We start from the raw sequence: 186,312 nt of genomic DNA on the forward strand, positions 1-186,312 counted from the left end.
CTCCCGGTACCGGTCAAGGACATCGAGCAGGCGGCACAGGGACCTCACGCCAGGTACCCAAGCGACCCCTGCAGGAGAGCCGCCTGACTCCGCACGCCCCGAACCCGGACCCGCACGCGTGCCGCAGTCCACGCAGCGACGCGGCATCGAGCGGGCCGCGCCCGGCATGGTCAACCGACGCACGAGGCGCTGGAACGGTTCGCCTTGCGCGAGGCGGATCCGTCCGGCGAGTTGTGGCGGTCGCACTCGATGATCGGCGACCGACCACAACAGCCACTCCCGGGCGGTCGACCTGAACGGGGCCTTGAAGGAGAGCGCCCCTGGGATGCGGTGCCGGCCGTTGCGGGATGGCCAGATCGTACTTGACGGCCGATACGGCATCCGTGCCCACGCCGTAGCAGCGCTCAAGGCAGAAAGACTGCTGGAACTTGAGTTTCGCCTTGGTGATCAGCGAAAGGGCGGTGACCAGGTTCTGGATCCCTGAGGAACGGCTCACCGTGCCTCAAAGACAGAACACTTGCGGCCGGTAGCGATTATTCACCTGCCAAGTGGGTCCTCAACAACACTGAGCCGAAGCACAAGAGATGCCACCCTCAGCGTCCGCTGACTCCGGCTTCGATCGAGCGAAGCATAGTGGCTGTCACCAGATCGGCGCGTTACCTGTCGCCAGCAAGGCGCAAAGCACAGTTGTTGTCACTGGCCCCGCGGCTTCCTCAGACATCTGAGCTGCACTGCGATGCGTTCCTCCCACGGCAGTCGGCGACCATACGATCTGCCGCTTCCTGACATCGCACCCCGCACCAACCCGCCGTCAGTCAACGCCACCGATCGAGCCTGCCACCAGCCACAACGAACACACCTGACACAGCTCACCGACACAAGACCGGCGCACCGCAGCCGGCGGCCGAGCGCTGGGCGGCGGCGCGTTTGCCGGTGTTGAAGCCGGAGCAGGGGTAGACCGGTATGCCGTAGGGGACGGCGATCGCGACCAACTGCGGCACCAGCCCGGCTGTCTGCGACACAGCCCCTGTTGTTGGACAGGCGAGCGGCCCGGCTGTTGCCGGGCCGCTCTTTGCGTCTCAGTGCACGTCACAAGGACGGCAGACATCGTCAAGAAACGCGGCCACCGGAAGCCATGGGGCACGGACAGGAAAACCTCATGCGCCGCGCAGATCAGTGTGGCAGTTGCGCAACCGTCGGGCCCGCTCGAACGAGCGACGCCGCGTCTCCCCGACGGAAGGCGGCCAGGTCCATGGCCGACGGAGCGTCAGAAGTCGTACGGCTTTTCGGTGCTCCAGTTCAGCACGTCGGCCTCGTTCCAGCTGAACTGCGGCTCCTCGCCCCGCATGACGACCGAGTAGAAGGGGCCGGCCTGGCCGTCCGCGCCGCGCAGCGCGAGGGCGAAGGACTGCTCCGTGTGGTGCCCCGAGCCGTAGTCGAAGAGGTTCACCGCGCTGTAGGCCTTGGCCCCGGGCTGGAGCGTGAGGTGCTCCTTCCCGCCCGGCTTGTCCTTCTTGGAGTGCGGCAGTGCGGCCACATCGACGTCGCCGCCGAGCTTCACGGCCGGGTAGGAGGTGACCCAGCACGGCGTGGTGCCCTCGTTCGAGGCGGTGATCAGCAGGTGGTCGCCCTGCTGACCGGCGAACCGGTGCACCGCGGTGAGCAGCATCTCATCCCCGCGGCACTGCCCGGCGCCGGCCGCCTGGCCCGTGTTCGCGGCCTCCTCCGTCCCGCCCGAGGCGGACCTCGAGCGCACGTCTTTCGTGGTGCCGCCGCCGCTGGCCTGCTCCGCGCTGCCCTTGGCGTCTGTGCCCGATGCGGACCGGCTCTGCGTCGTACCGGCGGTATTGTCGCCGCCGGCTGCCTTCGAACCGGCGTCGGTGCCGCCGCAGGCGGTCAGGCCCAGCGCCAGCGCGGCGGTGACGCCGGCCAGAGTGACGGCACGAATCCGGGAAGTACGCATGATCAAGATCCCCTGCTCTTTGTGCGGGAGCCTTCTGTGATCGTTCCCGCAGTGTGCACACCACCCTTCCCGCAGCCCCTGACGTCCCGGAAACGCCTCACTCACGTCCCGCCAACACACCATGCGCGAACCGGCGCGGCCCAGCCGCGGACAGCCAGCGGTGGTGCCGATGCTGCCCGCCGCCGGTCACCTGGGAGGGGCACGCTTAGATGGTGGCAACGGCCTCACACCGGCTGAGGCCGGCATACGCATACTCGAAAGGATGTCACTCATGGCCAGGGCTTCTGCACGTCACATTCTCGTGCCCTCCGAAGACACGGCGAATGAGCTGAAGGCGCAGCTTGCAGCGGGAGCGGAGTTCGCCGAGGTCGCCAAGGCGAACTCCACCTGCCCCTCCGGCCGCCAGGGCGGCGAACTCGGCTCGTTCGGCCCGGGGCAGATGGTTCCCGAATTCGACACCGTCGTCTTCTCCGCCCCCCTCAACACCATCCAGGGACCGGTGAAAACCCAGTTCGGGTTTCACCTCATCGAGGTGACCAACCGCCAGGACTAACGCAACTCGCTGCCCGCGCAGCGCATTGCGGGCGACGCGTGCGACGCCTCCCCCCCCCGTCCGAGACGAGGGGTTCTGCGTGATCTGCCAGGCGCACACGCCACGCCCGCCTGCGCCGCCGGGCGCGGCGGGCCGTGGCGTGTGTTGCTGAGCGTCCCCCGGTCTCGGGGCATGGGTGATCAGCCAGCCGCCGGTTCGTTGGCATGCCCGAACCGCGGCACAGCGGCAGAATCACGCCGCGTGCTCTACGTAGGAGCCTCCCGCGCCCAACGTCTGCTGATGCTCCTCAGCCCCGAAAGCCGAACCCAGCAAGTCACCTCCCTGCTGACCCGGGACGCAGTGCCTTTCGAACTCCACCACTGCACAGGACACCGCAGCTGATGCTGCGCTCTTGCCGCGCCGTCGCCGCCACGTCTCCAGGAGTGGCGGCAGGCCGCACGGGGGAAGCGCAACAAGTATGCCCCGGGCAGACGGCCAGACCCTCTCAGCCCTAACGGCGCCTGCGGTGACCGAACGTTTCCGCTACAGGTCTCCGGGGCGCTGCAGCCGCTCCGGTACCCGCTGCCCGCATGAACGACTACTTGTGCTGTCAGGAGTTCTCACAACAAGCCGACACTTTTGAAAGCCGTGACCGATTGTGGGCCGTCGTCTTCGAGGATGTGTCCGTGCTCGAGGCTCTTCAAGGTCACTGCAGTGCTCCCTGGGACTTTGTCGACGTGGAAGGTCGACCAGGTGCGGCACGTGGGACAGTCCCGTCCGATCAGGAAGGGGCGCAGCGGATGGAGATTGTGTTCGGAGTCTCGCAGGTAGAGGCTGTCGGTCTCCAGGTCGTTGCTGCCGGAAGTCATGGTCTTGGTCGGGACGACGGGGTGGTCACCCATCAGTTCGCGGTACTCGATGGCGGCGGTCCGCGACAGCGAGTTCCATCGGACATCGGTGATCTGTAGGAGGGGCGAGTCGGCGAGGAACCGGGCCTTCGTCACGAGGCAGGTGAGGTCGGCGAATGCCGTGTCGGTGGCGTGCGGCAGGTCGATGGCGTCGATGCGCCGCAGGTGGGCCTCGTCGTTACGGCGGTCGCTGAGTCGCTGCCGCGCATCGGCAGCGTACTGGTCGGCGAGCAGGCCACGGATATCGTTCAACGGGTGATCGGCGGGTAGATCGCGGAGCTTGCGGCTGGTGGCAACCTCCTGAAGTACCGCTGTCCAGTCGCCGAAGCCGGGAGCCGCAAACCCGTGGGGCGGGAGAGTCAACGGCTGGAACGCCAGGGGTACTCACGCACGCCGCGCGATGGTGTCCCGGGGACGCCGGCAAAACGCTCAGCTGTTGCGGCACGGCGGGTAGCTGCAGGGAACCGCACCGCGCTTGCCATCGAGCAGGGTCGGGCGGCGGTGCGGTCGATGACGACCTGCCTACGCTGCCTGACGACTGTCGCCTAGGCGGGGCGAAAGTGAGCACGCCAAGCGCCGAGCGGGGGCTCGTTACGACCGTCCCCGTACGAGCCCCCCGCTCCCCTCCCCCGCAGGGGAACCCGAGTCCCGGGCCCACCGAAGGATTTTCCAGCGACAGGTCGGCAACCTCAACGGCCCCCTGCGACGACCAGGGCATGCAGGAGCACCCAGCATTCGACGACAAATGGAGAGACGAGCATGAGACGACCAGTCGCAGTGTGGCTCTATGCGGCGACGGCCATGGTGGCCCTCGCGGCCGCGACCGGTGTGGGGCCGGCCTTACCCGAGGCATCGGCGGCGACCGCCGGCGCCACCGGCTACGCGACCCAGAACGGCGGGACCACCGGCGGTGCGGGCGGCCAGACGGTACGCGCCACCACAGGGACCGCGATCCACACGGCCCTGTGCAACCGGGCCAGCAGCAGCACCCCGATCACCATCGAGGTCGAGGGCACCGTCAATCACGGCAACACCGCCAAGGTGTCGGGCGACAGCTGCAACACCGCCGCCGGCGTGATCGAACTCAAGCAGATCAGCAACGTCACGATCGTCGGAGTCGGCAGCGGAGCCGTCTTCGACCAGTTGGGCATCCACATCCGGGAATCCAGCAACATCATCATCCAGAACGTAACCGTCAAGAACGTCAAGAAGTCCGGCTCCCCCACGTCCAACGGCGGCGACGCCATCGGCATGGAGAGCGACGTCCGCAACGTCTGGGTCGATCACACCACGCTGGAAGCATCGGGCGGCGAGTCGGAGGGGTACGACGGCCTCTTCGACATGAAGGACAACACCCAGTACGTGACCCTCTCCTACAGCATCCTGCGCAACTCCGGCCGCGGTGGCCTCGTCGGGTCCAGCGAGAGCGACGTCTCCAACGGCTACATCACGTACCACCACAACCTGTACGAGAACATCGACTCACGGGCTCCCCTGCTGCGGGGCGGTACGGCCCACATGTACAACAACCACTACGTGAGCCTCAACGAGTCAGGCATCAACTCCCGGGCAGGGGCCCGCGCCAAGGTGGACAACAACTACTTCGAGGACTCCAAGGACGTCCTGGGCACCTTCTACACCGACGCGGCCGGTTACTGGCAGGTCAGCGGCAACACCTTCGACAACGTGACCTGGTCCAGCCCCGGCGAGGAAAACAACCCCGCGGGCCCCAATCCTCAGTCCAACACCTCGGTCAGCATCCCCTACTCCTACCCCCTCGACGAGGCCGCCTGCGTGCCGGACATCGTGGGCCGGACCGCAGGAGCCGGCAAGGGACTGCAGGTGTCGGACGGCGACTGCTAGGGTCCGTGTGTGGTTGTGACCTGCAGGAATTGGGAACTCGATCCCGCTGCCCTCGACGCCGTGGCCGCCATGGTGCGCACCGAGGATGAGCGGGAGCAGAAAACTCGCGGAGTACGCCCAACACCTTGCGCACAATGAACATATGACAGGTGATCAGGAAGGTGGCGGGCGCGCCGAGTCGGCTGCGCTCCGGGTGTGGCGGCGGCAGAGTGTGTGGTCCCAGTCGGCCGACGCGGTCAAGGCGACCATCCAGCGGTCCCGCGCGGCGGGCCTGGCGCTGGGGATCTGCGCGGCGGTCGGCGGCGCGGCCTCCGCGCAGACCATGGGCGCCAGCCCGGCCGTCGGGAAGGCGCTGGCCTTCGCGGCCGCGCTCGCCGCCAGGTGCGCACCGCTGGCCGCCCAGCGGGCGACTCCGGGCCTGGTGCGCGACTGACACGACTGAGGTCGGTCTCCGAGGCGCTGAAGTCCGAGCTGTATCGCCACCTCGCGGGCGCGGGTCCGTACCACACGGACGCTCCCGACGCCGTCCTGCTGGACCGGGCAGCCACCCTGGAAGAGGACGCCAGCGATCTCATACGTCACACTGCCGGCATCGCACCGGCCGAGCGCGCCCTGCCGCAGGTCCACGACACGGCGACCTACGTCGAGCTGCGCCTGCGCCGCCAGATCACCGAGTACTACCGGCCGCGCGCCCAGCTCATGCGCCGCCGCCTGGCCGCGGCGCGCCGCGTCGAAATGACCCTGGGGGCTGCCGCGGCGGCGCTGGCCGCGGCGGGCGGCGCACTCGGCGTGGCGGCCACGGGTACCTGGACGGCGGTGGTCACCACGGTCACCGTGGCCGTGGTGACCACGCCGCGGCAGCCAAATATGACTACCAGGAGCTGGAGTTCAGCCGCACGGCCTTGGAGCTGGAGCGACTGGTGGAGCGATGGGAGCGGAGGGCGGACGCGCCTGACGGGGGCGGCGGCCAGGAGGACAGCGGTTTCATACAGCGCTGCGAGGACGTGATATCCATCCAGAACGAGGCATGGATGGTGAGGTGGCAGGCGGAATAGGCGGTTGCTGGTCGCGCCGTGTGAGTGGTCACTCCTGCCGGCCGCACACCGACGGATAGCGCTGCTGGGGCGCGACCGCGCGCCACTCGTCCTTGCCGAGCGGACGGGTGGTGAGCGCGCACAGCTGTTGGTGCCAGGCGCGGGGTGATACCGCCACGGAGAGGATTTTCCCTTGCGCGGCGAAGACGGCGCGGGTGCCGTCGGGGGTCAGCTCCGGCACCGCCGAGCCGGTGGTCTTCGCCAGTACCGGGCCGATGGGCTCCTGGCGGGTGAGGTCCCACAGACGTACGTCGCCGCCGACGTTGTCCAACCACAGGGTGTCCCGGTCGGCGGAGACCAGGACAGCATGTCTGCCGTCGGGCGCGATGCGCATGCTGCGGATGTACTGATTGCGCCCCACCGCGAGCGGGGGCGTTTCTTCCCGGTAGTCCGACAACCTCCATCGTCGGATGCCCTCTTGCCCGGCGCTGAACAGCCATTGGCTGTCGGGAGTGAAGGCCAGCGCGCCCTCGGCGGGCTTCGGGAGCGCGGTGTGCGTGCCGGAGGCGGTGTCCCAGAGGTGTATCACCTGCTGGCGGTCCACCGCCGCCAGCCTCCGGCCGTCCGGGCTCATCACCATCTGGTCGAGGAAGCCGGCCTCGCGCGAGGTGAAGGTCCGGGCCACGCGCTGCCGCCTGAGGTCCCACTCCAGGATGCGGCTCGAACGCGTCTCGGCAATGAACAGCCGGCGGCCGTCGGTGGAGAAGGCCATCCCTCCGACATAGGCCATGGCGGTCTGGTGCGGGCTGCGCAGCACGGCCGTCCGCCGGCCGCTGGGCATCTCGAAGATCTCCGTGATGAGCCGGCCGGGCGGCCCCTGGGCTCCCTGGGCCGTTTTCTCGCCCCTGTCCAACACCACGTGCGTCACCGCGAGGCGGCGGCCGTCGTGAGAGAAGGCGAGCGCATCGCCTCTGCCGCCGAGGCGGACTCGGCCACGCTGCGATCCGTCGGCGGTGTTCAGCAGTCGGACCTCGGAGCCCTTCGCCACGGCCAGGGTGCGGCGGTCGGGGCTCAGCACGGTGCGGTTGAAGAGCTGATCCGGGGCGAGCCCCGGCACGGGGATGTCCGCGGCGAGCCGACCGCCCGAGCGGGTGTCCCACGCCAGGAGGGTGCCGTCCTCGGTCAGGGTGACGGCCTTGCTGCCGTCCGGGCTGTGGATGATTCTGGTGGTGGCGTCCAAGCCCAGAAAGGGGGTAACGGGGTCGGCGGATGGCACCACCCCGTACCTGGATGCCGCCAGCCACATGCCATGGACCGGATCGGTGACCAGTGCCGAGAGCCCTGAGTCGTCGATGGCGGTCCCGATCCTCAGCCCCCGCTCCTGCAGCTGATCGATGTCCACCTCTCCCAGCTTGCGGCGCTTGTCCACGTCCCAGACTTCGGCCCGTTCGCGCTCGACCCAACCGGGTTGCCGTTCGCGCTCCGCCCCCTCAATGCCTACCAGGGCGCGGTGGCCGTCCTCCGAGAGGGCGGCCACGTACTTGCCCTCGCCCGGATCCCACCCCGCCTCCTCAAGCCGCTCCTCTCTGCCGTCCTGGCACGTGAGCGAGTCGCCGGACGGACTCAGTTGAGGTAATTCGCAAGGCCCTTCTTCGTCTCGGGGCAGGACGCCCGGGATGGTCGTGCGCTGCCGCCACCGGCCGGTGTCCCAGATTTGGGTGCGCTCGGGGTCGGACAGGGCGAAGGCGAACGACTCTCCGTCCCGGCTGAAGGCCGCGTCGTTGACCTCGTCAACCCCGGTCGCCAGTACCCTCGCCACGTGGTTGAACCGTAAGAGCCGCTCGGCCATCCGGCTTCGCGCCGCGTTGGTCCCCGCCGTCTCGTATGCCGCCGCGCTCAGCAGCAGCGACCGCTGCATACCGGGGTACGGGGCCGCCCCCGAGGCCGACGCCAGGGTGCGCGACAGCGCCAGGCGGCGATCCTCGGCGGTGTCCGTCTGGACCGAGACCACCAGGGAGCCGAGCGCGAGCAGGGCGCCCAGCACCGCTCCCCCGCCGACGCGCCCGCGCCGCGCCCGGCGCCGTACCGCCGCACCGCTCGCCGCGATGAAATCCTTCTGGAGGGTGGTGAGTTCGGCCTTGAAGGCCGGGTCGGTGGGGGTGTTGCGCCGCCAGGACTCGGCGAGGCGCACCTCGTGCGGGCGCAGCAGCAGGCCGTCGCTGCTGCCGTTGGCCTTCCAGGCGTGCGCTTGAAGGCCCAGGCGGGTATGGAACGCCACCCATTCGTGCTCCTGGGAGACGAAGCGGGCGATGGCGTCGATTCCGGCCTCGAACGCCTGCGGGGCCGACATGTCCAGGCGCTGATATGCGGTGAGTTCATCCCACTGCGCGTCGCGCAGCGCCACCGTGACCCCCTGCGTGAGGTCCGGCGAAACGATCACGGGCAGTATGCGTTTCCCCAGGGCGATGGCCTGCTTGCACTCGTCCCAGCAATACGGGGAGCGAAGCGAGTGCGGACTGACCAGGACCACCAGCGCGTCCGAGGAGCGGATGGCCTCGCTCAGCTCCTCGCGCCATTGAGTGGAAGGCTTGATGTCCTGCCAGTCGACCCAGACTTCCCCGACCCGTCCCTGCAGACGGTCGACCAGTCGGCGTGCGAGGGCGGTGTCCTTGCGGGAATAGCTGAGGAAGACCCTCTCGGTGCGGGTCACCGGCTCCGGCGCCTCGGAGGTGCGCAGCCGCTCGTCGAACGGGTCGCGCGAGGCGGCCAGCCGCGCCGACCACTCACGCAGCGCCACACTCCCCCCGCCGGCCAGCAGCCCCGCGCCCGCCACCAGCAGCGGCCAGTACCACTGCGCGTACGAGGGGCCGAAGAGCGCCCCGTACGCCTGCCCGTCCAGCCACTCCAGCAACATCCGCGCCGGCTCCGGGTAGGCACCGGAGGCGGCTTCCCCGTAGGCGACGGGCAGCGCCTTCGACCGCAGCCCCCAGGCGCCGCCGCCCTGCAGCAGCCCGGTCGTGAGCGCGCAGACCAGCACTCGACGCTCGGGGTACCGGGAGGGAAGGCAGAGGCGACCGAGGAGAGCGCGGCAGAAGACCGCGCCCGCGACGGCAAGACCGGTCACAGCCGCGTAGGGGCCGAAGAACGGCAGGCACAACAACCAGGACAGGGCGGCCGCCGCCAACCACGCCACACGCCAGTGCGCCATCGCCCGCCGTAACCGAATCATTCCGCCGCCCCCAAGTCCCCCGTGTGATCGCGAGCTTGGTCATGGTAAGGGTGCGGGTACGTTCGTTGACAGGTTCACAGCGTTGCCATCGCTGTCGGCGACGTGTTCGGAGGCCGGCACCGGACCGCGCCTGGCGGCGCGCCGGCACTGACGTGGAACGCCGGCGTTCCACGCTCCACGAGCCGACGGAAAGACCAACCGGTGCCACTTCTGCGGCCTGGTGATCACCACCACTCTGCTGGTGGTCGCTCGCCTCAGCCCAGCGTGTCCATGAGGGCGGTGACATAGGCATCCAGCCGCTCCTCCACAGCTCGCGTCGTCAGCTCCGCCCTCCCTGCCTCCCGCCATGGCTGCGCCACCGACTGCACTTCTTCCGAGCACGCCAGAGCATCCCGCGCCCACCAGTACAGCCGCTCACTCGCGGCCTCGGCCAGCACCCCGCCAGCCTCCCCGTACGCCTCAGCGAACCGCAGACCCCACGCCGGGCCGTGCAGCAGCGCGAGATTGGTGCAGCAGTGCGCCACATCGAGATCCGCTGGGCCCCAGGAGGCCGCTGCCCAGTCGACGACGCCGGAGACCCGGGCACCGGCCGGATGTGAGGGCGGCACGTCGAACAGCACGTTGCTGGGTTGGAAGTCCCGGTGCAGGAAGCTCCCGTCATAGGACGGCGCGGGCTTGCGGATCACGTCGGTCGCCGCGGCCCATGCCGCCGCGTCGGCACCCGTCGGAACCACGACGGTGTCGGCGGTCGTCAACGCCGCATACTGCCGGGGCCGCTCGGCGGGACGCAACGCGTGGATCGCCACAAGCTGACGGGCCAACAGAGGGAGGCGTATCTCCAACCCCTCGTCGTCGAGGACCGCCCGCCCCGCCAGGTGTGTCATGAGGAGCGAGGGATACTCGCAATGCGCGGCGATCGGATCAGCCGCGACCAGTCCAGGAGCCGGCACGCCGGTCCCCGCCAGCAGTATCAGGGCGCTGGCCTCCCTGTTCAGCCAGTCCTCGGCATGCCCCAGGTAGAACGGGTCGACGAAAGACCGCAGCACCAGGTGACGGGTGCCTCCGTCCCGCGTGCCGATGGTCAGCTTCCGCATGTCGGCAGTGATGCCGCCATGCAGCACCTCGGTTCTGACGATCCGCTCGCCGACCTCCAGGTGCCGACTCACCCAAGCCAGTGTCGACGGTCGGACAGCCGCCGCCTCATCGTGGTTGGCCACCGTGCCACCTCATCATCCGGACGGCAGCACGTGCAAAAGGTTTCAGCGGCATGCCCAGCACCTTCCCCTGGGCCGTCTCGATGCTCAGCAGTCAAGCACGCAGGCGCTGCCAAAGCTCGGTTCTGGCATAGATCTTGGGGAGTCGTCGCGGAGCGTTACCCCGATGTTCGATTGCGAGGAGTCGGTTGGCGTGAGACCGAGTACGCCTTGTCGTCCGTCGATCACAATTGACGCTCCCTCAAGTGTCTGCCGGCCACTGCGGCGGTCGGTTGTGGGCGGTGATGATGCTGGTCATGCAGACCAATGCACCGTTCTGGGACTCGGTGATGTTCGAGGGGATCAGCGATGTGGATCTCGAGGCGGTTACGGCCGCGTTCGGCACGGTCGAGGTGGTGGCGAGAGGCCGGGCGGCCGCCTCTGCATGTCCGGCCTGCGGCCGCTTCTCGGACCGAGTTCACGACCGATACCAACGCAGGCTGAGGGACCTACGGCCACGACCGTGTAGTACCGGCCGGCGCCATGACCCTGTACAAGGAGGAGCGGGCGGGCTGCCGGGCGATGCGCGAGCGCGCACCACCCTCAGGTCGGGCTGCCGGCGGGGGGTCGTTGATCCAGGACAGGCCGCCCAGGTCCAGGTGATGGCGGGCGCGGGTGACGGCGACGTAGGCCAGCCGTGCTTCGCCGACGTCGATGGGGCCGGGCACGGGGCGGCCGGCCTCGTCGTGCTCGTCGCTGTCTTCGGGTGGGGTGAAGTCCTCGGCAATGCGCACAGTGGTCCATTCACGGCCCTTGGCCTTGTGGGCGGTGGAGACGGTCACCTCCGCCTGGCCCTCGGGCACGATGCGGGCCATGGCGGTCAGCAGGGCGTCAGTGCCGTGGGTATCGACCAGATCGACCAGGGGCTGTAGATCGCGGCCGGCCGGGTCGTGGGCAGCGTAGTCCTGGACCTCGCCCCAGCAGGTGGCCACGGCCAGAGCTTGGAGACTGTCTCCTCCCCCAACCAGGCCGACGCGGCGGCCGGCGGCAAGGAGGTCCATGACGGTGGCCATGGCGCCGACGTTGGTGCGGCACAGCTCCACATCCGGCCGCTGGACCGGCCCCACCTCGGTCGGCACCGTCTCGAAGCCGGTGAGGCGGATGGGAGCGTCGGCAACCGCGAGCCACCGGTTGGCCTCCTCCGCCAGGCGGGGACCGAAGCGGAAGGACTGGGACAGGGACAGGGCGGTGCCGGCGAAGCCGGTCATGACATCCCGGGCGCCGCGCCAGTGGTAGATGGCCTGGGCGGAGTCGCCGACCATGACCAGCTGGGCGCGGTCGCGCTGGGCGGTGAAGATCTGCTCCACCACCGGGTTGGCGGCCCGGCGGCCTACTGCGCGGCATGCGACTGGCCGGGTATGCGGCTCCTTGGCACGAACTGGTGCACGCCGGCTGGCTGCACTGCTCCTTCTCCAGCGTCCAGAGGGTACACAGCGGCGTGGCGGCGCAGCTGCTGGATGCCGCTACCCTCGCCCAGTCCCCCACCCACAGTGACCGGGTCCGTGCCGCCCACTGGGCACTGCACCCGGCCCCGCTCGGCGTCACGCAGGAGGCACCACCCGCGCTGCAGCTCACCCCCCTGGTACTGGCCACCCACACCGCGGGGCAGCCGGGCAGCGCCGAGACAGACCTGCTCACCCGTCTGTGCGGGCTTTCCCTGGCGCAGGTGGAGGATCTGCTCGACTGTCTCCTGCACGCGTCCACGTTGGCCAAGGGCTGTCCCGTAAATGATCTCTGAGTCGGTGCGGATGTGGCTGGTCGGTAGGCGGTCCGCGATCTATCCGGCGATGGCGAGGTTGTGCAGCCGGGCGATGCCAAGCATCGCGTGGTGGACGCCGTCCTCCTTGAGGCGGCAGTCGCGGAGGATATTCCAGGTCTTCATTCGGGCGAAGACGAGCTCGACTCGGGCGCGGACTTGCTTGTGGGACTTGTTGTGGGCTTCCTTCCAGTCGAGTAGGCCCTCGCCCTTCCGGCGGCGGTGCGGCATGACGAGTCCGGTAACTGAGTAGCCGCCGTCGGCGATCGTGATGGTCTTGCCGACGGCGGCTTTGGCGCCGGATTCCTCCCATGCCTTGCAGTCGTTGCGGTTTCCGGCGAGCGGCTGGCCGATCACGACGACCGGGGGGTGTCGGCGTCGATGACGACCTGGTGGTTGGTGGAGTACCGGTAGTTCTTCGACTGTGCGGCGATGGTGTGGTCACGGGTGGGCACCAGCGTGCCGTCCACGATGAGGACAGTGCCCTTGGCGAATCGCTTACGGGGCCGGAGTGCGAGCATCGGCCCGAGGTGGTCGATGATCCGGTCGGCTGCGGACTTCGAGACTCCGAAGAGCGGCGCGATCTGCCGCATCGTCAAGTTTGTGCGCCAGTAAGCGGCGACCAGCAGGGCCCGATCCTCCAGCGGAAGGCTCCACGGCCGCCCCTTGCGGGCCGCGTCCGCGCCCTCACGCCGCAGAACCGTGACCAGCTTCCCGAAGGCGCGCGGGCTCAGTCCGGAGAACGGGGCTACCCAAGACGGCTCCGACGCCGTGATCACACCAGCCATCACAAGATCATGCCACCTGTGACTGATCTTCTCGGGCGGCTCAGATATGACCACCCCTCACAGATCCGTATCATGATCAAGTCGTAGCATCCCCGCCATGACCGTCGATGTCCTCGCCGAAGACCTCAAGCCCGGCGACCTCCTTGAGCTTTCGACCGAGCGCGGCAGCAAGATTCTCCGGCTGACCCTTGTTGAGCGGCGTACCCACGGCATCAAGTTCACGGGTCGCACCCACGACGGACAGCTCTACTCCAGCGGTATGAAGTACGGCCATCTGGCGCGGTGCGTTCGGCCGTAGGCTCGAGCCGGCGGCCGATAGCAGTTACGGGACAGCCCTCAGCTGGCAGCGCGCTGCGGAGGCCACTGAACTGCGCTGGCAAATGCCCGACGCGGGGCGAAAGATCTCGTGACGGTCTCCCGCCCAGGTGAGGATCATGTGTTTGGCCGGGCGCCGTACGACCGACTTCCCCCCACCGCCTGCGTCCGGCGTGTGTCTGCCGCCTGGCTCCAGCAGGTCCACGCCGGAGCCGCCTCCTCACCGCTCTCCGCGTCTCTGAATATCAACGCACTCCTCAGCCTCACCACCGACGGCACCGGTGGCACCGCCGTCAGCCGTGCACGGAAATGAAGGCCAGCCTGCTGTCGTGGTGGTGTTGAGACGTGCACGTCGCGCTTGTACCTCGTTCGCATTGCAACTCCGACGCCTGGAAGGCCAACCGGCCGCGCAGGGAACAGCCGGCCCGGCCGGCACTGTTGCATCGACCGAGGCGCCGGCACCGCACGGGCGGGGAACACGAAGACCACAAGGTCCTCCGCCTGCCAGGATCCGGGCCCCAGGGTGATCGCGGTACGCCCGCCGCGCACTGGCACTAAGACGGATTTCTGCAGGAGGACTGTTTCATGACTGACCGGCCCTTGACGCTCATGGCCGTGCACGCCCACCCCGACGACGAGGCCACCTCAACCGGAGGGATCCTCGCGCAGTACGCGGCGGAGGGCATCCGCACGGTTCTCGTGACGTGTACCGACGGCAGCTGCGGTGACGGACCGGGAGGCATCAAGCCGGGCACCCCCGGGCACGATCCGGCGGCCGTCGCCCTGATGCGCCGCCAAGAACTTCAGGAGAGCTGTGACGTCCTGAAGATCAGCGATCTGGAGATGCTGGACTACGCCGACTCCGGGATGATCGGCTGGCCGAGCAACGAGGCCCCCGGATCCTTCTGGCAGACCCCCGTGGAGGAAGGCGCCGCCCGACTCGCGGAACTCATGCGGCACTACCGACCCGATGTAGTCGTCACCTATGACGAGAACGGCTTCTACGGCCACCCCGACCACATCCAGGCCCACCGCATCACGATGGCGGCGCTGGAGATGACCCCGCTGACACCGAAGGTCTACTGGACGACGATGCCCCACTCGGGAATGCGGCGCTTCGGTGAAATCATGCGCGAGCTTCATCCGGACATGCCGGAGCCGGATCCCGCCGAGGCCGCCGCGATGGCCGAGATCGGCCTCCCCGACGACGAGATCACCACCTGGGTGGACACCACCGCATTCAGCAGTCAGAAATTCGATGCGCTGGCCGCGCACGCCAGCCAGGGCGAGAACATCTTCTTCCTCAAGATGGGCAAGGAGCGGTTCGGCGAGTTGATGGGCATGGAGACCTTCGTACGCGTCAAGGACACCACCGGCGCGCCCGTCCCCGAGAACGACCTCTTCGCCGGACTGCGCTGACCCGCCCGTCCCACCGGGGGGCGTCGGCGATCGCGGCCCGGCGTACGGGAAGGGAGGCCTCCATGGCATCTGTCATGCACCAAAACGTTCCGCACAGCTGGTCGGTTGGCAACGTCCCCGGATCGTGCAGATGCCTCGGCGAATTCGGGAGCCCTGTCCGGGCGTCCTGTCCGCTCTCCGTCAGCGGGGCCGCCAGGTGCGGATCTCCAGGTGTGTGATGTGCGCGGCGGGTCGATACGGCCGGACCAGCCATTGCACCGCACACCATGCCAATCCTGCGTACTCTGGACGGTCTTAAGCGTCGTGGAAGACGGTCATCCACGGCGCCCGCAACTTGTGGCGTTCCCGTTTGTTCAGGTCAGAAGGAAACGTCGATGTAGTCGATGTCGCTGAATTCCACTTCGAGGTCATTGGCCCGGCGGCCGCCGTCCTTGAAATAGATTTCCTGGAGTCCTTCGGCGACGATTCCGCGCATGTGCTGGTCGCTTGCGCCCTGTTGCTGGGCGTCGAAGAGGCGGGCGGCGTAGGCCGGCGGGAGGTGGACGGTCAGCCGGCGGACCCGGCCGTCGTCGGTGGTGCCGATGGGTGCGGTGTAGCCGAAGCGGGCGCGGGTTTCGATGGTGATGCCGGCGGTGGTGGCGGCCTGCTTGCGGCGGCGCTGGCGGACCCGGGGCTGCCATACCTTGGGCACCTCTCGGCGCAGCGCGTCTGCGAGGCGCTTCTGGGGCGTTTTGCGTTGCCCGGCGAGGTAGCGCTCCACGGTGCGCTGGGAGACGCCCAGACGGGCCGCTACGGCCCGGGTGGAGCCCTTCTCCGCGCGGACCAGGAGGCGGATCTGGGCGAGCGGGGTTTTCGGTGGCCGGCGGGTGAAGGCTTCTTGGTCGGCGCGGTCCAGGGCGTCCTCGATGTCCCCCACGGCCTACTCTCCTCCGTCCAGGACGGCGTCGCCGCCCTTGATGTGGCGGGCCGGGTTGAAGCCCTGTTCCATCAGGTCCACCGCCCAGGCCATGGTCTGGACGCCTTCGACCTTGGCCAGGCCCGGTGTGGGGCCGAGGCGGAAGGAGCCGGGGTAGGGCTTGCCGTCGGCGTCACGCGGCAGGAAGTCCAGCGGGGACGGGCCGGGGCTGGGGTAGACCACGCAGTCGGAGAGGACCGCGAGGGGGTACAGGCCGACGGCTTCGGCGGTCTTGCGCATCTTGCGGTGCATGTTCACCCGGGCCTTGGAGATCACCGCAGCCCGGATGTCGGGGCGCCAGGTGGGGCGTTCCAGGGCGGGCCAGCGTTCGCCGTCGCGGTAGTGGCGGCCCTGGGGGCGCTCGCGGAGCTTGCCGATGCCGCCCTTGACGGTGGACTTGATGGCCGCGAGGACGGCTGCCAGGCCCGGGTCGGTCTGCTTGTGGTGTTCCATGGCGGCGAGGAAAGCGCGGTCGTCCAGGTCCCCTGCGACGCCGAGGTCGGCGAGGGTCTCGACGTAGGCGGTCTTCAGACGGTCGTGCCAGGGGTCCAGGTACGGGCCGGCCTCGCGCCGCAGGTACGCCTCGATCGGGGTGACGTCGTAGCCGAGCTCCACCGCGTACGCCACCGTCGGTGTGGCGTACCAGGCCGGGCCGCCCGGGCGCCGGCCCGACGGCGTGAACGGCGATGGGAGGCGGGGGTCGAGCTCAATGTGGGAGAGGTCCACGTACCAGCTGCCGGGGATTTTCTTGTCGAACACCGGCCGGTCGACGTGCACCGGTTCCCCCAGGCCGACCGACAGGCGGGCGGAAGCGGCGAGGAAGGCGGTGTTGATGTCGATGCCGACCGCGTGGGGCAGCAGGCACTCCTCGTCGGAGAGCGTGTCGACGTCGCGGACCCACTGGTAGGCCTCTTCGTCCAGGAAGCCGCCGTCCCAGCCCTGGGCCACGGGGTGCTCGGTGGTGGCTTCCGGCGGTGCGGGGTCGACCGGTGCGGTCAGCGCTCCGGGGTTCGGGCCGGACACCCAGCCGCCGGTCGCAGTGTCCTTGACCGGGCGGGTCGGCGGGCGCAGCGCGGTCATCAGTTCCAGGCCGGAGACGGCGGTGGAGCCGCGGGGGGTGAGCACGCGGGTGGCGTAGGTGCCCAGCACGCGGGCGAGTTCGGCCGGCGGGAGGTCGGCGGCGCCGGGCCAGGCGCGGGTATCGAGGGCGTCCCAGGGCAGGATCGCCAGCTGCACGCACTGGCGCTGACCGGCCTGCGCCGGGCGGTAGATGCGGGGCCACGGGCCGAAGCCGCGCTGGGTCAGCTTCCACTTCGCGCGGGTGAGCTGCTTGACCACGGGGTGGTCGTCGGGCAGGCGCAGGGAGCGGCGGGCTTCAGGGCCCTCCAGGCGCTCGGGCAGGCCGAGGCGCACGGCGGCCGATGCGGTCAGCGCGATCAACGGGTCGGCGTCCTTGCCGTGGCGATGCAGCCGTGGCGCCCCGAGGCCGGACTCCTTCAGCATCCAGTCAACCAGCGCCGGGATGGTCTTGGCCGGGCACTCCAGCACCAGGCCGTCGGCGCAGTACGCGGTGCCGTCGCCGTCCAGGACCGCCAGCGGGCCGTGCGGGAAGCGCGGATCGGCGGCCGGGGCGGGGGCCGGGGCGGTCTTCTTCGGCGTCGCCTTCTTGGCGGCCGACCGTCGCGGTGTCGGTGTCGGTGTCCTGGCCGTACTGGTGGCCGCGTTGTGCTGCGGGCGCGAGCCGGTGCCTGCCGCGGCGGGGGCCGGTGTCGGCACCGGCGGTTCGGGCCGGACCGTGGGTTGGGGGGCGGGGTAGCGCTGAGCGAGGCCGTCGAGGAGCCTGCGGTAGGCCTCCAGACGTTCTGCTTTGGGTTCGGCGCGGCCGGCTTCCCACGCCTGGACGCTGTGTACGCGTGCGCCGAGGGCCTGGGCGACGGCGGCCTGGGTGAGTCCGGCGGCCTCCCGCAGCCGGACCCGCTCGGGCGGGGCGGGCAGCACGGTGCCCTCATCGACGGCGGCCAGGAGGGAGTCGATGGCGGTGAAGAGTTCCTCGGGCTGGTGGTTCATCGGTGCTCCCTTTCCTACCGGACGCCCTGGCGGATCTCTTCGAGCCTCGTCATCAGCCGTTGGTAGCGCTGCGAGGCGGCCTGGGAGGACTTCATGCCCTGGTATTGGGCGATCTGCCGCCAGTCCAGGCCGCGACGCCGGGCCTCGATGATCACCTGGGTCTCCAGCCGGTCCAACTGGCTGCGCATGTCCTCGAACAGGCTGAGCGCCGCGCCGAGATCGTCCGGAGCCACTTCGGATGCCTGCTCGCCGCTGTGCTGGTGGCTGGCGGCGGCTGTCAGCAGCCGATGGAGCAGAGCGGCATCCCGCTCCAGGCGGCGCGCCTCGGTCTCCTGGACCGTGGGGTCACCTGCCAGCGCGGACAGCCGTTCGCGGGCCTCGTCCCGAGCGTCGCATGCCATGCGGTCACCCTACGCCAAGCCGCAACGAAACAACAGTTTGTTGTTTCGTTGTTCTGGGTGGTCCTTCGGGGGATGGCCATGGCGGGGTTGCCGCGGTGGCAGGCGGCCTGCAGGGGGGCGCAGCAGCCCGCGCGGGGGCGTACGGTACGGCATCCAGGGCCGCGGCCTGCGCCGGTCAGCGCGGGGTGGACGCTGCGGGCGGGTGCAGCTCCCGCCTTGCGGTGAGGGTGTCGAGGATGCGGTGACCTCCCTGGCGCAGCAGGTGGGCGAGGTCTGCGAGCAGTTCGGCGTGGTGGGGCCGATGCGACGGCCAGCGGCCAGGAGGTCCACGACGGCGGCCCTGGCACCGGCGTTGGTGCGGCGGAGTGCGTTCGAGTGCCCGGTTATCCCCGTCGCGAACCGTGTGGTCGAGCCACAGTTAAGCACTACACGCCACTCCACGAAGAGCGTTTTACTGAGATGGGTCCCGGCGGCCTGCAGTGCGTCAGCTCCCGGTGCGTGTCTTTGCCCGGCGGGGCGAGACCGCCCGAGTAGCGTCTGATCACCATCGCCCCTCGGAAGCTCGTGGCTGCCCTGCCTTCCGAGTCGCCGCCCGCAAGGAGCACCAGCCGATGAGAGTTGAGCAGCGCACCGTGTCCGCGAATGGCGCCGATCTCTATTGCGAGGTTCGCGGCGCCGGCCCCGCGGTGCTGTTCATCTCCGGAGCCACCGGGGACGCCGGACAATTCGAGCGTGTCGCGGACCTGCTCGCGGATGGGTTCACGGTGGTTACCTACGATCGACGCGGCAACTCCCGCAGCCCTCGTCCCGCGGGATGGAACTCCACCTCGGTCGCCGAGCAGGCTGACGATGCCGCAGCCCTCCTGGCCGCACTCAGAGTTGCCCCCGCCGCGGTGTACGGCAACAGCTATGGGGCGATCTGCGGTCTCGACCTGCTCATCCGCTATCCCCACCTCGTGCGTGGCGCGGTGCTGCACGAGCCGCCGCTCCTCTCCGTGGTGGACAAGCCCGAGGAGGTCCAGGCAGCCGTCGGATCTGTCGTCCAGGAGGGGATGGCGGCGGGCGGGCCTGCGAAAGCCGTGGAGTCTTTCATGCGCTTTGCGGCCGGTGATGCCGGCTGGGAGGGCATGGAGTCGAGTCTGCGCGAGCGGATGTCGGCCAATGGCGAGGCGCTCTTCGGCACCGAGATGGGAACCTTCGAGCCCTACCGTCCTGACGACGCCACCATGGCTGCCATCAATGTTCCGACTCTGGTGCTCACCAGCGAAGAATCGGCACCGTTCTTTCACGCGGTCGCCGGCTGGCTCGCCGGGCAACTCGGCGTCGAGGTGAGACGTACCCCAGGCACCCACCTCCCGCAGCTGGATCACCCAGAGGAACTCGTCCGTACCATCGGGCCGTTCCTGCGAGACCTCCCCTAGCCGCCGTTCTCGACGCCCGACATCTCGACGGCTGCCCCGCCGCGATGCCCAGTCCATGATGCGGCCGAGATAGGCAACGGGACGATCGAGCGGACTCACGTCGCGAGGTGTGGGCTGGGGCGGGGCGAAGGATCCGGCGGCGTCCAGCACTCTGTCGCAGGCGTCGAGAATGCCTGCCGGGGCCCACACAACGTCGTCTGAGTCGTAGGTTGCGGCGAGTCGCGCGGCTTGTGCTCCGGGCCTGGGACTGGCGCGCAACGCTGCCATGAGCCACTGTCCCGCTGCCGCCATGCTCGGCCGAGTGGGCCGGCCGTTGATGAGGCACAGCAACTGCTAGTACCGCTCCATGTGCCGATCGGCGGCCACTTCGAGCTGTTCCAGGAGCAGGCGTCGGGCCTCGGCACCGTCGGTGAGTACTGTCCCGTCCGTGGCGGGCTAGGTGGGAATCCACGCCGTCACGATGGCGTCGACGACCGGGTCGGCTGCCGGTGAATCGGACGTCCAGGGCGCCCAATGCCTCGCGCACCAAGACGCTGATCAGGGTGCGGCGGTCGGCGGCGGTCCTGCGCGCCGGGGTAAGGCATAGTGGTGAATCCTTCGGCGGTGGGATTGCGGCGGAGGACGGAGCGCAGCACTGCCTGCTGCGCACGCAGGGTGCGGATCTGCATCTCCAGCGCGTCGCTGTGGACCGCGGTCACCTCCGCCACGGTGTGGCCACGGTCCAGTACGTCCTTGATCGTCGACAGGCCGGGCCTCAGCTCCCGCAAGGTCCGGGCCAGCTGCAGCCGGGCCAGCGCTTCGGTGCCGTAGAGCCGGTAACCGGCAGCAGTCCGGCCGGCCGGGGTGATGACGCCGATGTCGGACCAGTGCCAAATGACTGCGTCACTCGCCTCGGGATGTCGTTTCGACGTGAGTTCGGGAGTCACTCGCGCGTGTTTTTCGTGATCAATATCGATGGGAATTGATGTCACTGGGCGGTGGCGGACCGGTGATGTCGGCTCTGCATCCGCGGGGCCGTCGGTCAGGGGGCCGGCGGGGGATCGTGGTGGTGAGTGATGCCCAGGCCAACGGTTCCAAGGATGTCCTCCACCACGAGGAACATGTTCGTGCGGGCGAAATGGCGGTTGGTCGGCCCGTGGGCTTCCGGCCTTGGGGAACATCGGTACAGCGGTTAAAAACGCCAAGCCGTTGACCTTGATCGCCCAGCACAGCGGCAGGGTGCCCCGCAGGGAGTTCGGGGAAGATCGTTGATCACCGGTGAAGGGCAGCTGCCGTCCGCCGCGTGCCGTACGGAGACGGAGCAGAGGACTGACCAGGCCGGCCGCGGCCACGAACGACGCCTGGTTCTTCCTCTCGGATCGGGGCGAGGGTCAGCCGCGGCGCTGGTCTGCGGGATCGTCTGCCTTCTGCGGGACCGCCTCGGCGTCCGCCTTCCGCGTCTGGGCCCAGGAGGCGAGCAGGACGAGGCCGTCGGCGCTCGGGCTGCCCGGCGCGGCGGTGTAGGTGACGACCGAGACGTCGGGGTCGCCGGGCAGGTCGAAGTCGGTGTACTCGAGGTCGAGGGTGCCGACCGCGGGGTGGTGGATGACCTTGCGGCCGCGGGAGTGGCGGCGCACGGCGTGCTTGGCCCACCGGGCGGCGAAGTCGACGCTGCGGGCGGAGAGCTCGCCGATCAGGTCGGTGGTCCTCCTGTCCAGCGGGTCGCGGCCGGCGGTGGCGCGGAGCACGGCGACGAGGAGGTCCTTGCTGGCGTCGAGGTCGGCGTAGAAGCCCTCGGCGCGGGGGTCGAGGAACACGAAGCGGGCGAAGTTCGGCGGCTGCTCGGCCATGTCGTCGAGCGGGGAGTAGAGGGCGCGGCCGAGGTCGTTTGCGGCCAGGAGGTCCAGCCGGCCGCTCTGGACGACGGCGGGCACGCTCATGGAGTCGAGGACCTGCTGCACCGCTGCCGTGATCGGTGAGGCGGGCTTGGGGCGTTTGCGGCGGGAGCCGGGCGCGACGTTTCGTGCCAGGTCGTAGAGGTGGGCGCGCTCGTCGTCGTCGAGCTGCAGCACGCGGGCGATCGCGTCGAGCACGCTGTCGGACGCGCTGCCGAGGCGTCCGCGCTCCAGGCGCGTGTAGTACTCGACGCTGACGCCGGCGAGCATCGCGACCTCCTCGCGGCGCAGGCCCGCGACGCGGCGGTCCCCGCCGACGTACGGCAGACCGGCCTGCTGGGGCGTGACCGCGGCACGGCGGCTCATCAGGAAGTCCCTGATCTCCTTCTGAAACTCCATGCTTCGAGGCTACGGCGGCCATTCCCGCAGTGGGGGTCCCTGAGAGTGCCTGGCAGTGCCCAACGAAGCAAAGGACGCTGGCTGTGCAATCGAGAAGCGTGTGGGAAGGAATTGCACAGATGAAGGCCATCGGCCTGAACACCTATGGAGGCCCCGAGGTACTCCAGGTGGTGGATCTGCCCGAGCCGCGTCCCGGCGCCGGCGAGGTGCGGGTGCGGGTGCGCGCGGCCGCGATCGCACCGGTCGACGCGCTCATGCGCACCGGGGCGTTCGCCGCAGCGCATGAAGGGCTCGAGCCTCCGTTCGTGCCCGGCATGGAGATCTCCGGCGTCCTCGACGAGGTCGGTCCCGACGCCGAGCTGGAGCCCGGCCTGGCCGTCGGCGATCCGGTCGTCGCGTTCGTCGACTTCGCCGGCGCGCACGGCGGCTACAGCGACTACGTCGCTGTGCCCGCGGCGTCGGTGACCCGCGCCCCGGCAGACGCGAGCTTCCCGGAGGCAGCGTCATTCATCAGCAACGCTTTGACTGCCCGCAACGGCCTGGACGCGCTGGCCCTGGAGCCGGGGCAGACCCTGCTGGTCACCGGTGCCGCCGGATCGGTCGGCGGATACCTCACCCAGCTCGGCAGGGACGAGGGCCTGCAAGTCGTCGCCATCGCCGCCGAGTCCGACGAGGACCTGGTCCGCTCCTTCGGGGCCACCGACTTCGTCGCCCGCGGCGAGGACGCGGCGCAGCACGTCCGCGATCTGTTCCCCGACGGGGTGGACGCGGTGGCCGACGGCGCCGACCTCGGCGACGGGATCGTCTCTGCGATCCGCGATGGCGGACAGATCGCCAGCTTCCGCGGCTACAACGGCGACCCGGGCCGCGGTGTCCGCATCCACGTCATGAACGTGTTCGACCGCGCCACCGACCACGCCGCGATCTCGCGGCTGCGCGAGCTCGTGGAGGAGGGCGTGCTGAGCATGCGCGTGGGCCGCGTCCTGCCCGCTGCCGAGGCGACCGAGGCGCACCTCCTGATGGAGCGCGGCGGAACCCGCGGACGGATCGTCCTGGAGTTCCCCGTGGAGCAGACCGACACGTGAGGACCGGAGGGGAGACGCCCATGACCGGATGGCCCGCGGAGACGATCGAGAAGATCGCCGCCACCGACGACCTGCACATCGCTCCGTACCGCGCCGACGGGAAGACCACCGGCACCTTGACCTGGATCTGGTCGGTCGTGGTCGACGGGCGGCTGTTCGTCCGCGCCTACAACGGCACCCGCGGACGCTGGTACCGCTCCGCGATCGTGCAGCGCGCCGGGAAGATCACCGCCGCCGGCAGCGAGCACGCGGTCGCGTTCGCCCTGGTCGACAATCCGGAGCTGAACCACAGGATCGACCGGGCCTACCAGGAGAAGTACGCGGGCAGCCCGTACCTGCCGCCCATGATCGCCGCCCGCGGGCCGCGACGGTCGGGATCGCCCCGCGCGGCGTGGCCTGAGCTGCGCCGGTCCGACGCCCGCCGATCACCGTCCCGACCCGCGCCCAGCCACCGAACCCGAGGAGCATCTGCGTGGCACCAGCACCGCAGGAGACCGTCGACCTGCTGAACGACTACTTCGGCGCGCTGGAGGCGAAGGACTTCGACCGCCTCCGCGCCTTCTACGCCGACGACGTGACCCTGACCTTCGCCAACCACCCGACCATCACCGGCGCGGACCACGTGCTCGCCCTCATGGCCGACCTCGCGGGCAAGCTCGAGCGCCTCGAGCACCGCCTGCTGCGGGTGTGGCAGGAGGACGACGGCACCGTGATCCTCGAGGTGCGGTGCGTCTACCACCTGAACGACGGCGGCATCATCGAGATCACCGCCTGCTCGATCTTCGCCATCACCGACGGCAAGCTCGCCGACATGCGCCTCTACGTCGACCACGCCCCGGTCGACGCCGTCCTCGGCTGACGCGCCCGCACGCATCGCGCCCCCCACTCATCGACAGGAGAAACACCCTCATGCGCGCAGCGCTCATGCACTCCGCCGGCGACGTCCGGATCGAGGACGTCCCCGATTCCCGCATCAAGCACCCCACCGACGCCCTGGTGCGGATCACCGCTTCCTGCATCTGCGGATCCGACCTGCACCCCTACCACTCGATGACCACCGAGGCCGGACCGGCCCGAATGGGCCACGAGCTCCTCGGCGTCGTGGAGGAGGTCGGCGCGGACGTCGCCACCCTGAAGAAGGGCGACCTCGTCGTCTCCCCGTTCGCCGTCTCCGACGGCGTCTGCCAGTTCTGCCGAGAGAACCTGCAGACCTCCTGCAGCCATCACGAGGCGAACTTCTGGGACGGCATCGCCGACGAGGGCGGCCAGGCCGAGGCGGTCCGCGTGCCGCTGGCCGACGGCACCCTGGTGAAGCTGCCCGTGGCCGCCGACTCGGCACTGATCCCGTCGCTGCTCACCCTCGCCGACGTGTACGGCACCGGCCACCACGCCGCGAAGATGGCCGGGGTCAAGCCCGGCGACAGCGTGACCGTGATCGGCGACGGCGCGGTCGGCCTCCTGGCCGTGCTCTCGGCCAAGCGCCTCGGGGCCGAGCAGATCGTCCTCATGGGCCGCCACAAGGCCCGCACCGACCTCGGACGCGAGTTCGGGGCCACCGAGGTCGTCGCCGAGCGCGGCGAGGAGGGCATCGCGAAGGTCCGCGAGCTCACCGGCGGCCACGGCTCCCACGCCGTGCTGGAGGCCGTCGGGCACCTCCCCGCCTACGAGCAGGCCATCGGCGTCGTCCGCCCCGGCGGCGTCATCAGCCGCGTCGGCGTCCCGCAGTACGAGGACGCGCCGATCGGCTTCGCCAGCCTGTTCCGCCACAACATCCGCCTCGCAGGGGGCCCCGCCCCCGTGCGTGCCTACATCGAGGAGCTGATGCCCGCCATCCTCGACGGCACCATAGAGCCGGGCAAGGTCTTCGACGCCGTCACGGACCTCGAGGGTGTGCCCGCCGGGTATCGCGACATGGACGAGCGGAAGAGCCTCAAGGTCCTCGTCCGTCCCTGATCGCTGTCGCGCTCCTCCGGGGTGCGGCCCGCGCATCCCTCGCCGCCACGTGGCGGCCCATCGGGCAGCGACGACCTCGCTCACGTCACCCAGGCATGGCTCGCCACGACCGAGGATCCCGAGGCGCTCGTCTCCGGCCGGTACTGATTCCACCAGAAGACCGAGGACCGCACCCGGCCGTGCGCGCCGAGCGGGTCCAGGGCGAGCTGCTCGCAGCATTGGCCGAGCACACCGGGAGCGAGCTGCCCCGCGACTGACCTCAACCCTCAGCACCGAATCACAAGGAACACCACCCATGACCGTCACCTACGACTTCACTGGCAAGACCGCGTTCGTCACCGGCGGCAGCGCCGGGATGGGCGAGGCCGCCGTCCGCGCCTTCGCCGAGGCAGGGGCCGCAGTCGCGATCGCCGACCGCGACGTCGACGCGGGCCGGCGGCTCGCCGACGAGCTCGCAGCCACGGGGCAGAGGGCCATCGCGCTGGCCTGCGACGTCGCTGACGAGGACCAGGTCGCATCGGCCGTCCGCACGACCGTCGAGGCCTTCGGCAGCCTGGACATGGCATTCAACAACGCCGGAATCATGCTCCCGCCGGTCGACTCCGCCGACGAGACCGCCGAGGCGTTCAACACTCTCGTCGCGGTCAACCTCAAGGGCGTCTGGGCATCGATGAAGCACGAGCTGAAGCAGATGCGCGAGCAAGGCTCCGGAGCGATCGTGAACTGCTCGTCGCTGGGAGGCCTGGTCGGCGGCGATGGCCGCACCACCTACCACGCGACCAAGCACGGCGTGATCGGAGCGACCAAGTCCGTCGCCCTGCAGTACGGCAGGCACGGCGTCCGCTGCAACGCCGTCTGCCCCGGCACCATCGAGACCCCGATGGTCGCCCGGATGGCCGCCGGCGGCGAGCTCGACACCGAGGCAGCCGCAGCGGGAGTGCCACTGGGCCGGCTCGGCCGCCCCGACGAGATCGCCGCCGCCGTGCTGTGGCTGTGCTCAGACGCCGCCGGCTACGTCACCGGCGCGGCCCTGCCCGTCGACGCCGGCCACACCGCCCAGTAGCAGGGGCCACCGCGAGATGGAAAACCACGTCCGCGCCGTCACGCCTGGCGCGTAAGCGGTCGCCTGGAACAGCGCCCCGGTCACGACCGTACCGACCGCCACACCCCTTTCCCACACCGATCGAATATGAGGTCCACTCCATGGAACGTCGCAAAGCGCTCGGACTGATCGCCGCCACCGGCGCCGCCACCGCCGCATCCTTCACGGCTCTGCCCGCCTTCGGCGAAGGCAGCGGCCGCACCGCGGGCACCACAGCAAAGGGCAAGGCCACGGCCAAGGGCGGCTACACCTTCGCGCTGGACAAGAACGTCAAGCGGACCTCGGTGCGGTTCAAGAACCGCTACGGCATCGAACTCGCCGCGGACCTCTACGTGCCGAAGAACGCCAGGGGCAAGCTGCCCGCCCTGGCGGTCAGCGGCCCGTTCGGCGCGGTCAAGGAACAGGCCTCGGGGCTCTACGCCAACGAGTTCGCCCGGCGCGGCTACATCGCTCTCGCCTTCGACCCCTCCTTCACCGGGGAAAGCGGCGGCACGGTGCGCGACGTGGGCTCGCCCGACATCAACACCGAGGACTGGAACGCCGCCGTCGACTTCCTCGGCCTGCAGAAAATCGTCGACCGCGAGCGGATCGGCGCGCAGGCCATCTGCGGCCTGAGCGGCATGGCACTCACCGCAGCGGCCGCGGACAGCCGTATCAAGGCGGTCGCCACGGCCGCGATGTACGACATGTCGCGCGCCATGTCCCGCGGCTACCAGGACTACTACACGCGTGAGCAGCGCCAGAAGGTCGTGGACCACCTCAGCCGGCAGCGCTGGATCGACGCCGAGAACGGCACCTACGCGCGGCTCTCCGCAGAGGTCCCCTTCGACGAGAACGGCAACGTCGCCCCCACGGACCGCGGTCTGCCCGAGAGCCTCCCGGCGGACGCCGACCCGATCACGACGATGTTCTTCAACTACTACCGCACCAAGCGCGGCTACCACCCGCGCTCGATCAACTCCACCACTGCGTGGACCGCGACCACCCCGATGTCGTTCTTCGCCTTCCAGCAAATGACGAACATCGACATGCTCGCGCCCCGCAAGGCCCTTCTGGTGACCGGATCCGAGGCGCACTCCCGCTACTACTCCGAGGACGTCCAGAAGATGGCTCCCGACAGCATCGACCTCCTGGTCGTTCCCGGCGCGGACCACGTCGACCTGTACGACCGCAAGGACATCATCCCCTTCGGCAAGCTCGACGAGTTCTTCACCAAGAACCTCGCCTGACCGGAAGCGCTCCACGACAGGCCGGCACCCCCTGCCGACCTGTCGTGGAGCCCGTGACCGCGCCTGCGGCAGCCGGCAAACCGCCCAGAGGCAGCAGCCCGCCGTCGCAGTGCGATGGGCCAGGGAGGGGCCACTATGGGCGCGAACCTTGCGCCGAGCCGCCGATTCCGCACAGTGCCCGGGACGGTCTTGATGAGGGTGTGGCGGTCTTGCGTAGGGGCCCGGCATGTAGTCCGCTACCCGTCATGAGGAATGTGAGGAATACGAGGAACAGGCGCATCACCGCGCTGGCTGCCGCCCTGCTTGCGTCGTCCCTTGTCACCGCCGTACCGCATTCGCCGGCGGCGGCCGACGCCGGTGGCGGTGCCGGTGCCGGTAGGCCGTCGCCGGTCGGTGCGGCCGCGCGGCTCGGCGTCGACCTCGATACGGTGACGATCCCGGAGCTGCAGGCGCGTATGGGGGACGGTTTACTTACCTCGTCGGCGCTCACCAGGGCTTATCTGCAGCGGATCAAAACCATCGATCCCAAGATCGACGCGGTGCTGCGCACCGACCCGACGGCCATGCGTCAGGCCGCCGCCAGTGATGCCAGGCATCGGCGCGGTGCCGTTCGCGGCCTGCTCGATGGCATACCTGTCCTGATCAAGGACAACGTGAACACCCGCGGGCTGGATACGACCGCCGGATCGTTGGCGCTGGCCGGGAAACCGCCCGGCACCGACGCCGTTCTGGTGGCGCGGCTGCGGAAGGCCGGGGCAGTGATCCTCGGCAAGACCAACCTCTCCGAGTGGGCCAACTTCCGTGCTGCGAAGCCGACTTCGGGGTGGTCGGCAGCGGGCGGGCAGACCAACAATCCGTACGTACTGGACCGGAATCCGTGCGGCTCCTCCTCCGGCTCGGCCGCCGCGCTCGCCGCGTCGCTGGCGCAGGTGGCGATCGGTACCGAGACGGACGGCTCCATCGTGTGCCCGGCCGGGATGAACGGGGTGGTCGGCCACAAGCCCACCCTCGGCCTGGTCAGCCAGGACGGCGTAGTGCCGATCTCCGCCGAGCAGGACACCGCGGGCCCCATGGCCCGCAATGTGGTCGATACCGCGCTCACCCTGTCGGTGATCAGCGGCAACGGCATCGCGCTACCCCGCGGTGCCGCCGGCCTCACGGACACACTGACCCGCCCCAATGACCTGCGGGGCAAGCGGATCGGCCTGTGGCGACTGCCCTCGCTCGGGCCGAAGGTGGATGCGCTGATGACTCGTACGGCCAAGAAGCTGCGCGCAGCGGGGGCCGAGGTCGTCGAGGTGACACCGCCGTATCAGAAGCGACTCGCCGAACTCGAATTTCCGGCGTTGTTGAGCGAGTTCCACCGGGACATCGACGCCTACCTCGCCACCCGCCATGGACCACGGGATCTGGCCGGGCTCATCGATTTCAACCGCGCCCACCCCGCGGAGCGGACGTGTTTCGCCGGGCAGGAACTGTTCGAGCAGGCTCTCGTTGCGCCGTCGACCAACGACCCGAAATACCGGTCCATGCGCGCGGAGTTGACGGACCTCTCCCGGCGTTCCATCGACGAGACCATGGCCGCCCACCGGCTCGACGCCATCGCCTCGCCGACGAACCCGCCCGCCTGGACGACCGACTGCGCGCGCGGCGACAACGATGTGATCCCGTCCTCCACCCCGGCTGCCGTTGCCGGATACCCGTCCTTGTCGGTGCCCGCCGGCTTCGTGGGTGAGCTGCCCGTCGGCGTACTGCTGATGGCCGGTGACCACCAGGACGCCGAGCTGCTCTCGCTCGGAGCGGCAGTGGAACACCGGCTCGCCGCGTGGCGGGCACCGCAGTACGTACCGTCGGTGGGTACCGACGCCACCGGGTGAATCATGCGCCCAGCGGTTCCTGTGTCATGTGCTTCAGTGATGTGTTGACGTTGCGTACTGCGGGCGCCCGGCAGGCCGGTACACCTGCATCGTCACCCCCTTCGCGGTTGATTGCGAGTCGACCAGTTCCAGTGCTGTGTCCGGGCCGGTGTCGGGGAACAGCCGCGTGCCCTGGCCGACGACCACGGGGTAGGTGAGCAGGGTGATCTCATCGACCAGGTGGTTGTCGAGCAGCCGGCGGACCAGGACACCGCTGCCGTGCACCTGCAGCTCACCGGCCGGCTCGGCTTTCAGCTCGCCGATGGCCGCCGCGACGTCGCCGGAGAGGACGGTCGTGTCCGCCCATTGCGGGTCGGTGAGCGTGGTCGATGCCACGTACTTGGGCCGCGTGTTCAACGCCGCCGCGATGGGGTTGTCCGAATCTGTCATTACTCCCCAATAGCCGGCAAAGATCTCGTAAGTCCGCCGGCCGAACAGGAAGGCGTCGGCGCGCTGGAAGATCTGATTCACGATCGTCGTGGCCTCTTCATCGAACAGCGGCAGAGCCCATCCGCCGCGCTCGAATCCGCCCCTGCGGTCCTCGTCCGACCCGCCGAGTCCCTGCATGACTCCGTCGACGGAGACGTGCGTGATCGTCGTCAGTTTCATGGTCGCGGTTCCCTTCTCGTTGGGTTTTGTCGTCGTGCGATTCGACCGGACCGCGACATTCGCCGATCTCATCGGTCGCAGCCGAGTCCGTCCGCCGGACCCATTCCGCACCCTCCCCGGATAACACGGCCCCGTCGGTGGTGCCACATGAACATGCGTCGCGATGAACTTCCGATCAGCGGTCGTGCCACGGCGCCGACCGCGTGGCACAGCTGGGCACGATTCGCGTACTGCGGCGGAAGGGGTTGACCTTGACCCTACGTCAGGGTTGGAGCCTGACCGCATGACGAACAACAGCGCTTCCTCGGCTCGGCTCGCTCCGCCGATCGGAGGATTCCAGGAGATCGACGGTCGCCGCATTTTCGTGCATCGGTCGGGCAGCGGCGGGCCGACGGTGGTATTCCTGCCCGGCGCCAGTGCGGTAGGCCTGGACTATTTCGGCGTTCATCAGGCGGTTTCGCAATTCACCACCGCCGTGCTGTACGACCGCGGCGGCACAGGCTTCAGCGATCCGCTCTCCCACCACCTCCCGCTGCCGCGCACCGCCACCGCGGTTGCCACGGAACTGCGCGAGCTGCTGCGCGCCCAGAACATTGCCGCCCCATACATTCTGGTGCCGCACTCCCTCGGCGGCTTCTACGCGCATCGGTTCGCGCAGCTGTACCCGCAGGACGTGGCCGGGCTGGTCTGGATGGACGCATTCCACCGCGACTGGGACGCCTTCATGCCTACCGAGGCGGGCCTGGCCGCGCTCGAACAACTGGCACCTGATCCTGATCCGGAGCAGCTCGCACAGATGCGCCCGGCCCTGCGCGAGATGAGTACCGAGTTGTACGCGGACTACCCGGAGCGCATACGGGAGGCGCTGATCGAAGCCCGTATGAGCGAGGAATGGATCCGCGTCGGCATCGCCGAGCGCGGCACGTTGACCGCACTCGCCACCGAACTGCGGGCCGGACCGAATATCCCCGACGTCCCGGTGGTCGCTCTCACCGTGGTGGGCACCGATCCCGCCCAGCAGGCGCTGACGCCGGAGCGGACGTTGCGAGAGATGAATGCCGGTAAGACCAGAATGGACGCGGCCTTGGTGAGCACGGTCTCGTACGGGAAACAACGCATCATCTCCGACACTGGCCACCATCGCCTCTGCTTCGACCGCCGTGATGCCGTGGTTCAGGCGGTCCGCAATGTCATCGATCGAGCTCGCCTCATCGACCGAGCTCGCCTCATCGACCGAGCTCGCCTCATCGACCGAGCTCGCCTCATTGACCGAGCTCGCCCTCATTAGACTCGGCGAGATCACGTATCACGAAGATCTGAGTACGAGGAGGAGGACGGTGCTCACAATAAGCCAGCTCGCGGCAACCGCCGGCGTGACCGTGCGCACCGTTCGCCACTATCACCACGTCGGTCTATTGCCCGAGCCCGAACGCGATGCCTCCGGCTACCGCCGCTACGGCGCGCAAGCGGCGGTGGATCTCATCCGGATCAGGACCCTCGCCGATGCCGGCGTGCCACTGGCCCGTATCGACGCACTGCTGCATGCGCAGGCGACCGAATTCGCCGCGGCCATCAGCGACATCGACGCCGAATTACAGCGCAGGATCGACCAACTCACCGAATACCGCCGCCGAATCGCCGAACTGGACAGCGGCGAAAGGCTTGTCCTGCCTCCCGAGGTCGTCGCAATCCTCAATCGAATGCGCAGTCTCGGGGTCAGCGAACAGAGGGTACAACTCGAGCGCGACTCCTGGATCCTGATGCAGGCAATGGCACCGCACGCCATGCCGCAACGGATACGAGACAAGAACACCGGCTTCGACGACCCCGAGACGACGCGCCTGTTTCTCGCCTGCGACCAGGCGGTCGACTGGGACCCAAACGATCCACGCCTGGAACGGCTCATCGACGACCTGGACGCGTGGGAGATCACACACGAACGAGACAGCAACCGGGCGGGGTACGCGAAGCTGGTCTCCTCCCAGATCTCCGAGGCGTCACCGGCATGGCAACGCATCCTCGCTGCCCTCGCCCACCGCGCCAAACAGCGCCGACCCGCGGGCCCTGAGGCGGCACCACTGCCGACCCGACCCTGCTAGGAGCAGCTCTCCCCCAGCGACGCTCCGCCCGCATCTCCCGCCATCCCGCCGTCCCGCCATCCCGCCATCCCGCCATCCCGCCGTCCAAGATCGATTGTCAGTGGTGGGTGAGAAGGTAAGAGCACCGAGTGAAAGAGGGGGAGCAGTCCATGTCCGGAACCCAGAACTACATCAACCACGTTGCTCTTGTGCTGGATGCCAGTTCGTCCATGTCGCACCTGAGCCGCAAGGTCGTTGAGGTCGCCGACCAGCAGATTGCCTACCTGGCTCGCCGGTCGAAGGAGCTGGACCAGGAGACCCGCGTCACGGTGTACGTCTTCGCGGACAAGGTGGAGTGCGTCATCTACGACAAGGACGTGCTGCGGATGCCGTCCCTGAAGCAGCTGTACCGGGTCGGTGGAATGACGGCGCTGCTCGCGGCCACGCTCAAGTCGCAGCGGGAGCTGGCGCAGACGGCTCAACTGTACGGCGACCACAGCTTCCTGACGTTCGTGCTGACTGACGGTCAGGAGAACGCAAGCCACCGTTGCCCGGACGCCCCTGGCAGCAATCCGCGGGAACTGGTGCAGGCCGTGGCCACGCTGAGCGCGACGCAGGAGGACAACTGGACGCTGGCCGTCCTGGTGCCGGACCAGATGGGCAAGCGCGAGGCCATGCAGTGCGGCTTCCCGAAGGACAACATCGCCATCTGGGACGCCACGAGCACCCAGGGTCTGGAGGAGGCCGGGCAGGTCATCCAGCAGGCCACCGAAAACTTCATGGTGGGCCGGGCCCAGGGCATCCGGGGCTCGCGGGCGGTGTTCTCCACGGGTGCGGAGGTGGTCAACAAGGACACCATCAAGGCAGCCGGCCTCACCCCGGTGAAGCCGTCGGAGTACCAGCTGATTCCGGTGGCTCGCGAAGCGGCGATACGGGACTGGGTCGTCGAATGCGGACACACTTACCGCACCGGTTGTGCGTTCTACCAGCTGAGTAAGTCGGAGAAGATCCAGGCACGGAAGCAGATCGCGGTGCTGGAGAAGAAGACGGACCGGGTGTACACGGGGCCGCAGGCCCGGGCCCTGCTCGGCCTGCCGGACACGGAAGTCCGCGTCAAGCCGGACCACAACGACGACTTCACGATCTTCGTCCAGAGCACCAGCGTGAACCGAAAGCTGGTCCCCCACACCCGCCTCCTCCTGATGATCTGACCCCCTACAGCCCCGCCGGCCCACCCGGCGGGGCTCCCTCCGAACACAACACGCTGCCTACGCCGACTGCGTGGCCAGGTGCGCTGCCGCCGCGCCGCGAGCTCAGCCCGTAGTTGTGAGCGAGGGGCCGCGACTCCGAGTCCCGGGCGCGGCCCCTCCAGGGTGCGACCATGGCGAACTCGTTCATCTTCTGCGACCAGGCGCATACCCGCCGCGACATCACACGCTGAGATGCAACGTTGTCGTGGTCAGCGTCGCCCATCACGCAGACGATGCCATCGTTCGGGCGAACGCAAGGAGTACCGCAGGGCCTTGGAGGCCGCGTACCTTCGACTGCATGGCTGACGAGTGCTTCGGGCATCCACGGCTCGCCGCGATCTATGACCCGCTTGACCCTGATCGCAGCGACCTTGACGCGTACGTCCACCTAGCGGAGGAGACCGAAGCACGTCGGGTGCTGGACATCGGTTGCGGAACAGGAGTGTTCGCCCTTCTCTTGGCTGATCGCGGGATCGAGGTTGTCGGGATCGACCCCGCCGAGGCGTCGATTGAAGTAGCTCAGGGCAAGCCGGGCAGCGAACGGGTGCGGTGGATCTGCGGTGACGTGTCGGCACTTCCAGCGCTGCAGGTCGATCTGGCCACCATGACGGCGAACGTAGCTCAGGCCATCGTGGACCCGAAGGTCTGGCAGCAGACGCTGGGTAGGGCATACGAGTCACTGCGGTCAGGCGGGCGCCTGATGTTCGAGACCCGGAAGCCGGCCAGGCGTGCCTGGGAGGAGTGGAACCGGGAGGATTCGCACCATGTGACCGACATCCCAAGCGTTGGTGCGGTCGAGAGCTGGGTCGAGGTGACCGACGTGAGTTGGCCGCTGGTGACGTTTCGGTGGACCTACGTGTTCGCTGCGGACGGGCAAGTGCTGACGTCCGATTCGACGTTGCGTTTCCGTGAACGGGAGGAGGTCGAGGCGGACCTGTTGGCGCAGGGGTTTGTTGTCGACGATGTACGTGAGGCGCCTGACCGTCCGGGCCGCGAGTTCGTCTTTCTCGCGCGGCGTCCGGAGGCGGGCTGAGCGTGGACTGAAGATGCCTGAGGGGTCGGGAGGCATGCGCCCGGGTGGCTGGTACCTCACCGAAGACATCGACGAATTTTTCGAGGAGCTTTCGGCGACAACGCTCAGGTTTCGCTGTGCGAGGTCGCCTTGGCGGCGGGGCCCGGGGAGGTGTGTCGAGTGAATGCCCACAGCGCGAATCCGAGGAAGCTGAACGCCGCACCTAGTGCGCATACGGCGGCCCAGCCGGCCACTGTGTAGAGGGAGGTCGCGGCGATGGCGCCGGTGGCGCTGCCGATGGAGTAGAAGACCATGTAGCCGCCGATCAGCCGGCTGCCCGCGTCCGGGTGCAGCGCGTAGATCAGGGTCTGGTTGGTGACATGGACCGCCTGCACGGCGAGGTCGAGGAGAATCACCCCGAGGAACAGGGCCCAGAGCGAGCTGCGGGTGAAGGACAAGGGCAGCCACGAGGCGGTGAGCAAGGCCAGGGCGATGCCGGTGGTTCGCCGGGAGAGTCCGCGGTCGTTCAGGCCGCCGGCCACGGTCGCGGCCAGGGCGCCGGCGACACCGATCAGCCCCAGCGCCCCGATCGCGCTGTGGGGCAGGAAGTACGGGGCCTCGCTGAGCGGTAGCGCGACGCTGCTCCACAGGGTGCTGAAGGCGGCGAAGATCAGCAGGCCGAACAGGGCCCGGATACGCAGTAGTTGTTCCCGTGCGAAGAGGGTGATCGTGGAGCGCAGGAGGTGTCCGTACCGGAGGGGTGTCGGCGGCGTGTCACTGCGGCGCGGCAGTACTCGGTACAGGACCAGGGCGAGCAGCGCGGTGAGCGACGCCGAGGCGAGGTAGACGGAGCGCCAGCCCGCGAGATCGGCCATGAGGCCGGATACGGTGCGGGCAAGCAGGATTCCGATGACCACGCCGCTGGTGACGAGACCAACGATCCGTCCGCGCCCGGCGGGAGGGGCCAGTGCCGCCGCGAAGGCCACCAACGTCTGCGTGACGACTGCGAGGAGCCCCGTCGCGGCCATGCCCGCGAGCAGGATCGCCGCGGTGTGGGCGGTGGCCACGACAGTCAATGCCCCTACTAACAGCAGAAGTTGGACCACGATGAGTCGCCTGCGGTTGGTCACGTCGCCCAGCGGCACGAGGAAGAAGAGTCCCAGCCCGTATCCGACGTGCGTGAGGGTGACCACGCTGCCGACGAGTGCCGGGCTCATGGCGAGGTCGTGCCCCATGGTGACCAGGAGCGGCTGGGAGAAGTAGACGTTGGCCACCGCGGCCCCGCAGGCGATGGCGAAGAGTGTGACGATGCCACGGGAGAGTACGAACGCGGAGCCCTCGCCACTTCGGGCCTCGGCCCGCCCTACCTCGGCCCGCCCCACCTTGCCACGTCGCGGCTCGGTCCGTCGCGCATCGGCCCCTCGTGTCACAGCCTCGCAGTTGCCGGGCATCGGCACTCCTCCGCACATCCGGTTTCATCTTGCTACCGATGGTGAAGGTAGCCCTTCTGGTAGCATGTTGCAACCATACTGTGAGAGTGATCGTGAAAGTGAGGGACGCCATGGTGAGCAGAACGCGCTTCGATGACAGCGAGTGTCCCGTCGCCCGGTCGGTGGACGCGATCGGCGACTGGTGGTCCCTGCTGATCGTGCGGGACGCCTTCGATGGGAGCCGGCGCTTCGGGGAGTTCCAGCGCAGCCTCGGCGTGGCGAAGAACATCCTCACCGCGCGACTGCGCACCCTGGTCGCCGGCGGTGTACTCGAATCCGTCCCCGCCTCGGACGGCAGCGCCTACCGCGAGTACGTACTAACTCCCAAGGGCAAGGCGCTCTTCCCCGTAATCGTGGCACTGCGGCAGTGGGGCGAAGAGAACTTCTTCGCCCCCGACGAACCACACTCACGGTTGGTCGACCGCCGGCAGGGACATCCCCTCCGCGCGTTGGAAGTGCTGTCCGCGGATGGGCGACGGCTGAGCCCCGATGACACCACCGTCCACAAGGTTTCCGCCCAGTGATCCGAGCCGGAGAGCCGGTGATCTGAGGGCGTCGAGGTTCACCTCGCCGTACGGGTCACCCGGCTCGCGTCACACGTCCCAGGTGACCGGAAGGCTCTTCACCCCGTAGATGTCCGCGGTCTCCGGGCGCAGGCTGACCTCTTCGGCCGGTACGGCCAGGCGCAGTGTGGGGAAGCGGTTGAGCAGCGCGGAGAAGGCGACTCGCATTTCGACGCGGGCCAGTTGCTGGCCCAGGCATTGGTGGATGCCGTGGCCGAAGGCCAGGTGCCCGCCGTCCTGCCTGCGGAGGTCGAGTACGTGAGGGTCGGCGAAGCGCTCGGGGTCGCGGTTGGCGGTGTGGTACGACAGGATGACGGGCGCGCCGGCCTCGATGGTCCGGCCGCCCAACTCGACGTCCTCCAGCGCCGTCCTCATGAACGTCTTGGCAACACTCAGATACCGCAGCAGCTCTTCCACGGCCCCGTCGGTGAGCGCGGGATCGGCGCGCAGCGCGGCCAGTTGCGCCGGATTCCGCAGCAACGCGAAGGTGCCCAGCGCGAGCATGTTGGTGGTGGTGTCGAGCCCGGCTGCCAGCAGGATCAGGGCGATCCCCTTCAGCTCCTCATCGTTCAGATCGCTGTCGGTGAGGTCGCTGAGCACATCGTCGGTGGGGTTCGCGCGCTTGGCGGCCACCAGCTCCGCCAGGTAGTTCTGGACTGCGGTGTAGGCCGCTATCAGCTCCTCGTCGCTCGTCTCCCCGTTCATGAACGAGTCGACGTGGGCCTGGAAGGAGCCCCGGTCCTCGTACGGCACGCCCAGCAGCTCGCAGATGATGATGGCGGGGATGGGCTTGGCGAACGCGGTCACCAGGTCCGCCGGCGGCCCTGCCTTCTCCATCGCGTCCAGGCAGTCGGTGGTGATCTGCTCGACGCGCTCGGTGAGCAGTCGCATCCGCCGTACGGTGAACTTGCCCATCAGCGGCTTGCGATAGCGCCGGTGCTGCGGGTCGTCCATGAGGAGAAACTCGCCGGGCGCCGCCGGAGGGACCTCGATGTCGCCGTAGTCGATGGTCGGGTGGTAGCGCATCAGCTCCTTGCGCGAGCTGAACCGCGAGTCAGCCAGGACCGACCTGACCAGGTCATATCCGGTGATCAGCCAGCCGGGCTTTCCGCCGGGGAAGGTGTAGCGGCTGATGGGGCTGTGTCGGCGGGCGTCGATCAGCTCCGCCGGCGGGTCGAACGGGCAGCCGGGCTGACGCATCGTCGGCAGCGTTGTGACGGTGTGCATGGATTCCCCCATGGCCATTCCTCATCTCGCGATAGGACGTGTTTGGCGCAATTCGAAAGCTACGTTGCATTCAGAATTGCGTCAATCGACCGAATCGCATTTACGCAGGTGGACAGCGGGAAATTGATGCAATGACGCTGGACTCGAATGCAACGTCTCGTTGCAATGGATGAGGGCGAAGGCAATACTGAGGGCATGCCAGGAGGACGGTTGACCCAGCAGGACCGCCAGCGCATCGCGGCCGGACTCGCCGACGGGCTCTCGTACGCCGAGATCGCCAGGCGACTTGACCGGACGACCTCGACGATCAGCCGGGAGGTCGGACGCAACGGCGGCCCCGGCGGCTACCGGCCCCAGCAGGCGCATCACGCGACGGTCCAGCGGGCGCGGCGTGGCACACCGGCACCCGCACGCGCGGCGAGTGCGAGTGCGAGTGCGCCGAGCAGCACGATGGAAGAGGAGATCATCGAGCTGGCGGTCAGGTCGGGGCTGCCGAGGATGACGGCGCGCGTACACGTCGATCTGTTGCTGTCCGAGGACGGCAGGCGCACCGCAGCGGAGCTGACCCGCAGGCTCAAGGTGAGCCCGGCGTCTGTCTCCGTTGCCGTGAACTTCCTGGTGCAGCACGGGTATGTACGGCGCGAGCGCGATCCGCAGCGGCGTCGCGACATCTATGTGGTCGACGACGACGCCTGGTACAACTCCATCGTGATCAGCTCACAGCAGACGCTCGAGTCGGCGCGGGCCGCGATGGCGGCGGCGGAGGCGTTCGGGCTTGACAGCCCCGTGGGGCAGCGGCTCGCCAAGGGAGGAACGTTCCTGGAGCGGGTCATCCTCGACATGAGGGAGTCGGCCGACCGCTGGCGCACGCTCCTGACGTGATGGGCGTGATGGGCGTGATGGGTCCCAGCCGAACGGCCAAGTCCCGCAACGCCGCCCAGCCCGCCGTCGGCCGTGTCACACGTGCGTGAGAAGGCGCTCCAGCGGCCGCGGCACGCGCTCGAGCTCCAGGTGCGCGATCAACGCCTGCGCGTAGAGCGCCTTGCGACCGCTGTGCGTACCCATGAAGCGCCGCAGCTGGTGTTCCACGGGCCGTTCCCGCTGTGCCGGCTGCCCCTGAAAGATGCGGAAGGGGCGCATCTCGTCCTGGGCCTCGATCACTTGCTGCACGCCCTCGGCTCCCAGCGCGCGGATCAGCTCGTCCTCCAGGTCGGCGACGCACACGTGGAATCCGAGTGCCTCCAGTCCGGCGTACGTGAGACCGGACCCGAGCCCGACCCGTTCCAGATGACGCCGGAAATGCCGCTCCTCGCCGATGTCACAGAGACCGGCCAGCGGGAGGCCGAGCCCCGGAGGACCGCACACGTCCAGGAAACGCCCGATGTTCGTTGCGCCTCCCAGCGGTACTAGCGCAACGCCCTCCGCAACGAGGTCGCGGCCATGGCGCGTGGCCAGCGCTTCGAGCGCGACCTGATCACTGCTGCCCTCGACGAGCACGACCGTCCGCACGCCGCCGGCCAGCTCCCGGGCCACCGCGGCCGCCGCACCCGCCCCCGCTCCGCCGGCCGCCCACGCAACCACCGCCAGGCGAAATCGCCCCAACTCGTCCACGAGACCTCGCTTCCCGCCCCCATCCTGGCACGGCCGAGATCCCCTACGCACGCACGTTTCCCGCGCCCGATGACTCGAAGACCGGAGGAAGTCCGGCTGCGGGTGAGCGGTCAGCTACCGACATACCTGCAACATGGCCGCGACTACGCCAGCCACCACCGACATCGACGACGGCGGCCCGGCGTGGGGCCCCGGGCGCAGGGCCCCACCGTCCCCGCGTGCAGTGGGTTGGGTTGCACGGTTGGGTTGCACACAGAGGCCGTTGCCGCGCTGTGCGCTCTCAACCCTCCCTGTTCGCAACTCGGTTGCCCTTGACGGTAGAGGTTCGGCCGTTGTTCCAGGTGATGGTGAACTCGACAGTGCCACCGGAGAGGAGGTCCAGGCAGGCCATCTCGCGGACGAATCGAGCCTCGCGGCTGCCGGAGGTCAAGCCGGGGATTGTGGAGACGCAGGGGCCGTACTGAGTGCTGACGACGGCGGTCGTCCTCATTGGGGTGCTGGTCAGAGGCGGGTCAAAGGTGTTGGTCTGGCTGCTGGGTGGAGTGCATGTGACGGTGTCTGGGCAGAGGCGCGGGCGAGTGCGGCGAGCGCTGCTGGAGCGCCGCAGGTGGCGCTTGTCCAGGGCCCGCGCCTGATACCTAAGCGGCGAGGGAGAAACCGAACAACATGGGCAGCAGAGTCTTGACGTGAACCGGACACGGCCGACGGGCACTTCGACGCATCACGCGTACCAACGGCCTGGTCAGCACTTCTCCTGTCGGGTCGCGCCCGGCCGTCAAGCGACCGATCTTGCATCACTCCAACCGGTGAACGGCCGCGTTGAAACGCCCCACGCTCTGTCAGGCGGCCTGTACGAGTTCAGCGCGGCCGAAGAGGATGGCGTAGCCGGAGGGGAGTTGGGTGAGGATTCGGTCCAGGAGGGTGGGGCCGGCGAGGTGGGCGACTACGCCGAGGACGGAGCCGGCGTCCCAGCGTGTGGTGGCCAGGGTGCCGCCGGTGCGGGCGGCCAGGTCCTTGATGAAGTGCCAGCCGGTCAGGGTGTCGGTTTCGGGTATCTGCGCGGTGAAGATCTGCGCGGCCTGGCGGGGCAGGCGGGCGGCGAGTTCGACGCGTTCCTCGCCGGTGAGCCGTCGGCCGAGGGCCGCCAGTACGGCGCGGGTGACTTCTTCGGCTCGTTCGCGGGTGGGGTAGGCGCCGTCGTAGCGGACGCGTTCCAGCATCTGTGTGTAGGACAGGGCCGGCGTGTTCGCGGTCTGCTGCGAGAGGGGCTGCATCGGTGGGTGGGTGCCTTTCTCGGTATGGGGATTGTGGGGATTGTTCTGACGGCGGGCGGGCTGCTCACCGGTTTGGTGTGCTGTGTTCGGGGGCGGTGGTTTCCTGGGGGCGGCCGAAGAGCAGGTCGTAGCCCGGCGGGAGCTGGAACAGGATGCGGCGGGTGAGTTCCTCGCCGGCCGCGTCCGCGGCGACGCTGAGTACGGCACCGACGTCCCAGGCGGCGGTCTGCTCGGTGGCGCCCTCGATCCACGCCGCGGTGGCGCGCACGAAACGCTCCGGGGAGAGGGGCTCGGACGCCTGCAACGGGTTCAGCAGGATCAGGGCGAAGGTCTCCGGGAGCCGGGCAGCCAGCTCGGCCCGCACGTCGCCCACCAGGTGCGCGCCCATCAGCGCCAGGACGATGCGCGCCGCCCGGTCGGCTTCCGTACGGGTCGGGTACTCGCCGCGTTCTTGTACCTGGTCCAGGAACGCTTCTCGCTGCATGACCACCGCGATCCCCTCTTCCGTTCATCGGTCCGTACGGCGTACGTCGTATGTGGGTACGGGTGCGTGGGTTGCGGGGTGGCGGAGGGCCTGGGTTGAGGGGGAGGGATCAGCCCGCCCTCCGCCACCGCGGGGTGAGGTGTCCTCTTGTTCTCTTGGCCCCTTGGCCTCATGGCCTCATGGCCTCATGGCCTCATGGCCTCATGGCCTCATGGCCTCATGGCCTCATGGTCGGCCTCAGCCGCGGATCTCCTTGCGCCCCGAGCCCGCGCTGATGGAGATCTTGCGCGGCTTGGCGCGCTCGGCGATCGGGATGCGTACGGTGAGGACGCCCGCGTCGTAGTCGGCGTTGATGTGCTCGGTGTCCAGGGAGTCGGCGAGCATCACCTGGCGCGAGAAGACGCCCAGGGGCCGCTCGGAGAGTTCCACCTGGACCTTGTCGCTCTTGGTGACGGGCCGGCGCTCGGCCTTGACCGTGAGCATGTTCCGCTCGACGTCGATGTCGATCGCCTCGGGGTCGACGCCCGGCAGGTCGAGGGCGATCACGTACTCGTCGCCTTCGCGGTAGGCATCCATCGGCATCGCCGAGGGCCGCGACCAGGTGCCGGACGGGTTGGTGCCGAGGAGCTGCTGGGTGAGCCGGTCCAGCTCACGGAAAGGATCGGTGCGCATCAGCATCGGGAAAACACCTCCGTTTTCGCTCGGGCTGTACATGCCCATGCGCTGCTACCTGCTTCTCTTGTAGCATGTCATCCAGACGATGACAAGCGAGCACGTCGCCTGAAGGGTGACGCTCTGAGCGGAGGTGACTCATGGCCGCAGACGACCAGAAACCTGTGTCCCCGCCCGCCTCGTTCCCCGCCGCCGAAGCGGCGCTGGCGGCGATCGAGGAGGCCGTACGCATCGCGCAGCTACCGCATCCTGGGCAGGCCGACCAGCGGCCCGAGCCCGGAACCGGTACAGAGCAGGCCGGCCGGCAGCCCGAGCCCGGCGCCGGCGCAGAGCAGGCCGGCGCCAGCGCGGAGCAGGCGCTGGCCGCGCTGTTGCTGCTGCGCCAGCTGCGGGACCAGCTGGCCGGCTGGGAGACGGGGCTGATCGAAGCCGCCCGCGCGGCCGGCGCCAGCTGGTCCGATCTCGCCCACCCCCTCGGGGTCGCGAATCGGCAGTCCGCCGAGCGCCGCTACCTGCGCCTGCGCCCCGGAGCGCCGGGCACCACCGGCGAAGAGCGCATCCAGGCCACCCGCGATCAGCGCGCCGCCGACCGCACCGTCACCACCTGGGCCCGCAGCAACGCCGCCGACCTGCGCCGGCTCGCCGGAGAGATCACCGCGGTGACCGACCTGCCCGCTGAGGCCCGCACGCCTCTCCTTCAGGCGCTGGGCCGCCATGACGTCGCAGCGCTCCTCGGCCCGCTGACCGGCGCCCGCGACCACCTCGCTGCCGGCCGCCCCGATCTCGCGGCTCGCGTGGATGCCCTCACCCGTCACACCGACGACCTGCGCCAGGCCAGCAGCGACCGGCGGCGCCCTACGCTCTGAGGAGCGGCGGCGCGGTCGGCGGTGTGCAGGCGTGGCGGCGTCACCAGGGGCAGAAGCTGTTGGCTCAGGTCGGCTTTGCCTCGGGCTGTGAGGCGGCGTGGCGCAGTTCCTCGTTGATGCGCTGGGCCTCTTCGAGCTGGTCTTCAAGGATGACGATGCGGCAGGCAGCCTCGATGGGGGTGCCCTGGTCGACGATTTCGCGGGCGCGGGCAGCGATGCGCAACTGGTAACGGGAGTACCGGCGGTGGCCGCCCTCGGAGCGAAGCGGGGTGATCAAGCGGGCTTTCCCTATCGCCCGCAGGAAGGCGGGTGTGGTGCCAAGGAGTTCGGCGGCGCGGCCCATGGTGTAAGCGGGGTAGTCGTCGTCCTCGAGACGGTCGATCGGATTGTCTGCTGCCATCTGCACCTCGTTGCGGTCATGCGTCGAGGGGCCTTGGTGCCGTACGGCACCAAGGCCCCGAGGGATTGCAACACCATCTGCCGGCTTACAGCTGCGCCGGCCTTCTCATTCCGCGTCTCCACCTGACAGGCCGGAGGCGCGGGATCGCGGATGCGTGACCGGGGACCACCTTCCAATCCGGGGTCTTGCTGTACCCGGGCGGTACTGCTTCCTCGCCCGGGCGATCCTGATGGCGTCTGCCTCCTTCTTTCCGGACTTCCGTTTCGTACTGCTGGAACGTGCGGTACTGCTTCGCGGCCCCTGCTGGGCCGCCGGCCCGGCAGCCAGTGACGGAACCCTTCCAGCCTTCCGGCTCCCTCACTCCGCTGCCGTGCCGTTGTTCTTCGGACCTGCGTGCGCGGCAGTTCGTCCTCTGCCGCGCCTCACTCGACCTCGTGGCTACGGGTAAAACAGTAACCCCGTCGCCCGCCCATGTCTATGCTCGCCACGACAGATTTCCTGCATTTGAGTGACGCCAATTTCTGCCATCGGTCGGGCCGGAAGTCATGCACGCCAGGCACGCAGCCTCGCTCGCGGCACCAGCGCAGCGTGCTCCCTCAGCCGGCTTGGAGGATCCGGAAGCGATCCGGTGCCGTCGGGTCTCGATCCACTACTTGGATCGGCGTCCCAGCCCATTGCCACACGCTGATGCCCGGCGTGCGGGAGAACCGGATCCGTCCGCGGGTGCCTTCGACTGCCACGCGCGGCCAGGATGCGGCCGTGCGCGCCCGGTCCGTGCCGTGCGAGCGCAGCGCCTCGGCGAGGACGGCGATCGTGTCGTAGCCCTCGAAGGCGACGAAGGAGGGCGCTGCCGCAAGCTGCTCGCGGAGGGCCGTATCGACGCGTGTACCGAGTGGGGTGAGGCGCTCGGGCAGGTAGCGCAGGAACGGGATCGCCGCGCCGTCGTCGCCCAGCAACGCTGCCCATTCGGCGAACTCCGGTTGTCCGGCCGGCGCACCCAGCATGATGTCGGCGAGGCGCTGGTCGCGGCGGACGGACTTGACGATCGGCACGGCCGGCTCCGGGTGGCCGACCAGGAGAAGGAGGGCTGTCGCGCCATGGTCGACGAGTGCGTCGCACACAGCCGTGGGGGTGAGCGCGCTCATGTCGAGTTCGATGACGGTGCCACCGCGTGGAGCGAGGTGGTCCCGCAGGATGCGCGTTCCGGATGTCCAGTAGACACTCGGCTGGGCCGCTACGGCGATGCGACGGTGGCCCGCGCCGAGGAGGAAGTCCGCGTAGCGCTGCCAGCCGCGGGACTGCGGCGGGGCGAGGCGCGCGACGTGTTGCGTTGGCTGCTCGGTGAGCGCGTCGAGTACCGCTGAGGAGCACAGGAATGGCAGGCCGAGGGCGTCGGCGCGGGCGGCAGCGGCGCGGGCGACGACGCTGTGGTACTCCCCCGCCACGGCAGCCACGCCCAGGCCGGCCAATTCCTCCACTGCCGCCGCGGCCCTCTCGGGATCCGCCGCGGTGTCTCGTACCACCAACTCCAGTGGTCTTCCGCCGATCCCGCCGGGTCAGCGGCGCCGAGAGCAGCCGAGCGCCAAACCGTTATTCACATACCGACCAGTCGGGTTGACAGTTGACCCGTGGGCCGATGAGATGCGTCGCACCATCACGCTGTTCCCCTCTGGAGGGCCCATGTGGAGTCCCGCGCGAAAAGCGTTGACAGTGCTCGGTACCACGGCCACGGTGACCATGCTGGTCACGGGATCCGGCGCTGCTGTTACTGAGCAGCCGCAACGCAATGGGGCAGGTGACGGGCGGCCGTTGCGGGTTCTGATCAGCAATGACGACGGCTTCCGCCACGCGTATGTCCGGCAGTTGCAGGGCGTGTTGAAGAGAGCCGGGCACGAAGCGGTGATTGTTGCCCCCGCCACGGACCAGTCCGGTCGTGGTACCGGTATGACCCTCTCCCCCAGTGCCACGATGCGCGCCGAGCAGGCCGAGCCGGGCGTCTGGTCGGTCACCGGCACGCCCGGGGACGCGGTGAACTTCGGGATCGGGCACGCCTTCGGGGGCGCGAAGCCGGATCTCGTCGTGTCCGGTGTCAACGCCGGGCCGAACTCGGGTTCCGCCGTCAACCACTCCGGTACGGTGGGCGCCACGGTCGTCGCGTCGGAAGCGGGCATACCGGCGATAGCCGTGAGTGCCGACGCGGACCTGACGAACCCTCAGGACCGTTACCCGTCCGTACCGCAGGCGGCGGCGTTCACCGAGCGGGTCGTCGAACGGCTCGTGAGGACGGCGCGCAGCGGGCCGCTGCTGCCGGCCGGCATCACACTCAACATCAACTACCCGGCGAAGCCGGACGGCCGCGTCGCCTTCACCAACGTCGGCAAGGCGCGGAACATCACCGTCTCCTATGCCCCGGACCCGGCCTCCTGCGACACCTGCTACCGGCCCAAGCTCGATTACGACCCGAGTGCGCCCGAGTCGGTACGCAACGCCGACACCACCGCGCTGGCCGCGAATGACGTCTCCGTGTCAGTGCTCACCGGCGACTGGGGCGCGGACGGCTGGGCCACCGGCTCGCGGCCGCCGTCCACGGAGGACGTCAAGCGCACCAAGACACGACTGACCGGCCTGCGCCCCTGATCCTTCGGACTACTGGTCCCTCGGACTACTGGACGGCCGGGCCGCAGGCCGCTTCACAGATCCGGATGCTTCGTTGCCACGTGGTAGTACCCCGAGTGGAACACCAGCGGGGCGCCGCCGTCGGACTCGTACTGTTCGACCTCGCCGAGGAAGATGATGTGGTCGCCGGCGTCGAGGCGTTGGACGGTGCGGCATTGGAAGCGGGCGACCGTGCCGTCCAGGAGGGGGGTGCCGGCGATGCCGGGGGTGGTGGGGATGCCGCGGAATTTGTCGTCGGCCGGGGTGGCGAACTGGCGGGAGAGATGGTGCTGGTCGGCGGCCAGTACGTGGACGGCGAAGTGCGAGGCGTCGGTGAAGTCCGGGAGGCTCGGGGCGTTCTTTCCGGGGCACCACAGGACGAGGGGCGGGTCCAGGGAGACGGAGGTAAAGGAGTTCGCGGTCATGCCGACGTTGCGGCCGTCGGGAGCGCGGGCCGTCACCACGGTCACGCCGGTCGCGTACTGGCCGAGCGCGCGGCGCAGCTCGCGGCCGTCGAAGCGGGCGGCGTGCTGGGCGCGCTTCTCGGCGAGGAAGCGGTGCGCCTCGGCCTCCTCGAACCACCAGCGGTACAGGGTGCGCGGGTCGTCGAAGCCGGTGGCGAGGGCGCCGGCGACCGCGGGTATTTCGGCCGCCGCGGTGAGGAGTTCGCGGTGGTGCGGGCCGAGGTCGCCCAGGAGGGAGTTGGTCCAACCGACGGACCATTGACCCCAGCCGCGCCAGAAGTTGTCGAAGGTGCGCTGCATCCACTGCGGGGTGAATTCGGCGGCGCCGTGGCGGAGGATGCTGTCGAGGTAGTGCGATGCGGCCTGGGCCGCGTTGTTCGAACCCTGGCCGGTGATCGGGTCGTTGAGTACGACGGCGTCGGCCATGCCGAGGGCGTGCCGGCCGGAGGCCAGGCGGGCGACGGGGTGCCGGACGGTCGGGGTGATGCCGCCACGCAACACGCCACCGCGGTCCGCGAGTTGGGCGTGCCGGCAGCGCTCGTACTCGTCGGGGAAGAAGCGGTGCAGGATTTCGAGGGAGCGGGTGAGGTGGGCTTCGGGCGTGTGGATGTCGTCCCAGCAGTCCATCGGCCCCCCGGGGACGCCCTCGAACACCATGATGTCGCAGGGCCCGGTGGTGGTGAGGGCGGGGAAGGAGAAGTATTCGCCGACGCCGGGGACCATGCGGTAGTGGACGGCGGCCTCCCCCTCCCGCGGTGCCGCTCCCGTGACGTACGTCAGCGCCAGCGCACGGCGCGGCCGGTCGTACGGGGAGAGTTCGGCGTTGCGCGGGAAGAGGCGGCTCAGCTCGCCCTTGCCGGTGGAGACCACGACGAGATCGTGCGTACGGGCGTACCACTCGAGGTCGTTGACGCCCGCCTCGTGCAGCACGATCTCGCCGCGGCCGCCCTCCGCGAACTGCTCTATCCACGCGGCGCACTTGACGCGCTGGTCGACGGAGTGGGCGGGGCCCTCCAGCGGCGCGCGCCAGGAGACTTCCGGTGTGCCGTGCGGACCGATGAGAGAGAGCGCGATGCCGGTGATGTCCGGGGCCCGGTCCTCCCAGTGGTGCAGGCCGAGTTCGCGCTCGGTCTGCAGCGCGGTGTCGAACATGCACTGACTGGACATGACCGGGCCGCGACGTATTTCGTCGGGGCCGCGGTCGGTGACCAGGGTGACGTCATAGCCGTGCGCCTGGAGTCCCAGGGCGAGTTGGGCACCCGCCTGCCCGGCGCCGATCACCGCGATCCTTCTCATGGTCCTGCTGTCCTGCTCTCGTTGCGTATGTACTGCCGCTGACGCGAAGTCAGTTGGCTGTCACTGACGGTCGCTCAGACGCTGACCTCGGCCAGATAGTTCTTCGCGGCGGCCGGGTCCATGAACCAGTGGAAGTAGTCGCGCGGGTCGTCGAAGCCATTGACGAAGCGGGCGGCGATACGGGAGTCGGCGCTCGCCGCGCCGAAGAGCTCCAGGACGTGCTGCGGCGGGGCGCCGAGCATCGCGTTGGTCCAGGCCGTGGCGGACTGCACGTTGTCCCAGAAGCGGCCGAAGGCCAGCTCCATGAACGCGGCGTCGTACGGGCGCGCGCCGTGGTCCAGGATGGTGGCGAGGTAGGAGGCCGCGCACTTCGAGGCGTTGTTGGAGCCCTGGCCGGTGATCGGGTCGTTGAGGACGACGACGTCGGCGAGGCCGAGCACCTGCGCGCCCGAGGGCAGCGTGGCGACGGGCTTGCGGACGGTCGGCGCGAAGCGGCCCGCGAGCGTGCCGTTCTGATCGGTGAGCGTGACATCGGTGCAGCGCTCGGCCTCCCACGGGACGTACGTCCGCAGCAGCTCCTGGAACTTCGCCAGCTGCTGGTCGGGGGTGAGCCCGTCGAAGCAGTCGAACGGGCCACCGGGGATGCCCTCGAAGAACATGATGTCGCAGGGGCCGCTGGTGGTGAGGCTGGGCATGGTGAAGTACTCGCCCACGCCCGGGATGACGTTGAAGCTGACGCCGAGGCGGTCGGGCAGCGGCGCCATGCCGTTGACGTACGCCAGGGCCAGCGCGCGCTGCGGAGCGTCGTACGGGGAACGCTGGGCGTCCCGCTCGAACAGCCCGGCGATCTCACCCTTGCCGGCCGCGACGATCACCAGGTCGGACTCGGCGGCGTAGCGCTCCAGGTCCTCGACGCCGGCCTCGCGGAAGTCCAGACGGCCGCCGCGGCGCGCGAACTCACCCATCCAGATCGGCATCTTGACGCGCTGGTCGACCGAGCGCGCCGTGGCGTCGAGGCGGGCGTCGAAGGAGAGCGCCCGGCCGCCCTGGCCGTCGGCGATGTTCACACCGAGCCCGGCGATGGGCGGGCAGGCGTTGCCCCAGAAGTCGAGGCCGAGGTTGCGCTCGTGGGCCAGTGCGGTGCCGAACATCGCCTGGCTGGACATGACCCGGCCCTCGCGGATCTGGTCGCCGGTGCGGTTGGACACGAGGGTGACGTCGTAACCGTGGTCGAGCAGGCCGATACCGAGCTGGAGGCCGGCCTGACCGGCTCCGACGATGGTGATTTTGCGCATGAGGGGGGCCTCCGGAGGTCGGGTTGTGCAGTTTTGAGCGGTGTCCGTGCAGTGCGGTGCTGTGCAGTGCGCTGGTACAGCAGTGCTGTGCAGTGCGCCAGTACAGCATTCCGGTGACGTGGCGGCGGCACCGAAGCGGGGATTCGGTTGTGGGGAATGCGGCTGCCCGCCGGAGGGGGGGCCGGCGGGCAGCCGCGGGAAGCCGGGTAACCGTACGACCGGGGGATGGGTCCTGGTCACCCGGCAGGCCAGAGGGATCCTGCTGACTCGGCGAGCCCGGGCAGCAGCAGGCTCCGCACGCGGTCGGGGATCCACCTTGGTATGGGAAGATCATCTTCGCTATCCGGATCACGCGGGCTACTGTCCCGATCACGCGTCTCGGCGGCGGAGATTTAGGTGGAGGTTCACTTGCGCGCTGAAGAGCTCCCTCTCGCAAACCACCAACAGTTCCATACAGCGGACATTTGGGAGGCACGAGCCGAGGTCGGCCGCGCCTTCTGCCCGCATGACCTGCGCATCACGCAGCGCTCGGCGACGCTCGACGCCCGGCTGCACGGTGCGCCCTTCGACCGGACGGGCCTGTATTACCTCGATTACGGAACAGAAGTCCGCATCACACCGGGCGATCTGGAGAGCTTTTTCCTCGTACAGATCCCGCTCGCCGGTTACGCCGAAATCACCTGCGGCCGCGAGGAGATCATTTCCTCCCCCGAACTCGCTTCCGTCCCCTCTCCGACCGGAAAGCTGGATATGCGCTGGGGTGCCGGCAATCCGCAGCTGATCGTGTGGTTCGACCGGTCCTCCCTGGAATCGCACCTGGGCAGTCTGCTCGGCCGCGCCGTGCGCCGCCCGATCCTCTTCTCGCTCGGCATGAACCTCACCACAGCGGGCTCCCGCTCCTGGCTCAACGTCGTCGACCTCATGCGCCGGGAGGCGGAGGGACCGGACGGCATGACGAGTCAGCCCATCGTGACAAAACAGCTCGAATCACTTCTCATGACCCAGCTGTTGATGGCCCAGCCCAACAACTACACACCGGCGCTGCTCGGCGAGCAGCCGCGCGTCGCACCGCCCGCGGTCCGCCGCGCCATGGAGATCATCGAGGGGCACGCCGCCGAGCCGCTCACGGTCGCGGAGATCGCGGAATGCGTCGGCGTCGGCGTACGAGCTCTCCAGGAGGGCTTCCGCCGGCACCTCGACACGACACCGCTCGCGTATCTGCGCGAGGTCCGCCTGGACCGCGTACGCAAGGAACTCCTGGCCTCCGACCCGGGCACCACGACCGTCACCACCGTGGCAACGCGCTGGGGCTTCTTCCATCCGGGCCGCTTCTCACTCGCGTACCGCCAGCAGTTCGGGGAGTCGCCTTCGGAGACGTTGCGGTCCTAGGAGACGTTGCGCCAGACGGACCGGAGGGGTACCCGAGTATCGGGTACCCCTCCGGTCCGAATGCAACAAGGTGCTTCGGGTCAGTAGATGTTGGCCTCCACGGGCGGGCCGTCGCCGCGGGTGCTGTTGATCTGGGCCCGCAGGGCTATCTCGTCGTAGACGCGGAACTCCCGTACGATCCGCCCGTTCTGGATCAGGAACTGGGAGACGCCGAGCATGGTGACCGGCTGGTCCGTCAGGGGGCCGAACGCGGGCGTACCGCGGTAGGTACCGTGCATGGTCCACAGCACGGCCACCCGCAGACCGGCGTAACGCTCGGCGTAGTTGGTCTGGATGTCCCGCACCTCGAACCTCGCGTCGGGGAACGGCCCGACGGTCGACAGGAGATCGGCCTGGTAGCGGTCGGGGCGGATGACGGTGCGGTCGCCGATGGTGTGCAGGAAGAGGTCCCGCACCATGAAGTCGTTGACCTTCTGCAGCCGGCGCTGGGTCCACACCTCGTCGATGAATTCGAGGACCATCTCGCACTCGGGCCGGAAGTCGTCCGGCCGCGGGCCGCTGACGCCTTCCAGGAGTACGTCCTTGGGCGGCGCCTCCAGCATCGAACCGGTGTAACCCTGGAAGCGCAGGGCGCGGGCCGCCTCGTCCGGGTCCGCGCCGCGCTGCAGGCAGTCGGCGAGTTCGTCGCGGACGACCCACTCCTCGACCATCCGTCCCCTGCGGTAGAGGCAGTTGGCGACCGTGCGCTTGCGGATCGGGATGATCTTGCCGTCCACCAGGTGCTCGTCGGCGGAGAAGACCAGGTGCGAGCTGAGGAAGGCGTCGTCCCCGCGCGCCTCCCACACCACGTCCTCGGCCTGGCCGATGTGCTGCGGTGTGCTGCCCATCCGCATCGTGCTGCCTTCGATCACACCGTCGCGGCCCACGACGGTGCCGAGGCTCGCGTGGACGATGGAGTCCGGCTCGTAGTTGTCAACGATGTAGGAGATATCGCGGTTGACCCAGATGTGGTCGGTGACCTCACGGATGAAGTCGTCGGGGTCCTGGTAGGGGCGGTAGGCGACGGGATCCAACGGCATGAGATTCCCTTTCTCGATTGTGCGTTAATGCGTATGCAGGAGGGTGCGGTCAGCGGGCGAACTTGTCCGCGCCGAGGTGGCTCCGGTAGGTCTCCGTCATGAAGGCGCTGACCACGACCAGGGCCAGTACCGCCGCCGCGGCGAGGTAGACCCACACGGCGTAGATCGTGTCGAAGCTGGTGACCAGCAGGGCGGCGACGAACGGGGTGATGCCCATGAAGACGGAGAATGAGCTGTTGTACGCGATGGCGCTGGCGCTGAACCGGGTGCGAGTCGCGAAGAGCTCGGCGGCGCACACCGTGACGATGCCGGTGAGGAAGAACTCCGGGATGATGTAGATGAGTTGGCTGGCGATCGCGGCGCCGAACGTGGCCTGTTCGCCGACGAAGAAGGCCAGTGGGACCAGGACGATGCAGGCGATGGCCCCCATGATCAGCATCGGCTTGCGGCCGATCCGGTCCGAGAGGATGCCCGCGAGGGGCAGCAGCGGGATGAGGACCGCGACCGAGATCGCGTTGGATGTCAGCGCCATCCAGCGGGGCAGGCCCAGCGTCCCCGTGAGGTACTCGGGGTAGAAGGTGACCCAGCTGTACGAGAGGATCGCCAGCATCACCGAGACGCCGCAGAAGACCAGTATCGGCCGCAGCTGCGAGCGGAGCGCCTCGCGGATGGGTGCCTTGACGACCTGGGTGCCGTCCTCCGTGGCGCGGATGAACTCGGGCGTCTCCTCGATGCGCTTGCGCAGCCAGACCCCGACCGCGCTCAGCGGGAGCGCGAGGAGGAACGGGATGCGCCAGCCGTACGAGTTCAGGGCCGGCCCCTCGAACACCGCGCTGGTCAGCGCGGCGGTGCCGGCTCCCGCGAGGATGCCGAAGAAGCAGCTGTTCGAGGCGTACGAGGCGTAGTAGGCGCGTCGCTTGGGCTCGGCCCATTCCACGATGAAGGCCACCGCTCCGACGTACTCGCCGCCGGAGACCATGCCCTGGACGATGCGGATGACCAGGAGGAGGAGCGGTGCGAGGACGCCGATCTGCTGGTACGTCGGCAGTGCGCCGATCATCGCCGTGGTCACGCCCATGACGACGAGGGTCCACAACAGTGCCTTCTTTCGGCCCACCCGGTCTCCCCAGCGGCCGACCAGGGTGCCGCCCAGGGGGCGGAACAGGCACGCGATCGCGATGAGCGCGTAGGTGCTCAGCACCGCGACCGCCGGGTCACTGCCGGGGAAGAAGGCGGGGGCGAGGACCGGGGCCATGTAGCCGTAGAGCCCGTAGTCGAACTGTTCCACGAAGTTGCCGATACTTCCCGCGCCGATGGCCCGGCGTATCGCCTTCCGGTTCTCGGGGTCGGCGGTGTTTCTGTCGCCGGTGGCTGTGGGTGGCGCTACAGCGGACATGGCTTCTCCGTTCGCGCGGTGGGAGGGAGTCTGGGGGCGCGTACGCGAAATGCATACGTATGAATGAGGGGGGTGTGCTGGACCCTAGAGACGGCGGTGAGCAGCGTCAATAGGTGGGACGTGAGTCAGCTGTTGTGTTTCGCGGCCTCGGCCCCGGCATGAGGTGCGGCGAGGGACCGGAAGGTGTCCATCAGGACCTGCGCCATGTTGTAGAGCACCAGCTGGGCGCCCGCCTGCTCGGCGGCCCTGGCGGCGGCCGTGTCGGGGACGATGGACATGACCGCGCGGCCGGCGTCGTGTGCTGCCCCGTGCGTCGCGGCGATGAGCTTGTCGATGGTGTCCGTCCCGGGGAAACCGCAGTCCACGGTCAGGTCGGCCGGGCCGACCAGGACCGCGTCGATGCCTTCCGTGACAACGATCTCGTCGGCCGCGGCGCAGGCCTGTGCCGTCTCGATCATCGCCACGACCAGGGTCTCCTCCGAGGCGGCGAGGTGCTCGGCGGGCGTCACCGTACCGAAGCGGCCCGCCCTGCTGTACGTGGCGAAGCCCCGCTCCCCCACCGGTGGATAGCGGTCCGCCGCCACCGCCCGCTGTGCGTCCTCGGCGCTGTCGATGTGCGGATGGATGATTCCGGCGGCACCCAGATCCAGGCAGCGCAGGGCGAGTGCGGGCTCGGCGGAACCCACGCGGACGAGTACGTCGATGCCCTGCGCGGCGGCCGCGGTGAGGTGGTGCTGGAGCGCCGTGGTGTCGGCCGGTCCGTGTTCGCAGTCGATGACCACGTAGTCGAGGCCGGCGACCCCCGCCATCTCCACCAGCGTCTCCGACGGGAGGCGGAGCAGCGCACCGTACAAACACTCCCCCGCGGCCAGCCGCTGTTTGAGGGAGCGGCGGCCCGTTGTGACAACCGTCATCGCGCCACCATCCCCGCGGACAGGTCGATGTCGGCCCCGCACAGGCCCGGCATCCGCAGCATCGCCGTCACGGCCGCCCCCACCTCTTCCTCGGTGACCATCCGGCCGAGGGCCGACCGTGACACGAAGGCTTCCTCCGCCTCCGCGTAACTGCTGCCGGTCCGCTCCGCTTCCAGGCGGAAGTTGCGCTCCATCCGCGGGCCCGAGACCGGTCCGGGAGAGAGGGAGTTCACCGTGACACCCGACGGGCCCACTTCACCTGCCAGCGTGGTGGTGAGGCCGATGACCGCCATCTTCGACGCGCAGTAGGGGGTGCGCCGCAGCAGCGGCCGCTTCCCCGACACCGAAGCGATGTTGATGACGTCGCCCGCGCCCCGTGCGGTCATGGCGGGCAGGAAGGCGCGGCACATCAGGAACACACCGCGGACGTTGATGTCGAAGACCTCGTCCCAGTCGTCCGCGGAGATGTCGGTCAGCGGGGCCACCGGCCCGGCGATCCCGGCGTTGTTGACGAGGATCGAGATCTCCTCGCCGGCGAGGCTTTCGGCGAGCGCCGCCACGTCCGAGGGGTCGGACACGTCGCAGACCCGGTGGGTGACGTCCGGTCCGAGCTGTGTTGCGGTCTCCTTGAGGGCGCGCTCGTTGCGTCCGGTGATGACCACTCGTGCGCCGTCGGCCAGCAGGGCGCGTGTGATGGCCGCGCCGAGTCCGCTGCCGCCGCCGGTGACCAGTGCGGTACGTCCTCGCAGTGGTACAGCGTCGCCCGTCATGCGTCACCACCGGCGTTCCACGGCAGGGTGCCGTCGCCGTACTTGGCCGCCCGTACATCGCCGGAGCGGGCGTGTCCCTCGAACAGCTCGACGCGTGCGGCGCGGCCGCACACCTCGCCGAGCAGCGCCGACGAGGCGGTGTCCGTGACCTCCTGGTACGTCACCGTCTTGAGGTACTTCCCCACCCACAGGCCGCCGGTGTAGCGGGCTGCGCCGCGGGTCGGCAGGACGTGGTTGGTGCCGATGACCTTGTCGCCGTACGAGACGCAGGTGCCTTCGCCGAGGAAGAGGGCGCCGTAGTCGCGCATCTGGTCCAGGGCCTGGCGCGGGTTCTCGGTGAGGATCTCGACGTGTTCGCTGGCGTAGGAGTCGGCGATCTCGAATGCCTCGTCGAGGGAGTCGGCGACGACGATCTCGCCGTGGTCGCGCCAGGCCGGCTCGGCGAAGTCCTTGGTCGGCATGCCCGGCAGCAGCCGGTCGATGTGCCGCTCCACCTCGCGGCCCAGCGCCTCGGAGGTGGTGACGAGGACGGCGGGCGAGTCCGGGCCGTGCTCGGCCTGCGAGAGCAGGTCCACCGCGACGACGAACGGGTCGGCGTGCTCGTCGGCGACGACCAGGATCTCGGTGGGCCCGGCGAACAGGTCGATGCCGACCTCGCCGAACAGCTGGCGCTTGGCCTCGGCGACGTATGCGTTGCCCGGCCCGGCGATCAGCGGCACCCGGCCGATGCTCTCGGTGCCGATCGCCAGGGCCGCGACGGCCTGGACGCCGCCCAGCAGGTAGATCTCATCGGCCCCGGCCAGATGCATGGCGGCGACGGTGGCCGCGGGGATCTCACCGCGGATCGGCGGGGTGCAGGCGGCGACCCGGGGCACGCCCGCGACCTTCGCGGTCACGATCGTCATGTGCGCGGACGCGGTCAGCGGGTAGCGGCCACCGGGTACGTACGCACCTGCGCCGGTGACCGGCACGTGCTTGTGTCCGAGGTGCACACCGGGCAGTGTTTCGATCTCGATGTCCTGCATCGAGTCGCGCTGCGCCTGGGCGAAGGTGCGCACCTGCTGCTGTACGAAGCGGATGTCCTCCAGCACCGTGTCCGGCACTCCGGAGACGATCTTCCGGATCTCGTCCGGGCCGAGCCGGAAGGACTCCGGGCTCCAGTTGTCGAACTTCTCGGAGTACTGGCGGACCGCCGCGTCACCGCGCTCGCGGATGTCGTCGAGGATGGCGGCGACGCGCTCGGTGACCTCGGCGCGGGCCGCGCGCACCTGACCGGCGGGTAGCGGGGACTTCAGATGACGGGGCATGGCGGGCTCTCCTCGGAGTGTGATGGGGGGATGCGGTGTGTACGTTCCGCCTCCGCGAGCAGGTCGCGTACCGCGGCGGAGACGGGGCGGGGGTGTTGCATCGGCAGCAGGTGACCGGCGCCGGGTACGGGCGTCAGCCGGGCACCCGGCACGGCCTGGGCGATCGAGCGGTGGAAGTCCGGCGGGCACAGCGCGTCCCGCGTGCCGTACAGGACGGTCGTGGGGCAGCGGACGGTGCGCAGCGTGTCATGTGCGTCCGAGCGCGTCGCCTGGGCGGCGAGCTGGGCGCGGGCGGAGTCCGGGCCGACCCGGTGGGCCATGCTCCGGTAACGGCCCGCCAGGTCGCCGGGCGGCTCGGTCACATCGAACATGCCCGGCAGGGTCTGCTCGATGACCTCCGCGAACCGCCCCTCGGCGATCAGCCCGTCCATGGCGCGCCAGGCGGCGTACTGCTCCGGTCGCGGGGCCCCCGCGTTGGTCGACATGGCGCAGAATCCCGCGACCCGCTCGGGCGCCCGGCGCAGCACTTCGAAGCCGACGATCGCCCCGAGGCTGAGCCCCACCAGGACGAACGGGCCGGGGACGGCGGACAGTACCTCGTCGGCCTGCCCGCCGATGTCCGGTGCCGTCAGTGCGACGTGGTGCACCTCGTGGTGCGCGGGGAACGCCACGTCGGTCCAGAGGTCGTGGTCGCACAGCATGCCGGGGACCACCACGACCGGCAGCGGTCCGGACGCACCGGCAGGAAGCGCGGCGGCCATCAGCGTCGCGCGGAGCGGGGCAGCAGTGCGTACGGGGCGACGTATCTGTTGTGGTCGATGCCCAGCCCGGCGTCGGCCGCGGCCTTGACCACTTCCTCGTCCCAGTCCAGGCGCACCCGGCCGTCGCCACCGTTGACGATCAGGAGGTCGCCCTCCGTGTCACCCACGTTCCGCAGGGTGCGCCAGGCGCCCTCGGGAACGGAGAGGATGTCGCGCGGCCCCAGGCGGACGGAGACCGGGTCGGTGCGGTTCAGTGTGACTTCCCAGAGCCCGTCCTTGACGATCAGCGCCTGGGTCTCGCGCTGGCGGTGCAGGGAGACGCCCTGGCCGGGCTCGGCGCGCAGCCAGGCGGCGTTGTGTCCGTGCGGGTTGAAGATCCGGGGCTCCTGGTGCGGGTCCTCGGTCATGCCGTACCCGATGACGCAGCTCAGGCGCGCCCCGCCGCCCGGCAGTGCGCTGTCGAGGAAGGGCCGGTCGGACCAGACCAGTTCCTCGGCCGCGGCGACCCGCCGCTTCATCTGCTCGGGGCTGTAGTGGCGCAGCCGGTCGATGTACTCCTGCGCCATCGGCTGGGTGAGTTCGGTGCCCTCGGGGATCTCGTCGCCGGCGACCGTGTCGATGAGTTTGTTGTCGGCCGTGAGGTACAGGCCGTGGCCCTCCGCCTCGCGCAGCACCGAGGGGCCCCAGATGATGCCGCCGGTGTTGTCCATGCCGAGCACGGTGAACAGCCAGCCGTCGTCCGGGCCGGTGTTGGTGAAGCCGCGGAAGATCCAGGTGGGTACGGAGACGACGTCGCCCGCCTTGACCGGCAGCTCGCCCTCCGTACCGTCGGCGCCCCAACGCAACAGGTACTCGCCCTCGGTGCAGACGAACACCTCGGCCGTGTAGTGCAGATGGAGATTGTTCGTGATGCCGTGCGGCATGGCCGCGGCGCCGACCTGGAAGCCGTGCGGCAGGCGGAGGTTGACGTGCTGGCCGGAGGACTGCGAGACGCCGGGGCCGATCATCGCGTAGTTCTCCTTCCGGTCCGAGCCCGGCGTACGGCAGTCGATGAACGCCTGGTTGCAGGAGACGAAATCGCTGCGGCGGATCGTGCGGCGATCCAGTTCCGCGGTGGACACGACGACATCGGACATGGTCGCTCCTTCGCTCGAAGTGCGTATGGAATACGTATGCATTGATCTGACAGGCACGGTTCTGACGCTGTCAAGAGGTCTGCTGGGATGAGTTGCTGATGGGTTGCAGACGTATGCTTCATCTACGACGCACCGGAGCACCGGACGAGGGGATGAGGACGACCGATGACGATCACGAGTCACGACGTGGCGAGACTGGCGGGCGTATCGCAGGCCACGGTGTCCCGCGCGCTCCGTGACGACCACCGGGTGTCGGCGGCCACCCGGGAGAAGGTCCGGCGGGCCGCGCAGGCGCTGAACTACGTTCCCAGCGAGGCCGGGCGGACCCTGTCCACCCGCTCGACGCGGCGCATCGGTGTGATCGTCACCGACCTGACGAACCCGTTCTACCCGCACGTCGTCGCCCCGCTGCACGACGAGCTCCAGGCCCTCGGCTACCGGATGATGCTGATCACGGAGCGGTCCGACGAGGCGGTGGCGGGCGAGAACCTCCTGGATCAGTCCCTGGACGGGGTGGTACTGGCCACCGCGACCACCGAGTCACGGCTGCCGGCCCAGCTGGACCGCCGCGGCATCCCGTATGTATTTCTCAATCGCGACACCGGACAGCCGGGCGACTACGCGTCCGTCGTGGACAACGAAGGCGGCGGCCGGCTGGTGGCCGGTGTCCTCGCCGAGCTGGGACACCGCCGCATCGCGGGCATCTTCGGCTCGTCCAATACGACCACCGGCCGGGACCGCGAGCTCGGCTTCCGGCTGGCGCTGGCCGAGGAGGGGATAGGGCTGCCGGACAGCCGTGTCGTCCGCGGGGCGTTCGAGTACGACACGGGGTACGCGGCACTCCCCCGGCTGCTGGCCGCCGACGAGCCGCCCACGGCGGTGTTCTGCGGCAACGACGTGGTCGCCATCGGCGTGCTCAACGCGGCCCTCGCGGCCGGGCTGCGGGTGCCGGACGACCTGACGGTGATCGGCTTCGACGACCTCCCGATGGCGGACTGGGAGGTGTTCCGGCTGACCACGGTCCGCCACGACCTGCGGGAACTGGCCCGCCAGGCGGCCCGGCTGCTGGTGCGCCGGATCACCGGCGAGGCCGACCCGGCCGGGGAGCGCCTCGTGCTGCCTACGGAATTCGTCCCGCGGGCCACGCACGCGCCCCTCTCCCCTCGGTGAGGCCGCTGCTGCCGGACCCACTCCCCTGCTTCCGTTGGAGCCGGAATCCCACCGTGACAAGCACCGCGGCGAGGCCGAACGAGAGCCACAGTTCGAGCCGGTGGCCGGGGAGGATCGCCATGAGGAGCAGCACTCCCGCGATGAAGACGATCGTCGCGACGGTGAGGTAGGGGAACAGCCACATCCGCACTTCGGCCGTCTCCTGTTGCCGGCGCCGGGTGGCGTACTGGGTGACCGCGATGACCAGGTACATCATCAGTGCGATCGCTCCGCTGGACGCCAGCAGATACGTGAAGATCTTCGGCAGGAGGTAGTTGGCGGTCACCGCGACGATGCCGACGACGGTGGATGCGGCGACCGCGTTGCGGGGCACGCCGCCGCGGGAGACGGCGGCGAAGGACGCCGGGGCGTCACCCCGCTTGGCCAGGGAGAAGGCCATGCGGGAGGCGGTGTAGATCGCCGAGTTCAGGCAGCTGCAGACCGCGATGACGACGACCACGTCCATGATCTGGCGCGCGCCCGGGATGTTCATGCGCTCCAGGACGGCCTGGTACGAGCCGGCGGCCAGCCCTTCGGCGTTCCAGGGCACCAGGCTGACCACGATGAGAATCGAGCCGAGGTAGAAAAGGCCGAGGCGCCAGACGACGGCCTTGATGGCCTTCTTGATGTTCTTCTTCGGCTCCTCCGACTCCGCGGCGGCGATGGTGACGATCTCGCTGCCCTGGAAGCTGAACATCGCGGTGAGCAGGGCGGCGAGGACGGCGATGCCGCCCTTGGGCGCGAAGCCGCCGTTGCTCCAGAGGTTCGACACCCCGCTGGTGCCGGAGCCGGGCAGCAGGCCGAGCATCGCGAGGACGCCGAGGACGAGGAAGCCCACGATCGCGATGACCTTCAGCAGGGCGAACCAGTACTCGAACTCGCCGTAGTTGCGGACGGCGAGCAGATTGGTGCCGGCCAGTACGACGATGACCGCGAACGCGGGGATCCAGCTGGGCACGCCGGCCAGTCCCCCGAGGACCTCGCCCGCGGCGATGGCTTCGATCGGGATGACGAGGACGTAGAACCACCAGTAGAGCCAGCCGATGGAGAATCCGGCCCAGCGTCCCAGGGCCCGGTCGGCGTAGGTGGAGAAGGAGCCGGTGTCGGGGTTGGCGACGGCCATCTCGCCGAGCATCTGCATGACCAGGACCACCAGGGCCGCGGCGGCGAGGAACGAGAGGAGGACGGCCGGGCCCGCGGTGGCGACGGCGGTGGACGAACCGACGAACAGTCCGGCTCCGATCACTCCCCCGATGGAGATCATGGTGATCTGGCGGCCCTTGAGACCCTGGGTGAGTTCTGCTCTGCCGGGGCCGCCGGACGGCGGCGGAACGGGTGACTCGTGTTGCATGGGTGTCCTCGGGGGAGTGTGCCGGGCCCCGCCTCCCCGGCTGCCGTGGAGGCGGGGCATTCGAGGTCAGAGCTGGTCGCGCAGGGCCGTGGGGACGGAGTCGAAAGCTTCCGAGCGCCGGCCGATTCTGTCAATGCGCAGGGTGGCGGTGGCTCCGTGGGCCGCCAGGCCCTCGAAGGCGGAGATCCGCTCGACGGCGGGGGCCAGGGCGGCCGTGCCCTCCTTGGCGGCCCGCTGGTAGGTCAGCGGCTTGAGGAAGCGGGAGACCGAGAGGCCCGCGTTGTAACGGGAGGTCTTGCCCGTCGGCAGTACGTGGTTGGTGCCCGCGATGCCCTTGTCGGAGTAGGCCACCGTGCTCCAGGGACCGAGGAACAACGAACCGTAGTTGGTCAGATTCCGCAGGTAGAAGTCGTCGTCCTCGGTCTGGATCTCCAGGTGCTCGGGGCCGATGACGTCCGCTACCGCGACGGCCTCGTCGGCGTTGCGTACGACGATGACGGAGCCGTAGTCGCGCCAGGCGGCGCCGGCGATCTCCCGGGTGGTGAGCGTTTCGAGCTGCCGGTCGACCTCGGCGATGACCTTGCGGCCCAGCTCCTCGGAGGTGGTGATCAGCGCGGCCGGGGAGTTGGGTCCGTGCTCGGCCTGGCCGAGCAGGTCCGCGGCGACCCACTCGGCATCGGCGGTGTCATCGGCGATGACGGCCACCTCGGACGGCCCGGCGAGCAGGTCGATGCCGACGCGGCCGAACAGCTGCCGCTTGGCCTCGGTGACGAAGGCGTTGCCGGCGCCGACCAGCATGTCGACGGGGGCCTCGCCGAGCAGCCCGAAGGCCAGGGCGCCCAGGGCCTGTACTCCGCCGACCGCGAAGACCCGGTCGGCCTGCGAGAGGTACGCGCCGTACAGCACGGCCGGGTGGGCGCCGTGCTCACCGGACGGCGGGGTGCACGCCACGACGGTGGGCACACCGGCCGCCTTGGCGACGCCGACGGTCATGAAAGCGCTGGCCAGCAGGGGGAAGCGGCCGGCCGGGAGGTAGGCGCCGACCCGGGTGACCGGTACGTAGCGCTGGCCGCCCTTCACCCCGGGGGCGAGCTCGATCTCGAAGTCGGTGAGGTGCTCGCGCTGGGCGGAGGCGAAGCGGTGCGTCCGCTCGTAGCCCATTTCGAGCGCGGTGCGGACGTCGGGCGGCAGGGCGTCGCCGGACTTCTTGAGCTCCTCGGCGCCGATCTCCAGGTCGCCGGACCAGCCGTCGAGCTCTTCGGCGTACGCGCGGACGGCGTCGAGGCCCTTGCGCTCGATGGTGGACAGCATCTCCGAGACGCGCTCGACGACCTTGGGGTCGCGCTGCGCGGGAGGGCCGTCGACGGCCGGCTTCTTGAGCCACTGGAACGGGGCGAGGGCTTCTGCTTCGTGCTGCGTGATCTGCATGTCAGGGACCGTAGACGCGGCTCAGCCACAGGACTAGGTGAGTGATTCCTGGAGCTCCTACAGGGTTTCCCTATGCATCCCGCTTGCGCCTCAGCCGTGGACTTCGGCGTTCAGCTCACGGATCGTGTCCTCCGCGAGCCGGGCGAGTTCCCGGGTGGCCCGGGAGAGCGGATGCCCCTGGCGCCGGACCAGCGCGATGGTGTCGTACAACGGCTCGGCGAAGGGCGCGGTGTGCAGTCCTGCGGGGAAGCCGGGGCTGTCGATCACCGCGCGGCTGGCGATCGTGTCGCCCACCCCGGCGGCCGCAAGCTTCAGCGCGGCCTCGACCCACTCCAGTTCCATCAGCGGTTCCACCCGCACGCCGGCCAGCTGGGCGCGCTCGGCGATCTGCCGCCGGGTCGGGTCCTGCCAGCCGTAGTGGGCGTCGTACAGCACGAGCGGTGCCGCGGCGAAGGCTTCGATGGTCACGGGGGCTGCGGCGCGTTCCGGGTCCGCGGTGACGTAGAAGACCTCGTCCCGCATGAGCGGCCGCACCACGAGTCCCTCGTCGTCGATCGGCAGTACCACCAGTCCGGCCTCGATCTTCCCGGCGGCGACCGCGTGGGCCGTCTCGGCGGAGTTCTGCCCCACGAGGCGTACGCGCACGGCGGGGTACCGGGCGTGGAAGGTCTGCGCGAGGTTGGCGAGCAGGTAGTAGTCCGCGTTGCGCAACACACCGAGCGTCGCCGTGCCACCGCCCAGCGATCCGAGGGACCGCACCGCCTTTACCCCGCCGTCCGCCGCCCGCAACGTCTCCTGTGCGTACGGCAGCAGTTCCCGCCCGGCCGCGGTGAGGGTGAGCCGGCGGCTGCCGCGGACGAACAGTACGGCGTCCAGTTCCTCTTCGAGGCGCCGTACGAGCTCCGACACGGACGCCTGCGCGATCTCCATGGCGGCGGCCGCGCCGGTGAACGAACCGAGCCGCTCGGCCTCGACAAAAGCCTTCAGCTGATTCAACGTCATGGCGTGACCCGCCCGGTGCCCGGTCGGGCGGCAGCGCGGCAGGGGTGTGTTCTGAGCATGCGCGGCACTATAGGACACCCCTGTGAGTGGCGTTCCTGGACAGGCGGGAGCCCGGTTGCGGTCGTAAAATCCTTGGTATGGCTGAGCGGTCGGATGCTGCTACCGCGCCTGAGCTCGTCGTCGAAGCCGGGGGCGGCAGCCAGGTGCTGAGCCCGTTCCGCACGTACCACGTGGGGCGCGATCCCGCGAGCGAGGTGGTACTGGCGGACGCCCGGGTCTCCTGGCATCACGCGGTGCTGCGGACCACGGACGGCCACTGGGTGGTGGAGGACGAGGAGAGCACCAACGGTACGTACACCGAGGGGCGGCGGGTGCACCAGTGGGACGTGGGTCCCGGCAGTGTGATCAGGTTCGGCAACCCGGCCGATGGCCCCTGTGCGGTGCTCAGCGGTGTACCGCGACCGGAGCGGGCCGCCGAGCGGCCGTCCGCCGTCAACGCCGTCCCGTACCCCGCCGCCACCCGCACCTTCCGGCAGCCGAGCTCCGTACGCCCCTTGCCCTCGGCGCGGACCACCCGCATCGGCCGGGCGCCCGACAACGACCTGGTCGTCGAGGACCTCATCGTCTCGCGTCGGCACGCGGAGTTGCGGGCGGGTCCGGAGGGGTACGAGATCGTCGATCTCGGCAGTAACAACGGTACGTATCTCAACGGCCGGCCGGTGACCCGCGCCCCGGTCGTCCCCGGCGACATCGTCGGCATCGGCCACTCCGCGTTCGTGCTGGTGGGCGAGGAGCTGCAGGAATTCATCGACACCGGTGAGGTGTCGCTGGACGTGCAGGAGCTGGCCGTACGGGTGGACAAGGGGCGGAAGACACTGCTCGGGCGGGTGTCCTTCCCGGTGGGCGAGAAGACACTGCTGGCGGTGGTCGGGCCGAGCGGTGCGGGCAAATCGACGCTGCTCAACGCGCTGACGGGGCTGCGGCCCGCCGACGAGGGCACGGTGCTGTACGACGGCCGCGACCTGTACCGGGACTACGCCGAGCTGCGGCAGCGCATCGGGCTCGTACCGCAGGACGACATCCTGCACTCCCAGCTGACCGTGCGCCGCGCCCTCGGTTACGCCGCGAAACTGCGCTTCCCCGAGGACACCGCGAAGGCCGAGCGACAGGCACGGGTGGATGAAGTCATCCACGAACTGGGGCTGGACCAGCGGAAGAACCAACCGATCCACTCGCTCTCCGGCGGCCAGCGCAAGCGCGTGAGCGTGGCTCTGGAGCTGCTGACGAAGCCGTCGCTGCTCTTCCTCGACGAGCCGACCTCCGGCCTCGACCCGGGCATGGACCGCTCGGTGATGCACATGCTGCGCGGGCTGGCGGACGACGGCCGTACGGTCATCGTCGTCACCCACAGCGTGCTCAGCCTGGACGTCTGCGACCGGCTGCTCGTCCTCGCGCCGGGCGGCACGATCGCGTACTACGGGCCGCCGGCGGACGCCCTCGCCTTCTTCGGTTTCGAGCAGTGGCCGGAGGCGTTCGAGGCATTCGAGAACGACACGGACCGGGACTGGGCGGGGCAGTTCGCCGCCTCACCGGTCCACCGGCGCTATGTGGCGGCGGAATCCCATCAGCCCCGGCGCGCCCCCGAGGCCCCGCGCGGCCCGGTCCCCGCGCCCACCTCGCAGAGCTGGGGCGCGCAGCTGCGTACGCTCGTTCGGCGTTACACGGCGGCGCTGACCGCCGACCGTACGTTCCTGGTCATCATGGTCGCGTTGCCGTTCGTGATGGGAGCGATGGCGCACGCCCTGGCGGGCAGCGCGCTCACCCGGGACTCCGCTCTCAACGCACTGCTGATCCTGTGTGTCGGCGCGGTGCTGACGGGCGCCGCCAACGCCGTACGCGAACTGGTCAAGGAACGCACGATCTACCAACGGGAGAGAGCCGTCGGCCTGTCCAGATCGGCGTATCTGATGTCCAAGGTGCTGGTGCTGGGGACGATCACGGTCGTCCAGGCGGTGGTGCTGACCATGGTGGCGCTGTTCGGCGTCGAACTGAACGCGCCGGACGGAAAAGGGGTGTTGCTGCCACCGCTCATCGAAATCACCCTCGCCGTCGCCCTGTTGGCCTTCACCGCGATGATGCTCGGCCTGTTCGTGTCGGCGCTCGTGCGGAAGGAGGAGGTCACCATGCCGCTGCTGGTACTCCTCGCGATCGTGCAGGTCGTGTTCTGCGGTGCGCTGCTCAAACTGCAGGGTGTCATGGTCCTCGAACAGCTGGCGTGGCTGGTGCCGTCGCGGTGGGCGCTGGGCGCCATGGCGGGCACCATCGATCTGCACCGCATCGTGCCGCAGGGCATCACCGCCGACCCACTCTTCCGGCACCAGGCGGGGATCTGGCTGCTCGACATGGGCATGTTGATCGTGCTCTCGCTGATCCTCGGATTCCTGGTGGCCAAGCTGCTGCGGCGGCGCGAGCCCGAGATCATGCGCAAGTAGCCCTCTGTCGGTATGCGAGCACTCCGTGCCGTACGGAGCGCCGAGGAGCCGCCTGTGACCGTCCCCGACTTCCTCCCCAGCCATGTCGTCCCGCCGGACGGCCTGACGACGTGGTCGACGCCGGATGCCGCGTGGCCGGGTGTGCGGCTCGATCCCCTGCTGCCCGTCCAGGTCGTCGAACGGCGGGGGGACTGGGCGTTGGCGTTGTGTTCCAACGGCTGGTCGGCGTGGGTGGACGGGCGGCTGCTGCTGCCGGTGCCGCACGGCCCGCCGGCCGCCGGGCAGGCCGCCGCCAGGACCGCGGACCCGCGGCCGTTGCTGGGCGCGGTCGAGGAGGAGCTGAGCCGGTACCGACGGCTGATCGGGGAGTTGACCGCGGGGCGGCTGGACGGCGCGTCCTTCGCGGAGCGGACGCGGGGCACGCGGGTGGGGGTGGTCGTGGACGGCGAGGCGGTCTGGGTGTACGACGCGCGGCACGAGCGGTGGTGTTACTGCGACGGGGGGACGCTGGAGACGTACGCGGTGGAGCGGGAGCCTTCGCAGGATCCCGCGGCGGGGTCACCGGGGGCGGGCGCGTCGGCCGTTTCGTACCGGGAGGTTGAGCCGTGAGTGTCTCCGGGGCCGGGACCGGGCTGCGCGGGCACCGTATCGCCGGGTATCTGCTGGAGGACGAGCTCGGCCGCGGCGGCATGGCGGTCGTCTACCGGGCGCAGGACCTGCGGCTGGGCCGTACGGTCGCGGTGAAACTGCTGGCACCCGAACTGGCGCGCAACGACACCTTCCGGCAGCGCTTCGCGCACGAGTCGAGGGTGGCCGCGGCGATCGACCATCCGCACATCGTGCCGGTCTTCGAGGCGGGCGAGACCGACGGGGTGCTGTACATCGCCATGCGGTACGTCGAGGGGCGCGATCTGCGGGCCCTGCTCGACCGCGACGGCCGGCTGCCACTGGAGACCGCCTGCCGCATCGCCCTGCAAGTGGCCTCCGCGCTGGACGCCGCCCATGCGCACGACCTCGTGCACCGGGACGTCAAGCCGGGCAACATCCTGGTGGCCGACGGCACCGACAGCGACCACCCGGAGCATGTGTATCTGACCGACTTCGGGCTGACGAAGAAGTCACTGTCCCTGACGGGTTTCACGCGCGTCGGGCAGTTCGTTGGCACGTTGGACTATGTGGCGCCCGAGCAGATCTCGGGGCGCCCGGTGGACGGCCGCTGCGATGTGTACAGCCTGGCCTGCGTCGTCTTCGAGATGCTGACCGGGGCACCGCCGTTCCGGCGCGATGACGACATGGCGCTGCTCTGGGCGCACCAGTTCGATGCCGCGCCGGCGCTGACGAGCCTGCGGCCCGACCTGCCGCCGGCCGTCGACGCCGTACTGGCCGAGGCCCTGGCCAAGGCGCCCGGTGACCGCTACGACACCTGCCGCGGGTTTGTGACGGCGTTGCGTACGGCCGGGCGGACGGCGTCGCCCGCCGCGGTCCGCCCGGCACAGGGGCACGCCCCGACGCGGGTGGACGCGGGTCCGGAGGCGTACGGCGGGGTGCCGCGCTACACGGCTCCGCCACCGCCACCGGAGTGGGCTGCGCCGGTGTTTCCGGGGCGCGCCGGGTGAATTCACCGGGGCGCGCCCTCGTCCCGCGGCCGCGCGTCCCGTACGTCGCCGGGATGCCGTACGTAACGCGCCAGCAGGCTGCCGAGGAACCCGGCGACCAGGCCCCAGACGGCGCCGGCGGCGACCAGCCGGAGGAGTTCCGGCCGCAGGAGGACCTCACCGCCCAGTCCGCCGCCGAGGTCCCCGATGCCGATCACGGAGATCCCGTAATGCGCGGAGATGCGGGTGAGCAGTCCGACGACGAGCAGGGTGAGCGCCAGGGCCGCGGCCATCTCCAGCGCATGCCGCCAGGCCGGCAGCCTGGCCGGGGACCGTACCGCCGCGGTGAAGGCGGCGGCGAGCAGCACCACGACCGCCACCGCCACGAGCAGCCAGGCGCGCCCGTCGTGCTCCGCGACCGCGCCGAGGTCCAGCGTCCGTTGCCCACTGCGAGTACGCAGCACCTGGTCGAGGACGCCCGGCATGGGCAGTCCGATCGCCTTGTCGACATGCCCCACCCAGGCACCGCCGATGCCGATCCCCAACGCCATCCAGACCAGGTTCGGCAGCCCGAGGAGCAGGACGGCGAGGGTCTCGGCGGGGTGCCCGCGGGTGAAGAGCAGGACCACACCGATGACCAGCCCGATCGCCGTGTAGGCGAGCAATACCACGAGCATGGCGAAGGCGGGTGGCCGTACGGACTGCTGGAAGTGGAGCAGCCGGGAGGAGAGCGGCGCCTTGCGCGACACGATGAACGTGAGCGCGAGAACGGCCAGCACCCACAACAACCCGAAGCCGAGTGTCGCGGGGACATCGGCCCGGAACTGGACGGTGGGGAGCGCGCCGAGCTCCGCTCCGATCTCCTCGGCGAGGTCGTTGCCGGTGGAGATCCGGAAGCGGTGGCGCGCGAGCAGGGCGAGGATCAGGAGGAACAGCAGCCAGCATGCGGCCGTACGGGCGATGCGGTCGAGCAGTTCGCCGGTGGTGGCCACCGCCCGGTGGCGCAGCGGTCGCAGGAAGACGACACCCGTGACCAGCGCGCCGGCCAGCGTCACCGACAGTGGTACGGCATCGATGGCGGCGTCCGCCTGGGCGAGGACGCCCGTGTCACCGGAGAGCGCGACCGAGCCGCCGGCCGCGATGACGACAACGGCCGCGACCACTCGGGGGAACGCCCCGCCGGGCAGGTCCGCCGCGCCCGCCGCCCACAGTCCGAGCGCGGCGACCACGATCATGGCCACGATGCCCGCGCCCGCCGCGGCGAGCGCTTCTCGCATCCGGCTCACGCTGTCTCCTCACTGCTCGCCCCGCACTCCTCGTTGTGAGGAACGCGCTCACCCTCGGCTACCGCGTTCACCACGGTAAGTACGAGCGCGCCGCCCCGCTTGCGGACGGCGCCGGGCGCGAGCACACAATGGCGTAATGAGGGAATAAACGGGTGAATTCGGCTCGCCGGATGGTCCACGCGGTCGACGCCCGACATGCAGGGGAAGAAGGACCGTCCCGTGACATCGCAACCACCGCCCGACAGCCACCCCACTGGCCCACCGTCGGGTCCGCCATCCGGTCCGCCGTCGGGTCCGCTCTCCGGGCCGTCGTCGGGGCAGCCGTCGGGCCCCTCCCCGGGCCCGGCATCAGGGCCGTCCGCGGGGACGCCTTCCGAGCCGGACCATGAGCCGACACAGGTGGGCTCCGGCGCCGGCTCCGGTTCCGGGCAGTGGCCGGGCGGGACCGGTGGGTCGGGCGGATCCGGTGGATCGGGCGGTCCTGGTCCCGGTGGGGGTGGCCCCGGCGGCGGTGGCACCGGCAGTGGCTCCGGCGGTGCGGCCGGTGGGGCCGCCGGCGCGCGCCCCGGCGGTGGCAAGCCCTGGTGGCGCTCCTCGTCCCGCGTCGCGCTCATCACCGCCGTCATCGTCGCGGCCGTGGCCCTGACCGTTTTTCTCACACGCCCGGACGGCGGTACCGGCTCGGGCGAGGTCTTCCTCCAGCCGGCCGCGGCCGAGGGCAAGGACCCCTTCACCAAGTCGACGGCCAAGGACTCCAGCGCGCCCGCGTCGCCGACCGCGACGCCGACCGCACCGTCCGGTGACACCGGCGGCACGACCAGCATCGAGGGCTCGGCGCCGGGCCTGTACGGCGGCAGTCGTGCCACGCCGAGCTGTGATGTCGAGAAGCAGATCGACTTCCTGCAGGGCGAGCCGGCCAAGGCCAAGGCGTTCGCCGACACCGAGGGCATCGCCCAGCGTGACGTACCGTCCTATCTGCGGTCGTTGACCCCCGTACAGCTGCGCCAGGACACCCGGGTCACCAACCACGGCTTCAAGGACGGCAAGGCCACCGCCTACCAGTCGGTCCTGCAGGCCGGCACGGCCGTACTGATCGACTCGCGCGGAGTGCCACGCGTGCGCTGCGCCTGCGGCAACCCACTACTGCCGCCGGTGGCCGTCAAGGAAACACCGAAGCCGGTCGGCAAGCCCTGGCCGACGTACCGGCAGTCGGACGTGGTGGCCGTGCAGCAATCCACCACCGAGGTCGACAGCTTCACCCTCGTCGACATGGACACAGGCGCCTGGTTCAAGCGCACCGCAGGCGATGAAACGGGCGCGAAGGACACCCCGGTCACCCCGCCGCCCGCCAAAACTCCCTCCGACTCCCCCTCCTCGACCTGCCCGCCCACCGAGTCCCCGTCCTCGCCGTGCCCGTCCACGGAAACGACACCCCCCTCCCCAACAACCCCAACGCCCTCCCCCTCCACAGAGCCGCCGACGACTTCCGTCCCCCCGGACACACCGGCGCCCGACTCCCCCGCCCCACCCGAGGAAGAGCCCGGCACCACTCCGGAACTCCCGGCGCCCGCCACGTAAAACGGGATGGGTGAAACCCACTGCGGACCCACTCGGACGTACATTCTCCGGCCATAATTCGTCCGCTGAAAGGCCATCCAGGTCTTGCGGGATTACTCCGTACGAGTGTGTTCGGAAGCCGGTCGGGAGTGTGCCTGCGGGATGTTCGGTAACCCGGTGCTGAGGGCGGCGAGGGCTTCGTTCGATACGGATGGCATCATGACCGCAGGCCGTTTGCGGTCAGGGCGTGGTGGGCTGTCATCAACTCGATCGCGGTGTCGCCACAATTCCAGAGCGTGGGTACGTGGTTGGTAACGGTCTTGCTCAAGCCAAGTGGGACCTTATACTCAACGACTTCGGCATCATGGTGAAACGCCGTCGCCGCAGAACTGCTTCCGGCGAAGCTCCTGACCGGCATTGCCGTGGCGGGCCAGTGAGCCCAGACCCACACAAGTACATCCAGCGTCCGGCAGCACAAACAGATACCTGGCCGGCCGAAGCAGAAAGGCACCACATGACCACTACCGTCAGCACACCTGGCAGCATCGCCGCCACAACGGACCTGCTGCAGGCCGAACTTCCCCGACTGGAGGCGCAGCAGCAGACGCTGGAAAAGGAACTGGCCGCCGTCACCACGCGACTGGATTCCGTACGCACCGCCCTCAACGCACTGCAGGCGCTGTCCACTGCCGAATCCGCGCCGCAGCCCGCTGAGCAGGCCCCCGAGCCGGTCGCCGGCACCACCACCGAAGCCGAGCCCGCTCCCGCGGCCGTCGAGCCGGCGAGCGAAACCACTGCCGAGACGGTCCAGGCGCCCGAGGCGGACGTCGCCCCGGCTCCCGTTGTGCCCAAGCCCCGCAAGGCACCCGCCACTGCCGCCCGTAAGAGCCCGGCGAAGTCGGCTGCCGCTTCGGAGCGGAAGAGCCGCACCGCCGGAAAGTCCACCGCCTCGGCCAAGAACGGCAAGGCCAAGACGGAGAAGGCGGAGAAGGCCGAGAAGGGCACCGCGGCGAAGAGCACGGCGGCCAAGGGCAAGGCGGCGAAGGAGAGCACCTCTGCCGCAACGGCCAAGGATGCCAAGGACGCCAAGGACAGCAGCGGGCTCACCGACCAGGTCCTGGCGGCACTGAAGGAGATCGGCAGCAGCCCGGTCCGGGCGCGGGATGTCGCCGAGGCCGTGGGGCGTGCTCAGACCACGGCCGCCATCAACACCGTGCGCAGCACCCTGGACCGCCTGGTCGCCTCCTCCCGGGCCCAGCGGGCCGGCCGCGGCCTCTACCAGGCCGTCACCGCCTGATCGACCGTAACGGGCCGATGAGCAACGCATGGAGCGGGGCGGCGCCCCAGGTGCCGACCCGCTCCGGCGCTGCCGGCCTCCCGCATCGCGACGGCCTCGTTCTCACTCCAACCCCGTGATCTGCGTGCGCGACGTGAGGCCGAGTTTGTTCAGGATGTGTTCCACGTGGGCATCGGCCGTGCGTTTGGAGATGACCAGGCGTTCCGCGATCTGTCGGTTGGTCAGGCCCTCGGCGACCAGAGCGGCCACCTGACGTTCGCGGTGGGTGAGGCCCGGCGGGCGGGCGGTGGTGCGGTCCGCGGCAGGTAGCGCCGCAGTGCCGGGCGCGGGGTGCGACGTGGACGGGGCCGAGAGCGTGCCGGGGAGGGCATCGGTATCCCGCACCGCGTACGCCACGGATTCCGCGAGGTCGAGCGCCGCGCCCCGGGCGTGCAGCTCTCCGTATACGGATTCGCCCAGTGCGGTGCGCGCCGCGCTGACGGCCGTGTCGCGTTCCGCGTTGAGGATCGGCACGTTGAACAGTCGCACGCCGCCGATCCTGGTCCAGAACGCCTCTGCGGAGCCCAGCAGCCAGGCCGCGCGCTCGAAGCGCTGCGACCGGGCGGCGGACCAGGCCAGCAGTTCCATGGTGATCGCCGCACCGAGGCGGTCGTTCACGGCCAGCTTCAGGGCCAGTGCCTCGCGACCGAGCCGGTCGCGTTCCCCGGCCCGGGAGTCCGCGCGCGCCATCCACAACGCCAGCTGCCGGTACAGCAGACAGTAACTGCGCGTCCAGCACTCGCCGGGCGCCGACTCCAACGCCCGCAGGCCCTCCCCGGACACCTCCCACGCGCGCTCGACGTCGCCGACCAGCGCCGCGCCGAAGGTCTGGATGAAGCAGGTGATGGCCAGCCCGTCGTGGTCGCGCAGCGCGCGGAAGGCGCGGCGGGCCTCGTCGAGGTGGCTGTGCGCCTCCGCCAACTGTTCGCGGAACAGCGCCAGACAGCCGCGGAACTCGGTCGCGTACGCAACACCTCGGCGGTCGCCCGTCCGTTCGGCCATGGCCAGTGCTTCCAGGACGTACGGCTCGGACGCGTCGCACTGTCCCAGGACCATCAGGATCCAGGCGAGGCGGTGCAGTGCCTCGACGCGCTCGGGGCAGTCCTGCTGCACGTTGGCCAGGCCGCGCTCGAGCCAGCGGGCGCCCTCCTGCATCCGGCCCGTCATGATCCAGTGTGTCCACAGCCGGGTTGCCAGGTCCAGGCCGCGCAACGCCAGTTCGGGGTCGTCGGTGGCGGTGCCGTACTCCATGGCGATACGGAAGTTCTGCAGCCAGCGCGCGAGGGCCCGCAGGTGCTCCGCTTGCCGGTCACTGTGGAAGGGCCGGTCGGCGCGCCCGGCGAACGCCGCGAAGTAATCGAAGTGCGCCCGGCGGTACGCCTCCTCCTCGCCGCTCTGCGTCAGCCGCTCGGCACCGTACTCGCGCAGCGTGTCCAGCAGCCGGTAGCGCGTCTGCTCCGCTTCGATGCGCAGTACCACCGACTTGTCGACCAGCCCGATGAGCTGCTCCAGTACGTCCTCGGCGGGCAGCTCACCGCCACCGCACACGGCCTCGGCGGCTTCGGCGTCGAATTCCCCGGCGAAGACCGACAGCCGCCGCCACAGCAGCTGCTCCCGCGGGGTGCACAGGTCGTGGCTCCAGTCGATGGCGTCCTGCAGGGTCCGGTGCCGGGGCACGGCACCGCGGCGGCCGCCGGTCAGCGCCTGGAACCGGTGTTCCAGCCGGGCGGCCAGATCGCTGAGCGAGAGCACTCGCAGCCGCACCACGGCCAGCTCGATCGCCAGCGGCATCCCGTCCAGCCGGCGGCAGACTGCGGTGACGTCCTTGCGGTTGGCCTCGGTGACGGCGAAGCCCGGTACGACGGCGGCGGCCCGCTCGGCGAACAGCTGCACGGCCTCGCGGTCGGTGGGCAGCGGTGTGATCGGATAGACGAACTCGCCCGGGACGTCCAGGGGTTGACGACTGGTGGCCAGCACCGTGACGCCGGGCGCCGTCCGCAGCATCAGTTCGGCGAGCATCGCACAGGCGTCCAGCAGGTGCTCGCAGGTGTCCAGGACGAGCAGCAGCCGCTTGTGGGCGAGGTAGGAGACGAGCAGGCCCACCGGGTCACGGTCGCCCTGCTCGGACAGGCCGAGCGCCGCCGCCACGGTGTGCGGCAGCAGTACCGGGTCGTGCAGGGAGGACAGTTCGACGAAGCAGGCGCGGTCGGGGAAGGACGGCAGCGCGGTACGGGCGGTCCGCAGCGCGAGTCTCGTCTTGCCGACTCCGCCGGGGCCGATGAGCGACACCAGCCGGGCCTTGTCGAACAGCGCACCGATTTCTCGTAGTTCCTGATCCCGCCCGACGAAACCCGTGACTTCCAGGGGCAGTCCGCCGGCCTGCTGATCCCTGACATATCCCAAGGCCATGTCGTGCTCGCCCCTCTGCCTGCCGTGCGCCCGAGTGGGAGCTCCTAGGCTACGCGCGGCGGAACGGCCTTCGACGCGGTTCCGCACAGTCTCCCCGGAGCCGTCCCGGACCCACTAGCCTTACGTAGCCTTACGCCTTTACGTCGGTCCGGTCGCGATTGGCGAATCCGGTCACGATTCGCGAAGCAGCCAGGTCAGGCAGCGCTGCAGAAACTCTCTTTCCTCGCCGAGCTGGTCCAGCCACTGCCGGCCGTGCGCGCGAGTGGACCACGGCATTCTGTACGTGGTGCCGCCCGGCTCCTGGGGCAGGATCAGCGACCGTCTGTCCAGGCCGGCGAACGCCGCCACCAATGCCTCCGAAGGCAGCCGCTCGTCGACGCACACCTCCAGCGCGTCTCTGATTCCGAAGGGGCCGGGAAAGACGGTGCAGCGCGCCCAGAGCAACTGCTCTTCCCGCGTGCACAACTGATGTGTACTCAGCAGGGACTCGCGGAGGGTGCGGTGCCGCGCGGGCAGGCCGGGGACGGTGAGGTCCAGGAGGGTGTCCGCCCGGGAGACCAGGGTGAGGACCTCGTTGGGCGAGTGGTGGGCGAGCTGTCCCGCCGCGATGTGGACGGCGAGCGGGAGACCGTCCAGGAACGTGCAGATGTGTTCGACCGTCTTGGGGGCCGGTACGTCGTCGAGGCCCCACTGCTGGCCGGTTGCCTCGAACAGGTGGGCGGCTTCGTCCAGCGGCAGCGGGCGCAGCCGATAGTGGCCGGGGGTGTTCATGGGGGTGCGGCTGGTGGCCAGTACGTGCAAGCCGGTGCACATGCCCACCAGTTCGGTGAGTATCGCGGCGCAGGCCTCGGGCGCGTACTCGCAGGTGTCCACCACCAGCAGCGCCGGGGCCCCGCCGAGCGCTGCGGCCAGCGCCTCGGCGGTGCCCCGGCTGGGCAGGTCGTCCCTGCCCAGGGCGCGGGCCAGCCGCTGCGGCAGCAGTTCGGGACCGTCCAGCCGTACCAGATCCACCCTCCCCACGGCCGCCCACTGACCGGGCGCCATGCGGTGCACCAGCTCCGCGACGAGCGCGGTCTTGCCCACTCCCCCGGGCCCGCTCACCGTGACCAGCCGCTCGGCCCGCAACACCTCCGCCACTTCCGACAACGCCCGGTCCCGGCCGACCAGACCGGCCGGCCCGCGGCCCCTGTCCCCCTGCATCGAACTGCCTCCAGCCGTGCGCGTATCACGCTCGCAGGTCGCACGTCCGATCAGCGAGCGCGACCAATGTGCAGCAAGAGGCCGGGAGCAGTCATCGGTCACCGGCCGATATCGGTATACCGCAGTACACCTCAGTACACGGGGCTGCTAGGTGTACGCCCACGTGCCGGTGCCGCGAGCAGCAGTGCGGCAGCAGCGCCCACCCCGATCAGTGCGTAAAGAAAAGCACTACGGAAGCCATCGGCTCCACCGCCCCTACTACCGACCGAGACCCCCACCAACACGGCAAGCCCGAGGGAGCCGCCCAGTTGGTCGACGGAGCGCTGGATGCCTGCCGCGGTGCCGGCGTCGGCCTCGGTGACGTCATGGAGTGCGGCGTTCTGCAGGGCGAGCAGCCCCACACCCATGCCGACGGCGACGCCCACCATGCCGGGCAGTACATCGATGGCGTACGCGCCCCGGTCGGGGAGGCGGGCCAGCCAGGCGAGGCCCGCCGCCGTGGATGCCAGGCCCACCAACGCCGTGCGCGTCACGCCGAGCGCGCCGATCAGCCGGGACACCAGGGAGATGGCCAGGAACAGTGCCGCGCAGAAGGGGAGGAAGGCCAGGCCCGCCTGCAACGGGCCGAGTCCGATCACGTCCTGCATGTACAGCGTGAGCAGGAAGAACGCCGTGGAGAGTGCCGCGCTCAACAGTACGGTCGCGGCGTTGGCAACGGCTCGCGTGCGGTGGGTGAAGAAGGAGAGCGGTACGAGCGGGTGTTGCGTGCGTGCTTCGACGGCGACGAAGGCGGTCAGGAGCAGTACGCCTGCCACGATTGCCAACGGTGCCGATTCCAGCGCTCCGTACACCAGGCTGAGCGGGCCCGCCGTCAGCAGCGCGGCGCCCGGCAGGTCGAGGCGTCCGGTGCGGGGACGTGGTCCGTCGGCCGGTACCAGCTTCGGTGTGATCAGCAGTACCGCGGCCGTGAGCGGCACATTGACGGCGAAGATCCAGCGCCAGTGCAGCAGTTCGGTGAGTACTCCGGACAGCAGCCCGCCGACGACGAGGCCGCCCGCCGAGATCGCGCCCCAGACGCCGAGCGCCTTGGCCCGCTCGGCGGGTTCGGGGAAGAGCAGGGCGATGAGTGACATCGCGGCGGGCGAGGCGAGTGCCTCGCCGGCGCCCTGGGCGAAGCGGGCGCCGATCAGCGTGGGAAGGCCGGGGGCCAGTCCCGCGGCGAGCGAGGCGAGCGCGAACAGGCCGGCGCCGAGCAGGAACATCCGGCGCCTGCCGAGCAGATCGGTGACCCGGCCGCCGAGCAGCAGCAGACCGCCGCCGACCAGGGTGTAGCCGGTGACGACCCACGAGAGGGACGCGGTCGGGGCGTGGAACTGCGCACCGATGGACGGCAGCGCCACGTTGACGACGGTGACGTCGATGGCGATGAGGAACTGCAGGAGAGAAAGCAGTGCGAGGGCCGGCATCCGGCGGCCGGCGGGCGGGCATGGGCGCGCCTCGGGAAAAGCGTTCATGAAGTGGGTACTCCAGGCAGCGGGACGTTACGGCAGCTGGGCCGTAAGGACGCTTCCGTGCCGCCGGTACGGCAAGCAGGCCCCACCGGTCGGCACCGGTGCGGCTGCGGCCGTGGGACGGCACACCTGGAGTTACTTCGTGACGGCGATACCCATGGGGGAATCGTAACGACAACGACCGGCTCTCGTGCGGGGACGGCCTGATCGTTATGCTGCCGCCGAACGCTCAAACGCACACAGGGGGGCGCAGCGACATGCGGGAACCGGTGGATCTCAGGCGGCAGCGGATCTTGGGTGTGGTGCGGTCGCGCGGCGCGGTCCGCGTCGGCGATCTCGCGGCGGAGCTGGACGTTTCGGTGGTCACCGTGCGCCGGGACGTCGAGGAGCTGGCCCGCGCGGGGCAGCTGCGGCGCGGGCACGGGGTGGTGCGTTCGATCGTGCCGGTCGAGGAGGCGGGGGCGGGCGTACCGAGGGCGCGGTCCGGCGAGGACGGTGCCGCGATAGGGCTGGTGGTGCCCGAGCGGCACTCGTACCTCTTCGAGATCCTGCACGGTGCGCGTACGGTGCTGGAGGAGGCCGGCATGCGGATCGCGCTGCACATCGCGCCCGCCGTGTCCGGTGGCGAACGCCCCATGGTGGAGCAGGCGTTGGCGAGCGGCGTGCAGGGCCTGCTGATCGCGCCGCGCTGGCGCGGGCTGGGCGCGGAGGAGGCGGACTACGGCTGGCTCGGCTCGCTGGACGTACCGACCGTACTGATGGAGCGCCGCCCGCGGCCCGGCAGCGCGCTGCACGCGCTCGACTCGGTCTGCTCCGACCACTGGTACGGCGTCCATCTCGCCGTCGAGCACCTGATCTCGTTGGGGCACCGGCGGATCGTCCTGGGCGCCCGGGACGACAGCCCTACGGCGCGGGCAGTGCGGGCCGCCTTCACCGCGATCGCGGCGGAGCGGGCGGAGATCGAGGACTGGGCCGTGACGCTGAGTTCGCCGACGGCCGTGCCGGAACCGGCGGAACGGCCGCGCTCGGAGTCCGCGCGGGAACCGCAGCCCGACGTCCTGGACCTCCTTCGCACTCGCGGCGCCACCGCCGCCGTCCTGCACGGCGATGTGGACGCGCTGATGCTGGTCCAGCGGTTCCAGGAGGCCGGGATACGGGTGCCGGAGGACTTCTCGGTGGTGGCGTACGACGATGTCGTCGCGGCGCTGGGCAGTACTCCGCTGACCGCGGTGGCGCCGCCCAAGACGGAGGTGGGGCGGGCGGCGGCCGAGCTGCTGCTGCACCGGCTGCGGCGGCCCGCCGAGGAGCGCCCGGCACCCGTACGGCGTATCGAGCTGCTGCCGGATCTGCAGGTGCGCGGGTCGACCGGGCCGGTGAGCGGGTCGGCGAGCGGCGCTGGTGAGTGACCGTCAGGAGCGGGACCGCCTGGACCGCGTGAGCGTTTGACCGTTTCAATTTCTTCTGATCGGTCTATTGACCGGGTTCTGTTACGCCGATCACTATTCCCGTGTCCCGAAACGAGCCGCGGGAGGCATGCATGCCCGGTCCACCCGATCGTCGGTCCGTGCTCGCTGCACTCGCCGCCTTGTCCCTGTCCGGTGCGAGCGCCTGCACCGGCAGTGGCGGCAGACAGCCACGCACCACCGGCAAGCGCACCACCCGCATCACCTTCTGGTCCGCCCTGCGCGGCAGCCAGGAAGTGGTGACGGAGTTCAACCGTACGCACGACCACATCCAGGTGGACTTCCAGCAGGTGCCGTCCGGCGCGCTGGGCGGCTACGCCAAGCTGAGCAACGCCGCCCGCGCCGGCAACGCGCCGGACGTCGCCACCATCGAGTACCCCCAGGTCCCCGGCTTCGCCATCGACGGCGTCGCCCGCGACATCACCGACCTCGTCGACGACGGCCTGCGCGGCAAGCTGCTGCCGCAGGCCCTCGAACTGACCACCTTCGACCGCCGGGTCTTCAGCGTCCCGCTGGACATTGAGCCGATGGTGCTGCATTACCGTACGGATCTCTTCCGCAAGTACGGCATCGATGTCCCGGCCACCTGGGACGACTTCGAGGAGGCCGCGCGGCTGGTACGGAAGCGGGCGCCGGACCGTCATCTGACGCTCTTCCCCACCGACGGCATGACGCAGTTCGCCGCGTTCTCCTGGCAGGCGGGCGCCCGTTGGTTCGACACCTCCCAGGGCGCCTGGAACGTCTCCATGGCCGATGCCCCCACCCGGCGGGTGGCGCGCTACTGGCAGCGGCTGGCGGACCAGGACCTGGTCGCCCGGTTCGCCACCGACGGCAATCGCTTCCCCGCCGCGATCGGGCAGGGCCGGATCCTCAGCCGAGTCCACGGAGCGTGGGACGCGGGCGCGCAGATGAACGCCCATCCGGGGCAGGCGGGCAAGTGGGCGATCGCGCCGTTCCCCCAGTGGGACACCCGGCGGCCGGTGAACGCCACCCACGGCGGGTCCACGTTCGCCGTCACCAAGGACTGCCGCCATCCCGAAGCCGCCATGGAGTTCATCAGCTGGCAGGTCACCCACCCCGACGCGCTGCGCGCCCGCCTCTCCAGCGGCACCAGCAGCCAGTTCCCCGCCGCGCCCGGCCTGATCGAGGTGGGCCGCAAGGCATTCGACCGCCGCTACTACTCGGGCCAGGACATCTACGCGCTCTTCCGCGAGCAGGCCGAGCAGATAGACGACCGGTGGACGTGGGGGCCGCGGATGACGGCGACGCAGAAAGTCATGCAGGACGGGTTCGCCCGTGCCGCCGGCGGCACGGGCACGATCATCGACGCCGTACGCGAGGCACAGCGCGGCACCCTGCCCGACCTCAAGGCCCTCGGCCTGACCACCACCGAACGCAGCAGCTGACCAACCGTCAGAGAGGCAGGTGACACCATGACCACGACCACCACCAGTACGGACACCGTCGCGCTCCCGCCCCGGACCGCTCCCCTCTCCGCCGCCGACCGGCGGCGCGGGGCCCGCAGGCGCCGGTTCGGCGCGTGCGGCGTGCTGATGACGCCGTTCTTCGTGCTGCTCGTGACGGTCTTCCTCATTCCCGTCGGTACCGCCGTGTGGCTGAGCTTCTTCGGCGCCGACCAGCCGGGGCTCGGCTTCGGCCCGGAGCGGACCGTCTTCGTCGGACTGCGCAGTTACGCGGCGGTCCTCACCGACCCGACCTTCCTCGGCGGCCTCGGCACGGTCGCCGCGTACTGCCTCGTCTACATCCCGCTGATGGTGGTGTGCGCCCTGGCGCTCGCCCTGCTGCTGGACTCGGGCGTGGTACGGCTGCGGGCGTGGGCGCAGCTGGCGCTGTTCCTGCCGCACGCCGTGCCCGGCATCATCGCCGCGATCATCTGGCTGTACCTCTACACGCCCGGCATCAGCCCGGTGGTCGAACTGCTGGCACGCGGCGACATCACCGTCGACTTCCTGGGCGCCCACACGGTCCTGCCCTCGATCGTGAACATCGCGGTGTGGAGCAACCTCGGCTACAACACCATCATTTTCTACGCCGCGCTCCAGGCCGTCCCGCGCGAGGTGATCGAGGCCTCGGTGGTCGACGGCGCGGGGCCGGTGCGCACCGCCCTGCAGGTCAAGACCCCGTTGGTGCGCTCCTCGATCGTGATGGTCGCGATGTTCACACTGATCTGGGGCCTGCAGCTGTTCACCGAGCCGATGCTGCTCGGCCAGCAGACCCCGATGATCAACGCGCGCTTCACCCCGAGCATGTACATCTACGACGCCGCCTTCAACCGCAACAACTACAGCCTGGCGGCGGCCGCCTCGGTGATCCTGCTCCTCTTCACCATCGCCCTGTCCTACGGCGTGACCCGCTGGACGAACCGGTCCACCGAGAAGGCGGAGGCCGCCCGATGAGTACCACCTCCACCGCCCTGCGCCCCCGGCTGCTCGGCCGCACCGCCGTGAACGCCGTCGTCGGCGTGTGCGTGCTGTACACCCTGCTGCCCGTCCTGTGGCTGGTGCTGGCCGCCGCCAAGAACCGCGACGCACTGTTCAGCAGCGAGCTGCTGTCCCTCGGCGACTTCTCCTTCTTCGCCAACCTGGGCGAGCTGTTCGCCATGGACGGCGGGCTCTTCAGCCGTTGGTACGGCAACAGCCTGCTGTACGCGGTGCTGGGCGCGGCGCTCGGCGCGCTGATCAGCGTCGCCTGCGGCTACGCCTTCGACAAGTACGCCTTCCGGCACAAGGAGAAGCTCTTCGGCGTGGTACTGGCCGCGGTCATGGTGCCGCAGACCGTCCTCGCGCTGCCGCTGTATCTGATGGCGTCCGGCGTCGGGCTGGTCAACACCTTCTGGGCGGTCTTCATCCCGGTGCTCTTCAACCCCTTCGGCGTCTACCTCGGCAGGATTTTCAGCCAGGGTTATGTGCCCGACGAGGTGCTGGAGGCGGCCCGCATCGACGGCGCCGGCGAACTGGCCACGTACTTCCGGGTCGCCCTGCGGATGCTCGGTCCCGGCCTGGTGACCATCTTCCTCTTCCAGCTCACCGCGATCTGGAACAACTTCTTCCTGCCGATGGTGATGCTGTCCGACCAGCAGCTGTACCCGCTGAGCCTGGGGCTGTACACGTGGAACAGCTCGGCGACCGTCTCGCCCGAGTACTACCCCGTCGTCGTCATGGGCTCGCTGCTCGCGGTGCTGCCCCTGATCCTCGCCTTCATGCTGCTGCAGCGCTTCTGGCGGTCGGGGCTGACGGCGGGAGCGGTGAAGTAACGACGTCACCACCCGTACGACACGTCGAAGGAGTTCCATGACCGAGGCGCAACACCGGCCGCGCGCCGCGCTCGCCATGAGCCAGGACGCCGCCACGGCTGTCTTCGGCCCGGACGAGACGGCCGCCCTCGCCGCCCTCTGCGACCTGGCACCACCGCCCGTACTGGACGACCTGACCACCGAACGGGCCCGCGCGGTCCTCGCGGAGACGGAAGTACTGGTCACCGGCTGGGGCTGCCCGCCCATCGATGCGGCGGTACTGGCCGCCGCACCTCACCTGCGGGCCATCGCACACTCCGCGGGCAGCGTCCGCCACCACCTCACCGACGCCTGCTGGGACCGCGGCATCGAGGTCTCCTCGGCTGCGGCCGCCAACGCACTGCCGGTGGCCGAGTACACCGTCGCGATGATCCTGCTGGCGAACAAGCGCGTCCTGGAGCGCGCCCGCGACTACCGCGCCACCCGCAGCCGCGACGCCTGGCTGCGCACCGACCGCTCGGTGGGCAACTACCGCAACACCGTGGGCATTTGCTCCGCGTCGCTGATCGGGCGCCGGGTGATCGAGCTGCTGCGCCCGTACGACCTCCAGGTCCTGCTCTACGACCCGTACGTGTCCGAGGCGGAGGCCGCGGCGTTGGGAGTGACGGGTGTCGGCATCGAGCAGCTGTTCGCCGCGAGCGACGTGGTCAGCGTGCACACGCCGCTGCTGCCCGCCACCCGCGGCCTGGTCAGCCGCGAGCTGATCGCCCGGCTGCGCCCCGGCGCCACGCTGATCAACACCTCCCGGGGCGCGGTCGTCGATCAGGACGCGCTCACCGACGCGGTGACCTCGGGCCGCATCCACGCCGTCCTGGACGTCACCGAACCCGAACTGCTGCCCCCCGACCACCCGCTGTGGGACTGCGCCAACGCCCTGCTGACCCCGCACCTGGCGGGCTCCCAGGGCAACGAATGGCGCCGCCTCGCCGACCTGACGGTGAGTGAGGTGGCCCGGTGGTCCGCCGGCGACGGCTTCGCCCACCCCGTACACCGCGAAAGGCTGGCGTTCCTGGCATGACCGACGTCGTCACCCATGGCTTCCTTCAACTGCCCTCTAGTGACCGGTCCTTGAGCCCGCACACCGGCTACACCCGCGCCCACTGGGAGGCCGCCGCCGACGGGCTGGTGCGCGCCGCCCTGCGGTGGGCGACGCCCGGCGGGGCGCTGCTGGTTCTACCGGGGCGGCCCTCCCGGTCCGGGGTGCGCTCCGACGGTCTGGAGGGGTACGCCCGGACGTTCCTCGCCGCGGCGTTCCGCGTCGCGGGCGCGGACGGCGCCGACCCGCACGGCTTCCTGCCCCGGTACGCCGACGGGCTCGCCGCCGGCACCCGCACGCCGGGCCGCGAGGACACCGAATCCTGGCCGCTGATCCTGGACCACCACATCCAGGGCCAGCCGATGGTGGAATCCGCCTCCGTCGCGCTCGGCCTGCGGCTGACCCGCCCGTGGCTGTGGGACCACCTCGACGCCGACGTACAGGACCGCACCGAGGGCTGGCTGCGCGGCGCCCTGCGGCACACCCCCGCGCCCAACAACTGGTACCTCTTCGCCGTCACCGTCGCCGCCTTCCTGGAGTCGGTCGGCCGCGGCGATGCGGAGACCCGGCGCGCCATCGACCGGGGCCTGCATCTGCTGGAGACGTGGTACCGCGGCGACGGCTGGTACGCGGACGGCGACGGCCGCGCCTTCGACCACTACAACGGCTGGGCGCTGCACCTGTACCCGGTACTCCACGCCCATCTGGCAGGCGACAAGGGGCTGTTGGACCTCTACGGGCCTCGGCTGAGCGAGCACCTGGAGGGTTACTCGCTCCTCTTCGGCGGCGACGGCGCCCCGATCCACTTCGGTCGCTCGCTGACCTACCGTTTCGCCGCAACGGCGGCGATCGGCCTCGGCGCGCTGACCGGCCACACCCCCCTCGCACCGGGCGTCTCCCGCCGACTGCTCAGCGGCGCCCTGCGCCACTTCCTCACCCGGGGCGCGGTGGGGGCCGAGGACGGGCTGCTCAGCCTGGGCTGGTACGGGCCGCACGAGCCCACCTGCCAGACGTACTCCGGGCCCGGCTCCCCGTACTGGGCCTCCAAGGCATTCGTCGCACTCCTCGCCCCCGCCGACGACCCACTGTGGACGGCCACCGAGGAGGCGTCCCCCGCCGAGTCCGCCGACCGGGTGCTGGCGCTCCCCGCGCCCGGCCTGCTCGTCCAGACCACCGCGGCCGACGGCCTCGCCCGGCTGCACAACCACGGCAGCGACCACGTCCGCCCGCAAGAGGGCGACAACGCCGCAGCGCACGACGTGCTCTACGGCCGCTTCGCCTACTCGACCGGCACGGGCCCGACCTCCCCCGCCAACGCCCCCGACAATCACCTCGCGGTCGAGGTCGCCGGCCGCTCCTCGGTACGCTGCCGAATCCACCCCCTGGGCGCCGGTGGCGGCGACGACTGGGGCTGGGCGGCCTCTTGGCACCGCCCGGTGTTCCCCGCGGGCCCACCGATGGTGCCGGGCCTGGAGGTACGGAGCGTCACGGTGGCCCGCGGCCGCTACGAACTGAGAGTGCATCAGGTCGTGGGCATCCCGCACGGCGCCCGCATACACCTGACCGGCTGGGCAACACCCCCGGACGGGCCACTGTTCTCGCAGCTCCACGGCCTGCACGGCTGGCCGCACCACGACGAGGTACGCGCCCCTCAAGGCACAGCCTTCACCCCCTGGGCAGTACTCCCCCGCCTCACCACCGACCCCGTCGAGGACGCCGACGCAACGGTACTCGTAGCGGCCCTGGCGTCCCTGACCTGCACTGCGGAGGCAGCACCCCTGGCCGATGTCGCCACCGTGGTGTCGGCGAACGCCGAGGAGATCCGCATCCGGTGGACCGACGACGGATCGGTCACCCGGATCGCCTTCACCGTGGGGACGCGTCACGTCACGGTGGCAGCACGGGAGTGAGACGCGGCACGGCATCGCGCAGGGTGCGGGTGGCGGCGTGTTGTGGATGGTGGAGGATGTCGGTGAGGTCGCCCTCCTCCACCACGCGGCCGCGGTGCAGGACCATCACATGCGGGCAGAGCTGTGCCACCACCGCGAGGTCGTGGGAGATCAGCAGGCAGGAGAGCCGGTGCTCGGCGCGGAGCCGCCGGAGGAGGTCGAGGATGCGGGCCTGTACGGTCGTGTCCAGCGCGCTGGTGGGTTCGTCCAGGATCAGGAAGCGCGGCCGCACGGCCAGCGCGCGGGCGATCGCCGCACGCTGGCGCTGACCGCCGGAGAGCTGGTGCGGGAAGCGCGCGGCGTGCTCGGCGGTCAGGCCCACGTCGGCAAGGAGTTCGGTGACGCGCCCGGCCTCGGCGCCGCGCGGCACCATCCGGTGCGCCCGCAGCACTTCCGAGATCGCCGTGCCCACGCGCATGCGCGGATCGAGGGCGCCCTCGGTGTCCTGCACGACGATCTGTACGGCACGCCGGTACGGGCGCGGCCGCCGCATCCCGCCGATGTCGACGCCGCGGAAACGCACCGTGCCACTCGTCGGCGCCACGAGACCCAGCAGACACCGGGCCACCGTCGTCTTGCCCGAACCGCTCTCCCCGATCAGCCCCAGGCCGGACGGGCCCTCGGGCAGGGTGAGGCTCACCCGGTCCAGCACGGCCGTGCCGCCGTACACCACGGTCAGTTCGCGTGCCTCAAGCATCACCGGCCGTCCCTTCGCCGCGCCTGTCGTTGCGTCCTTCGCGGTACTCCTCCGCCGGCCCGGAAACCGCCGGCCCGCCCAGCCGCGGGGCCGCTGCCAGCAGCCGCCGGGTGTGCTCGGCCCGAGGCGCGGCGACCAGGTCGGCGGCGGGCCGGTCCTCGATCACCTGTCCCCGGTGCAGCACCGCGATCCGGTCGCAGAGCCCGGCCAGCAGCGCGAGGTCGTGGCTGATGAACAGCACGGCCGTGCCGTGCGCGGCACGCAGCTCCGCCAGCAGCGCGCAGATCCGTGCCTGGGCCGTCACGTCCAGGGAGCTGGTCGGTTCGTCGGCGACGAGCAGTCGTGTGCTGAGGGCCGATGCCAAGGCGATCGCCACGCGCTGGAGCTGTCCGCCGGAGAGCTGGTGCGGGTAGCGGGAGAGGTGCCCTTCGTGCAGTCCCACTCCCTTCAGCCCGGTGGCGGCGCGGAGTCGGGCCTCGGCGCGGGTGCAGCCGTGCAGCCGCAGTGCGCGCAGCACGGTTGTCCCGACCGGCAGTACCGGGCTGAAGGCGGCGGCCGGGTTCTGCGGGATCAGCGCCATGGTGGCACCGCGCAGCCGGCGCAGCCGCCGTTCCGGCATCCCGACCAGTTCCTCGCCGGCCAGCCGGATGCTGCCGGTCACCCGGGCGCCCGCGTGGCGGGTCAGCCCCAGCACCGTCAGTCCGGCCGTCGTCTTGCCCGCGCCGCTCTCCCCCGCGATGCCCAGGAAGTCCCCCCGGCGCAGCACCAGTTCGCCGATGTGCAGCACCGGTTCCGCCGGTTCGTGGCCGAACGAGACCCGTACGTCGCGCAGGTGCAGGAGGGGTGGGGCGGTCACGACCGGATCCGTGGGGTGTGCCGTGGGTCGAGGCGGTCGCGCAGCGCGTCGCCGAGGAGGAAGCACACCGCCGCGACCAGCATGATGGCGAGGCCGGGGAAGGTGCCGATCCACCAGTGCGTGGTGAAGTAGTTCTGCGACTGCTCCACCATCAGGCCCCAGTCGGGCGCAGGCGGCTGCGGGCCGAGGCCCAGGAAGGTCAGTCCGGAGGCGACGAGCAGCACCCCGCCGACGTCGGTCGATGCCTGGACCAGCAGGGGGGTCGAGGCGTTGGGCAGGACGTGGCGGATCAGGGTGCGACGGTGCCCGAGACCGAGCGCCCGGCACGCCTCGATGTACGGGCGCCCGGCGACCGACGCGGTCTCGCCGCGCACCAGCCGGGCGTACCACGGCCACCAGGTCACGGTGAGCGCGACGGTCAGCCCCATCGGGCCGGGCGCCAGCACCGTGGCCAGGGCCAGCGCCAGCAACAGGGCGGGCACGGCCAGGAAGACATCGGTCAGGCGCATGAGGACCTCGTCGATCCAGCCGCCGAAGTAGCCGGCCACCAGCCCTGTCGCGGTGCCCACCAGCAGCGAGACCGCGACCACGGTCACCGCGACGACCGGGCCGATGCGCGCGCCGTACAGCACCCGGGAGAACACATCGCGGCCCAGTTCGTCGGTGCCGAACCAGTGGGCCGCGGAGGGCGGGCGCAGTATCCGGGCGGTCTCGGTGGCACCGGTCGCGTCCCCGGGGTACGGGGCCAGCACCGGTGCGAGCAGCGCGACCAGCACGACGATCACCACGCCGGCGGTGGCGAGGACCAATGCCGTACGGCCGCCCCGGGGTCCGTGTGTCATCGCCGTCACCTCACCGCAGGGTGATCCGTGGGTCGAGGGCCGCCTGCGCCAGGTCGACGACCAGGTTCGCGACGAGGTAGAGCAACGCGACCAGGAGGGTCACTCCGACGACGGCCGGTACGTCGAGGGACCGCGCCGCGTCGACCGCGTACCGGCCGAGCCCCGGATAGTCGAACACCGCCTCCACCAGGAAGGTGTTGACCAGCGCGTACCCGAAGACCAGCGCGCTGAGCTGCAGTACGGGGTTCCAGGCGAGCCGCAGGGCGAAGCGCCCGAGGACGGACCGTTCGGGGAAGCCGAGGGAGCGCACCATCTGGATGTGGGGCTCGCCGACCGCGTCCAGGAGGGTGGCCCGCACCAGCCGGGCGAGGACGGCCGCCGGGTAGGAGGCCACCACGAGCGCCGGCAGCAGCAGGTGGTCGAAGAGGTCGGCGGCCGCCGCTCCGTTCCCGGTGAGGACGGCGTCCAGCAGGGGCAGGCCGGTGACGGTGGTCACCGGATGCGCGGCGAGTACCGTGCGATCGTGGCTGCCGGCGATCGGCAGCAGGCCGAGCCGGCTCGCGAAGAGCATCTGGAAGAGGAGCGCCAGCCAGAACGTCGGCATCGAGGCACTGAGCAGCGCGGCGGTCCGCACCAGCGCGTCGGGGGCCCTTCCGTACCACCGCGCGGCGACCAGTCCCGCGGGGACGCCCACGGCCAGCCCGATGACCAGTCCGGCGAGCACCATCTGCAAGGTGTTGGGCAGCAGTGTGAGCAGATCGTCCAGGACAGGGCGGTGCGTGCCTATAGACAGGCCCCAGTCACCGCGCAGCACTTCGGCCACGTACGAAACGATCTGCTCGACGACCGGGCGGTCCAACCCCAACTCGGCGCGGATCCTTGCCCGTTCAGCGGCCGAGGCCCGTGGTCCCGCCCAGACCCCGGCCGGGTCGCTGGGCACCACCCAGGCGATCAGGAAGGTCAGCACCACGACCCCGAGGGCGACCAGGGCCGCGAGCACCGAACGGCGGGCCGCGTAACGGATCACCGGCAGACCGCGGCCGTTCCGAGGGCGCTTCATGTCCAGCCCCGGGCTAGCGGTGGGTGAGATCGTGGACGAACACAACGTTGGCGTAGGCCGGGTTGTCGACGAAGCCCCGGACGTCACTGCTCAGCACCCGTTGATAGGTGTTGGTGCCGAGGAAGAGCACCGGCGCGTCCCTGATGAGGATCTCCTGCATCGTGCGGTAGGTCCGCACGGCCCCGCCCGGGTCGGTGGCCGTCTGCGCGCCGACCCGGTCGATGAGCCGGTCGAGCCGGGGATTGGAGTAGTAGGCGAGGTTGTAGGAGATCTCCTTCTCGGTGCGGAACACGTTGCGGAAGTACGACAGCGGCTCGGGATCGTCCGGCCACCACCACATGACGAAAATGTCCTGGCGCTCGTCACGGTCCTTTTTCTTGGCGCGCGGCCATTGCGCCGACGACCATTCCAGGCCCACGACCCGGAGGTTGATGCCGAACGGGCGCAGCTGTGCCTTCATCAGGTCACCGGTCATGCGGATGGTGTCGTCGCCCGCGGGATAGGTCATCTCCAGGTTGATGGTCCGGCCGCTGCCCGGGCCGTACCCGGCCTCCTTCAGCAGCTGCCGGGCGCGGTCGCGGTCGCCCGGCAGAGCGAGGGCGGTGGTGTGTCCGAGCATTCCTTCGGGGATGACGCCGTCGGAGGCCACGAGCGCGCCCCTGCTCGCGGTGACGATTTCCCGGTAGTCGAGCGCGTCCGCGACGGCTTGGCGCACCCGTACGTCGTCCAGTGGCTTCTTCTCGGTGTTCAGCAGGCCGATCAGGGTCTGCCACGAGGGCCGTTCGCGTACGGCGAGGTTCGGCCGGCCGCGCAACGTGTCCAGGAGCTGCGGCGGCAGCCCGCCGCTGTAGTGCCCCGCACCCGAGCTCATGAGCTGCGCTGCGGTGGAGGACTGCGGCACCGCCTGGAAGATCACCTTCTTGTAGCGGTTGCCCTTCCAGCCGCCCCAGTAGTCCTTGAAGGCGGTCAGCTCCAGCTCGTTCTCGCTGCCCGGATTCCAGGAGGCGACCGTGTACGGCCCGGTGCCGCGGCTGGTGGCCCGGTAGTCCTCGGCGTCGTCGGAGACCTCGTAGATGTAGGCCGCGTAGGCGGCGGAGGCCACGATGTCCAGTGGCGCCGGACGGGACAGCTCGAAGCGGACCTGCCGCGTCCCGACCGGGGTGATCTTCTTCACCGGGTCCCACACGTAGGAGGCGCTGGCCTTCAGCTTCATGGTGCGCTCGATCGACGCCTTGACCGCCTCGGCGGTCAGCGGGCGTCCGGAGTGGAACCGTACGTTGTCCCGCAGGGTGAACGTCCAGGTCCGGCGGTCCCCGGACGATGTCCACCGGGTCGCCAGCACGCCTTCGGTCCTGCCGGTTTCGGCGTTGTACCGGGTGAGCCCCTCGTACATGTTCGACAGGGCCACCAACTCATCCGAGTAGGACCGCGCCGGATCCCACTCGGTCACCAGCCCCCTGCTGGACAGATATACAAAGGTGTCATCGCTGCCCCCTCTGTCGTCCCTGCCACCCCCACCGGAGCACCCGGCCGCCAACAGCGCCAGTGCCGTCACGACGACCACTCCGGGGGCACATAACCACCGGCGGCCCGGGGGACGAGAACGCAGGAGGAGCTGCATGGCCGCCAGCATGGCACGCACCCGCCTGGACGGGCAGGCGCGATTGCGCTCTTCCCTCGTCCACAACACGCAGTTGTACCTACTAGTATGTACCGTCCCGATCACGGAAGGGGAATCTCCGCATGCCATTTGTGCGTATCGACGCGTTGGGGACCGACAGCGAGCGGCTCGGCGCGCTCGGCCGGGCCGTGCACGACGCGCTGGTCGAGACGATCGGCTTTCCGTCCGACGACCTGTTCCAGGTGCTGACCGGCCATGACGGCGTCAACAGCACACTGCGCTACGGCGGTTACCTCGGTATCCGGCGCGACGACGGCATCGTGTACATCGCGATCACGATGCGTTCGGGGCGCACCCCCGACCAGAAGCGGGCGTTGTACCGGCGAATCGCCGAGCTCGCGCACGCGTACGCAGGGACCGAGCCGCGGAACGTCTTCATCACCCTGACCGAGAACGAGTCGGCCGACTGGTCCTTCGGCCACGGGGTGGCGCAGTACGCGCCAGGGGACGCTGACACACTGTGAAGTCGAGTGGCAGCAGCGGCGGCAGGGAGTGGAGCGCGTGACTACGGCGATCACCGAGATTGAGACCCATGGCGTCGAGCGGATACCGGACGCGGATCGTTCCGCGCGGCCGGTCGATCTGTTCCGGTTGGCCTTCGGTGGTGCCAATACCTTCGCGACCTGTGTGCTCGGGGCCTTCCCCGTGCTCTTCGGGCTGTCCTTTCTGCAGGGGCTCGCGGCGACCGTGCTCGGGCTGGTCGCCGGGGCGCTGCTGCTCGCTCCCATGGCGTTGTTCGGCCCGGTCAACGGTACGAACAATGCCGTCTCCTCGTCCGCGCACCTGGGCGTGCACGGGCGGATCGTGGGCTCCTTTCTCTCGCTTCTCACCGCCGTGGCGTTTTTCTCGATTTCGGTGTGGTCGTCCGGGGACGCGCTCGTCGGGGGTGCTCATCGGCTCGCCGGCCTCCCCGAGTCGGGGGCGGCGTACGGGCTCGCGTACGCGCTGTTCGGCGGGCTCGTTCTCATCGTCTGCCTCTACGGCTTCCGCTTCATGTTGCTGGTCAACAAGGTGGCGGTGGTGGCGGCTTCGGCGATGTTCGTGCTCGGTGCGTTCGCGTTCGCGGGCGACTTCGACCCCGGTTACGCGGGCTCTTTCGCCTCGACCGGCGATCCACTGTTCTGGCCCTCGTTCGTCGGTGCCGCGCTGATCGTGCTGTCCAACCCGGTCTCCTTCGGTGCGTTTCTCGGCGACTGGTCGCGTTACATTCCCGCCACGACCTCGCGCCGCCGCGTGATGGGCGCCGCGTTTCTCGCCCAGTTGGCCACGCTGCTGCCCTTCGTCTTCGGCCTGGCCACCGCGTCGGTCATCGCGGAGAAGGCCGCACGGTACGTCGACCCGGCGGCGCCCAACTACGTCGGCGGCCTGCTCGCCGTCTCGCCCGGCTGGTACTTCCTGCCGCTCTGCCTGATCGCCCTGATCGGCGGGCTGTCGACCGGAACCACCGCGCTGTACGGGACGGGACTGGACTTCTCCAGTGTGTTCCCGCGCTTCAGCCGGGTGCAGGCCACGTTGTTCATCGGGGTGTTGTCGATCGCATTCATCTTCGCCGGGCGCTTCGCGCTGAACCTGACCCAGTCCATCTCCACGTTCTCGACGCTGATCATCACCTGCACGGCGCCCTGGATGGTCGTGATGATCCTCGGCTATGTCACCCGGCGCGGCTGGTACGACGCGGACGCCATTCAGGTCTTCAACCGCCGCCAGCGGGGCGGGCGTTACTGGTTCACGCACGGCTGGAACTGGCGCGCCATGGCCGCCTGGCTGGTGTCGGCCACCGTGGGGCTGATGTTCACCAACCTGCCCGGTCAGTTCGTCGGGCCGCTCGGCGGTCTCGCCGGCGGCGCCGACATCTCGCTGCCCGTCGGCCTCGTGCTGGCCGCGGTGAGCTATCTCCTCCTGCTGGCCGTCTTCCCCGAACCGCGTGCGGTGTACGGGCCGGACGGGCCCCGGTTCGTCCGGGCGTCGGCCGCCGACGTGCCGCCGATCGTCGGCGACCCGGACGGTACGACCTCTGCGGCCTACACTCTGCGGCCATGATCAACACAACGACCACCACGGCCAGCAACTCGGCACACCCGCAACCCCCGCTCTTCGACACCATGTCGACCATGCGGGCCATGCGCCGCCTGAAGCCCGACCCCGTGCCGGACGAGCTGCTGGAGCGGCTCATACAGGCCGCCGTCTGGGGCCCCAGCGGGGGCAACATGCAGCGGTACGAGTACGTGCTCGTCACCGACCCCGAGGTCATGGCACGGCTGGCGCCGCTGTGGCAGCGGTGTGTGGACTCCTACCTGGCCACCACGGGCAAGTACGCGCCCGAGGGGATGGACGAGGCCGCGTACGGCCGCATGGTCGCGGCCATCGAGTACCAGCGCGATCACTTCGCGGAGACGCCCGCGCTGATCATTCCCTGTTACCGGATGCCCGAGCACCAGCCGGACGAAGAGGGAGTAAAGGCTTCCGTACGAGCGCTGGGTGCCGCCGCCGCAGAGGAACTGGCGCGGATCCAGCCGCGCTTCACCGCTCTCGCGGAGGGCTCGTGCGTTTATCCGGGCGTGCAGAATCTGCTGCTCGCCGCACGCGCGCTCGGCCTGGCCGCCAACATCACCATCTGGCACCTGCTGCTGGAGCGGGAGTGGAAGCAGGTGCTGGGCATCCCGGAGGAGATGCGCACCTTCGCGGCGATCCCGGTGGGGTGGCCGGTGGGCAACTTCGGTCCGGTACGGCGGCGCCCCGTCTCCGAGGTCATTCACCGCAACGCCTGGTGACCCTCTGCTGAGGGACTGACCACGCCCCGGCGGCGGGAGTGGGTCGATTCACTCCCCTGTCGGGGCGCAGTCACTCGACCCGTACGGACTGTTAGGTGTATTCTGCATCTATATGAATGAGGTCAAGGCATGGCGCTCGGCGCTTCGGCACAGCTTCCGGGCCGCGCTGAAGGTGGAGCGCGTCATTTCGGATCCCTGGGCGATCGGCCGGGCCGTGCTCGCCGTCGTCGCCGCTTCCGTCGTCGGCTGGCTGATGGACGACCCACTGGCCTGGGCCATGATGACCGTCGGCGCCTTCATCTGCGGCATCGGCACACTCCTGGCACCGGTCCGGCACCGGGCGGTGAACGCGCTCGTCCTCGGGGTCGGCTTCACCCTCGCCACGCTGATCGGCGTGTACCTCCACCCGATGGGCTGGTGGTTCCTGATCGTGCTCGCCGTGGCGTCCTACGTCGCCGGGCTGTGGCGTGCCCTGGGCGTGGCCCCCGGCATCCGGGCCTGCCTGGTCACGATCGGGCTCATGATCACCGCGGACCTCTCCCCCGGCATATCGGCCGGGCTGACCATGGTCCAGTGGATCGCGGTCGGTTCCGCGCTGGTCTTCGTCGCCCAGCTGCTGCCCCCGTACGGCCGTCGCCACCCCGCGCAGCGCAAGGCGGTGGCCGCGCTGTACCGGAGCCTGGCGAGCACCGCGCGGGCCGCCGAGCCCGCCGGGCACCTCTCCTCCGCGCCCTTCACCGCGGCCCGCTCGGCCCTCGACCTGCTGCCCGCGTTCGCCCGCCCCGCCGCGGCCCCGCTCTTCGGGCTGCTCTCGGAGGCCGAGGGCATCCGGCGGGGCCTGCACTTCCTGCCCCGGACGGCGCGCGTGCCGCGTGCCGCGATCGCCGAGGCGCTGGACGCGGTCGCCGGTACGGTACTGACCGCCCGGCGGCAGGACGCCGACGCCGAGGCGCTGCGCCTGCTCGACACCTGGCGCGGCCCCGAGGCCGACGCGCTGCTCCCCCGTCTTCGCGAAGCGGCACGGCTGGCCGACCACTGGCTCCAGGCCCGCGGCCCCGAGGGGCTGGACCACGTACTGGACGCCTTCCCCGCCGAGAACGCGCTGCGCTCCGGATGGCGCCGGCTGTCCGCCGAGATGCGCCCGGGCGCTCCCCTCTTCCGGCACGCCATCCGCATCGCGGTCGGCACCACAGCCGGTGAGGCGGCGGGCCGCGCATTCGGCGACTTCTGGGGCCACGCCCTGCCCGACCACGGCTTCTGGGCCGCGCTCACCACGATGCTGGTGCTGTTCCCCGACTACGGGCACACCTTCGCGCGCGGCTGGAGCCGGCCGATCGGCTCGATCCTCGGCGGGCTCGTGGCGTGGGTGGTGCTGCTGCCCGGCGGATGGAGCGCCGGCGGGCTGGTGATCGGTGCGTCGGTCCTCGCGGCCTGTGTCTTCCTCACGCTCCGCGTCGGCCAGCTCGTACTGAACTTCTTCATCACCGCCTGGATCGTCTTCCTCATCAGCCGGCTCGGCTCTGCGCCCGACCTGATCGAGTGGGGCCGCCCCGCCGACACCCTCGTGGGCGCGCTGCTCGGCCTGGTCGTCTTCGTGGTGATCCCGACGTACCACCACCACCGCACGCACGAGCTGCTGGCCGACTGGCTGCGAGTGCAGCAGCGGCTGCTGCCGATGCTGGTCACCGGGTACGCCGAGGCCGGCGCCGTGGACCCGGCCGGGATCGATGTACTGCGCCGGCAGTCCCGGCAGGCCAGGGAACGGCTGGACGGCGCGATCGCCAGCCTGGGCCACGAGCCGCGCCGCCACCGGGCCCGGTGGACCGCCGAGGAACTGGCTGGCATCCAGCAGTCGGTGTACGAGATCACCCAGTGCGCCGCGCTGCTCTACGACGGGCGGCCGGGCGGGCCGACGGATGCCGTGCCGGAGACCGCCGAGTTCGCCGCGGTCCTCGATCACCACTTGGCGGAGCTGGCCGCCGTCGTCGCCGCGAAGGGCCGGCCGCACCCCGGCGTCCTGCGCGCCGCCTTCGACGACACGGCCCGTCGCAGCGGGCTCGCCGACCTGACCGACCGCACCGCGCCGGACGGCGTCGCACACGCCCGCGGCCGCGCCCTCACGCTGTGCCTGCACACCGTGACGGCGGTCGAGGAGCTGGTCGGCTGGCTGGCCGAGGAGAGCCGACGGAACGAGTCGAACCAATCGAACCAGCCGGACCAGTTGAATGTCGTAGCCCAGCACCTCACCGGACACCCCAGGGAGTTGACCCACCGATGACCACAACCACCGGGCACGCACAACACCTCACCCAGCGCATCCAGGCAGCCGTCGCCGCCCCGGCGACCGATGACGCCTTCGACGTCGAGGCCGCCTTCGCCGAGGTGCTGGCAGGCATCGGTATGCGCCCGGAGGACACCGGCGGCAAGGTCACCTTCCTCGGTGCCGACCCGGTCGTACCGAGCACACTGCGGCTGGGCGGGGCCGCCGCCATCGCGCTCGCGGCCAAGTCCGCCGCGGTCGCCAAGCTGTGGCGGCTGCGCGGCGGGGACGGGCAGGACATCACCGTGGACCTGCGGAGCGCGCCGCACCGGCTGTGCCCGTTCTACGACCGCCGCTGGGAGCTGCTGAACGGCTATCCGGCGGCCTCCACGTCCAATGTGAACCAGGCGCTCGGCTTCTCGTTCTACCCCACCGCCGACGGGCGCTGGGTGATGCCGCTCAACCCCTACCCCGGCATCAAGGTGGCCGCGCAAAAGCTGCTGGGCACTGCGGACGACGCCGACGCCGTGGCCAAGGCGATCGCCGGGTGGAACGCCGCCGACCTGGAGCAGGCCGCCGTCGAAGCCGGGGTCGTGCTGCCCGTACTGCGCTCCCCGCTGGAGATGCTCGACGAGCCGCAGTACCGCGAACACCTCGCACACATGCCGCTCGTCGAGATCGAGAAGATCGGCGACAGCCCGGCCGAGCCGCTGCCCGCCGAGGGCGATCAGCCGCTGTCGGGCATCCGGGCCCTGGGCATGGGACATGTGATCGCCGGTGCGGGCGCGGGCCGTGCGCTGGCGCTGCACGGTGCCGATGTACTCAACATCTGGCGCCCGAACGAGCACGAGCACGACACCACCTACGTGACGGCCAACGTCGGCGTCCGCTCCGCCACCCTCGACCCGCGCTCCGCCGACGGCTCGGCGCGGCTGCGCGAACTGCTGGGCGGGGCCGACGTGTTCTACGCCAATCGCCGCCCCGGCTACCTGGAGAGCATTGGGTTCGGCCCGGAACAGGCGGCGGCCGTACGCCCCGGCATCGTCCACGCGACGGCCACCCTCAACGGTCCCACCGGGCCCTGGGCGGACCGGGTCGGCTTCGACCAGACGGCCGGCAGCCTCGTCGGCATGATGAATCTGGAGGGCGACGGGGAGCGGCCGGGCCTGCCGCCGATCCTGGTGGTCAATGACTACATCGTCTCCTGGCTGATGGCCGCCGGTGTCAGCGAGGCGCTGGCCCGCCGGGCGCGGGAAGGCGGCAGTTACCGGGTGCACGTCTCGCTGACCCGTGCCGCGCTGTGGATCCTCAGCCTCGGCGTCTTCGACAAGGCGTACGCGGCGGAGGTCGCCGGCACCGGTGAGCGCCACGCCTACCTCGACCCCGAGACGTTCACGGCCGAGACCCCGCTCGGTACCTATCAGGGCGTCACCGATCAGGTACGGATGTCCGGTACTCCGGGCCGTTACCCCTTCACGCTCGTCGCGCGCGGCTCGTCCCGGCCGGAGTGGCTCGGGGCCTGACGCCCTTGGCGAGAACCGGCCCCAGCCGGAACGCACCGCGCTGCGTCCGCCTCCCTATCGGTGAGCGGGGACCGGGCCGCCCGCCGTGAAGGCGTTGCGGGCGGCCCGGCCCCGGACGTCTCGACGGGTGGGAGTGATGGGTGCATGGGGCTGACCAGCCGGGCGCTCGAATACGCGGTGGTGGTGACCGCCGTGCTCTGTGTGGTCCTCACGGTGTGGGGCTGGCCCCGGCTGGCCGGGCGCGGTCTCCGGGCCGTGCTGGGCCGGCTCGCGTCCATCGTCGTCACCCAGCTCGCGCTCGTCTGCGCGCTGGCCCTGGGCGTCAACTCCACCTTCGAGTTCTACGGTTCGTGGGACGAGCTGCTCGGACGCAACGAGCAGGCGCCGGTGTCGGTCATCCGGCACGACGGCCGGGACGTGGCCGCCGGGGTGCGGGGCGGGCTGGTGCAGGCGGCCGGGCCGCAGGGGCTGGACCGGGTGACGGGGCTGCCCGCCGGGCCGCCGGAGAAGGCCGGCAAGGTGGAGTCCGTACGGATCATGGGGCGGCGTACCAGGGTGGTGAATCCGGCCTTCGTCTATCTGCCGCCGCAGTACTTCCAACGCCAGTTCCACCGGCAGCGGTTCCCCGTCATCGTCACGATCAGCGGCTATCCCGGCGGCATCATGAATCTCGCGCAGTATCTGCGGGTGCCGCAGACCGCGGGGCGGCTGATCGCCCGGCACCGGATGCAGCCGACCGTCGTGGTGATGATCCGGCCGACCGTCGCGCCGCCGCGGGACACCCAGTGCGTGGACGTGCCCGGCGGGCCGCAGGCCGAGACGTTCTTCACCAAGGACCTGCCGGACGCACTGAAATCGGCCTATCGCGTCGGCCACGACCCCAGCGCCTGGGGCGCCCTCGGATACTCCTCCGGCGGCACCTGCGCCCTCGAACTCGCGCTGCGCAATCCCGGTGTCTATACCGCGGCCGCCGCGCTCTCCGCCGACTACCGGATCCGGGACGATCTGACCACCGGCAGCCTCTTCGGCTCCGGACCGCGGGCCGCCCAGCGGCAGCGCGAGCACGACCTCTTCTGGCGGCTGGCGCATCGGCCGGTGCCGCGGATCTCCGTACTGGTGGCCAGCAGCCGGCAGGGCGAGCCCGGGTACGCCGACACGCTGCGGTTCGTGCGCGCGGCGAAGCCGCCGATGACCGTCGACTCGATCATCCTGCCCCGGGGCAGCCACCACTTCACGACCTGGCGACAGGAGATCACCCCGGCGATGCGGTGGATGGGCGGCGAGCTGACTTTCCCGCAGGACGTGGTGCCCCGGCCGCGGAAGAGCGGACGAGCCTCGCCGTGACTCTGGACAACGGCATTGGTCTGAACCATTCTTAGCGCAGACACGGTGGCCACCGTCCCGTACGTGCCCTTGAGTCCCCCTTGTCCGCACGGAGACAGTCATGCCCCGTACCGCAGTTGACAGACCCCGCCGGCACAGACGCCGGCTCACCGCCCTCCTCGCCACCGTTGCGGCCTTCGTGTGCGCGGCGAGCGGCGCCCAGTCGGTCGCCGCCCCGCAGGCCGATGTCAATGTCGCCAAGAACTCCGGCTACGAGTCGGGGCTGAGCAACTGGACGTGTACGAACGGCAGCGGCACGACCGTCGCGAGCCCCGTGCACGGCGGCACGAGCGCCCTGAAGGCCACCCCGGCCGGCTCCGACCACGCCAAGTGCACGCAGACCGTCGCGGTCAAGCCCGGCTCGACGTACAAGCTCAGCGCCTACGTCCAGGGCTCGTACGTGTACCTCGGCGCGTCCGGCACCGGTACCACCGACGTCTCGACCTGGACGCAGGGCGGAGCCGACTGGCAGCAGCTCAGCACCAGCTTCACGACCGGGCCGAACACCACGTCCGTCACCGTCTACACCCACGGCTGGTACGGCCAGCCCGCCTACTTCGCCGATGACCTCAGCGTCTTCGGGCCCGACGGCGGTGGCGGCACCGATCCGATACCGGGCGTCCCCGCCGCCCCGACGGGCCTCGCCGTCGGCTCCGTAACGCCCTCGTCCATCGCCCTGACCTGGAACGCCGCCAAGGACGCCACCGGATACACCGTCTACCGCGACGGCGCCAAGGTGCAGTCCGCCAGCGGCACCTCCGCGACCGTCACCGGCCTGAGCCCGGCCACCGCGTACCGCTTCCAGGTCGCGGCGAGCAACGCGGCCGGTGAGTCCGCGAAGTCCGCCGAGGTCACCGGCACCACCGCCGCCGACAGCGGCTCCGGGAGCAACCCGGCGGTGCCCAAGCACGCGGTCACCGGCTACTGGCAGAACTTCAACAACGGCGCGACCGTCCAGAAGATCAGCGACGTGCCGAACCAGTACGACATCATCGCGGTCTCCTTCGCGGACGCCACCAGCACGCCCGGCGCTGTCACCTTCAACCTCGACACCGCGGGCCTGAACGGCTACACCGTCGACCAGTTCAAGGCCGACATCAAGGCCAAGCAGGCGGCCGGCAAGTCGGTGATCATCTCGGTCGGCGGCGAGAAGGGCACCGTCTCCGTCAACGACGCCACCTCGGCGGCGAACTTCGCGAACAGTGTCTACGCGCTGATGCGGGAGTACGGTTTCAACGGCGTCGACATCGACCTGGAGAACGGCCTCAACCCCACCTACATGACGCAGGCGCTGCGCTCGCTGTCGCAGAAGGCGGGTAACGGGCTCGTCCTCACGATGGCCCCGCAGACCATCGACATGCAGTCCACGTCGGGCAGCTACTTCAAGACGGCGCTGAACGTGAAGGACATCCTGACCGTCGTCAACACGCAGTACTACAACAGCGGCTCGATGCTCGGCTGTGACGGCAAGGTGTACGGCCAGGGCTCGGTGGACTTCCTGACCGCACTGGCCTGCATCCAGCTCGAAGGCGGCCTCGCCCCCTCCCAGGTGGGAATCGGTGTGCCCGCCTCCACGCGGGGCGCGGGGAGCGGGTATGTCGCGCCGAGCGTGGTCAACGCCGCCCTGGACTGCCTCACCAGGGGCACCGGCTGCGGCACCTTCAAGCCCGCGAAGACCTATCCCGGGCTGCGCGGCGCCATGACCTGGTCGACGAACTGGGACGCGACGGCGGGCAACGCCTGGTCCAACGCGGTCGGCCCGCACGTGCACGGGCTGCCGTAGCGGCGGCCGATCACGGCCGTGTTCACCTGGCCGTGATCCAGACATCACCTCCTGTTCGCCCGGGCGACACTCATCTCGTACGAAAGATCAGCGAGCATTCATGCGCAGTTCGTTGTGTTGAGATGAGTGTCGCGCCGTGAGGGGAAAAAGAGTGCAAAGCCGTCGTCGGGTCGGTGTCGGGCGTACGAGCCGATGGAGCACTCTGCTCACCGTGGCCTGCGCGAGCGCCGTGCTCGCCGGGTGCGGGGCACAGGGCACCGATGCGGCGGACCAGCATCACCGGCCCGCCGAGCCGGCGCCCACCGGGGTCGACTGCGCGGGTCAGGGCAAGGTGCGCGGCTCCGGCTCGACGGCGCAGCAGAGCGCCATGGAGCACTGGATCGACGCGTACCAACGCGCCTGCCCGGACGCGCAGATCGCCTACAACCCGTTGGGTTCGGGGGCCGGGGTCGCGCAGTTCCAGCGGGGCGCGACCGCGTTCGGCGCCACCGACGGGGTGCTGAGCAAGCAGGAGATCAAGTGGTCGCGGGAGGTCTGCCGGGGCGGCCGGGCGATCCATCTGCCGATGGCCGGCGGCCCCGTCGCCATCGGCTTCCGGCTGCCGGGCGTGGACAAACTGGTACTGGACGCGCCGACGCTGGCGAAGATCTTCGATTCGCGGATCACCACCTGGGACGCCCCGGCCATCCAGAAGCTGAACCCCGACACGAAGCTGCCGTCCCTGCCCATCCGGCCGATGCACCGCTCGGACGACTCGGGCACGACCCAGAACTTCCAGGAGTATCTGGCCGGTGCCGCGCCCGAGGACTGGCCGCACCCGGCCGGGAAGGCGTGGGAGGGCAAGGGCGGCGGCTCGGCGACCGGTTCCTCCCACGTCGCGGCGGAGGTGTCGTCCTCCAACGGAGCCATCGGCTACTTCGAGCTGGCCTCCGCCGTCTCCCGCAAGATCACGACGGTCAGTATCGACACGGGTGCGGGCGAGCCGGTGGCGCCCACGACGGAGTCCGCCTCGGCCGGCATCGGTGCCGCGGAAATCGCCGGAAAGGGCAACGACAAGACGCTCGCGTTCGACTACTCCGCGCCGAAGCCGGGTGCGTACCCGATCGTCCTGATGACCTACGAGCTCGTCTGCGACAAGGGGAATCAGGCCGCTTCCCTGCCGGTCCTCAAGTCGTTCCTGACCTACACCGCCGGCACGGAGGGCCAGAAGCATCTCGCGGCCCTCCATTACGCCCCGCTCCCCGACCCTGTCGCGGCGGAGGTCCGCCGGGCGATCCGTACCCTCTCGTGACCAGGGGCGGCCCCGACCGGGACCGCCCCTGGCAGCGCGGACGAAGGATCAGAAGCCGCAGTACACGCTGGAGCCGTAGTCGCTCAGCAGGTCGTCGCGGACCCAGCCGTAGGTGCCGGTGCTGTCGTTTCTGAGGTACGTCCAGGTGTAGTCGCCGGCCACCGTGTAGCAGTGGTAGTCGAGCCGGTGGCCGGAGTAGGCGATGCCGTTGACAGCACAGTTGGTGCTGGACCCGCTGCGCTCGTTGGCGCCATCGGCCGTGGCGTTCCAGGCGCTTCCGTCCTTGTCGGCGGCGGTCTTGCCGCAGGACGCGGCGGCCACCGCCGGAGTGGAGAGGGTGAACGGGAGGCAGACGGCCACCGCCGCGATGGCGGGCAGAACGGCTGCGAGTCGACGCTTCATAAGATCCCCCAGTTGCTTTTTTGTTGTTGGCACCGCTCCTGCCTGCCGGGTGGCTTGAGGCAAGAGCAGTGGCCACTGCATCGCCTGGGATGCGCGTGGCGTTAGTACGATCCTGTTCTGAACATGGCGAAGAAAGCATTCCGCCCCGGAGTGACCGATTTCGGGTGTCCGAGAGGCTGAAAAGCCCCTACGGGCGCACAAATTGGCACATGGCGTGAGGAGAGGCACGTTGAGCGCTCGGATACTGGTCGCCGAGGACGATGTGAAACAGGCCCGGCTGATCCGGCTCTACCTGGAGCGGGAGGGGAACGAGGTACAGGTCGTCGGCGACGGCCGCGCCGCCGTGGACCGGGCCCGGTCCTCCCGGCCCGACCTCATCGTGCTCGACGTGATGATGCCGAATGTCGACGGCCTCGACGTGTGCCGCATCCTGCGCGCCGAGTCCCAGGTGCCGATCCTGCTGCTCACCGCGCGCACCACGGAGGAGGACATGCTGCTGGGGCTGGACCTCGGGGCCGACGACTACATGACCAAGCCGTACAGCCCACGCGAACTCACCGCGCGGGTACGGGCGTTGTTACGGCGGGCGAAGGCGGCAGGGCGTACGGAGCCCACCGTGCTCACGGTCGGGGACCTGGAGGTCGACACCGCGCGTTTCGAGGTGCGGGTGGCCGGGGAGCCGGTGGTGCTGACCGGCAAGGAGTTCGCCATTCTGACCGTGCTCGCGGGCGAGCCCGGCCGGGCGTTCACCCGGGCCCAGATCATCGACCGGGTCTTCGGATTCGATCAGAACGTCCTGGAGCGCACGGTCGACGCGCATGTGATGAACCTCCGGCGGAAGCTGGAGAAGGGCGGCGGCCCGGACAGCCCGCGGTATGTGGAGACGGTCTACGGGCGGGGGTACCGGCTGGCGGCGGGGCAGGGTGAGGTCCGGTGAGTTTCCGGCTGCGGGCGCTCGCCCTGCTGATGCTTGTCGCGATGGCCGCCACGGCCGCGACCGCCTGGCTGACGTGGCGTCAGGCGACCCGGCAGGCCGCCGATTCCGTCACCGCCGGGCGGCAGGTGGTCTCCCGTATCACCGGCGAGCTGTACGCCTACGGCTTCGCGCACGGCACCTGGGAAGGCATCTCCCCCACGGTGAGCCGGCTGGCGAAGGACACCGGCCAGCGCATCTGGGTCGCCACGGAGGCCGACGAACTGCTCGCCGACTCCGACGCCCTCACCGGCCGCGAGCCGCGCGCGGTGAGCCGCCAGCCCCCGGTCCTGGTCGACCCGCGCCCCACACTGCGGCTGCCGACGGACCAGGTACCGCTGGCCTCGGTCAAGCGCACGGTGACCGCGATCGGCGAGTACCGGGCGGCCGCGGCCTACGCCGCCTGCCTGACCCGGGCCGGGGCCACGGTGACGGCCCGGCCGAACAGTGCCGGCGTCCCCCGCATCAGTACCAACGGCGAGGCACCGGCGCAGTGCAAGGAGCCGGCGGCGGCCTCCGACCCGAAGGCCGCCCAGGACCACGCGGCGGTCCAGAAGTGCACGGGCGAACGGCGGTTCGCGACATGCTTGCAGCGGGTCTTCGACGAACGGATCGGTACGGCCGCGCCACCGCGGCTCCAGGTCCGCCTCGGGGTACGCGACGAATCCCCGCCCACCCTGGCCGCCGCGCCCACGGTGGCCGTCGCGGTCGGCGTCGCCCTCGCGGCCATCCTCGGCGCGCTGCTGCTGAGCAGGGCCGTACTGCGCCCGATCCGCGCCCTGACGCTGGCCGCCCGGGGCCTGGGCGACGGCGAGCTGGGGCAGCGGGTCCCGGTCTCCGGACGGGACGAGATCGCCGAACTGGGGCGCGCCTTCAACAAGATGGCGGACTCCCTCCAAGCAGGTGAGGAACGCCAACGCCGCCTCACCGGCGACATCGCACACGAGCTGCGCACTCCCCTGGCCAACCTGCGCGGCTACCTGGAAGCACTTCAGGACGGGGTCGTGGAGCCGACGCCCGAACTCCTCGCGTCCCTCCACGAGGAAGCGATGCTGCAGCAACGCATCGTGGACGACCTGCAGGACCTGGCGCTCGCCGAGGCCGGCGCGCTCACCTACCACCGCGCCGACATCGAACTGCGCGACCTGCTGGAGACCTGCCGCACCGCCCACCGCGCCCAGGCCGAGAACGCCGGGATCGCGTTGGAGGTGGCAGCACCGGAGCGGACGTACGCGGTCGCCGACGCCGACCGACTGCGCCAGGTCATCGGCAACCTGATCGGCAACGCCATACGGGCCACGGCGCCGAGCGGCACGGTCACACTGACGCTTTCCGCCCGCGACGACCTGGCGGTCCTCCAGGTCCGCGACACCGGCACGGGCATCCCGGCCCAGGACCTGCCACACCTCTTCGACCGCTTCTGGCGCGCGGACGCGGCCCGCGGCCGCACCACCGGCGGCAGCGGCCTGGGCCTGTCCATCGCCCGCCAGATCGTGCACGACCACCGGGGGACGATCGAGGTGGAGAGTGCGGTGGGGGTGGGGACGGTGTTCACGGTGACACTGCCCGCGGGGCCGGGGCCCACCGGATGACGCCTCAGCCGCGAGTGCCTCGGTCCGCGAGTCTTGAGCGTTGCCGAGCCTGCTGATTGGCTGGCCGGCATGACTGAGCTCGGACCCGTCGCCTGGCCACCTTCCCCGATCAGGACCGAGAGGCTCGTGCTCCGTGAGCCCGAGGCCCGCGACCGTGCGGCGTTCATCGAGCTGCACGCCTCGCCGGAGGTGCACACCTACCTCGGCGGCCCCCGCCCGCGTGACGAGCTTGAGCGCGAGATGCCCGAGGTGCCCGGGCGGCGGCCCGGGAGTTTCGTTGTCGATCTCGACGGGGCGATGATCGGCCAGGTCCTGCTCAGGAGAACACCGGAGCACCGCCGCCCGGCTGCCGCGGGGAAGGTCGATCTCGGCTACCTGTTCCTGCCGCGAGCGTGGGGATTCGGGTACGCAACCGAGGCGTGCGCCGCAGCGCTCGACTGGTTCGGCAGCGTACTTCCCGGCGAGCCGGTGGTGCTCGCCACCCAGACCGCCAACGTCGGCTCGATGCGCCTCGCGGCAAAGCTGGCGTTCACCGAGGTAGAGCGCTTTCATGCCTGGGACGCCGAGCAGTGGCTCGGCATGCGGTCCCCGGGTCACGCCCCCTGATAGAGCTCGTGCTCGAGGGACAGGTTCTCAGCCCGCGAGTGCCTCGGTCGGGGAGAGTCGGCCGGCCCGGACCGCCGGGTAGAGGCCCGCTGTCGCGCCGATCAGCAGCGTGACGGCGATGCCCGCGCCGGCGGCCCATACCGGTACCTCGGTCGGCCAGTCGCGTACGTATGCGTACGCGGCGGTGATGGCCGTACCGAGTACCGTCCCGCCGAGGCCGCCCAGTGCGGAGAGCAGCAGCGACTCGGCGACGAACTGGCCGCGGATCTGGCCGCTGGTGGCGCCCAGCGCGCGGCGCAGACCGATTTCCGGGCGGCGTTCGAGCACCGAGATGACCATGGTGTTGCCCACCCCGACGCCGCCCACCAGCAGCGCGACCCCGCCGAGGCCGAGCAGCAGCCCGGTCAGCGCGGACTCGGTGGCCTCCCGGGCCGCCAGCGCGTCGGAGGGCCGGGAGACCAGTACCTCGTTCGGCTGCGCCGGGTTCGCGGTGGCCGCGAGGACGTCCCGTACCGCCGTCACGCGGTCGTCCCGGGCACGTACGTACACGGTCGACGGATGGCCGTCGAAGCGCAGATACGTCCGCGCCGCCTGCCACCCGACCAGCGCCGAACTGTCGATCTCCGGGGCGAGCGGGGCCGGTTCCAGCACGCCCACGAGCGAGAACCACTTGCCGCCCAGCCACAGCCGCATCCCCGGGGTGTACGCGTCCAGCCGCCGGGCCGCCTCGGCGCCGAGTACCACCGCCGGGTACTCCTCGGTCGCCGAGGCGAGCCACCGGCCCGTACTGACCCTGCCGCCGATCGCCGGCAGCAGCCGCGGCTCGGCCGCCGCCACCTGGACGCTGCTGGTCCGCCCCACCGGGATGTGCGCGTTGCGGTAGATCGCGGCGCCGTCGAGCACCCCGACTGCCGCCACCTGCTGCACGGGCCCGATCCGCCGGATCATGGGCACCGCCTCCTGCGGGAGGCGGGTCTTGCGGCCGTCCGGGGTCTGACCAGGGGCGACGCGCAGCATGTTGGTACCCAACGCATCGAGCCTGCGGTCGACCTCGGCCCGGCTGGAGCTGGAGATGCCGACGACGGCGACCATCGCGGCGACCCCGATCGCGATACCCAACGCGGACAGGAAGACCCGCAACGGCCGGGTACGCAGCCCGGTCCCGCCGAGCCGGACGAGGTCGGCGGGGCCGAGGCGGGCGGGACGCAGCGAAGTCGTACGCGCTCGGCGGCTCATCGCTCCCCCTCAGGCCCGGTACGGCCGCTGTCGGCGATGATCCGGCCATCGCGCATCTCCACCCGGCGGTCGAAGGCCGCAGCCATCTCCCGGTCGTGCGTGATGACCACGACCGTGGTGCCCGCCGTGTGCAGGTCGCGCAGCAGCTCCAGTACCGCGGCACCGGAGGCCGAGTCGAGGTTTCCGGTGGGCTCGTCGGCGAGCAGCAGGGCCGGTTCGCCGATGACGGCACGGGCGACCGCGGCCCGCTGCCGCTCGCCGCCGGATAGCTGGTGCGGCAGGTGGTCGATCCGGTGGTCGAGACCCACCCGGGTCAGCGCGTCCGCAGCCCGGCGCCGTCGCTCCCGCAACGGGATACCCGCGTACAGCAGCCCGTCGGCGACGGTGTCCAGTACCGGTACGCCCACGGCCAGATGGAACTGCTGGAACACGAATCCGATGCGCTGCGCGCGCAGTGCGGAGACCTCCCGGTCCGACAGTTCGGCGACCGGGTGGCCGTCGACGGTGACGCGGCCGCTGGACGGCCGGTCGAGCGTGCCCATCAGATGCAGCATGGTCGACTTCCCCGAGCCGGAGTGGCCGACGACGCAGGCAAGTTCGCCGTACTCGATGGCCAGATCGACCCGGTCCACCGCTGTGACGTGGCCGGGGTAGGTCTTGGTCACGGCGGCGAACTCGACGACGTGGGGCGTCGCTTGGGAGATCACTTGGGGGGTCGCTTGGGAGGTCACTTGGGGATTCTCACCTTCATGCCCTCGTGGACCTCGGGTCCGCTCACCTCGACCCGGCCGTTGGCGAACAGCCCGGTCTTGACGGGTACGAAGCGGCTCGCCCCGTCGGTGTCTTTGCCACTGCCGTCGGCCAGTTCCAGACCGTGGCCGCCCTCGGCCAGGGCCACCAGCGCGGCGACCGGAACGTTCAGTACGCCCTTCCGCTGCTCGACCACATACCGAACGGTGACCGGGCCGCTCTCCATCCTGCCCAGCGCGTCCTGGTCGTCGAAGGTGATCACTACGGACACGGTGGCCTCCTTCACGCCCGCGTCGCCGCCGCCGTCCTCGCCTTCGGCGTTGCCCTCGCCCGCGGCGGCGGACGCGTCCTTGCCCACGCTTGCGACCTTGCCCTGCACCGAACGCCCGTCGGCGAGTTCCACGGTGACCTCGCTGCCCCGTCGCGCCCAGTCGGTGTCGGCGGCGGGCGCGGCGACGGTGACCATGCGGGAGGTACGGGTGTAACTCACCGGACTGCCGGCGGCTTCGGCCCCGACCCGCACGCTGGTGCCGGCGATCCGTACCGGACCGGACGCGTAAACGATGTCACCAGCGTCGACCCGGCCGGTCTGCGGCAGTCCGAGGTCCTTCTGCCAGCGCTTGACGGCGTCGGCGGTCAGCGTGGTGTACGTGTCGTCCACGGTGAAGCCCGAGTAGCCGAGCGCCTGGAGGTTGGTCTCGAACTGCTTGACGTCCATGCCGCGCAGGGGGGTCGGTCGGGATGGCGGCGCGGGTTGCTGCGTGGGCGGGGTGCCGCCGTCGATGTCGGTGACTCCGTCGGCGTCCTTGGCCCCGGCACCACTGCCACTGGCCTCGTCGCCGCCCGCTGTCGCCGCTTCCGGCTCCACCATCCCCAGATCGCGATACATGGGCAGGCTGCCGTACAGCAGCACCACCGGACGGTCGTCGACGCGCAGTACGGTCCCGCCACGCCGTATCGTCCGGTCCGTCTCGGGCAGCCAGGTCACCGTTCCCTTCGCCTTGACGGGGAACGGGACTTCGGGGCCGTGGCCGAGCCGGCCGTCGATCTCCGTCTGGTCGGTCAGCGTGCCACGGGTGACCGGTACCGCCTGGCTGCTCCTGCCCCGCCCCTCTTGACCGGCGTCCGCGCCGCCCCCGCCCAGCCCGAGGGCGCCGACCGTACTGACCCCGGCGACCAGGAGAATCCCGGCCCCCACGAGCACGGGGCCGCGCCTGGGCCGCCCGGCTCTCCGGCCGTCGGCGCGGCTCTCCGATTCCCGTCCCGTGTCCATGGATTACTGCCCCCGCCCCGTCGGATCCTGTTCCTGCCCGTCAGCCCTTGGGCGTGGGCGCGTTCTCCGGGATGCCGATGATCGAGGCGCACTTGCGCGCGGCCCGCTTCGCACCGGCCGACGTGGAATCCCACTGGACGTCCCGGAAGTGGCCGTCCTCACCGGTGTCGGGGAAGTCGGGAGCGCCGTGCTCCTGCATGCACTTCGCGTACTCCCGGTTCTTCCCGATCTCCTCCTTGGAGAGCTCGGGCTGCTGCTCCTTCTGGACGCTGTCGGGGACGGGCAGGCTGAGGTCCGCGCACTTCTCCTGCGCCTGGAGGGCCTTCTGGTCGCGCTTCCACTTGGCGTTGTCACCGAAGTCGACCCGGCCCTTGGCGTCCGGGTCGGGGACGTCGAGCCCCGCGTCACGCAGGCACTCGACCCACTTGCGCTGCCCCTCGACGTACTCGGCCAGCTCACCGGCGCCGCTCTTGGTCGCGCTCGCGCCGGGCTTGCCGTTACCGGCGGACGCGATGTCGTCCCCGCCGCCGTCGCTCCCGCAGCCGGTCACCGTCAGCGCCACCACCGACACCGCCCCGACCAGCAACCGTCCCCCGAACCACCGACGCGAACCCATCCTTGCGCTCCTCACCCCTCGACCACCGCCCGGCCCACCGGGACCGGACCCGCCGAATGTAGAACCGCCCTGATGAAGAACCTATGAAGAAGCCATCAAGAACTTCTCCGGGCCGCTTTCGGCTGTCTTCGCTGCTCGCCGAGGCGTCAGGAGCGGGGTGACTGTGCCGCGTGGGGCACGACCGACCGGGAGGTCGCTGGTCGAGCCGCGGCGGACGGGACCGTGGCCGGTGGCCTGATGGCTGCGACGGGTCCGTGGGGCGATTCTGAACGCTGGTTACGCTGGCGCACCCGGTCCGAGTCGCGGAACAGGAGAGTGCGTGTGACCGCTCTACTCCCCGGCGCCGGCGGGCGGCCGGCGCGAGACCTTCGCCTGCGGGCCGTCGAGGCCCTGCCCAACGCCTCCGACACTCCGGTTCCGAGGAGGACACCGTGACCGCGCCCACCAGGACCACCGCAGCCGCGCACGCCGACACCACGCGTCCGTCACGTCCGTCACGCCCGTCGTCCGCCGGGGCCGGTGCCGACACTGGTGCTGACACTGGTGCTGACATCGGCAGTGACCGTCTTTCGCCGGAGCGGCTCGATGCCCTGGCCGAGGAGCTGGACCGGCTCCGGGCCGAGGTCATCGCGGAGCGCGGCGCCGAGGACATGCGCTACATCCACACCGTGATCGCCGTACAGCGCGGCCTGGAAGCGGGCGGCCGTGCCGCCCTCGCGGTGTCTCTCCTCCCGCCCGCCTGGCTGGGTGGTACGGCCATGCTCGCCACCGCCAAGATCCTGGCGGCCGGAGAACTCGGCCACAACATCCTGCACGGCCAGTGGGACTGGATGGGCGATCCCGCCGTCCACTCCACCACCTGGGAGTGGGACTTCCTCCCGCCGGCGGATCTGTGGAAGGAAGCCCACAACCACCAGCACCACGTCTGGGCCAACGTCGTCGGACGCGACCGCGATTTCGGCTACGCGCTGATGCGCTTGAGCCCCCGGCAGCCCTGGCGCCCGGTCCACCTGGCCCAGCCGCTCCTCAACGTACTCTTCGCCCCGTTCTTCGAACCGGGGATCGCCCTGTACGACCTGGCGTTCGACGAGGTCCTCCGCGGTCGCAAGTCACCCCGGCGGCTGCTGGGCGAGCTCCGTGCCCTCGCCGGGAAATCCGTCCGCCAGCTCGCCAAGGACTATCTGCTCTTCCCCGCGCTCGCCGGGCCGTCCGCGCTGCCCTGCCTGCTGGGCAACCTGACCGCCAACACGGTGCGCAGCCTGTGGCTGCACGTGATCCTGGAATGCGGACACTTCCCGTGGGACGTACGGGACTTCACCGAGGAGGAGGTCGCCGACGAGACGCGCGGGCAGTGGTACCTGCGGCAGATCCAGGGAGCCGCCAACTTCCGTGGCAGCCCCCTCTTCCACATCCTCAGCGCCAACGTCGGCCACCAGATCGAGCACCATCTCTTCCCCGATCTGCCCAGCAACCGTTACGGACAGCTCGCGCCCCGCGTGCGGGACATCTGCCGACGGTACGGAATCCCTTACGTCACGGGCTCACTGCCCCGCCAGTACGCGTCCTGCTGGGCCCGCATCCTGCGGTACTCGTTGCCGCTGAGCCAGCGGCACCGGGCACGGCTCACGTCAGGGCGAGGCGCATGATCGTCAGGTCCAGCCAGCGGCCGAACTTGGTGCCGACCTCGCGTACGGTGCCGGCGTGCTGGAAGCCGAAGCGTTCGTGCAGGCGGATCGAGGCGGCGTTGCCCGACTCGATGTCGGCGATCATGAGGTGGTAGCCGGCTGCTCGCGCGGAGGTGATGAGAGCGTCCAGGAGCGCGGATCCGACGCCCAGGCCATGACGGTCGGTACGGACGTAGACGGAGTTCTCCGCGGAGTACCGGAAGCCCTCCAGCGGCCGCCAGGGCGCGTAGACGCCGAAGCCGACGACCTCGCCCTCGCGCTCGGCGACGAATGCCGCGCCCTTGTCCAGGAACGCGGCGAGCCAGGCGGCGCCCTCGGCGGGCGTCTGGAGCGTCTCCGTCCACAATGCGGTCGAGTTCTCGATCGCATCGTTGCGAATGGCGAGAATGGCGTCCAGGTCACCGGACCGCGCCGGGCGCACCGTCGCCGCTTCCGCCACCGCGACCGCTGCCCCCGACTCCTTCTCATATATTGGATCCATGTCCAATATGGTAGATCCTCTGGTGAGCCGCATCGGGGCACGGGTACGCGCCGAGCGGGAGCGGCGCCGGTGGACCCTGGCGCAGCTGGCCGAGGCCTCCGGCGTCTCCCGCGCCATGGTGCATCGGATCGAGCGCGGCGAGAGCAGCCCGACCGCCGTCGTCCTCGGCAAGCTCTCCGGCGCCTTCCGGATCAGCGTCTCCTCGCTGCTCGCGATGGCGGAGGGTGCCACGGACGACAGGGGCAACGAGGACGGTGGGCTCGTGGACGCCGCCGGGGAGTGGCGGGATCCGGCCACCGGGTACCGGCGCCGCCAGATCTCCGGTCCGCGGTTCCCCGCGGAGATCGCCGAGATCCGGCTGCCGGCCGGCGCGCACGTACCGTATCCGGCCGCGGCATTCGCTTTCGTACAGCAGATCGTCTGGGTACTGGACGGCCGGCTCACCTTCCACGAGGGCGACGAGATCCACGAACTGGCGGCGGGCGACACGCTCGAACTCGGCGCCCCGGCCCCGCGCGCCTTCGCCAACAACACCGCGGAAGAGTGCCGCTACGCCGTCATCCTGGTGCGCTCCGTGGCCCCCTGACGTCGCTCACCGGGCGGTGCGGGAGCGTCCGGCTTTCGCTGCTTGCCGCCCGCCGAGAGGATCACGCTGGTGAGGACGCCTGCCAGCAGGCCCCAGAAGGCGGAGCCGATGCCGAGCAGGGTCACGCCGGAGGCCGTGGCGAGGAAGGTGACGACGGCCGCTTCGCGGGACGCGGCGTCGGACAGAGCCGTGGCCAGCGAGCTGGTGACGGTGGCGAGCAGGCCGATGCCGGCGATGCCGAGGACGAGAGGGTGCGGCATGGCGTCGAGCAGGGATGCCACCGTCGCGCCGAGGACGCCGACGCACAGGTAGAAGACGGCGGCCCAGACGGCGGCGATGTAGCGCTTACGACGGTCGGGGTGGGCCGTCTCGCTGGTGCAGATGGCCGCGGTGATCGCCGCGAGGTTGAGGCCGTACGCGCCGAACGGCGCCAGCAGCAGGTTCGCGGCGCCGGTCCAGGTCATCAGCGGCGAGACCGGTACGTCGTAGCCCGCGCCCCGGAGCACCGCGACGCCGGGGAGGTTCTGGGAGGCCATGGTGACCACGAACAGCGGGACGCCGACGCTGATCAGGACCTTCCAGTCGAATTCCGGGGTGACGAACACCGGCGTGGCCACGGAGAGCCGCACCCGCTCCGCGTGCCAGCCGCCGGTGAACACCGTGGCGACGATGCCGGCGGCGAGGGCGAGCAGTACGGCGTACCGGGGCAGCAGCCGGCGCCCGAGCAGGTACGCCACGAACATCGGGAAGGCCACGGCGAAGCTGCTGTGCATGGTGGTGAAGAGGCCGGTACCGAACTGGAGCAGGACCCCCGCGAGCAGCGCGGCCGCCATCGGTACGGGGATGCGGTCCATGGCGCGGGCGAACCAGCCCGTCACCCCGCTGGCGAGGATGAGCAGCCCGGAGAACACGAAAGCGCCCACCGCCTGGGCCATCGACACGCCGTTCAGGCTCGTGATCAGGAGGGCCGCGCCCGGTGTCGACCAGGCGATCACCACGGGCGCCCGGTAGCGGACGGAGAGGCCGATGCCGGTGCAGGCCATGCCCACGCTGAGGGCGAGCATCCAGGAGGAGATCTCGCGGGAGTCCGCGCCGGCCGCCTTGGCGGCGGTGAAGATGAGGGCGGCCGAGCTGGTGACGCCCACGGTCACCGCGATCAGTCCGGCGACGACCGCCGTGGGCGGGGCGGCGGCGCGTATTCGATCCATGGCCATCAGGGACATACCGTTCGTCGTTCTCTTCGTTCCGCTGCGTTCCGTTTATAGAACGTTCCGTTTACGGAACAGTAGAGAGTAAGCTGGTCGCTCGTCAATGACGGTCGAACGACGGGAACGGACGCGCGCGGCATGGGTCTGAACGACGAGGTGGGGCGCCGGCTACGGGAACTTCGCCAGCAGCAACGCCTGTCCCTGTCCGAGCTGGCGCGGCGCTCCGGCGTGGGCAAGGGAACGCTCTCGGAGCTGGAGGGCGGACAGCGCAACCCCACGCTGGAGACGCTGTACGCGCTGACCACCGCGCTCAACAGTCCGCTCAGCGCGGTCCTCAGCGACCATCCGCGGCACGCTTTCGAGGCGCGGTCCGAAGGCGTCTCGGGCAGCGCCGTCACCGCCGTCCTCATCGAGCGCTTCGAGGAACCGCCGGCCGTCACCGACATCTTCCGCATCCGCATCGCCGCGGGCAGCGTCCAGGAGTCCGCCGCGCACATCGCGGACACCTCGGAGAGCCTGATGGTGCTGGCGGGCACCGCCGTGGTGGGCGACCCGGCGGCACTCCAGACGGCGGGCCCGGGCGAGTACGCCCACTGGCGCGCCGACGCACCGCACCTCTACAGCGCGCCGCACGGCGAGGACGTACACGGGATTCTCTTCGTGCGGTACCGGTAGCCGACGGCTGCACACCGGTCAGGGAGCCCGGCGGGTCAGCTGTTGGCGCGGGCCCACAGGTCCGTGCGGCCGCGGCGGACGGCCAGGGCGAGAGCGCCGCGGAGGGCGGCGTTTTCGCCCAGCGTGCCGGTTTCCACGCGCGGGGCCAGCGGGGCGAGGGCGTCGACGGTGGTGCGGACCGGTTCGAGCAGTGCGGGGTGGGCGCCGATGGGGCCGCCGAGGAGGACGACTTCGGGGTCGACGACCGCGCAGACGGCGGCGACGGCTTCACCGATGGTGCGGCCTTCGCGTGCCACCACGGAGAGGGCCTCGGCGTCGCCCTCGGCGGCCCGGTCCAGGATCGTACGGGCGGCCTCGACGGCGGCGGGGCCTTGGAGCCCGGCCGCCCCACCACCGGTCCCGCCCCCGACGGCGAAGCCCTCCGCCACCGCCCGCGCGAAGCCATGGCGGCCGCCCGCCCGGTCGTGGCTGCCGCCGAGGTAGCCGATCTCCCCGGCCAACCCCCGGGCGCCGCGCACCAGTTCGTCGCCGATCACCAGGCCCATGCCCATCCCGGCGCCGATGTGGACGTACGCGCAGCTGCCCGCCTCCCCCGTCGCGCCGTGCCACCGCTCGGCGAGCGCGGCGAGGTTGACGTCGTTCTCCACCAGCAGCGGCGCGTCGGTCACGCCGGCCAGCGCCTCCCGGGGCTGGAAGAGACCGGCGGGGTGCGGCGTCTCGGGCAGCGGGATCACCGCCGAGGTGGCGGGGTCGACCGGGTTGGCCACGGACAGGCCCACCGCGAGCAGGGGGCCACGCGCGCCGCGGCTGCCGGCGATCGCGTCGCGCACCATCGCGCGCAGCTGCCCGGCCGCGTCGGCGGGCTCACCCGATCCGGCGGGCGGCGCCGAGGTTTCGTGGAAGGGCGTGCCGAAGAGGTCGGCGGCGGTCAGCCGTACTTCGGTGGAGTCCAGCGAGGCCGCGAGGACGAAGCCGGCGTCCGCCGCGACCTTGTAGTACGTACCCACCCGGCCCTGCCTGCCGGTCTGGGCGCCGGCCGGCAGCAGCAGGCCCGCGCCCTCCAGGCGGCGCACCGCCTCGGAGACGGTCGTCTTGGAGATGCCGGTCACCTGGGCGACCTCGGCGCGGGTGATGGGCGCCTGCTCGAAGACCGTGTCCAGCACGATCTGGTCGGTCAGTTCACGCAGCAGCGTCATGCTCGGCAGCGCCGCGCGGCCGAGTCCGCCGAGCCCTCTGCGGATGTCCATGCCACCCCTCGTCCGCCATCGATGCGGCTGCCACTTTATCGCCCGTCCGCTGGTCAGCGGCCCGCCCCGACCCCCTGGGCCGAAACGCGTGAGGTTAGCGTTGCGTCCATGGAACTCATCGGAGAGATCACTGCCGACCGGCCGCTGCTCGTGGTCGCCGTCAAGGAAGAGGCGCAGTTCCTCGGCGCCGACTTCCCGGTCCTGCTGACGGGCATCGGCAAGGTGAACGCGGCGACCGCACTCGCCACCGTACTGGCGCGCGGCCCCCGCCCCTCCGGCATCGTCAACCTGGGCACCGCGGGCGCGCTGCGCCCCGGCTGGCGGGGCACGCATGTGATCGGCTCGGTGATCCAGCACGACCTGGACAGCGCGATGCTGGCCGCGCTGACGGGCCAGATGTACGGCGCGCCGCTGGAGCTGGCGGACGCGGGCGGACCGGTGCTGGCGACCGGCGACTCCTTCATCGCCGACGACGCGGCCCGCGACCGTCTGGCGGCGCACGCCGCGCTGGTGGACATGGAGGGGTACGCGGTCGTGGCCGCCGCGCAGCAGGCCGGTGTGCCGGTGCGCCTCGTCAAGCACGTCAGCGACGAGGCGGGCGACGACGCGGCCAGGACGTGGCAGGAGTCGGTGGCGGAGTGCGGCCGCGAGCTCGCCGCCTGGGCTTCGGAGCACCTCACCGTCGGTGCCTGAGAGCCTCTGCGGGCCTGTGCGACCCACTGTGGCGCAGGCGACAGTGAAACACGGATGACCATGCTGGCGGCGGGCGTTGCGAAACAGCGGAACGTACGCCTACCGGCGGCGTTCTCCCCTCGCACGCCGCCTTGAGGAGAACCACCCGTGACCTCCAGCGACCCCGCCGCCCGCGCGGCCCAGGTGCTCTCTCGCCCCTTCTCCCTGGGCGGGCTGACCGTGCCCAACCGCGTCGTCATGGCGCCGATGACCCGCGAGTTCTCGCCGGGCGGCGTCCCGGGCGCCGATGTCGCGGAGTACTACGCGCGCCGTGCCGCGGGCGGCGTCGGCCTGATCATCACCGAGGGTACGTACGTCGATCACCCGGCGGCCGGTACCAGCGGCGCCGTCCCCCGCTTCCACGGCGCGGACGCGCTCGACGGCTGGCGGAAGGTCGTCGAGGCGGTGCACGCGGCGGGCGGCACGATCATGCCGCAGCTGTGGCACGTGGGCATGGCCCGGCAGGCGGGCGCGCCGCCGTTCCCCGACGCCCCGCCGTCCGGCCCGTCCGGCCTCGGTCTCGACGGCACGCCGTCCGGGCACGCCATGACGCAGCAGGACCTCGACGATGTCATCGCGGCGTTCGCGGAGGCGGCCCGCGCGGCCGAGCGCATCGGCTTCGACGGCATCGAGCTGCACGGCGCGCACGGTTACCTCATCGACCAGTTCCTGTGGTCGGGCACCAACCGGCGCACCGACGCGTACGGCGGCGACCCCGTGGCCCGTACCCGCTTCGCCGCCGAGATCGCGGCCGCCTGCCGCGCGGCGGTCTCCCCCGATTTCCCGATCCTCTTCCGGATGTCGCAGTGGAAGATGGGCAATTACGAGGCCCGGCTCGCCGACACCCCGGAGGAGCTGGACGCGATCGTGGCGCCGCTCACCGCCGCGGGCGTGAGCTCCTTCCACGCCTCGACGCGCCGCTACTGGCTGCCGGAGTTCGAGGACTCGGACCTGAACCTGGCCGGGTGGGTCAAGAAGCTCTCCGGGCTGCCGACCGTCACCGTCGGCTCCGTCGGCCTCGACAACGAGTTCATTCAGGCGTTCCAGGGCAAGCAGGCCGGTGTCGCGGGCATCGACCGGCTGCTGGACCGGATGGAGCGCGACGAGTTCGATCTGGTGGCCGTGGGCCGGGCGCTGCTCGGCGACCCCGAGTGGGCCGCCAAGATCTTCGAGGGCCGCACCGACGAGCTCGTACCGTTCGACGCCTCGATGCTGCGCACGCTGAGCTGAGCGCCCCGCCCCGCCCCGCCTTCTCACTGCTTGGCGAGCGATGAGGAGGCGGGCGCCGGCAGCGAGGCGAGCAGGTGGCGGCATGCCTGATGGCCCTCGGGTATGGGCCACAGCGGGTAGACGTGGATCTGGCCCGGCGCCTCGTTGTAGTCCACGTCGACGCCCTCGGACGTCGCCAGGTCGCGGAAGCGGCGGGCGTCGGCGGTGAGGATGTCGCGAGTGCCGGCGAACACCGTCGTACGCGGCAGACCGGCCAGGCTGCCGCGCACCGGGCTCACCCAGGGATGGGCCAGGTCCAGATCCCCGGCCCACAACGCGCCGCAGTAGCGCAGTGCCGCCACCCCCAGCATGGGGTCGTGCGGCTGCAGGTCCGTGATGTTCGGGTTGTCCAGTACGGCGTCGAGCCAGGGCGAGATCAGCCCCAGCTCGGCCGGCGGGGTGCCGCCGGTGTCCCGCAGCCGCTGGGCCAGCGTCACGGCCAGCCCGCCGCCGCACGAGTCACCCATGAACACGGTGGGCAGCGGCTCGTCCGCGGTGAGCCGGGCCGCCAGTACGGTCAGTTCGGGGATGACCGCGGAGGCGGTGCCGCGCGGGGCGAGCGAATACACCGGTACGACCACCCGCGCGGCACCACTGGTCGCCAGCTTCTCGACCAGGTTCCAGTGGTTGTCGCCGACTTCCTCTATGTAGGCACCGCCGTGCAGGTACAGCACCTGCCTGCGCACGGCACCGTCCCGCGGGACCACCTCGTAACAGGGCCACCCGTGGCGGAAGTGGGCGGTGACCCGGCAGTGCCGGTCCAGCCGCTTGGGCGGCCCGAACGCGGCGGGCCGCCGCTGCTGCCGCTCGACCTTCCGCCGCACCTCGACCGGGTCGCGGTACCCCATCCGGTGTCCCAGCGCCGACGCGACGAGCAACAGGACTCGGCTGCTCAAGCTGGGCACGGCGCCACCTCCCTCGTCCACGACTGCAGTACACCCAGACGCGTTCCACGCCGTCGCGATCGAAAACTGGGGAGGTGGCGCGGCGGCCGTCAGCGGGTCTCGGCGGTCGCCTGGGCGGGAATGCCGACCGGCTCGGCGTCGGCCTCGCTCTCGGTCTCGGTCTCGGTCTCCTGGAGGCGGGTGTCCTCCGGGAGCGTCACCAGCCAGTGGGTGTCCTGGCGAGGGCGGAGGTACAGGGCCCAGTACAGCGTTGCCGCGGCCATGATGCCGCCGGTCCACAGGAGGTACTGCAGCTCCTGCTGGCTGAGGATGTAGACGAGGACGACGATCAGCAGCAGCGGAACCGCGGGCCACAGCGGCATCCGCCAGGCGGGCATCTTCTTGTGGGCGCCGCGCCGGGCCGCGAGCGCCGCGATGGCGACGAGCAGGTACATGCCACTGACGGAGACGCCGGTCACGCCGTAGAGCGTGTCGAGGTTGACGAAGCACAGGGCCGCGCCGGGGAGGCCGACGACCAGGGTCGCCACCCACGGGGAGCCGAAGCGGCCGAGGCGGGACAGCCCCTCGTTGACCGGCCGGGGCCAGGCCTTGTCGCGGGCGGAGGCGAACAGTACGCGGGAATTCTGGATGACCATGACAATTCCGGCGTTGATGATGGCCAGGGCGACGCAGAGGCTGACGAAGGTGCCGACCGCCGAGTTGCTCCAGGCGGTGACCATGGTGCTGAGGTCGCCCGAGGTGAGCGCTTCGATGCTGGGGGCGCCGAGGGTGATCGCGATGACCGGGATCAGGATGACCGCGGCGGAGATCGCCAGGGTGGCCAGCACGGTACGGGCGACGTTGCGGCGCGGGTTCTCCAGCTCCTCGGAGAGGTAGACCGCGGTGGAGAAGCCCTGGGTGACGAAGAGGGCGATGGCCAGGCCGGAGACGATGAGCAGCGCGGTGACCGGGCCGGGGGCGCCGGTGGGCCCGGCGACCTCGCCGTGCAGGAGCGCGGAGCCGCCGCGCTCGGCGTGCGCGAAGCCCAGTACCGCCACGACGCCCGCGGCGACGACCTCCAGGACCAGGAAGATGCCGGTGATCCAGGCGTTGGCGCGCAGGTCCAGCAGGCCGGCGAGGGTGGCCAGGAGCATCACCGCGGCGCCGGCGATCGGGGCCGGTATGTGGACCACGGGGGCGAGGTAGTCCGCGGTGCCCATGGCGATCACAGGCGGCACGATCATGACAACCAACAGGGAGAGGACGAACACCAGCCAGCCGGCCAGCCGCCCGGTCAGCGTCGAGACCATGGCGTACTCGCCGCCGGCGCTCGGGATCAGGGTGCCCAGCTCCGAGTAGCAGAACGCCACCGCGATGCAGAGGACGGAACCGATCGCGATGGTCAGGGCGGTGAAGGTCCCGAGGTCGGCGAAGAGGTCGGGCACCACCACGAAGAGCGTGGAGGCGGGCGTGACGCAGGACAGGGTCAGCAGGGTGCCGCCGATGACGCCGATCGAGCGCTTCAGCGTCTTCGGGCTGTCCTGGCCCGCGGCGTCGGCGGCGTCGGTGGTCACCGCGGTGCGGTCACCGGCGGGTGGCTGGCTGAGGATGTCGGTCATGGAGCGGTTCCGATCGACTGGGTGTGACATGTACTGGCGGGAGCCTTATCGCCTCCGTAGACGGCTGGGTCGTGCTTCCGAGCTGACCGGCGATCACCCGTCCGATGACGGGGCGGCCGGTGAGCTTGCTCTGCTCCCGGCGCATATAGAAGCCCGACGAGATCCGGAGCGTCAAGGCGTACATGGCTGCGGAATTCGTCGCCGGACAGGCCGATCGATGCCGTTTTCCGCAGCATCGACACGAGGGTCAGTCTTCGGTCGTCGATGCTGCGGTCGCGGTAGGACCTTGGAAAGGGAGACAGGGGGAACCGCTTCCCCTGGAATGCACAGGTCGAGAGCCGGTTCGACCAGTGAGTGTGCGACTGCCGACTACGGGCCACGAGAACCGCAGGGCGGCCGTGCCGAAGAATTTTCGCAGGTCAGGAGATGCCGTCGAGCTTGCTGCGCACCTTGTCCATGACCTTGGCGGGGAGGGTGGCGTAGCCCTGGAAGGACAGGTCCTGCTGGCCCTGCATGCCGGCGGCGTAGAGGAGGAAGTCCTTGGTGGCGGGCCAGGTCTTCGGCTTGTTGCCCTTGTCGCAGACGATCTCGTACGTGACCATGCCGATCGGGTACGCGCCGGCGGCCTTGGGCTGGTAGTCGAGGTCGAGGACCAGGTCGCCGTCCGAGCCGGCGATCTTCGCGCCGGACAGCGCCTTCGAGGCGTTGACGACGGTGGGGTCGACCGGCGCTCCGGTGCCGTTGTCGATCGAGGCCGTGGGGAGGGTCTTGCCGAGCGCGTAGGCGAGTTCGACGTAGCCGATGGCGCCCTCGGTCTCCTTCACCTTGGCGGCCAGCCCGGAGGAGCCGTCGGCGGAGTCACCTCCCTTGCCGCGCCACTTCTGGTCGTGCGGGTGCGGCCAGGCGCTCGGGGTGGCGGCGTGCAGGTACGCGGTGAAGTTGTCGGTCGTGCCGGATTCGTCGGAGCGGTGGACGGTCTTGATGGCGGCCGCGGGCAGGTCGGCCTTGGGGTTCAGCTTCTTGATCGCCGGATCGTTCCACTTGGTGATCTTCCCGTCGAAGATCCGGGCGAGGGTGGGGGCGTCCAGTACGAGCTTCTCCACGCCCGACAGGTTGAAGGCGACGGCGATCGGGCCGCCGAGCATGGGCAGGTGGATGGCGCGGCCGCCGTCCGCACACGCCTTGTCGGCCCGGTCCCGCTGTGATTCCTTCAGCGCGGAGTCGGAACCGGCGAAGGCGGTACGGCCCGCCAGGAAGTCCTTCTGACCGGCGCCGGAGCCGGACCCTTCGTACTGGATGCGGGTGCCGTCGCAGGCCTTCTGGTAGTTCCTGATCCAGAACCGCATGGCGTTCTGCTGTGCGGTCGAGCCGGAGGCCTGCAGCGTGGCCGCCTTGCCGCACTTCACCTTGCCGCCCGGGGCCGCGGTACCGGAAGCGGACGTCGCGCTGGGCGATCCGCCGGACTCCGGGGAATCGTCCGAGCCGCAGGACGCGAGGGCCAGTACGCCCGAAAGGGCCGCCAGGGCGGTGGCCAGGGCGCGCGGGCCCCGGGGACGCTGTGATGTCACGGTCGACTACTCCTTGAGCTTCGGGGGTCGGGACGGGGGTGCCAGGACGCCGTTGATCCCGCTGATCCGTACCCGGGCCCGGCGCCGGTCCGCGGGGAACGGCGGCGGCTTCACCCGCACGGCACCCCTCGACGACTCCCCGGGGGCCCCTGACATCATTGGTCCCATGGCCACCACGCGCGAACTGTTCATCGGCGGCAAGGACGTGCCCGCCGCCTCCGGACGTACCACCGAGGACATCAGCCCCTTCACCGGTGAGGTGTACGCGACCGTCGCCGCCGGCGGGCCCGAGGACATCACCCGGGCCGTGGACGCGGCGGACGCGGCCTTCCCCGCGTGGGCCGCGCTCGCCCCGTTCGCCCGCCGGGCCATCTTCCTCAAGGCCGCCGACCTGCTCGACGCCAAGGGCGAGCAGGCCGTCGAGCTGATGGCGCACGAGGTCGGCGGCACGGCGCCGTGGGCGCACTTCAATGTCGCGCTCGCCGCGAACGTGCTGCGCGAGGCGGCCGCCGCGATCACCGCGCCGCGCGGCGAGGTGCTCAGCACCCAGGAGAGCGGCGCGCTGGGCATGGCGGTACGCGAACCGCTCGGTGTGGTCGGGGCGTTCGCGCCGTGGAACGCGCCGCTGATCCTCGGTGTACGTGCCGTCGCCGCCCCGCTCGCGGCCGGCAACACCGTCGTGGTCAAGCCGAGCGAGGACGCGCCGCTGGCCTGCGGGCTGTTCGTCGCCGATGTGCTGCGCGAGGCGGGGCTCCCGGACGGCGTACTGAACGTGGTCACCAACGCCCCCGAGGACGCGGCCGCCGTCGCCGAAACGCTGATCGCCGACGCCCGCGTACGGGCCGTCAACTTCACCGGCTCGACCGGCGTCGGCCGCATCATCGGCACCCACGCGGCGAAGCACCTCAAGCCCGCCGTGCTGGAGCTCGGCGGCAAGAACGCGATCCTCGTACTGGACGACGCCGACGTGGACTACGCGGTCGACGCGGTCACCTTCGGCGTGTTCATGAACGCGGGTCAGATCTGCATGTCCGGCGACCGGATCCTGGTGCACGAGAGCCTGGCGGAGGAGTTCACTCGGAAGTTCACCGCGAAGGTCGCGGCGCTGCCGGCCGGTGACCCGCGCGAGCCGCACACGGTCGTCGGGCCGCTGGTCAGCGCGGCCGCCGCGGAGCGCGTCGCGGCGCTGGTGAAGGACGCGGTGGACAAGGGCGCCACGGTACTGACCGGGGGCGGGGCGCCGGAGGGCGCGGTGCACCCGGCGACCGTGCTGACCGGCGTCACCAAGGAAGCGGAGCTGTACTACGGCGAGGCGTTCGGGCCGGTCTGCGTGCTGGAGACGTTCGCCGACGACGATGCGGCCATCTCCCTGGCCAATGACACGGAGAACGGCCTGACCTGCGGCATCCTCACCGAGAACGCCACACACGGACTGACCGTCGCGCGCCGTATCCGTACCGGCATCGTGCACGTCAACGACCAGTCCGTCGGCGACGAGCCGCAGGCCCCGTTCGGCGGCATCAAGGACTCCGGGTACGGGCGGTTCGGCGGCCGCTGGGGCATCGAGGCGTTCTCCAGCACGCGGTGGCTGACGGTGGCGACGCAGCAGGCGCACTACCCGTTCTGAGGCGCCCGCTCAGCAGTATGAATTTCCGTCGCCTCCGGCGCGCCCTTGCGGCGCGCCAGGGGCACTAGGGCGATGGCCGCTGCGCCGAGGAGTCCGGCCAGGGCGAAGGCCGTGAAGCCCATGCTCTGGCTGCCGGTGGCGGCGAGGACGCCGATCAGCCAGGGGCCGAAGGCCGCGCCCGTCCGGCCGACGCCGGTGACCATGCCGAGCCCCGCGGCGCGCTCGCTGTCGCGGTAGACGCTGCCGGTGACGGCGTAGACCATGACCTGCGCGCTGAAGAGCACGACGCCGGTGAGGGCGATGACGGCGTAGGTGACGCCGAGCGGCAGGTGCGACTTGAGCAGCAACGCGCCGGCCGCGGTGAGGGCGAACCAGAGCGCGGAGATCTTCACGGAGCCGAAGCGGTCGGCGGCGCGGCCCGCGACGAACATGCCGACGATCCCGCCCGCGTTGATGACCATCAGGAAGGTCACCGAGGAGCTGAGGCCGTAGCCGGAGGCGCGCATCATCTGCGGCAGCCAGGTGGAGATGCCGTACACCAGCACCAGGCCGCAGAAGGAGGCCAGCCAGAGCAGGAGGGTGGCCCAGCGGGACTCGGCGCTGAAGAGGGCGCGGACGGCGGCGAGGCGGCCCCTGGCGCCGGCGGCCGGGGCCCGGACGGGGGTGGGCCGGGGCAGCCCGTACCGGTCGGCGACGGCGTCGGCCTGTGCGCGGTCGCCGCGCGCGAGGAGCACGCCGGGCGACTCGGGAAGGTACTTCAGGAGCAGCGGTACGGCGATGAGCGCGGGCAGCACACCCGCCCAGAACACGGCGCGCCAGCCCGCGGCGGGCGCCAGGCCGAGCCCGATGCCGGTCGCCGCCATGCCGCCCGCGTGGTACGAGGACATCAGCAGGCCGGTGGTGAGCGCGGCCCGGCCGGGCGGCGCGAACTCCAGCACCATCGCGAGGGCCAGCGGGGTGAGGCCGCCGAGGCCGATGCCGGCGAGGAACCGGCCGGCGCCGAACACCGTCGGGTCGCCCGCGAGGGCGCAGACCGCGGAGCCGAGCGAGAAGAGGACGACGCTGGCGACGAGGGTGGCGCGGCGGCCGAGCCAGTCGGTGACATTGCCGGCGGCGAGCGCGCCGAAGAACATGCCGAAGGCGGTCCAGCTGCCGATCGAGCCGGCGCTCGTGGGGGTGAGGCCGAGGCCGGGGTCGTCGAGCATGTGCGGCATGACGGCGCCGTAGATGTTGACGTCCATCCCGTCGAAGAAGACGCCCAGCCAGCACAGGGCCAGGACCGGGAAGACCGTGCGGAAGGTGTGCGGCGGGCGGTCCGGCCCGGGCGTACCGGTGGAAGTCATGGTGTCCCTGGATCTGTGCGGCGGCCTTGTTCGCGTGGTGAACTTGCATTCACCACGCGAGTGGCATGAGTGTGGGGCCGCGCACGGCGGCTGTCAATGGCAATCATCAGCACGCGAAGGGCAGGTGCGCTCGACAGTCTCGTCGCGGCCCTGGACGGGGCCGCGAACCCCGTGCTGGTGCTGGGCCCCGAGGCCGACGCGACGCGCCGGCGACGTGCCCGGCATCGACTTCGTCCGGCTCGCCGAGGGGTACGGGGTCGCGGCGAGGGCCGTGCGGACCGGCGAGGGCTTCGTGCGCGCCTTGAAGGACGCGCTCGGCAGCGGCCGGCCCGCCGTCATCGAGGTGGCGACCGAGCTCACGGAGCCGTAGCCACGACCTCGCCTCCCTTCTTCCGGGTCGCCAGCGCCTCCATGCGGTTGATCAGCGGCGGGAGGAAGGGCGAGCCCGCCGTCGCCGCGCCGGCCGCGCCGAGGGCGATCGTCCAGGCGACCGGCCCGAGCGGGGTGCAGCCGAAGAAGTGGCTGAGGCCCGGGGTCTGGACGACGGCCGCGAGGGCCGCCATCGAGCCGACGGCGGAGGCCACGACGGACCGGTCCCGGCCGCCGATCAGCAGGGTCTGGCCGAGCTGGCTGGCGACCAGCGCGGCGAGCGCGACCGTACGGGCACGGGCCGGGCGGCCGGTGAGGCGCGCCGCGAGCCAGCCGGCGGCGGCGCCGGCCGCCGTGGCGAGGGCCCGTTGCGCGGTCTCGTCGGTCAGCGCGGCGCCCAGCGACGCCTCCGGACCCTCGCGGAGCAGCCGGTCGGCGGCGTCCGGATGCGGCCGGCGGACGGCGAGGGCGATGGCCGGGAGCAGGTCGGTGAAGAGGTTCACCAGCAGGAGTTGACGCGCCGTCAGGGGCGAGGTGCCGGAGACGGTGGCGCCGAGCACGGTGAAGGCGATCTCCCCGAGGTTGCCGCCGACCAGCATGGCGAGCGCCTGGCGCACCGAGGCCCACATGGCGCGGCCCTCGATGAGCACGGCGAGGATGGTCTCCAGCCGGTCGTCGGTGACCACCAGGTCGGCGGCCGCGCGCGCCGCGGGGGTGCCCCGGCCGCCGAGCGCGATGCCGACATCGGCGATCCGGATGGCGGGCGCGTCATTGGCGCCGTCGCCGGTCATGGCGACCGTACGGCCCAGCCGCTGGAACGCCTGGACGACGCGTACCTTGTGCACCGGCGTGGAGCGCGCGACGACGCCGACATCCGGCAACGCCTTGTCCAGCGCGTTGTCGTCCAGGGCGTCCAGCTCGGCGCCGGTGATGACGCGGCGGCCGTTGATGAGGCCGAGTTCCTTGGCGATGGACTCGGCGGTCTGCGGGTGGTCGCCGGTGATCATGACGATGTGCACGCCGGCCGCCGCCAGTTCGCGCACGGACCCGGCGGCGGTGCCGCGTACCTGATCGGAGAAGGCGAGGAAGCCGAGGAAGCCGAGCTTGCCGACGGCCTCGTCGGTGAGCTTGTCCTCATCGGTCAGGTCCTTGCGCGTGCGGCGTTCGGCGACCGCGAGGACGCGATGTCCCTCGGCGGCCAGCTTCTCGCCCTCGGCGAGGAGTTCCTCGCGGTCGGCGGGCTCCAGTTTGCGCCCCGCCTGGCTCGTACACCGCTGGATCACTTCTTCGGGCGCGCCCTTCACCGACAGCACCCACTCCTTGCCGGTGCGGCCGAGCGCCGCGTGGAAGCCGCGGCTCGGCTCGAACGGCAGCTGGGCCGAGCGCTTCCAGCCGGGGGCCGAGCGGGTGCGGTGCACGCCGATCTCCTCGGCGCCGGTGACCACGGCATTGTCGGTGACATGGGCGAACGGCTGCTTGCGGCGTCGCCGGGGCGTGGCGCGCAGCCCGGCCGCCAGTACCTCCTGCTGATCCGGGCCGAGCCGTTCCAGGGGCAGGCTGCGGCCCGCCGCCGAGACGGCGCTGAGCGAGATCTGCCCGTGGGTGAGGGTGCCGGTCTTGTCGAAGCAGAGCACGTCGGTGCGGCCGACCGCCTCGATGGTGCGGGGGTCGCGGACGAGTACCCCTTGCACCGACAGCCGCCTCGCGGCGGCGAGTTGGGCGGCGGAGACCAGGAAGGGCAGCCCCTCGGGGACGCTGGCCACCGCGAGGCCGACGCCCGCGCCTACGGTCTCCCGGGCGGGGCGGCCGCGCAGCAGGCCGACAGTCATCAGGGTGGCGGCCGCGCCCAGCGCCACCGGCATCGTGGTACGGGTGATCTGCGCGAGGCGGCGCTCCACGCCGACCGGGGCCGCCGCGCCCCGCCCGGCCTGCGCGCCGCGGCCCGCTTCGGTGGCGGCACCGGTCGCGACGACCACGGCGCGCGCCCGGCCGGCCGCCACGGTGGTCCCCTCGTACGCCATGGACGTACGGTCGGCCACGTCCGAGGCGAGCACGGGCGCGATGTCCTTGGCCACCGGCAGCGACTCGCCGGTCAGCGCCGACTCGTCGGCCTCCAGGCCGCGGGCGGTGAGCAGCCGGCAGTCGGCCGGTACGACATCGCCGGCGGCCAGCGCGACCACGTCGCCCGCGACGAGCTCTTCGGAGGGGAGGTGGCGCTCCTCGCCGTCGCGCAACGTGCGGGCCATGACGGCCGAGCGACGGTGCAGTTCGGCCACGGCACGGTCGGCCAAGTACCGCTGGACGCCGCCGATGCAGCCGGACAGCAGGGTGACGCCGAGGATGATGTACGCGTCGAGCAGCGCGCCGACCCCGGCCGACAGGGCGGCGCCGCCCGCGAGCACCGGGGTGAGCGGGTTGGCGGTCTCGGTGGCGACCGCCCGGACCAGCGACGGCTGCTGCACCCCCTCCCCCGCCGTCCTGGTGCGGCTGCGGGCCTGACGGGTACTCAGACCGTCCTCGGAGCCGTCGGTCAGGTCCAGCACCGTTTCCGGAGTCATGGCGTGCCAGGGCTGCCGGGCGGCGATCGGCGCTGCGTGCGTGCGCAGCGCCTGCGCCGCCGCCCACACGCCCTGGGCCATGCCGAGCGCGGCCGCCACGTTGACGGCGAGCAGGCTGCGCGCGGCGAGACCACGCCTGCGGCGGCCCGCCAGCGTCGCCACCGCGCCGACGACGGCCGCCGCCTGGGCCAGCCGTACGCCGCGCTGCGACGCGGGCCGGGCGGCGCCGCACGCCGCGACCAGCACCGCCGCCTGCCCGAGATCGTCGCGGAGGTACAGGTCGGCGCCCCAGGGCAGTACGCCGTCCCGGCCGGTGACGCCCGCGCCGACGTCGGCGGCGGCGAGCGCGGCCCGGTCCCGGGAGATCAGCAGCACGCCCCGGCCGTCGCGTTGCGCGGCGCGGACGGCGGCGGCCAGCCGGTCGCCGCCGGGTACCTTTCCGTGCGCGTCGGAGAGGGCGACGTGGTCCGCGTGCGCGCCCGCCGCCAGGACGGTGAGCCCGGACCGGCGGCCCGCGGTGACCAACCCCTCGGCGGCTTCATGCAGTTCGGGCACCACGGCGGCCAGCGCACAGGTACGCCCCTCGTGGGTCAGCGCCAGTACATGCTGGGCACCGGCGCCGCGCAGCCGCGCCGCCGCGTCCGCCTCCTTCCCGCTCCCCGGCTCCCCCAGCGGCGCCAGCGACCAGCCGTCCTCCTCGTGCGCCGCCGTGGGATGCCGCCCGTCGAAGAGCCGGTACGCGGTCGCGGCGAGGTCGCCGGTGGAGCGCTCCGGGTCCAGCGGCGCCAGGTCGGCCAGGAGGTGACCGCCCGTCAGCAGGGCATCGGTGTCCAGTACGACGGTGCCGACGCGGTCCAGCCGGCGCAGCGCGCCGGGGTCGGCGACCAGGGTGCCGCGCAGCGACAGGCCGCGGCCCAGGGTGCCCGCGAACGCCTCGCGGGCGGCCCAGGGCGGTTTCGGCACGGTGGCCAGGGCCGCGCTCGCCGCGGGTGCCGGCCTGTGGGTGACGGCGAGAGTGCCCGCGAAGACGGTACCGGCCACCCAGCCGGCCCGGCGCGCGTACTGCTCGACGGGGCCCTCCCGCAGCGGTACCTCGCGCGGCGTGCCGGGCACCGCGGCGGCGCGGGCGTGCTCCTCGCTCTCGGCGATGCGCGGCGCGGCGGCTTCCCAGGCGTCGCGGTGGGCGACGGTCTCGGCCAGCCGCAGGGCGTGCCGGACGGCGTCCACGCCGAGCCCGGGGAGCCCGCCGGAACCGGCCTGGGCGAGCGCGCTCAGCCCGGCGAGCGCCACGTCCACGTTGGCGGCGCCCAGTACGGCCGTCGCCCTGCGGCGCAGCGCCGGCTGGGTGTCGACGACGGTGACCAGCGCGGAGAGCGCGACCGGCAGCGGGGTGCGCCGGGAGAGCCGGACGGCGGTGGCGACCGGGACGGCCGCCGCCTGCAGGGCGAGGGAGAGCGCGGCGCGCCGGATGTCGCTGGGCGCGAGGGGGTGTTCGGGCAGCGGGCCGGTCAGCTCGTGCTCCTCCTCCACCGCCTCGACCGCTTCGGTCAGCGCCTGCGCCGTCTCGACGAGCTCCGGGGAGCCGTCCAGGACGACCACCGCGTGCCCGAGCACGGCGTTGACCGCCGCCCACCGTACGGCGGGCAGGGCGGCGAGCCGCCGCTCGACGGCAGCGGTCACCGCCGCTGCCGTCGCCTCCTCGGCGTCCCGCAGTCCGCGCACCGCGATGTGCGCCTGTTCGCCGATGATGCGTGTACGTGGCCGCGCCTGCGAGCCCAGTGCGCTCGCCGCGGTCCGCGCCACCGTGTGCACGAAGCCGATCCCCGGAACATTCACCGTCCGCCACCCGCCTCCCGGCACCCGGCCCCCCGAAGCCGGTGCCCGCCCGCCTCGATCCGATGCCCCGACGCGTCGCCGGACGCGCCAGAATGGAGTACGCACAGCACACCGTACTCGGGCCAAACGAGGAGTTGGGATGCCCAGTACAGCTGAAAGCACGCGGAAAACCGCTGCGAAACGGACCGCCCCGCCGGACACCACCGAGGACACGCACGTCCACCGCAGTAAGCAGGGCCTGAGCGTGCACACCCTCGATGTCCGCGCCCCGCTGCACGTCCCCTACTTCACGCCGGGGGACGTGGTGAACAACGCGCGGACGGCCGGCGACTGGCTGCCGCCCCTGCCGCCTGCCAGGGAACTTCTGTACTACGGCGGGCTGGGCGCGTTGGCCGTCGCCGGGGCGCTGGAGTGGCCGGTGGCGCTGGCCGTCGGCGGCGCGACCGTCCTGTTGCGACGCTCGGGGCGGCAGGAACCGGCCGAACAACAGGAGTCGGAGCGCGCCAACGGCGATGAGCAGGCCACCAAGAAGAAGGACTGACCGCGCGGAAGGGGAGGAGGAGAGCCGCCGGTAGAGCGGCGCAGGGCCCGGTTCCGCGAGGGGCCGGGCCCGGCACCGCAGCACGGCGGAGGCGGTCCTCCGCCGGGTGCGTAGTCCGGGGCTCGCTCAGAGCTTCCGGGTGTCGCGCGGTTCGACGTACGGTTCCTCGTCCCGCGGATGCCCGGATTCCAGGGCGCGGCTCCGCTCCATTTCGGCGTTGAACTCCAGCCCCAGCAGGATGGCGAGATTGGAGATCCACAACCACACCAGAAACACAATGATCCCGGCCAGGCTGCCGTAAGTCTTGTTGTAGTTGCTGAAGTTGGCGACGTAGAGGGCGAACAGCGCCGAGACGACCAGCCAGAGCAGCACGGCGAGCAGGCTGCCGGGGGTGACCCAGCGGAACCGGCGCTTGACGTTGGGCGCCGCCCAGTACAGCAGCGCGAAGATGAAGCTCACCAGGATCAGCATCACGGGCCACTTGGCGATGTTCCACACCGTGATCGCGGTACTGCCGAGCCCGATGACATCCCCCGCCTTCTGCGCCAGCGTGCCGGTGAACACCACGGCCACGGAGATGACCGCGAGCAGCACAACCGTCACCACAGTGATGAGGAAGCGCGTCGGCAGGATCTTCCACGCGGGGCGCCCCTCCCCGATGTCGTACACGACATTCGAGGCGCGCATGAAGGCCGCGATGTAGCCGGAGGCCGACCACAGCGCGATGACAATGCCGATGATCAGCGCAATGCCGGCGCCTCCCTGGCTGCCCTGCATCTGTTTGAGCATGCTGGTGATGACGTCACGGGCCGCGCCCGGCGCGAACTTCCCGACGTTGTCGATCATCGGCTGGATCGTCCCACTGCCCATCAGCCCGAGGATCGACACCAGTGCCAGCGCGGCGGGGAAGATCGCGAGCACGCCGTAGTAGGTAAGGGCAGCGGCCAGATCGGTGAGGTTGTCCTTCTTGAACTCCTTCGCGGTGCGCTTCAGCACCGCCGCCCATGACGCCTTGGGCAGGTCGCCCGGGCCCTTGGGCGCACGATGGTGGCCCCCGGCACCGGTCCTGCCGTCTGCGCCCGAGCCGCCACCGGCCGCAGCGCCGGCTCCGGCGCCTGCACCGGCACTGGCCCCCCTACCGGCGCTCGTTCCTCCGCCGCCGCCACCGTTGTCGTTCTCGTCTCGCTGATGCCCTCGCATGGGTACAGCACCTTCCGAAGCGGGTGATCGGATACCCAGCCTCTCCCGCCCGCACAGCGGTCCGCCCGCCGGACTGGTCCGTATGGAGTGGCACGGACCCCGCCTGCGGTGGTCAGGGCAGAATCGAGTCGACGTAACCGCCGTCGACACGCACGGCACCACCGGTGGTCGCCGACGCCTGCTCGGAGCTGAGGTAGACGACCATATGGGCGATCTCCTCGGGCTCGATCAGCCGCTGCAACAACGACTGCGGACGGTGCTCACGCATGAAGACCCGCTGCGCCTGGTCCCACGGCAGGTCACGGTCGACCAGCCCGTACACAAAGTCCTCTACGCCGCCGGTGTGTGTCGGGCCTCGGACACCAACCAAATCCCCACGGTCTCCCGCAGACCGTGGGGATTGTTGTTCCCGGGACCGTGCGCGGCGGGCGGTCGGGGCGCGACTTCGGCCAGTACCGTCCGCTGGGCCGGGTCGTAGCGCAGCCGCAGCCCGAGGGCCTGGTAGACCTCGGCTTTGTCCCGGGCGGGCGCATTTCGTACGACGGCGACGAGATCCCCCAGGGCGCGGACAAGGCGGACGGTCTCATCCCGGTTGATGCGGGGCGATGCCCTGTGGGCGGCGTCACGGAGATCGGCTTCGGCTCTGGCGCGGGCGGCCTGGGTGTCAGCGATCCATCGGGTGACGACAACTGGGTCCGCGCCCGCTTCCAGAGCGGCACGGTGAGTGGCGAGATGCGCGTCGCACCGGGCAAGGTCGGCGCGGGCGGCCGCCGCGGCGGCTTCGTCCACCGCTGGTGGGAGGTCGGAGCCGACCATGGCGTCGATGGTGCCGTCGAGGCGGTGTGGAGCGAAGAGCTTGCCCAGCCAGCCGTCCAGGGGCGGAGTGATCCAGCTCTCGCGCAGGTAGACGTTGCGGGGGTGGCTGATCCAGTTGGCCAGGGCGTACTCCTCGGGGAAACGGCAGCGGTAGTACGCCTTGCCGTTCGCCCAGTGCGCGTCCATGCGCCGGCTGCACAGCCCGCAGATGACCCGTCCGCGGAAGAGATAGGGATTACGGGTGCGGTGCTCGGCGTGGGCAGTGCCCGCGCACGCACGCGTCCCGAGCACCTCCTGGACGGCGGCGAAGGTCTCGTCATCGACGAGCGGCGTGTGAACGACCTCACGCGAGACGATCCACTTGTCCTGGGGATTCCAGCGCATGACCGTGGTGCAGCCGAGACTGACGTCGTCGAGGTCGAGCAGGGTCTCGTGCTTGTGCTGTCGGTTCCAGACCTGGCGGCCGGTGTAGCGGGGGTTGGTCAGGATGGCGCGGACCGCGAGCTTCGCCCAGGCCCGGCCGTCCCGGTGGCGGTTGCGGGCCCGGTCGTGAGCGGACGGGCTGGGGACACCGTCCCGGGTCAGCCCCTCGGCGATGACGAAGAAGCCGCGGCCGCTGAGGAACTCGGTGAAGATCCGCACTACCACAGGGGCGGTGTCCGGATCGGGCTCCAGCCCGTGCAGACGCTTGCCGTCGGCGGCCTTGGCGGGATTGGGGTGCGGTCCGAGGTCCACGAGACGGTAGCCGTAGGGCGGACGTCCTCCCAGGTAGCGCCCTTCCATAAGGGCCTGAGAGGCCATAGCCGCATGCACGCGGACCTTGATCCGGTTGCGTTCGCCCTTGGACATGCCACCGAAGACCGACATGATCAGGTCATGGGCCTCGTTGTCCGGGTCGATGGGGCCGCCGACCTCCGGCACCCACAGCGGGATGCCGTAGTGGGTGAAGAGGGGAAAGGTGTTGCCGAACTGATTGCCGTAAAAGGCGCGCTGCGGCTCCCCGATGACCACGGCATCGAAGCCACGATGCTGATCGGCCAGGGCGGCGAGCAGGGCAGTGGCCCGCGGGCGGCGCTTCCAGGGCAGGGCCCGGGTGTGACCGACGTCGAAGTACTCGGCGACGATGCGACCGCCGGACGGGGCGATCAGAGCCTGTGCCCGGTTCAGCTGCCACAAGCGGGAGGCCTCGGGGTCCTGCTGGTCCTCGGTCGAGACACGGCCGCACAAGGCGAATGCCAGACCGCGGACCGACGAGGCGGAGGTGTGTTCGGACGGCTGTGATGTAGCGCGGAGCCACGGCAAAGCGAGATCAGGATCCATCAACGCCATGCCCTTTCTGCAGGTGATGGCCATCGGGGGCGTCCATCGATAGCTCCACCGCCCGAAGAGCGCCAGCACGCTCGGCGTACCGCTGCAGCAGGCGGAGCAGCGCCGCCGCTGCAGCGGGTGTCAGCTCCGGTTCGGGTGCAGCGAACAGCACCTGCAGGCGCCGGGGTGGCGAGCCCGCAGCGCTGGGCTCGGATGATGCCGTCACGGTGCCGGGTTCCGCCGTCCGTCACTGATGCGCTCTGCCTGGAGCAGGCGGGGCAGGGCGAGATGGTGGTAGCCCTCGACGAGTTCGATGCCGGTGTAGGTACGACCGAGTTGTCGGGCGGCAACGCCGGTGGTGGCGGTGCCGCTGAACGGGTCCAGGACGTGGCCGCCGGGGCGACAGCCCGCTGCGATCGCCCGCAGAGGGAGGTCGATGGGGTAGGCGGCGGTGTGGGGCAGGCGGCTGGGCCGGGTGGGGATCTGCCAGACGGTGCCGGGGTTCCGGCCACGGGGGTGGTCAGCGAGGTGTTGCCGCCCGGTGGGCTGGACGTGCGGGCCAAGGGCCGCCGAGCAGCGGGCGAGGCGGGGCCAGGTGCCGCGGGCGGTGTGCGGTTTGTTGGCGCTGCGGTGGACGCGGCGGGAGAGAGCGCGGTCGCCGGTGTACGGCTGGCGGATCGAGTCCAGGTCGAAGGCGTACGCCGGGCACTTGGCGAAGAGGAAGAGGTGTTCGTGGCGGCGAGCGAGGCGATCCCGGCACGATTCGGGGACCGCATTGGGCTTGTGCCAGATGATTTCGCTGCGCAGGATCCACCCGTCCGCCTGGAGGGCCAGGGCTGCTCGCCACGGGATGCCGAGGAGCTGCTTCTGACTGGCGCCCGGGGCGGGTGCTCCGTAGCGGTCGCCGAGGTTGAGCCACAGCGTGCCGTCGTCTGCGAGGACGCGGCGGGCGGCGGCAAAGACCGTGCGCAGAGCCTCGATGTAGGCGGCAGGGGTGGGCTCGTGGCCAAGCTGCCCGGCGGTGCCTTCGTAGTCGCGGGTGCGCCAGTAGGGCGGTGAGGTGACGATGCAGTCCACGGAGGCCGGCCCCAGGGAGCTGAGTACCTCGTGAGCGTCGCCGAGAAGCAGGGTGACTTTCTCGTCGGAGAACCACGGCGTCCTGGTCATTGAACGGCTCCCGCGCAGGGGCCGACTCCCGTAAAGGCCTGCGCGGGGCTCTCGGACGTAGAGAGTTCCGCGAGCGCCGGGGCGAGCGGACGGCGCACGACGAGAGCATCCTCGTGCGCGATGACCGCGAGCGGGAGGCCCGCCCGACGGGCATCACGGATGTTCTTCATCTGGAAGAACGAGGGACGGGCGATGAGCCGGCCGTCGCGAATGCCGGCGAGCAGGGCCACGCACCGCTCGACGGGCACGAGGCCGGCGGCTTCGGCAGCAGAGAGGACAGCGGAGGGCAGGTCGACGAGCTCTCCGCGCTCGCGCCACGGACGGGTGGTGATCACGGCGTGACCGCCGGGGCGGAGCAGGTGGCGGCACTGGATAAGAATCTCGGTGAAGGCTTCGAGCAGCGTCTCCAGGCCGACGTGCGCGAGGTTGGAAGGATCGCGGCTGTAGCGGTAGTCCTTCTTCACCACGCCGCGCTCTCCGGTCTCGCGGGAGGAGCGAACCTGGCCGTGGACGCTCGCTCCGTACGGCGGTGAGGTGACGACCAGGTCGACCAGGCCATGGAAGACCTCCGGGATGAGCGTCGTGAGTCGGCGCGCGTCGCTGCAGTACACGGCGCCGGCGCCGCTGGCGCCTTGGCTGTCGGCGTGGCGAAGGTTCCGTTCGGCGAGACGCGCCCATTGGGTCTCGTACTCGACGCCAAGGACATGGCGGCCGAGATGGACGGCTTCGACGAGCGTGGTGCCGATCCCGCACATCGGATCCAGGACCAGGTCACCGGGCTTGGAGTACGTGGTGATGGCGTGCGCGGCGATGGCCGGGAGCATCTTGGCCGGGTGCGCGGCCGAGCCTGCAACGTAGCGGTCCGCTCGCTGGGCGGGGGCGGAGGTCGGTGCGGTGTTCCAGACGGAGCCCGGCACATGTGTGGTCATGACTGACCTCCCGGGGAGTCAAGGACCAGGAGGTCGGAGTGGATGAGCCCGGGTGCGGATCCGTCCGGTGGTGCGGGCACGATCCGGTCGTCGGCAGCGTGGCCGTGGACGACCACGATGTGCTGCAGGTAGCGGAACCCAGCCGTAGGGGCGCAGGCGACAAGCAGGCCGAGCGGGTCCGTGAGCACGCCGACGTCGCGTCGCTGCCGGGTGGCCAGCAGCAGAAGGCCGCCGGTGTGCAGGAGGTGGTGGGCTCGGTGGAAGAAGCCGGGCCAGCCGTCGTCCATGGCGCCGTGCTGGTCGTCGGCGTAACGGCTGTGCGGTGCGGCGGTGGGAAGGGTGTCGGGGTGCAGCTCCGCGAGAATCACCGGCGTACCGGCTGCAGTGTGCGGCCCATCGCCGGAGGTGCCCTCGGTCGTGCACGGTGTGCGGGCGTCCATCCCCGGATTGGCGTCGCCGATGGCCAGGCGCCACAGTGGAGAAGGAGCATCGCCGGAGCGACGCGTGAACTCGGCACGGATCTTGTCGAGGGCCCAGTCGGGCAGAACAGCCGGGGCGTCGGGTGACGTGTCCGTGGTGTGCGAGCAGGGCAGCCAGATGGTGGTCGGCAGGTGCAACGGAGACGATGACGTCGTCGTACTCGTGTGGGGTCGGGTCACGGGTGGGCGCGCTGAGCGGGCCGTGCGCCGAGGTGTGCTGACACCCTCTAAGGAGAATTTTCGAGGTCGAACGTGCCACTTGTCGGGCTGGCCTTTGACCAAGCCTGGTACAGTCCGCTCCCCCGGAGGACGGCACGCCGATTACCCGGTCAGCGATGCGAGACAAGCCACTAGGGCCTTTTCGGCAGTGAATCAGGGTTGTGGGTTGACCATCACCGGATGTATCTGCGGATGCGGTAGCGCAGTCCGGACGTCGATGACTGCCACCCTTTATCCTCGGTGACTTTCCACGTCGGGTCTGGTGTCGGGGCATAGGTGTCGCCGTCAACCGTCGCGTCGACTTCAGTCACTGAGAGCGTCGTGGCGTATGCCAGGGCGGCACGGTAGATTTCACCGCCGCCGATCACCCATACCGCAGCGGTGGCGGGCGCTAGCGGATCGACTGCGAGCTCCAACGCCTTGGCGATGGACTCGGCACGCTCCGCACCTTCGGCCGCCCACTGTGGATCGCGAGTCACCACGATGTTGCGCCTGCCGGATAGCGGACGGAATCTCGCAGGCAGCGAATCCCATGTTTTGCGCCCCAGCACCACTGGATTACCGAGTGTGGTCGCCTTGAACAAGGTCGAGGCGTTCAACGGCTTCTCCCAGTGGATCGGCTTCGGCCAAGGCGGAGTCATCACCGTCAACGACCCCGTCGAGCAGGAGAAGACCGCGAAGTTCAATGCCCTGCTCACGAACGCGGTGATCTTCCACAACGCCCTGGACATCGCGGAGATCGTGCGCCAGCTCCAGGAGGAAGGATGGGAGATCGACCCGGAGGACCTGGCCCACATCTCGCCGTACCTGACCGAGCACATCCGCCGCTTCGGCGAGTACTCCACCCACGAACTCAGTCTTGAGCCCGAGGCGTACGACCCAAGGCTAAACGTCGACTTCACGCCGCTGCGCGGCCCGGACGCGGCCACCGCAGGCTTTGGCCGAGCCGCCTGACTCGGCTCAAGCGGCTCGGCCTACCGCGGGGGCGCTACCCCACCGTATGCACGCCTTCCGACGTACGGACGAGCCGACGCTGCGGGCGGACGCGCTGTGTCAGGCGATCTGCTGCAGTTTGAGCCCGTCCAGATGCTCAAAGTCCGGGTCTTCGCGGGGAAAGAGCACCCGGATGTCGAGGGTCAGGTCATCCCCAGGCGCGATGGTATAACCTGACGTGTTCTCAAGGGTCACCACACCGCTCGGGACGTCGTGGTCGACCTGAAGCCAGTCCCTGTGCGACTCAGCCCAGTCCGGGTCCACCTTCGTGTCCTCTGGCACGTTGAAGCTGAGCCTCCACTTGATCACGCGCAAGTGCTCTGACCTCAGGGTCAGGGAGAACAAGTAGATGTACGGTGGCTGATCCCACGTTTTGCACCAATGTGCCTTAAGTTCTTGAGTAACCGAAATCAACCTGTCGCTCCTTGCGTCAACGCGTACGCATCGGCCCGTTGACGGGTCGATCGCTCGCTGCCTACCCGGGGCCCAGCCGGGGCAAGCCGCACCAGCAACAGCTGACCGATCTTCGCCTCCACTGGCCTGTTCCCGGCGGTCTGTGTGTCATGGGCAGTCAACGTCCCTCCGCTGATCAGACCGCTAGACCCTGCCCTGTCGGCTAACGATCGAAGGACGACAGGCTCCGGCCGCGTCCAATGAACCCGGACTTTCCGGGGCCTGACGACGGCTCGGATCCAATGAGGGGTGCCGTTAACGAGGAGCGAACCAGCCGACAAGTAACCCGTCAGTAGCGTTCGGTTCGAAGCCACTCTCTCGTGCAGCTTGTTCGTCGGGGGTTTTCCGCTGTTCGGGGTGGGGCTCGCACCCTCGTTGCGACGGTGGTCGTTGGTCAGCCGGGGGCTGATCAGCAAGCTGCCGCTCGCCGCAGTCACCAGCACCGCCAACCTCAGGCCGAGACAGTCCACCACGACGCGCCTCTTCCTGCCCGGCACGTTCTTCCCGCCGTCCCAACCGGACGTGGCCCTGGGAATGTTCGCCGCGGCCCGCACCGACTGCGAGTCCACAATCGCCGCACTCGGGTCCACGTCACGGCCCTCCTTGACCCGCACCCGGTCACGGAGCCGGTCGCGCAGCTCGGCGAGCAGACCGGTCACCTGCCAGCGACGGGCGAAAGCGTGCACGCGCCGAAACGGCGGGAAGTCCGCGGGCAGGTTCGCCCACTCCACTCCGTTGTCGACGACATACCTGACAGCGTCGAGCATCTGCCGGTGGCAGTAGCCTTCCGGCCGCCCTCCCCGCCCCTGCAGCCAGGCCGGCACCGGCAACGAGCGGCGCATCTCCTGCCACTCTGCCTCCGTCAGGTCCGAGCCGTAACACAGGGCGCGGTCTGGATGGTCCGCTACGTTCCCGAACCGGTGCGCGAGGCAATCGCACAGCGACACGGGCTCATTGGACTCTGCGGGCGCGGACGCGTACAACAACGACAACAGGACCTCCGGGTGCTCAGCTGACTCGCATCGCCGAGCTACCAGGAGGTCCTGCCTCCATGCGCCGGTCCCCGCGAGATCACCCGATCCAGAACCCTGTTCGACCGGCAACTCCACTGACCGGTAAGCGGATGGCTTCTCAGTGCCAACCGCGGTACCAGTAAAGGTACCGTCCTGCTTGCCTTACATGCCTTCACGTCCCCCAGGATCTTGACCTGCATGATCGCATAAAACCCAAGATAAACACCGAGACCGCTACTGATGTCGAGGTGGTCGACCAGCCGTCCCTCGTCGTCGAGCCGGATCTTGCTGCCGCACACCCGAGCATCGCGCGGCCCGTTTACCCGATCGCTGCGCCAGGGTACGTGTGGGAATCGGGCAAGCCGGGCGGAGAGCCCAGCACCACAATCCCACCGATGGGACCGGCGTCCGTTACGAGAGGAACCCACAGACCGATGACCACCGCCGAAAGTATCAAAGAGGTCCGGGCGCGGACCGGTGCCAAACCAGTGGACTGTAGGAAGGCGCTTCTTCAGACCAACGGCAACGTCGAGCGGGCGGTTGAGTTGCTCGGGGGCAAAGTCGTCTTCAAGGCCCAGGGCCTGGTCGTCATGCACTCCGCCGGCCCTGGCGAGGGTGCGCTGTTCGAACTGAACTGCGAGACCGACTTCATCACTCATGACAAGTCGGTCGTCGACCTGGCCCAGCGCCTCGTCCGGTTCGCCGTCGACAGCGCAGTGGCCGATACCTCGGCCCTGCTCGCCGCCGAGATCGAACCCGGCACCACCGTCCGGGCCTTGATCGACCAGAACGCTGCACGCGTCGGTGAGACGCTAGAGGCCGGCCGTTATGCCCGCCTCAAGGGCACCTGCGTGAGCAGCTACCTGGGCGGCAACCGTGTCGGTGTGCTCGTCCAACTCCAACCCAGGGGCCAGGAGAAGATCGACGAGGTGACCGCCAAGAACATCGCGGCACATATCGCGGAGGCCAAGCCCGAATACATCACCCGAGACGAGGTACCGGCCGAGGAGATCGAGCAGCTGCGGGAGTTCACCGAGGGGAAGGCCCGCCTCGAGGACAAGCCTGAGACGGCCATTCCGAAGCTCGTGGAGGAGCAAGTCAACGCCCACTACCGAAACCGCGTGCTGGTCGAGCAGGAGTTCATCACGGACCCGACGAAGACGGTCGGCACGCTCCTGGACAGCGCCCAGATCACCGTCGAGCGGTTCATCCGCTTCGCGGTAGGCGAGTGACCTTATGAGAAGGCAGGCTTCAGGCATCGTGACCTGAAGTGTCGACGGTCACGCAATTACGTGACCGTCGACATGCAGGCTTCTCTTGTCGATTGTTCCGACGGGTATCACCGGCAGTTGGTCGAGGAAGTGGAACTCGGCGGGTATGTGGTCGGGGTCGTCGCGGGTGCGGATCAGTTCGCGTAGTTCGGCCGGGCCGGGGTCTGGCCAGGGCCGGGACGAGATAGGTCGTGGATGGCCTCTCCGGTGCGGTCATCTGGCACGCCGACGACCACTGCCCTCGCCCTGGAGGTCTGCGGGCAGGTCAGGGGCGGTCGGTCGCTTGTCGTCGATCTCTTCAGCGGGCCACGGCTGCGACCTGCGTTGCTGAGCTCTTGCTGCACAACGCCCCTGCCGCGTCCGCGACCCGGGCGGCACCTGAACCGTTCAGCAGATGTCGGGGGCAACCGCCTGGCCGGTCACGTAAAAGAACCCCGGCGGGCTCGTCCTGCCGTGAATGGCCGTTCCGATGCGGCGGTCAGAAGGTCTTGACGTTGACCGATTCGGGGTACACGGTCACCTCTCTGATCGTCGCCTCGTTGCTGGGACCGCCCGGCAGGTTCGGGATGGTCAGCGATATGGGGAACGCGTCGGTGAGCGTCCACTCGACGAACTTCTCGCTGCCGTCCTCGTTGATGAGCGTGATCGTGCAGTTCCTCTTCTCGAAGCGGCCCCCTTGACCGTGAAGATCCAGGCGAACAGCGGGCTCTCCCTCGGGATCAGGCAGTTTCTCAGGGCGACGGAGCTGGCGTCCGACAGTGACAAAACGTTGAGGCCGGAGCAACTACGGAAGGTCGCGTCGGTTTTGCCGTCGCCGTCAATGTCCAGCACGAACCGGTAGCTCGGGACCGGGTAGTCCGGGTAGGTGTAGGTGATGCTCTCTGCCGCTGCCGTGCTCCTGCCGGTTGGATGGGTGTCACGGACATGATCTTGCAGGGGAAGCCCACGCGTCGACCGCCACGTTCTGGGCCAAACCCCGAAACTGCTGATTCCCGAGACCACACAAGATCAATCAGAAAGAAGGATCAGTGGATGTGGTGGTGCAGGTGAGAGCATCAGGGGTGAGGGTTGGCAGGGTGGCGGCTGTTCAGCTTGATGAGGTAGGACCATGGATGACGACCACCTGATGGTGTTCCTTGGGGGGCTGCACCGGAGCGGGACCACGATGCTCGCCTCGCTCCTGGCCACCCATCCCGATATCAGCGCCTTCCACGCCACCGGGGCCCCCAAGGACGAGGGGCAGCATCTGCAGTCGGTGTGGCCGACCGACGAGCACCATGGCGGGCCGGGACGGTTCGCCCGCTGCCCCGAGGCCCACATGACCTCGATGGGCGAGGACGTCGCGACGCCACTGCGGGCCCAGTGGCGGCGGTACTGGGATCTGTCGCGGCCCGTCCTGCTGGAGAAGTCGCCGCCCAACCTGCTGCGCTTCCGCGCCCTGCAGGAGGCGTTCCCGAACTCGGCCTTCGTGCTCATCAAGCGGCATCCGATCCCGGTGTCGCTCAGCACCCGCAAGTGGACGCCCGCCCTCACCATGGAGCAGCTCGTCGAGCACTGGGTGCACGCCTACGACCTGGCCGCACAGGACCTGCCCTACCTGGACAGGGTCATGACGCTGCACTACGAGGACCTCATCGCCGACCCGGCGACCGCGCTGGCACAGGTCGCCGACCTCGTCGGGCTCGCGGCCGCGTTCGACATCGCCGGGGTCGACCCGCGGGGGAACGACCGCTACTTCCGCGGCTGGAGCGGTGACGAGGCGCTCGGACGGTTGGCGTCCTCGGTGCGGCGGCACGGCTACGACCTGACAGAGGAGGGGCCGCTGTGCCGCGTCTTTTGATCGTCCATGGGACCGGGGCCGCGCCCCGTACCGAGGAGTCGCTGCGCCTGGAATGGCTGAACTCGATCCTGGACGGGCTGGCCTTCGCGGGGGACTTCGGCACCGGGGCGGGCGACCGGTTCGTCGACACCACCCCGTTCGTGGACACCGTACGGCTGGTCGACGTCGACAGGCACGCGCCGCCGTGCGAAGCGGCTCCGGACCGGGACGGCGCCACGATCGCCGCCTGGGCCCGCACCACGCGGATCACCCTGCGGGAGAGGACCGATCTGGCCAGCCTCGGGCGCTCCCGCTATTTCTGCGGCATCCCCGAGGACGAACTGCTGCGCACCGCCCGCCTGCACCACGCGTTCGACCGGGGCCTGGCCGACGAGGCCGTCGCCCGGGTGGTCGACGCGATCACCGAGGAGTCCCCCGACGTGGTGATCGGCCACGCGTTCGGCGGTGTCGCCGCCTATGAGGCGGTGCGCGCCGTCCCGACCGTATCCACGCTCATCACGGTCGGGGCGCCGCCGGCGGGCCGGACACCGCCGCCGGACACGCACTGGGTCAGCCTGGTGGCCCGGTGGGACCCCTTGGCCGCCCCGGCAGCCGGCGACGTACCGATCGGCGCCGTGCCGGTCGAGTGCTCTCCGCGGCTGCGCGCACCCCGCAGCTACCTGGCCACCCCCGAGTTCGGCAAGATCCTGTCCGGGGCGACGGCACGAGACTGAGCGTCGCCAGCACACACCACCCGGCCCGCACCCACCAGCTGCCGACGATCATCAACGCCTGCGTCGCGCCACGGGCCCGCCCGTGTCCTCAACGCCTGCCCTCAACGCCGGAGGCCCTCATAAAAGCGCGCGTGCTCGGTCGGGAGCAGCTCACGCAGACTCTTGGTGTGACGCGGGCAGGACATGAAGTACGAGGTGACGTCCTCAACCGGCGAGTTCACGGACGGCTGCACCGCTCTGCCCCGGCCCAGACGGGCCCAGGTGTTGGTGCCATGACGCACCAGGATGTACAACTCGGGAACCGACACCCGCAGCGCGACGAGATCGGGATGATCCTCAAGGAAGAACACGTCCTCCCGGCGCGGCACGTCCCGGAACGGGTGTTGCTTCCAGGCCTCCCTGAAGAAGCAGTACGTGCCGCCGGCGAACCATCCGCTGCCCGCATCGACGAGCTCGCCGGTCGCCGTGATCAACACCAGCAGCCGCTCCACCGCGGCGATGACATCGCGACACCCGCGGTTCAACAGCGCGGACGTCATCGTCTCAAGGAACGCCGGATGGTAGTAGTCATCGTCGTCCAGCTTCTGGATGATGTGACCCGAGCTGGCTTCGATGCCCAGATTCAGCTTCGTGCCCAGCGACGTCTGGTTCGGAAGCCGAAGGTAGGTGATCTGCGACGCTCGGGGCACCAGCGACTCGCAGGACTGCGCACCATCGTCGATAATGATCAGCTCAGTGTCGGTCAGTGTCTGCTGCTGGTAGTACTGAATCGCGCGCGCGAGGAAATGCGGCCGATCCTTGGTCGCCAGAATGCACGAGACCAAAGCCAAGCTCTTCCCCCTCCTGTCGGTCCTGACGTGCTGCCTCCGGGCAGCCTAGCGCCACCGCCCCGCCCGTCGGGCAGTCTCGTGCCGCTCGACCGTGATGCTGATCGGCAAGGGGCGGCTACCGTCTCGGCCTCCGCAAGGGAGCCGACGACAGGGTGGGGTAGGGGCTGGCGTCGCGGGCGCAGCACGAGGCTCAGTCCGGGAATCGGGATCGTCCGGCCCGGGTGGACCCGGAGCAGGACGTCCGCGGTGTCCGGGGCGCCGCCACCACCAACCAGTGGCCCGAGCATCGCGCTCGGCTACTTGTCGGTTGGTTCGCTCCTCGTTAACGGCACCCCAATGAGATCCGATGGAGGTTGACGACAGGGTTAGATGACAGCCGAGGTCCGATGCGACGGCAGGGGCGAGGAACAGCGTGGCCAATCTCGCCTACAAGCGGGCCTCCGCCGACCAGCAGTCGACCGACCGCCAGAACCTCGTCCTGGCCGAGACCGGGATCGAGGACCCGGTCGTCTTCGAGGAGGAGACCGGCACCTCCAGCCGCCTCCACCCGCTCCAGCGGCCGAAGTTCGGCGACCTGCTCACCTACGCGCGGCCGGGCGACACCGTGCACATCTCCGAGATGTTCCACCTCGTACGCGGCACCGGACACATCCTCGACGTACTCCACCGCGACCGCCTCGCCCTGCGCATCCACGACGGCGCGTTCTCCGCCATGGACCTCACCGCCCGCCACCCACGCACCGGCGAGCTGCTGTCCACCATGAAATTCATGGTGCAGACCCTCGCCGCCGCCGGCGAACTCCAGCGCGACCTCCAACGGGAGCTGACCTACGACGGACTGCGCGCCGCCGAGGCCAAGGGCAGCAAGGGCGGACGCTGCCCGGCCATCACCGCCGAGAAGACCAACGACGTACGCACCGCGTACCTGGACGGCCGCTCCATCGCCGCCCTGGCCCGCGACCACGGCGTCAGCCGCGGCGCCATCCGTACCGCCGTCGCCGACCTCATGCCCGAACACACCGCCGCCGACCGCGAGGACGCCCCCGCTCCGGAGCTGCCGGTCACCCTCGACATGCCCGGCAAGGCCGCAGACTTCCTCCGCACCGCCGAGCTGGCCGACGTCGAGCGGGCCGCACTCGACCATGGCCAGGCCGTACGACGCGGCACGGGCTACACCCTCCGTCTCGCCGCCGTTACCGCGGTGCATCGCCAACTCCTCGCCCGCTGCCAGCCTCTCGACGGCACCGCGGCAATCCCCGCACAGCGCAAGGCCCGCCGCGAGTACGAGAACCGCGTCAGAACGCTCGGACCCGAAGCGCCATAGCGATCCCTCCGAACTCCAAGATCCATCCCGTGGCGGGTTTCTGGCGTATCTGGGTCATGCCCCAACAAGGTCAACCTCAAGAAGATCGCCACCCACTGGCCGGACATGCTGCGGGTGGCCGGGTCGCTCATCACCAACCAAGTGCGGGCCTACGACCTGCTGCGGATGTTCGGCCGCGAAGGGCACTCGACCCCGCTGGGGGCGGCGTTCGCCGAGTACGGGCGCATCGACAAGACCATGCACCTGCTCGCCCTGGTCGACCCCGTGGACGACACCTATCGACGCCTGATGAACCGGCAGCTCACCGTCCAGGAGTCCCGCCACCGGCTCGCCCGCGCGATTTGCCACGGCGGCCGCGGCCAGATCCGCCAGGCGTACCGCGAGGGCCAGGAGGACCAGCTTGCCGCGCTCGGCCTGGTCCTCAACGCCGTGGTGCTGTGGAACACCCGCTACCTGGACGCCGCCGTGGCGCAGCTGCACGCCGAAGGCCACGACATCAAGGACGAGGACGTCGCCCGCCTCTCCCCGCTCCAGGACCGGCACATCAACTTCCTGGGCCGCTATCTGTTCAACATCACCGCCAGCGGCCCCGGCCAGGGCCAGCGGCCCCGGCCAGGGCCTGCGGCCCTTCCGCGACCCGGACGCGCCTGAGGACGCCGCCGAACAGGAGTGATGGGGCAGTCCGTCTCAAAGGCGTTCCCCCAGGCGCGCCGGTGAGGCTTCCGGCCCGCCACAGGATGATCTTGGAGTCAGGGAAGTTCGCTACAGGGTGTCGGACCTGAGGGTTTTGACGCGGTTCTCGTACTCCGGCCTCGGGAAACATCGGTACAGCGGTTGGCGTTGAGATTGATCATGGTCGGCTAGCGCACCGGCTGGAGGCTCCGCTGGGGTTCACGGAAAGGTCGCCGGATGGGCGCCGGGGCTAGCTACGGTCCGCTCGTGCCAGTGGAGTTTCTGACTGATGAGCAGGCTGAGGCGTACGGGAAGTTCGCCGAGAAGCCGACCCGCCCCGAGCTGGAGCGGTTCTTCTTCCTGGACGATGTCGACCGCGATCTGATAGCCCGGCGACGCTCCACGCACCACCAGCTCGGCTTCGCGCTCCAGATGTGCACGGTTCGCTACATCGGCCGGTTCCTCCCGGACGACCCGCTGGAGGCGCCGTGGCCGGTGGTCGAGCATCTGGCCGCGCAGCTCGGCATCGAGGACCCGTCGGTGGTGAAGCGGTACACCGAGCGGCCGAAGACGGCGTACGAGCACGCGTGGGAGATCCGGGACGCCGGACTTCGGGGCCATGGTCGCGGCTCGCTTCTGGATTTGCACTCGTGCTCTTCGACAAGTTGTGATCATGGTCGGTGTCGTGCACAGCAAAAAGAGGAGCACTCCGTGGCAGACAGCACCGACAGCCGGCGGCTCGATGCAGTCGTTGCGGCACCGGGCCACCACCGCCGCCGCCAACCGGTCCCGCGACAGCTCTACCGGACACAGCTCGGTGGACAGCCACCCGGCCAATCGCTCCTGGTCCTCCTCGGTGTTCGCCCGGAACCCGTACGCCGCCCGGATCTCGCTCCGGTGCCGCTGGATCGCCTTGCTCTGCCAGTCGTAGGCAGCCCACGCCTCAGCCGAGACCTTCACCTGCTGAGCCACGTACTCCACCGCGGCGGCCGGCACCTCCTTGGCAGTCTCCGGGAACCGGGCCTCCACCTCGAAGAACTTCAGCAGCAGAGCGAAGCCGAGCCGGGTCGACCCGGACTTGTTCCGCACCCTCTTCATGTCGTCTTCGAGAAGCGTCCAGACCTCAATCAGGTCCTCCGGCTCCCAGTCCTGGCGCACTCGCACTCCTCCGCCCTCAACCGAGATCACTCGTTCAGCTCAACGAGACGCCCAGCGAGGGGAAACGAGGGCCAGGGGTAGTTACACAGCGCTACATGTCCGTTCGCCGTAGCTATACGAGAACAGGGCCGACAAGGTGTTCTCCGAGAAGATCAGCACTCGCGTCCGGGTGAGGCCCCAGTTCGAGGCCGCGCTCGCCCTCGCCCGCCAGATCAAGGCCCACGCCCCGCACTGCCGCGTCATCTTCACCGTGTACGAGATGAAACGCCTGGGCCGCGACGCCGCCGAATTCACCGCGCTCGCCGACCACCTCACCGCCCACGGCCTGGTCCTGGAGATACTCGCCGGACCCCTGCCCGGGATGTACGACCCCAGCGGGCCCGGCCGCCTGCTGTTCGCGTTCTTCGCCGCGATGGCGGAGACCGAGCGGGAGAACATCCGCGAGTCGTCCCTCGAAGGACTCGACGCGGCGGCCCGCAAGGGCAAGCACGGCGGCCGACCGCCCGTCATCACCGACGACATGCTGCACACCGTGCTGCGGCGCCGTGCGAACGGCGAGTCGGTCGAGCAGATCCAGCCCGACCTGATCATCCCCACCGGCAAACGCAAGGGCCAGGCCCCCAGCGTCGCAAGCATCTACCGCGCGCTCGCCGAGCACGAGAAGCAGCAGGCGTACCCCGAAGCCGTCGCCCAGGCGCACGCCGACTTCGCCGACCTCCAGGGCGACGACATCCCCCGACCCCGACCGGACGCCAAAACCCTCAGCTCACGACCATGATCAAGTGCTTAGCGTTAATGGCTGTCCTCCCCAGTACGGAGGAGCAGGTACGTCACGCCCGCGACCTGCTCGCCCGCCCGGATAACACCGTCACCTCGATCGCGAAGCTCCTCGGCGTCTCCAGGAACACGATCTACAACTACGTGCCCGAGCTGAAGGGCGGCCGCCTCGCACTCGCTGAGGCGACGAGCACGCCGGAACTGCCCCAACCCACCAGGTCAGAGGACTGATCACCGTCGTTTGCGGCTGGTGACAGCGTTCTTACCGGCACCCCAACTCCCGGAGCGTCTCGCCGAACGCGAGGAGAACCTGCGAGCCGCTCGGAGCACCAACCGAGAGCTGATGACTTAGCTCAACAGCACCCGCCCATGGTTGGAGCGCGAGTGGGTAACGTCATGCTTGCCGGGCGCAGTGACGGGCTCCGTAGTCGTCAATGTAGGACCACTCCACCGCGCCCTTACCGTTGGGCGCATCCAGCAATTCCTGCTGTCTGGGACGGACCATGAGCGGTCCACCAATCTTCACACCGTCCACGGTCACTTCAGCCACGGAAACGCAATAATAAGACGGATTGCGCACCCACATCTTGCCGTCTTCCGCGGAGAACTGCAGCCCCTTCGCCGCCTCGACAGGCGTGCCCGACAGCCCCTTCGGACGGTATAGGAAGTCGAGCCATGTCTGCTCAGCCGACTGGATGCCCTGCGGCGGAATGGCCAGGATGCAGAAGTAGAGCAAGGTTTCCCTGTCCGAAGGCAGTGGCGTACCTGCAAGAACCTCATAGGTGATCCTGAACGCCTGCCGGTCCCCTGGCTGGATGCTCCTATGTGCCGGTGAGACCGCGAACGGCAGCCGTTCCTTGCCCGCCGGAGCGCCTCGGTCACTTGCGAGGTAGACCTGCACCACGCGAGGCTCCTCGGAGTCCCCGTTGGACACCACCACGCTTGTGGGCAACGCTCCAGCGTCGAACACCACCCGCGCCCTATCGGCTGTCACCGTCATGCGGATCCTCCTCATGCTGGTATGCGGGACCCGTCGGGCCCTGGGCCTTCATGGTCACAGCTTGTTCTTATGCTGTCACTCACCGCATCTTAACTAGACACTGAGTGGCTGTCTTTGATCCCTGAAGTGCGGCGTTCACCCTGGTCCGTGACGAGCCCCGCGGGTCAGGCGTCGCGTCACGAGTGTGATGAACGCCCAGCAGTCCGAGCTGGACGAAGAGGCCGCGGCCCGCAGGCAACTGGCACCGCGCGCCACCGCCATTTGTCCCGCGAAGCAGTATCTTCACCCCGGATTCTTCGGCGGGCGGACAGCAGTCTGTGCGGTACACGGTTGCGGTTGACGCGCCGCTACCCCGCGCCTGGCGTGCGGCGCGGGGTAGCGGTTTTGCCTGAGGTCAGGCGGTCTCCGGGGCAACAAACTTGCGGTGGTACTCCCCGCCCAGGCAGACGGTCATGCCCTGGTAGACGGCGAGCTCGCCACCTCCCTCGCGGCACTGCTGAGCCGTGAGCCAGCCGTCGGCTGATGCGGTGGAGGCGGCACCGAGCATGGCACCGACCCCCAGTGCGGCAGCGGCTATGGAAAGAGCGAGTCGACGCATGGCGTCCTCCGTCCTCGCCGGCGCCAACCACGGTTCCATTGATCCCCGGGGCCGTACTTCGCCGACCTCCAGGACGCCGACGACATCCCCCGCCCCCGCCGAGTCCGCATCCGGCGGCCGGACGACCCGCTCACCCCGGCGCCAGCCGGGCCATGATCAATCTCAACGGCACTTCCTGTACCGCAACTACTCACACCCGTACCTGGAGGGCCGCTCGATCGCCGCCCTCGACCGCGGCATCCCCGTACGGCGCGGCCAGGGCTGCACCCTGCGCGTCACCGCCGCCCCGGCCGTGCACCACCAGCTCCTCGCCCGCTGCCACCCGCTCGACGGCGGCCCGGGCTCCCCCGCGGTCCCGGCCCAGCGCAAAGCCCACCGCGAGTACGAGAGCCGGGTCAGCGCGCTCGCACCGACCTCTTCATGATCGTTCTCACCGATAACCACGGTTCCATTGATCCCCGAGGCCGAACGCGAAGCCGCTCCAAGGTGGCGTCCTGTCCTCGCATCGGCGCACTGATCCAGTGGTTGCTGGCCCGGCCGGTCGCGTTGGCGGTCTGGTTGTTGATAAGCAGGTGAAGGTTCGCGGTGTTCGGCCACCGGTGTCGCCGGTGGTCCAGCCAGTCCGTCAGGAGTTTCAGGGTGAGGTCGTCGAGAGGCCGGGCGCGTCCGGCGATGGTCAGCCGACGGTCGCCGAGATCGACGTCGTCGAGCACGAGGGCGGCGATCTGGGCGACTCGGGCGGCGTGGACCGCTGCGAGGGCGAGGACGAGCCGCGCCGCCGGGGTCATCGCAGCCGTGACGGAGCGCTCGACCTGCTCGGGAAGAAGCGGTTGCAGCACGACGTACTCGTTCTGCCCGACCTTGATCCGGCTGGTGGGGTTGCGGAAGATCAGCCCCTGCCGTTTGGCCCAGGTGAACAGGGACCGCAGGGCGACGAGTTGGTCACGCCGCTGGTGCCCGCACAGCGTCTTGACGTGGGTGAGGACGTCATCGCGAGTCACCTCCCGCAGGTGGTCGTAGCGGTTCGACCACTCCAGCAGGGCCGGACGGGCCTGGTTGAGGGAGAGCCAGACCGTGCCCTCCTTGCGCGGGAGGCTGCGGGGGCCGCCGTCGCGCAGGACGCGGGTCCAGCGCTCGGCTTCCGAACGGATGCCGGGTGCGAGCCCTTCCAAGCGTCCGATGAGCCAGCGCTCGAAGGAAGGCTCGCTGTCGTCTTCGAAGATCCCCATCTCCTCCAGCACTGTGATGATGTGGCCGACGGGCAGGTCCAGGGCCCGCAGCGGGGAGAAGATCTCCGTGTGCCGGATGACGTCGCCCTCGACGTGACCAGTGAGGGCGACGGCCAGGCCGCGGTTGGCCGCGAAGCGGATGTTACGTCCCCAGCCGCGGGCCTCAGCGAACCGGTGGGCGAGGTACCTCGCCCAGGCCAGCCACGGGCTGGCCAGGTCGGCGTCGGACGGATCGAGCCGGTCGAAGTGCCGGGGAACCTGCTCGAACAGCAGCGGCTGCCGCCAGCCGGAGTCCGGACGCCAAGCCGGCGCCGGAGGTGGCTTGCCCGGGGACCACGCCGTCCTCCCTGCCGTCGGGCTGGAGGCGTTGGTCTTCTGCGGTAGTGCATCCCGATGAAGAACAGCTGTTGGTGCCGGACGGCGGCGAGTCGCACCCGCACGTTGTCCCTTCCGCCGCCTGGCCGTCAGCTGTCTTCGCGTCGAGGCGGGCCTGGCACCAGCACAAACGGAATAGTCCCACTTCAACGGCTGGACGCGACGGCAGCCGACGCATTCCGCCGCGTCGTGCCCGCGGCCGAACATGTAGCAGGTGTGGCAGAGCCGCCCGCGGAAGTCACCCCAGGCCAGACGGCCTGGGCAGGAGCTGGTCGGCTTGACGTAGCCCTTCGGGAAGCGTGCCACCTGCTTACTCCGGCGGCAGTGACCGGCCGTCCCGGCGCTTGGGGATCACCTTCGGTGCGGCGGTGCCCGAGCCGGCAGCGGCCCAGATCGTTTCCTCCTGGCCGGGGCGGCGCACCTTCTCCGGCTCGGGAATGAGGAGGTCGCCGATCTCGCAGCCGAGGACGACGCAGATGACGTCCAGGTCCTCCAGCTTGAGGGAGACCGGTTGGCCGGACCACAGTCCGGACATCTTCCCGGCCGAGATGACCAGGCCGTGCTCGGCCAGGCTCCGCTGAAGCTCGGAGGCTTTCCAGATCCCCTTGTTCGCGGCGGTCAGCCGCAGGTTCCACTTCATCGCAGAAGCCCTTCCAGCCGCTTCGCGGCCCGCTGCTGCCCGGCCACCCAGGCGTCCTCGACCCGGGTCTGCTGGACATGGACGTATCGCATGGTCGTGGCGATCCAGGAATGTCCGAGGACTTCCTGGATCGCGATCAGGTCGAGTCCGCCGAGATAAAGCTCGGACGCGCAGAAGTGCCGCAGGACGTGCGGGGTGAGCAGCTTGTCGCCCCAGGCTGGCAGATGTGCCGTGGCCGCGGCCTTGAGGCCGCCGCGCAGGGCGTCGTCGCCAACCCGGCCCGAGGAGCCGTCGGAGCATCTGCGCTCGGAGGGGAGCAGCGGGGCGCCGGGGCGGGTGTGGTCGTCGTCGAACTGGCCCCAGACGTCCTCGATGAACCATCGGAGCGTGCGGTCGGCACCGTTGATCAGGGGGACCATCCGCTCGCGCGGGCCCGAGCCGCGGGCTCCCTTGCCGTGGCGGACGTGGAGCTTGCCGAAGCGGCCCAGGTCCCACTTGATGTCCGACAGATCGAGCTTGCACGCTTCGCTGACCCGCAGCCCGACCTGGGACATCAGCTTGGAGGCGGTGTAGTTCCGGGCGGTCGGGGCGAACTTCCGGCAGGTCGCCAGCTCGCCGCCCCATCCGGCGAACAGCGTCTTGACCTCCGGCCCGGACGGCGGAATCCGCAGTGCCGCGTCCTTCGCTCCGCGCGGCCGGTTCATCTCGTCGATCGGGCACTCGATCACCCGACCGGTCATCCGGTGGAGCTCGACTTTGTGCCGTAGATCCAGGAACAGGAAGTACGTGCTCAGAGCCTGAGAGCGCCCGAGCCGGGTGCCGCTCGGCGAAGCCCGCAGCACCTTCCCGAAGTAGGCGTCGGCGTCGGGCGGCTCCATCTCCCACAGCGGCCGGCCGAACCAGGACCGTATCTGCTCCAGGTGCCCGACGTCCCCGCGGATCGTGCCGTCCGCCAGCCCCGCCGAGGCCCGCGCCAGCACGAACCCCGCCAGGACGTCGGTCTCGAACTGCTCCAGCTCCTCCGCCGTGGTCGGCGGCCGGACATCGCGCAGGTCCCGTACTGCAGCCAGCGCCAACCCGAGCCTCCTCACCTTCATCCCGACCGTGAACCGATCGGGCACAGTGAGAACGCTTCAGGAATCCCGAAGTTACGTCAGTCCGTGAGTCGCTTTCGGAGAGAGGACGAACCTCCTGGCCACGGGGTTGCGGGCTCGGGAAAGCTCAGAGCAACCCACGGGATGTCGCACAGCAGCACGGAGCATTTCCGTGCTCCCGCTGAAATGGAACCAGTAAAACCGCTGGTCAACAGAAGATCTGCCGTGAGGAACCAACGCCGTGCTGTCTCGACAACCTGCATGTAGAGGCATGAAGTCATCAGCGAATCTCCCGGAGATTCCTCCAGCGATTTTCTCGACGGCCGAGCAGCACAGAAGGTCCTGGTCAGCGCCTGATTCGCCAGGGCGTGGCAAGCGCGTGGCAGGGCCACGGCCATCTCGCGGTACCCCTGTGACGCATTGATGGCGAGGCCGTGGCAGAGGCGGCTGGCGCGATGGGCGGCGACCCAGATCGGTCGCATTGAGCCAAGGAGCCGCCATGCGAACCACGTCCATCTGCCCCGCCCGCTCGGCTTGCCCCGTCTATCCCGTCTCGCCCCTCGACCAGGTCGAGTCCGCGTTCCAGGCACTCGCTTCAGGAGTCAGTCCGCTCACCCTGCCGGTCGCGCCGGCCATCGGCTCGGACGGCGTTGGAGCGCTGCCCGTTACCCGGGTCCGTGCTCGGCTGGTGCATCCCAGCTGTACCGAGCAGATCCGCGCGCAGGTGTGGGAGGAGGTGCTGCGTCGGCGGGCGCTGTGCGGGGAGCCGTGGGGCACCGTCGCTGTCGGGCTCACCGTGCCCGGGCTGCGGCGGGCGCTGTCCCGCCTGCCCCGCCTGGCGGAAGTCGAGGCGTGTGAGCTGGAACAGGAGGTACTCACGGCGGTGACCGCCGAACTCACCCTGCTGCCCGTGGATGAGCCGCAGGCCGGGCTGCGGCTCGTACGGGCCGGGGATCGTGCGGCGCATCGCCTGCTGTACGCCGCTCGGCGCGACCGGCGCCGTGTGGTCGTGCCGCTGGACGAGAATACGATGTGGCAGCGGCTTCCCGTTGTGGGCGATGCGCCGGTGTTTGCGGTGCTGGAGCGTGCCGTTCAGGCCGACGTCCTCACCGAGGAGGAGGCCGAACTCATCGCTCGGACGCGGTTGGAGCGCCAGGTCATGGCCAAAGTCGCCGCGGCGGTGGGGATGAGTGTGCGCGCTGCCTTCCGTCGGCGGGCCGCAGCCGAGCAGCGCCTAGTCCAGGCACTGGCTGCTCAGTCGTTCTGATGGGTCGGAGGCTCGCGGAGGCCACGGTGGCACGGTCAGGTGCCATTTTTCTCCTTAGAGGGGTGAAGGCGGCTTCGGCACCCCTAGTGCCGTAACAGCCTCCGCGTCTCGCTCGCCCCTTGGGTTCGGGCACGGCGTCTCGTGCTGACACCCGATCCCGCCCTTCTCCCGCGTCCAGCGGCCACCTGCACCCGTGAGGGAGGTGAAGCGCTGCGCGGGCCGGCCCGCTCCCAAGGGGAGACGTCAACTCCGTTCCTCCGCGCTCTCTCGTCTCCCGCCCTGTAGGGCTTTCTCGTCAGGAGGTGTGTGTCCGTGCTCGTATACCTGCGCCCGCTGCGGGCCGGGGCCGGCCGACCGACGTGGCGCCGTCGGGGCCGCATCGCCGGGCGGGTGCTGTTCGTGACGTTCTTCGCGCTGGTGGTGCTGCTGTCGGATCCGCCGTTCTCCTGGGCGGTGGCGGACATCCCGACCGTGATCAGCAATCTGCGGAATTGGATCATCGGCATTCTCGCCGGTCTCGCCACTCTGTTTCTCACTTTCGGCGGGCTGCGTTACTTGATGGCCGGCGGCGATCCGGGCGAAGTGGAGTCGGCCAAACGGGCGTTGAAGGCCGCGGCCATCGGCTACGGCCTGGCCGTACTCGCCCCGGTCCTGGTCACCGTGCTGCAGAGCATCGTCGGCGCGGGCGGCAAGGGAGGCGGCTAGTGATCGCCTCCCGCACCGCGCATCGCATCGCGCTGTTTTTCCTGGTCACGGCTTTTCTTGCCATGACACTGGGTCCACTGGCCGCAGTGGCCGACGCCGCGCCACGCCTGCCGGCTGCCCCCATGGCCCCCGGTGATCCGGAACCGCAGCCTGCCCCTGGCCCCAGCGCTCCCCCGCCCAAGCCGGGTTCCTCGCGCCCCAGTCCTGCTCCCGGCCCGCCGCCGGCGCCAGGGCGTCCCTCTCCCGAACCCTCGCGACCATCGCGTCCCTCCCCTCCGGAGCCGTCTCCGGGCCCCACCCCGCCGGCCTGCGAGGTCACCGGCGGCGACTGCTCCGCGCTACCCGGCTTCGACTGGGGTGCTGCGTTCGACCTCCCCGGTCTGATCGTGAATGCGATCACTGGGTTCCTCGGCATGGTGATCGAGCAGATCATGGAGCCGCTCCGGCAGCTGCTGGGCGACACCCTGCTGACCACCCCCGACGTCACCAAACAGGCGGACATCAAACGACTGTGGACCGGCTCGCTGGGTATCGCAGCCAGTATCTACGTCCTGTTCATCACTGCCGGTGGCGTCACGGTCATGGGCTACGAAACCGTCCAGGCCCGCTACGCCCTCAAGCAGATCGCTCCCCGCCTGCTGATCGGGATGATCGCCGCCGCCACGTCGCTGACCGTCATGGGCAAGGCGATCTCGCTGGCGAACGCGGTCTCGTACGCCGTCATGGGCACGGATTTGAGCGACGCCGGGAAGGGCTTGGTGGAGCGGATCGTCCCGTTCGCGCTGTTCGGTGTCGCCGGGCTGAAGCTCTACCTGCTGATGATCGCCGTCATCGTGGTCGTGCTGCTGCTGGCGGTACTGATCGGCTACACGGTCCGGGTCGCGGTGATGGCACTGCTCGCCGTGGCAGCGCCGCTCGCGCTGTCCTGCCACGCCCATCCGGTCACCGACCCGCTCGCGCGCATGTGGTGGCGGGCGCTGGCCGGCTGTCTGACGATCCAGATCGCGCAGTCGATGACGTTCATCGTCGCGCTGAAGATGTTCTTCTCCCCCGGTGCCACACTGCTCGGCTTTCCCAAGCCCAACCAGCTCGGCACGCTACTGGCCGGGCTTGGCTTGTTCTGGATTCTGTTCAAGATCCCCGGCTGGTGCCTGCGGTTCGTCTTCCGCTCCACTCCGGTGAACGTGAACATCCCGGCCCCGCTGCGAATGCTGCAGTCGGTGGCCCTGTGGCGGCTGATGGGCCGCGCCGTGCCCGGTGGTGGTGCGGGAGGGCGCGGGCGTGGCGGTCCGGGCGGCGGTTTCGCCGGCCGTCGCGGGCCAGGGGGCGGGCGCCCACCAGGAGGCGGCCGCCCCGGAGGTGGGCGCCCAGGTGGCGGACATGGAGGGGGCGGGGGCCGTGGCGGTGGGGGCCTTCGTCCCGCTCCGGGCGGCCTCGCCGGGGTCGTGATTCGTCGCGGCCGGGCTCTCCTCGCCCGTGGCAGAGGAGCCCTCGGCAAGCCTCACGCGGCACCGTCCGCCCAGGGCGCCACCCCGCACCCAAAGCAACGCCCACCGAGTGCAGCTGCGAGCCCCACTCCGGCCGCCAGCGGAGGCCGCAGTACGCCTCGGCACGGTACGACCGGGGTGAGACACGGTCCGGCCGGGCTAAGAGGGGGAACCAAGCAAGGCCCCCGCACCGTGATCCACCCGTCCCAGGCCCGCCGCAGACAGCAGTTGGCGCTGCCGATCCCCGCCAAGCGTGTCCCAGCGCGCCCCGGACGCCCAACTCAGCAACGTCTGCCAATCGCCGTACAGCGGGTGCCACGTACCGCCCGCATCGTCCCCGGCGCCCAACCGCCCCCGTCCGCAGCAGCCCTCGCCCCAGCGCCAGTAGCTACCGCGCCCTCCCCACCAGCGCCACGGAGGCGCCAGCTGACGCTCCCCATCCCCGCCACCCGAGTCCGCACCCGCCCCGCCCGGCCAGTGCAGTTGCGCCTCCCCCTGGAACCACCCACCCCGCCCTCGCCGCCCCGGAGGTGAAGCCCTGTGTCCGGCCCATCCCATCTGGATGACGAGCACGTGGCCTCGGCCCGTATCCCCGCCGACGTCTCCAAGAGCGACCGGATTCTCGGCCCGCTAACCGCGCGGCAGACCGCCATCCTCGCCACCGCCGCCCTCATGCTGTACGTCGGTTACTGGCTCGCGCGCCCGTTCATGGCCCCACTCGCCTACGCCGCCCTCGTGGCGCCCCTCGCCATGGTCATCACCGTGATCGCAGTCGGGCAGCGGGACGGTATCGGCCTCGACCGGCTGCTGCTAGCCGCCCTCCGCTTCCACCACACACCGAAGCGGCACGTCCCCGCCCCCGAAGGCGTAACGGCACTGCCGTCTCCCACTCCCCGCGCCTGGCGAACACAGACCGGCCCGGCGCCGACGCCGCTGCGGCTGCCGTGCCAGGACCTCTCCGACATCGGCGTGCTGGACCTCGCCCGAGATGGTCACGCCGCCCTGGCGGTGTGCTCCACGGTCAACTTCCATCTGCGTACCGGTGGGGAACAGCAGGCGCTGACCGAGGCGTTCGCCCGCTGGCTCAACTCCCTCACCGGCCCCACCCAACTCCTGGTACGTGCCCATCGCCTCAATGTCGCCCCGCTCGTCGAAGGCCTGACCGATGAGGCGCCCCGGCTGCCGCATCCCGCGCTGGAGCGAGCCGCGCTCGCCCACGCCGACTTCCTCGACCAGCTCGCCGCCAACCGGGACCTGCTCACCCGCCAGGTCCTACTGGTGGCCCGCGAGCCGACCCCGGGCAACGGAGCACGAGCGGCACACCGTCTCACCGAGGCGGCCCGCGCCCTGGAAGCAGCCGAGATTACCGTCAGCGCCCTTGGACATGGGGACACCGCCGCCGTACTCCGCCTGGCCACCACCCCCGACGCCGCCCCCACGGGAGGTACGTAATGCCCGGCATCCTCCGCCGCGCGACCGGACCCGACCAGCAGAACGACGTGCGCAAGGAACTGGCCCAGCTCGGACCCGACGCCATCGAGGTACACGCCCGCACCCTCGCCGTCGGGGACTATCTCGCCGCCAGCCTCGTGGTGACCGGCTACCCGGCCGAAGTGGTACCGGGCTGGCTCGACCCCCTGCTCACCTACCCCGGCCGCCTGGACGTCGCCCTGCACATCGAGCCGGTCGCCAGTGCCCTGGCGGCCCAGCAGCTCAAGAAGCAGCGTGCCCGCCTGGAGTCGAGCCGCCGCACCGGCTGGGACCGCGGACACCTTGACGACCCGGATACCGAGACCGCCGCGCAGGACGCGGCCGAACTCGCCCACCGCATCGCCCGCGGCGAGGGGAAACTCTTCCGTCTCGGCTTGTACATGACCGTCTACGGCGAGAGCGAGGAACACCTCGCCGACGAGGTCGCCCAGGTCCGCTCCATCGCCGATTCCCTTCTCGTCACGACCGCGCCCGCCACCTACCGGGCGCTGCCGGGCTGGCTGGCCACCCTTCCCTTCGGCATCGACACCCTTAAGGTCCGGCGCACCTTCGACACCGAGGCCCTCGCGGCCTGCTTCCCCTTCACTTCGCCCGATCTGCCCGCAGAGGCGGCCATGGCCCCGGGCGGAGTGCTGTACGGGATCAACACCGCCAGCGGCTCGCTGGTGCTGTGGGACCGCTTCGCACAGGACAACTACAACTCCGTCCTGCTGGCCCGCTCCGGTGCCGGCAAGTCGTACCTGACCAAACTGGAGCTGCTGCGGCAGTTGTTCACCGGCACCGAGGCCTTGGTCATCGACCCGGAGGACGAGTACGTGCGCCTGGCCGAAGCGGTCGGTGGCACCGTCATCCGCCTCGGCGATCCCGACGTGCACCTCAACCCCTTCGACCTGCCGACCGGCGCAGGCGACGGCGAGGACGTGCTCACTCGCCGGGTCCTGTTCCTCCACACCTTCCTGGCTGTCCTGCTCGGCGGTGATCTGTCCGCGGCCGAACGCGCCGTCCTGGACAAGGCCGTCCTCGCGACCTACCGGCACGCCGGCATCACCGCCGAGCCCGCCACCTGGTCACGCCCGGCACCTCTCCTGGCCGATCTCGCCGCTCAGCTGACCGCCATGCCGGAGGACGCGGCCACCGAACTGTCCGCGCGCCTGGACCCGTACGTCAACGGCTCGCACCGCCAGCTGTTCTCCGAGCCGACCACCACCCGCCCCGCCGGCCACCTGGTCGTCTTCTCGCTCCGCGAGATTCCGGAGGAGCTGAAGACCGCGGGCATGCTGCTGGCCCTGGACGCGATCTGGCGGCAGGTCGCGCACACCGGCACCCGCCGCAGGCGCCTGGTCGTGGTGGACGAAGCCTGGCTGCTCATGCGCGACGGCCACGGCGCCCGCTTCCTGTTCCACATGGCCAAGGCCGCCCGCAAGTACTGGACCGGACTCGCCGTCGTCACCCAGGACGCCGACGACGTGCTGGCCTCCGAACTCGGCCGCGCCATCGTCGCCAACGCCGCCACCCAGCTGTTGATGCGCCAGGCTCCGCAAGCCATCGACCAGGTCATCGCCGCTTTCCGCCTCTCCCGCGGTGAAAGCCACCACCTGCTCGCGGCCCCGCGCGGATGCGCCCTTCTCCTGTCCGGCCGCACCAAGATCTCTTTCAGTCCGGTCGCCTCCGAGGCGGAACATGCCCTCATCACCACGGACCCGGTCGAGCTCCACGCCGCCGACCAGGTCACCGAGGCCGGCGAGACCGACAGCCCGTACGCACTCCCCGACCTGAAGGGGCTGGAGCTGTGAGCCCGCTCCCGTCGGGTGGCCTCCTCGGGACCTTCCTGACCAGCCCCGGCGACTTCTGGCACATCCTCGTGGACGGCGGTGCTGGCTACCTCGCCCAGACGTGGCCGTGGATGGCTCCGGCGGCTGCCGCCTCGGCCACCGGCGTCTTCACCCTGCGCGCTAGTCTCCGCAGGCGCCGGCAGCGCTCGCTCGCCGACGGGGCCCGGCTGGTGACGGTGCTCGCCCCACCCACCGTTCCGGAGCGCGGCGGCGAGGTGCTGTGGGCACAGCTCTCCGGTCTGCTCCGCCCGTGGTACCAGCGCCTGCTGCCCGGCCAACCGCACGTCGCCTTCGAGTACCTGTGGAACACCGACGGCCTGACCGTACGGCTGTGGCTGCCCGGCAGCGTGCCCACCGCCCTCGTCCGCCGCGCGGTCGAAGCGGCCTGGCCCGGCGCCCACACCACCGTCACCGACACCGAACCGCCCTTCCCCGAGTACCACTCGTGTGCTGCCGGCCGCCTGCGCCTGGCCCGCCCCGAAGTTCTGCCGCTGCGTACCGATCACAAGACCGATCCGCTGCGCGCGCTGCTCCAAGCAGCCACCGGCATGGCCGAGGGCGAGCACGCACTCGTCCAGGTCCTGGCCCGCCCCGCTACCGGCGGCCGGCTGCGGCGTGCCAAGCGCAGCGCGCGCCGCCTGAAGGCCGGGCGTACCAGGCCCCGCCTCAACGTGCTCTTCCGCTTGTTCTCGCACTCTCCGCAGCGCACCACGGCCGACTCCCGCGACCCGGCGCACGGGGCCGAAGTACGGCAGAGCGTCGGCAAACTCACCGGTCCGCAGTGGGACGTGCACATCCGCTACGCCGTAGCCCTTCCCCCGAAGGCCGAGAAAGCTGACGTCCGACTGCGCGGCCGGGCCCACGCCATCGCCTCCGCCTTCTCCCTCTACGCGGCCCGCAACTGGCTCGCCCGCCACCGTCTGCGCAACCCGTACGCCGTGCTCTCCGGACGCTGGTTCCCCCACCGCGGCGACCTGCTCTCCGTACCCGAACTCGCCGCCCTCGCCCACCTCCCCGCCGATCCCGATGCCCCTGGCCTGGCCCGCGCCGGTGCCCGCTCCATCACCCCGCCCCCGGCCATCCCACAGCCCGGCGCCGGCATCAAACCGCTCGGCGCTGCAGATACCGGGGCCCACCGCGGCATCGGCCTGGCCGTGCCCGACGCCCGCCACCACCTGCACCTGATGGGTGCGACGGGCTCCGGCAAGTCCACCCTGATCGGCAATCTCGTCCTTGACGACGTCCGCGAAGGCCGCGGTGCCATCGTCATCGACCCCAAGGGCGACCTCGTCGCCGGCCTCCTGCACAGGCTCCCCGCTTCCTGCGCAGACCGGCTGGTCGTCATCGACCCCGACGACGTTCACACCCCGCCCTGCCTCAACGTGTTGGACGGGGACGACATCGACGTCGTCGTCGACAACATCACGGGAATCTTCCGCCGGATCTTCACCGCCTTCTGGGGCCCGCGCACCGACGACATCATGCGCGCCGCCTGCCTCACCCTCCTCCGCCACGCCCAGACCACCAACCGCCTGGTCACCCTCGCGGACATCCCCCGCCTGCTCGGCGAGCCGGCCTACCGCCTCCGCCTGATCCCCACCGTCAAGGACCCGGTCCTCAAGGGCTTCTGGACCTGGTACGAATCCCTTTCCGAGCCCTCCCGTGCCGCGGTGGTCGGCCCGGTGATGAACAAGCTGCGCGCCTTCCTGCTGCGCTCCTTCGCCCGCCAGGCCATCGCCTCCGGCGAGTCCACCTTCCACCTCGACGACGTCCTCGACGGCGGCATCCTCCTCGCACGCCTGCCCAAGGGGGCGCTGGGCGAGGAGACCACCCGGCTCCTCGGCTCGTTCATCGTCGCCAAGACCTGGCAGGCCGCCGCCGCCCGCGCCCGCGTACCGGAGCACCGGCGCATCGATGCCGGCCTGTACGTGGACGAGGCACACAACTTCCTCACCCTCCCCTACCCACTGGAGGACATGCTCGCCGAGGCCCGCGGCTACCGCCTGTCCCTGGCACTCGCCCACCAAAACCTCGCTCAGATGCCCCGCGACCTGCGCGAAGGCATCTCCGCCAACGCCCGCAACAAGGTCTTCTTCAGCGCCTCGCCCGAGGACGCCGCCCAGCTGGAACGCCACACGCTGCCCACCCTGGCCGCGCACGACCTCGCCCACCTGGGCCCCTACCAGGCCGCCGCCCATCTCCTCGCCGACGGCGCCGAGACCGCCGCCTTCACCCTCACCACCCGCCCCATGCCACCCGCAGTCACCGGCCGGTCAGCTGACCTACGCGCCGCGGCCGCCGCCCGCGTCGGCGGCACCACCAGCCGCTCCGCCTACCTCCCCCTGTAGCCCTCCCACTCCCAGGAGGCCCGGCCATGCCCACATCCAGTACGGGCTCGAACCCCGGATACGTCCCGCGCGCAGCCGTACGCCGACGCCGCCCCGCTCAACCCACCCGCGCCCGCACCGACTTGGCCCGGCTCGCCACCCGCCTCACCGAGCGCGACGTCTGGCTGACCGAGATGCTCCACGAACACAAGGTGCTCACCTCCCACCACATCACCGCCCTCGCCTTCACCGGCCACCGCACCGCCAACCGCCGCCTGCGCGAGCTGTACTTCATGGGCGTCGTCGACTCCTTCCGCCCGCTGCGGACCGCCGGCTCCGCCCCGGAGCACTACACCCTGGGCAAGGCCGGAGCCGAACTCCTGGCCGCCCGCGCCGGCGTCGACCTGCCCGCCACCGGCTGGCGCAAGGACGCCTGCGCCCGCATCGCCTTCTCCCCCACCCTGGAACACACCCTCGGCATCAACGCCCTACTGGTACGCCTCGCCGCCAACGACCACCTGCCGCTCTGGCTCTCCGAACGCTCCGCCACCCGTCTCTGGGGCGACTGGATCCACCCCGACGCCTACGCCCACCACGGCGCAGCCGAGTCCGACCAACTCCTGCCGTTCTTCCTGGAGTACGACACCGGCTCCTACAACCTTGCCCGCCTGGAGGCCAAACTCCCCGGCTACGCCGCCCTCGCCGCCACCACCGGCACCCGCACACCCCTGCTGATCCACACCGCAACCGCCCGCCGCGAAGCCGCCCTGCGCCGCCGCCTCGCCGAACCCGCCGATCGCCTCGACCTGCCCCTCGCCACCGGCAATGCCCAACTCGCCGACCCGGCCGCGGACTCCTGGCTCCCCCTCGACTCCACCGGCCCGGCCACCGGACGCCTCACCCTCTCCCAGCTCAGCACCCACTGGACAAACGTCACTCCGGCTCTCACCCCCGACACGACCATGCCGACAACCGGACGCCCCACCACCCTGCCTTGGCGCCCGATCCCACCCCGGCCCCCGGCCGACAGGACATGAGCCCCCTGGCGAAAACGACCGCCGGCGTCGGCTGCGCGGTCGTCGCCTTGCCCCTGCTCGCCGTGCTCATCGTGATCGCGCTGCTCTCTTCGATACTGTCCGGCGGCAGCGTGTCAGCCGTACCCAGCAAGTACGCCCTGACGGACATCCCGCCGCACATGCTCGCCCTCTACCAGCGCGCAGCCCCCGAATGCCCGGGCCTGTCCTGGACCATCCTCGCGGCTATCGGAAAGGTGGAATCCGATCACGGCCGCCACCCCACCATGGTCTCCTCGGCGAACGCCGTAGGGCCGATGCAGTTCCTTCCTTCCACCTTCGCCGAGTACGCCCACCCCGTACCTCCGGGCGGAAAGAAGCCGCCCACCCCCTGGGACCCGGTCGACGCCGTCTACGCCGCCGCCCGCCTGCTCTGCGCCAACGGCGCACGCGGCGGCAAGAACATCTCCGGCGCGATCTACCAGTACAACCACTCCCACGCCTACGTCCGCCAGGTCCTCGACATCGCCGACCGCTACCAGGCCCAGGCCACCGCCCCCACCGCACAAGCCGCCACCGCAGTGGCCTTCGCCCGCGCCCAGCTGGGCACTCCCTACCGCTGGGGCGGCGACGGCCCGGCCGAGGGCGGCTTCGACTGTTCCGGCCTGACCAAGGCCGCCTACCAGGCCGCCGGCATCACCCTGCCCCGCGTCGCCGAAGCCCAGTACCACGCCACCACCAAGGTCCCCCGCGGCCAGCCCCTGCTCCCCGGCGACCTGGTCTTCTTCGGCCGCCCCGGCAACCTCCACCACGTCGGCCTGTACATCGGCCACCACCAGATGATCAACGCACCCCGCCCCGGCGCCCGCGTCCGCATCGAGGACTACCGCTGGCAGGACTACTGGGGCGCTACCAGGCCCACCGCGCGAGGAGGCGCCCGGTGAAACACCCCGCCACCCGCGAAGCCATCGGCCTCCTCAAAACCATGACCCGCGTGCTCTGCGCAGTCGGCGCCCTGACCCTGGTCTTCACCACCGTCAACGTCACCCGCTTCGCCACCAGCCGCGACGTCCCCCTGCCCATCGCCGTCCTCCTCGACCCCATGATCGGCACCGCCCTCGCCGGCGTCCTGTACGTAGACGCCCGCCTGGCCTCCTGGGGCATCCGCCCACCGGCCTGGTCCACCGCTCTGCGCTGGAGCGCCGGCTGCACCGCCGCTCTCATGAACTCATGGGAGTCACTGTGGCCAGACGGACAGATCGGCTGGCCGAGCCGTGCCGATCCGGCAGCCGTACTGCTGCACCTGACCCCGGCCTTACTCCTGATCCTGCTTACGGAAACGATCGCCGCATACCGCAGAACCGTCACCGACCTCCTCGATCGGATCGATCCGGCCGATCCGGCCGAGCCCCTCTCCCTGCCCACCGACCCCGCGCTCCGATCGGCCGACGAGTTCACCGATCCACATCCCACCACCGGCCAACCGCTCAACGCCCCAACGCCAGACGACGGGTCCGACCACGTCCTCCCGACGGTGGCGGGCGCATCACCACCCCCGCCCTGCCACGCCGGGCCCCACACCGCCGACGGCGCGCCCCGCGGCCACTCCCTCACCCCTGACCATCCACCGGCCCGAACCGGGGCGAGGTACGCCGACGTATGGCCGCGTGCCGTCGCACTGGACGACGCAGCCCGCGCCACCACCGGAAAACCGGTGAGCATCTGGCGACTACGCACGGATCTGCACATCGGCCCCGGCCGCGCCCGCCAGATCCGCGATCAGCTCCTGGATCGGCACCGCGAATCGCTCTCGCCGGCCGACTGATCGGCGACGACCCACCCCGATCTAGTGACCAGCAGTCGGCCACTCACCGATCGGGCAGCACCGACTACACCGCATCGGCCAGGCCATTACGACGCCCCTCTGACCTCGCCCAATCCGGGGACGATCCAGCCGCTTGACTTCCCGCACGGAGCGAGCGTCCATGGTCGTGGTCGATGGACCCGCGCGGGTTCCGGATACACGATCCCGCGCGCACCACCGCCCTGCTCGCCCGGGAGAAACGCGCTGCGCACGCGCCCGGCGAGCCCCTGCTGCCCACCACGGGCCGCACCCCGGCCGGGGACCTCAACCACTCTCCGCACACCGGAAACGAGGTTCCCTCATGTCCGACACCGACACCACTCCTGACGGCGCACGCACGCTACACGCCGTCCCCGACCCCGAACCGCTGGCCGGACTGACCGGAGCACCCGCCTTCATCTACACCGAACTGGTCGGCCTCACCGCCGAGAACGGTGCCACGACTGCCGAACTCGCCTTGGCCGCCGGCCTCGGCCGCTCCACCGCCGGCAAGGCCCTGGTGATCCTCGAAGAGCACGGCCTGGCCGTACGAAGCCCCGGCAGCCATGACGGCCCCCGCCGCACCCCTGACCGCTGGCATCCGGCACCGTCCCACAAGGCCGCCAACAACCAAAGCAGCCATCCAGAACCCGTCACTCCCCAGCCGGAGCTCGTCTCTGTCAGCCTCACAAAGCCGGATGCGAACTGCGCAAACAGCGGAGAGGGCCCGTCAGACACAACCGAGCCGATGGCCCCCGCGCCGGACAGCGGGAGCACGCCCGCTGCCTCCCAAGCGCCCATCGCGCAACCTGATGCGCCGACGACAGCCATCACCCTGCCGGGCGAAAGGAAGCGCCTCGCACCCGGAGCACTGCGGCAGATGGTCATCGACCACCTCCAGGCTCACCCGACTAAAGCCTTCACCGCCACCAGGATCAGCCGGGTCATCGAGAAGTCCTCGGGCGCCATCGCCAACGCCTTGGCCACGCTGGTCAAACAAGGCATCGCCGAGCCGGTGAGCGACAAGCCGCGCACCTACCGCCTGTCCGCTACTGAAACAGGCAACGAGTAGCAGCCGTAAGCTCCGGCGGCGGCCCCTCAAAGGAGGGGCCGCCGCCGAACCGCGTGCGCCCCTAAAGCACTGGGAACACACTGACCGGCAACCGCTTCCCGCGAGGGCCGGCCGGACCTTTTCACATGGGCCAGCCAGTCGACCTCGGCCGTGAACCACGACAAGGCCGACGCCTTCTCGTAGAACGCCAACGCATAAGCCCAGTGATCGAGGATGCCTTCCCGCGCCGCCGCGAAGCCGATGCCTGTGCCGCTGCCCCGCCAGGGCCCGAGGTGGGAGGGCCGCCGCGCGGGAAGGGCTTTTCACTCGTTCGCCTCGGCCGATGAGCACGCTGGTGCGTCACCCACAGCGGGCCGTACTCGTTGCCGAGGCATGGGACGACACAAACCTCGAAAGTCTCGCCGTCAGCGGGCTGCTGCGCCGTACAGCCTCCGTCAGCTGCAGCCGCCCGGCGAAGGCTATGAGGAGTGGTTCCGCGTCCGGCGCGGCATGACAGCCACCGATCTGCCGGCGGATGCACCGCTGGACGAGGAGGCCCGGGAGCTGATGGTCCGCCTGGCCGACTTGGGGCCGCTGTACGACTACGAGGTTCCCCTGGCGGCAATCTCGCTGGATATGGCCATCGACGGCGGCAAGTTGGGCCTGGCCATGGGGGAAAACGAGGCGACCCTCGTGACGCTGGATGAACTGGCGGCCCGGTTCCGTGTCCAGGGCGGGGCGGACAGGGCCGGTGAACTGCGGCAGTGTTTTCACCGGCTGCATGCTGTCGGCGCCATGCTAGTGGAGATCCACCAGGACATTCCCTTCCTTCGTGTCGTCGCGGGCAGGCCGAATCGGCCGGGCGAGGCGTGGATCTTCGATGGGACGCCGGAGAGCGGGAACGTGCCTTCCACCTGCATCCCGAACGTGGCGCAAGAGCGGCTCAGCGTCGATGAGCTCGGGGCACTGATGTACATGCGGACGTGCAAAGCGAACCTCGAGGAGCCCGATCCGGAGGAGTACGGCCTGTTCGACGGCGTCGACGGGACCGAACGTGCGCGTGCGCTCTTCGCCGAGGTGGACGCCACGGGCCTGGTGGACCACCAGGGATGCGAAGCCTGCCCGGCCGCCCACCTGTGCACCCGCGAGGACCGCACAACTGAACCGTAGCGTTCAGCACTGTCGGCTGCGCAGGGCCCGGCGCGCCGCCGCATAGGCCGCGGTGGGGAGGGTCGCCGCGCCGGCGACGGGTGCCCAGCTGGCTGACTGAGACGTCCTGGTGAAGGGATACCAGCTGCCGTCGATCAGTCGCAGTTCGATCCCGGCGCTGTCGTCGGTGACGCAGTTGTGCTCACAGCGCAGTGGCTATGTCGGTGTTTTCGGGTTCTGGCTCAGCTTCTGTGGCACCGCCGCTTGGGGTGACGTCCGGACGTCCCGTGGCATGGTTGTCGGCTGAGCAATACCCGCGCGGCCAGCGATGGGGCGAACCCGCCGCCAGCCGCGCGGCAGGCTCACTTGCCCAGGGGCAGAGAGTTCAGGGGCAGGGTGCTCAGCGGGGTGGCTCCCCCGGTCAACCCGCCTAGGCCCTGGCCGGCCATCAACTGGGATACGGTCAGCATACCGGTGAGCTGCTTGGTGAGTCCTCCCAGGCCGTCCTCGGGTGCGGCGTGAGCGGCGGGTGCCGCGACGCTTACGGCGGCCAGGGCTCCGGCGGCGATGGCCGCGGACTTCAGACACTTCATGGGTAGGTCCTCTCTCGTCATCGGTAGGCGCCGCCATGGCACAGCGGCGCCGCACCATGCGTAACGACCACGCTGCAGCCTGGAAACGATCAAGGCGGGTAGGGCCTACGTGGAGCTGGAGGCATCACCCGCACGGGCTTTGCAACGAGAGGAGATGTAAGCGGCAGGGGTAGGACGGAGAGGAGCCGACTACCGTCACTCTGCGTGGTGGACCACGGAAGTTGGACCAGAACCTGAGTTCGGGAGTCACCCGGCCTTCCTCGTGGGCCAAGCAGGGGCGTGAACTGGCGACCTCGCCCGGGACGTCAGAAACGGGCCATTAAGTGATCTTGTAGGCGGTGTTTCCTGCGCCCTGACCAGCGCGCAAGAGGAGGTGGGCAGCAGCCTGTTCAGGTTCCTGCCGTGTCCGTTCATCGGTAGCGGGGGCAGGTGAGGTGCCAGTCGTAGCTGCCGCGCATCCACGACTTCATGGCGTCGGTGAACCGCCGTACGTCTGCCTGCTCGGCGGTGGAAAGACTCTGGTAGAGGTCGGAGGCAAGGAGCCGCTGTTCGGTTTCGATATGGCGTTCCACCATGGCGTTGATGATGTTCTCCGCGCCGCGGACGGCTTCGTCCCAGGGGCAGTCGTTGTGCGCGGACAGAACGTGGACGATGTTGTCGGTGTTGCCGTCCGCCCATTCCCGGCGTGCGGAGAACAGGTCGTTGGTCATGCCGACGACGTCCACGCAGTCCTGGCGCAGGGCGAGGAGATCCTTCGATGCATGGATGTTGAGGGGGAGTTCGTAGCGGCCGGCCGCCTCCTCCCAGTCGAGGCAGATGTCCATGCCGCTGGCGCCCCGGCGAAGCGGCAGGTACTCCTCCAGGGTCGGGATGCGGCCGGCGCGGTTGTTGCGGGCCTCCTGTTGGAACCCGGCGTAGCACTCCTCCCAGTGCGCCGCGTGACGGGCCTGCCAGGTCGGGCTTGTGCGGGCGGCCAGGCGCTGCACGAGGTGACGCCAGGTGGCGACCAGCGGCGTTTCCGGCCGGCGGGCGGGACGCCCGTAGAGGGCGTCGCGGAAGGCACTGAGCTGGTCCGCAACGCGCTCGGTGTCGGCCTGCTCGGGTCCGGGCCGGTCGAGTGAGTCGTCCCAGAGCCAGCCCACCCGTGCAAGTCGTTGACCAGGTCCAGGGCCTCGCCCTGCGCCCAGGGGTAGGTGCGGGCGCAGAAGGCGGGGAAGTCCGCCGCACGGTGGGCGGCTGCGACCTCGGGGTCCCGCCACAGCCCCCGGGAATCGATCCACTCAAGGTGGCGGTCACGGGCCGGTGCGAGGTCGGCGCTGATCCGGGAGGAGAAGGGGATGGTCAAGCGGTAGGGACCGGGTAGCGCAGTGGTGGTCATGGGCGGGATGTCCCTTCGGCTGTCGCAGCCCGTAGGCGGGCGGTGCGGTGCGTACGCGATGACAGCGGCGGTCCGTACCTGCGGTCGGACCGCCATGCCGTCCGTAACAACCAATCGCATCCCTTGCACATGGCTGCGCACGACGTGCCGCCATCCTCCATATGGAAGGCTTCTTCGCCATCGCCTCGGAACACCCCGAGCCGGCGGGCGTCCTCGGCCCATGACCCGTCTGCGGTGCAACTGGATCGCGCTCGAGTACGACCGCCGCTCACCGCTTTCCTCCAGGCCATCCGCTCTCGCATCACCTGGGGCGCTCCACCTGGACCAGCGGCTTCGCCGACAGCAGGGCCCGCAGCTACGGAGGACGCCCCACCCCTGCCGGGCCGAGGGCTCAGTCGGGCAGGGCACCTCCCGTTCTCGTGAACATCGACCCCGGCATGAAAACGGGCGCCTCCCCAACTACTGCACAACCACTGTCGGAACTCGGTTCTGAGCACGCATTCCGTGAGGACGGTCGGCGCCTTTGCGGCCTTGGCCGGATCTGTCTCTGTTGCCATCTGCCGTTCGCTGCCTGGCTTCCCGTTGGTGACGGCTCTCAGGCCCCGTCTACCACTACGGATTACTCATCGAAGGAGGGGCGGCCATGACGGACGTGCTCAAGTACGGCGACCGGGTCCACATCCAAAACGGCTACAACGGCTGGAAGGGCGGGTACCTCGACACCAACGGCAGCAGCAGCGCGGGTGCCGGGGCCATGTACGGGGTTTGCACTGCCGATTCACCCACGCGCGACAAGGGCACCGGTACCTGGGAGTTACTGTCCGCCGCTGGGAAGAAGGCCGGCGATCCGGTCCGCAGCGGGGACGTCATCCACCTGCGTAATCTCTATAACGACGGCGGGTACCTGGACACCAACGGCGGAGCCGCCTCCGGGCAGACCGCGGCGGCCCAGTACGACGTGTCTACCAACAAGGAGAAGGACCGGGCTGACTCCGGCACCGCAAGCTGGCGGATCTTCGCCCAGACCTCGGCCCCCGCCGACGGTGCCGTGCGCGTCAACGATGTCGTCATCCTGTGGAACCTTTACGCCTCCACCGGCAGCTTCCTGGAGACCAACGGCGGCAATCCATCCCCGAACCAAGGCAAGTACGACGTGTGCACCAGCACCTACTGGAACCGGTCGAGTAACGTCGGCGACTGGCGGATGGTCAAGGCCCAGGCGTAGCCCCACCGCAGCACAGCAGCTTGCCTTCGCCGTGGGACGAACCGCCGTGCAGGCGGTGGCTACGCCGCTTCTCACAGAATGTGCGCCAGACCCCGGAACTCATGAACAGGACCACGCCTACGGCGAGCCAGACGCTCGCACGCCCACCAGTGCTAAGCGCCCACTCGCGCACCCAAAACCTCCCGAATCCCAGGCCGATCCTCTGCCAAACAACCGCCGTGTCCCCCGATCGCGCCGGACACCACTCCGAACGCACGTCGAACGAACTCGGAAGCGCCAAGATCCCGCCCGATCACAATGATCGAGCGGGATTTCGAGAACCATTCCTGAGCTATACCAAGAACAGTCGCATAGCCAGGTCCGGGGGTCAGGTGGTGGCCAGAGCAACGGTGGCGGCCTTACCGATCGCAGCGGCGGCCTGCGCCGGATCGGCGAGTTCGAGGACGGTGGTGCCGGGCAACGGGCGAGGGTCAGGGTCGAAGGCGAGCCACAGCACCGCGCACCCCGTAGCTCGCAGGGCGGCGATGCGCTGGGCAGCTGGGGCGGCTTCTTCGGGGCGGTAGTGGCCGTCGGAGGCGATGACCAGGAGGCGGCCCGCGCCGGGGGTGGTCAGGGCGAGGGCGGCGATGAGGGCGTCGAGGGTTTCGGCGAGGCTGTGGCCGCCGCCGTCCGCGTCGAACTCGGTCACCCGTGTCGGGGCGCGGCCGGGTGCGGTGATGGCGGTCAGGGAGCGGCGGTACGCGATGGTGGCGCTACGGGAGTCCGGGTCCGTCAGCGCGACTGCCTTGGCGACGATCCAGGCGGCTGAGGCAATAGGAGCTGCGGCGGCGCGCATCGAGCCGGACACGTCCACGGCGATGCCCACGCGGAGCGGTGGCGTGGGGAGTTGGCGGCGCTGGGTGTGGATCCAGGGCAGAGCGGTGGGGGTGGCGCCGGCCGCCCTCTGCGCGTCCCTGGCCAGCGCGCCGCGCATGTTCAGGCGCCCTGGCGGGGCTGCCGAGGCGGTGACCGTGGCGACCCGCTCCCGGTAGGCGGCGGTCCGCAGGGCTCGCGCCAGCTGCCCGGCAGCCGCCTTCTCGGCCGGGGTGGGCGGCCGGGTTCCGGTCACCGGGGAGGTGACCCGGCGGCCCCTCCCCCGCTTGGCGTCGGGGGTGAAGGGCCGTGCCCCGGGTGTGAAGACCTTCTCGGCGACCTTCGCGGCCTGGCGCTCCTGGGCCGCCTTCTCGGCCTTCGCGTGGGTCCGGGCCGGACGGGCGGCATCGACTCGGGCCTGCGCCGACCTCTGCGCGGCCTCGTTCGCGGTCACCTGGGCGGTGACCTTACCGATGGCCTCGGCCAGTTCGCCCCGCTGCCCGCCGCCCGTACCGTCCGGCGCAGGTTCGGGCTGATCCGGCTGTGCGCCGAGGGCCTGACACCATGCCTTGGCGTGTTCCAGCATCCCTGGCCCGTCATCGTCGGCGGTGGTGTGGGCGGCGGTCCAGATCCCGGCGAGGGTGCTCAGCAGGTCGGCGCCGAGGATGTGGGCGACGGCGTGTTCCAGCGCCTGGGTTTCGTCCTCGTCGAGGACTCCGGCGTCTCGGCGGGCGAGTACGAGGGCGGCGGCGTATCCGGCCTGCCACCGGTCGCTGGGGGCCTCGGCGGCGAAGTCGGTGAGGATCAGGGTGCGGGCGGCGCTGCGCAAGAACGTACGGTCGGCGGGACGGCGATCCAGGTGGGCGCCTTCAGCCCGGGACTCCTCCAGCATCTGGGCCGCCGCGTCCAGGGCTGTGCCCCGTAGCGGGGGTGGCACACTCCAGCGGCTGTGGGCGGCGTGCGCGGCCTCGTGTACGAAGGCGCCCCAGGCCACCGGGTAGCGCTCCTCGTCTCCCACCCGCGCGGGATCGATGGTGGCCGGGGCTAGCGGGGTGAAGAGGGCGGTGTCGATCTCCAGTTGGGCGATGGTGGGGTAGAAGGCGGCCGGGGCGCCGGAGCGGGTACCTGCCTCGCACGAGACGATCACGTCCTCGCGCCCGGCGATTTCGGGAAGTCGTTCGCTCAGGGCTGCGGCGATGCGCAGCCACTGCGCGGTGTGCGGGCGGGTACGGGGCTCGTAGGAGGGGCCGCCGTCGTCCTCCCAGCGGGCGAGGTCTTGCTCGATCTCGGTCACGGCGGGCGGGCAGGGCAGGAAGTGCGGGATCACGGGCATGGCTGATCGTCCTTTCAGGAGTCAGGGATGGGGCCGGCCGGGGCCGGAACCAGAAGGGGCTGCGGGTTGTGGCCAGCGGTCAGAGCTGGCGGCCCAGGGAGAGGGCGGTGACCGGGCGGCCGATGGCCTTGGTGACGATCTCGGCGACCGTGTCGCGGTCTTCCAGCGGTGCGATGCCGACCAGGTTGGCGAAGGCCGCCTCGGTCCCGAGTACGTCGGCGATTTTCTGGAAGGCGATCAGTTCGCGTAGCTGGGGCGCCCACCCAACGTCGCCCGCCTGCTGGTGGAGGGCGATGTTGCGGGCGATCCGCACCGCCGTCCGGTTGATCTTCAAGGAGGCGGCCAGGTCGTAGTCCGAGCCGACCTGGATCTGTACCGAGAACCGGGAGGCGAGCGCCTCGGTGAGGACCGCGCCGTGGACACCGGGGTTGTGCCCGGCGATCACGTAGAAGCCGTCGGCTGCGGTGATCGTCTCGCCCTTGTGCGCCTTGACCTGGATCTGCCTGCGTCCATCCATCGCCGGATACAGGGCGGCCAGGACCTTGGGGGAGATCAGGGTGGCGTCGTCGAGGAGCAGGGCGCGGCCTTCCTGCATGGCGTTCACGAGGGGGCCGTAGATGAACTCGTAGCCGCCGTTGGCGTCCTGGGTGTACTCGCCGATCAGGTCGCCGACCGTGGTGTCGCCGTCCCCGGCCACCGTGATCAGGTCCGGGAAGGCCGCCTCGATCAGCGAGGTCTTCCCCGTGCCCGGCGGCCCGTACAACAACACGGCAACCTGCGCCTCTCGCAGCTTGCGCAGGGCCTCGACGTCCGGCAGCTGCGCCAGCGCCCGGGGGTGGTACTGCAGGCCGTTGGGACGGGTGACCGGCTGCGGGCGCCCGTTCGACGGCGGAGGAGGTGCTGGTGTTTGCGGGGCGGCCTGGTGCAGCACCGGGGGCGTGGCACCCGGGCTCGGTGGAGACGGTACGGCGCGCTGTGCGGCGGTGGCCGTGGTCGAAGTCGACCTGTACATACGCGGCTTCATGCCGACGCGCTCCGCCTCGCCCCGGCAGACGAGCGTCTCGCACGCATTGCCTACCGCCCCTCCCGAGTGCCCGAGCATTCTCGCCAGCTCCGTGACGCTGAACTGCGCTGCCGCATTCGCCGCCAAAACCTGCGCGACCGCCGCGCGCAACTCCCCCGGGCGCGCCTTGCCGCCCGTGCCAGGTGGCGAACTGGGAGGCACCATCGGGGAGTTCTGTGTACTGGGGGTGGACACCTGCGTCGTTGGACTGGAGGGCGGGGGTGGAGGTGCGGCGGTACCGGTCATGGTTCGAGCCCCTTCGTCGACTCACGGAGGCGCCAATTCGAATACGGAGTCGGAGCCTTTTAGGCAAACCTCACCCGTCATCCGATATCAGGCGGACCTCATTAGCGGGATTTCCATTCCCGGTCTTTTCGGGAACAATTTAAATATAGCTCGACTCGCGCCCCGCCTGAAGTCGAATTTGGGCTTGATAATGCTGGAATTCTCGTGAATTCACGACGGAAATTCAGGGGACCTCGGGGACTCACGATCCCTTGCGTCGTGCGCACCGCGCCGCGCGACGGCTTCGAAGGCACCACAGGCACCCGACCTCAGCGGAAAAACGAGTGTGTGTACCCATAACCTCTGTCCGCCCCGGATGCCGGCTCGGCAGCGTGCCAGCAGGTAGCTGGGACCCCGCACGCCATGCAGTGGAGAAGAGCAGAGGAAATTGGCAGGAATTAAATGTCATTGACTGAGAGTGGAAAGGGATTACGCGGAAGAGCAGGCCACCAGACGTACACGTGTAGGCGGGCGGGCCGCAGGGGTGAGCAGATCGGGACAGAAACTTGTACCGATATGCAGGCTGGCCCGGCCCGCGTTGGCAGACCGGGCCCTGACCTGGGCCGATGCGGGCGGCGGGGTGCTCCCATGCAAGCAGGACGGCAGGACGGACCCCTATGGCAGGACGCCAGTTGGGACGGATCGCCGGACGTCAACGATTGACGGATGCGCCACGCCCCGACGACCGACCGGCCGCGACTCGACTCCTCGGCGGTTGGTGCCTCTCCTGCAACAGCGCCAGCGTCGCTGGCTCGGGCTCGGCGTCAATGCCGGCAAGGCGTTCGGTGAGCAGGGACAGGGTGCGCTGGGCGGCATCGTCGCGCTCAAGGGCCAGTTGGAGACGGATGATGCGCCGGTAGACGTGTTCGTTGGCGGGGTCGAGGTCGGCGGCCTGGTTGAGCAAGGCAAGGGCAGGTTCGGGGTCGGCGGAGTTTTTACTCGTGTGCTCGGCGAGCAGCATCAGTGCGTCCACTGCCCGCCGGTGCAGCTCCGCGCGCAGTCCGTGGACCCACAGGTAGTCGGCGCCATCGCACAACGGGCCCGAGTAAGTGTCGGCGGCACGCTGGAGGACCGAGGCGCGCGCATACGGGGAGTCCGCCGTGGTGACCTGCTTGAGGACGCTCACGAAGGCGGCCACGTCGGTGGAGACGTATTGCGGATCGAGGCGGTGCACCTGCCCGCTGAGTACGACGAAGGCCACCTCCTTCTTTCCGGTGGCGGTACGGAAGACGCGCCGAGCAGCGCGTCGGAGATTTTCCAATTCCGCTTTTGCCTCGACAGGGTCGTCGGACAGCTGCATCTTCTCGGCGATCTCCTCGCCGCGCAGCCCAGACGGGTGCGCCGCGAGCAACGCGATGAACTCTCGGGTTTCTTCTTTTCTCGTGTCAGCGAGCGCGCATTCCTTGCCGTGGACGAACAGCTTGAATCCTCCGAAGAGGCGGATGTGTACGGTGCGCGCCTGGCCAGGGTCCTGGTTCTGCTGGGCACCCGTGGCCGTGGGAGTTGGCCGCTCTTCGCGCTGTGGGGCCGCAGCAGGAGCAGGTTCCGGCTCGGGGTCCTCTGACTCGTCATGCGAGGAGGAAGGCGGGCTTTGGCGACCGTGCGCGGCGTGCAGGGTGTCGAGCATCTCGGTGGCTGCCTCGGGTGCGAGGAGGAACATGGTGCTCTTATCGAGAGCCGCGATGGGACCGGAGACCGCACCGTCCGCCTGGATGGTGAGCCGGTGGCGTACCAGGTCACCGCGAGAACCGACACTGACCACGGCGAGTTGACCGGGAGCAGCGCGCGCAGCAAGCGCGGACAGACGCGTCGATTCGACACCTGCGCCGTCCAACAGCAAAACCGCCAGAGCAGGTACGCCCTGGTCCAACGAGTCGGAAGTCAGGGCCTGTTCGGAGCGAGCGTGTTCCAGCAGGGCGTGTTCGGCGGCTTCCAGGGCCTCGGCGGCCGTATCAGTAACCGTCCAGGCTTGTCCCCCGGTGTACGCCTGCGCTCGTGGCAGCAGCCGGTGCAGGAACGTCTTGTCCGTGATCAGGGACACCCCGGGTGAAGCGGGGCGCAGGCGCAGGGCGGCCCCGGCGATGGCGATAGCCAGATGACGGGCCACTCCTTCGGCTCCCGGACCGGTCAACTGCACCCCACCGCCGTGGGCCAGGGCCTCGATGCGTACTTCACGGCCCGCCTTCTCGGCGATGGCGACCGTACCGGGCTGTCCGGGTTCGGCCGGCGCCAGGCGCCGCGGCACAGAGTCGGCATCGTGGTGCCGAGCAGCGCGGGCTTTGAGGTGAGCCTGGTTACTGCGGTGCAGCGCGTCACTCAGCAGCAGGTCGTCGTCCTGAAGCGGCGCAGCGAGGTCATCGATGCGCGGTGAACGGCGGCGGGCAGCACGCCAGCGGGCAAGGCCGATGGCCGCGGCAATGCCCGCAGCGGTGGTCACACCGATGACGGAGGCCGTACCGATCGGGACCGCCACCGGGCGTTGCCCTGTGCTCTGATCTTCGTCTTGCTCTTGGCTTTGCTGGTCGCTGTCAGCGTGGGACTGCGGCGGTTCCGCAGGCTCAGCGTGGTCGGCGGATGGTGACCTGTCGGGCTTCGGGGCCTCAGTCGGCGGTCGTGGAGACTGGTCAGGGGCCTCGGCCCGGGACGGAGGCGACGAGGGGCTGGTCGAGGGCGGGACGGGCAGGTGCAGTCTCCAGCCAGGTCTGATCAAGTCCGGGTCGGAGAGCAGGCTCCCGTCGCTCTGCCGGATGGTGCAGGACAGCTGGTAGATCTTCGGCCACAGCAGCGCGTCGCCGAGGCGTTGTTCAGCGATTCCCCAGAGCGTGTCGCCGCGCTGGACAACGTAGACCGTGTACTCGGGCTGAGCCTCTTGTTTCGGGGCCACGTGCCGGGGCGCAACAGCGGCGACGGTTTCCGCACCAGGGCCCGAACCGACGGCGGTGGCTTGCGCGGTGGGCAGTCGCCATATGCCGATCATGGCCAGGAGCAGCGTACCGACGAGGAGGGTCGCGGCGGCCCGGTGCACCGGCAGGCTCCGGGCGCGTTGCCGCATGAGTGCCGTGTCGAGAACGAGCGCGGGCAGGCGTCCGACCAGCCACAGAGCCTCGCGCGCCAGAGTGGCCATGAAGTATCCCCAACAGGCCCAGCCCACCAGCGCGAAGAGCTGGAGCACGAAGGGGTCGCTGACCGGCTGCCCCAGGCGGGTCAGCAGATCGTCGAGGGAGACGATCGGGTCGGGCCAGGGCGCGCCGATCGTGACGATGAGTACGTACGGGATGCCGGCTACGGCGGCGGCCAGAGCGCTGCCCGAGGCGAGGAACCGTATGGCGGCGGCCAGCCGACGGGCCGTACGACGAGATGGCGCGGTCGATGGCATCAGCTGTCTTCCTTCCCGTCCTCGTCCCAGGGGGTCGCTGCGCCGCGTTCAAGGTGCGCGGTGGCGGACGCGGTGGTCGTCAGACGGCCCAGGCCGACCAGCGAAAGAACCTGGGTCTTCTGGACGTGGGTGACGGTCACCCGTGCTTCGTCCCCGGTCACATGGATGCGGGCCGTGTCGCCGACCACAGCAACACGAGCAGAGGCCGCTGCCCTGGCCGCAGGGGCGTTCAGCCGCATGCGGTGGGTGGCGCGCAGGTGCGGCAGGTCGACCTCCTGGCAGGCGGCGCGGGCGGCCTCCTGCGCGGTGTCAGCGGCTCGTACCTTGCCGGCCAGCGCGAGTCCGCCGTCGATGACGAGCCCGGCGAACAGAAAGAGTCCGGCCGCCGACACCACGACGACCGCCGTCACCTGCCCGGAGTCGCCGCGCGGTACCCACCGCCGCTTCGTTCGTCTCATGTCTCCACCCCTCGGTACCGGTCCACTACGGAGGCGGCCGACGCCGTGACGGACACGCTCGACATCCCGGGTACGTCCAGGACGGCGCGGCAGGTCACCGTCACGCGCACCAGCCCTCCCGGGGCGAAGCCGCCCAGGGCCGGAGCGACGCGAGGACTCGTGCAGGAGGACCCTGCCCCGGCCAGGCTGCGCCGAGCCTCCCCCTCGGCTTCAGCCCGCGCCTCGCCGACGGAGCGGGCCAGGGAAGCAGCCCGAGCGGCTTGGTGGGCTGCCTCGTCGGCGTCCAGTCGTGCACCGGCGAGCTTGCCGAGGGCCACCGCGACCAGGGCCAGCAGGATCAACAGTGGGGTGACCAGGACGAGTTCAGAGGTGGCCGATCCGCGGTCCGGTGCCTCGGTCGGGCGTGTCCACAGCCGCATGCCACCTCACCCCGCCGTCCAGCGCTCGCTCGGTCCGGCCGCGTGCCCGGCCACCCGTAGGTGCAAGCCGGGTACGACTGCGAGGACCTCGCCCTGGATCCGTACTGCGACACGCTCCGCGCCACGACGAACGTCCACACTCGGACGAGTCAGTACGCGGCCGCCCAGCAGGCGCAGTGTCGCGGCAGCACGCGCGTCACCGGCCGAGGCGGTGCCATCCTGGGCGCGGGCCGCGGCCAAGGCCCGCGAGGCGGCCGTCTGTGCGATGTGCTGCGCATGCGCAGCAAGCGCGAACTGCACGATGAACAGCAGCAGGAGCATCAGCAGGGGCACCACAATCACCAGCTCGGTCGTGCCCGCACCCCGGTCCGTGCCGTCCGTACGTCGCCTGCCACGCCACCTCGGCGACCGCCTACCCGAGCCCAAGGTCGATCCCGTTGGCCTTGGCCGTCACCTTGGCGACGATGATGCCGACGACCGCAAGGCCCATGACGACGAGCAGGGCAGTGACGATGACGGTCTCCGTGGAGTACCCGCCGTCCTCCGCCATCGACTTCCTGACCTTCCGCGCCCAAGCCTGGGCCCGCCCCTTGGCTGCACGAACGTTCACGACGACTCCTCTGCGAAAAGTGATGTGGGGGTTGCTACAGCCCTGCCAGAACGTTCTGCAGGGCCGGATAGCCGATGAAGATCAGGAAGCCTCCGAAGAGGACGACCACGGGCAGCGACATCCGTTCGGTAGCGGACTGGGCCGCGCCGTCGGAGTCGGCAAGCGTGCGCGTGCGCATCGAAGCGGCCTTGGCCTCCAGCGAGGTACGAATCTTGGCGCCCTCGCTGCCGGCGAGTGAGACGGTGGCCGCGAGTTCCGCCAGTTCCCGCACCCTCGTGCGGGCACCGAGGTCGCCGAGCTCGTGCCAGACGTTCCTGCGGCCCACCTCGGCTGCGGTCAAGGCCCGGCGCAGTTGAGCCGCGCCCCATCCATGCAGGCCCCCTGCGCCGTCCGTGAGCGCCTGGTGGATGCCGGCACCGCCCGCCAGCGCGATGACCACCAGGTTGAGGAAGACGGCGAGGGTGTACCGCAGTTCCTTGCGGCGCTGCCGGGCGGCGCTCCGTACCGAGAGATCCGGGGCGAAGAACAGCACCGTGCCGACAGCCAAGGAGCTCAGCGCTGTCGCTTGCAGACCCAACCCACTCCCGGTGAGCGTCCAGCACAACAGCGAGACAGCGCTCGGCGCGAGCAGTCCGAGAAGGAAGGCGGCGGCCTTCTCCGCCAGCAGGCGCTCGACGGGCACCTCGGCGACGGCGAGGTCCCGGCGCAGGCCCTCCGTGGGAAGCCCGCACGCCTTCAGCAGGGGTACGGCGCGCCGCCCCAGCCGGGATGCCCACTCTCCACGCCCGCTGGCTCCGGCGCTGTGCGTAACTACGGGGGCCAGGGGCCTGCCGAGCTGCGCCAGGGTGTCCGCGAGGGAGGCTCGGGGCGGGTTGATGCCGTACACCGTCAACACCAGGAAGCCACCGAGGCCGAGCCCAAGGAGAATCGCCGTCACCGCGGGGTCACCTCCCCGGAGGCGAGTCGTACGTTCCTAAGGACTCGGGGTTCCTCCTCCAGAGCGGCGATCTTCATCAGCCACCAGAAAGCGAGGCCGAACAGGCCGCCCACCAGCGTCAGGACGAGCTGTCCCTCGGCGGTTCCGTAGGGCGCAAGGTAGGGGCGATTGAGGAGGACAAGGCCCACGGCCATGCCCAGGGTTGTACAGGTGATGACGCGTACCGAGGTCCGCACTCGCGCACGTCCGGCATCGATCTTCAGCCTCATCGTCACCTGCTCCCGAGTCGAGGAGGCAAGCTGCCCCAGGAGGGAGGCGAGCTGGCGAGCCTGGTGTTCGGCGGCCATGACGAGCGCGGCGGTGACCATGTCGCAGGTCGCGTCGTCCATCTCGTCGGCGAAGGCCCGCAGCGCTTCGCCCAGCGGCTGCCCGTCCTCAATGCGAGCCGCCAGGCGCGCGGTCTCCTCCCGGAGGGCAGGCGGTGCGACAGGAGCCGTGGCCAGGATCGCCTGCTCCAAACCCGCGGCAGCCGAGAGGGTGTCGCGCAGCATCTCCGCCCATACCGCGATGGCTTCGAGCTTGGCGGTACGGGCCGCGGCTCGGCGGTCTCGCCCCAAGAGCCGTGGCAGGGTCAGGACCGCCACGAGGGTGAGCAGGGCGGCCACCGGCCAGCCGGTGATGACCGCCGCCAGGCCGGCGGCGGCTCCGGCTGCCAGCCACTGGCGTCCGCTCGTCCCGAGCGGCGGCCGGAACCGTCGTCGTGTAGACGGTTCGCCGGGTGGACGCGGTAGCGCCCCGCCCACCAGGAGCCCGATCGAGAGGGCGAATCCCGCGCCCAGCAGCAGGCCGATGACCACCCCTTGGGTCATGAGGTCCTCCCCCGCCGCTCGCCACGCAGCAGCGCTGCGTCCAGTCCGGCGTCGACCAGCTCGTCGAACGTCTCGGTCCGTACCGGCGCCCCGGGAACGGCGCGCCCGTCGGGGCCGGGTTTGTAGACCTCGTTGGAGACGATCTGGGAACCGTCCGCGTCCACGACCTCGCGGATGGAGTCGATGGCGCGCCGCCCGTCCGCGTCCCAACCCAGGTGCAGCACGAAATGGACGGCGGAGGCGACCAGCAGGTTCGTCGCTTCCAGCGACAACCGCTCCGGAGACTGCGCGGCGTACGCGGCCAGCTTGGTGAACACTCCGCGCGAGGTGGAGGCGTGGATCGTCGAGAGAGAACCGTCGTTGCCCTGACTCATGGCGTTGCACATCGGCACCACCTCAGGCCCCCGGATCTCCCCGACGATCACTCGGTCCGGAGACATCCGCAGCCCCCAGCGCACCAGCTCGGCCTGGTCGACGGCGCCCTCGCCCTCCAGGTTCGCCTCGCGCGCCTGCAGGGCCATGACGTTCGGGTGCGCCACTTGGTCCTCGTGCAGTCCGAGTTCGAAGGTGTCCTCGATCGTCACCAGTCGCTCATGGGGCGGGATCACCGAGGCAAGTGCGCGGGCCAGCGTGGTCTTCCCTACGTTCGTGCCGCCCCCGATGATGATGTTCTTCCGGGCCAGCACCAGTGCCGTCAGAAAAGCCGCCAACCGCCGGTCGCACACACCGAGCCGGTCGACCAAGTCATCCATGGTCGCGCGCTTGAAGCGGTGACGGCGGATCGTCAGCCCCACCCGGTGTGAGAGCGCCATCACCGCGAACAACCGCGAGCCGTCCGGCAGGCAGATGTTCAGGCTGGGAGATCCACGGTCGAAGCGCCGCTCCTCCAGCCCCGAGCGCGCCGCGATCTGCCGTACGAGATCGACCAGCTCGGCATCGGTGGCGCCCACCGGTCCACGCTGCTCCTCGGTTCCGTCGGCATAACGTACGAAGACGTTGTCCGCACCGTTGATCTGGATGTTTTCGATTCGCTCGTCGTCCAGCAGCTCCTGCAGCGTGCCAAGCCCGAACAGCTTCTCCATCACCGCACGTTCGACGGCCTGCCGCTCCCCGTCGCTCATGGCGGGTCTGCCCAGGCGGAGCCGTCCCTGATTGTGCGAGGCGATCTCATCGGCAAGCAGCTTCTTCGCCAGCGACCGACGCTCGTTGCTGTTCTGGACCGGCAGCCCGGCCTCACTTCGGGCGTGCGCAAAACCGGTCAGGGCCTGAGTGATGTTCTCCCGGAACTTCTCGGCAACCGACTGTCCCTCGATTACTTGGCCCTTGAATGCTTGCCCATCGACCGCGTGCTCCGTCATCGAGCTCCTCCCTCCCCGGCCGGGTCCAGGGCCGGCCCGTGCAGGGCCCCCGTGGCGACCTGCGCCAGCTCTTCGGCCAGTCCGCCGCCCCGACTACCGGTCTCCACTCCTGCCAGGTGACGGGCCAAACGGGCGGCAGCTCGCGCCAAGGGTGAGCGGCGCCACCGCCGCTCGGAGAGGCGCCCCGCGCCACCCAGTGCGGCACCGGCCCGGGCGTCCCAGGGCACCAAGTGGCTCTGACCCGCTTCCATCTCCAGAGCCTTGGCGACGTCGGCCTCGGCGTAGCGGCACTCACCCACCACGACCAGCTCCGGCTCGGCTGCTGCCAGCCACTCGGGGCGCGCCGCGACATGAGCGAGCGCGTCCTTGCTGCCCCGAGTCACCAGCACCAACTGGTCCGCTGCCTGAGCCAGCTCCCGCGACGCCGCCGCGCCGAGATGCCCGAGGTCCAACAGCACGGTGCCCTCGCTGTCGCTCTCGCCGCGCAGCACCGCCGGGTGCGCCGCAATCTCCGCGACGCAGGGCGCAGCCTGATCCATTCCGGTCGGGGCCACCACCACGCGCAGGCCGCCGGGGACCTCCTGAGTACAGCCGTCGAGCCCCGCCTCCGCACCATCCTGGCGGGCGCCGGCCGCGAGCGTGAGCAGCCCCGCCATGTCCGACAGCCCGAACCGTACGGCGAGATCGCCACCGGCCGCGTCCGCCTCCACCACCACGGGGCGTGCCCCATCAGCCGGCCACGCCGCGGCGAGCGCCAGAGCGAGCGTGCTCACCCCTGGTGCCCCTTTCAGCGAGCCGATCGCCACGATCTGCCGCATCACGACACCCGCTTAACCGAGTCGCTCAGCACCGCGATCCGTGGATCGGCCAACTGCGCCGCGCGCCGCACCGCGCCTGCGTCCATGAGCACGGTCACCGCTCCCTTACCGGATGCCGACTGCGGCTGCCGTACCGCGTTCACCACGCCCAGTACCGGATCCGGCGCTTCCGCCTCTCCTTCATCAGCGGCACGCCCGTCCGGCAGCGTGCCCGGCACCACGGCAACCCGCTGACCGGCAGCCAGTCCTGCAGGCAGCATCCCCGGCTCCACACCGACGACGACCAGCGCCTGCCCGTCCGGCGGGAACTCCGCCGAGTCCCCCACGTGCCCGAGCGCGAGCAGCTCACCAGCCACCAGCGGCACGACCGCTCGCCGCCCCACGACAGCCTCCCGCTGCCCTGCCGGGACCACCTGCGTGGCGTCATCGACACCAAGACGTACGACGCCCACATCCCGCGCCTCGATCACCGCGCCCGCCGCAACCGGATGCACCACAGCCAGCACCGGCTGCCGCTCCCCGGCTCTTCCCACCATCCACGCGACACCGCCCGCGCAGGCGATCGCGCCGGCCAACCCAAGCGCGATCAGACCCGGACGCCACCGGCGACGCTCCCCCACCGGCCCACCACCGGCAGGCGGCCCGTCGACCGACTGCCGCGGTAGTCGCAGCCGCGCCCACCCACCATTCGCGCTCGCCGACCTGGAAGAAGACAAAGAGGTACCCACACTCCACCCACTCGCTCAAGAAGGAGCCGTTCACAAAGAAGTCCGCGCCGTGCCCGGCACCGGACCCACCAACTACCGCCCGGCGGTCAGGACCTGACCAGCGCCTGCGCCTCAGCCACTCGTACCGGCGCCTCCGCCTGGGACTGCAGGCCCGGGACCACGCCCTGCTCGCCCCCGCCGTGCCACGTCACATCCCAGAACACCGTCACCAAGACGGTGTACGCCTCGTCCGGCTGCCTCGCCGACGACCGCAGATAGGTGTGCCCGCAGTCCGGAGACGCAGAATCCGCCGCGTACTTCGCCGAGTACGGCGTCCCCGCGCCCTCGCACGCCACCGTCTTGCCGTCACCCATCACCCAGGTCGCACGCTGGGGTATCGCCGTCGCGGTCACCGTCAGGCCCGGCACCTTCGCGGTCTCCGTCACCGGCTGCCACATGGCCCGGTCCAGCCACATCCAGGTCGGCACCCGAACTAGCTGCGCGTGCTTCTCATCGGGGTTCATCCGGATCACCGGCTCAGAAAGCACCAGTTGCCGCACGACCTGCTTCGCTACAACAGCAGGGTCCGGCCTCTGCCCACCATCACCCTTCTGAGCTTTACCAGCCTTCGGACCATCCCCATCGAAGCGAGCCATGAGCACCCTGCCACCGCGCGGAAGGAACGCCCACCCACTGGACTCGATCACTGGAGGTCCAGCTTCCGGACGACCACCGCCGCCCATTGCGGCATTCCGCTGGGAATACTGCAGAGACGGCGCCGAACCATGCCCCGACTTCCCCGCCCCCTGCAACCGTCCTTCGCTGCGCGCACCGACCTCACACCGCTCCGCTCGGCATCTCACACCTGCGGAGAGCCCCATGTACGAGTCCCCGTCCCCACGCGCCCAAGACGGAACGACGGCGAATCCTCCGAGCGCCGTCAGAGCCATCACGAAAATTGCAGCCTCATCGGCTCGTAGCCACCGATTCAGTCCAGACACGTTCCCGCGTCCTCCCAGTACAGGTCGGACACTTTCCACTTGCCGGAGGACAGGACGACGGTCGCCTCGGTGCGGTAGCTCCCACCGGACAACCCATCCGGCGAAGCGCTCTGCTTGACCTGAACCCAGTCGGACCCGTCAACGCAGTCCCGAAGCTCGACCTTGGTCGCGCTCGCCTTCACCACATCGGGTGCAGGGACGGGCGCACCGCGCCCAGTCGTACCTGCCTTATGCGCCTGTCTCATCGTGTACTGCAACAAGGTCAGCGCCCCGCCCTTGGCGTGGTCGTCGAGCCGGGCATGCTTCGGATCCGAGGTACGGGAAGCCGCTGCCGCGTCCTCCCACATCGCCCGGTATGCGGCGATCGCCGCACTCTCCTCCGCGCCGTGCGTCGGGCTGGGTGTCGGCGACGCGGACGGCTCGACCGCTCCGGCGCTGTTCGACCCCTTGTTTTCTGTCGGGCGTGCCGCATCCTCCGCACAAGCGGCGAGGCTGAGCACCAAGATCACACTCACGGTGGCCGTGATCGCTGAGTCGTATGCCGTCTTCGCCATGCCCGCCCACCCTCCCCCGCGCGCCGCGTCGCCCGCCGCGCTCAACCCCGGCTCGATGCACCGGTTTTGCCCGACAGTCTCAGAAAACCAAACGCGATTCGGAGGCTTTGCTCCGCTTTCACTCTTACGGTGAAGTTTTCGTCATAACTAGCAGGTCAGCGGCACACCGGTTCATCCCGTCGAGTGCACCGTGCGCGGTTTCAGTGCGCCTCAGTCGGGCCAAGGGGTACCAGGTCACCTCGCCGCGAGCCATACCCGCCGTTCGGCCGCACCGCGACGGACCGAGGCCGGCGACGTACCACTGTCTGGATCATTCATAGTGATTCGCCGGGATGCTGCAGGGCAGCCCCACTCCCAACCGTTCCGTGCAGTGCCTCCGCCCAGCAGACCACCGATGCCCGGTGCTCGGGCTGCAGCCCCGCGAACGGGGCCGGCTGTACGAGAAGAGTGCGCTTGCCTTCAATGGCGCGTTCGTCGGCCCAAGCGTGGTCGAGAGCGGTGAAGTTGTCGTCGAGCCAGGCGACTGGCGTGCCGCCGAGCCAGTTGTTGACCTAGTCGCGTTTCCACAGGTAGCCGGTGGTGATCTGCGGACGCGGCAGGTCGACGTACGGGAGAGGCGAGAGGCCGAGGAGAGGCCCGATGGCGACGCCCTGCCGCCAGCTCGTACACCCTGTATGTCCGCGAAGTCGATCGCACACCGCGACCAGTCGAGGTCCTGCGAGCGCCGAGCCCGTCCAGGACCAGGCGATGGAGCTTGCCCGGTACCCGGCCCGGCTCCACTCGGTGAAGCACCGGTGCACGACCGCCCTGACGGTCCGAAGCCCGACGGCAGCTGCCGCTACGTACAGCTCATCGCGTCTACGAACAAGATCGCTGCCAGCAGCCGCCGGTCGCCGTGCCGGCGTCGGCCTCCTACCTGGAGACACACTGGGGAAGCCGGAAAAACCGCTGGACCAACTCCCACAACCCGTACGGAACCAGACGCTCCACCATGGCTGTCAGAGCAATCAGCCTAGCGATCATGCGAGTTGATACGGCCCTCAAGGCGGAAACACTCTGAAGTCGGGCCGACCCGGACGCCATGCGCGGAGCGAGATGGGTATACCGCTGCCGAAAAGTCTGAGTGGGGGCAGTCCGACCTTCCTTCAGAGGGGTGGCGTATGGAAGGCCAGACTGCGAGAAGGCTCACCAGGACATAGCTCGAGGCCGGTGGACCGGTCTATGCACCGGTGGTTGAGCACAGCGCGGATGCCGGCGCAAATCCTCGCGGGCACTGGTTGCTGCTTTTGAACCGCTCGCCTGTGATCGATGGCTGCGCGGAGGGCGGGAAGGGTGTCACAGGCCGGCATTCGCCAGCACGCGCAGTGCCGTGGCGGCCAGGTCATTCAGGCGCTGTTGCGGCAGGCGTGAGGCAGGGCCGGAGATACCCAGGGCAGCCTGTACGCGGCCCTGCCGACGGACCGGCACGGCTACGCAGCACAGGCCGGGCTGGAAGCTCTCCAGGTCCAAGGCGTACTGTCGCTCGCGAATGATCTTGAGTCGATCCTGCCACTGCTGCCACTTGGTAGGGGATTCCTTGTTGGCGGCTTGGGCTGCTGCGGGACAGAAAGCCAGCAGGACATGACCGAGGGCGGTGTCGAAGAAGGGCTCGCGCCCGCCGACGGGGACGGCGAGTTTGAGGGGCTGCGTCGACTCTACGGCGTCGAGGTAGACGTAGTCCCGCAGGGCCGGGGCGGCGAGATAACAGGTCTCCCCGCTGAGTGAGGAGAGTTCCTCCAGAACGGGCCGGGCCTGGGCGCGTAGCGCCTCGTCGTTGCCGACTGCCCCACGGGCGATTTCGGAGACACGTTCGGTGACGAAGTATCGGCCGCCGTGTGAGTGCTGGGTCAGGTAGCCACAGGACTCCAAGGTCGCCAAAAGGTTGTGTGCGGTGCTGCGGAAGAGGCCCATGGCCTCTGCGGCGTCACTGAGTCTGACGCCGTCGGGTGAGGCCCCGACCACTTCCAGGAGTCCGAGGGCGCGTACCACGGACTGGATGCGGCGGGGACCGCCACTCTCGCTCTCGTGTTCCACCATGTAGGATTCACAAGCTCTCTATGTAGATGTTCCCGCATCGTAAAATCGTGCATGCTACACTCACGCTGCCGCGTCACGGAGGACCAGTTCTGCAATGCGGAACAGCACAACCAGGTGCCTCCGTTAATTCAATATTAACTAATCGGCTGAGCGAAGTGGTTGCCACCCTCCACCGGGACACGCCCGGTACGGTCGGCAGCGTGGGGGGTGTGCCAACGTTTTCAGGGTTCTGCCAATAAAGGAAGCAGACGGGACAAGACGGGCGCCTGCCAATCCCTTCTCCCGCACTCCTCCGAGGCTGACCTGAAGACCGCGGCCTTCTGTCTTGCCGTGCAACGTCGCACGGTCAGGCTCTTCTCCTCGCGCACACCAAGTAGAGGAGCGGGTTTGATGCCTAGCGTTGCAGGAACAGATGATGCCGAAACGCTGTCTTCGGTGGAGCAGGCGACGGGGGACTTCTGGCTGGCAATGCACCAGGAGACCGTGACTCTCCCCCTGGCGTTACTGACACCGTCTGACTCACCGCGAAGCGGTGGCGTCGACGCCGAACATGTACGAGCCCTCGCCGAGGTCGAAGCCCGCCTACCTCCCATCACCGTGCACCGGCCAACGATGCGCGTCGTGGACGGGATGCACCGGCTCAAGGCCGCGCAGCTGCGCGGCGACACAGAAATCGAAGCGCGTCTCTTTGAGGGCACCCACGAGGATGCCTTCGTCCTTGCGGTTGGCAAGAACGTCCGCCACGGGCTGCCCCTGACCTTCCAGGAGCGCTCCGCCGCCGCCGTCCGCATCATGTCCTCCCACCCAGCCTGGTCCGACCGGCGCATAGCTGAAACAGCCGGACTCTCTGCAAAGACCGTCGCTGACCTCCGCCAGAGAGAATTCAGTGGCCAGGCCATGCCCGCAGCCCGCACCGGGCGGGACGGCCGCGTCCGACCGGTCAGCAGCGCGGCCGGTCGCGAACGGGCCGCGCAATTTCTAAGACAGAACCCCACAGCCTCCCTGCGCGAGGTCGCCAAGGCAGCCGGCATCTCACCCGGCACCGTCCGCAACGTGCGCGACCGGCTCACCCGCGGCCAGGACCCGGTACCACCACGGCAGCGGATGCACACGCCCGCCAGCACAGCAGACGCTCGCCCCCTACCGAGTACCTCCGGGGTATCGCTGCGCAACACACCGCAGGAGGAGCACGGCGCCGGCCAACGGGTACTGCGGGACTTTGACACCGCCCTGCAAACCCTGCGCAAGGACCCCTCCCTGAGGTTCACCGACGCCGGGCGCCTGGTGCTTCGCCTCCTGGAAACGCGGTCGGTCTTCGTCTCCCAACGCAACCAGCTTCTGAACACGATCCCGCAGCACTGCATGCCGGCTCTCTCCGCCGCGATACGGCAATGCGCTGAATCCTGGCACGAATTCGCCGAACAGCTGGACCGCAGCGACCCTTTTAAGGATTCCCGGGCAGGATAGTCGCGCCACCGGCGACGAATTAATTCCAGGTAACGGGCTCCGTGTGCAACTGAGGAAATAAACACTTGCTCACCGTGCAAGGCACTCGTTTTCGCTGACCTCAGTTGCACGCCGTTCCCCTCCTCAGGAAAAGATCCTATGGTTATCGGCATGCGCCGAACCAGTATTCAAAAAGCAGTTATTCCTGTTGCCGGCCTCGGAACCCGATTCCTCCCGGCGACAAAGGCAACTCCCAAAGAGATGCTCCCGGTCGTAGACAAGCCGGCATTGCAATACGTCGTGGAGGAGGCATGCCGGGCCGGGCTGGACGACATATTGATGGTGACCGGCCGCAACAAGCGCCCGCTGGAGGATCATTTTGACCGCAACTGGGAGCTGGAAGAGGCGCTGGAGCGCAAGGGGGACGCAACCCGGCTCTCCCGCGTCCGCGAATCAGCCAGCATGGGAGATGTGCACTACGTCCGCCAGGGCGACCCGCTCGGCCTCGGCCACGCAGTGCTGTGCGCCGCGCCCCACGTGGGGAACGAGCCGTTCGCCGTACTCCTGGGAGATGACCTCATCGACCCCCGGGACCCGCTGCTGACCCGCATGAGCGAGGTGCACCAGCGCTTCGGAGGAAGCGTAGTGGCGCTGATGGAGGTCCCCGCCGAGCAGATCGGCCTGTACGGCTGCGCTGCGACAGCCCCCACCGACGTCGAAGACATCGTCCGCGTCAGTGACCTGGTGGAAAAGCCTGACCCCCGCACCGCGCCGAGCAACTATGCCGTCATCGGCCGGTACATTCTTGACCCCGGCATCTTCGATGTCCTCCGGACCCTGCTCCCGGGCCGCGGCGGAGAAATCCAGCTCACCGACGCCCTGCAGCAGTTGGCCCAGAGCACCAGTGCAGGCCCCGTGCACGGAGTGGTGTTCACCGGACGCCGCTACGACACCGGTGACCGGGCCGACTACCTGCGCACCGTGGTGCGCCTGGCGGCCGAACACCAGGAACTGGGACAGGACTTCCGCGCCTGGCTGCGCACCTACGTCCTGGACAGCATGCCCGCCGACGACCTCGACGAGCTGTCCACGGTGCTCGTGGCATGAAGCCCCACCAGCGACCGCACTCCGCCCCACGTTTTTCAGAGAGGAACGATGAGCAAGCCACTTGAGGACATCGTGAAGGCGTACGACGTGCGCGGCGTGGTCCCCGACCAGTGGGACGAGACCTTGGCCGAGCTGTTCGGTGCGGCGTTCGCCCAGGTCACCGA

The 186,312-nt window shown here is 70.1% G+C and carries 162 protein-coding genes and 8 pseudogenes; 79 read left to right on the forward strand and 91 right to left on the reverse strand.

Translation table 11 applies throughout. The annotated features are described in order from the left end of the window. Positions 1-869: 869 nt before the first annotated feature. Positions 870-1,022, reverse strand: a complete 153-nt coding sequence (locus AB0I82_RS33145) for a hypothetical protein (RefSeq protein ID WP_363261173.1) — start codon at positions 1,020-1,022, stop codon at positions 870-872. A 245-nt stretch (positions 1,023-1,267) separates the two neighbouring features. Further along, positions 1,268-1,963: a DUF4232 domain-containing protein gene (locus AB0I82_RS33150; RefSeq protein ID WP_363261175.1), complete on the reverse strand. Its 696-nt coding sequence runs from the start codon at positions 1,961-1,963 to the stop codon at positions 1,268-1,270. A gap of 271 nt (positions 1,964-2,234) precedes the next feature. Here AB0I82_RS33150 and AB0I82_RS33155 point away from each other — a divergent pair, with 271 nt between their 5' ends. Then, positions 2,235-2,516: a peptidylprolyl isomerase gene (locus AB0I82_RS33155; protein ID WP_363261338.1), complete on the forward strand. Its 282-nt coding sequence runs from the start codon at positions 2,235-2,237 to the stop codon at positions 2,514-2,516. Between the two features lie 599 nt (positions 2,517-3,115). On the opposite strand, the gene AB0I82_RS33160 is transcribed toward AB0I82_RS33155, so the two are convergent. After that, a complete protein-coding gene (locus AB0I82_RS33160; protein WP_363261176.1) occupies positions 3,116-3,655 on the reverse strand; it encodes a hypothetical protein in 540 nt (179 codons plus the stop codon). A gap of 507 nt (positions 3,656-4,162) precedes the next feature. Between AB0I82_RS33160 and AB0I82_RS33165 the strand changes: the two are divergent. The 3 genes and pseudogenes from AB0I82_RS33165 to AB0I82_RS33175 form a co-directional block, all read left to right on the forward strand. Continuing rightward, positions 4,163-5,263, forward strand: a pseudogene (locus AB0I82_RS33165) (pectate lyase); the annotation flags it as partial. A gap of 145 nt (positions 5,264-5,408) precedes the next feature. Next, positions 5,409-5,699, forward strand: coding sequence for a hypothetical protein (locus tag AB0I82_RS33170; RefSeq protein WP_363261177.1), 291 nt, complete (start codon positions 5,409-5,411; stop codon positions 5,697-5,699). Beyond that, on the forward strand, positions 5,648-6,274 hold the full coding sequence (locus AB0I82_RS33175) for a hypothetical protein (RefSeq protein ID WP_363261179.1): 627 nt from the start codon (positions 5,648-5,650) through the stop codon (positions 6,272-6,274). The genes AB0I82_RS33170 and AB0I82_RS33175 overlap by 52 nt, the downstream gene beginning before the upstream one ends. A gap of 75 nt (positions 6,275-6,349) precedes the next feature. Here the strand turns inward: AB0I82_RS33175 and AB0I82_RS33180 are convergent, their stop codons facing one another. From AB0I82_RS33180 to AB0I82_RS33190, 3 genes and pseudogenes are all read right to left on the reverse strand, one after another. Then, positions 6,350-9,508 (reverse strand): toll/interleukin-1 receptor domain-containing protein, encoded by a 3,159-nt coding sequence (locus tag AB0I82_RS33180; RefSeq protein WP_363261180.1) that lies wholly within the window; start codon positions 9,506-9,508, stop codon positions 6,350-6,352. Between the two features lie 275 nt (positions 9,509-9,783). Then, positions 9,784-10,746 carry an aminoglycoside phosphotransferase family protein gene (locus AB0I82_RS33185; protein ID WP_363261181.1) on the reverse strand — a complete coding sequence of 321 codons (963 nt, stop codon included), beginning with the start codon at positions 10,744-10,746 and terminating at the stop codon, positions 9,784-9,786. A 485-nt stretch (positions 10,747-11,231) separates the two neighbouring features. Beyond that, positions 11,232-12,098, reverse strand: a pseudogene (locus AB0I82_RS33190) (3'-5' exonuclease); the annotation flags it as partial. Positions 12,099-12,124: 26 nt separating this feature from the next. On the opposite strand from AB0I82_RS33190, the gene AB0I82_RS33195 reads away from it, so the two are divergent. After that, entirely contained in the window at positions 12,125-12,520 is a 396-nt protein-coding gene (locus AB0I82_RS33195; protein WP_363261182.1) for a hypothetical protein, read from the forward strand. A gap of 39 nt (positions 12,521-12,559) precedes the next feature. Here the strand turns inward: AB0I82_RS33195 and AB0I82_RS33200 are convergent. Next, a pseudogene (locus tag AB0I82_RS33200) lies at positions 12,560-13,326 on the reverse strand (transposase). Between the two features lie 97 nt (positions 13,327-13,423). Here AB0I82_RS33200 and AB0I82_RS33205 point away from each other — a divergent pair. Together AB0I82_RS33205 and AB0I82_RS33210 are read left to right on the forward strand one after the other, a co-directional pair. Further along, a complete protein-coding gene (locus AB0I82_RS33205) occupies positions 13,424-13,624 on the forward strand; it encodes a hypothetical protein (RefSeq protein WP_363261183.1) in 201 nt (66 codons plus the stop codon). 602 nt (positions 13,625-14,226) lie between these two features. Then, positions 14,227-15,060 (forward strand): PIG-L family deacetylase, encoded by an 834-nt coding sequence (locus tag AB0I82_RS33210; protein WP_363261184.1) that lies wholly within the window; start codon positions 14,227-14,229, stop codon positions 15,058-15,060. A gap of 358 nt (positions 15,061-15,418) precedes the next feature. Here the strand turns inward: AB0I82_RS33210 and AB0I82_RS33215 are convergent, their stop codons facing one another. The 3 genes from AB0I82_RS33215 to AB0I82_RS33225 are packed head-to-tail and all read right to left on the reverse strand — an operon-like array spanning position 15,419 to position 18,483. Next, a complete protein-coding gene (locus tag AB0I82_RS33215; RefSeq protein ID WP_363261185.1) occupies positions 15,419-15,976 on the reverse strand; it encodes an XRE family transcriptional regulator in 558 nt (185 codons plus the stop codon). Between the two features lie 3 nt (positions 15,977-15,979). Continuing rightward, positions 15,980-18,082 (reverse strand): helix-turn-helix transcriptional regulator, encoded by a 2,103-nt coding sequence (locus AB0I82_RS33220; RefSeq protein ID WP_363261186.1) that lies wholly within the window; start codon positions 18,080-18,082, stop codon positions 15,980-15,982. 14 nt (positions 18,083-18,096) lie between these two features. Further along, entirely contained in the window at positions 18,097-18,483 is a 387-nt protein-coding gene (locus AB0I82_RS33225) for a hypothetical protein (RefSeq protein ID WP_363261187.1), read from the reverse strand. A 611-nt stretch (positions 18,484-19,094) separates the two neighbouring features. Here AB0I82_RS33225 and AB0I82_RS33230 point away from each other — a divergent pair. After that, a complete protein-coding gene (locus tag AB0I82_RS33230) occupies positions 19,095-19,904 on the forward strand; it encodes an alpha/beta hydrolase (protein WP_363261188.1) in 810 nt (269 codons plus the stop codon). Between the two features lie 455 nt (positions 19,905-20,359). Here AB0I82_RS33230 and AB0I82_RS33235 read toward each other — a convergent pair whose 3' ends face one another. Beyond that, entirely contained in the window at positions 20,360-20,830 is a 471-nt protein-coding gene (locus tag AB0I82_RS33235; protein WP_363261189.1) for a MerR family transcriptional regulator, read from the reverse strand. A 444-nt stretch (positions 20,831-21,274) separates the two neighbouring features. Then, on the reverse strand, positions 21,275-22,177 hold the full coding sequence (locus AB0I82_RS33240) for a helix-turn-helix transcriptional regulator (RefSeq protein WP_363261190.1): 903 nt from the start codon (positions 22,175-22,177) through the stop codon (positions 21,275-21,277). Between the two features lie 119 nt (positions 22,178-22,296). Here AB0I82_RS33240 and AB0I82_RS33245 point away from each other — a divergent pair, with 119 nt between their 5' ends. Genes AB0I82_RS33245 through AB0I82_RS33260 form a run of 4 tightly spaced genes read left to right on the forward strand, consistent with a single transcriptional unit; the run spans position 22,297 to position 25,215 of the window. Continuing rightward, positions 22,297-23,262: an NADP-dependent oxidoreductase gene (locus AB0I82_RS33245; protein ID WP_363261191.1), complete on the forward strand. Its 966-nt coding sequence runs from the start codon at positions 22,297-22,299 to the stop codon at positions 23,260-23,262. Positions 23,263-23,282: 20 nt separating this feature from the next. Then, positions 23,283-23,771, forward strand: coding sequence for a DUF2255 family protein (locus AB0I82_RS33250; RefSeq protein WP_363261192.1), 489 nt, complete (start codon positions 23,283-23,285; stop codon positions 23,769-23,771). Further along, complete coding sequence (locus AB0I82_RS33255) at positions 23,735-24,121, forward strand: nuclear transport factor 2 family protein (RefSeq protein WP_363261194.1); 387 nt, start codon at positions 23,735-23,737, stop codon at positions 24,119-24,121. Before AB0I82_RS33250 ends, AB0I82_RS33255 begins: the two co-directional genes overlap by 37 nt. A gap of 50 nt (positions 24,122-24,171) precedes the next feature. Next, positions 24,172-25,215: an alcohol dehydrogenase catalytic domain-containing protein gene (locus AB0I82_RS33260; RefSeq protein WP_363261195.1), complete on the forward strand. Its 1,044-nt coding sequence runs from the start codon at positions 24,172-24,174 to the stop codon at positions 25,213-25,215. Between the two features lie 80 nt (positions 25,216-25,295). On the opposite strand, the gene AB0I82_RS33265 is transcribed toward AB0I82_RS33260, so the two are convergent. Then, positions 25,296-25,478, reverse strand: coding sequence for a hypothetical protein (locus AB0I82_RS33265; RefSeq protein ID WP_363261196.1), 183 nt, complete (start codon positions 25,476-25,478; stop codon positions 25,296-25,298). A 32-nt stretch (positions 25,479-25,510) separates the two neighbouring features. On the opposite strand from AB0I82_RS33265, the gene AB0I82_RS33270 reads away from it, so the two are divergent. From AB0I82_RS33270 to AB0I82_RS33280, 3 genes are all read left to right on the forward strand, one after another. After that, entirely contained in the window at positions 25,511-26,278 is a 768-nt protein-coding gene (locus AB0I82_RS33270; protein ID WP_363261197.1) for a glucose 1-dehydrogenase, read from the forward strand. 140 nt (positions 26,279-26,418) lie between these two features. Beyond that, positions 26,419-27,546: an alpha/beta hydrolase gene (locus tag AB0I82_RS33275; RefSeq protein WP_363261199.1), complete on the forward strand. Its 1,128-nt coding sequence runs from the start codon at positions 26,419-26,421 to the stop codon at positions 27,544-27,546. A 245-nt stretch (positions 27,547-27,791) separates the two neighbouring features. Next, the gene (locus AB0I82_RS33280) at positions 27,792-29,423 is read left to right on the forward strand and encodes an amidase (RefSeq protein WP_363261200.1); all 1,632 of its coding nucleotides are present in this window, start codon (positions 27,792-27,794) and stop codon (positions 29,421-29,423) included. Between the two features lie 33 nt (positions 29,424-29,456). On the opposite strand, the gene AB0I82_RS33285 is transcribed toward AB0I82_RS33280, so the two are convergent. Next, positions 29,457-30,071 (reverse strand): dihydrofolate reductase family protein, encoded by a 615-nt coding sequence (locus AB0I82_RS33285; RefSeq protein WP_363261201.1) that lies wholly within the window; start codon positions 30,069-30,071, stop codon positions 29,457-29,459. Positions 30,072-30,354: 283 nt separating this feature from the next. On the opposite strand from AB0I82_RS33285, the gene AB0I82_RS33290 reads away from it, so the two are divergent. The 4 genes from AB0I82_RS33290 (at position 30,355) to AB0I82_RS33305 (ending at position 34,432) form a co-directional block, all read left to right on the forward strand. Next, positions 30,355-31,359 carry an alpha/beta hydrolase gene (locus AB0I82_RS33290; RefSeq protein ID WP_363261202.1) on the forward strand — a complete coding sequence of 335 codons (1,005 nt, stop codon included), beginning with the start codon at positions 30,355-30,357 and terminating at the stop codon, positions 31,357-31,359. 49 nt (positions 31,360-31,408) lie between these two features. After that, entirely contained in the window at positions 31,409-32,170 is a 762-nt protein-coding gene (locus tag AB0I82_RS33295; RefSeq protein ID WP_363261203.1) for a MerR family transcriptional regulator, read from the forward strand. Positions 32,171-32,319: 149 nt separating this feature from the next. Next, entirely contained in the window at positions 32,320-33,360 is a 1,041-nt protein-coding gene (locus tag AB0I82_RS33300; protein ID WP_363261204.1) for a vWA domain-containing protein, read from the forward strand. A 337-nt stretch (positions 33,361-33,697) separates the two neighbouring features. Next, positions 33,698-34,432, forward strand: a complete 735-nt coding sequence (locus AB0I82_RS33305; protein WP_363261205.1) for a class I SAM-dependent methyltransferase — start codon at positions 33,698-33,700, stop codon at positions 34,430-34,432. Between the two features lie 104 nt (positions 34,433-34,536). Here AB0I82_RS33305 and AB0I82_RS33310 read toward each other — a convergent pair whose 3' ends face one another. Continuing rightward, on the reverse strand, positions 34,537-35,862 hold the full coding sequence (locus AB0I82_RS33310) for an MFS transporter (RefSeq protein ID WP_363261206.1): 1,326 nt from the start codon (positions 35,860-35,862) through the stop codon (positions 34,537-34,539). A gap of 110 nt (positions 35,863-35,972) precedes the next feature. Between AB0I82_RS33310 and AB0I82_RS33315 the strand changes: the two genes are divergently transcribed. Next, a complete protein-coding gene (locus AB0I82_RS33315; protein ID WP_363261207.1) occupies positions 35,973-36,425 on the forward strand; it encodes a helix-turn-helix domain-containing protein in 453 nt (150 codons plus the stop codon). Positions 36,426-36,494: 69 nt separating this feature from the next. On the opposite strand, the gene AB0I82_RS33320 is transcribed toward AB0I82_RS33315, so the two are convergent. Beyond that, on the reverse strand, positions 36,495-37,703 hold the full coding sequence (locus AB0I82_RS33320) for a cytochrome P450 (protein WP_363261208.1): 1,209 nt from the start codon (positions 37,701-37,703) through the stop codon (positions 36,495-36,497). Between the two features lie 198 nt (positions 37,704-37,901). Between AB0I82_RS33320 and AB0I82_RS33325 the strand changes: the two genes are divergently transcribed. Beyond that, positions 37,902-38,573, forward strand: coding sequence for a helix-turn-helix domain-containing protein (locus AB0I82_RS33325; protein ID WP_363261210.1), 672 nt, complete (start codon positions 37,902-37,904; stop codon positions 38,571-38,573). Between the two features lie 75 nt (positions 38,574-38,648). Here AB0I82_RS33325 and AB0I82_RS33330 read toward each other — a convergent pair whose 3' ends face one another. The 4 genes from AB0I82_RS33330 to AB0I82_RS33345 all read right to left on the reverse strand — a co-directional run bounded on the left by AB0I82_RS33330 (position 38,649) and on the right by AB0I82_RS33345 (position 41,738). Continuing rightward, on the reverse strand, positions 38,649-39,302 hold the full coding sequence (locus tag AB0I82_RS33330) for an ATP-dependent endonuclease (protein ID WP_363261211.1): 654 nt from the start codon (positions 39,300-39,302) through the stop codon (positions 38,649-38,651). A gap of 839 nt (positions 39,303-40,141) precedes the next feature. Then, positions 40,142-40,576, reverse strand: a complete 435-nt coding sequence (locus AB0I82_RS33335; protein ID WP_363261212.1) for a DUF2267 domain-containing protein — start codon at positions 40,574-40,576, stop codon at positions 40,142-40,144. 64 nt (positions 40,577-40,640) lie between these two features. Next, complete coding sequence (locus AB0I82_RS33340; RefSeq protein WP_363261213.1) at positions 40,641-41,060, reverse strand: DUF2267 domain-containing protein; 420 nt, start codon at positions 41,058-41,060, stop codon at positions 40,641-40,643. Positions 41,061-41,297: 237 nt separating this feature from the next. Beyond that, positions 41,298-41,738 (reverse strand): Hsp20/alpha crystallin family protein, encoded by a 441-nt coding sequence (locus AB0I82_RS33345; protein WP_363261215.1) that lies wholly within the window; start codon positions 41,736-41,738, stop codon positions 41,298-41,300. A gap of 134 nt (positions 41,739-41,872) precedes the next feature. On the opposite strand from AB0I82_RS33345, the gene AB0I82_RS33350 reads away from it, so the two are divergent. Next, positions 41,873-42,598: a type III effector protein gene (locus tag AB0I82_RS33350; protein ID WP_363261216.1), complete on the forward strand. Its 726-nt coding sequence runs from the start codon at positions 41,873-41,875 to the stop codon at positions 42,596-42,598. A gap of 64 nt (positions 42,599-42,662) precedes the next feature. Here the strand turns inward: AB0I82_RS33350 and AB0I82_RS33355 are convergent, their stop codons facing one another. Both AB0I82_RS33355 and AB0I82_RS33360 read right to left on the reverse strand, forming a co-directional pair. Then, entirely contained in the window at positions 42,663-42,998 is a 336-nt protein-coding gene (locus AB0I82_RS33355; protein ID WP_363261217.1) for a MerR family transcriptional regulator, read from the reverse strand. A gap of 596 nt (positions 42,999-43,594) precedes the next feature. Then, positions 43,595-44,545, reverse strand: coding sequence for an ABC transporter substrate-binding protein (locus tag AB0I82_RS33360; RefSeq protein ID WP_363261339.1), 951 nt, complete (start codon positions 44,543-44,545; stop codon positions 43,595-43,597). Positions 44,546-44,735: 190 nt separating this feature from the next. On the opposite strand from AB0I82_RS33360, the gene surE reads away from it, so the two are divergent. Then, complete coding sequence (surE, locus tag AB0I82_RS33365) at positions 44,736-45,635, forward strand: 5'/3'-nucleotidase SurE (RefSeq protein ID WP_363261340.1); 900 nt, start codon at positions 44,736-44,738, stop codon at positions 45,633-45,635. A gap of 53 nt (positions 45,636-45,688) precedes the next feature. On the opposite strand, the gene AB0I82_RS33370 is transcribed toward surE, so the two are convergent. Together AB0I82_RS33370 and AB0I82_RS33375 are read right to left on the reverse strand one after the other, a co-directional pair. Then, positions 45,689-47,413, reverse strand: a complete 1,725-nt coding sequence (locus tag AB0I82_RS33370; RefSeq protein WP_363261218.1) for a styrene monooxygenase/indole monooxygenase family protein — start codon at positions 47,411-47,413, stop codon at positions 45,689-45,691. Between the two features lie 74 nt (positions 47,414-47,487). Further along, on the reverse strand, positions 47,488-48,708 hold the full coding sequence (locus AB0I82_RS33375; RefSeq protein WP_363261219.1) for a styrene monooxygenase/indole monooxygenase family protein: 1,221 nt from the start codon (positions 48,706-48,708) through the stop codon (positions 47,488-47,490). Between the two features lie 408 nt (positions 48,709-49,116). On the opposite strand from AB0I82_RS33375, the gene AB0I82_RS33380 reads away from it, so the two are divergent. Further along, a complete protein-coding gene (locus tag AB0I82_RS33380; protein ID WP_363261220.1) occupies positions 49,117-50,097 on the forward strand; it encodes an AraC family transcriptional regulator in 981 nt (326 codons plus the stop codon). An 80-nt stretch (positions 50,098-50,177) separates the two neighbouring features. Here AB0I82_RS33380 and AB0I82_RS33385 read toward each other — a convergent pair whose 3' ends face one another. From AB0I82_RS33385 to AB0I82_RS33415, 7 genes are all read right to left on the reverse strand, one after another. Beyond that, positions 50,178-51,176, reverse strand: a complete 999-nt coding sequence (locus AB0I82_RS33385; RefSeq protein ID WP_363261222.1) for an ester cyclase — start codon at positions 51,174-51,176, stop codon at positions 50,178-50,180. A 49-nt stretch (positions 51,177-51,225) separates the two neighbouring features. After that, positions 51,226-52,572 (reverse strand): MFS transporter, encoded by a 1,347-nt coding sequence (locus AB0I82_RS33390; RefSeq protein WP_363261223.1) that lies wholly within the window; start codon positions 52,570-52,572, stop codon positions 51,226-51,228. 125 nt (positions 52,573-52,697) lie between these two features. After that, positions 52,698-53,486 (reverse strand): aldolase/citrate lyase family protein, encoded by a 789-nt coding sequence (locus AB0I82_RS33395; protein ID WP_363261224.1) that lies wholly within the window; start codon positions 53,484-53,486, stop codon positions 52,698-52,700. Continuing rightward, positions 53,483-54,256, reverse strand: a complete 774-nt coding sequence (locus tag AB0I82_RS33400) for an SDR family oxidoreductase (protein WP_363261225.1) — start codon at positions 54,254-54,256, stop codon at positions 53,483-53,485. Before AB0I82_RS33400 ends, AB0I82_RS33395 begins: the two co-directional genes overlap by 4 nt. Further along, positions 54,253-55,563 carry a histidinol dehydrogenase gene (hisD, locus tag AB0I82_RS33405; RefSeq protein WP_363261227.1) on the reverse strand — a complete coding sequence of 437 codons (1,311 nt, stop codon included), beginning with the start codon at positions 55,561-55,563 and terminating at the stop codon, positions 54,253-54,255. Before hisD (AB0I82_RS33405) ends, AB0I82_RS33400 begins: the two co-directional genes overlap by 4 nt. Then, positions 55,548-56,324, reverse strand: a complete 777-nt coding sequence (locus AB0I82_RS33410) for an alpha/beta fold hydrolase (RefSeq protein WP_363261228.1) — start codon at positions 56,322-56,324, stop codon at positions 55,548-55,550. Before AB0I82_RS33410 ends, hisD (AB0I82_RS33405) begins: the two co-directional genes overlap by 16 nt. Then, positions 56,324-57,460: a cupin domain-containing protein gene (locus tag AB0I82_RS33415; RefSeq protein ID WP_363261229.1), complete on the reverse strand. Its 1,137-nt coding sequence runs from the start codon at positions 57,458-57,460 to the stop codon at positions 56,324-56,326. Before AB0I82_RS33415 ends, AB0I82_RS33410 begins: the two co-directional genes overlap by 1 nt. Positions 57,461-57,625: 165 nt before the next feature. Here AB0I82_RS33415 and AB0I82_RS33420 point away from each other — a divergent pair, with 165 nt between their 5' ends. After that, on the forward strand, positions 57,626-58,630 hold the full coding sequence (locus tag AB0I82_RS33420; RefSeq protein ID WP_363261230.1) for a LacI family DNA-binding transcriptional regulator: 1,005 nt from the start codon (positions 57,626-57,628) through the stop codon (positions 58,628-58,630). On the opposite strand, the gene AB0I82_RS33425 is transcribed toward AB0I82_RS33420, so the two are convergent. The 3 genes from AB0I82_RS33425 to AB0I82_RS33435 form a co-directional block, all read right to left on the reverse strand. Continuing rightward, positions 58,581-60,020 (reverse strand): amino acid permease, encoded by a 1,440-nt coding sequence (locus AB0I82_RS33425; RefSeq protein WP_363261231.1) that lies wholly within the window; start codon positions 60,018-60,020, stop codon positions 58,581-58,583. The genes AB0I82_RS33420 and AB0I82_RS33425 overlap by 50 nt on opposite strands. 66 nt (positions 60,021-60,086) lie before the next feature. Then, entirely contained in the window at positions 60,087-61,448 is a 1,362-nt protein-coding gene (gene hisD / locus AB0I82_RS33430) for a histidinol dehydrogenase (RefSeq protein WP_363261233.1), read from the reverse strand. Between the two features lie 90 nt (positions 61,449-61,538). After that, a complete protein-coding gene (locus tag AB0I82_RS33435) occupies positions 61,539-62,450 on the reverse strand; it encodes a LysR family transcriptional regulator (protein ID WP_363261234.1) in 912 nt (303 codons plus the stop codon). A 137-nt stretch (positions 62,451-62,587) separates the two neighbouring features. On the opposite strand from AB0I82_RS33435, the gene AB0I82_RS33440 reads away from it, so the two are divergent. The 3 genes from AB0I82_RS33440 to AB0I82_RS33450 are packed head-to-tail and all read left to right on the forward strand — an operon-like array spanning position 62,588 to position 66,558. Next, on the forward strand, positions 62,588-64,942 hold the full coding sequence (locus tag AB0I82_RS33440) for an FHA domain-containing protein (protein WP_363261235.1): 2,355 nt from the start codon (positions 62,588-62,590) through the stop codon (positions 64,940-64,942). 54 nt (positions 64,943-64,996) lie between these two features. Next, a complete protein-coding gene (locus tag AB0I82_RS33445) occupies positions 64,997-65,551 on the forward strand; it encodes a hypothetical protein (protein WP_363261236.1) in 555 nt (184 codons plus the stop codon). After that, positions 65,548-66,558, forward strand: a complete 1,011-nt coding sequence (locus AB0I82_RS33450; protein ID WP_363261237.1) for a serine/threonine-protein kinase — start codon at positions 65,548-65,550, stop codon at positions 66,556-66,558. The genes AB0I82_RS33445 and AB0I82_RS33450 overlap by 4 nt, the downstream gene beginning before the upstream one ends. Before the next feature lie 2 nt (positions 66,559-66,560). Here the strand turns inward: AB0I82_RS33450 and AB0I82_RS33455 are convergent, their stop codons facing one another. After that, on the reverse strand, positions 66,561-67,814 hold the full coding sequence (locus tag AB0I82_RS33455) for a streptophobe family protein (RefSeq protein ID WP_363261341.1): 1,254 nt from the start codon (positions 67,812-67,814) through the stop codon (positions 66,561-66,563). A gap of 408 nt (positions 67,815-68,222) precedes the next feature. On the opposite strand from AB0I82_RS33455, the gene AB0I82_RS33460 reads away from it, so the two are divergent. Both AB0I82_RS33460 and AB0I82_RS33465 read left to right on the forward strand, forming a co-directional pair. After that, positions 68,223-69,401 carry a DUF6777 domain-containing protein gene (locus AB0I82_RS33460; protein WP_363261238.1) on the forward strand — a complete coding sequence of 393 codons (1,179 nt, stop codon included), beginning with the start codon at positions 68,223-68,225 and terminating at the stop codon, positions 69,399-69,401. 493 nt (positions 69,402-69,894) lie between these two features. Next, positions 69,895-70,677 (forward strand): hypothetical protein, encoded by a 783-nt coding sequence (locus tag AB0I82_RS33465; protein ID WP_363261239.1) that lies wholly within the window; start codon positions 69,895-69,897, stop codon positions 70,675-70,677. 102 nt (positions 70,678-70,779) lie between these two features. Here the strand turns inward: AB0I82_RS33465 and AB0I82_RS33470 are convergent, their stop codons facing one another. The 3 genes from AB0I82_RS33470 to AB0I82_RS33480 form a co-directional block, all read right to left on the reverse strand. Next, positions 70,780-73,125, reverse strand: a complete 2,346-nt coding sequence (locus AB0I82_RS33470; RefSeq protein WP_363261240.1) for a LuxR C-terminal-related transcriptional regulator — start codon at positions 73,123-73,125, stop codon at positions 70,780-70,782. A gap of 171 nt (positions 73,126-73,296) precedes the next feature. Then, on the reverse strand, positions 73,297-74,325 hold the full coding sequence (locus AB0I82_RS33475; protein ID WP_363261241.1) for an AAA family ATPase: 1,029 nt from the start codon (positions 74,323-74,325) through the stop codon (positions 73,297-73,299). 131 nt (positions 74,326-74,456) lie between these two features. After that, a complete protein-coding gene (locus AB0I82_RS33480; RefSeq protein WP_363261242.1) occupies positions 74,457-75,839 on the reverse strand; it encodes an MFS transporter in 1,383 nt (460 codons plus the stop codon). Between the two features lie 254 nt (positions 75,840-76,093). On the opposite strand from AB0I82_RS33480, the gene AB0I82_RS33485 reads away from it, so the two are divergent. The 6 genes from AB0I82_RS33485 to AB0I82_RS33510 all read left to right on the forward strand — a co-directional run bounded on the left by AB0I82_RS33485 (position 76,094) and on the right by AB0I82_RS33510 (position 83,558). After that, positions 76,094-77,242 carry a substrate-binding domain-containing protein gene (locus AB0I82_RS33485; protein WP_363261243.1) on the forward strand — a complete coding sequence of 383 codons (1,149 nt, stop codon included), beginning with the start codon at positions 76,094-76,096 and terminating at the stop codon, positions 77,240-77,242. Between the two features lie 131 nt (positions 77,243-77,373). Beyond that, on the forward strand, positions 77,374-78,705 hold the full coding sequence (locus AB0I82_RS33490) for a sugar ABC transporter substrate-binding protein (protein WP_363261245.1): 1,332 nt from the start codon (positions 77,374-77,376) through the stop codon (positions 78,703-78,705). A gap of 27 nt (positions 78,706-78,732) precedes the next feature. Then, on the forward strand, positions 78,733-79,716 hold the full coding sequence (locus tag AB0I82_RS33495; protein WP_363261246.1) for a sugar ABC transporter permease: 984 nt from the start codon (positions 78,733-78,735) through the stop codon (positions 79,714-79,716). Then, positions 79,713-80,573, forward strand: a complete 861-nt coding sequence (locus AB0I82_RS33500; protein ID WP_363261247.1) for a carbohydrate ABC transporter permease — start codon at positions 79,713-79,715, stop codon at positions 80,571-80,573. Before AB0I82_RS33495 ends, AB0I82_RS33500 begins: the two co-directional genes overlap by 4 nt. Positions 80,574-80,610: 37 nt before the next feature. Beyond that, positions 80,611-81,630 carry a hydroxyacid dehydrogenase gene (locus AB0I82_RS33505; RefSeq protein WP_363261248.1) on the forward strand — a complete coding sequence of 340 codons (1,020 nt, stop codon included), beginning with the start codon at positions 80,611-80,613 and terminating at the stop codon, positions 81,628-81,630. Further along, positions 81,627-83,558 carry a DUF2264 domain-containing protein gene (locus AB0I82_RS33510; protein WP_363261249.1) on the forward strand — a complete coding sequence of 644 codons (1,932 nt, stop codon included), beginning with the start codon at positions 81,627-81,629 and terminating at the stop codon, positions 83,556-83,558. Before AB0I82_RS33505 ends, AB0I82_RS33510 begins: the two co-directional genes overlap by 4 nt. On the opposite strand, the gene AB0I82_RS33515 is transcribed toward AB0I82_RS33510, so the two are convergent. The 5 genes from AB0I82_RS33515 to AB0I82_RS33535 are packed head-to-tail and all read right to left on the reverse strand — an operon-like array spanning position 83,536 to position 88,502. Beyond that, positions 83,536-84,294, reverse strand: a complete 759-nt coding sequence (locus tag AB0I82_RS33515) for an ABC transporter ATP-binding protein (protein ID WP_363261251.1) — start codon at positions 84,292-84,294, stop codon at positions 83,536-83,538. The two genes, AB0I82_RS33510 and AB0I82_RS33515, sit on opposite strands and share 23 nt — an antisense overlap. After that, positions 84,287-85,150 (reverse strand): ABC transporter ATP-binding protein, encoded by an 864-nt coding sequence (locus tag AB0I82_RS33520; RefSeq protein WP_363261252.1) that lies wholly within the window; start codon positions 85,148-85,150, stop codon positions 84,287-84,289. Before AB0I82_RS33520 ends, AB0I82_RS33515 begins: the two co-directional genes overlap by 8 nt. Then, positions 85,147-85,992: an ABC transporter permease gene (locus AB0I82_RS33525; RefSeq protein WP_363261253.1), complete on the reverse strand. Its 846-nt coding sequence runs from the start codon at positions 85,990-85,992 to the stop codon at positions 85,147-85,149. Before AB0I82_RS33525 ends, AB0I82_RS33520 begins: the two co-directional genes overlap by 4 nt. A gap of 10 nt (positions 85,993-86,002) precedes the next feature. After that, positions 86,003-87,052, reverse strand: a complete 1,050-nt coding sequence (locus AB0I82_RS33530; RefSeq protein WP_363261254.1) for an ABC transporter permease — start codon at positions 87,050-87,052, stop codon at positions 86,003-86,005. 13 nt (positions 87,053-87,065) lie between these two features. Then, positions 87,066-88,502, reverse strand: a complete 1,437-nt coding sequence (locus AB0I82_RS33535; protein ID WP_363261255.1) for an ABC transporter substrate-binding protein — start codon at positions 88,500-88,502, stop codon at positions 87,066-87,068. A gap of 293 nt (positions 88,503-88,795) precedes the next feature. On the opposite strand from AB0I82_RS33535, the gene AB0I82_RS33540 reads away from it, so the two are divergent. From AB0I82_RS33540 to pstS (AB0I82_RS33575), 8 genes are all read left to right on the forward strand, one after another. After that, on the forward strand, positions 88,796-89,197 hold the full coding sequence (locus AB0I82_RS33540; RefSeq protein ID WP_363261256.1) for a tautomerase family protein: 402 nt from the start codon (positions 88,796-88,798) through the stop codon (positions 89,195-89,197). A 37-nt stretch (positions 89,198-89,234) separates the two neighbouring features. Continuing rightward, entirely contained in the window at positions 89,235-90,773 is a 1,539-nt protein-coding gene (locus AB0I82_RS33545; RefSeq protein ID WP_363261257.1) for a cytosine permease, read from the forward strand. Continuing rightward, positions 90,770-91,504: a nitroreductase family protein gene (locus tag AB0I82_RS33550; protein WP_363261258.1), complete on the forward strand. Its 735-nt coding sequence runs from the start codon at positions 90,770-90,772 to the stop codon at positions 91,502-91,504. Before AB0I82_RS33545 ends, AB0I82_RS33550 begins: the two co-directional genes overlap by 4 nt. Before the next feature lie 112 nt (positions 91,505-91,616). Next, on the forward strand, positions 91,617-93,782 hold the full coding sequence (locus AB0I82_RS33555; RefSeq protein ID WP_363261259.1) for an FUSC family protein: 2,166 nt from the start codon (positions 91,617-91,619) through the stop codon (positions 93,780-93,782). Further along, on the forward strand, positions 93,779-95,287 hold the full coding sequence (locus AB0I82_RS33560; RefSeq protein ID WP_363261260.1) for a CoA transferase: 1,509 nt from the start codon (positions 93,779-93,781) through the stop codon (positions 95,285-95,287). The genes AB0I82_RS33555 and AB0I82_RS33560 overlap by 4 nt, the downstream gene beginning before the upstream one ends. A 144-nt stretch (positions 95,288-95,431) precedes the next feature. Next, positions 95,432-96,631 (forward strand): alpha/beta hydrolase-fold protein, encoded by a 1,200-nt coding sequence (locus AB0I82_RS33565; protein WP_363261261.1) that lies wholly within the window; start codon positions 95,432-95,434, stop codon positions 96,629-96,631. Between the two features lie 100 nt (positions 96,632-96,731). Beyond that, the gene (locus AB0I82_RS33570) at positions 96,732-98,453 is read left to right on the forward strand and encodes a glycoside hydrolase family 18 protein (RefSeq protein ID WP_363261262.1); all 1,722 of its coding nucleotides are present in this window, start codon (positions 96,732-96,734) and stop codon (positions 98,451-98,453) included. 211 nt (positions 98,454-98,664) lie between these two features. After that, entirely contained in the window at positions 98,665-99,744 is a 1,080-nt protein-coding gene (pstS, locus tag AB0I82_RS33575) for a phosphate ABC transporter substrate-binding protein PstS (protein WP_363261263.1), read from the forward strand. Positions 99,745-99,792: 48 nt separating this feature from the next. On the opposite strand, the gene AB0I82_RS33580 is transcribed toward pstS (AB0I82_RS33575), so the two are convergent. Further along, entirely contained in the window at positions 99,793-100,146 is a 354-nt protein-coding gene (locus AB0I82_RS33580) for an SH3 domain-containing protein (RefSeq protein ID WP_363261264.1), read from the reverse strand. Positions 100,147-100,375: 229 nt separating this feature from the next. Here AB0I82_RS33580 and AB0I82_RS33585 point away from each other — a divergent pair, with 229 nt between their 5' ends. The 3 genes from AB0I82_RS33585 to AB0I82_RS33595 all read left to right on the forward strand — a co-directional run bounded on the left by AB0I82_RS33585 (position 100,376) and on the right by AB0I82_RS33595 (position 103,317). Then, positions 100,376-101,083 (forward strand): response regulator transcription factor, encoded by a 708-nt coding sequence (locus AB0I82_RS33585; RefSeq protein WP_363261265.1) that lies wholly within the window; start codon positions 100,376-100,378, stop codon positions 101,081-101,083. Further along, positions 101,080-102,711, forward strand: a complete 1,632-nt coding sequence (locus tag AB0I82_RS33590) for an ATP-binding protein (RefSeq protein ID WP_363261266.1) — start codon at positions 101,080-101,082, stop codon at positions 102,709-102,711. The genes AB0I82_RS33585 and AB0I82_RS33590 overlap by 4 nt, the downstream gene beginning before the upstream one ends. Before the next feature lie 69 nt (positions 102,712-102,780). Beyond that, the gene (locus AB0I82_RS33595) at positions 102,781-103,317 is read left to right on the forward strand and encodes a GNAT family N-acetyltransferase (RefSeq protein WP_363261267.1); all 537 of its coding nucleotides are present in this window, start codon (positions 102,781-102,783) and stop codon (positions 103,315-103,317) included. A 27-nt stretch (positions 103,318-103,344) separates the two neighbouring features. On the opposite strand, the gene AB0I82_RS33600 is transcribed toward AB0I82_RS33595, so the two are convergent. The 4 genes from AB0I82_RS33600 to AB0I82_RS33615 are packed head-to-tail and all read right to left on the reverse strand — an operon-like array spanning position 103,345 to position 107,192. Next, a complete protein-coding gene (locus AB0I82_RS33600; RefSeq protein ID WP_363261268.1) occupies positions 103,345-104,553 on the reverse strand; it encodes an ABC transporter permease in 1,209 nt (402 codons plus the stop codon). After that, positions 104,550-105,284: an ABC transporter ATP-binding protein gene (locus tag AB0I82_RS33605; protein ID WP_363261269.1), complete on the reverse strand. Its 735-nt coding sequence runs from the start codon at positions 105,282-105,284 to the stop codon at positions 104,550-104,552. Before AB0I82_RS33605 ends, AB0I82_RS33600 begins: the two co-directional genes overlap by 4 nt. Further along, positions 105,281-106,576, reverse strand: coding sequence for a peptidoglycan-binding protein (locus AB0I82_RS33610; protein ID WP_363261270.1), 1,296 nt, complete (start codon positions 106,574-106,576; stop codon positions 105,281-105,283). The genes AB0I82_RS33605 and AB0I82_RS33610 overlap by 4 nt, the downstream gene beginning before the upstream one ends. A 40-nt stretch (positions 106,577-106,616) precedes the next feature. Continuing rightward, complete coding sequence (locus tag AB0I82_RS33615) at positions 106,617-107,192, reverse strand: hypothetical protein (RefSeq protein ID WP_363261271.1); 576 nt, start codon at positions 107,190-107,192, stop codon at positions 106,617-106,619. Between the two features lie 551 nt (positions 107,193-107,743). Here AB0I82_RS33615 and AB0I82_RS33620 point away from each other — a divergent pair. Then, entirely contained in the window at positions 107,744-108,838 is a 1,095-nt protein-coding gene (locus AB0I82_RS33620) for an acyl-CoA desaturase (RefSeq protein ID WP_363261342.1), read from the forward strand. On the opposite strand, the gene AB0I82_RS33625 is transcribed toward AB0I82_RS33620, so the two are convergent. Next, complete coding sequence (locus AB0I82_RS33625; RefSeq protein ID WP_363261272.1) at positions 108,816-109,358, reverse strand: N-acetyltransferase family protein; 543 nt, start codon at positions 109,356-109,358, stop codon at positions 108,816-108,818. The two genes, AB0I82_RS33620 and AB0I82_RS33625, sit on opposite strands and share 23 nt — an antisense overlap. Between AB0I82_RS33625 and AB0I82_RS33630 the strand changes: the two genes are divergently transcribed. Next, complete coding sequence (locus AB0I82_RS33630; protein WP_363261273.1) at positions 109,357-109,944, forward strand: XRE family transcriptional regulator; 588 nt, start codon at positions 109,357-109,359, stop codon at positions 109,942-109,944. The two genes, AB0I82_RS33625 and AB0I82_RS33630, sit on opposite strands and share 2 nt — an antisense overlap. Here the strand turns inward: AB0I82_RS33630 and AB0I82_RS33635 are convergent. Continuing rightward, the gene (locus tag AB0I82_RS33635; protein ID WP_363261343.1) at positions 109,908-111,161 is read right to left on the reverse strand and encodes a benzoate/H(+) symporter BenE family transporter; all 1,254 of its coding nucleotides are present in this window, start codon (positions 111,159-111,161) and stop codon (positions 109,908-109,910) included. The genes AB0I82_RS33630 and AB0I82_RS33635 overlap by 37 nt on opposite strands. Before the next feature lie 129 nt (positions 111,162-111,290). Here AB0I82_RS33635 and AB0I82_RS33640 point away from each other — a divergent pair, with 129 nt between their 5' ends. Next, positions 111,291-111,827 carry an XRE family transcriptional regulator gene (locus AB0I82_RS33640; RefSeq protein ID WP_363261274.1) on the forward strand — a complete coding sequence of 179 codons (537 nt, stop codon included), beginning with the start codon at positions 111,291-111,293 and terminating at the stop codon, positions 111,825-111,827. 35 nt (positions 111,828-111,862) lie between these two features. Here AB0I82_RS33640 and AB0I82_RS33645 read toward each other — a convergent pair whose 3' ends face one another. Then, positions 111,863-113,074, reverse strand: a complete 1,212-nt coding sequence (locus AB0I82_RS33645; protein ID WP_363261275.1) for an ROK family transcriptional regulator — start codon at positions 113,072-113,074, stop codon at positions 111,863-111,865. 108 nt (positions 113,075-113,182) lie between these two features. Here AB0I82_RS33645 and AB0I82_RS33650 point away from each other — a divergent pair, with 108 nt between their 5' ends. Together AB0I82_RS33650 and AB0I82_RS33655 are read left to right on the forward strand one after the other, a co-directional pair. Then, a complete protein-coding gene (locus AB0I82_RS33650; protein WP_363261276.1) occupies positions 113,183-113,767 on the forward strand; it encodes a nucleosidase in 585 nt (194 codons plus the stop codon). A gap of 147 nt (positions 113,768-113,914) precedes the next feature. Then, positions 113,915-115,036, forward strand: a complete 1,122-nt coding sequence (locus AB0I82_RS33655) for an NADH:flavin oxidoreductase (protein WP_363261277.1) — start codon at positions 113,915-113,917, stop codon at positions 115,034-115,036. 23 nt (positions 115,037-115,059) lie between these two features. Here AB0I82_RS33655 and AB0I82_RS33660 read toward each other — a convergent pair whose 3' ends face one another. The 3 genes from AB0I82_RS33660 to pstS (AB0I82_RS33670) form a co-directional block, all read right to left on the reverse strand. Continuing rightward, positions 115,060-115,980, reverse strand: coding sequence for an alpha/beta hydrolase fold domain-containing protein (locus AB0I82_RS33660; protein WP_363261278.1), 921 nt, complete (start codon positions 115,978-115,980; stop codon positions 115,060-115,062). An 89-nt stretch (positions 115,981-116,069) separates the two neighbouring features. After that, positions 116,070-117,578 (reverse strand): APC family permease, encoded by a 1,509-nt coding sequence (locus AB0I82_RS33665; protein ID WP_363261279.1) that lies wholly within the window; start codon positions 117,576-117,578, stop codon positions 116,070-116,072. Positions 117,579-117,997: 419 nt separating this feature from the next. Next, a complete protein-coding gene (pstS, locus tag AB0I82_RS33670) occupies positions 117,998-119,146 on the reverse strand; it encodes a phosphate ABC transporter substrate-binding protein PstS (RefSeq protein ID WP_363261280.1) in 1,149 nt (382 codons plus the stop codon). A 166-nt stretch (positions 119,147-119,312) separates the two neighbouring features. Between pstS (AB0I82_RS33670) and AB0I82_RS33675 the strand changes: the two genes are divergently transcribed. Beyond that, complete coding sequence (locus AB0I82_RS33675; RefSeq protein ID WP_363261281.1) at positions 119,313-120,773, forward strand: aldehyde dehydrogenase family protein; 1,461 nt, start codon at positions 119,313-119,315, stop codon at positions 120,771-120,773. Here AB0I82_RS33675 and AB0I82_RS33680 read toward each other — a convergent pair. After that, positions 120,761-122,116 carry an MFS transporter gene (locus AB0I82_RS33680; protein WP_363261282.1) on the reverse strand — a complete coding sequence of 452 codons (1,356 nt, stop codon included), beginning with the start codon at positions 122,114-122,116 and terminating at the stop codon, positions 120,761-120,763. The genes AB0I82_RS33675 and AB0I82_RS33680 overlap by 13 nt on opposite strands. A gap of 214 nt (positions 122,117-122,330) precedes the next feature. On the opposite strand from AB0I82_RS33680, the gene AB0I82_RS33685 reads away from it, so the two are divergent. Then, positions 122,331-122,486 (forward strand): thiamine pyrophosphate-dependent enzyme, encoded by a 156-nt coding sequence (locus AB0I82_RS33685; protein ID WP_363261283.1) that lies wholly within the window; start codon positions 122,331-122,333, stop codon positions 122,484-122,486. Here the strand turns inward: AB0I82_RS33685 and AB0I82_RS33690 are convergent. Beyond that, positions 122,473-126,879: a cation-transporting P-type ATPase gene (locus AB0I82_RS33690; protein WP_363261285.1), complete on the reverse strand. Its 4,407-nt coding sequence runs from the start codon at positions 126,877-126,879 to the stop codon at positions 122,473-122,475. The two genes, AB0I82_RS33685 and AB0I82_RS33690, sit on opposite strands and share 14 nt — an antisense overlap. A gap of 139 nt (positions 126,880-127,018) precedes the next feature. Here AB0I82_RS33690 and AB0I82_RS33695 point away from each other — a divergent pair, with 139 nt between their 5' ends. After that, positions 127,019-127,420, forward strand: coding sequence for a hypothetical protein (locus AB0I82_RS33695; protein ID WP_363261286.1), 402 nt, complete (start codon positions 127,019-127,021; stop codon positions 127,418-127,420). A gap of 126 nt (positions 127,421-127,546) precedes the next feature. On the opposite strand, the gene AB0I82_RS33700 is transcribed toward AB0I82_RS33695, so the two are convergent. The 7 genes and pseudogenes from AB0I82_RS33700 to AB0I82_RS33730 form a co-directional block, all read right to left on the reverse strand. After that, positions 127,547-128,620: a YihY/virulence factor BrkB family protein gene (locus tag AB0I82_RS33700; RefSeq protein WP_363261287.1), complete on the reverse strand. Its 1,074-nt coding sequence runs from the start codon at positions 128,618-128,620 to the stop codon at positions 127,547-127,549. A gap of 112 nt (positions 128,621-128,732) precedes the next feature. Beyond that, positions 128,733-128,975 (reverse strand): annotated as a pseudogene (locus AB0I82_RS33705) (SDR family oxidoreductase); the annotation flags it as partial. After that, complete coding sequence (locus AB0I82_RS33710; protein WP_363261288.1) at positions 128,951-130,663, reverse strand: recombinase family protein; 1,713 nt, start codon at positions 130,661-130,663, stop codon at positions 128,951-128,953. The gene AB0I82_RS33710 and the pseudogene AB0I82_RS33705, both read right to left, overlap by 25 nt. A gap of 303 nt (positions 130,664-130,966) precedes the next feature. Beyond that, a complete protein-coding gene (locus AB0I82_RS33715; RefSeq protein ID WP_363261289.1) occupies positions 130,967-131,911 on the reverse strand; it encodes a site-specific DNA-methyltransferase in 945 nt (314 codons plus the stop codon). Then, complete coding sequence (locus AB0I82_RS33720; RefSeq protein WP_363261290.1) at positions 131,908-132,840, reverse strand: DNA methyltransferase; 933 nt, start codon at positions 132,838-132,840, stop codon at positions 131,908-131,910. The genes AB0I82_RS33715 and AB0I82_RS33720 overlap by 4 nt, the downstream gene beginning before the upstream one ends. After that, entirely contained in the window at positions 132,837-133,457 is a 621-nt protein-coding gene (locus AB0I82_RS33725) for a hypothetical protein (RefSeq protein ID WP_363261291.1), read from the reverse strand. Before AB0I82_RS33725 ends, AB0I82_RS33720 begins: the two co-directional genes overlap by 4 nt. Positions 133,458-133,711: 254 nt before the next feature. Beyond that, a complete protein-coding gene (locus AB0I82_RS33730) occupies positions 133,712-134,137 on the reverse strand; it encodes a dihydrofolate reductase (RefSeq protein ID WP_363261292.1) in 426 nt (141 codons plus the stop codon). Here AB0I82_RS33730 and AB0I82_RS33735 point away from each other — a divergent pair. Next, on the forward strand, positions 134,115-134,492 hold the full coding sequence (locus AB0I82_RS33735) for a Tn3 family transposase (RefSeq protein WP_363261293.1): 378 nt from the start codon (positions 134,115-134,117) through the stop codon (positions 134,490-134,492). The two genes, AB0I82_RS33730 and AB0I82_RS33735, sit on opposite strands and share 23 nt — an antisense overlap. Positions 134,493-134,591: 99 nt before the next feature. Here AB0I82_RS33735 and AB0I82_RS33740 read toward each other — a convergent pair whose 3' ends face one another. Both AB0I82_RS33740 and AB0I82_RS33745 read right to left on the reverse strand, forming a co-directional pair. Then, positions 134,592-134,846 carry a hypothetical protein gene (locus tag AB0I82_RS33740; RefSeq protein ID WP_363261294.1) on the reverse strand — a complete coding sequence of 85 codons (255 nt, stop codon included), beginning with the start codon at positions 134,844-134,846 and terminating at the stop codon, positions 134,592-134,594. A gap of 95 nt (positions 134,847-134,941) precedes the next feature. Further along, positions 134,942-135,826, reverse strand: coding sequence for a transposase (locus tag AB0I82_RS33745; protein WP_363261344.1), 885 nt, complete (start codon positions 135,824-135,826; stop codon positions 134,942-134,944). Between the two features lie 605 nt (positions 135,827-136,431). On the opposite strand from AB0I82_RS33745, the gene tsf reads away from it, so the two are divergent. Further along, on the forward strand, positions 136,432-137,229 hold the full coding sequence (gene tsf / locus AB0I82_RS33750) for a translation elongation factor Ts (protein ID WP_363261295.1): 798 nt from the start codon (positions 136,432-136,434) through the stop codon (positions 137,227-137,229). A gap of 517 nt (positions 137,230-137,746) precedes the next feature. Here tsf and AB0I82_RS33755 read toward each other — a convergent pair. Further along, complete coding sequence (locus AB0I82_RS33755; protein WP_363261296.1) at positions 137,747-138,052, reverse strand: phage tail protein; 306 nt, start codon at positions 138,050-138,052, stop codon at positions 137,747-137,749. A gap of 324 nt (positions 138,053-138,376) precedes the next feature. Here AB0I82_RS33755 and AB0I82_RS33760 point away from each other — a divergent pair, with 324 nt between their 5' ends. Continuing rightward, positions 138,377-139,108: a sulfotransferase gene (locus tag AB0I82_RS33760; protein WP_363261297.1), complete on the forward strand. Its 732-nt coding sequence runs from the start codon at positions 138,377-138,379 to the stop codon at positions 139,106-139,108. After that, positions 139,093-139,821, forward strand: a complete 729-nt coding sequence (locus AB0I82_RS33765) for a hypothetical protein (RefSeq protein ID WP_363261298.1) — start codon at positions 139,093-139,095, stop codon at positions 139,819-139,821. Before AB0I82_RS33760 ends, AB0I82_RS33765 begins: the two co-directional genes overlap by 16 nt. Positions 139,822-139,922: 101 nt before the next feature. Here AB0I82_RS33765 and AB0I82_RS33770 read toward each other — a convergent pair whose 3' ends face one another. Then, complete coding sequence (locus AB0I82_RS33770) at positions 139,923-140,651, reverse strand: glycosyltransferase family A protein (RefSeq protein ID WP_363261299.1); 729 nt, start codon at positions 140,649-140,651, stop codon at positions 139,923-139,925. A 412-nt stretch (positions 140,652-141,063) separates the two neighbouring features. On the opposite strand from AB0I82_RS33770, the gene AB0I82_RS33775 reads away from it, so the two are divergent. The 3 genes and pseudogenes from AB0I82_RS33775 to AB0I82_RS33785 form a co-directional block, all read left to right on the forward strand. Further along, the gene (locus tag AB0I82_RS33775; protein ID WP_363261300.1) at positions 141,064-141,975 is read left to right on the forward strand and encodes a recombinase family protein; all 912 of its coding nucleotides are present in this window, start codon (positions 141,064-141,066) and stop codon (positions 141,973-141,975) included. Positions 141,976-142,038: 63 nt separating this feature from the next. Next, a pseudogene (locus tag AB0I82_RS33780) lies at positions 142,039-142,648 on the forward strand (Tn3 family transposase); the annotation flags it as partial. A gap of 266 nt (positions 142,649-142,914) precedes the next feature. Further along, positions 142,915-143,253 (forward strand): annotated as a pseudogene (locus AB0I82_RS33785) (DUF4158 domain-containing protein); the annotation flags it as partial. 171 nt (positions 143,254-143,424) lie between these two features. Here the strand turns inward: AB0I82_RS33785 and AB0I82_RS33790 are convergent. After that, positions 143,425-143,745 (reverse strand): annotated as a pseudogene (locus AB0I82_RS33790) (DUF4158 domain-containing protein); the annotation flags it as partial. A gap of 196 nt (positions 143,746-143,941) precedes the next feature. On the opposite strand from AB0I82_RS33790, the gene AB0I82_RS33795 reads away from it, so the two are divergent. Together AB0I82_RS33795 and AB0I82_RS33800 are read left to right on the forward strand one after the other, a co-directional pair. Further along, the gene (locus AB0I82_RS33795) at positions 143,942-144,583 is read left to right on the forward strand and encodes a recombinase family protein (RefSeq protein WP_363261301.1); all 642 of its coding nucleotides are present in this window, start codon (positions 143,942-143,944) and stop codon (positions 144,581-144,583) included. A gap of 17 nt (positions 144,584-144,600) precedes the next feature. Next, the gene (locus AB0I82_RS33800) at positions 144,601-144,813 is read left to right on the forward strand and encodes a helix-turn-helix domain-containing protein (RefSeq protein WP_363261302.1); all 213 of its coding nucleotides are present in this window, start codon (positions 144,601-144,603) and stop codon (positions 144,811-144,813) included. A 163-nt stretch (positions 144,814-144,976) separates the two neighbouring features. Here AB0I82_RS33800 and AB0I82_RS33805 read toward each other — a convergent pair whose 3' ends face one another. Both AB0I82_RS33805 and AB0I82_RS33810 read right to left on the reverse strand, forming a co-directional pair. Beyond that, the gene (locus tag AB0I82_RS33805; RefSeq protein WP_363261303.1) at positions 144,977-145,582 is read right to left on the reverse strand and encodes a molecular chaperone; all 606 of its coding nucleotides are present in this window, start codon (positions 145,580-145,582) and stop codon (positions 144,977-144,979) included. 394 nt (positions 145,583-145,976) lie between these two features. Further along, positions 145,977-146,180: a hypothetical protein gene (locus AB0I82_RS33810; protein WP_363261304.1), complete on the reverse strand. Its 204-nt coding sequence runs from the start codon at positions 146,178-146,180 to the stop codon at positions 145,977-145,979. Here AB0I82_RS33810 and AB0I82_RS33815 point away from each other — a divergent pair. Continuing rightward, the gene (locus AB0I82_RS33815; RefSeq protein ID WP_363261305.1) at positions 146,179-146,604 is read left to right on the forward strand and encodes a hypothetical protein; all 426 of its coding nucleotides are present in this window, start codon (positions 146,179-146,181) and stop codon (positions 146,602-146,604) included. The two genes, AB0I82_RS33810 and AB0I82_RS33815, sit on opposite strands and share 2 nt — an antisense overlap. Here the strand turns inward: AB0I82_RS33815 and AB0I82_RS33820 are convergent. Genes AB0I82_RS33820 through AB0I82_RS33830 form a run of 3 tightly spaced genes read right to left on the reverse strand, consistent with a single transcriptional unit; the run spans position 146,576 to position 149,500 of the window. Next, on the reverse strand, positions 146,576-148,090 hold the full coding sequence (locus tag AB0I82_RS33820) for a hypothetical protein (protein ID WP_363261306.1): 1,515 nt from the start codon (positions 148,088-148,090) through the stop codon (positions 146,576-146,578). The two genes, AB0I82_RS33815 and AB0I82_RS33820, sit on opposite strands and share 29 nt — an antisense overlap. A 4-nt stretch (positions 148,091-148,094) precedes the next feature. Continuing rightward, the gene (locus AB0I82_RS33825; RefSeq protein ID WP_363261307.1) at positions 148,095-148,424 is read right to left on the reverse strand and encodes a helix-turn-helix transcriptional regulator; all 330 of its coding nucleotides are present in this window, start codon (positions 148,422-148,424) and stop codon (positions 148,095-148,097) included. Beyond that, positions 148,421-149,500, reverse strand: a complete 1,080-nt coding sequence (locus AB0I82_RS33830) for a site-specific integrase (protein ID WP_363261308.1) — start codon at positions 149,498-149,500, stop codon at positions 148,421-148,423. The genes AB0I82_RS33825 and AB0I82_RS33830 overlap by 4 nt, the downstream gene beginning before the upstream one ends. A 517-nt stretch (positions 149,501-150,017) precedes the next feature. Here AB0I82_RS33830 and AB0I82_RS33835 point away from each other — a divergent pair. The 11 genes from AB0I82_RS33835 to AB0I82_RS33885 all read left to right on the forward strand — a co-directional run bounded on the left by AB0I82_RS33835 (position 150,018) and on the right by AB0I82_RS33885 (position 163,704). Further along, positions 150,018-150,785 (forward strand): hypothetical protein, encoded by a 768-nt coding sequence (locus AB0I82_RS33835; RefSeq protein ID WP_363261309.1) that lies wholly within the window; start codon positions 150,018-150,020, stop codon positions 150,783-150,785. A 414-nt stretch (positions 150,786-151,199) separates the two neighbouring features. Beyond that, positions 151,200-151,490: a pilin gene (locus AB0I82_RS33840; protein ID WP_363261345.1), complete on the forward strand. Its 291-nt coding sequence runs from the start codon at positions 151,200-151,202 to the stop codon at positions 151,488-151,490. Positions 151,491-151,876: 386 nt separating this feature from the next. Further along, the gene (locus tag AB0I82_RS33845; RefSeq protein WP_363261310.1) at positions 151,877-153,511 is read left to right on the forward strand and encodes a hypothetical protein; all 1,635 of its coding nucleotides are present in this window, start codon (positions 151,877-151,879) and stop codon (positions 153,509-153,511) included. Positions 153,512-153,517: 6 nt separating this feature from the next. Next, positions 153,518-154,429: a PrgI family protein gene (locus tag AB0I82_RS33850; protein WP_363261311.1), complete on the forward strand. Its 912-nt coding sequence runs from the start codon at positions 153,518-153,520 to the stop codon at positions 154,427-154,429. After that, positions 154,429-156,261, forward strand: coding sequence for an ATP-binding protein (locus tag AB0I82_RS33855; RefSeq protein ID WP_363261312.1), 1,833 nt, complete (start codon positions 154,429-154,431; stop codon positions 156,259-156,261). The genes AB0I82_RS33850 and AB0I82_RS33855 overlap by 1 nt, the downstream gene beginning before the upstream one ends. Continuing rightward, complete coding sequence (locus tag AB0I82_RS33860) at positions 156,258-158,648, forward strand: type IV secretion system DNA-binding domain-containing protein (protein ID WP_363261313.1); 2,391 nt, start codon at positions 156,258-156,260, stop codon at positions 158,646-158,648. The genes AB0I82_RS33855 and AB0I82_RS33860 overlap by 4 nt, the downstream gene beginning before the upstream one ends. A 26-nt stretch (positions 158,649-158,674) precedes the next feature. Next, on the forward strand, positions 158,675-159,664 hold the full coding sequence (locus AB0I82_RS33865; RefSeq protein WP_363261314.1) for a replication-relaxation family protein: 990 nt from the start codon (positions 158,675-158,677) through the stop codon (positions 159,662-159,664). Continuing rightward, entirely contained in the window at positions 159,661-160,584 is a 924-nt protein-coding gene (locus tag AB0I82_RS33870; RefSeq protein ID WP_363261315.1) for a bifunctional lytic transglycosylase/C40 family peptidase, read from the forward strand. The genes AB0I82_RS33865 and AB0I82_RS33870 overlap by 4 nt, the downstream gene beginning before the upstream one ends. Next, entirely contained in the window at positions 160,581-161,465 is an 885-nt protein-coding gene (locus AB0I82_RS33875) for an extensin (RefSeq protein ID WP_363261316.1), read from the forward strand. The genes AB0I82_RS33870 and AB0I82_RS33875 overlap by 4 nt, the downstream gene beginning before the upstream one ends. Before the next feature lie 340 nt (positions 161,466-161,805). Then, complete coding sequence (locus AB0I82_RS33880) at positions 161,806-162,555, forward strand: hypothetical protein (RefSeq protein ID WP_363261317.1); 750 nt, start codon at positions 161,806-161,808, stop codon at positions 162,553-162,555. Between the two features lie 489 nt (positions 162,556-163,044). After that, positions 163,045-163,704: a hypothetical protein gene (locus tag AB0I82_RS33885; protein ID WP_363261318.1), complete on the forward strand. Its 660-nt coding sequence runs from the start codon at positions 163,045-163,047 to the stop codon at positions 163,702-163,704. A gap of 341 nt (positions 163,705-164,045) precedes the next feature. Here the strand turns inward: AB0I82_RS33885 and AB0I82_RS33890 are convergent, their stop codons facing one another. Continuing rightward, the gene (locus AB0I82_RS33890; protein ID WP_363261319.1) at positions 164,046-164,276 is read right to left on the reverse strand and encodes a hypothetical protein; all 231 of its coding nucleotides are present in this window, start codon (positions 164,274-164,276) and stop codon (positions 164,046-164,048) included. A gap of 410 nt (positions 164,277-164,686) precedes the next feature. Then, positions 164,687-165,418, reverse strand: coding sequence for a hypothetical protein (locus AB0I82_RS33895; RefSeq protein ID WP_363261320.1), 732 nt, complete (start codon positions 165,416-165,418; stop codon positions 164,687-164,689). Positions 165,419-166,297: 879 nt separating this feature from the next. Here AB0I82_RS33895 and AB0I82_RS33900 point away from each other — a divergent pair. Next, the gene (locus tag AB0I82_RS33900) at positions 166,298-166,879 is read left to right on the forward strand and encodes a hypothetical protein (protein ID WP_363261321.1); all 582 of its coding nucleotides are present in this window, start codon (positions 166,298-166,300) and stop codon (positions 166,877-166,879) included. Between the two features lie 367 nt (positions 166,880-167,246). On the opposite strand, the gene AB0I82_RS33905 is transcribed toward AB0I82_RS33900, so the two are convergent. The 16 genes and pseudogenes from AB0I82_RS33905 to AB0I82_RS33980 form a co-directional block, all read right to left on the reverse strand. Then, positions 167,247-169,064, reverse strand: a complete 1,818-nt coding sequence (locus AB0I82_RS33905) for a hypothetical protein (protein WP_363261322.1) — start codon at positions 169,062-169,064, stop codon at positions 167,247-167,249. A gap of 79 nt (positions 169,065-169,143) precedes the next feature. Next, positions 169,144-170,166 carry an AAA family ATPase gene (locus AB0I82_RS33910; RefSeq protein WP_363261346.1) on the reverse strand — a complete coding sequence of 341 codons (1,023 nt, stop codon included), beginning with the start codon at positions 170,164-170,166 and terminating at the stop codon, positions 169,144-169,146. A gap of 898 nt (positions 170,167-171,064) precedes the next feature. Further along, positions 171,065-173,788 carry a LysM peptidoglycan-binding domain-containing protein gene (locus tag AB0I82_RS33915; RefSeq protein WP_363261323.1) on the reverse strand — a complete coding sequence of 908 codons (2,724 nt, stop codon included), beginning with the start codon at positions 173,786-173,788 and terminating at the stop codon, positions 171,065-171,067. Then, positions 173,788-174,246 carry a pilus assembly protein TadG-related protein gene (locus AB0I82_RS33920; protein ID WP_363261324.1) on the reverse strand — a complete coding sequence of 153 codons (459 nt, stop codon included), beginning with the start codon at positions 174,244-174,246 and terminating at the stop codon, positions 173,788-173,790. The genes AB0I82_RS33915 and AB0I82_RS33920 overlap by 1 nt, the downstream gene beginning before the upstream one ends. Next, positions 174,243-174,665: a TadE/TadG family type IV pilus assembly protein gene (locus AB0I82_RS33925; protein WP_363261325.1), complete on the reverse strand. Its 423-nt coding sequence runs from the start codon at positions 174,663-174,665 to the stop codon at positions 174,243-174,245. The genes AB0I82_RS33920 and AB0I82_RS33925 overlap by 4 nt, the downstream gene beginning before the upstream one ends. 6 nt (positions 174,666-174,671) lie before the next feature. Beyond that, positions 174,672-175,091: a TadE/TadG family type IV pilus assembly protein gene (locus AB0I82_RS33930; RefSeq protein ID WP_363261326.1), complete on the reverse strand. Its 420-nt coding sequence runs from the start codon at positions 175,089-175,091 to the stop codon at positions 174,672-174,674. Continuing rightward, positions 175,078-175,275 (reverse strand): hypothetical protein, encoded by a 198-nt coding sequence (locus tag AB0I82_RS33935; protein WP_363261327.1) that lies wholly within the window; start codon positions 175,273-175,275, stop codon positions 175,078-175,080. The genes AB0I82_RS33930 and AB0I82_RS33935 overlap by 14 nt, the downstream gene beginning before the upstream one ends. Before the next feature lie 34 nt (positions 175,276-175,309). After that, positions 175,310-176,212: a type II secretion system F family protein gene (locus AB0I82_RS33940; protein WP_363261328.1), complete on the reverse strand. Its 903-nt coding sequence runs from the start codon at positions 176,210-176,212 to the stop codon at positions 175,310-175,312. Next, complete coding sequence (locus AB0I82_RS33945; RefSeq protein WP_363261329.1) at positions 176,209-177,081, reverse strand: type II secretion system F family protein; 873 nt, start codon at positions 177,079-177,081, stop codon at positions 176,209-176,211. The genes AB0I82_RS33940 and AB0I82_RS33945 overlap by 4 nt, the downstream gene beginning before the upstream one ends. Then, entirely contained in the window at positions 177,078-178,439 is a 1,362-nt protein-coding gene (locus AB0I82_RS33950; protein WP_363261330.1) for an ATPase, T2SS/T4P/T4SS family, read from the reverse strand. Before AB0I82_RS33950 ends, AB0I82_RS33945 begins: the two co-directional genes overlap by 4 nt. Beyond that, complete coding sequence (locus tag AB0I82_RS33955; RefSeq protein ID WP_363261331.1) at positions 178,436-179,212, reverse strand: hypothetical protein; 777 nt, start codon at positions 179,210-179,212, stop codon at positions 178,436-178,438. Before AB0I82_RS33955 ends, AB0I82_RS33950 begins: the two co-directional genes overlap by 4 nt. Before the next feature lie 44 nt (positions 179,213-179,256). After that, positions 179,257-179,832: an SAF domain-containing protein gene (locus AB0I82_RS33960; RefSeq protein ID WP_363261332.1), complete on the reverse strand. Its 576-nt coding sequence runs from the start codon at positions 179,830-179,832 to the stop codon at positions 179,257-179,259. Between the two features lie 239 nt (positions 179,833-180,071). Next, entirely contained in the window at positions 180,072-180,488 is a 417-nt protein-coding gene (locus tag AB0I82_RS33965; RefSeq protein WP_363261333.1) for a hypothetical protein, read from the reverse strand. Positions 180,489-180,952: 464 nt separating this feature from the next. Next, on the reverse strand, positions 180,953-181,519 hold the full coding sequence (locus AB0I82_RS33970; protein ID WP_363261334.1) for a hypothetical protein: 567 nt from the start codon (positions 181,517-181,519) through the stop codon (positions 180,953-180,955). A gap of 314 nt (positions 181,520-181,833) precedes the next feature. After that, positions 181,834-182,187, reverse strand: a pseudogene (locus AB0I82_RS33975) (hypothetical protein); the annotation flags it as partial. Between the two features lie 667 nt (positions 182,188-182,854). Further along, positions 182,855-183,595, reverse strand: coding sequence for an IclR family transcriptional regulator (locus AB0I82_RS33980; protein ID WP_363261335.1), 741 nt, complete (start codon positions 183,593-183,595; stop codon positions 182,855-182,857). Between the two features lie 390 nt (positions 183,596-183,985). Between AB0I82_RS33980 and AB0I82_RS33985 the strand changes: the two genes are divergently transcribed. Together AB0I82_RS33985 and galU are read left to right on the forward strand one after the other, a co-directional pair. Beyond that, entirely contained in the window at positions 183,986-185,062 is a 1,077-nt protein-coding gene (locus AB0I82_RS33985) for a ParB N-terminal domain-containing protein (protein ID WP_363261336.1), read from the forward strand. Positions 185,063-185,212: 150 nt separating this feature from the next. Beyond that, positions 185,213-186,148, forward strand: a complete 936-nt coding sequence (gene galU, locus AB0I82_RS33990) for a UTP--glucose-1-phosphate uridylyltransferase GalU (protein WP_363261337.1) — start codon at positions 185,213-185,215, stop codon at positions 186,146-186,148. The last annotated feature ends 164 nt before the right edge of the window (positions 186,149-186,312 follow it).

The sequence above is a fragment of the Streptomyces sp. NPDC050315 genome (assembly GCF_040655775.1).
Lineage (GTDB): Bacteria > Actinomycetota > Actinomycetes > Streptomycetales > Streptomycetaceae > Streptomyces.

Coding starts and splice junctions, on each gene's coding strand:
- AB0I82_RS33485 (WP_363261243.1), top strand. CDS start 76,094: ATGCGGGAACCGGTGGATCTCAGGCGGCAGCGGATCTTGGGTGTGGTG.
- AB0I82_RS33980 (WP_363261335.1), bottom strand. CDS start 183,595: ATGGTGGAACACGAGAGCGAGAGTGGCGGTCCCCGCCGCATCCAGTCC.
- AB0I82_RS33700 (WP_363261287.1), bottom strand. CDS start 128,620: ATGCGAGGGCATCAGCGAGACGAGAACGACAACGGTGGCGGCGGCGGA.
- AB0I82_RS33230 (WP_363261188.1), top strand. CDS start 19,095: ATGAGAGTTGAGCAGCGCACCGTGTCCGCGAATGGCGCCGATCTCTAT.
- galU (WP_363261337.1), top strand. CDS start 185,213: ATGCGCCGAACCAGTATTCAAAAAGCAGTTATTCCTGTTGCCGGCCTC.
- AB0I82_RS33400 (WP_363261225.1), bottom strand. CDS start 54,256: ATGACGGGCGACGCTGTACCACTGCGAGGACGTACCGCACTGGTCACC.
- AB0I82_RS33510 (WP_363261249.1), top strand. CDS start 81,627: ATGACCGACGTCGTCACCCATGGCTTCCTTCAACTGCCCTCTAGTGAC.
- AB0I82_RS33630 (WP_363261273.1), top strand. CDS start 109,357: ATGTCCAATATGGTAGATCCTCTGGTGAGCCGCATCGGGGCACGGGTA.
- AB0I82_RS33180 (WP_363261180.1), bottom strand. CDS start 9,508: ATGGCGCACTGGCGTGTGGCGTGGTTGGCGGCGGCCGCCCTGTCCTGG.
- surE (WP_363261340.1), top strand. CDS start 44,736: ATGCTGGTCACGGGATCCGGCGCTGCTGTTACTGAGCAGCCGCAACGC.
- AB0I82_RS33530 (WP_363261254.1), bottom strand. CDS start 87,052: ATGAAGCGCCCTCGGAACGGCCGCGGTCTGCCGGTGATCCGTTACGCG.
- AB0I82_RS33565 (WP_363261261.1), top strand. CDS start 95,432: ATGGGGCTGACCAGCCGGGCGCTCGAATACGCGGTGGTGGTGACCGCC.
- AB0I82_RS33800 (WP_363261302.1), top strand. CDS start 144,601: ATGGCTGTCCTCCCCAGTACGGAGGAGCAGGTACGTCACGCCCGCGAC.
- AB0I82_RS33195 (WP_363261182.1), top strand. CDS start 12,125: ATGCGACTGGCCGGGTATGCGGCTCCTTGGCACGAACTGGTGCACGCC.
- AB0I82_RS33250 (WP_363261192.1), top strand. CDS start 23,283: ATGACCGGATGGCCCGCGGAGACGATCGAGAAGATCGCCGCCACCGAC.
- AB0I82_RS33315 (WP_363261207.1), top strand. CDS start 35,973: ATGGTGAGCAGAACGCGCTTCGATGACAGCGAGTGTCCCGTCGCCCGG.
- AB0I82_RS33570 (WP_363261262.1), top strand. CDS start 96,732: ATGCCCCGTACCGCAGTTGACAGACCCCGCCGGCACAGACGCCGGCTC.
- AB0I82_RS33480 (WP_363261242.1), bottom strand. CDS start 75,839: ATGAACGCTTTTCCCGAGGCGCGCCCATGCCCGCCCGCCGGCCGCCGG.
- AB0I82_RS33865 (WP_363261314.1), top strand. CDS start 158,675: ATGCCCACATCCAGTACGGGCTCGAACCCCGGATACGTCCCGCGCGCA.
- AB0I82_RS33260 (WP_363261195.1), top strand. CDS start 24,172: ATGCGCGCAGCGCTCATGCACTCCGCCGGCGACGTCCGGATCGAGGAC.
- AB0I82_RS33290 (WP_363261202.1), top strand. CDS start 30,355: ATGACGAACAACAGCGCTTCCTCGGCTCGGCTCGCTCCGCCGATCGGA.
- AB0I82_RS33650 (WP_363261276.1), top strand. CDS start 113,183: ATGGAACTCATCGGAGAGATCACTGCCGACCGGCCGCTGCTCGTGGTC.
- hisD (WP_363261227.1), bottom strand. CDS start 55,563: ATGCCCCGTCATCTGAAGTCCCCGCTACCCGCCGGTCAGGTGCGCGCG.
- AB0I82_RS33970 (WP_363261334.1), bottom strand. CDS start 181,519: ATGGCGAAGACGGCATACGACTCAGCGATCACGGCCACCGTGAGTGTG.
- AB0I82_RS33645 (WP_363261275.1), bottom strand. CDS start 113,074: ATGGACATCCGCAGAGGGCTCGGCGGACTCGGCCGCGCGGCGCTGCCG.
- AB0I82_RS33335 (WP_363261212.1), bottom strand. CDS start 40,576: ATGCAGCCCCTCTCGCAGCAGACCGCGAACACGCCGGCCCTGTCCTAC.
- AB0I82_RS33170 (WP_363261177.1), top strand. CDS start 5,409: ATGACAGGTGATCAGGAAGGTGGCGGGCGCGCCGAGTCGGCTGCGCTC.
- AB0I82_RS33150 (WP_363261175.1), bottom strand. CDS start 1,963: ATGCGTACTTCCCGGATTCGTGCCGTCACTCTGGCCGGCGTCACCGCC.
- AB0I82_RS33715 (WP_363261289.1), bottom strand. CDS start 131,911: ATGACCAGGACGCCGTGGTTCTCCGACGAGAAAGTCACCCTGCTTCTC.
- AB0I82_RS33985 (WP_363261336.1), top strand. CDS start 183,986: ATGCCTAGCGTTGCAGGAACAGATGATGCCGAAACGCTGTCTTCGGTG.
- AB0I82_RS33320 (WP_363261208.1), bottom strand. CDS start 37,703: ATGGGGGAATCCATGCACACCGTCACAACGCTGCCGACGATGCGTCAG.
- AB0I82_RS33880 (WP_363261317.1), top strand. CDS start 161,806: ATGTCCGACACCGACACCACTCCTGACGGCGCACGCACGCTACACGCC.
- AB0I82_RS33350 (WP_363261216.1), top strand. CDS start 41,873: ATGGCCGCAGACGACCAGAAACCTGTGTCCCCGCCCGCCTCGTTCCCC.
- AB0I82_RS33285 (WP_363261201.1), bottom strand. CDS start 30,071: ATGAAACTGACGACGATCACGCACGTCTCCGTCGACGGAGTCATGCAG.
- AB0I82_RS33305 (WP_363261205.1), top strand. CDS start 33,698: ATGGCTGACGAGTGCTTCGGGCATCCACGGCTCGCCGCGATCTATGAC.
- AB0I82_RS33385 (WP_363261222.1), bottom strand. CDS start 51,176: ATGCCGTTGGATCCCGTCGCCTACCGCCCCTACCAGGACCCCGACGAC.
- AB0I82_RS33280 (WP_363261200.1), top strand. CDS start 27,792: ATGAGGAATGTGAGGAATACGAGGAACAGGCGCATCACCGCGCTGGCT.
- AB0I82_RS33745 (WP_363261344.1), bottom strand. CDS start 135,826: ATGCGCCGCTCGTTGCCGGTGCCGGCCTGGCTGCAGGGGCGGGGAGGG.
- AB0I82_RS33500 (WP_363261247.1), top strand. CDS start 79,713: ATGAGTACCACCTCCACCGCCCTGCGCCCCCGGCTGCTCGGCCGCACC.
- AB0I82_RS33425 (WP_363261231.1), bottom strand. CDS start 60,020: ATGCAACACGAGTCACCCGTTCCGCCGCCGTCCGGCGGCCCCGGCAGA.
- AB0I82_RS33420 (WP_363261230.1), top strand. CDS start 57,626: ATGACGATCACGAGTCACGACGTGGCGAGACTGGCGGGCGTATCGCAG.
- AB0I82_RS33580 (WP_363261264.1), bottom strand. CDS start 100,146: ATGAAGCGTCGACTCGCAGCCGTTCTGCCCGCCATCGCGGCGGTGGCC.
- AB0I82_RS33665 (WP_363261279.1), bottom strand. CDS start 117,578: ATGACCGACATCCTCAGCCAGCCACCCGCCGGTGACCGCACCGCGGTG.
- AB0I82_RS33245 (WP_363261191.1), top strand. CDS start 22,297: ATGAAGGCCATCGGCCTGAACACCTATGGAGGCCCCGAGGTACTCCAG.
- AB0I82_RS33810 (WP_363261304.1), bottom strand. CDS start 146,180: ATGCGTCGACTCGCTCTTTCCATAGCCGCTGCCGCACTGGGGGTCGGT.
- AB0I82_RS33240 (WP_363261190.1), bottom strand. CDS start 22,177: ATGGAGTTTCAGAAGGAGATCAGGGACTTCCTGATGAGCCGCCGTGCC.
- AB0I82_RS33915 (WP_363261323.1), bottom strand. CDS start 173,788: ATGCCATCGACCGCGCCATCTCGTCGTACGGCCCGTCGGCTGGCCGCC.
- AB0I82_RS33760 (WP_363261297.1), top strand. CDS start 138,377: ATGGATGACGACCACCTGATGGTGTTCCTTGGGGGGCTGCACCGGAGC.
- AB0I82_RS33505 (WP_363261248.1), top strand. CDS start 80,611: ATGACCGAGGCGCAACACCGGCCGCGCGCCGCGCTCGCCATGAGCCAG.
- AB0I82_RS33275 (WP_363261199.1), top strand. CDS start 26,419: ATGGAACGTCGCAAAGCGCTCGGACTGATCGCCGCCACCGGCGCCGCC.
- AB0I82_RS33370 (WP_363261218.1), bottom strand. CDS start 47,413: ATGAGAAGGATCGCGGTGATCGGCGCCGGGCAGGCGGGTGCCCAACTC.
- AB0I82_RS33355 (WP_363261217.1), bottom strand. CDS start 42,998: ATGGCAGCAGACAATCCGATCGACCGTCTCGAGGACGACGACTACCCC.
- AB0I82_RS33340 (WP_363261213.1), bottom strand. CDS start 41,060: ATGCAGCGAGAAGCGTTCCTGGACCAGGTACAAGAACGCGGCGAGTAC.
- AB0I82_RS33525 (WP_363261253.1), bottom strand. CDS start 85,992: ATGACACACGGACCCCGGGGCGGCCGTACGGCATTGGTCCTCGCCACC.
- AB0I82_RS33610 (WP_363261270.1), bottom strand. CDS start 106,576: ATGGACACGGGACGGGAATCGGAGAGCCGCGCCGACGGCCGGAGAGCC.
- AB0I82_RS33470 (WP_363261240.1), bottom strand. CDS start 73,125: ATGGCCTTGGGATATGTCAGGGATCAGCAGGCCGGCGGACTGCCCCTG.
- AB0I82_RS33455 (WP_363261341.1), bottom strand. CDS start 67,814: ATGCGAGAAGCGCTCGCCGCGGCGGGCGCGGGCATCGTGGCCATGATC.
- AB0I82_RS33435 (WP_363261234.1), bottom strand. CDS start 62,450: ATGACGTTGAATCAGCTGAAGGCTTTTGTCGAGGCCGAGCGGCTCGGT.
- AB0I82_RS33855 (WP_363261312.1), top strand. CDS start 154,429: ATGCCCGGCATCCTCCGCCGCGCGACCGGACCCGACCAGCAGAACGAC.
- AB0I82_RS33440 (WP_363261235.1), top strand. CDS start 62,588: ATGGCTGAGCGGTCGGATGCTGCTACCGCGCCTGAGCTCGTCGTCGAA.
- AB0I82_RS33835 (WP_363261309.1), top strand. CDS start 150,018: ATGCGAACCACGTCCATCTGCCCCGCCCGCTCGGCTTGCCCCGTCTAT.
- AB0I82_RS33155 (WP_363261338.1), top strand. CDS start 2,235: ATGGCCAGGGCTTCTGCACGTCACATTCTCGTGCCCTCCGAAGACACG.
- AB0I82_RS33720 (WP_363261290.1), bottom strand. CDS start 132,840: ATGACCACACATGTGCCGGGCTCCGTCTGGAACACCGCACCGACCTCC.
- AB0I82_RS33465 (WP_363261239.1), top strand. CDS start 69,895: ATGACCACTACCGTCAGCACACCTGGCAGCATCGCCGCCACAACGGAC.
- AB0I82_RS33395 (WP_363261224.1), bottom strand. CDS start 53,486: ATGACGGTTGTCACAACGGGCCGCCGCTCCCTCAAACAGCGGCTGGCC.
- AB0I82_RS33410 (WP_363261228.1), bottom strand. CDS start 56,324: ATGGCCGCCGCGCTTCCTGCCGGTGCGTCCGGACCGCTGCCGGTCGTG.
- AB0I82_RS33310 (WP_363261206.1), bottom strand. CDS start 35,862: ATGCCCGGCAACTGCGAGGCTGTGACACGAGGGGCCGATGCGCGACGG.
- AB0I82_RS33910 (WP_363261346.1), bottom strand. CDS start 170,166: ATGCTCGGGCACTCGGGAGGGGCGGTAGGCAATGCGTGCGAGACGCTC.
- AB0I82_RS33390 (WP_363261223.1), bottom strand. CDS start 52,572: ATGTCCGCTGTAGCGCCACCCACAGCCACCGGCGACAGAAACACCGCC.
- AB0I82_RS33550 (WP_363261258.1), top strand. CDS start 90,770: ATGATCAACACAACGACCACCACGGCCAGCAACTCGGCACACCCGCAA.
- AB0I82_RS33600 (WP_363261268.1), bottom strand. CDS start 104,553: ATGAGCCGCCGAGCGCGTACGACTTCGCTGCGTCCCGCCCGCCTCGGC.
- AB0I82_RS33540 (WP_363261256.1), top strand. CDS start 88,796: ATGCCATTTGTGCGTATCGACGCGTTGGGGACCGACAGCGAGCGGCTC.
- AB0I82_RS33225 (WP_363261187.1), bottom strand. CDS start 18,483: ATGGCATGCGACGCTCGGGACGAGGCCCGCGAACGGCTGTCCGCGCTG.
- AB0I82_RS33625 (WP_363261272.1), bottom strand. CDS start 109,358: ATGGATCCAATATATGAGAAGGAGTCGGGGGCAGCGGTCGCGGTGGCG.
- AB0I82_RS33695 (WP_363261286.1), top strand. CDS start 127,019: ATGCCCAGTACAGCTGAAAGCACGCGGAAAACCGCTGCGAAACGGACC.
- AB0I82_RS33515 (WP_363261251.1), bottom strand. CDS start 84,294: ATGCTTGAGGCACGCGAACTGACCGTGGTGTACGGCGGCACGGCCGTG.
- AB0I82_RS33890 (WP_363261319.1), bottom strand. CDS start 164,276: ATGAAGTGTCTGAAGTCCGCGGCCATCGCCGCCGGAGCCCTGGCCGCC.
- AB0I82_RS33595 (WP_363261267.1), top strand. CDS start 102,781: ATGACTGAGCTCGGACCCGTCGCCTGGCCACCTTCCCCGATCAGGACC.
- AB0I82_RS33805 (WP_363261303.1), bottom strand. CDS start 145,582: ATGACGGTGACAGCCGATAGGGCGCGGGTGGTGTTCGACGCTGGAGCG.
- AB0I82_RS33925 (WP_363261325.1), bottom strand. CDS start 174,665: ATGCGGCTGTGGACACGCCCGACCGAGGCACCGGACCGCGGATCGGCC.
- AB0I82_RS33640 (WP_363261274.1), top strand. CDS start 111,291: ATGGGTCTGAACGACGAGGTGGGGCGCCGGCTACGGGAACTTCGCCAG.
- AB0I82_RS33345 (WP_363261215.1), bottom strand. CDS start 41,738: ATGCTGATGCGCACCGATCCTTTCCGTGAGCTGGACCGGCTCACCCAG.
- AB0I82_RS33900 (WP_363261321.1), top strand. CDS start 166,298: ATGACGGACGTGCTCAAGTACGGCGACCGGGTCCACATCCAAAACGGC.
- AB0I82_RS33375 (WP_363261219.1), bottom strand. CDS start 48,708: ATGCGCAAAATCACCATCGTCGGAGCCGGTCAGGCCGGCCTCCAGCTC.
- AB0I82_RS33945 (WP_363261329.1), bottom strand. CDS start 177,081: ATGACCCAAGGGGTGGTCATCGGCCTGCTGCTGGGCGCGGGATTCGCC.
- AB0I82_RS33205 (WP_363261183.1), top strand. CDS start 13,424: ATGACCGTCGATGTCCTCGCCGAAGACCTCAAGCCCGGCGACCTCCTT.
- AB0I82_RS33560 (WP_363261260.1), top strand. CDS start 93,779: ATGACCACAACCACCGGGCACGCACAACACCTCACCCAGCGCATCCAG.
- hisD (WP_363261233.1), bottom strand. CDS start 61,448: ATGCAGATCACGCAGCACGAAGCAGAAGCCCTCGCCCCGTTCCAGTGG.
- AB0I82_RS33825 (WP_363261307.1), bottom strand. CDS start 148,424: ATGAAGTGGAACCTGCGGCTGACCGCCGCGAACAAGGGGATCTGGAAA.
- AB0I82_RS33885 (WP_363261318.1), top strand. CDS start 163,045: ATGACAGCCACCGATCTGCCGGCGGATGCACCGCTGGACGAGGAGGCC.
- AB0I82_RS33870 (WP_363261315.1), top strand. CDS start 159,661: ATGAGCCCCCTGGCGAAAACGACCGCCGGCGTCGGCTGCGCGGTCGTC.
- AB0I82_RS33555 (WP_363261259.1), top strand. CDS start 91,617: ATGAATGAGGTCAAGGCATGGCGCTCGGCGCTTCGGCACAGCTTCCGG.
- AB0I82_RS33220 (WP_363261186.1), bottom strand. CDS start 18,082: ATGAACCACCAGCCCGAGGAACTCTTCACCGCCATCGACTCCCTCCTG.
- AB0I82_RS33615 (WP_363261271.1), bottom strand. CDS start 107,192: ATGGGTTCGCGTCGGTGGTTCGGGGGACGGTTGCTGGTCGGGGCGGTG.
- AB0I82_RS33965 (WP_363261333.1), bottom strand. CDS start 180,488: ATGAACCCCGATGAGAAGCACGCGCAGCTAGTTCGGGTGCCGACCTGG.
- AB0I82_RS33495 (WP_363261246.1), top strand. CDS start 78,733: ATGACCACGACCACCACCAGTACGGACACCGTCGCGCTCCCGCCCCGG.
- AB0I82_RS33815 (WP_363261305.1), top strand. CDS start 146,179: ATGGCGTCCTCCGTCCTCGCCGGCGCCAACCACGGTTCCATTGATCCC.
- AB0I82_RS33300 (WP_363261204.1), top strand. CDS start 32,320: ATGTCCGGAACCCAGAACTACATCAACCACGTTGCTCTTGTGCTGGAT.
- tsf (WP_363261295.1), top strand. CDS start 136,432: ATGACCACCGCCGAAAGTATCAAAGAGGTCCGGGCGCGGACCGGTGCC.
- AB0I82_RS33490 (WP_363261245.1), top strand. CDS start 77,374: ATGCCCGGTCCACCCGATCGTCGGTCCGTGCTCGCTGCACTCGCCGCC.
- AB0I82_RS33950 (WP_363261330.1), bottom strand. CDS start 178,439: ATGACGGAGCACGCGGTCGATGGGCAAGCATTCAAGGGCCAAGTAATC.
- AB0I82_RS33475 (WP_363261241.1), bottom strand. CDS start 74,325: ATGCAGGGGGACAGGGGCCGCGGGCCGGCCGGTCTGGTCGGCCGGGAC.
- AB0I82_RS33270 (WP_363261197.1), top strand. CDS start 25,511: ATGACCGTCACCTACGACTTCACTGGCAAGACCGCGTTCGTCACCGGC.
- AB0I82_RS33675 (WP_363261281.1), top strand. CDS start 119,313: ATGGCCACCACGCGCGAACTGTTCATCGGCGGCAAGGACGTGCCCGCC.
- AB0I82_RS33905 (WP_363261322.1), bottom strand. CDS start 169,064: ATGCCCGTGATCCCGCACTTCCTGCCCTGCCCGCCCGCCGTGACCGAG.
- AB0I82_RS33210 (WP_363261184.1), top strand. CDS start 14,227: ATGACTGACCGGCCCTTGACGCTCATGGCCGTGCACGCCCACCCCGAC.
- AB0I82_RS33920 (WP_363261324.1), bottom strand. CDS start 174,246: ATGAGACGAACGAAGCGGCGGTGGGTACCGCGCGGCGACTCCGGGCAG.
- AB0I82_RS33680 (WP_363261282.1), bottom strand. CDS start 122,116: ATGACTTCCACCGGTACGCCCGGGCCGGACCGCCCGCCGCACACCTTC.
- AB0I82_RS33415 (WP_363261229.1), bottom strand. CDS start 57,460: ATGTCCGATGTCGTCGTGTCCACCGCGGAACTGGATCGCCGCACGATC.